At 52.7% G+C, this 172,790-nt stretch carries 174 protein-coding genes, 3 pseudogenes and 3 riboswitches (1 of these 180 running past the window's edge); of the genes and pseudogenes, 123 read left to right on the top strand and 54 right to left on the bottom strand.

Going from position 1 to position 172,790, the window contains the following annotated elements:
* Nucleotides 1-101: 101 nt before the first annotated feature.
* Both ABS784_RS02280 and ABS784_RS02275 read right to left on the bottom strand, forming a co-directional pair.
* Complete coding sequence (locus ABS784_RS02280) at nt 102-1,688, bottom strand: multicopper oxidase family protein (RefSeq protein WP_352511317.1); 1,587 nt, start codon at nt 1,686-1,688, stop codon at nt 102-104.
* A gap of 129 nt (nt 1,689-1,817) precedes the next feature.
* Nucleotides 1,818-2,708: a C39 family peptidase gene (locus ABS784_RS02275; protein WP_352511333.1), complete on the bottom strand. Its 891-nt coding sequence runs from the start codon at nt 2,706-2,708 to the stop codon at nt 1,818-1,820.
* 491 nt (nt 2,709-3,199) lie between these two features.
* Here ABS784_RS02275 and asnB point away from each other — a divergent pair, with 491 nt between their 5' ends.
* On the top strand, nt 3,200-5,107 hold the full coding sequence (gene asnB / locus ABS784_RS02270; protein ID WP_352511315.1) for an asparagine synthase (glutamine-hydrolyzing): 1,908 nt from the start codon (nt 3,200-3,202) through the stop codon (nt 5,105-5,107).
* Between the two features lie 78 nt (nt 5,108-5,185).
* On the opposite strand, the gene ABS784_RS02265 is transcribed toward asnB, so the two are convergent.
* The 4 genes from ABS784_RS02265 to ABS784_RS02250 form a co-directional block, all read right to left on the bottom strand.
* The gene (locus ABS784_RS02265; RefSeq protein WP_352511313.1) at nt 5,186-6,250 is read right to left on the bottom strand and encodes a sensor histidine kinase; all 1,065 of its coding nucleotides are present in this window, start codon (nt 6,248-6,250) and stop codon (nt 5,186-5,188) included.
* A complete protein-coding gene (locus ABS784_RS02260) occupies nt 6,247-6,921 on the bottom strand; it encodes a response regulator transcription factor (RefSeq protein WP_352511311.1) in 675 nt (224 codons plus the stop codon). Before ABS784_RS02260 ends, ABS784_RS02265 begins: the two co-directional genes overlap by 4 nt.
* Nucleotides 6,922-7,082: 161 nt before the next feature.
* Nucleotides 7,083-7,898: an ABC transporter permease gene (locus tag ABS784_RS02255; RefSeq protein ID WP_352511309.1), complete on the bottom strand. Its 816-nt coding sequence runs from the start codon at nt 7,896-7,898 to the stop codon at nt 7,083-7,085.
* Nucleotides 7,895-8,911: an ATP-binding cassette domain-containing protein gene (locus tag ABS784_RS02250; protein ID WP_352511308.1), complete on the bottom strand. Its 1,017-nt coding sequence runs from the start codon at nt 8,909-8,911 to the stop codon at nt 7,895-7,897. Before ABS784_RS02250 ends, ABS784_RS02255 begins: the two co-directional genes overlap by 4 nt.
* Nucleotides 8,912-9,113: 202 nt before the next feature.
* A riboswitch (cobalamin riboswitch) is annotated at nt 9,114-9,309 on the top strand.
* Nucleotides 9,310-9,437: 128 nt separating this feature from the next.
* Here ABS784_RS02250 and ABS784_RS02245 point away from each other — a divergent pair.
* From ABS784_RS02245 to ABS784_RS17340, 3 genes are all read left to right on the top strand, one after another.
* Nucleotides 9,438-11,720 (top strand): ribonucleoside-diphosphate reductase subunit alpha, encoded by a 2,283-nt coding sequence (locus ABS784_RS02245; RefSeq protein WP_352511331.1) that lies wholly within the window; start codon nt 9,438-9,440, stop codon nt 11,718-11,720.
* A gap of 113 nt (nt 11,721-11,833) precedes the next feature.
* On the top strand, nt 11,834-12,874 hold the full coding sequence (locus tag ABS784_RS02240; protein WP_352511306.1) for a ribonucleotide-diphosphate reductase subunit beta: 1,041 nt from the start codon (nt 11,834-11,836) through the stop codon (nt 12,872-12,874).
* A 16-nt stretch (nt 12,875-12,890) separates the two neighbouring features.
* Entirely contained in the window at nt 12,891-13,442 is a 552-nt protein-coding gene (locus ABS784_RS17340) for a hypothetical protein (RefSeq protein WP_407067053.1), read from the top strand.
* Nucleotides 13,443-13,497: 55 nt separating this feature from the next.
* Here the strand turns inward: ABS784_RS17340 and ABS784_RS02230 are convergent, their stop codons facing one another.
* A complete protein-coding gene (locus ABS784_RS02230; protein WP_021321427.1) occupies nt 13,498-13,851 on the bottom strand; it encodes a 2Fe-2S iron-sulfur cluster-binding protein in 354 nt (117 codons plus the stop codon).
* Between the two features lie 136 nt (nt 13,852-13,987).
* Here ABS784_RS02230 and ABS784_RS02225 point away from each other — a divergent pair, with 136 nt between their 5' ends.
* Entirely contained in the window at nt 13,988-14,452 is a 465-nt protein-coding gene (locus tag ABS784_RS02225) for a hypothetical protein (protein ID WP_011230416.1), read from the top strand.
* 169 nt (nt 14,453-14,621) lie between these two features.
* On the opposite strand, the gene ABS784_RS02220 is transcribed toward ABS784_RS02225, so the two are convergent.
* Together ABS784_RS02220 and ABS784_RS02215 are read right to left on the bottom strand one after the other, a co-directional pair.
* Nucleotides 14,622-15,476: a family 1 encapsulin nanocompartment shell protein gene (locus ABS784_RS02220; protein WP_011230417.1), complete on the bottom strand. Its 855-nt coding sequence runs from the start codon at nt 15,474-15,476 to the stop codon at nt 14,622-14,624.
* Nucleotides 15,477-15,491: 15 nt separating this feature from the next.
* Complete coding sequence (locus tag ABS784_RS02215) at nt 15,492-16,085, bottom strand: IMEF encapsulin system ferritin-like cargo protein (protein WP_352511303.1); 594 nt, start codon at nt 16,083-16,085, stop codon at nt 15,492-15,494.
* 223 nt (nt 16,086-16,308) lie between these two features.
* Here ABS784_RS02215 and murB point away from each other — a divergent pair, with 223 nt between their 5' ends.
* On the top strand, nt 16,309-17,223 hold the full coding sequence (gene murB, locus ABS784_RS02210) for a UDP-N-acetylmuramate dehydrogenase (protein WP_352511301.1): 915 nt from the start codon (nt 16,309-16,311) through the stop codon (nt 17,221-17,223).
* Nucleotides 17,224-17,332: 109 nt separating this feature from the next.
* Entirely contained in the window at nt 17,333-18,271 is a 939-nt protein-coding gene (locus tag ABS784_RS02205; protein ID WP_352511299.1) for a diacylglycerol/lipid kinase family protein, read from the top strand.
* 350 nt (nt 18,272-18,621) lie between these two features.
* On the opposite strand, the gene ABS784_RS02200 is transcribed toward ABS784_RS02205, so the two are convergent.
* Entirely contained in the window at nt 18,622-19,683 is a 1,062-nt protein-coding gene (locus ABS784_RS02200; RefSeq protein ID WP_352511297.1) for a DUF5667 domain-containing protein, read from the bottom strand.
* 326 nt (nt 19,684-20,009) lie between these two features.
* On the opposite strand from ABS784_RS02200, the gene ABS784_RS02195 reads away from it, so the two are divergent.
* The 6 genes and pseudogenes from ABS784_RS02195 to ABS784_RS02170 all read left to right on the top strand — a co-directional run.
* Nucleotides 20,010-20,753: a threonine/serine exporter family protein gene (locus ABS784_RS02195; protein WP_352511295.1), complete on the top strand. Its 744-nt coding sequence runs from the start codon at nt 20,010-20,012 to the stop codon at nt 20,751-20,753.
* 13 nt (nt 20,754-20,766) lie between these two features.
* Entirely contained in the window at nt 20,767-21,192 is a 426-nt protein-coding gene (locus ABS784_RS02190) for a threonine/serine exporter family protein (protein ID WP_020279520.1), read from the top strand.
* 115 nt (nt 21,193-21,307) lie between these two features.
* Nucleotides 21,308-22,477 (top strand): M20 peptidase aminoacylase family protein, encoded by a 1,170-nt coding sequence (locus ABS784_RS02185; protein WP_011230425.1) that lies wholly within the window; start codon nt 21,308-21,310, stop codon nt 22,475-22,477.
* Nucleotides 22,452-23,339, top strand: coding sequence for a GNAT family N-acetyltransferase (locus ABS784_RS02180; RefSeq protein ID WP_352511292.1), 888 nt, complete (start codon nt 22,452-22,454; stop codon nt 23,337-23,339). Before ABS784_RS02185 ends, ABS784_RS02180 begins: the two co-directional genes overlap by 26 nt.
* A complete protein-coding gene (gene menC, locus ABS784_RS02175; protein ID WP_033024929.1) occupies nt 23,288-24,415 on the top strand; it encodes an o-succinylbenzoate synthase in 1,128 nt (375 codons plus the stop codon). The genes ABS784_RS02180 and menC overlap by 52 nt, the downstream gene beginning before the upstream one ends.
* Nucleotides 24,416-24,458: 43 nt before the next feature.
* A pseudogene (locus ABS784_RS02170) lies at nt 24,459-24,707 on the top strand (N-acetyltransferase family protein); the annotation flags it as partial.
* 61 nt (nt 24,708-24,768) lie between these two features.
* Here ABS784_RS02170 and ABS784_RS02165 read toward each other — a convergent pair.
* Together ABS784_RS02165 and ABS784_RS02160 are read right to left on the bottom strand one after the other, a co-directional pair.
* Nucleotides 24,769-26,304: a solute symporter family protein gene (locus ABS784_RS02165; RefSeq protein ID WP_033009100.1), complete on the bottom strand. Its 1,536-nt coding sequence runs from the start codon at nt 26,302-26,304 to the stop codon at nt 24,769-24,771.
* On the bottom strand, nt 26,304-26,645 hold the full coding sequence (locus ABS784_RS02160; RefSeq protein WP_352511290.1) for a DUF485 domain-containing protein: 342 nt from the start codon (nt 26,643-26,645) through the stop codon (nt 26,304-26,306). Before ABS784_RS02160 ends, ABS784_RS02165 begins: the two co-directional genes overlap by 1 nt.
* Nucleotides 26,646-26,963: 318 nt before the next feature.
* Here ABS784_RS02160 and bcaP point away from each other — a divergent pair, with 318 nt between their 5' ends.
* From bcaP to ABS784_RS02145, 3 genes are all read left to right on the top strand, one after another.
* Nucleotides 26,964-28,379 (top strand): branched-chain amino acid transporter BcaP, encoded by a 1,416-nt coding sequence (gene bcaP, locus ABS784_RS02155; RefSeq protein ID WP_014195252.1) that lies wholly within the window; start codon nt 26,964-26,966, stop codon nt 28,377-28,379.
* Nucleotides 28,380-28,656: 277 nt separating this feature from the next.
* A complete protein-coding gene (gene sigI, locus ABS784_RS02150) occupies nt 28,657-29,415 on the top strand; it encodes an RNA polymerase sigma factor SigI (RefSeq protein ID WP_021321416.1) in 759 nt (252 codons plus the stop codon).
* Nucleotides 29,412-30,479, top strand: a complete 1,068-nt coding sequence (locus ABS784_RS02145; RefSeq protein WP_014195254.1) for an anti-sigma factor domain-containing protein — start codon at nt 29,412-29,414, stop codon at nt 30,477-30,479. The genes sigI and ABS784_RS02145 overlap by 4 nt, the downstream gene beginning before the upstream one ends.
* A gap of 12 nt (nt 30,480-30,491) precedes the next feature.
* On the opposite strand, the gene ABS784_RS02140 is transcribed toward ABS784_RS02145, so the two are convergent.
* Complete coding sequence (locus ABS784_RS02140; protein WP_011230435.1) at nt 30,492-30,692, bottom strand: alpha/beta-type small acid-soluble spore protein; 201 nt, start codon at nt 30,690-30,692, stop codon at nt 30,492-30,494.
* A gap of 180 nt (nt 30,693-30,872) precedes the next feature.
* On the opposite strand from ABS784_RS02140, the gene ABS784_RS02135 reads away from it, so the two are divergent.
* From ABS784_RS02135 to ABS784_RS02100, 8 genes are all read left to right on the top strand, one after another.
* Nucleotides 30,873-31,886 carry a LacI family DNA-binding transcriptional regulator gene (locus ABS784_RS02135; RefSeq protein ID WP_352511287.1) on the top strand — a complete coding sequence of 338 codons (1,014 nt, stop codon included), beginning with the start codon at nt 30,873-30,875 and terminating at the stop codon, nt 31,884-31,886.
* Nucleotides 31,887-32,083: 197 nt separating this feature from the next.
* Complete coding sequence (locus tag ABS784_RS02130) at nt 32,084-34,180, top strand: amylo-alpha-1,6-glucosidase (RefSeq protein ID WP_352511285.1); 2,097 nt, start codon at nt 32,084-32,086, stop codon at nt 34,178-34,180.
* 61 nt (nt 34,181-34,241) lie between these two features.
* On the top strand, nt 34,242-35,510 hold the full coding sequence (locus tag ABS784_RS02125) for an ABC transporter substrate-binding protein (protein WP_131874092.1): 1,269 nt from the start codon (nt 34,242-34,244) through the stop codon (nt 35,508-35,510).
* A 132-nt stretch (nt 35,511-35,642) separates the two neighbouring features.
* The gene (locus tag ABS784_RS02120) at nt 35,643-36,542 is read left to right on the top strand and encodes a carbohydrate ABC transporter permease (protein WP_023634101.1); all 900 of its coding nucleotides are present in this window, start codon (nt 35,643-35,645) and stop codon (nt 36,540-36,542) included.
* 14 nt (nt 36,543-36,556) lie between these two features.
* Nucleotides 36,557-37,384 (top strand): carbohydrate ABC transporter permease, encoded by an 828-nt coding sequence (locus ABS784_RS02115; RefSeq protein ID WP_023634100.1) that lies wholly within the window; start codon nt 36,557-36,559, stop codon nt 37,382-37,384.
* Nucleotides 37,385-37,682: 298 nt separating this feature from the next.
* Entirely contained in the window at nt 37,683-37,838 is a 156-nt protein-coding gene (locus tag ABS784_RS02110) for a hypothetical protein (protein WP_013523245.1), read from the top strand.
* The gene (locus tag ABS784_RS02105; protein WP_011230441.1) at nt 37,835-38,002 is read left to right on the top strand and encodes a hypothetical protein; all 168 of its coding nucleotides are present in this window, start codon (nt 37,835-37,837) and stop codon (nt 38,000-38,002) included. The genes ABS784_RS02110 and ABS784_RS02105 overlap by 4 nt, the downstream gene beginning before the upstream one ends.
* Nucleotides 37,995-38,147 (top strand): hypothetical protein, encoded by a 153-nt coding sequence (locus ABS784_RS02100; protein ID WP_021321412.1) that lies wholly within the window; start codon nt 37,995-37,997, stop codon nt 38,145-38,147. The genes ABS784_RS02105 and ABS784_RS02100 overlap by 8 nt, the downstream gene beginning before the upstream one ends.
* 79 nt (nt 38,148-38,226) lie before the next feature.
* On the opposite strand, the gene ABS784_RS02095 is transcribed toward ABS784_RS02100, so the two are convergent.
* Complete coding sequence (locus tag ABS784_RS02095) at nt 38,227-39,999, bottom strand: B12-binding domain-containing radical SAM protein (protein ID WP_352511282.1); 1,773 nt, start codon at nt 39,997-39,999, stop codon at nt 38,227-38,229.
* Nucleotides 40,000-40,263: 264 nt separating this feature from the next.
* Here ABS784_RS02095 and ABS784_RS02090 point away from each other — a divergent pair, with 264 nt between their 5' ends.
* Together ABS784_RS02090 and ABS784_RS02085 are read left to right on the top strand one after the other, a co-directional pair.
* Nucleotides 40,264-42,480 (top strand): PAS domain S-box protein, encoded by a 2,217-nt coding sequence (locus ABS784_RS02090; RefSeq protein ID WP_352511281.1) that lies wholly within the window; start codon nt 40,264-40,266, stop codon nt 42,478-42,480.
* Nucleotides 42,470-42,964 carry a methylated-DNA--[protein]-cysteine S-methyltransferase gene (locus ABS784_RS02085; RefSeq protein WP_352511279.1) on the top strand — a complete coding sequence of 165 codons (495 nt, stop codon included), beginning with the start codon at nt 42,470-42,472 and terminating at the stop codon, nt 42,962-42,964. Before ABS784_RS02090 ends, ABS784_RS02085 begins: the two co-directional genes overlap by 11 nt.
* A gap of 149 nt (nt 42,965-43,113) precedes the next feature.
* Here the strand turns inward: ABS784_RS02085 and ABS784_RS02080 are convergent, their stop codons facing one another.
* The 6 genes from ABS784_RS02080 to ABS784_RS02055 all read right to left on the bottom strand — a co-directional run bounded on the left by ABS784_RS02080 (nt 43,114) and on the right by ABS784_RS02055 (nt 50,319).
* Nucleotides 43,114-44,127 (bottom strand): ABC transporter permease, encoded by a 1,014-nt coding sequence (locus ABS784_RS02080; RefSeq protein WP_044731941.1) that lies wholly within the window; start codon nt 44,125-44,127, stop codon nt 43,114-43,116.
* On the bottom strand, nt 44,069-45,619 hold the full coding sequence (locus ABS784_RS02075) for a sugar ABC transporter ATP-binding protein (protein ID WP_352511278.1): 1,551 nt from the start codon (nt 45,617-45,619) through the stop codon (nt 44,069-44,071). Before ABS784_RS02075 ends, ABS784_RS02080 begins: the two co-directional genes overlap by 59 nt.
* A complete protein-coding gene (locus ABS784_RS02070; RefSeq protein WP_011230449.1) occupies nt 45,616-46,776 on the bottom strand; it encodes a sugar ABC transporter substrate-binding protein in 1,161 nt (386 codons plus the stop codon). Before ABS784_RS02070 ends, ABS784_RS02075 begins: the two co-directional genes overlap by 4 nt.
* Complete coding sequence (gene mtnA / locus ABS784_RS02065; RefSeq protein ID WP_011230450.1) at nt 46,763-47,830, bottom strand: S-methyl-5-thioribose-1-phosphate isomerase; 1,068 nt, start codon at nt 47,828-47,830, stop codon at nt 46,763-46,765. Before mtnA ends, ABS784_RS02070 begins: the two co-directional genes overlap by 14 nt.
* A gap of 82 nt (nt 47,831-47,912) precedes the next feature.
* Entirely contained in the window at nt 47,913-49,103 is a 1,191-nt protein-coding gene (gene mtnK, locus ABS784_RS02060; RefSeq protein WP_131874088.1) for an S-methyl-5-thioribose kinase, read from the bottom strand.
* A 140-nt stretch (nt 49,104-49,243) separates the two neighbouring features.
* Nucleotides 49,244-49,412: riboswitch (SAM riboswitch) on the bottom strand.
* Between the two features lie 94 nt (nt 49,413-49,506).
* Nucleotides 49,507-50,319, bottom strand: coding sequence for a carbon-nitrogen family hydrolase (locus tag ABS784_RS02055; RefSeq protein WP_023634096.1), 813 nt, complete (start codon nt 50,317-50,319; stop codon nt 49,507-49,509).
* A 97-nt stretch (nt 50,320-50,416) separates the two neighbouring features.
* Between ABS784_RS02055 and ABS784_RS02050 the strand changes: the two genes are divergently transcribed.
* From ABS784_RS02050 to ABS784_RS02030, 5 genes are all read left to right on the top strand, one after another.
* Entirely contained in the window at nt 50,417-51,604 is a 1,188-nt protein-coding gene (locus ABS784_RS02050; RefSeq protein WP_352511329.1) for a pyridoxal phosphate-dependent aminotransferase, read from the top strand.
* Nucleotides 51,605-51,688: 84 nt separating this feature from the next.
* Nucleotides 51,689-51,797: riboswitch (SAM riboswitch) on the top strand.
* Nucleotides 51,798-51,868: 71 nt separating this feature from the next.
* Nucleotides 51,869-53,110 carry a 2,3-diketo-5-methylthiopentyl-1-phosphate enolase gene (gene mtnW, locus ABS784_RS02045; protein WP_352511275.1) on the top strand — a complete coding sequence of 414 codons (1,242 nt, stop codon included), beginning with the start codon at nt 51,869-51,871 and terminating at the stop codon, nt 53,108-53,110.
* Complete coding sequence (gene mtnX, locus ABS784_RS02040; protein WP_352511274.1) at nt 53,107-53,769, top strand: 2-hydroxy-3-keto-5-methylthiopentenyl-1-phosphate phosphatase; 663 nt, start codon at nt 53,107-53,109, stop codon at nt 53,767-53,769. The genes mtnW and mtnX overlap by 4 nt, the downstream gene beginning before the upstream one ends.
* A complete protein-coding gene (locus tag ABS784_RS02035) occupies nt 53,766-54,398 on the top strand; it encodes a methylthioribulose 1-phosphate dehydratase (RefSeq protein ID WP_013145967.1) in 633 nt (210 codons plus the stop codon). The genes mtnX and ABS784_RS02035 overlap by 4 nt, the downstream gene beginning before the upstream one ends.
* Nucleotides 54,399-54,432: 34 nt before the next feature.
* Complete coding sequence (locus ABS784_RS02030; protein WP_042381313.1) at nt 54,433-54,975, top strand: 1,2-dihydroxy-3-keto-5-methylthiopentene dioxygenase; 543 nt, start codon at nt 54,433-54,435, stop codon at nt 54,973-54,975.
* Nucleotides 54,976-55,021: 46 nt separating this feature from the next.
* Here the strand turns inward: ABS784_RS02030 and ABS784_RS02025 are convergent, their stop codons facing one another.
* Nucleotides 55,022-55,756 (bottom strand): ZIP family metal transporter, encoded by a 735-nt coding sequence (locus ABS784_RS02025; RefSeq protein ID WP_023634093.1) that lies wholly within the window; start codon nt 55,754-55,756, stop codon nt 55,022-55,024.
* Between the two features lie 221 nt (nt 55,757-55,977).
* Here ABS784_RS02025 and ABS784_RS02020 point away from each other — a divergent pair, with 221 nt between their 5' ends.
* Both ABS784_RS02020 and ABS784_RS02015 read left to right on the top strand, forming a co-directional pair.
* Nucleotides 55,978-56,427, top strand: coding sequence for a MarR family winged helix-turn-helix transcriptional regulator (locus ABS784_RS02020; RefSeq protein WP_042381314.1), 450 nt, complete (start codon nt 55,978-55,980; stop codon nt 56,425-56,427).
* A gap of 87 nt (nt 56,428-56,514) precedes the next feature.
* Nucleotides 56,515-57,081, top strand: coding sequence for a phosphate propanoyltransferase (locus ABS784_RS02015; protein ID WP_031212856.1), 567 nt, complete (start codon nt 56,515-56,517; stop codon nt 57,079-57,081).
* Between the two features lie 177 nt (nt 57,082-57,258).
* Here ABS784_RS02015 and ABS784_RS02010 read toward each other — a convergent pair whose 3' ends face one another.
* Entirely contained in the window at nt 57,259-59,280 is a 2,022-nt protein-coding gene (locus tag ABS784_RS02010; protein ID WP_352511272.1) for a S9 family peptidase, read from the bottom strand.
* Nucleotides 59,281-59,404: 124 nt separating this feature from the next.
* A pseudogene (locus ABS784_RS02005) lies at nt 59,405-60,055 on the bottom strand (APC family permease); the annotation flags it as partial.
* 304 nt (nt 60,056-60,359) lie between these two features.
* On the opposite strand from ABS784_RS02005, the gene ABS784_RS02000 reads away from it, so the two are divergent.
* The 5 genes from ABS784_RS02000 to ABS784_RS01980 all read left to right on the top strand — a co-directional run bounded on the left by ABS784_RS02000 (nt 60,360) and on the right by ABS784_RS01980 (nt 65,338).
* Nucleotides 60,360-62,054 carry a M3 family oligoendopeptidase gene (locus tag ABS784_RS02000; protein ID WP_011230464.1) on the top strand — a complete coding sequence of 565 codons (1,695 nt, stop codon included), beginning with the start codon at nt 60,360-60,362 and terminating at the stop codon, nt 62,052-62,054.
* A gap of 220 nt (nt 62,055-62,274) precedes the next feature.
* Nucleotides 62,275-62,793: a GNAT family N-acetyltransferase gene (locus tag ABS784_RS01995; RefSeq protein WP_011230465.1), complete on the top strand. Its 519-nt coding sequence runs from the start codon at nt 62,275-62,277 to the stop codon at nt 62,791-62,793.
* A 129-nt stretch (nt 62,794-62,922) separates the two neighbouring features.
* Nucleotides 62,923-63,651: an ABC transporter ATP-binding protein gene (locus ABS784_RS01990; RefSeq protein WP_023634217.1), complete on the top strand. Its 729-nt coding sequence runs from the start codon at nt 62,923-62,925 to the stop codon at nt 63,649-63,651.
* A complete protein-coding gene (locus ABS784_RS01985; RefSeq protein ID WP_023634218.1) occupies nt 63,648-64,673 on the top strand; it encodes an ABC transporter permease in 1,026 nt (341 codons plus the stop codon). Before ABS784_RS01990 ends, ABS784_RS01985 begins: the two co-directional genes overlap by 4 nt.
* 11 nt (nt 64,674-64,684) lie before the next feature.
* Nucleotides 64,685-65,338: a TetR/AcrR family transcriptional regulator gene (locus tag ABS784_RS01980; protein ID WP_023634219.1), complete on the top strand. Its 654-nt coding sequence runs from the start codon at nt 64,685-64,687 to the stop codon at nt 65,336-65,338.
* A 27-nt stretch (nt 65,339-65,365) separates the two neighbouring features.
* Here the strand turns inward: ABS784_RS01980 and hepT are convergent, their stop codons facing one another.
* From hepT to ABS784_RS01965, 3 genes are all read right to left on the bottom strand, one after another.
* Nucleotides 65,366-65,785, bottom strand: coding sequence for a type VII toxin-antitoxin system HepT family RNase toxin (gene hepT / locus ABS784_RS01975; RefSeq protein WP_014195290.1), 420 nt, complete (start codon nt 65,783-65,785; stop codon nt 65,366-65,368).
* Entirely contained in the window at nt 65,775-66,170 is a 396-nt protein-coding gene (gene mntA / locus ABS784_RS01970) for a type VII toxin-antitoxin system MntA family adenylyltransferase antitoxin (protein ID WP_031212949.1), read from the bottom strand. Before mntA ends, hepT begins: the two co-directional genes overlap by 11 nt.
* A 292-nt stretch (nt 66,171-66,462) precedes the next feature.
* A complete protein-coding gene (locus ABS784_RS01965) occupies nt 66,463-68,598 on the bottom strand; it encodes an ATP-dependent Clp protease ATP-binding subunit (protein ID WP_042381321.1) in 2,136 nt (711 codons plus the stop codon).
* Between the two features lie 267 nt (nt 68,599-68,865).
* Between ABS784_RS01965 and ABS784_RS01960 the strand changes: the two genes are divergently transcribed.
* The gene (locus tag ABS784_RS01960) at nt 68,866-69,612 is read left to right on the top strand and encodes a FixH family protein (RefSeq protein WP_025039183.1); all 747 of its coding nucleotides are present in this window, start codon (nt 68,866-68,868) and stop codon (nt 69,610-69,612) included.
* 107 nt (nt 69,613-69,719) lie between these two features.
* On the top strand, nt 69,720-70,760 hold the full coding sequence (locus ABS784_RS01955) for a YkvI family membrane protein (RefSeq protein WP_011230471.1): 1,041 nt from the start codon (nt 69,720-69,722) through the stop codon (nt 70,758-70,760).
* 59 nt (nt 70,761-70,819) lie between these two features.
* Here the strand turns inward: ABS784_RS01955 and ABS784_RS01950 are convergent, their stop codons facing one another.
* Nucleotides 70,820-72,430, bottom strand: coding sequence for a methyl-accepting chemotaxis protein (locus tag ABS784_RS01950; protein ID WP_011230472.1), 1,611 nt, complete (start codon nt 72,428-72,430; stop codon nt 70,820-70,822).
* A gap of 140 nt (nt 72,431-72,570) precedes the next feature.
* Between ABS784_RS01950 and ABS784_RS01945 the strand changes: the two genes are divergently transcribed.
* The 8 genes from ABS784_RS01945 to ABS784_RS01910 all read left to right on the top strand — a co-directional run bounded on the left by ABS784_RS01945 (nt 72,571) and on the right by ABS784_RS01910 (nt 79,620).
* On the top strand, nt 72,571-74,085 hold the full coding sequence (locus ABS784_RS01945) for a spore germination protein (RefSeq protein WP_062898502.1): 1,515 nt from the start codon (nt 72,571-72,573) through the stop codon (nt 74,083-74,085).
* Between the two features lie 11 nt (nt 74,086-74,096).
* Nucleotides 74,097-75,182, top strand: coding sequence for a Ger(x)C family spore germination protein (locus ABS784_RS01940; RefSeq protein WP_011230474.1), 1,086 nt, complete (start codon nt 74,097-74,099; stop codon nt 75,180-75,182).
* 26 nt (nt 75,183-75,208) lie between these two features.
* Nucleotides 75,209-76,321, top strand: a complete 1,113-nt coding sequence (locus ABS784_RS01935) for a GerAB/ArcD/ProY family transporter (protein WP_023634223.1) — start codon at nt 75,209-75,211, stop codon at nt 76,319-76,321.
* Between the two features lie 178 nt (nt 76,322-76,499).
* Nucleotides 76,500-77,165: a 7-cyano-7-deazaguanine synthase QueC gene (gene queC / locus ABS784_RS01930; RefSeq protein ID WP_025039182.1), complete on the top strand. Its 666-nt coding sequence runs from the start codon at nt 76,500-76,502 to the stop codon at nt 77,163-77,165.
* Entirely contained in the window at nt 77,162-77,599 is a 438-nt protein-coding gene (gene queD, locus ABS784_RS01925; protein WP_011230477.1) for a 6-carboxytetrahydropterin synthase QueD, read from the top strand. Before queC ends, queD begins: the two co-directional genes overlap by 4 nt.
* Nucleotides 77,599-78,333, top strand: coding sequence for a 7-carboxy-7-deazaguanine synthase QueE (queE, locus tag ABS784_RS01920; protein ID WP_011230478.1), 735 nt, complete (start codon nt 77,599-77,601; stop codon nt 78,331-78,333). The genes queD and queE overlap by 1 nt, the downstream gene beginning before the upstream one ends.
* Nucleotides 78,334-78,385: 52 nt before the next feature.
* Nucleotides 78,386-78,883, top strand: a complete 498-nt coding sequence (gene queF, locus ABS784_RS01915) for a preQ(1) synthase (RefSeq protein ID WP_011230479.1) — start codon at nt 78,386-78,388, stop codon at nt 78,881-78,883.
* Nucleotides 78,884-78,936: 53 nt separating this feature from the next.
* A complete protein-coding gene (locus ABS784_RS01910; protein ID WP_014195299.1) occupies nt 78,937-79,620 on the top strand; it encodes an NAD-dependent epimerase/dehydratase family protein in 684 nt (227 codons plus the stop codon).
* Between the two features lie 30 nt (nt 79,621-79,650).
* On the opposite strand, the gene ABS784_RS01905 is transcribed toward ABS784_RS01910, so the two are convergent.
* The 3 genes from ABS784_RS01905 to ABS784_RS01895 form a co-directional block, all read right to left on the bottom strand.
* Nucleotides 79,651-79,830, bottom strand: a complete 180-nt coding sequence (locus ABS784_RS01905; RefSeq protein ID WP_013145942.1) for a YkvS family protein — start codon at nt 79,828-79,830, stop codon at nt 79,651-79,653.
* Nucleotides 79,831-80,131: 301 nt separating this feature from the next.
* Nucleotides 80,132-80,716 (bottom strand): cell wall hydrolase, encoded by a 585-nt coding sequence (locus ABS784_RS01900; protein ID WP_014195301.1) that lies wholly within the window; start codon nt 80,714-80,716, stop codon nt 80,132-80,134.
* Nucleotides 80,717-80,916: 200 nt separating this feature from the next.
* Nucleotides 80,917-81,111 (bottom strand): hypothetical protein, encoded by a 195-nt coding sequence (locus tag ABS784_RS01895; protein WP_011230483.1) that lies wholly within the window; start codon nt 81,109-81,111, stop codon nt 80,917-80,919.
* Between the two features lie 171 nt (nt 81,112-81,282).
* Between ABS784_RS01895 and ABS784_RS01890 the strand changes: the two genes are divergently transcribed.
* The 5 genes from ABS784_RS01890 to ABS784_RS01870 all read left to right on the top strand — a co-directional run bounded on the left by ABS784_RS01890 (nt 81,283) and on the right by ABS784_RS01870 (nt 86,103).
* Nucleotides 81,283-81,957 carry a hypothetical protein gene (locus ABS784_RS01890; RefSeq protein WP_014195302.1) on the top strand — a complete coding sequence of 225 codons (675 nt, stop codon included), beginning with the start codon at nt 81,283-81,285 and terminating at the stop codon, nt 81,955-81,957.
* Between the two features lie 269 nt (nt 81,958-82,226).
* Complete coding sequence (locus tag ABS784_RS01885) at nt 82,227-82,976, top strand: SDR family NAD(P)-dependent oxidoreductase (RefSeq protein ID WP_023634225.1); 750 nt, start codon at nt 82,227-82,229, stop codon at nt 82,974-82,976.
* Nucleotides 82,977-83,041: 65 nt separating this feature from the next.
* Nucleotides 83,042-83,287, top strand: a complete 246-nt coding sequence (locus ABS784_RS01880; RefSeq protein WP_011230486.1) for a YueH family protein — start codon at nt 83,042-83,044, stop codon at nt 83,285-83,287.
* Between the two features lie 55 nt (nt 83,288-83,342).
* Complete coding sequence (locus ABS784_RS01875; RefSeq protein ID WP_011230487.1) at nt 83,343-84,635, top strand: ATP-binding protein; 1,293 nt, start codon at nt 83,343-83,345, stop codon at nt 84,633-84,635.
* A 319-nt stretch (nt 84,636-84,954) separates the two neighbouring features.
* Nucleotides 84,955-86,103: a cation:proton antiporter gene (locus ABS784_RS01870; protein ID WP_014195304.1), complete on the top strand. Its 1,149-nt coding sequence runs from the start codon at nt 84,955-84,957 to the stop codon at nt 86,101-86,103.
* Nucleotides 86,104-86,193: 90 nt separating this feature from the next.
* Here ABS784_RS01870 and ABS784_RS01865 read toward each other — a convergent pair whose 3' ends face one another.
* Nucleotides 86,194-86,322, bottom strand: a complete 129-nt coding sequence (locus tag ABS784_RS01865; protein ID WP_011230489.1) for a hypothetical protein — start codon at nt 86,320-86,322, stop codon at nt 86,194-86,196.
* Nucleotides 86,292-87,113: an alpha/beta fold hydrolase gene (locus ABS784_RS01860; RefSeq protein ID WP_011230490.1), complete on the bottom strand. Its 822-nt coding sequence runs from the start codon at nt 87,111-87,113 to the stop codon at nt 86,292-86,294. Before ABS784_RS01860 ends, ABS784_RS01865 begins: the two co-directional genes overlap by 31 nt.
* Nucleotides 87,114-87,255: 142 nt before the next feature.
* Between ABS784_RS01860 and glcT the strand changes: the two genes are divergently transcribed.
* The 4 genes from glcT to ptsP all read left to right on the top strand — a co-directional run bounded on the left by glcT (nt 87,256) and on the right by ptsP (nt 92,458).
* The gene (gene glcT, locus ABS784_RS01855) at nt 87,256-88,113 is read left to right on the top strand and encodes a glucose PTS transporter transcription antiterminator GlcT (RefSeq protein WP_011230491.1); all 858 of its coding nucleotides are present in this window, start codon (nt 87,256-87,258) and stop codon (nt 88,111-88,113) included.
* A 232-nt stretch (nt 88,114-88,345) separates the two neighbouring features.
* The gene (gene ptsG / locus ABS784_RS01850; protein WP_352511261.1) at nt 88,346-90,364 is read left to right on the top strand and encodes a glucose-specific PTS transporter subunit IIBC; all 2,019 of its coding nucleotides are present in this window, start codon (nt 88,346-88,348) and stop codon (nt 90,362-90,364) included.
* 106 nt (nt 90,365-90,470) lie between these two features.
* On the top strand, nt 90,471-90,737 hold the full coding sequence (locus ABS784_RS01845) for a phosphocarrier protein HPr (RefSeq protein ID WP_011230496.1): 267 nt from the start codon (nt 90,471-90,473) through the stop codon (nt 90,735-90,737).
* Nucleotides 90,737-92,458, top strand: coding sequence for a phosphoenolpyruvate--protein phosphotransferase (gene ptsP / locus ABS784_RS01840; protein ID WP_352511259.1), 1,722 nt, complete (start codon nt 90,737-90,739; stop codon nt 92,456-92,458). The genes ABS784_RS01845 and ptsP overlap by 1 nt, the downstream gene beginning before the upstream one ends.
* An 84-nt stretch (nt 92,459-92,542) precedes the next feature.
* On the opposite strand, the gene yyaC is transcribed toward ptsP, so the two are convergent.
* The 3 genes from yyaC to ABS784_RS01825 all read right to left on the bottom strand — a co-directional run bounded on the left by yyaC (nt 92,543) and on the right by ABS784_RS01825 (nt 94,130).
* Entirely contained in the window at nt 92,543-93,094 is a 552-nt protein-coding gene (yyaC, locus tag ABS784_RS01835; protein ID WP_011230498.1) for a spore protease YyaC, read from the bottom strand.
* A gap of 80 nt (nt 93,095-93,174) precedes the next feature.
* Nucleotides 93,175-93,855 carry a GNAT family N-acetyltransferase gene (locus tag ABS784_RS01830; RefSeq protein WP_131873130.1) on the bottom strand — a complete coding sequence of 227 codons (681 nt, stop codon included), beginning with the start codon at nt 93,853-93,855 and terminating at the stop codon, nt 93,175-93,177.
* Nucleotides 93,856-93,932: 77 nt separating this feature from the next.
* Entirely contained in the window at nt 93,933-94,130 is a 198-nt protein-coding gene (locus ABS784_RS01825) for a YbxH family protein (protein WP_096225601.1), read from the bottom strand.
* Between the two features lie 151 nt (nt 94,131-94,281).
* Between ABS784_RS01825 and ABS784_RS01820 the strand changes: the two genes are divergently transcribed.
* The 13 genes and pseudogenes from ABS784_RS01820 to ABS784_RS01760 all read left to right on the top strand — a co-directional run bounded on the left by ABS784_RS01820 (nt 94,282) and on the right by ABS784_RS01760 (nt 110,559).
* A complete protein-coding gene (locus ABS784_RS01820) occupies nt 94,282-96,258 on the top strand; it encodes a methyl-accepting chemotaxis protein (RefSeq protein WP_352511256.1) in 1,977 nt (658 codons plus the stop codon).
* Between the two features lie 603 nt (nt 96,259-96,861).
* A complete protein-coding gene (locus ABS784_RS01815; RefSeq protein ID WP_352511254.1) occupies nt 96,862-99,714 on the top strand; it encodes a 2-oxoglutarate dehydrogenase E1 component in 2,853 nt (950 codons plus the stop codon).
* Between the two features lie 31 nt (nt 99,715-99,745).
* Nucleotides 99,746-101,014: a 2-oxoglutarate dehydrogenase complex dihydrolipoyllysine-residue succinyltransferase gene (gene odhB / locus ABS784_RS01810; protein ID WP_352511252.1), complete on the top strand. Its 1,269-nt coding sequence runs from the start codon at nt 99,746-99,748 to the stop codon at nt 101,012-101,014.
* Nucleotides 101,015-101,133: 119 nt separating this feature from the next.
* Nucleotides 101,134-101,352, top strand: coding sequence for a hypothetical protein (locus ABS784_RS01805; RefSeq protein WP_014195324.1), 219 nt, complete (start codon nt 101,134-101,136; stop codon nt 101,350-101,352).
* 102 nt (nt 101,353-101,454) lie between these two features.
* Nucleotides 101,455-102,240 carry an SDR family oxidoreductase gene (locus ABS784_RS01800; RefSeq protein WP_011230526.1) on the top strand — a complete coding sequence of 262 codons (786 nt, stop codon included), beginning with the start codon at nt 101,455-101,457 and terminating at the stop codon, nt 102,238-102,240.
* Nucleotides 102,241-102,257: 17 nt separating this feature from the next.
* A pseudogene (locus ABS784_RS01795) lies at nt 102,258-103,133 on the top strand (NAD(P)-dependent oxidoreductase); the annotation flags it as partial.
* Between the two features lie 174 nt (nt 103,134-103,307).
* Nucleotides 103,308-104,519, top strand: a complete 1,212-nt coding sequence (locus tag ABS784_RS01790; protein ID WP_011230528.1) for an acyl-CoA dehydrogenase — start codon at nt 103,308-103,310, stop codon at nt 104,517-104,519.
* 18 nt (nt 104,520-104,537) lie between these two features.
* Complete coding sequence (locus ABS784_RS01785; protein WP_011230529.1) at nt 104,538-105,320, top strand: SDR family oxidoreductase; 783 nt, start codon at nt 104,538-104,540, stop codon at nt 105,318-105,320.
* Nucleotides 105,321-105,341: 21 nt separating this feature from the next.
* The gene (locus tag ABS784_RS01780) at nt 105,342-106,961 is read left to right on the top strand and encodes a long-chain-fatty-acid--CoA ligase (RefSeq protein WP_011230530.1); all 1,620 of its coding nucleotides are present in this window, start codon (nt 105,342-105,344) and stop codon (nt 106,959-106,961) included.
* 93 nt (nt 106,962-107,054) lie between these two features.
* Nucleotides 107,055-107,639: a TetR/AcrR family transcriptional regulator gene (locus ABS784_RS01775; protein WP_352511249.1), complete on the top strand. Its 585-nt coding sequence runs from the start codon at nt 107,055-107,057 to the stop codon at nt 107,637-107,639.
* 98 nt (nt 107,640-107,737) lie between these two features.
* A complete protein-coding gene (locus ABS784_RS01770; protein WP_011230532.1) occupies nt 107,738-108,796 on the top strand; it encodes a phosphotransferase family protein in 1,059 nt (352 codons plus the stop codon).
* Between the two features lie 9 nt (nt 108,797-108,805).
* Nucleotides 108,806-109,588 (top strand): 2-phosphosulfolactate phosphatase, encoded by a 783-nt coding sequence (locus tag ABS784_RS01765; RefSeq protein WP_014195328.1) that lies wholly within the window; start codon nt 108,806-108,808, stop codon nt 109,586-109,588.
* Nucleotides 109,585-110,559, top strand: a complete 975-nt coding sequence (locus ABS784_RS01760; RefSeq protein ID WP_014195329.1) for a quinone oxidoreductase family protein — start codon at nt 109,585-109,587, stop codon at nt 110,557-110,559. The genes ABS784_RS01765 and ABS784_RS01760 overlap by 4 nt, the downstream gene beginning before the upstream one ends.
* Nucleotides 110,560-110,859: 300 nt before the next feature.
* Here ABS784_RS01760 and ABS784_RS01755 read toward each other — a convergent pair whose 3' ends face one another.
* A complete protein-coding gene (locus ABS784_RS01755) occupies nt 110,860-112,017 on the bottom strand; it encodes an aminotransferase A (protein WP_352511246.1) in 1,158 nt (385 codons plus the stop codon).
* A 154-nt stretch (nt 112,018-112,171) separates the two neighbouring features.
* The gene (locus ABS784_RS01750; RefSeq protein WP_044743265.1) at nt 112,172-112,399 is read right to left on the bottom strand and encodes an IDEAL domain-containing protein; all 228 of its coding nucleotides are present in this window, start codon (nt 112,397-112,399) and stop codon (nt 112,172-112,174) included.
* Nucleotides 112,400-112,588: 189 nt separating this feature from the next.
* Here ABS784_RS01750 and corA point away from each other — a divergent pair, with 189 nt between their 5' ends.
* The 6 genes from corA to ABS784_RS01720 all read left to right on the top strand — a co-directional run bounded on the left by corA (nt 112,589) and on the right by ABS784_RS01720 (nt 118,771).
* A complete protein-coding gene (gene corA / locus ABS784_RS01745; protein ID WP_020278637.1) occupies nt 112,589-113,587 on the top strand; it encodes a magnesium/cobalt transporter CorA in 999 nt (332 codons plus the stop codon).
* A gap of 76 nt (nt 113,588-113,663) precedes the next feature.
* A complete protein-coding gene (locus ABS784_RS01740; protein WP_011230538.1) occupies nt 113,664-114,314 on the top strand; it encodes a glycoside hydrolase domain-containing protein in 651 nt (216 codons plus the stop codon).
* Nucleotides 114,315-114,487: 173 nt separating this feature from the next.
* Nucleotides 114,488-116,116 (top strand): diguanylate cyclase, encoded by a 1,629-nt coding sequence (locus tag ABS784_RS01735; RefSeq protein WP_352511244.1) that lies wholly within the window; start codon nt 114,488-114,490, stop codon nt 116,114-116,116.
* Entirely contained in the window at nt 116,116-117,138 is a 1,023-nt protein-coding gene (locus ABS784_RS01730; RefSeq protein WP_352511242.1) for a HEAT repeat domain-containing protein, read from the top strand. The genes ABS784_RS01735 and ABS784_RS01730 overlap by 1 nt, the downstream gene beginning before the upstream one ends.
* Nucleotides 117,138-118,544: a glycosyltransferase family 2 protein gene (locus tag ABS784_RS01725; RefSeq protein ID WP_352511240.1), complete on the top strand. Its 1,407-nt coding sequence runs from the start codon at nt 117,138-117,140 to the stop codon at nt 118,542-118,544. Before ABS784_RS01730 ends, ABS784_RS01725 begins: the two co-directional genes overlap by 1 nt.
* Before the next feature lie 44 nt (nt 118,545-118,588).
* Nucleotides 118,589-118,771, top strand: coding sequence for a hypothetical protein (locus ABS784_RS01720; protein WP_352511238.1), 183 nt, complete (start codon nt 118,589-118,591; stop codon nt 118,769-118,771).
* Between the two features lie 83 nt (nt 118,772-118,854).
* On the opposite strand, the gene ABS784_RS01715 is transcribed toward ABS784_RS01720, so the two are convergent.
* Nucleotides 118,855-119,289, bottom strand: a complete 435-nt coding sequence (locus ABS784_RS01715) for a YkyB family protein (RefSeq protein WP_352511236.1) — start codon at nt 119,287-119,289, stop codon at nt 118,855-118,857.
* A gap of 68 nt (nt 119,290-119,357) precedes the next feature.
* A complete protein-coding gene (locus tag ABS784_RS01710; protein ID WP_020278634.1) occupies nt 119,358-120,227 on the bottom strand; it encodes a metallophosphoesterase in 870 nt (289 codons plus the stop codon).
* A gap of 143 nt (nt 120,228-120,370) precedes the next feature.
* Between ABS784_RS01710 and fadH the strand changes: the two genes are divergently transcribed.
* From fadH to ABS784_RS01665, 9 genes are all read left to right on the top strand, one after another.
* Nucleotides 120,371-121,138 (top strand): 2,4-dienoyl-CoA reductase, encoded by a 768-nt coding sequence (gene fadH, locus ABS784_RS01705; RefSeq protein WP_011230544.1) that lies wholly within the window; start codon nt 120,371-120,373, stop codon nt 121,136-121,138.
* 216 nt (nt 121,139-121,354) lie between these two features.
* A complete protein-coding gene (locus tag ABS784_RS01700) occupies nt 121,355-122,572 on the top strand; it encodes an EAL domain-containing protein (protein ID WP_011230545.1) in 1,218 nt (405 codons plus the stop codon).
* A gap of 48 nt (nt 122,573-122,620) precedes the next feature.
* The gene (locus ABS784_RS01695) at nt 122,621-122,854 is read left to right on the top strand and encodes a hypothetical protein (protein ID WP_011230546.1); all 234 of its coding nucleotides are present in this window, start codon (nt 122,621-122,623) and stop codon (nt 122,852-122,854) included.
* Between the two features lie 125 nt (nt 122,855-122,979).
* Nucleotides 122,980-123,183, top strand: a complete 204-nt coding sequence (gene abbA, locus ABS784_RS01690) for an antirepressor AbbA (RefSeq protein ID WP_352511233.1) — start codon at nt 122,980-122,982, stop codon at nt 123,181-123,183.
* Nucleotides 123,184-123,285: 102 nt separating this feature from the next.
* On the top strand, nt 123,286-123,759 hold the full coding sequence (gene cbpB / locus ABS784_RS01685) for a cyclic-di-AMP-binding protein CbpB (RefSeq protein ID WP_011230548.1): 474 nt from the start codon (nt 123,286-123,288) through the stop codon (nt 123,757-123,759).
* Nucleotides 123,760-123,955: 196 nt separating this feature from the next.
* Nucleotides 123,956-124,666 (top strand): 2,3,4,5-tetrahydropyridine-2,6-dicarboxylate N-acetyltransferase, encoded by a 711-nt coding sequence (gene dapD / locus ABS784_RS01680; RefSeq protein WP_011230549.1) that lies wholly within the window; start codon nt 123,956-123,958, stop codon nt 124,664-124,666.
* A gap of 59 nt (nt 124,667-124,725) precedes the next feature.
* Nucleotides 124,726-125,859 carry an N-acetyldiaminopimelate deacetylase gene (locus tag ABS784_RS01675; protein ID WP_352511230.1) on the top strand — a complete coding sequence of 378 codons (1,134 nt, stop codon included), beginning with the start codon at nt 124,726-124,728 and terminating at the stop codon, nt 125,857-125,859.
* 55 nt (nt 125,860-125,914) lie between these two features.
* Nucleotides 125,915-126,157: a YkuS family protein gene (locus tag ABS784_RS01670; protein WP_352511228.1), complete on the top strand. Its 243-nt coding sequence runs from the start codon at nt 125,915-125,917 to the stop codon at nt 126,155-126,157.
* Nucleotides 126,158-126,326: 169 nt separating this feature from the next.
* A complete protein-coding gene (locus tag ABS784_RS01665) occupies nt 126,327-126,989 on the top strand; it encodes a potassium channel family protein (RefSeq protein WP_013145901.1) in 663 nt (220 codons plus the stop codon).
* A 71-nt stretch (nt 126,990-127,060) separates the two neighbouring features.
* Here ABS784_RS01665 and rnjA read toward each other — a convergent pair whose 3' ends face one another.
* The 3 genes from rnjA to ABS784_RS01650 form a co-directional block, all read right to left on the bottom strand.
* Nucleotides 127,061-128,728, bottom strand: coding sequence for a ribonuclease J1 (rnjA, locus tag ABS784_RS01660; protein WP_352511226.1), 1,668 nt, complete (start codon nt 128,726-128,728; stop codon nt 127,061-127,063).
* Nucleotides 128,725-128,940 (bottom strand): DNA-dependent RNA polymerase subunit epsilon, encoded by a 216-nt coding sequence (locus tag ABS784_RS01655; RefSeq protein ID WP_011230554.1) that lies wholly within the window; start codon nt 128,938-128,940, stop codon nt 128,725-128,727. Before ABS784_RS01655 ends, rnjA begins: the two co-directional genes overlap by 4 nt.
* Before the next feature lie 146 nt (nt 128,941-129,086).
* The gene (locus tag ABS784_RS01650) at nt 129,087-129,221 is read right to left on the bottom strand and encodes a hypothetical protein (RefSeq protein ID WP_014195339.1); all 135 of its coding nucleotides are present in this window, start codon (nt 129,219-129,221) and stop codon (nt 129,087-129,089) included.
* Between the two features lie 176 nt (nt 129,222-129,397).
* Here ABS784_RS01650 and ABS784_RS01645 point away from each other — a divergent pair, with 176 nt between their 5' ends.
* Nucleotides 129,398-130,180, top strand: a complete 783-nt coding sequence (locus tag ABS784_RS01645) for a Cof-type HAD-IIB family hydrolase (RefSeq protein ID WP_020278630.1) — start codon at nt 129,398-129,400, stop codon at nt 130,178-130,180.
* Nucleotides 130,181-130,232: 52 nt separating this feature from the next.
* On the opposite strand, the gene def is transcribed toward ABS784_RS01645, so the two are convergent.
* The gene (gene def / locus ABS784_RS01640) at nt 130,233-130,787 is read right to left on the bottom strand and encodes a peptide deformylase (protein ID WP_011230557.1); all 555 of its coding nucleotides are present in this window, start codon (nt 130,785-130,787) and stop codon (nt 130,233-130,235) included.
* Nucleotides 130,788-131,314: 527 nt separating this feature from the next.
* On the opposite strand from def, the gene pdhA reads away from it, so the two are divergent.
* From pdhA to ABS784_RS01615, 5 genes are all read left to right on the top strand, one after another.
* Nucleotides 131,315-132,424: a pyruvate dehydrogenase (acetyl-transferring) E1 component subunit alpha gene (pdhA, locus tag ABS784_RS01635; protein WP_014195342.1), complete on the top strand. Its 1,110-nt coding sequence runs from the start codon at nt 131,315-131,317 to the stop codon at nt 132,422-132,424.
* 3 nt (nt 132,425-132,427) lie between these two features.
* Complete coding sequence (gene pdhB, locus ABS784_RS01630) at nt 132,428-133,405, top strand: pyruvate dehydrogenase complex E1 component subunit beta (protein ID WP_352511222.1); 978 nt, start codon at nt 132,428-132,430, stop codon at nt 133,403-133,405.
* 72 nt (nt 133,406-133,477) lie between these two features.
* Nucleotides 133,478-134,782: a dihydrolipoamide acetyltransferase family protein gene (locus tag ABS784_RS01625; protein ID WP_013145897.1), complete on the top strand. Its 1,305-nt coding sequence runs from the start codon at nt 133,478-133,480 to the stop codon at nt 134,780-134,782.
* Between the two features lie 4 nt (nt 134,783-134,786).
* Nucleotides 134,787-136,199: a dihydrolipoyl dehydrogenase gene (lpdA, locus tag ABS784_RS01620; RefSeq protein WP_011230561.1), complete on the top strand. Its 1,413-nt coding sequence runs from the start codon at nt 134,787-134,789 to the stop codon at nt 136,197-136,199.
* 262 nt (nt 136,200-136,461) lie between these two features.
* Nucleotides 136,462-136,704 carry a hypothetical protein gene (locus tag ABS784_RS01615; RefSeq protein WP_011230562.1) on the top strand — a complete coding sequence of 81 codons (243 nt, stop codon included), beginning with the start codon at nt 136,462-136,464 and terminating at the stop codon, nt 136,702-136,704.
* Nucleotides 136,705-136,729: 25 nt separating this feature from the next.
* Here the strand turns inward: ABS784_RS01615 and ABS784_RS01610 are convergent, their stop codons facing one another.
* Nucleotides 136,730-137,110, bottom strand: coding sequence for a DUF1885 family protein (locus ABS784_RS01610; protein ID WP_013145895.1), 381 nt, complete (start codon nt 137,108-137,110; stop codon nt 136,730-136,732).
* A gap of 197 nt (nt 137,111-137,307) precedes the next feature.
* Here ABS784_RS01610 and ABS784_RS01605 point away from each other — a divergent pair, with 197 nt between their 5' ends.
* Nucleotides 137,308-137,433, top strand: a complete 126-nt coding sequence (locus ABS784_RS01605) for a GapA-binding peptide SR1P (protein ID WP_011230564.1) — start codon at nt 137,308-137,310, stop codon at nt 137,431-137,433.
* Nucleotides 137,434-137,547: 114 nt separating this feature from the next.
* Here ABS784_RS01605 and ABS784_RS01600 read toward each other — a convergent pair whose 3' ends face one another.
* Nucleotides 137,548-139,020, bottom strand: a complete 1,473-nt coding sequence (locus ABS784_RS01600) for an aminotransferase class I/II-fold pyridoxal phosphate-dependent enzyme (RefSeq protein ID WP_011230565.1) — start codon at nt 139,018-139,020, stop codon at nt 137,548-137,550.
* Between the two features lie 157 nt (nt 139,021-139,177).
* On the opposite strand from ABS784_RS01600, the gene ABS784_RS01595 reads away from it, so the two are divergent.
* The 3 genes from ABS784_RS01595 (at nt 139,178) to ABS784_RS01585 (ending at nt 141,485) form a co-directional block, all read left to right on the top strand.
* Nucleotides 139,178-140,137: an NAD(P)H-dependent flavin oxidoreductase gene (locus tag ABS784_RS01595; protein ID WP_011230566.1), complete on the top strand. Its 960-nt coding sequence runs from the start codon at nt 139,178-139,180 to the stop codon at nt 140,135-140,137.
* Nucleotides 140,138-140,396: 259 nt separating this feature from the next.
* On the top strand, nt 140,397-140,585 hold the full coding sequence (locus ABS784_RS01590) for a hypothetical protein (protein WP_011230567.1): 189 nt from the start codon (nt 140,397-140,399) through the stop codon (nt 140,583-140,585).
* A 105-nt stretch (nt 140,586-140,690) separates the two neighbouring features.
* Nucleotides 140,691-141,485 carry an inositol monophosphatase family protein gene (locus ABS784_RS01585; protein ID WP_011230568.1) on the top strand — a complete coding sequence of 265 codons (795 nt, stop codon included), beginning with the start codon at nt 140,691-140,693 and terminating at the stop codon, nt 141,483-141,485.
* A 50-nt stretch (nt 141,486-141,535) separates the two neighbouring features.
* On the opposite strand, the gene ABS784_RS01580 is transcribed toward ABS784_RS01585, so the two are convergent.
* Nucleotides 141,536-141,706, bottom strand: coding sequence for a DUF5325 family protein (locus ABS784_RS01580; protein ID WP_011230569.1), 171 nt, complete (start codon nt 141,704-141,706; stop codon nt 141,536-141,538).
* 118 nt (nt 141,707-141,824) lie between these two features.
* On the opposite strand from ABS784_RS01580, the gene typA reads away from it, so the two are divergent.
* The 3 genes from typA (at nt 141,825) to ABS784_RS01565 (ending at nt 144,346) form a co-directional block, all read left to right on the top strand.
* Nucleotides 141,825-143,669 (top strand): translational GTPase TypA, encoded by a 1,845-nt coding sequence (gene typA / locus ABS784_RS01575; RefSeq protein WP_033025018.1) that lies wholly within the window; start codon nt 141,825-141,827, stop codon nt 143,667-143,669.
* A 90-nt stretch (nt 143,670-143,759) separates the two neighbouring features.
* Complete coding sequence (locus tag ABS784_RS01570; RefSeq protein ID WP_011230571.1) at nt 143,760-144,068, top strand: YlaH-like family protein; 309 nt, start codon at nt 143,760-143,762, stop codon at nt 144,066-144,068.
* Nucleotides 144,065-144,346, top strand: a complete 282-nt coding sequence (locus tag ABS784_RS01565; protein WP_011230572.1) for a hypothetical protein — start codon at nt 144,065-144,067, stop codon at nt 144,344-144,346. The genes ABS784_RS01570 and ABS784_RS01565 overlap by 4 nt, the downstream gene beginning before the upstream one ends.
* Before the next feature lie 62 nt (nt 144,347-144,408).
* On the opposite strand, the gene ABS784_RS01560 is transcribed toward ABS784_RS01565, so the two are convergent.
* Entirely contained in the window at nt 144,409-144,609 is a 201-nt protein-coding gene (locus ABS784_RS01560; RefSeq protein WP_011230573.1) for a YlaI family protein, read from the bottom strand.
* 161 nt (nt 144,610-144,770) lie between these two features.
* On the bottom strand, nt 144,771-145,370 hold the full coding sequence (locus ABS784_RS01555; protein ID WP_011230574.1) for a YhcN/YlaJ family sporulation lipoprotein: 600 nt from the start codon (nt 145,368-145,370) through the stop codon (nt 144,771-144,773).
* 103 nt (nt 145,371-145,473) lie between these two features.
* On the opposite strand from ABS784_RS01555, the gene ABS784_RS01550 reads away from it, so the two are divergent.
* Nucleotides 145,474-146,835: a PhoH family protein gene (locus ABS784_RS01550; protein WP_015731675.1), complete on the top strand. Its 1,362-nt coding sequence runs from the start codon at nt 145,474-145,476 to the stop codon at nt 146,833-146,835.
* A gap of 185 nt (nt 146,836-147,020) precedes the next feature.
* On the opposite strand, the gene ABS784_RS01545 is transcribed toward ABS784_RS01550, so the two are convergent.
* Nucleotides 147,021-147,527 carry a molybdopterin-binding protein gene (locus ABS784_RS01545; protein WP_011230576.1) on the bottom strand — a complete coding sequence of 169 codons (507 nt, stop codon included), beginning with the start codon at nt 147,525-147,527 and terminating at the stop codon, nt 147,021-147,023.
* Between the two features lie 162 nt (nt 147,528-147,689).
* Between ABS784_RS01545 and ABS784_RS01540 the strand changes: the two genes are divergently transcribed.
* The 3 genes from ABS784_RS01540 (at nt 147,690) to pyc (ending at nt 152,820) form a co-directional block, all read left to right on the top strand.
* Nucleotides 147,690-147,977: an Fpa/YlaN family protein gene (locus ABS784_RS01540; RefSeq protein WP_011230577.1), complete on the top strand. Its 288-nt coding sequence runs from the start codon at nt 147,690-147,692 to the stop codon at nt 147,975-147,977.
* Between the two features lie 125 nt (nt 147,978-148,102).
* Nucleotides 148,103-149,314 carry a putative lipid II flippase FtsW gene (gene ftsW / locus ABS784_RS01535; RefSeq protein WP_011230578.1) on the top strand — a complete coding sequence of 404 codons (1,212 nt, stop codon included), beginning with the start codon at nt 148,103-148,105 and terminating at the stop codon, nt 149,312-149,314.
* A gap of 62 nt (nt 149,315-149,376) precedes the next feature.
* Entirely contained in the window at nt 149,377-152,820 is a 3,444-nt protein-coding gene (gene pyc / locus ABS784_RS01530; RefSeq protein ID WP_352511214.1) for a pyruvate carboxylase, read from the top strand.
* A gap of 165 nt (nt 152,821-152,985) precedes the next feature.
* On the opposite strand, the gene ABS784_RS01525 is transcribed toward pyc, so the two are convergent.
* Nucleotides 152,986-153,939 (bottom strand): COX15/CtaA family protein, encoded by a 954-nt coding sequence (locus ABS784_RS01525; RefSeq protein WP_011230580.1) that lies wholly within the window; start codon nt 153,937-153,939, stop codon nt 152,986-152,988.
* Nucleotides 153,940-154,319: 380 nt separating this feature from the next.
* On the opposite strand from ABS784_RS01525, the gene cyoE reads away from it, so the two are divergent.
* The 8 genes from cyoE (at nt 154,320) to ABS784_RS01485 (ending at nt 161,158) form a co-directional block, all read left to right on the top strand.
* Complete coding sequence (gene cyoE, locus ABS784_RS01520) at nt 154,320-155,249, top strand: heme o synthase (protein ID WP_131874101.1); 930 nt, start codon at nt 154,320-154,322, stop codon at nt 155,247-155,249.
* A 77-nt stretch (nt 155,250-155,326) separates the two neighbouring features.
* Entirely contained in the window at nt 155,327-156,397 is a 1,071-nt protein-coding gene (gene coxB / locus ABS784_RS01515; protein WP_318538712.1) for a cytochrome c oxidase subunit II, read from the top strand.
* Between the two features lie 22 nt (nt 156,398-156,419).
* Nucleotides 156,420-158,291, top strand: a complete 1,872-nt coding sequence (gene ctaD / locus ABS784_RS01510) for a cytochrome c oxidase subunit I (protein ID WP_352511209.1) — start codon at nt 156,420-156,422, stop codon at nt 158,289-158,291.
* A complete protein-coding gene (ctaE, locus tag ABS784_RS01505) occupies nt 158,291-158,911 on the top strand; it encodes a cytochrome c oxidase subunit III (protein ID WP_011230584.1) in 621 nt (206 codons plus the stop codon). Before ctaD ends, ctaE begins: the two co-directional genes overlap by 1 nt.
* A 4-nt stretch (nt 158,912-158,915) precedes the next feature.
* Nucleotides 158,916-159,248, top strand: coding sequence for a cytochrome c oxidase subunit IVB (gene ctaF / locus ABS784_RS01500; protein WP_011230585.1), 333 nt, complete (start codon nt 158,916-158,918; stop codon nt 159,246-159,248).
* 102 nt (nt 159,249-159,350) lie between these two features.
* Nucleotides 159,351-160,253 (top strand): cytochrome c oxidase assembly factor CtaG, encoded by a 903-nt coding sequence (gene ctaG, locus ABS784_RS01495; protein ID WP_011230586.1) that lies wholly within the window; start codon nt 159,351-159,353, stop codon nt 160,251-160,253.
* A gap of 48 nt (nt 160,254-160,301) precedes the next feature.
* Complete coding sequence (locus ABS784_RS01490; RefSeq protein ID WP_011230587.1) at nt 160,302-160,757, top strand: DUF420 domain-containing protein; 456 nt, start codon at nt 160,302-160,304, stop codon at nt 160,755-160,757.
* 95 nt (nt 160,758-160,852) lie between these two features.
* Nucleotides 160,853-161,158 (top strand): Asp23/Gls24 family envelope stress response protein, encoded by a 306-nt coding sequence (locus ABS784_RS01485; protein ID WP_011230588.1) that lies wholly within the window; start codon nt 160,853-160,855, stop codon nt 161,156-161,158.
* A gap of 26 nt (nt 161,159-161,184) precedes the next feature.
* Here the strand turns inward: ABS784_RS01485 and ABS784_RS01480 are convergent, their stop codons facing one another.
* Nucleotides 161,185-161,544, bottom strand: coding sequence for a YugN family protein (locus ABS784_RS01480; protein ID WP_011230589.1), 360 nt, complete (start codon nt 161,542-161,544; stop codon nt 161,185-161,187).
* Nucleotides 161,545-161,719: 175 nt separating this feature from the next.
* Here ABS784_RS01480 and ABS784_RS01475 point away from each other — a divergent pair, with 175 nt between their 5' ends.
* The 7 genes from ABS784_RS01475 to ABS784_RS01445 all read left to right on the top strand — a co-directional run bounded on the left by ABS784_RS01475 (nt 161,720) and on the right by ABS784_RS01445 (nt 165,268).
* Entirely contained in the window at nt 161,720-162,145 is a 426-nt protein-coding gene (locus ABS784_RS01475; RefSeq protein ID WP_023634054.1) for a CBS domain-containing protein, read from the top strand.
* Between the two features lie 123 nt (nt 162,146-162,268).
* Nucleotides 162,269-163,276, top strand: coding sequence for a CAP domain-containing protein (locus ABS784_RS01470; protein ID WP_011230591.1), 1,008 nt, complete (start codon nt 162,269-162,271; stop codon nt 163,274-163,276).
* 80 nt (nt 163,277-163,356) lie between these two features.
* Nucleotides 163,357-163,740, top strand: a complete 384-nt coding sequence (locus ABS784_RS01465) for a YlbD family protein (RefSeq protein ID WP_014195361.1) — start codon at nt 163,357-163,359, stop codon at nt 163,738-163,740.
* A gap of 12 nt (nt 163,741-163,752) precedes the next feature.
* Nucleotides 163,753-163,986, top strand: a complete 234-nt coding sequence (locus ABS784_RS01460) for a YlbE-like family protein (protein WP_011230593.1) — start codon at nt 163,753-163,755, stop codon at nt 163,984-163,986.
* A gap of 40 nt (nt 163,987-164,026) precedes the next feature.
* The gene (locus ABS784_RS01455; protein ID WP_013145869.1) at nt 164,027-164,395 is read left to right on the top strand and encodes a hypothetical protein; all 369 of its coding nucleotides are present in this window, start codon (nt 164,027-164,029) and stop codon (nt 164,393-164,395) included.
* A 140-nt stretch (nt 164,396-164,535) separates the two neighbouring features.
* Nucleotides 164,536-164,982 (top strand): YlbF/YmcA family competence regulator, encoded by a 447-nt coding sequence (locus tag ABS784_RS01450; protein ID WP_011230595.1) that lies wholly within the window; start codon nt 164,536-164,538, stop codon nt 164,980-164,982.
* 16 nt (nt 164,983-164,998) lie between these two features.
* Nucleotides 164,999-165,268 (top strand): YlbG family protein, encoded by a 270-nt coding sequence (locus tag ABS784_RS01445; protein WP_011230596.1) that lies wholly within the window; start codon nt 164,999-165,001, stop codon nt 165,266-165,268.
* A gap of 59 nt (nt 165,269-165,327) precedes the next feature.
* Here ABS784_RS01445 and ABS784_RS01440 read toward each other — a convergent pair whose 3' ends face one another.
* Entirely contained in the window at nt 165,328-165,717 is a 390-nt protein-coding gene (locus tag ABS784_RS01440; RefSeq protein WP_011230597.1) for a DUF7147 family protein, read from the bottom strand.
* A gap of 395 nt (nt 165,718-166,112) precedes the next feature.
* Between ABS784_RS01440 and rsmD the strand changes: the two genes are divergently transcribed.
* Complete coding sequence (gene rsmD / locus ABS784_RS01435; RefSeq protein ID WP_011230598.1) at nt 166,113-166,709, top strand: 16S rRNA (guanine(966)-N(2))-methyltransferase RsmD; 597 nt, start codon at nt 166,113-166,115, stop codon at nt 166,707-166,709.
* Nucleotides 166,675-167,169, top strand: coding sequence for a pantetheine-phosphate adenylyltransferase (gene coaD / locus ABS784_RS01430; protein WP_011230599.1), 495 nt, complete (start codon nt 166,675-166,677; stop codon nt 167,167-167,169). The genes rsmD and coaD overlap by 35 nt, the downstream gene beginning before the upstream one ends.
* A 140-nt stretch (nt 167,170-167,309) precedes the next feature.
* On the opposite strand, the gene ylbJ is transcribed toward coaD, so the two are convergent.
* Nucleotides 167,310-168,545 (bottom strand): sporulation integral membrane protein YlbJ, encoded by a 1,236-nt coding sequence (gene ylbJ, locus ABS784_RS01425; protein ID WP_011230600.1) that lies wholly within the window; start codon nt 168,543-168,545, stop codon nt 167,310-167,312.
* Between the two features lie 131 nt (nt 168,546-168,676).
* Here ylbJ and ABS784_RS01420 point away from each other — a divergent pair, with 131 nt between their 5' ends.
* Nucleotides 168,677-169,465 carry a patatin-like phospholipase family protein gene (locus ABS784_RS01420; protein ID WP_013145863.1) on the top strand — a complete coding sequence of 263 codons (789 nt, stop codon included), beginning with the start codon at nt 168,677-168,679 and terminating at the stop codon, nt 169,463-169,465.
* On the top strand, nt 169,462-170,481 hold the full coding sequence (locus ABS784_RS01415; RefSeq protein WP_023634051.1) for a SepM family pheromone-processing serine protease: 1,020 nt from the start codon (nt 169,462-169,464) through the stop codon (nt 170,479-170,481). Before ABS784_RS01420 ends, ABS784_RS01415 begins: the two co-directional genes overlap by 4 nt.
* Here the strand turns inward: ABS784_RS01415 and ABS784_RS01410 are convergent.
* Nucleotides 170,454-171,674 carry a nucleotidyltransferase gene (locus ABS784_RS01410; protein WP_352511201.1) on the bottom strand — a complete coding sequence of 407 codons (1,221 nt, stop codon included), beginning with the start codon at nt 171,672-171,674 and terminating at the stop codon, nt 170,454-170,456. The two genes, ABS784_RS01415 and ABS784_RS01410, sit on opposite strands and share 28 nt — an antisense overlap.
* Nucleotides 171,675-171,983: 309 nt before the next feature.
* Between ABS784_RS01410 and ABS784_RS01405 the strand changes: the two genes are divergently transcribed.
* A complete protein-coding gene (locus tag ABS784_RS01405; RefSeq protein ID WP_352511199.1) occupies nt 171,984-172,523 on the top strand; it encodes a YceD family protein in 540 nt (179 codons plus the stop codon).
* A 145-nt stretch (nt 172,524-172,668) separates the two neighbouring features.
* On the top strand, nt 172,669-172,790 hold the 5' portion of the coding sequence (gene rpmF / locus ABS784_RS01400) for a 50S ribosomal protein L32 (RefSeq protein ID WP_011230605.1). Its footprint extends 52 nt past the window's final position; the window shows 122 of its 174 coding nt (coding positions 1-122); it begins with the start codon at nt 172,669-172,671; its stop codon lies beyond the right edge, outside the window.

Here is a 172,790-nt window from a genome sequence, read left to right as displayed (position 1 = left end):
CATAAACAAATCCCTCCAGTGTTTTTACTGACAGTATGGGCATTTTCCCAACTGTCTACACTAGAGGGATAATATCATTTTATTGGAGGGGGTTCTCTTTCTTATTCACCTTTATTGGTTGTGTCATTCGGATCTGGAGTATAGTCCGATTTGTAATCGGCATATTTGACTTCAGTAACCATTCCCGCTGAGGCATGGTGCAAGTCATGGCAATGGAACATCCAATTTCCCGGATTATCCGCTTTAAACGCGACGACATATTCTTCACCAGGGTTTACATTTAAGGAATCCTTAATCAATGGAGAGCCTGTGACTGGCTTGCCGTTTTTGCTTAACACTTGGAAGAAATGTCCGTGTAAATGCATCGGATGGACATCCATCGGTGAATTGTTCACTATTTTTACTTTTACTAAATCTCCTGTCTTCACATTGATCGGCGCTGTGTCAGGATACGTTTTCCCATTAATCGTGAAAATCATGCCATTTTTGCCCATGGCCGTTCCTAAATCCATTGTGTACTCTACATCATATTTTTGGTCTAACGTAAATGGACCTGTTTCATATTTTCCATATGTTGTCATATCCGCGACAGGGAGGTTTTCTTTTGCATTTGCTTTGTCCGTATTGTTTGCTTGTCCTTCGTATTGAATTTTCACTTTCATGCCATCGGTGCCTTTCATATTGCCGTGACATTTTAGTAACCATTCACCCGGGTTATTGGCGATAAACTCAATGTCGTAGCGCTCACCCGGAGCGATATTCAACAGTTCATCTTTGATTGGTTGCGGGTTCTTTAACGGTTGGCCGTCCGTTGCGACAATTTTAAACTCATGTCCATGCAAATGAAGCTTGTGGGACATGTACCCTGCATTGACAAGACGAAGTCGCACTTTTTCACCTTTTTTCACTTTTAACGGTTCAATAGCCGCTCCGCTTTTTCCGTTAATCGTGAAAAGATCGTACATATTCATGTTATGCCCCATGTTGCTCATATCCATTTGTTGGCCATCGGAACGATTTCCATGTCCCATATCGCTATGGTTCATGCCGCTCATATTCATGTCCATATGGCTTTCTTCGTTCGGGTCGCTCATCCATTCATCTAATACAAGCGTGTAATCTCGATCGACTTTTTCTTCATTTTTCGGTTCTACGATTAATGTTCCGTACAGTCCTTTGTCCACTTGCTCTGCGCTTTTTTGATGGGAATGATACCAATACGTCCCCGGCACGGTTGCGGTAAATTCATACGTAAACGTTTCACCCGGTTGAATGGCGTCCATTGTGACACCCGGTACTCCATCTTGATTATTTGGAACAGGATAGCCGTGCCAGTGAATCGTTGTCGGTTCCGGCAATTCATTTTTTACTACGATTTTTACTTTGTCTCCTTGCTTCACGCGGATTTGTGCACCGGGCACGGATCCATTATACGTGTATACCGGGAGCTTGACTTGATCATTGATGGGTAATAATGCTTCCTTCGCAGTAAGGTGAATTTCTTTCCCAGATAATACTTCTGTATGGGTTGCTAAAGGCAATTGCTGCTTGCTCGTTTCTGCGGAAGTATTTTCTTTTTCCATATTCATGTTGGACATGTCATGTCCCTGCATGGAAGATGGATTTGAGCAAGCTGCGCCAATCGCCACTACTCCTGCGAAAATGGCGCCAAGCAGCCATTTCTTCATGTCGTTTTCCCTCCTTAAGCTTGTAGTGGGAGATGCAATTATATGATAGAAAATAGATGTGCAAAATGTATGGAGAAAATCGTTCAACTAAAATGTAAAAAAAAGCAAGCGATTCGGATTCACCGATGTCTAACGGTGGTAGGTAATCGCTTGCCGTCCCATTTGAACCCAAGCGTCGATAAAGTCTTGTTTCGGCGCTTTTTGGTTTTTGACAGCGGTCAATGGATCATTGAAATAAATGTACTGCTCATCATATCCCGTAATGAGCACCGCATGTTCCCGGTACGTGATTTTGATCGGGCCTTGCGGGGTTTGCCATTCCCGAAAGGCAGAGGGAGGAAGAGGACGAAAGGTGGTGTTCGTAATCACCCAAACCGGTGTGCCTTTGGCCAAGTATGTATAGATGATCTCAAACGATTGCCCTGTTAAGTCGACAATTTGGTTTGGCAAGTACCATTCAGCCAACTGCTTGATCGGCTTATGGTACACGCCGTATCCAGGCTTCGATAACGTATACATATCGCCGACAAACCCTTCATTTGGGTGTCCGTAAAACACTTGGCCATTCCTCACTTGATATGGAGTAGGGTTTTTCTTGATTTGTTTCGCCAACGTCATCTTATCGACGCGAATGCCCGCATGATTCAAGAGCATGGCCAAGCTGGTCACCTCGCATCCTCTTGGCAGTTCCGGAAGCTGAGACAAAAGGGGAGCGTCAATAAGGACGGATGTCCTTAGAATTTGTTTCTTTGAAGGAGCAGCTGATCGACTCACCTCCTTCGCTTGATTGCTGGGGGGCGGATCGGTTTCTCTGCTGTTTCTTTTCTGTACGAAGGCTTTGATGGCATCGCCTGTCTGGGCCGAGCTTGCATAATAGGATAATGAGGAGGCCAATAGAAAGAAACAGGAAATATACAATCCGAGCGACAGTTGATCCATCCTCCCGTTTAGAGGTCTTCTCAAGAGAACAAAACAAAGGGAAACGATGAGAAAAGTCAAAAAAAGGATAAACGCGAACAAGCCATTCTCAACCCCTTTGTGAAAAGTGGCTGTTTTTATATTAACAAGTAAGTATGCAGAAACTATGAAATTCATACTTTCTCCATATTTTATCGTTAATATATGGGGAAACTGAAAATCTTGCAAGCAGTTTTCCTGAAAAAATGGAAACAGATTGTTTTTGAAACTTGATTTTGTGTACGTTAGAATGAAAGTGTCTTTGTATAAATCTTTCTCTTTCTTATGTTAAAGGGTTCATCACCAAAAGATGTACTTGACTTTTCAAGACAAACATGATAGCAATGTTGCTCAAAGAGATGTGTGGTATAAAAAACGCTGTTTTGGTTTTCTTTATCATGATCGTCTTTCTTTGTCAAGTACACTTTGTGGTGAAGATCCTGTTAAAGAAAAAAATGTCATTTTCTTAAAATTGAACAAAATAGCTTTTGGTGTTGTTTTTGTTCTGTATATACATCGATTCTTCTTAGCAAAGTGGGGGGACAATCATTACTATGTGCGGTTTTATTGGTTGTATTCATGATCGCCCGAAAGCGATTGAGCAAACATGGAAAACAATGTTGATGGAGATGAACCGCCTGATTACCCATCGCGGCCCCGACGATGAGGGGTATTTTTTTGATGAATACGTGAGTTTTGGCTTTCGGCGGCTGAGCATCATCGATCTGGAGGCAGGACATCAGCCGCTGTCTTATGAAAACGATCGATATTGGATCATTTTTAACGGGGAAATTTACAACTATATTGAATTGCGGGAAGAGCTGGCGGCGAAAGGATATTCGTTTGCGACGCATTCGGATACCGAGGCGATTGTTGCCCTTTACAGCGCGGAAAAAGAAAAAGCGGTCGAAAAACTGCGCGGGATGTTTGCGTTTGTCATTTGGGACAAGCAAGAGAAAACGGTGTTTGCGGCGCGGGATCCGTTTGGCATTAAGCCGTTTTTTTATGCGGAGCAAGGAGATCGCACGTTTTTCGCTTCGGAAAAGAAAAGCATCTTGCTGGCTCTAGGACAGGAATCGCTGAACGGTGATTCCCTGCAGCATTATTTAACGTTCCAATATGTTCCTGAGCCGATGACGATGTCAGATGGCATTTACAAGTTAGAGCCGGGTCATTATCTCAAGAAAAAAGTCGGAAAACCGCTCACGATTCATCGTTATTGGAAGGCATCCTTCGAGCCCATTCGTCAATCGGAAGAGGAGCTTGTCAAGCAAATCCGCGATGCGCTGTTTGATTCGGTCAGCGTCCATATGCGCAGCGATGTGCCGGTTGGTGCGTTTTTGTCGGGAGGCATTGATTCATCGTTCATCGTCGCCATCGCGAAACAATTCCATCCACACCTAAAGACGTTTTCTGTCGGGTTTGAGCGGGAAGGGTTCAGCGAAATTGATGTCGCCCAAGAAACGGCGGAGAAGCTTGGGGTGGACAATATTAGCTATGTCATTTCGCCGCAGGAGTATATCGATGAATTGCCGAAAATCATGTGGTATATGGATGATCCGCTGGCTGATCCTGCGGCTGTGCCGTTGTATTTTGTCGCCCGTGAGGCGAGAAAGCATGTCACGGTTGTGCTTTCCGGCGAGGGGGCGGACGAGCTGTTTGGCGGCTACAACATCTACCGCGAACCAGAGTCATTGCGGCTGTTTGCGCGAATGCCCAGCATCGTAAAAGCCGTGTTGCGGATGATCGCGAAGCTGCTTCCGGACGGGATGAAAGGAAAAAGCTTTTTGGAGCGCGGCACAACACCGCTCGAAGAACGGTATGTCGGCAATGCCAAAATCTATAGCGAAAAGGAAAAAGCGGCGTTGCTCAAAACGTACCAAGAGGAGCGCGAATATACGGCGGTGACGGCTCCTTTTTACCGCGAAACGCTTCATTACCCGCCCGTCAACCGGATGCAGTATATTGACCTTCATACATGGCTAAGGGGTGATATTTTAGTCAAAGCGGACAAAATGACGATGGCCCATTCGCTTGAGCTGCGCGTTCCCTTTTTAGACAAAAAGGTGTTTGATGTCGCGGCCAAAATCGCCCCTGACATGAAAACAGCCAACGGCACGACGAAATATATTTTGCGTAAAGCGGCTGAGGGCATTGTGCCGGATCATGTGTTAAACCGAAAAAAATTAGGGTTCCCGGTGCCGATTCGCCACTGGCTGAAAAACGAAATGTATGACTGGGCGAGACAGCTCATCAACGAAAGCGAGACGGATCATCTGTTCCATAAGGACGTGCTCTATCGGCTGCTGGATGAACATGCCCGCCACAAGGCGGACCACAGCCGCAAGCTGTGGACGGCATTGGCGTTTATGGTTTGGCATCAAGTGTATGTAGAAAAGAAGTACGATTTTGCTCAATCCGTACAAAACGAAAAGCGTCCAGCGTCCGTTTTGGAGGCGTAATAAGGAAACGAGAGGGCATCCCGAGGTTCGGCCGGGATGCCTTTTTTGATCATGTTCATCAGCTTTCTGAGAAACATGTCAAAAAGATGGGCCTTGAACGGGAAGCTCCACCGTAAATGTCGCTCCTTTTCCCGGCTGGCTCTGAACGGAGATGGTGCCGTGATGCATATCGACAATTTTTTTGGCGATCGCCAAGCCGAGCCCGCTGCCGTCCGCGGCGCGATGACGGGATTTGTCTGCTTTATAAAACCGTTCAAAAATGCGGGGCTGATCGTGCTCGTGAATTCCCGGACCTGTGTCGGAAACGGTGACGATCGCTTGTTCGCCGCATTGGTGCAGCCGGATGGTGATCGTTCCTCCTTTTGGTGTAAATTTGATGGCGTTATGGATCAAGTTCAGCCACACTTGACTGAGTAAATCTTCATCCGCTGTAATGATCACTTTTTCGAGCATGACACACATGTCCAAGTCTTTTTCTGTCCACTGCGGCTCGCAGTGGAGAATGAGGGTTTGCAGCTGCGTATCTAGGCGATAGGATGTTGGATGAAATGGAGAGCGATCAGAATCCAACATCGCCAGCCGCAGCAAATTTTCGCTCAGCTTAGACAGTCTTACGCATTCCGTTTCAATAATGTCAAGATAATGCATCCGTTGCTCCTGGCTTAAGTTCTCGTTTTTGAGCGCGCGGGCAAACCCGCGGATTGATGTGAGCGGAGAACCGATTTCATGAGAGACGTTGGAAATAAATTCTTGCCGCATCTTTTCCAAGGCTTGCAAATTCGCGGCCATGTCATTAATGCGTGTCACCAGTTCGGCAAAAGGATGATTTCGTTCGTTCCAGTCGAAGCGGAGATGGACTCGAAAATCGCCTTTGGCGATTCGGTTGATGGCGTCCATTAAGTCTTGCCAAAACGCTTTTTCCCGTTTTCGCAAAAAAGGGCTGATCGCACTCGTGGTCAATCCAAAGAGAAAAAAACCGAGAATCGAGGAAATGATTTGTCGAACGAGCGGCTGCGGCCGCCAAGCGAATCGGGTGTAGATTGCTTCCATGATGAAATATGCCGCTGTCCAAAAGAGACAGATGATTCCCATCACTGCGATCACGGTCAGGATGGATTTGAGCACGAACCATAACCGTTTCATGCTCGTACCTCCAACCGATAGCCAAGTCCGCGAATCGTGCGGATGGAAAAGGGAACATCCTGTTGAGCAAACCGTTCGCGCAGTCGTTTGACATGCACATCGACGGTTCGTTCATCCCCTTCATAATCGTAGCCCCAAATCTGTTCAATCAATTCGTCGCGCGTGAATGTTTTGCCTGGATAGCTGGCCAATTGAAACAGCAATTCGAATTCTTTCGGCGGCAAGGGGATCTGTTCGTCTCCCAAACGGCATTCGTACGTCTTGCGGTTTAGTGATAAATGGCCGATTTGCACCATTTGCGACGTGGCGATTCGATAGCGTTTGAGCAATGCCTTGACTCGGGCGACGAGCTCAAGCGGGTCGAACGGTTTGACGAGATAATCATCCGCGCCGAGTGCAAATCCTTTCACTTTTTCCTTCGTTTCCCCTTTGGCCGTCAGCATGAGAATCGGCACATCGTCATAGTCGCGCAATTCGCGGCATAACTCCCATCCGTCCATTTCCGGCATCATAATGTCCATAATGACTAAATCCACTTTCACCGTTTCCAGCACGTCAAGCGCTTCTTTTCCATTCGCCGCTTCGTGGATGGTCAATCCTTCCAGACTTAAAAAGTGGCTAACGAGTTCGCGGATGTGCGCATCATCATCGACGACTAAAATTCGGGCCATCGTCATCCCCTTTCATTTCCGTTCGTTTTCTCCTTCATTGTGCCGCTTTGGTCCAGCTTTCGTCAATGTTTGAGCCAATTTGCTCCTTATTTCGTCTGGACAGCAAACAACGTCTTGCTGTTCATGGGAGAAGGGGGATGCGCATCGGACATCCCCCGCGATTAAGCGCGGCGCATATAGACACGAACGGTGATCGGCGCAAAAATCGCGATAATCGCCGCCGCACCGAGTAAGGAGAGGGCGAAATCAGCGCCGATTGTTCCATGGTTCACCAGCTCACGGGCCGCCGTGATCATATGGGAAAGGGGATTGACCTTGGCAATCCATTGCAGCCAGTCCGGCATTGTCTTGACCGGTACGAACGCATTCGAAAGAAACATAAGCGGAAACAGCGCCAACATGGAAATTCCCTGTACGCTCGCCGCATTGCGGGCTATGACGCCGAAGAAGGCAAAGATCCAGCTGATGGCCCACGCGCATCCGATGGAGAAAACGACTGCAAGCGCCACACTGGTGATGCCTCCTTCCGGACGGTAGCCGACGAGAAACCCCATGGCAAAGGTCAGCACGGCGGCGATGACATAGCGGACGACATCGGCTAATAACGCTCCTGCCAGCGGGGAAATGCGGGCGATCGGCAATGACTTAAAGCGATCGAATACACCCTTGTCCATATCCTCGCGCAGTTGAACCCCTGAAACGACGGAAGCCCCGATCAACGTCTGGATCAGAATCGCTGGAATGATCATCGGCAAGTAGTTATGCGCATTTCCCGCGATGGCTCCGCCAAAGACGTAGGTAAACATCAAGGTGAAAATGATCGGCTGAAAGGTGATGTCAAATAGTTGTTCCGGCGTGCGCCGCACCTTTAATAAACCGCGATAGGCCATCGTCAGCGAATTTCGCACAGCTTGGGAAAAGCTTGCCCGGTTTTTCAGCTGTCGATGAGCCGTCGATTGTGGGGACATGTGTTTCATCTCACCGCTCCCTCCTCTAGAACGTTGGATTCATCTCTGTTTTTTTTCACACCATGGCCAGTAATGGTCAGAAAGACTTCATCAAGAGTCGGTTTTTGCACACTTAGTTCAGCTAAGTGGATGCCCTCTTGACGCAAAGCAACGAGCAAGTCTGTCACATGATCGGGATCGGCCATCGGCGCCGTAATGTTTCCGGTTTCTGGGGATACCGTCGACTTGACGCGGAGAACGTGCTCGATGATGCGCCGCGCCGTTTCGATCTCCTGTTGCTGCCGCAGCTTGACTTGCAATGACGACTGTCCGACAGATGCCTTGAGTTCATCGGGTGTTCCCTCGGCCACGACCCGGCCGTGATCGATGACGGCGATGCGGTCTGCCAATTCATCCGCTTCTTGCAAATATTGGGTTGTCAATAGAACGGTTGTCCCCATGCGGACCAGTCGCCGGATCGTTTCCCACATTTGGTTGCGCGTGCGCGGGTCGAGCCCGGTTGTTGGTTCGTCAAGGAAAATAAGCGGCGGTTGGGCGATGAGGCTGGCGGCGAGATCAAGACGCCGGCGCATGCCGCCGGAAAAATGCTTCAATGGCCGTTTCGCCGCTTCCGTCAAGCTGAATTCCTCCAACAATTCGCTCGTTTTCCGCCGCGCTTCCGCTCGGCTTAGGCCGAGAAGGCGAGAAAAGATCATCAGATTTTCTGTCGCACTGAGCGTTTCGTCGACGGAAGCGTATTGGCCGGTGACACCGATTAATTGCCGGACGATTTGCGGTTGTTTCACAATGTCGTAGCCAAAGATTTTGGCCGAACCGGCGTCCGGGCGCAGTAACGTTGCCAACATTCGGATCGTTGTGGTCTTGCCAGCTCCATTAGGGCCAAGCACCCCGTAAACCGTGCCCGCGCGCACGCGTAAGTTGAGACCGTCGACGGCCCGATGGCCGCCAAATGTTTTCACCAATCCGTGCGCTTCCACCGCCCACTCTTGATGGTCGGGTGCGATTTGATGTTTTGCTCCCATTTTGTGCTCCCTCCTTGTGATGATTCGTACATGTGAATCGTAGCACGCTTTTATGAACGGAGTGTGAACAAAAAACGATTTTGGGCGGAAAAGAAAAATTTACTTTCCCCGCTCTTGCAATTTTCCCGGTTTTGGTATATGCTTGTTCCATCAGGATGCTAAATACTATATATTGGTTTGCGGTCCTTTTTATACAACTACATATGGTTTGACCAAGCAACGGTGTCCATTTGGACTTAATAGGGAATCCGGTGCGAATCCGGAACTGCCCCCGCAACTGTATGTGCGGACGAAATGGGATGGCCACTGGCAGCAAAAGCCATTCGGCGCGCCGCTGGGAAGGCCCCAAAGTAGGACGATGCACGAGTCAGGAGACCTGCCTTGCTTGGAACGTTTCATGTTCTTCGGGGTGTGGGAAGATGAAACGATAGGGAAAAAGAGAAGGAGTTCGTCTGCCTTTTTCCGTCTGTCGTTTCATCCGCTCGCTTGCCCGAGCGGATTTTTTATTGGAGGAGAGGGGAAGCAAATGACCGTGCTGACGAAAATGATCATCATCGATGACCAAGGGAAACCGATTTCTTTTTCACGTGAAGAGTTTGCATCGCTGATCCATCGGACCGCGGCTGGATTCGGCCGCCTGTCGCTTGATGAATATGTCGAGCGTGTTTGGCAGCTCGTCTCGCGAAAAGAAACGGTTACGGTTGAACAGTTGTATCAGACGGCTGTCTTGGAGGGGTTATCGTATATAAGCGAAGAGGAGCCGGACTGGACGTTTGTGTGCGCGCGGCTGTATTTGCGGCAATTGTACCGTGAAGCGGCGCGGCATCGCGGGTACGACGAGCGCGAGCGGTACGGCGATTTCTATTCGCTGCTTGCCGCCCTGACGGAACAAGGGGTGTACAGTCCGCTGCTGCTTGAACGTTATACGAAAGAAGAAATTGATGCCATCGGTGCGTTTCTTGATCCGGAGAAGGACAAGCTGTTTACGTACATCGGGCTGCGCACACTCGCGGACCGGTATTTGGCGCGCGATTATGAGCGGCGGCTGTATGAACTGCCGCAGGAGCGGTTTTTGGTCATTGCCATGACGTTAATGGCGAATGAACCGGCCACACGGCGGCTTGCGCTCGTGAAGGAAGCGTATTGGGCGTTAAGCAACTTATACATGACGGTGGCGACGCCGACGCTCGCCAACGCCGGGAAATCGTACGGCCAGCTCTCAAGCTGCTTTGTCGATACGGTCGATGACAGCTTGCAAGGAATTTATGACAGCAACACCGACATCGCCAATTTGTCCAAATCAGGCGGCGGCATTGGCGTCTATTTAGGCAAAATCCGTTCGCGCGGCAGCGACATCAAAGGGTTTAAAGGGGTCTCTTCCGGCGTCATCCCGTGGATGAAGCAGCTGAACAACACAGCGGTGAGCGTTGACCAGTTGGGGCAGCGCAAAGGGGCCATTTCCGTTTATTTGGATGTATGGCATAAAGACATTTTCGCGTTTTTGGACGCGCGGCTCAACAACGGCGATGAACGGCTGCGGACGCATGATTTGTTCACCGGCGTGTGCATTCCGGACTTGTTCATGGAGCAGGTCGAACAGCGAGGCGACTGGTATTTGTTTGATCCGCATGAAGTGCGGAAGGTGATGGGCTTTAGCTTGGAAGACTTTTATGATGAGGAAAAAGGGCGCGGGAGTTTTCGCGAGAAATATTGGCAATGCGTCAACGAACCGAGCCTGTCGAAAGAGAAAGTGCCGGCGATTGAAGTGATGAAAAGCATCATGCGCAGCCAGCTTGAGTCGGGGACGCCGTTTATGTTTTACCGCGATGAAGTGAACCGGCAAAACCCGAACCGCCATCTCGGGATGATCTACTGCAGCAATCTTTGCACCGAGATCGCGCAAAACCAAAGCCCAACGGTGATGAAACGGCAATATGTGAAAGACGGGACGATTATCATTGAAAAAATACCAGGCGATTTTGTCGTCTGCAATTTATCGTCGATCAATTTGGCGCGTGCGGTGACCGATGGAGTTTTGGCGCGGCTCATCTCGATTCAAATGCGGATGCTTGATAATGTCATCGATCTCAATAATATCCCAGTTCTGCAAGCCGGCCTGACGAACGAAAAATACCGCGCTGTCGGGCTTGGCACCTTTGGCTGGCATCATCTTTTGGCGTTAAAAGGCATTCGCTGGGAGTCAGACGAAGCGGTCCGCTATGCCGACGAGCTGTATGAAACGATCGCTTATTTGGCGATTCAGGCGAGCATGGAGCTTGCAAAAGAAAAAGGAAGTTACCCGGCGTTTCCAGGGTCGGACTGGCAGACGGGCGCTTATTTTGAACGGCGCGGCTACCAAAGCCACGGCGAACTCGATTGGGATCAGCTGAAGCAAGATGTGGCCCGCTACGGGATGCGCAACGGCTATATCATGGCCATCGCTCCGAACGCATCGACGTCGATCATCGCTGGCAGCACGGCGAGCATTGATCCCATTTTCTTAAAAGTATACGCCGAGGAAAAGAAAGATTATAAGATTCCCGTTACGGTGCCAGATTTAAACGAACAGACGACATGGTATTACAAATCGGCGTACCATATCGACCAGCATTGGAGCATCAAACAAAACGCCGCCCGCCAGCGCCATGTCGACCAAGCCATCTCATTTAACTTCTACGTCATGAACACGATTAAGGCAAAAGAGCTGCTCGATTTACATTTGACGGCATGGAAGTCGGGGTTGAAAACGACGTATTACGTGCGTTCGACATCGGGGACGATCGAAGAGTGCGATTCTTGTGCGAGCTGACCGTGGGGCGCAACAAACGCCTTTGGTCGGGCTTTCCCTTCCTTGTGCGGGAGGGGCGTCCGCGGTTGGCCGCGCATCACGATACTTGAAAGAGAAAGGAAGGAATCGACACAATGACGATCAGCTTAGTCAAACGGCCGATTATGGATCCAGAGGCGCCGAACCGTTCGACGGGCATCATCAATGGCCGTTGCTCGAATGTGTTGAATTGGGACGATATCGCCTACCCATGGGCGTATGCGAAATATAAGCGAATGCTCGCCAACTTTTGGACGCCGTTTGAAATCAATATGGCGCAAGATGTGAAGCAGTTTCCGCAGCTGACCGACCGCGAGCAGGATGCGTTTTTGAAAATCATTGGACTCTTGGCGCTGCTTGACAGCATCCAAACCGACTACGCCAGACGTGTCGCTGATTACATTACGGACCCGAGCATCAATGCGCTCATGATCATGCTCGCCCAGCAGGAAGTCATTCACAACCATTCCTATTCGTACGTGCTCTCGAGCCTTGTGCCGAAAGCGAAGCAAGATGAAGTATTCGACTTTTGGCGGAACGAACCGACGCTGCGCAAGCGGAACGATTTTGTGACGAACGGCTACAAGGCGTTTGCGGAAGAGCCGAATGTGGAAAACTTGTTGCGCTCCATCGTTTTTGACGTCATTTTAGAAGGACTGTTTTTCTACTCAGGGTTTGCGTTCTTCTACAACCTTGCGCGCCAGCAAAAAATGGTGGCGACGAGCACGATGATCAATTACATCAACCGCGACGAGCACATTCATGTTGATTTGTTTGCGAAAATTTTCAAAGAAGTGTTGAACGAATACCCGGAGTATCGGACGCCGGAGCTTTCCGATTTTGTCCGTGAAACGTTTACGAAAGCGGCTGAGCTGGAAATCGAATGGGCCGGGGAAATCATCGGGAATGACATCGATGGCATCGACTTGGCTGATTTGGAAGCGTACATTAAGTTTTACGCCAACGTCCGCGCCCATCAGCTTGGATTTGACCGCCCGTTTGACGGCTATCGGACGAACCCGCTCCGCTGGATTAAAGCGTATGAAGAAGTCGACCTCGGCAAATCAGACTTCTTTGAACAGAAGCCGCGCCAATATACGAAAGTGCAAGTGGACAACGGATTTGATGAGTTATAAATGAGAGAAGTCCCGTTTGACAACGGTCAGCGTGGCTTTTTGCCAGATAAGGCCGTTTGTCCGTCTTTTGCTTCGAACGATGGCGGCGGTACATGCAAGAAAAACCGCGGCGCTCAGCCGTGGGCAGGCACCGCGGTTTTTCATGGATGCTTTCAAGCTGCTGGGCAAGATGGTGGAGTTTTTTCTCATGCTGGACGGTTTTCGCGGCGAGGAAATGAACGGTTTCTTGCGTTTCGGTGAGCTCGACGCGCAAGCCGGAAAACTTTCGATCCAATCGGTCAAACCGCTCATTCACTTCGGCGCGGAATTGTTGCAGTTCAGATCGGAATTCGGCGCGAAGCTGGTTGGCCATATCTTGCATTTCCACCCGAAGTTGATTGGCGGTGTCTTGGATTTCCGCCCGAAGCAGGTTGCCCATCTCGTCAATTTGGGCACGGATGTCGTTGGAAAAACGTTTCAGCGCCTCTTCAACCTCTTTCACAACCGTATCGCTCTCCATTCTTGTCCGTTTTTGGTATTTCTCATCATCATACCATGGCGTAAAGAGTCAGGCAATGAGAGAAAGTAGGTGGGAGCGGTTGCATGGGAAAAAATAAGCCGATCGTGCTAAAATAGCGCTCGGCTTATTGGATTTGTGTTTGGCAGGCAAGCCGTTTGGCTGGTTGATCCGTTTTTTCGCGCTCGCGCCGCGTTTTCGGAGCGAGAAGGTGAGCGCCGGCCAGAACGGTGACCATGCAACGGCCACACGTTCCTTTTTTGCATTTGTGATCGAGCAGAACACCTTGTCCTAGGGCGGCGTCAAGAAGCGAAACGCCGGGGGCTGGCTGCACGGTGAACGTTTTCCCTTTTTGTTCGATTTGAATGACAGACGGCCGCACGGCGGACGGCCCATCGGGCTTAGGCGGCGCGGCAGAAATGGAGCGCTCCGATGGCCGGACGGCAGGCTTCAGTGAGCCGACCGTGAATGTTTTACCCATTTTTTTACACATCTCCTTTAAATTACATGGTTAGTTTGAAAATGAATCTCATTTACATCCGAATGAATGATTGGTATCATAATAGTAAAAGGAATTGCGAAAACGCCATCTTGGCTAGGGACAAGGGGGAGACACCATGGGCATTCCGATGAACGGACTGCGCGATATGAAAGCGATTTTGGCCAACGAGCGAAAAGTCGGCGGCGCGGTGGAAGCGGCGCTTCTCCGCCTCCGTTCCGGCGAAGAATATCGAAACGTCTGCATCGTTCATATCGATCAACTAGGCGCCCAATACTATTCGGTCGGTTTTGTGACCGAACAAGGGGAACGGCTCATCGTCAACGTTCATGACATCAGCGTCATCTCTGCGCCTGAACATAAAAAAATTCGTGAGCTGAACAACGCCGCTTATAAACGGGAAGCCATCAACAACAAGCGGCGCTATTTAAAACGCCTCTTTGAGATTTATGAAGGCAGTTATACCGTTCATTTTTGGCGGGAAGCGAAAATGATTATCGATGACATCGGTGTTGAGGCGCTCAGCCCCGAATTGTCGCTGCTCGTCTCCAACGTTCAAGGACAAACGGCCCGCACCGCTTAATGGGAAAATCAAGAAACCGCCCGGCGATCTCCCCTATCGTCCGGGCGCGTCTTCGTTAAAGGGAATTTGCTGTGCCTCGTTTTCATGGCGCGGATCGCTGGCCATATGCCGTTCTTGCTGTTTGATGGCAAGGGAAGCCCGCGTGCCGCTTCTCCGGATTAGGCGCTGCTCATGCTGACTCGTTCGGATCCTCGAGCGTGCAGATGGCGCTTGGACGTTTGATGCGCGGCACAACCGATTCGTAGACACGGAACAAGTAGTTCATGTTTTCCGTATCTAAAAACGCGGTTTGCACATCGACGGCAACAGCGAGGTCGATGTTTTGCCGCCCTGTGTCAATGACGACCCCGCGTTTGCCTTTAATGACCGGAGTTTGGTAAATGCCGGCGGTCATCAGCTCGCGGATGTGCTCAATTTCAAGCACGTGCGTTCCTTCATGGACGCGGTGGATCAACGCATACAATTCCGGCGACAAGACGAGCGCGTATGGGCCGGTATGGCCGAGCTGAAGCAGCTTGTTGCGTGCTTCGACGACGTCAGTAAAGGCGTTGCCCGATTTCATCCAATCGCTGCGAATGTGGGCGATTTTTCCTTTGACGTTCATAATGCCCGGCACATCAAATTCAGTTGAACCATTGAAAATCAAATCGTCCTCGAGCAGCGCGCACTGCTGGGCGGCGTTGGCGGCGGCGGAAAAGTCGATCGGGCTGCCGAGCTGTTTCGCCTGTTCAATGTCACGCCAGTACAAAATAAAGTCTTTATACAAAAGCGGGATCGTTAAATGCACGCGGCGCGCCGGCTCGGAAAGGCTCAGCTCTTTGCCGTGGAAGCTCATGTCCCCCTGTTCCGGGTTCATATAAATATCGTTGGCGACCGACTGGACACCTTCGCCGAGCGGACCGTACAAATCGATAAATCGGCGGCCGACGAGCTGGCGCCGCGCCGTTTCAATGACCAGTTCGTCAAGCTCGCCCCATTGGCTGCTTGTGAGCGGGGCTTCTGGATACAGCTTCGTTTTATCCATGTTTACTCTCCTTTCTTATCCGTGTTTTAAGCTGCCGACTGTCAGCTGCCGTCTTGTTCCGATCGATGGGCGGACAGGCGCCGGGTCGGAAGGCGGGACGGCGTACTGCGCCAGTTTCAAATGGTCTTTTTGATGCTCTTTTTCGTCAGTCGGCACCGAAGCGGCGAGGGAAACCGGCGCGTCCAGCGCGCGATTGAGCGTTTCGAGAGCGGCTTTCATCCGCTGGTAGTCCGCAGCGGTCATGTCGCGCAGTGCCGTAATGGGTGGTTCATGTTCCGTCCCTTTATAGTGGAAGAGGGACAAATCGAGATGCTCCAAAAAGTTGTGCAAGCCGAATTTTTCAAGGCTGATGTCTTGCAACAGGCGCAAAAAGTCGCCGTTTTCCCGCGATAAGAATGCTTCGTCCGCCAATGCCTCCTCCAACTTTGGAAGCAAGGCGGTCAAACGGTCAAACCGGTGTTCCTCTTCTTCGTAAATATGATGCCAATACAGCCGTGCATGGTCGTCAGCGGCCTGTTCAATCGTCGGTTCTAAAATCGATTGAAACTGGCCGAGCGCTTCTTTCGACCGGCCAAGAATGGCGCTGACTTCTGCTAACGTGTCGTGCAATGGACTCCCTCCTACACTATGATTGATTGTTATCATCTTTTCCATATTGAAAGAGGCATAAACATCTCCGCCTTCCTTCGAACGTCACCTTTGCTCCTAGTCCGGAATAAAACAGAATCAGGAACATTGCCCACTTGATATGCGGCGCGATTCCAGCGATAATGGAAACGGTATGGATGAATGCCGCCAAGCGGCATGGAAGAATAAAGAAGGTGACAGAACGATGGAACGTGCGGAACAGATTTATCAAAGGCTTATGGAAATTTGTGGAGAAAGGAACGTCCTTCGTGATGAGCCGATGAAAAACCATACATTGGTGCGGATCGGCGGCAAGGCCGATTTTCTCGTCTGGCCGGAAACGTACGAGCAGGTCATTGAGGTGTTGCGGCTGAAAGAAGAGTACGGCCTGCCGTTTACGCTTCTTGGCAACGGTTCGAACGTCATCATCCGCGATGGCGGGCTGCGCGGCATTGTCATGCAGCTGAAGCATTTGAACCGCATTTGGCGTGAAGGAAACAACGTGATCGCACAAAGCGGGGCGGATATTAAAGCGGTGTCGCGGTTCGCGCTCGAACAACACCTCACCGGGTTGGAGTTTGCCTGCGGCATTCCGGGATCGGTCGGCGGGGCGATTATGATGAACGCCGGAGCGTACGGCGGTGAAGTGAAAGATGTGCTTGACCATGTCAAAGTGGCGACGCTCGCCGGTGAGTTGAAAACGCTGAAAAATGAGGAGCTGGAGCTTGGCTATCGAACAAGCTTGATCAGCCGGACGCATGATATTGTGCTTGAAGTGGTCTTTGCGCTCCGGCCGGGAGACTATGCGCAAATCAAGGCGAAAATGGATGATTTAACCTTTCAGCGCGAATCGAAACAACCGCTTGAGTATCCGTCGGTCGGAAGCGTGTTTAAGCGTCCGCCGGGCTATTTTGCCGGCAAGCTCATCCAAGACAGCGGCCTTCAGGGAAAAGGATTCGGCGGTGCGGAAGTGTCGACGAAGCATGCAGGATTCATTATTAACAAAAACAATGCGACCGCTGCCGATTACATTGCGACGATCGAAATGGTGCGCAAAACAGTGAAAGAAAAATTCGGGGTCGATCTGGAGTTGGAAGTCAAAATTATTGGCGAGGAATGACGGAGGATCCGAATCCGGTTTGCGGGTTCGGATTTTTTCATTTCGACGAGAGGAAAAATGAAACCAACCGCCAATAGGTAAGAAAAGGGGTTATGAATGGAGGAAGAGGATGAACCTTTATTTCATTATCAATCCAGCCGCCAAAAACGGCCGGTCCGTGTCCATTTGGAAGCAGCTGCAACCGCTGCTGGATCGGGAAGGAATCATCTATCAGGCGTATTGGACGACCCGAAAGGGAGAAGGAAAGGAAATCGCCCGACGAATCGGCGAGGAAAGCGTTGAGCCGACGGTGATCGCAGCGGTCGGGGGCGATGGGACAGTGCATGAAGTGGTGAACGGAGCGGGTTCGTTTCCGCACGTTGCGATTGGCTGCATTCCCGCCGGAACAGGAAACGACTTTGTCCGCGGCTTCCGTCTCGCCCGAAAACCGAAACAGGCGCTCCGACAGCTGATAGATGATGTTCGTTTCGGCAAGGTTTTGGCTTTCGATCTCGGCCGTTTTGCAAGCAGAGCCGTGCCGGACGGAGTGTTTGCCAACAGCATCGGCTGCGGTTTTGACGCCCATATCGCCCGCACGGCCAACCGTTCAAAATGGAAAGGGCGGCTGAATCGTTTTGGACTCGGTTCACTCATTTATGTGTTTTATTTAGTAAGAGATTTGTTTCGCTATCAACCGGTTGACCTTGATATTTGTGTGGATGGACAGAATTATTCGTTTTTGAAGGCTTGGATGGCAACGGTTTCGAATCACCCATACTACGGTGGAGGAATGCGCATCGCGCCGTCCGCTCAGGCCGATGACGGCTTGCTTCATGTGACGGTCGTCGGGCCGATGCCGCGTTGGAAAATTCTTGCGCTGTTTTTAACCGTATTTTGGGGCGGGCATGTACGAATGAAAGAAGTTTGCGTGTTCACTGGTCGGAACGTGCGCATCCGCCCTGCCGCTCCTGTCCCGATCCACGCGGATGGCGAGGATGCAGGAGAAGGGGAAGTATTTGCTTGGATTGAGCCGGGGCGTTTGCGGGTCATTGGCGTGAAAACCAGGTGAGTGATTCATTCGTATACTGCAAGTAGACGTAAGGAGGGCGAGGCATGGGGAAGCACTGTTGGCTTTGCCCTGCGCGATGGATTGCCGGCGGCAATCAAGGCGCATTTGATTATTCGCTATAGCATCGAGGCGTTTGACCGAGCGATTGTGATTCGCGAAGTGATTAGCTAGGGATTTACCAGCATGGCAAATATTCTGAATAAGCAAAGCAAGAGCAAGGAAGCGAGCGGTTAAGGCGGAGGTGAAAGAACAATGGAACGACGATGTCCATTATTGTCAAGGAGAAAGGGCTGTTTCCCGTTCGCTTCGGAAAACAGCCCTTGCTTTAGCAACAGCTTCAAAAACGGAACTTATTTTTTGTTCTTTTCTTCCTTGTCTTGTTTTCTATGGGCCGGCGAATGGTCGTTTTTCACCTGCGGTTTGGCTGTTTGTTTCGGAGGTTGTGAAACAGAGACAGAGGCGCGGAACGCTGCTTGCTGCTTTCCGGCTGCCGCTGCTTGATGTTCCCGGCCGTTTGCTTTGGCGCTCGCGGCGACACCTTGGCGGACACTGCCCTTTGCTTCCGCTTTTATGGCTCGCGTCAGCGACGATTTCGTGTCTGCTTTGGCGGCGGTGTTCGTTTGTTCATCTAGACGAACCGCTGTATCGTCTTCCACCGGTGCAGCGGCTGGCTTTTCTGTTTCGATGGATTCAGGAGCCGTTGGTGCGCTCTCGTTTTTCGCTTCCTCCGTTTCGCCGGCCGGTGCTGTCGGTGCTGTTTGTTCATCGCCTATTTCCTCTACTTGGCTGCTTTGTTCTGCCTGTTTCGCCAACCGTTTTTCTATTTTGGCTTCCAGTTTTTGTTTCGCTTTTTCAATGTTGCGGGCGAGCACCTCTTTGGCGCGCGGGTTTTTCACCCGTTCAAGTGCGGCTTGCAAGGCCGTGATGTTTTGCGAAAATTTTTCTTCCAGCTGTTGGCGCAATGCTTCGGCATCAGGTTTTGCGGTTTCCCCGCTTGGTTCATCCGCTTGTTTTGTTTTTTCATACACATTCCATGCTTGATCTTGTTGTTTCAGGGCATTGGCGAGCACTTCTTTTGCCTGCTCGACGTCTCCGCGTTCAAGCAGCGCCTTTGCTTCGGCTAGCCGCTCTTCAGCGAATTCAGCGAGCCGTTTCGCCTTTTCCGCATCGTCAAACGTGAGGGCAAGTTCGATTTTTTCCATCATGGTTTTGACAAAGTAGAAAAAGTCGCCTGGCAACAAAACCGGGACGTCGTGGTTGACACCGGCATCTGCTTCGGTTGCCGTGTTGCCGTCTGTTTTCCCCTCGATTCCTGTGCTGGCGAACACCGCCGGGCTGTAAGGAGTGAGCGCAACAGCAGCGGCAAGTGCGCTTGTTGATAGTATGCGAGGGAGCGAAAATCGCTTGTTCATCACCATCGTTCCTCCTTTTGCTTTGGGTTTCGTTATAACGTTTTCGCAGTTGACCCGTCTGTTTTCGACTGTAGGCGCGAAAAATCAGGCGAAAGAAGCAGAAAAATAGGAAAGAAAGGGAAACGGTGAGATTCCCTTCACGGTTTGGCAGTTAGCCGCCTGTTTGGTATAATGGAAATAAGTTTGGTAACGACGATATCCAAGGCGACTCCTGCCAATCCGTTTGGTGGGAGTTTGTTTTTGCGATGAGCGCCTAGTGGGGCTGACGGGATAAGGGGGCACCGGCCAATGCCATGCCGGGCGAAAACGAAAGGAGCAAACCGGTCATGACGGAGCGGGTGGATGACATTGTTGATGTTTGTTTATTAGCGGGAAAATTGATGCTTGAAAGCGGTGGGGAGACGTACCGGGTGGAAGATACGATGGGGCGTATCGCCGCTTCGTTCGGTGTTTCCCGCTCACACAGCTATGTGACCCCAACGGGCATCATGTTTTCCGTTGAGGGAACGAATGTAACACGGTTTATTCGCATTTCCGAGCGTTCGACCGATTTATCCAAGGTGGCGCTTGTCAACCACATTTCCCGCCGCATCAGCAGCGGCGAACTGTCGCTCGACGGAGCGCGCAAAGAACTGGAACGCGTTCAGCAGCAGCCACTCGGTTATCCGCTTTGGCAGCAAACTGCTGCCGCAGCGGCGGCGAGCGCTTGTTTTGCCTCGCTGTTAGGCGGCATGAATCATTTTCTCCCTTCCCTTCTTTCTGGTGGAATGGCGTTTTGGTGTTTTGAAATGATGCATCGGTTCGTGAAAATCCGATTCTTCGCTGAATTTTTTGCCGCTTTTGTCGCCGGTGGGATCGTGCTGTTGATGGAAAGGGCCGGATTTGTCAGGGACGTAGGAAACATGATGATTGGCTCGGTGATGCCGCTCGTGCCGGGGCTGGCGATTACCAATGCGGTGCGCGATTTAATGGCCGGCCATTTGATCGCCGGTTTGTCGCGCGGTGCTGAGGCGTTTTTAACCGCGTTTGCGATCGGCACCGGCATTGCCTTTATTTTATCGATTCGTTAGCAGGGAGTTACCGATGATGATTGTGCAGCTGTTGCTTAGCTTTGTGGCGTCATCGCTGTTTGGCGTCATTTTCAATATTCCGAAACGATTGCTGCCGCACAGCGGATTTGTCGGCATGAGCGGCTGGGCGATGTATATGGCCGCCGCCCGGTCGGGGGTGGACGGTGTCGCCGCCACGTTTGCAGCGGCGTTTTTCGTCGCTTTTGTAAGCAACGGGTTCGCCCGCCGCTATCGAACGCCGGCGACGATTTTTATCGTCTCTGGCATTATTCCCCTTGTGCCGGGCGGAACAGCGTTTGAGGCGATGCGCCATGTTGTCATGAACGATTACAATGCGGCCATTTCACTAGCGGCAAAAGCGTTCATGATTTCTGGGGCGATTGCGATGGGGCTCATTTTTTCTGAGGTCGTCAACCAACTGGTCAAGCGCCGCCCTTAACTGCGTGTAGTTGTTTTTTCCAATCATTTGCCTATCGTTGTATTTGTTTGCTTGAATATTATAATGAATATAACCATGTTTTTTCTATTGATTTTAAACAGCGGGGGAGAGCGGGATGAAAGAAATTGTTCAGCAGATGAAGGCGGAGCTATGGGAGATTTTCGATCACCTTCATCGTCATCCAGAAATCAGTTGGGAAGAGTGGCAAACAACCGAATTTCTTCGCCGAGAGTTGGAGCGCGAAGGGTATCGGGCGCGGACGTTTGCCGATTGTCCGGGCGTGGTGGCGGAAATTGGCACAGGGCCGTTGATGGTCGGAGTGCGCAGCGATATGGACGCTCTTTGGCAAGAAGTTGACGGCGTTTGGCAGCCGAACCACGCGTGCGGGCACGACGCTCACATGACGATTGTGCTTGGCGTGGCGAAATTGCTTCGCCGCATCGGCTATGAGCCGCCGGGGACGCTGCGGTTTTTGTTCCAGCCGGCTGAGGAAAAAGGCACGGGGGCGCTGAAGATGATCGAAAAAGGAGCGGCTGATGGCCTAACGTTTTTGTACGGCGTTCATTTGCGCCCAATTCAAGAGGTAAAAGGCGGTTATGCGTCTCCGGCGATCATTCACGGAGCGGCGCAATGCATCGAGGGGCGGATTCGCGGCGTGGCGGCGCATGCCGCGCGGCCGCATTTAGGCGTCAACGTCATTGAAGTTGGCAGCGCCATCGTGCAGGAGCTCGGCAAAATTCATATCGACCCACAAGTGCCAGCGTCGATCAAAATGACGAAGTTTCACGCCGGTGAAAAAGATGCGAACACGATCCCGGACTACGCGGAATTTGCCCTTGATTTGCGGGCGCAAACGAACGAGGCGATGGAGCGGCTCGTCGAGGGGCTGCGCCATGTGATCAATGGGGTCGCTGCGATTTACGGAGCTGATATTGAGCTTGTTGAGCGGACGCGCATCGTCGCCGCTGATCCTGATCCAGATGCTGTGCGGCTGATGGAGGAGGCGATTATCACGACTTTAGGGACGGAAAAATGCGTTCCGCCGGTCGTGACGTCGGGAGGAGAGGATTTCCATTTTTATTCCTTTAAAAAACCGGAGCTGAAAACAACGATGCTCGGATTGGGCTGCGACTTGCGTCCAGGGCTCCATCACCCGAACATGACGTTCCGGCGCGATGATTTGCTTTCCGGCGTGGAAATTTTGGCGCGGGTTGTGATGAACACGTTTGCGACGTTTGCGCCGCAGGGGGAGAACGAGCGTGCCTCTGTCGCTGCAAATCATTGAGACGATCGAACAGTTGAAAGAGATGGCCAGGCTTGAGGAGGAGATTTGGAAAACGGCGCCGGTTCCGCTCCATCAAACGCTGACGGTGGCGAAAAACGGGGGCATTATCATCGGGGCGTATGTGGACGGGAAGCTTGTCGGCTTTGTCTACAGCTTCCCTGGGTTTCGAAATGGGGAATTGTATCTTTGCTCCCATATGATGGGGATTGCTGAATCGTTTCGTGATCGTGGCCTCGGCTATCGCTTGAAAATGAAACAGGCGGAAGAAGCGCGGCGGCGCGGTTATCGAGTCATCCGCTGGACGTATGACCCGTTGCAAAGTCGAAACGGCTATTTGAACTTGGCGAAGCTTGGGGCCCTTGGCGTCGAGTATGTGGAAAACTGCTACGGCGAAATGAATGACGCGTTGAACGGTCAACTGCCGTCCGACCGCTTCATTGTCGAATGGCGGCTTGATGAGCGTCCGACCGGGGAGCGGAGCTTGGCTAAAGCTGATCTTCTCAAGGCCAGAAGTCTGACGGTGCTCGAGGCAGGTCAAAGGGCTGACGGTCTGTTGCGGCCCGTGCTGAGAGACATCGATGAAACAGCGGCGCCGTTGTTGTTGGCTGCGGTTCCGCTTGACTTTCCGCAGCTGAAAGAGCGGGATCTCGCGCTGGCGCTTGAGTGGCGGCTGGCGACGCGCGCTCTGTTTCAGCGGTTGCTCACGGAAGGCTGGATTGCCGCCGGCGCTTGGCGCCGTTCCGGGGAGCCGGCGATGCACTACATATGGGTGAGGAGAAACGAATGGCTGCCGCAGAAAGGGGAAGAGGAATGGCGATCAACATCGAGTACGTCATATTGCGCCATTTGCAAATGGAGTTGAAGGCGCCGTTTACAACGAGCTTCGGCACGTTTCAAACGAAAGAGTTGATTTTAGTGGAGGCGGTCGACTGCGATGGGGTTTCCGGCTGGGGCGAATCGGTTGCGTTTTCTGCCCCGTGGTACAGCGAGGAAACGGTGAAAACGAACTGGCATATGCTTGAAGAGTTTCTCGTGCCGCTCTTGTTTTCGAAGCCGCTTAGGCATCCAGCGGAATTGCCAGAGCGCTTTGCCGCCATCCGCCAAAACAACATGGCGAAAGCGGCGCTTGAGGGAGCGGTATGGGATTTGTATGCCAAGCGGCTCGGCGTCCCGCTTTGTCAAGCTCTCGGGGGAACGAAAAAGGAAATTGAAGTCGGCGTCAGCATCGGCATCCAGCCGACGGTTGCCGATCTGCTCCAGGTGATTGAGCGGTATGTGGCGCAAGGGTACCGGCGGATCAAAGTGAAGATCAAACCGGGATGGGATGTTGATGTCATTCGCGACGTGCGGCGCGCGTTTCCCGACGTGCCGCTCATGGCGGATGCCAATTCGGCGTATACGCTCGCTGACGCCAAGCGGCTTCAGGCGCTCGATGAGTTTGGGCTGATGATGATCGAACAGCCGCTCGCCGCTGACGATCTTGTCGATCACGCCCGGCTGCAGCCGCTTCTTCAGACGCCGATTTGCCTTGATGAAAGCATTCGTTCCTATGACGATGCGCGCAAGGCGCTTGACCTTGGCAGCTGCCGCATCATCAACATCAAAATCGGGCGCGTCGGTGGGCTTTGGGAGGCGAAGCGCATCCACGATCTTTGTGCTGAGCGCAGCGTGCCGGTGTGGTGCGGGGGGATGCTGGAAGCAGGGGTCGGGCGCGCCCACAATATCGCGATCACGACGTTGGAAAACTTCGCGCTTCCCGGCGACACCGCTGCGTCGTCCCATTATTGGGAGCGGGATATTATCACACCGGAAGTCGAGGTGCAAGGCGGCTTGATCCGCGTGCCGAACGCCCCGGGCATCGGCTATGACGTCGACCGCCGCCAAGTGGAGCGGTATACACAGTTTGCGAAGGTGTTTCATCGTACGGCGACGGCATAAAGGATGATAAAAGGGAGGCGATGTAAAACGAAATCGACATTCTGCCAATGTTGTTTTGGGAGTTCTTGAAGACTATCAAGGACAGGGCATTGCCACTAAACTATTCAACAAAGCGTTTGAGTGGGCAAAGGAAGTTGGAATTTCGAGATTAGGACTTACGGTCATGAAAGGGAACGATAAGGCGTTCAACTTATATAGGAAGATGGGATTCGTATTAGAAGGCGAGAGGGTTCAATCATTAAGAGTGGGCGGAGAATTTGTCAATGAATATTACCTATACAAACTGTTGTAACGCCAATTTGGGGCTGACCCAAAACGCATTCGCGTTTTGGATCAGCCCCTTCTTCGTTGTGTTACACGCGTCCGATCCCAGTATTCGCCTTGACGACAATTTCCGTATATTTCTTTTCATCCGATTTTTTCGACGAGACGAGCGTGCCAACGATCGCACCGATAAAGCCGAGCGGAATCGAGATGATGCCCGGGTTGGCGAGCTTAAAGAGCGGTTCGCCGACGAAAATGGCGGCGCCCGGCTGCGGCGACCAGACGTTCGGGCTGAAGAAGACGAGCACCAAGGCGCTGATCAGGCCGACAAGCATCCCCGTAATCGCTCCAGTCGTGTTAAAGCGGCGCCAGAAAATGGTGAATACGATCGTCGGCAAGTTGGCGCTGGCGGCGACCGCAAATGCGAGCGATACGAGGAACGCGACGTTCATTTTTTGTGCAAACAGCGCTAACAAAATCGACAACACCGAGACGCCGACGGATGCCCAGCGGGCGGCGAGCATTTGTTCTTTTTCCGTCGCCTGGCCGCGCCGCAAAATATGGCTGTAAAAGTCATGGGCAAACGCCGAGGCGGCTGACAACACAAGTCCGGCGACAACGGCCAAAATCGTCGCAAAGGCGACGGCAGAGACGAAAGCGAACAAGAAATCTCCGCCAAGCGCTTCCGCCAACAGCGGGGCGGCCATATTGCCGGCCGGGTTGGCGGCGACGATTTTGTCATAGCCGACAAACGCGGCGGCGCCAAAGCCTAAAAAGATCGTCATGACGTAGAAAAGCCCAATGATCCATGTCGCATACACGACCGATTTGCGCGCAGTCGGGGCGTCTTTGACCGTAAAGAAGCGGATCAAAATGTGCGGCAGCCCGGCCGTCCCCAACACGAGCGCCAAGTTGAGTGAAATCGTATCGAGTGGATCCTTAAACTTGTTGCCCGGGTTTAAAAACGCCTCGCCAAGCGGCGTCGCTGTTTTCATTTCGTGGAACATTTTGGCGATGCTGAAATCGAATTTGGCAAAGACGATGATGGAAATGATAAACGTACCGACCATCAGCAAGACGGCTTTGACGATTTGCACCCAACTCGTTGCTGTCATGCCCCCGAAGACGACGTACACCGTCATCAAAATGCCGACGATCAAGACGGAATAAATGTAGTCTAGACCCAACAGAAGCTTGATGAGGCCGCCGGCGCCGACAAGCTGGGCGATCATATAGAAAATCGAGATGGCGATCGTATTTAACGCCGCGACGCCGCGCACTTTCTTATCGTCAAAACGGGCGGCGATCATATCGGCCATCGTGTATTTGCCGAGGTTGCGAAGCGGTTCGGCGACGATATACAAGACGACAAGATAAGCGACAAGGAAGCCGATGCTGTAAAAGAAGCCGTCAAATCCCGTCAGCGCGATCATGCCAGCGATTCCTAAGAAGGATGCGGCGGACATATAATCGCCTGCGATGGCGAGCCCGTTTTGCCAGCCGGTGAGGCTGCTGTCCGCGGTGTAAAATTCGCTTGTCGTTTTCGTCCGTTTCGAGGCGTAGTACGTAATGACAAGCGTCAAGGCGACGATAATGAGGAAGAGGAAAAAGGCGAGCCCGTGCATTACGTGTTTCCTCCTTCCGCTGCTTCTTGCTTCACTTGCTCGACGATGGCATCAAATTGTGCTGCGCGTTTCGAATAAAGGATGCATAAGGCCCATGTCATAATAAACTGCGCAAAGGCAAACAGCCACGCCCAGCTGACCGGCCCAATCGCTGGTGCGTTGAGCGCTTTCGAATACGACGTCAACACCGGAAGGGCGAAGTAAAAGACGAAGAAAAAGACGGTCGCCGGAACGATAAAGCGTTTCTTCGCTTGGATGAGGGCGCGAAATGAAGCTGACTGGGCGATCGCTTCGTAATTAGCGCCGACCGGATCGGAAAACGACTGCTTTTTGACGGCCATGAAAATCCCTCCTTGATTTGAATTCAAGCGTTTTCAAAATGAGATATCGATGCATGACGATGATCGGAAGAACCATCCTCCTTTCTGTCACAAATTTGTCACATATTCATTATATATTTATCTGAAAAATTTGTAAATTAATATTTTTTTGTTATTTTAAAAAACTATTTTTTGCTTTGCCGCACAAAACGGAAAAAATTTTTTGCTGTTTTTCTTATTTTCGCACTTTACAAAAAAACAAGGATCATGTAGAATGACAACTGTATTCGACAATAAAATTCAACAATTTTCTACAAAAAACGACAAGGGGAGACATCTATGAATTTGTTTCGTAAAAAACCGATTCAGTTGCTCATGAAAGAATCGGGGGCAAAAGGAGCTTCGCTGCGAAAAGAGTTAGGCGCATTTGATTTGACGATGCTCGGCATCGGCGCCATTATCGGGACAGGCATTTTCGTCCTGACCGGGGTGGCGGCGGCGGAACACGCTGGTCCGGCTCTCGTTCTTTCGTTCATTTTGTCTGGGTTGGCGTGTGTGTTTGCGGCGCTTTGTTACGCAGAATTTGCCTCAACCGTGCCAGTGTCGGGGAGCGCTTACACTTACAGCTATGCCACGTTTGGTGAGCTCATCGCTTGGATTTTGGGATGGGATTTGATTTTGGAATACGGGGTTGCTTCGTCGGCGGTCGCTGTTGGTTGGTCCGGCTATTTCCAAGGACTGCTTGCCGGTTTTGGCATCGAGCTGCCGAAGGCGCTAACGAGTGCGTATGATCCGGCGAAAGGAACGTTCATCGATTTGCCAGCGATTATCATCGTTCTGTTCATTACGTTTTTGTTGAATTTAGGTGCGAAAAAATCGGCTCGTTTTAATGCGGTGATCGTTGCCATTAAAGTGGCGGTTGTGCTGCTATTTTTGGCGGTCGGTGTTTGGTACGTCAAACCGGAGAACTGGACGCCGTTTATGCCGTATGGCTTCTCTGGCGTGGCGACCGGCGCGGCGACGGTGTTTTTCGCTTACATCGGCTTTGATGCGGTGTCGACGGCGGCGGAAGAAGTGCGCAATCCGCAGCGTGATATGCCGATTGGCATCATCGTCTCGTTGCTTGTGTGCACATTGTTGTATATTGCGGTTTCACTCGTATTGACAGGCATCGTTCCGTACGAGCAGCTCAACGTGAAAAACCCAGTGGCGTTTGCGTTAAACTATATCCACCAAGACTGGGTGGCGGGCTTTATTTCGCTCGGGGCGATCGCCGGCATTACGACCGTGCTCCTTGTGATGATGTATGGGCAGACGCGTCTCTTCTACGCCATCAGCCGCGACGGTTTGCTGCCGAAAGTGTTTGCTCGCATCAGCCCGACGCGCCAAGTGCCGTATGTCAATACGTGGCTGACGGGAGCGGCTGTAGCGGTATTCGCCGGCATCATCCCGCTCAACAAATTGGCGGAACTGACGAACATTGGCACACTCTTTGCCTTTATCACCGTCTCGATCGGCGTGTTGGTGTTGCGTAAAACGCAGCCGGACTTAAAGCGGGCATTCCGCGTTCCGTTTGTCCCGGTCGTCCCGATTTTGGCTGTCTTATTCTGCGGCTACCTCGTTCTTCAGCTTCCGGCGATGACATGGATCGGTTTTGTCTCGTGGCTGCTGATCGGTCTAGTGATTTACTTTATCTACGGCCGCAAGCATAGTGAGCTGAATGAAATGGCACGGACGGAAGAAAAGGCTGGATGAGCGGCCACATAATGAAAAGGGGGCTGTCCCAATGGGGAAACAGCCCCTTTTTCCATTTCGTCAAACTTTTCGGCAACACCGCGTTTCCCCTTTTTCATTAGATGGGAAAAACACCTGATTTTTTGCCGATGGAAGGCGTGTGCTCGGCGCGGCGGCGTTGGGCTCTTTTGGGGACCTGTGTTCACTTGCACAGCTAAAAAAATCCCCTTTGAACGACGGTCATATTTGGATTGCGATGTGCGAATAGTATAAAGAACGAGCGTCAGTCCGGTTTTGTATGAGCGGGGTGAAAAGGGTGTTTGGGACATTATTGAAAAGAAGAGAGAGAACGCTTGAACGGACGGTTGTGGAAATTCAGCGGGGAAATGAAGCGTTGCGCAATGAGCTTATCCGGCAATATAAGCCGTTTATCGTCAAAACAGTCTCAAGTGTATGCAAGAGGTTCATCCGCGAGGAAGATGATGAGGCGAGCATCGGGCTGATCGCTTTTAACGAAGCGATTGAAAAATATGCGTTGCACAAAGGAGGTTCCTTTCTGTCGTTTGCGGAGCTGCTCATTAAGCGGCGCCTCATCGATTACATTCGAAAAGAGGTGAGAACGCGAGAGGCCATATGGCATGTCGAAGATGAAGAAAACGGCGAGCAGGCGGCGCAAACGTACGTAGATGCGAAATTATCGGTTGAGGAGTTTTATAGGCAAATCGAACAGGAACAGCGTCGGGAAGAAATTCTCCATTACCAGCAAGTGCTGAAACAATTCGGCATTCATTTTCACGATTTAGTCGAACAATCGCCAAAACATAAAGACGCCCGCCTCAACGCTATTCGTGTGGCTGAACTGCTTGTTGCGAATGACGAATGGCTTGGTATTTTGTTTCGAAAAAAGCAACTGCCGATCAAACAGCTGGAAACGATGGCGTCGGTCAGCCGCAAGACGATTGAGAGAAACAGAAAATACATTATTGCGGTCGCGGTCATTTTGGCAGGCGATTACATTTACTTGAAGGACTATATAAAAGGGGTGCTTTCATCGTGAAAAAGGGAATTGTGCTGGAGTTGGATGAAGAGTTCGTCACTGTATTGACGCCGGAAGGGGAATTTCTTCGATTGAAAAAAGAAAAAGAATGCGAGATTGGAGAAGAGGTCAAAGCGAATGCGGTTGGCCGTCCTTTTCCGTTTCGCCGCCGTTCGTTTCGATATGCGCTCATAAGCGTTCTAACGGCGGCCACGGTGCTTCTAGCGACTTGGATTCAATGGCCTTCCAATGCGGTGTATGCCTACATGTCGATCGACATCAACCCAAGCATGGAAGCGGGCGTCGACGCGGAGCTGCGCGTGTTGACGCTGAAGGCTTACAATGAGGAAGGAAAGAAGGTGCTGGCGGCGCTTCCTTCCTGGAAACGTCAACCGTTTTCTTCGGTAACGAAACAAATCATTGCGTTAAGCGAACAAAAGGGGTATTTAAAGAAAGGCGGGGAAGTGCTGATTACGACGGTGGAGAGGGAGCGCGACGCCTCTTCAGCGCGGAAGCTGTCCGCAGCGCTCGCGGAAATCCAGCGGTCAGTGGCGGATGACCGGATTGTCATTACCACGGCCAATAGTACGATGGCAGTGCGCAACCAAGCTGTCAAACGGGGGATGACAACCGGAAAACTATTGCAAATCGAGAAAAAGGTGAAACCGGCTGCGCCAGCATCTGTCCGCTCGGCAGATGGAAACGGCCGGAAAGGAGAAGGTTGGAAAGATAAGGCCAAAGGTGGAGAAAAAGAAAACAAAATGCCAGCGGTCAAAGAACAACCGACACAACAGCCGTCAAAGAAACAGAACCATAACGAGTCAAACCCGAAGCCATCAAAAAACGAAAAACAGTCGCCGCGCAAGCAGAAACATTCTCATCCGACCAAAGGAAGCCTTTCTCCTGAAAAAGAGAGTTATGTGAAATGGAAAAGCCATGGGAACGCCCGTCCGTTGCGGCCAGGCGCTCATTATGAAAAGAAAAAGGGGAATGGGGGCGACAGCGGCAAGGAGGGACATCGCCGCCAAGCCGACGCCCACCGCCATTTGAAAGCGATGGATGCCAAAACGAAAAAAGCCGAGTGATTCCGCTCGGCTTTATTCCGTTTTTCGGCCTGCCAATTCGCTTTGTGCTTGAGCAATGAGCCGTTTCGTAATTTCTCCGCCGACGGAGCCGTTGGCGCGCGAAACCGTGCCAGCCCCGAGCTGTACGCCAAACTCTTGGGCGATTTCGTACTTAATTTGTTCCAACGCTTGTTCGATGCCTGGAACAAGCAGTTTGTTGCTTGAACGAGCCATATGAAATTCCTCCTTGATGGTTTTTTTGATGAGGTATGATTAGTATGGACGATCTAACAAAGAGATATGGTTGGGAATTAAAGGAGGAATTTTTCATTAAAAAAAAAGATTGCAAACGTTTTCGGTTATTGTTTATAATGAAAACGAGCAGATGACCGAAAACGTTTTGGAGGAATGGCAGTGACAACCATTAAAGATATTGCCAAGGCAGCGGGAGTTTCGATTACGACGGTTTCACGCGCGCTGAACGGCTATTCCGATGTGAATGAAAAAACGAGACAAAAAATCATGGATATCGCGAAGCAGTTGAACTACAGCCCCAATACACTGGCGCGCGGGCTTGTCATGAATAAATCGAAGACGATCGGGCTGCTCGTTTCTGGATTAACAAGGGAAAGTGCCAAGGATAATTTTACCTTTGAGGTGCTGGCCGGCGTCAATGAGTATGTCAGTGAAGTCGATTATGATATGGTGCTGTTCAGCACGACATCGACCAAGCAAAGAGAAAAAACGTATACACAGCTTTGTCGGGAGCGGCGCGTCGATGGGGCGATTTTGCAAGGGATTCGTACGGATGACCCGTATTTGCATGAGGTCGTGGAAAGCGAAATTCCATGTGTCCTGATTGATATTCCCATCGAGTCCAAAACCGTTGGCTATGTGACAACGGACAATGTGCTGGGTGCGAAAAAAGCGGTGCGTCATTTAATTGAGCTCGGGCATAAACGGATCGCTATGATCAATGGATATGAATACGCATTTGTGAGTGAACAGCGTGAGAAAGGATTCAAGGAAGCATTGATTGAAGCAGGTTTGCCCGTACGCGAATATTGGATTGCCAATGGAGCGTTCCGCGAAGAAATCGCGGAGCAGGAGGCATTGAGGCTGCTTCAGCAATATCCAGAAATTACGGCTTTCTTTTGTGCAAGCGATTTAATGGCGCTAGGTGTCATCAAGGCAGTAAAACAGCTTGGAAAGCGGGTTCCGGACGATGTGGCCGTGATTGGCTACGATGACATTATTTTAGCGTCCTATTCATCGCCTGCACTTTCCACCATCGCCCAAGACAAATTTGCCATGGGATATGAGGCCGCCAAACTGTTGATTGATATGCTGGAAGGCAACGCTCAGTCCCATGTCAAGATTCTGGAAACAGAACTGAAAATACGGGGGTCGACGGTGAAAAAAGATTGATGGAGGCCTTTTTTCACCGCCCGATCCAGTTTTAGCTATATTCCAAAACGTTTCGGGTTGTTATGGTGTCATGAAGACCGTTTTTTTTGAATCATGAGTGAAAACGTTTTGGAATTCGCTTGTGAAGCGTGATTGACGAAGGAAAGACATCGCGCTGTTGAGCCGATGATGACAACCTAGAATCAGGGGGAAGCAACATGGATTATCGAGTGATTAAAGAAAACGATGTGTTTTTATTGACGGATAAAGATGGGAATATCCCCGAACATCATCCGTACGGATTAGGGCTGTATACAAAAGACACCCGTTTTTTGAGCAAATGGAGTTTGCGCATCAATGGGGAAGAACCCGTGCTGCTGGCGTCTGATGCGGCACAAAATTATGTCGCTACCATTTTATTGACAAACCCTCATATTGAACGGGACGGAGAGCTGATTTTGTGGCGCGAATCCGTCGAAATTGAGCGCAAACGATTTATTTATGCGGGTGTGCTCTATGAAACCATTAAGCTGAAAAATTATCATCCGAAGCCGGTGCAATTGGAAATCAGCGTGCACATGGATGCCGATTTTGCCGATATGTTTATCGTTCGCGGCTTTCAGACAGGAGAGGTGGGAAAGCGGACAGGCCAGACCATTGGAAAACGTTCGCTCACGTTCCATTACGAGGGAGCTGATGGAGTGGAACGGGCAACGAAGGTCAGCTGGGATCGAGAGGAGAAAACCGTTAAGGAACATGGAGAAATTGTTTTTGACTTTGCACTCGACCGGGCGCAAGAGCAGACGGTTACGTTGATGGTCGAACCGATCACCGGCAAAACAAGCAGAGCGAAGGTCATTCCGCCTGAACAGGCGCTTCAACTATTGCAAGAATCCTATCAGCGCTGGGAAAGGGAAACAGCGAACGTCATCACGGACGAGCGACAGTTTGAGCGTTTAGTCCGCCGGGGCATCGGGGATTTGCGGGTGCTGCTTACGGATCTTGGCTGTGGGCCATTTCCGGTGGCCGGACTTCCGTGGTTTGGCGTTCCCTTCGGCCGGGACAGTTTGATTGCGGCCTTGCAGCTGCTCCCGTTCAACCATGAAATAGCCAAAGGCACGTTGTTGACAATGGCCCGCTATCAGGGAACGAAAGTAGACCCGTGGCGCGATGAACAACCTGGAAAAATCATGCATGAAATCCGATTCGGTGAGTTGGCCAATACGAATCAAATTCCGTTTACCCCTTATTACGGGACGATCGATGCGACGCCGCTCTTTTTAGTTCTGTTGGTGGAGTATGTCAAATGGACCGGCAACTTCGATCTCGTTCAGCAGCTTCGACTAAACATTGATGCGGCGCTCCATTGGATTGACCGGTATGGCGACCGCGACGGCGATTTATTTGTCGAGTATTTCCAGGAGTCGAGCAAGGGGATTGCCAATCAAGGATGGAAAGATTCAGGCGATTCGATTGTGCACGAAAACGGCGAGTATGCCCGCGCGCCGATCGCCCTTGTTGAAGTCCAAGGCTACGTTTATCACGCCAAAATGGGGCTTGCCGACATTTTCGAACAGCTTCAGGAAGTGGAAAAAGCAGAAGCGCTTCGAGCGCAGGCGGAAGCTTTGAAAAAGCGCTTTGAAGAACAGTTTTGGATGGAAGATCGGAAATTTTATGCTCTTGCGTTAGATGAAAACAAAGCCCCTGTCAGAACAATTACATCGAACCCAGGTCATGTGCTGTTTTCAGGAATGCTCGAGGGAAGGCGGGCGGATGCCGTCATTGACACCCTTCTTTCGGAAAAAATGTTTTCCGGTTACGGCATCCGGACGATGGCCGAAGGAGAAGCGGGATATAACCCGATGAGCTATCATAATGGAAGCATTTGGCCGCATGACAACAGCCTCATTTTGCTTGGCTTAAGCAAAATGGGGCGGCGGCGCGAGGCAAAGACGGTCATTGAAGGGCTCATGGAAGCATCGATGCATTTTGAATATGATCGCTTGCCGGAGTTGTTTTGCGGCTACAGCCGGTCAGAGGGAAAACCGGTCCGCTATCCTGTCGCCTGCTCGCCTCAGGCGTGGGCGGCTGGGACGCCGCTTGTGTTTGTTCAGGCGTTATTAGGATTGTTTCCTAATGCGTTGGAAAAGAATATTTATCTGTCGCCGACGTTGCTTGATTCGATGAATATGTTGCGTGTGGAAAACATCCTAATCGGCGGCGGACGATTGTCATTGACGGTTACCCGTGAGCAGGATAACTTCCATGTCCAAATCGATGAGAATACGACGGGTTGGGATATTGTCCTTCGTTAACAGCAGGGGAAGCATTCCTTTCCCTGTGTATATAAACCAATTTTTAGGGGAGGTTGTTTACATGGGCAAAACAAAGTGGATGGCAGCGCTAGGCATCACAACGATGCTGTTTGGCAGCCTTTTGGCCGGTTGCGGCGGTGGTGAGAAAAGTGAGAAGGCAAACGGGGGGAGTAAGCAAGGCGAGAAAGTAGAAGTCACGTTAGCTGGCTGGGGCGGCAATCCAACGGAGCAAAAGTTGTTGAAACAAACGTTGGATGATTTTGAAAAAAAATATCCCAACATTAAGGTCAAGTATGAAGTCATTGCCGACCAGTATATGGATGTGATTAAGACCCGTTTAGCGGGCGGTCAAGGGCCGGATGTGTTTTACTTGGATGCATTTGAAGCGCCAGCCCTGATTGAAACGGGAGCCATTGAGCCGCTTGACAAATACGTGACGGATGAGTTTGATATTAATGATTTTGAAAAACCGATGCTTGATGCGTTTAAAGGGAAAGATGGAAAAATTTATGGGTTCCCGAAAGACTATTCGACGCTAGCACTGTTTTACAATAAAAAGATGTTCGAAGAAGCGGGTGTTGAAGTCCCGAAAACTTGGGACGAACTGCGGGAAGTGGCGAAGAAGCTGACAAAAGGGAAACAAGTATACGGATTTGGCGTTGCTCCGGAACTGGCTCGCTTATACTACATTGCTGAATCCAAAGGCGGCAAAGTTGTGACAGATAATAAAGCGAGCTTCGCTGATCCGAAAGTAGTCGAGGCGCTCCAGCCGATCGTTGATATGCACTTAAAAGATAAGTCGGCAGCCCAACCTAATGAAGTTGGGGCTACATGGGGCGGCGAGATGTTCGGTCAAGGCAAGGCGGCCATGGTCATTGAAGGAAACTGGGCGATTCCGTTCCTGCAAGAGACGTTCCCGAACTTAGAATTTGGAACGGCTGAAATTCCAACGATCAACGGCAAAAAAACGACTATGGCTTATACGGTTGCCTATGTCATGAACAAAGATTCGAAAAAGAAAGAAGCCGCTTGGAAGCTGATCGAGTATTTGACAGGAAAAGAAGGAATGAAAACATGGACGAGCAAGGGATACGCTTTGCCGACGCGGAAATCGGTCGCTGCTGAATTGGGATTTGACAAAGATCCGTTGCGGGCGCCATTAGTCGCTGGCGCATCGTATGCGACCGTATGGCAGAATGGAACGAACTTGCCGATTATTACGAATAACTTCAATAACCAATTTGTCAGCGCTTTCCTCGGTGAACGTCCGCTTGCTGAAGCGTTGAAAGAAGCACAAAAAACGGCGAACAGCGAAATCGAAAGCAAATAAGGCGAATCAGCCCTTGGCAGACGGGTCATGCTCTGCCAGGGAGCTGTTCCTTTCTTTCTAACCGCAGCTATTTTTGGCTGCGTTAGAAAGAGAGGAACAGCGATTTGATTCTCGGCAAGGAGAGGGAATAAGATGAAAAGAATGTCAACGAAGCGAATGTGGCGCGAAGCGGGGGCAAGCTACTTGTTTTTGTCTCCTACTTTATTTGTGCTGCTTCTTTTTATTATCGGCCCGATTTTGTTTGCGATTTTTCTGGCCTTTCACAAAGTGCAATTGTTGGGTACGACTTCGTTTGAGTTCGTCGGGTTGGACAATTTCAAGCGCATGGCCGATGATACTCGGGCCAAAATCGCGTTATGGAACACGCTGAAATATGTCGTCATTGTCGTTCCATGCCAGACCATTTTAGCGCTTGTATTAGCGGCGACATTAAATGCAGGGCTCAAGGGACAAAAGTTTTTCCGCATTGTGTACTTTTTGCCGACGTTGACGTCCTCGGCCGTGCTGACGCTCATTTTCATGTGGATGTACAACCAAAATGGACTTATCAATCACGTATTGAAAGCGGTTGGTTTGCCGACATATAACTGGATCGGCGATCCCGATGTAGCATTGAATGCCATTATGATCATGAACATTTGGGCGACAGCCCCATACTTTATGGTCATTTATTTGGCGGCGTTGCAAGATATTCCTGATTCCTTGTATGAAGCAGCTGAGCTGGACGGCGCGAACGCTTGGCAAAAGTTTTGGCATATTACTGTTCCCTATTTGCGGCCGGTGACTTCATTTGTCGTGGTCATGGGGCTGATTGGGACATTCCAGCTGTTTGACCAATCGTATATTTTCTCGGGCGGTTCCGGCGGTCCGAACAACTCGACGTTGACGGTTGTGCTTTTGATTTACCAATATGCATTTAAAACATTAGGGACAATGGGATATGCCGCTGCGCTCGCGTTTGCGTTAGCGATTTTGATTTTCATCGTGACATTGTTGCAACGGAAGTTGTCAAAAGAAGAGTCTCTTTATTAAGGGGATGAGCATGGATGAAAAAGAAAATGGGCATTGGAAAGCTGTTGCTGTATGCGGTCTTGATCACATATGCCGTGATTACGATGATTCCGTTTTTATGGGCGCTGTCTTCGTCGTTTAAGACGCTTGAAGAAATTGTGAGCGGAACCATGTCCTTTATTCCGAAAAAGTTTACGCTTGATAATTATAAGCAGATTTTTGTCGAACAGGAGCTATTTCCACGCTGGCTGCTAAACAGCGTTGTGGTTGCGGGAACTGTGACGGTGCTGAATTTATTGTTCAACTCTATGGCTGGCTACGCGTTGGCCCGACTGCAATTTCCCGGCAGAAAACCGCTGTTTCTGATCATTTTGGCTGTCTTGATGATTCCAGCGCAAGTGACGATGATTCCGAACTATTTGATTTTGAAACAGCTCGGTTGGTTGAACTCGTATCAAGGAATGATCGTGCCGACGATGGTGAACGCTACGTTTATTTTCATGATGAGGCAATTTTTCATTAACTTTCCAAAAGAGTTGGAAGAGGCGGCAGAACTTGATGGACTCGGGCGGCTCGGGATCTTTTTCCGGATTGTTCTTCCGCTCGCTCGTCCGGCGTTGGCGGCTCAAGCCATTTTCGTCTTCATGGGTTCGTGGAACGATTTCATGCGCCCGCTCATTATTTTGTCCGATCCGCAGCTGTTTACGCTGCCGCTTGGGCTTAACAGCTTCAAAGGGCAATATATTAGCTACTGGAACTACATTATGGCTGCATCAATGGTATTTACCATGCCTGTATTGGTTATTTACGCCTTTTTCAATCGCTATTTTATTAAAGGGATTTCATTCACAGGTGGAAAATAACAGATATTTTGCATACTGGTTTACCGATCATTGCGAAAAGGGGCTGTTTGCCGAAAGGAAGGTTGTCCTCCTTTGGCGGCAGCCCTTTTTCATTCGGCATATCCATAAAAAAAACGTACATCATATAGGTGGAAATATAGACTCCATTAGGATGATGACAGACGGGAGATGTACCGGCTATGGAGACGCGTGAACTACTCCCGCTTCGCTTTGCTTGAAGTGGGAGTCTTCTTTCGGAACTATGATAAAACGCACCTGAACGAGGCATGATAAGAAAAAATGTGAAAGGAGGATGGGTGTGGCCAACGTCGCATTTCCAGTCGCCCGTCTTCATGACGGGACGCTTCGCCAGCTTCAGCAACTCGAACAGCGGCTGCGTGAAGAAACAGGAGAAGAAATTGTGCTTGTCGCTTATGAGCGGAAAACGGTTGATGAGGAGGAGACGAAACGATGATGAAGCGAAAAGTGAAATTTGACGCAGCGAAAAACAACAATAAAACGCCAACGGAAAGTTTGCCGGATACCGAATTTGCGGCACAATATGCCGGCGAGGAGGACATGATCCGCGGCGCGAACCGCAATTCGAAAAAAGGGAGACAAGGAGGCGGCGATGGGTAAAGAGCATAAGAAGCGGCCCGCTCGAACGAATGAAGAAATGGCGTTTGAATGGGGCGATTTCGCTCGTGATCAGCCGTTTTGGCTGATCGAGGAGCAAAAGCAAGCAAAGGAGAAGGAGACAAAACAAAAAGAGCCGCCGCGGTGAGGCCGCCGTTTTGATGGGATTGGATCGGTGGGCGGACAAAGAAGAGCGCTGGAAACAGCGCTCTTTTTCGCTTGGGCGTTCAATCCGATGCGGATGACGCAAACAGGGTGGAAAGCGGTGCAGAAAAGACCGTAGTTCCTGTGCCAGACGGGTCGAAATAGGCGACGATGGCCGTTGGCGCAAACGCGAGCTGCTTCGCGGCGATATAGCAGCCGACATCGACCGGCACGATTTCAACGACCGTATGTTTAAACAATTCCTTTTCCCCGAGCCCGAGGGCGGCAAAGTCCTCCCCAAGCGCCTCGGGGCGCTCAAGCAACGCGCGGTAGACGGTCGTGCGCGTCGTTTTCTCCGTTTTTTCTTCCCACCACGGCTTGCGCGGCTTATGCTTTTGTCCACGCAAGTAGTCGTATTTCATGAGCGATTCGGCGACAGGCAGGGCATCTGGCGCACACGTACGTAAAAACTCATGCAGGCGGCGGAATAAATCCTCAAGCTGATGGCCAATGCGCGCCCAGCCGCGCTCATCCCAATACGTGCCAAACTGCTGGAAAAAGTCAAACGGCGATGGGAACACATCGGTCACCAAGTACTCGATCGTTTCGTCCATTCGATGGGCGTTCCAATACTTTTCGAGCACGTCTTCCACTTGCTTGATGCGGATGACGTCATCAAACGACAAGACGTTGTTGGCGAGCACTTCGTATGGCGCATGGTCCATATACACATAGCCGTACTCCTCGGCGCGCAGGCGCAACCCAGTGCCGCGCAGCAGTTTCAAAAAGCCAAGCTGCAGTTCTTCCGGGCGAAGGGCGAACACGTCGTTAAACGTCTTTCGGAACGAGTTGTAGTCTTCTTCGGGCAGACCGGCGATCAAATCCAAATGCTGGGCGATTTTCCCGCCTTCTTTAATCATCGTCACCGTTCGCGAAAGTTTTGCGAAGTTTTGCTTGCGCATAATGAGACGGTTCACTTCGTCGTTTGTCGACTGGACGCCGATTTCAAAGCGGAACAGCCCGGGCGGCGCCTCCTTGTTTAAAAACTCGATGACCTCCGGGCGCATAATGTCGGCGGTAATTTCAAACTGAAATACCGTTCCCGGTACATGTTCGTCAATTAAAAAGCGAAACATGTCCATTGCATAGCTGCGGCTGATGTTGAACGTCCGGTCGACGAACTTGATCGTCCGCGCTCCGTGCTTCATTAAATAGCGCAAATCATCCTTGATTTTTTCACGGTCAAAATAGCGGACACCTACTTCAATCGAGGACAGGCAAAATTGGCAACTGAACGGGCAGCCGCGGCTTGTCTCCACATAGATGATCCGGTTCGGAAGATGCGGGATGTCTTCCGGAAAGCGAAACGGCGACGGCATATCAGCAAGGCGGAGCTTGTTCCGTTGTGGATTCATGACGATGCGGTCTCCATCGCGAAACGCCAGCCCTGCGACATCTGCCACTTCTTTGCGGCCTTCTAAGGCAAAGAGCAGCTGTTTAAACGTTTCTTCCCCTTCACCGATGACGATAAAATCCAATTCCGGCACCCGCTCCATCCATTCACGCACATCGTACGACACTTCCGGTCCGCCGGCGACGATGACAATATTCGGCGCTGCTTTTTTCAACAGCTTGACGACTTTGATCGTTTCTTCAATGTTCCAAATGTAGCAGCTGAAGCCGATGACATCCGGACGGCGTTGGTACAAATCCGTCACAATGTTCAGCACCGGGTCTTTGATCGTATACTCAACAAGCTTGACGTCAAATTCGGGCTGAGCGTATGCTTTTAAATAGCGGATGGCTAAATTCATATGAATGTATTTGGCGTTCAATGTCGCACAGACGATGTTCATCGCAACAAAACCCCTTTGTCTATAATATAGCAGCAAAACTCCTTTGTCTATAATTTATAGATGCAATTGGAAGCTTTCATTTGGCTTTAAGCGAGGGGGGAGAGTTGACTATCATGCAGTTTAGCCAAATGAAAAAGCAGAAAAACTTGTCGAACATTGTGGAAAAGAATTTTAAAAAATCTTCGTAAATCAAGGGAGGAGTAAATTTTTCCACATCGAATATATATTTCGTTGAATGGTTTGAATAGACAAGGAGAGATGGATATGGCCCAAAGCCTTTCTCCTCGGGAAGAACAAAATGCATCGCCGGATGTGCGGTCGCTTGAAGAGGAAAATCGGCGGTTAAAAGAGCGGTTGAACAGTTATTCGATCATTTTTGAGCGGTCGCTCGATGCGATCGTGATTTTAAATAAAAACGGTGAATTTGTCGATGTGAACGAAGCGGCGTGCAAGCTGTTTGAGATGGATAAGTTTTCGTTGATCGGCCATTCGTTTTCTTCGTTCCTCGAACTTGTGCCGCCCGATATTTTGCTGTTTCAGCGCTCGATGTTGCAAAAGTTCGGTTCGTTCAGCGATGAACTGCTCATCAAACTGCCGGACGGCAAAGTGAAGCATGTGGAATTTTCGATGAAAAAGGATGTGTTCGACGAATTTGACCTTGTCATGATGCGCGACATCTCAGCCCATAAGGCGCTTGAGCGCGAACGCATCATTCATGAGTTTTTGTTTCGCGACGTATTCAACCGCGCCGTTGACGGCATCGTCATTTTCGATGAATTTGGGCGGTTTATCGATGTCAATCCGGCGTTTTCGATGAGCTTGAACTTGGAAAAAGGAAAACTGCTCAATTTGTCGTTTCAGCAGTTCGTCGCCCGCGAATGCGCCAATGAGTTCGCTCGGCTGCTCGCGGAAGTGAAAGAAAAGGGAACGGCCAAAGGCGAGTTGTCGCTTGTCCGCCCGGACGGAACGGTGAAAATGTTTGAGCTGACGGCGACTTCCAACGTCTATAGCGGGTTTTACATGGCCATTATGCGCGATGTGACAGAAAGAAAAAATATGGAAATCAAGTTGCAAAAAAGCGAAGAACGGTTCCGGGCTATTTTCGAACAAGCGCATGAGGCGATCCTCATTTGGGACGATTTTGGCTACATATTGAACGCCAATCCGGCGGCGAGCCGGACGTTTGAGCTGCCCTTGAATTTGCTTGTGCGCCGCAATTTGTTTGATTTTGTCGACTATGGGGACGAAAAGGTGAAACGCATTTTCAGCGAGTTCCGGCGCAAAGGGGAAATCCGTGACGAGCTGACGTTTCATATGCCGAACGGTGAGGATAAGCAGCTCGAGTTCACAATGAAAAAAGGAGCGATCGACGGGTACCACTTGACGATTTTCCGCAATGTGAGCGAGCGGCGGAAAATTGAGCGCGAGCTGCGCGAAAGCGAGCAAAAGTTCCGGAGCATTTTCGATCATGCGATGGATGGCATTTTGCTTTGGGATGCGCAGCATCGGATCATCGACGCCAATCCGGTTGTCTGCGGCATTTTTTCCGCCGAAAAGGAGGCGCTGCTTGGCCGGAAGGTGGTCGAGCTCGTTCCGGAGCGGGCGCGCCGCCAGCTCAATAAGCTGCTTCAACAATGCCAACGCACCGGCGAAGCGAGCGGCGAGGTCGAATTTTTCGACGAGGGAAAAGGGAGAATTATTGAGTTTTCGCTGAAAAAGGAAGTGATTCCCGGCGTCGGGATGATGATGCTGCGCGATGTGACCGAGCGCAAGGAGATGGAGCTGCAGTTGCGCAAGTCGGATACACTCAACGTCGTTGGGGAATTGGCCGCGGGCATTGCCCATGAAATCCGCAATCCGATGACGGCGCTAAAGGGCTTCATTCAGCTGTTGCAAGGAAGCATTGACGGCGACTATTCGATGTATTTTAATGTCATTATGTCGGAATTGAAACGAATTGAGTCGATCATCACCGAGTTTCTCGTCTTGGCGAAGCCCCAGGCGGTGCAGTACAAACAAAATGATATCTGCAAAATTATGCAAGACACGATCGATTTGATCAGCGCCCAAGCGATGATGCACAACGTGCAAATCATCGCCGACTTCGAGCGCGGGCTGCCGCCGGTGTATTGCGAGCCGAATCAGTTGAAGCAAGTGTTCATCAATATTTTGAAAAACGCCATCGAAGTGATGCCAAAAGGCGGGGACATTACGGTGCGCATCACCCGCGCCGGGTGCTATGTGCGCATCTCCATCACTGACCAAGGATGCGGCATTCCAAAAGATAAAATCAAAAAGCTTGGCGAGCCGTTTTATACGACGAAAGAACGCGGCACCGGCCTCGGCTTGATGGTCAGCTATAAAATCATAGAAGAGCACCAAGGGAAAATTGAAGTGGAAAGCGAAGTCGGCGTCGGCACGACGTTCCATATCACGCTGCCGATCGAACGAATGGAAAGAGAGGACGACGATGACGATTGAATATGCAGTATACCGCTCAGAGCTGTTCGGCGACATTTACATCGCCTCCGACGGCGAAGCGATTGTGAAAGTCGAGCTGTTTCCAGAAGAATGGCGCGCGTTCGCCGGCGAACATCCGGCTGTCAAAAGCCGGTCGCCGCTTCTTGAATGCGCGCTTAGGCAGCTGGATGAGTATTTCCACGGTCGACGCCAAGCATTTGATTTGCCGCTGAAGTGGAAGGGAACTGCCTTCCAAGAAGAGGTGTGGGCGGCGCTTTGCCGCATCCCATACGGCGAGACGGCGACATACGCTGACATCGCCGCGCAAATCGGCCGCCCGAAAGCGATGCGCGCCGTCGGCCAGGCAAACCGGGCGAATGAACTGTCGATTCTCGTTCCGTGCCACCGTGTTGTCGGCAAAAACGGCGCTCTCATTGGCTATGCCGGAAGCCGCACCGATGTGAAGGCGAAGCTGTTGGAGCTTGAGCGCCGCTTACGTAGATGACGCTCTTGCGTTCGTGGAACAGGCAAAGGGTTTGGGAGGCGTTGTATGCGGATGCTGCCATGAAGCAGGCGGAAAAAGAGGTCGATGGCTTGCCTAGAAAAACGCGTCTGCCCCCGAGGATTGCCATCCACGGGGGCAGAGATCGGGCGTTATTTTTTTTGCCAATGCGACAAGGCGAGGGCGCCGACTAAAATGGCGCCTTTTATAATGTCTTGGGCGTAATACGGAACGTTCATCATCGTCAAACCGTTCAACAACACGCCCATTAAAATCGAGCCGAACAATGTGCCGATGACGTTCGGCTTGCCGGCGCCAAAGACGGAAAAGCCGATGTAGGCGGCGGCGACGCTGTCCATTAAAAGCGAGGCGCCGGCCGACACTTGCCCGGTGCCGATGCGCGAGGCAAGGACGATGCCGCCTAAGGCGGCGAAAAAGCCGCTGATGACGTATGCATACGTTCGATAGCGATTGACTGGGATGCCTGAGAGCCTTGCCGCCTCGCGGTTTTCCCCCGTTAAATAAAAGAGGCGACCGGGTTTCGTGTACGTTAAAAACAGATGAGCGGCAATGACGACAAACAGCATAAGCAAGACAGAAAACGGCACGCCGAACAGCTCTCCCTGACCGATAAATAAAAAGGAAGGAATGAATTTGCCCGGCGCCGTGCCGCCATCAGGCAACGGCATGTCGTTGTAGATCGAAAATCCTTTCGTATAGGTGAGCTGCACGCCGTTAATGGCGTACATCGTCGCCAACGTCGCGAGCAAATCCGGCAGTTTGAATTTGACGATCAACAACGAGTTCAAAAGCCCAACAGCAATGCCGAGCAACAGCGGCACGAGCAAGGTGACGAAAATTTCTTGGCGGTACAGGACGAGCGCCGCGGCGCTCGCGATCGTCGCTAGGCTCACCGTCGAACCGACGGACAAATCGAAGCCGTCGACGATGAGCGAAAACGTAATGCCAATGGCCACCAAGGTGACGATCGAAATGGAACGCAAAATGTCACTGAAGTTTTCATACGTAAAAAATCGGTCTTGCGTGACGCCGAAGTAGGCGATAACGGCAAGAATGGCCAGCAAGGTGCCGTGTTTATACAACAATTCAAGAATGGACGGCGCCGTTTTTTTCGACGGCGTTGTGGAAACGGCTGGCTGGCTCATGGATCTCACCTCCGCTGCAATAGTAAACAAGCTGTTCATACGTCAGTTCAGCGGCCGGCAGGCGGGCGAGCAGCCGGCCGTCGACCATCACGTAGATGGTGTCGCAAATGTCAAGCAGCTCTTGAAATTCGCTGGAAAAGTACAGCACCGTTTTTCCTTCATCGGCAAGGGAGCGAATGATGGAAAACACCTCTTGCTTCGCGTGGACATCGATCCCTTTCGTCGGTTCGTCAAACAAAAAGACGCGTGCGTTTGTGTTCAGCCATTTGCCGATGACGACTTTTTGCTGGTTGCCGCCGCTTAAGTGGCGGACGGCCGTGGCGCTTGACGGCGGATGAATGCCGAGTGAGCGAATAAGCCCATCGGATTCAGCCGTTTCTTTCGTTCCGCTGATCCATTGCCAGCGCGACAGACGGGAAAGAAGACGGACGGTTACGTTCGTTTTCACCGACTCGGGCAAAAACAGCCCTTGTTTGCGCCGTTCTTCCGGGATGAGGCAAACGCCGGCGGCGATGGCTTCATAAGGCGATGAGAACACGTAACGTCTGCCATCAATTTCCCACTCGCCGGATGTGTTTCGATGGGCGATCAAGCTCTCAGCGAGCTCTGTCTTGCCGGCGCCGACCAAACCCGCGATGCCGACGATTTCGCCGCGGTGGGCGTATAGGTCGACCGTTGTCCCGGTTTTGTCGATCAAAATTCCGCGGGCGGCAAACGCGATGTCGCTTCCGTATGTGCGCCTTTGTTTCATCGTGACAGCCCGTCTTGTTCCGGTCATATGCAAGACGATGTCTTCAAGAGGCAAGCGGCGGGCATCTCCGTGATAGACGACGCGGCCGTCGCGCAAAATCGTCAGCCGGTCAGCGATCTCTTGAACTTCTTTCAGTTTATGAGAGATGTAAATAAAGCCGACGCCTTGCTGCTTCAGTTCATCGATGATGGCAAACAGACGCCTTGTTTCCGCCTCGCTTAAGGCGGCCGTCGGTTCGTCTAGGATGATATAGCGCGCGTTGGATGACAGCACTTTGGCGAGCACAATCAGCTGCTTTTCATGGAGCGAGCAGTCGCGAACCAATTTCGTCGGCGGCAACGACAGGCCGACGCGGCGAAGCAGGGCGGCGGCCCGCTCTTTTTCTTGACGCAGCGAGCGAATCGGCCGTTGCTTCACATGGACGAACTCGTCCGCTGCTACATTTTCGTAAATCGGCAAACCGGGAAACAGCGCTGTGTCGACTTCTTGAACGACGAGGCCGATGCCGGCTTGTTTTGCTTCGCGTGGCGATGAAAACGTGTATATTGTACCGTCGATTGTGATCGTACCAGCGTCAGGCGGAATGGCGCCGGCTAAAATGTTCATGAGCGTGCTTTTGCCGGCGCCGTTCATGCCTAAAAGGGCGTGGACTTCGCCAGGACGAACGTCGAAGTCCACGCCGTCAAGCACGCGCACGGCGCCAAACGATTTTTCAATGCCCTGCATTGACAACCTGTTCATTTTTTGTTCACCTGGGCTTCCAACGTTTTCATCCACGGCGAGATGGCGACATTGGATTGCCCCCAGCCCGGAATGTATTGTGAAAGCTCATTCATCGACACTTGTTTGTCCGGAAGATCGGACCGTTTCACTAAATGCGGCTCAAGCGAGTAAATGTTCGGCGTTTTTTCTCCAGCGATTTTTTGATACGCGAACCGCACTTGGACGCGGCCGACTTCGGCTGGGTCGGTCGCCGTTGTCGCCACCCATGGGCTGTTTGGTTTTTGGATCATTTGCAAGTCTTCATCGCTCAAATCGATGCCGTACACTTTAATTTCCGTGCGCCCAGCTTGCTCGATGGCGCGCGTCGCCCCTTTGGCGAACTCGTCCCAAGTTGCGAAGACAGCGTCAATGTCGCCTTTGTTCGGGTATTTTTTCAAAATCGCTTCCATTTGCGTTTGCGTGTCCAAAGCTGTGTTGGCGCTCGCCGTGCCGAACTTGGCGATTTCTTTAATGTTCGGATAGCGTTTTTTGAACGCGTCATAAATGACATGGCGGCGTTCCATCGGGGTAAAGCCGCCGACCCAAATCGTGACGATGTTGCCTTCTCCGTTTAAGTCTTCTGCGAGCGTTTTTAATGTTTTCCAGGCGAGGCTGTAGTCGTCTTGGTCGATGACGGTGACGCCGGGAATGTTCAAATCGTTGTCAAACGCCACAACTGGAATGCCTTTGGCGACGGCTTTTTTCACCGGGCCTTCGAGCGCATCAGCGCGGCCGTGATCAAGCAAAATGGCGTCCACATTTTGGGTAATGGCCGTCTCAACATACGATGCCATTTTGGTTAAATCGTTGTCCGCGTTGTAAATTTGCACTTCACCGCCGAATTTTTGCACTTGTTCTTTGACGCCGGCGATGTATTGCGATGAGAACGTGCCGATGGACAGTTGCATAATGGCGGCGATTTTCACCGGCTTTTTCAACTTTTCGGGAATGGCCGCTTGCTCGTCGCTTGTTGCCGTCGAGTGGCTGGATGTCGTTTCCGTTTTGTTGTTCGTGGTCTTGGCTCCGTTGGCTGGCTTGGAGCTAACGGCATCTTGCTCGTGTGTGCAGCCAGCCAAGATGGAGAACACGGCAAAGAAAAGAAGAAAAAGGGAAGATAAGGCCTTAAATCGTTTCATGTTGCTCCTCCTTTGTGAATAATGATGGCAGCGTTGCGTTGTAATTGCCGCGAATGATGCCTTTTTCGGTAATGATCGCGGTAATGAGTTCGTTTGGCGTTACGTCAAACGCCGGATTGTATACGTTGACGCCTTCCGGGGCGATGCGCACGCCGGCGATGTGGGTCACTTCATCCGGATGGCGCTCTTCGATCGGGATGTCCGCACCTGTTTTCGTCGTCAAATCGATCGTGGACAACGGCGCAGCGACGTAAAACGGAATGTCAAACGACTTCGCGAGCAAGGCCAGGCCGAACGTGCCGATTTTGTTCGCCGTATCGCCGTTTTGCGCGATCCGGTCGGCGCCGACGATGATGGCGCCAATGCCTTTCGCCTTGATCGCTTGCGCTGCCATGTTGTCGGTGATGAGCGTCACATCAACGCCCGCTTGCATCAGTTCCCAAGCGGTCAGGCGCGCCCCTTGCAACACCGGCCGCGTCTCGAGAGCGTAAACGGATAGTTCAATTCCTTTTTCTTTCGCCAAATAAAACGGGGCGAGCGCCGTTCCGTAGCGGGCGGTGGCGATCGAGCCGGCGTTGCAAATCGTCATCACCCGCTCGCCGGGCCTGAAGAGCGACAAGGCATGCTCGCCAATGCGGCGGCACACATCCTCGTCTTCTACTTGAATGCGAATTGCTTCGTGGACGAGCGTCGTTTTGGCCTCGTTGACGGAAAGGGCGTCGGCCGCAGCGGTGACGAGCCGATCGAGCGCCCAAAACAAGTTGACGGCAGTCGGCCGGGCACTGGCTAGGTAGTCACGATCTCGTTTCAAGCGACGGCGGAATTCATCGAGCGATTCGGTGTCGTAGCGTAAAGCGGCAAGCGCCAGGCCATAGGCGGCGGTGATGCCGATCGCCGGCGCGCCGCGCACTTTCAGCGTGGCAATCGCCTCATAGACGTCTTCCAGAGTGTGCAAGTCGATATATTCGATGATGGATGGAAGCTTTTGCTGGTTTAAAATCGTCACATGCGTCTCGCGCCATTCAACGGAGCGTGGGATGGCAAAGGTGCTCATCGCCATCTTCCTTTCTCTTTTTTTTGGTTTGTCCGGGTCAGCGCCGCGCAGCTTGCGTCGAGACCCGGACGATTGTATGGCATTATTGTTCCGTTTCGGCAAACAGGCGGCGGAAGTCTTCCGTTCCGGTGAACACGCGGCGCTCAATGATCAAGCGGCGGCCGAGACGGAGGGCATGCCGTTTGGCAACAAGCCGTTCATCTTTGTGCTCGATGCCGTCAAGGTCCGCCACATGGGCGAGGCCGATCGTCCGGCGGATGACTTCGCAGCCGGCAAAGCCGACGGCGTCGATGAACGCGTGCCGGAGCACGTCCTCGAGCAAGCCCGGCGTCGCGGCGTACGTTTCCACGCTCTCGGTGCGCCAAAGGTTTGAGAACACGGACGCAAAGACGTCCCATGTCCGGTCGATGTGGTCAAAGAGCGGTTGGCGCTCTAATTCAGAGCGGGACAACGCATTTAACAGCAAATTGGCGAAAAATTGGCCAAGGTCAAACCCGATCGGACCGTAAAAGGCGAATTCTGGGTCGATCACTTTCGTTTCGTCGGCGCTTACGAAAATGCTGCCGGTATGCAAATCGCCATGCAAGAGCACATCGGCTTCGGTTAAAAACTTGCGCTTCAGCTTTGCTGCTTCCAGGTGGAGGCGGTCATCGCGCCAAAGCGCTTCAACGTCTGGGCGCAATTCGTCTTCAAAGTTGTTCGTTTCATGGTCAAAAAACGGGTCGGTGAAGACGAGGTCTTCGGTAATTTTGCACAGTTCCGGATTGACGAAGCTTTGCGCCAATTTCTTTTTCTCTTGCTGGTTCATGCCGAAGTCAGACGTATAAAACGCCGTTTTGGCAACAAACTCGCCGATATGCTGGGACAAAAGCGGATACGTTTTCCCTTCGATCAGCCCTTTGCGGGCGATTTGCAAACGGGATAAGTCTTCCATCACCGTAATGGCGAGCGATTCGTCAGAATAGTAGACTTTCGGCACGTATTGCGGCACGTAGCTCGCAAACGTGCGCAGCGCGTTGCTTTCAATGACAGCGCGCTTTAACGTGAGCGGCCAGCTTTCGCCGACCACTTTGGCGTACGGCAACGCTTGTTTGATGATGACGCCTTGTTTCGTTTCTTGATCGACGATATGAAAAACAAGGTTCAAGTTCCCGTCGCCGATCTCGCGGCAGGCAAGCGGCGCTCCGTCGCGGAATAGGCCGAGGCGGACAGCGAGCGCCACCGCCTTCGGTTCGGTCAGCGGTTCGTAAACCGATGTTTGAACAGTGGTCATTTCCTTGTTCCCCCTTTTTTCATTTCGCTCGTTTTCAAATGCCGGTTCTGGCGCGACGCTGAAATCTCGGCGTTTCCGGCAAATGAAAAAGCCTCTTTCGCATACGGAAAGAGGCTTGAAGATTCATTCGTTCTTCGCGCCTCTTATCTTTCAGAAAGACATCGGTCTTTCTGTTGGACTTAGCACCGTGCCCTGCGGAAGCATGACGCTTCCGGCGCCGCCCTTGGCGTGCGCCCTATCTCACGATAGTATTACGGTCGGTTGCTGGGCTTCATTGGGCCAATTCCCTCAGCCAACTCTTGATAAGAGTACCGATTTCTCGTATTCAGTTTTTGCAATTTTCACGATGTTGTCAATCGTTTGGTTGTTTGATTCGAATGATACATGGTCGATCAATCGATTGTCAATACGTTTTGAAAAAATTTTTTGCCGCTTCGTAGTCGTGCGGCCGGCGGTCGGCAAACACCGGGATGCGCGCGCGGACGTCCGCAACGAGTGCGGGATCGATGTCGGCCGAGAGAATGCCCGGCTTCTCGTCCGCCTCGGCGATCACTTCGCCCCATGGGTCGATGACGAGCGAATGGCCGGCAAAGACGTTGTTCGGGTCGCGGCCAGCCCGGTTGCAGGCGACGACGTAGCATTGGTTTTCAATCGCCCGCGCCATCAAGAGCGTCCGCCAATGGTGCAGGCGGGGAAGCGGCCATTCGGCGACGACAAACAGCACTTCCGCCCCAGCCAAAGCATGGGCGCGAATCCACTCCGGAAAGCGGATGTCATAGCAAATGACCCCGGCGCATGCAAGCCCGTCGAGCGAAAACAAGCCTAAGCTGCTTCCCGGCTGCAAATACAAATGTTCATCCATTAATTGGAACAGATGGAGTTTGCTGTATTCGCCGACGATTTGACCGCTCCGGTCGGCCACGATCATCGTGTTCGTCACGCCGGTTGTTGTTTTTTTAGCGACCGAGCCGGCGACGAGATGGATGTTGTGTGCTTGCGCTAGGCGGGAGGCGAACGCTTTCGCCCGTTCGGCGCCTTCGTCGGCAATCTCATCTAGGCGCGTCAAATCGTAGCCGGTCGTCCATAATTCCGGCAGCACGATGATATTCGCGCCGTCCTTGACGGCCGATTCAATGGCGCTTTCCGCGCACCGTTCGTTTTCGTTCGGGTCGCCAAACGCAATATCAAGCTGGAGGCAGGCGATGCGGATCGTCATGAGTTTTCACCTCGAAAAAATTTTGCTTTACATTTTGCTTTTTACGATATATGATGTTGCACTAGAATTTCAAGAATTTTTTAAGAAGGTGTGGGCGATGACGATGGAAATTCCTTTTTCCGAGCTGCTTGAGCAGCTGCCAAAGCAATTTTTCGCCTCGCTTGTCGCAAAAGTCGGGGAGAAAATCAAGGCCGGATGCGACGTGATCAATTTAGGGCAAGGCAACCCGGATCAGCCGACGCCAAAGCATATCGTTGAGGCGATGCAGCGGGCGGCGGCCAATCCGAAATACCATAAATATTCGCCATTTCAAGGCTACTTCTTTTTGAAAGAAGCCATTGCCGCGTTTTACGCGCGTGAATACGGGGTGAACGTCGATCCAGACCGCGAAGTCGCCATTTTGTTCGGCGGCAAGGCCGGGCTTGTCGAGCTGCCGCTTTGCCTCGTCAACCCGGGCGATGTGGTGCTTGTCCCGGACCCGGGCTATCCGGACTATTGGTCGGGGATCGCGCTTGCCCGCGCGCGGATGGAAATGATGCCGCTTGTTGCGGAAAACGGTTTTTTGCCGGACTATGAAGCCATTCCGGCGGCAGTGGCCGACCGAGCGAAGCTCATGTTTTTAAACTATCCGAACAATCCGACCGGTGCGACGGCGACAAAGGAATTTTTCGCGGAGACGGTGGCGTTTGCCGCCAAGCACGGCATTGCCGTCGTGCACGATTTCGCTTATGGAGCGATCGGCTTTGACGGCCGGAAACCGGTCAGCTTCCTGGAAGCCGATGGGGCGAAAGACGTCGGCGTCGAAATTTATACGTTTTCGAAAACATACAATATGGCCGGCTGGCGCGCGGCGTTTGCCGTCGGCAACGAGCGGATCATTCGGGCGCTTGAGCTTTTGCAGGATCATTTGTATGTCAGCTTGTTCGGCGCCATCCAGGAAGCGGCCGCCGCGGCGCTCCTTGGTCCGCAAGATTGTGTCACGGAGTTGGTCGCATTGTATGAGGCGCGCCGCAATGCGTTCATCGCTGCGCTCTGCGAGATCGGTTGGGAAGCGCCGGCGCCATATGGGTCGTTTTTCGCCTGGCTTCCGCTGCCAAAAGGCATATCATCCGCTGAGTTTGCCGACATGCTGCTTGAGCGGGCGCATGTCGCCGTCGCCCCAGGCATCGGGTTCGGCGAGCACGGCGAAGGGTATGTGCGCGTCGGCCTCTTGACCGATGAAGCGCGGCTTCGCGAAGCAGCGGAGCGGATCGGCCGCCTTGGATTGTTCGAAAAAAATTTTTGAAAAATGATTGACAACGCCAATCGGCGATGTCATAATTCAAAGTAAATTTGCCAATTGTTTGACAAGTGCATAAACGAGCAGGCTTTCTTATCAAGAGCAGGCGGAGGGACGAGCCCAATGAAGCCCGGCAACCGGCTTGGCGCGCGCCAAGCACGGTGCTAATTCTTGCAGCGGAAACGCTGAGAGATAAGAAGAGCGCCATGGATGAGTGACGCCTCTTCTTATGAAGAGGCGTTTTTATTTCGAGATTGAGAGGGATGAACGATGAGTGCAGTGATGGCAACGTATTTGCTTCATGATGAAACAGACATTCGGAAAAAGGCGGAAGGGATCGCGCTCGGCTTGACGATCGGCACGTGGACCGACTTGCCGGCGTTGGAGCAGGAGCAGCTTCGCAAACATAAAGGGGAAGTCGTCGCTATTGAAGAGCTTGGCGAGAGCGAGCGGGTAAACGCCTATTTCGGCAAGCGGTTGAAGCGGGCAATCGTCAAAATCGCTTACCCGACCGTCAACTTCAGCGCCAATTTGCCAGCATTGTTGGTGACGACGTTCGGCAAGCTGTCGCTTGACGGGGAAGTGCGGTTGCTTGATTTGGCATTTCCGGAAGAATGGAAGCGGCAGTTTCCGGGGCCGCGCTTTGGCATCGCCGGCATTCGCGACCGAGTCGGGGTGCATAACCGCCCACTGTTGATGAGCATTTTTAAAGGCATGATCGGCCGCGATTTGGCGTACTTGACGTCGGAATTGAAAAAACAGGCGCTCGGCGGCGTTGACCTGGTCAAAGACGATGAAATTTTGTTTGACAGCGAACTTCTTCCGTTTGAAAAGCGGATCACCGAGGGCAAGGCGGCGCTTCAGGAAGTGTACGAACAAACAGGCAAGCGGACGTTGTATGCCGTCAACTTGACCGGCAAAACGTTTGCGTTAAAGGACAAAGCGAAACGAGCCGCCGAGCTTGGCGCTGATGTGCTGTTGTTTAACGTCTTCGCTTATGGGCTTGACGTGTTGCAGGCGTTGCGCGAGGATGGGGAGATTGCGGTGCCGATTATGGCTCACCCGGCGTTCAGCGGCGCTGTTACGCCGTCCGAATTTTATGGGGTGGCGCCTTCGCTTTGGCTTGGAAAGCTTTTGCGGCTCGCCGGCGCCGACTTTGTCCTGTTCCCGTCGCCGTATGGCAGCGTGGCCTTGGAGCGTGAGCAGGCGCTTGGCATCGCAAGGGCGCTCACCGACGACCAAGAGCCGTTTGCCCGGGCGTTTCCGGTGCCGTCGGCCGGCATTCACCCGGGATTGGTGCCGCTCATCATCCGCGATTTCGGCCTTGACACCATCGTCAACGCCGGCGGCGGCATTCACGGCCATCCGGACGGGGCGATCGGGGGCGGCCGGGCGTTTCGCGCGGCGATCGACGCGGTGTTGGCCGGCCGTCCGCTTCGTGAGGCGGCTGCAGAAAACGAAGCGCTGCAAAAAGCGATCGACCGCTGGGGCGTCGTTGAGGTGGAAGCATGACGAAACAGCTTGTTCTCTTTTGTGATTTTGACGGCACCATTACGGAAAACGACAACATCATCGCTATTATGAAACAGTTCGCCACGCCGGAGTGGGAGGCGTTAAAAGACGACATTCTCGCTGAGCGCATTTCCGTTCAGGAAGGAGTGGGGAAGATGTTTTCCCTCCTTCCGTCCACGTTGAAGGATGAAATTGTGGATTTCCTGCGGCGCACCACCCGGTTGCGCGCGGGATTCCGAGAGTTTGTCGCGTTTACGAAAGAGCGAGGCATTCCGCTTTATATCGTCAGCGGCGGCATCGACTTTTTTGTCTATCCGCTGCTTGAAGGGCTCATTGAACCGGAGCGCATTTTTTGCAACGGCTCCGATTTCAGCGGTGAGACGATCCGCATCACATGGCCGCATGCGTGCGACGGTGAGTGCCAAAACGGCTGCGGCTGCTGCAAGCCATCGCTCCTTCGCAAGCTTGCCCGCCCGGACGGATACCATGTCGTCATTGGCGATTCGATTACGGATTTAGCGGTGGCGAAGCAAGCGGATTACGTGATGGCGCGCGATTTTCTGCTCCAAAAATGCCAAGAGCTCGGCTTGCCGCATGCGCCGTTTGCAACGTTTTTTGACGTGATTGATGCGTTGCAGCGAATGGAGGTGATCGTATGAGCATTGTCGTGAAAAAGTGGAACGAGCTCGCGGAAGTGAAAGCTGAGCTCGCCGCCCGCGACTGGTTTTTCGCGACAAGCGGCAATTTGTCGATCAAGGTGACGGACGACCCATTGACGTTTTTGGTGACAGCGAGCGGCAAGGATAAGCGGAAGCAAACGGATGAGGATTTTCTGCTCGTTGACGCCGCCGGAAAACCGGCGGAGGAAACAAACTTGAAGCCCTCGGCCGAGACGCTCTTGCACGCGGAAATTTACGGACGGACGAATGCCGGCTGCGTCTTGCACGTTCATACGGTCGACAACAACTTGATTTCTGAACTGTATGCGCAAAACGGGGAAGCGGTCTTTTCCGGCCAGGAAATCATCAAGGCGTTCGGCATTTGGGAAGAAAATGCCGCCGTGCGCATCCCGATCATTGACAATTACGCCGACATTCCAACGCTCGCTCGGGAGTTTGCGAACTATATCCATGGCGACGCCGGCGCCGTGTTGATCCAAAACCATGGCATCACGGTCTGGGGGCGTACAGCGTTTGAAGCGAAAAAACATTTGGAGGCATGGGAGTTTTTGTTCCGCTGGCAGGTGAAGCGGCTGCTTTTGCAGCGGGCCGGCCTGCCGGTTGGCTAATCCATATACATTTTTCCAAAGGAGGATGTGAACAATGGCAGTCATCAAAGTGAGAAAAACGGGCCAAGTGATTGAAGGAGAAGACAATGTGCGCGCGTTTTTGAACAGTCAAGGGGTGTTGTATGAACATTGGGACATCACGAAACTGCCGGAGCATTTGCGCGATAAATATGTTCTGACAGATGAAGAAAAAAATGAAATTTTAGCGACGTTCAAAGACGAAATTGAAGATTTAGCGGCGCGCCGCGGCTACAAAACGTGGGATATCGTCGCTCTGTCCGACGCGACGCCGAACTTGGATGAGTTGCTGAAAAAATTTGAACAAGTGCACGTCCATACGGAAGATGAAGTGCGCGCCATTACGGCCGGCCATGGCATTTTCATCATCAAAGGCGACAAAGAAACCGGCTATTTTGATGTAGAGCTTGAAGCCGGCGACGTCATTTCCGTGCCGGAAGGGAATCCGCATTACTTTACGCTCATGGATGACCGTCGGGTCGTTGCGGTGCGCTTGTTTATCGACCCGTCCGGCTGGGTCGCTCATCCATATGAAGAAAAAGAGGAAGCCGTCCAATAACAATGAACGCCCCGCTGCTTATATACAGGCGGCGGGGTTGTTTTCGTTAAAACGATTGTGTTAGAAAAATCATAAACAAAATGCCGACAATAAACGCATACGTCGAGGTCCGTTCATTTCCATCGCCATGGCTTTCGGGAATGAGCTCTTTGTAAATGATAAACAGCATCGCCCCCGCGGCGAACGCCAGCCCGTACGGAACGAGCCCACGAAAAAGGGAGGTTAAGTAAAAACCGAGCAGCGATGTGACGATTTCCACGGCTCCGGTCAACGTGGCGATCAGAAACGCCTTCAAGCGCCCGATTTGCTGGTTGATTAAAAACAAAGCGACCAAAAACCCTTCCGGTGCATTTTGCAAGCCAATCGCCAGGGCGATTAAATTGCCGATTTGGGAAGAGCTGTCGGAGGCGTAGCTGACCCCGACCGACAGACCTTCAGGCAAATTGTGCAACGTAATGGCGGCAATAATGAGCATCGCTTTTTCATCAAATTGCAAGCCGCTTTTTGTATGTTCCAAGTCAATATGGGGGACGGTCATTTCAAGCAACGTCAAAATAAGTACGCCAGCGGAAAGCCCTACTGTTAACGTGCTGAAGCCCCCTGATTTTAACGATTCCGGAATGAGACTCATCATCGAAGCCGCCATCATAATGCCGGCGGAAAAGGCCAGCAGTACGTCACGCCACCGGTGGGTGAGCGATTTGGCCATAAACAAAATCGGCACGGCGCCAAGCCCGGTGGATAAGGCGGAAAGCACGCTTCCAGCCAACACTTGGTTCATCTACTTCCCTCCCTGACATCTTTTCTCCTTCTTCACATATGCATCATTCATCGGAATGTGACAGTCGCCCAAGCGCCGACATTATAATAAATTTATCATAGCCGAAGGAAAAGCCGTGAACCAGGAAAATGCATCATCGCAAACAAAAAACGGTTGCCCGGGAATTCGCTGTTCCAGTATAATGAAAGTAAGAAAATGTCAACTTTAAAGGGTTGGATGCTATGGACCAAAAGGAACAGGCGTTGCAGCAGTCATTAAAATTATTCATCGTGTTATCGAGGGCATATCGGTCGGTCAGCGACCAAGTAAACAAGTCGATTCAAGCGTTCGGCGTGAATCCGACCGAATTTGCGGTGCTCGAACTGCTTTACCATAAAGGCGATCAGCCGCTCCAGCAAATCGGGGAAAAAATTTTGCTCGCCAGCGGCAGCATCACGTATGTCATCGACAAGCTTGAAAATAAAGGCTTGATCATCCGCCGCGCCTGTGAGCGGGATCGCCGCGTGACGTATGCGTCGATCACCGACAGCGGCCGGCGGTTCATCCAGCGCGTGTTTCCCGAACATGCCGAGACCATCCATGAAACGGTGGCGGCCCTGACGCCGGAAGAAAAGGAACAGGCGATTGCATTGCTGAAAAAATTAGGCTACGGCGCAAAAAGCAGAGACTGACCTCGCGTCAGTCTCTTTAATTTTTCCGAAAATGGATACGTTATATAAAGAACATAACACTGCAAGAAAAAGGAGAGATCACCATTGATGATTCCTGTTGGGGTGTCCAACCGCCACATTCATTTATCGAAAGAGCATATGGCGGCGCTGTTTGGCGAAGGCGCCGAGCTGACGGTGCTCAAGCCGTTGTCGCAGCCCGGACAGTTCGCCGCCAAGGAAACGGTGACGGTCGAAGGGCCGAAAGGGAAAATTGAAAACGTCCGCGTCCTCGGACCGGTCCGTTCGCTGACGCAGCTTGAAATTTCGAAAACCGACAGCTTCAAGCTCGGCGTCGCGCCCCCGGTCCGCTTATCCGGCGATATTGACGGAACGCCGGGCATTACGATTCACGGGCCGAAGGGGACGGTGACCGTCGACAAAGGGGTGATCATTGCCAAGCGGCACATTCATATGACGCCGAAAGATGCGGAAACGTTTGGCGTCTGCGACAAACAAGTCGTGAAAGTGAAAACACAAGGGGAACGGGCGCTCATTTTCGATGAAGTCATCGTCCGCGTCAGTGAAGATTTTGCTTTAGATATGCACATTGACACGGATGAAGCGAACGCGGCTGGCTTGAAAACCGGCGATTATGTCGAACTGCTTCCGTCGTGAAGTCATCCGCAGCAATGGGAGACAATGCGCCCTCTCGTTCGTCCCGAGAGGGCGCTTTCCGTTAACGCGGGCGTTTCTTGGATGGCTCTAGTGTGCCGACAAGATGAAACGGCGCATCACGCCGAATGGCGTCAATGACGCCGCACGAGTGCGTGCATGGCGGCTCCTCCTTTCGGATTAAGGCAGCGATCTTTTCAAATAACGGTCAAACCAGTTGACGATATGGCGAAGCCGCTCAAGGCGGAGCACCGGGTTGCCGGTGCGCGACAAATCGTGGTTGGCGTCCGGGAAGCGGACAAGTTTCGTTTCCCGCCCGAGTTGTTTCAATGCGATAAACAGCTGTTCCGCCTGCTCGATCGGGCAGCGGTAATCGCGCTCGCTATGCAAGATTAAGAGCGGTGTGCGCATGTTTTGGACGTATTTGAGCGGTGAATGATGCCAAAGCCGCTCCGCGTCTTCCCAGATGTCGCAGCCGACCTCCCATTTTGTGAAAAAGTAGCCGATGTCACTCACTCCGGAGAAACTGAGCCAGTTGGAAATGGAACGCTGGGTGACAGCCGCTTTGAACCGGTCGGTATGCCCGACGATCCAATTGGTCATAAACCCGCCGTAGCTGCCGCCAGTGACGCCAAGCCATGTCTCGTCAATGAAGTCGAACTTGCTGATCGCGGCGTCGACGCCGGCCATAATGTCTTCATAATCCATGCCGCCATAGTCGCCGCGCACGGCATTGACGAATGCCTGTCCATATCCGTGGCTGCCGCGCGGGTTCGTGAACAAGACCGCATAACCACGCGAAACGAGCAGTTGAAATTCATGGAAAAAGGTAAACCCGTACATCGCATGCGGCCCGCCGTGAATTTCGACGACAAGCGGCGCCTTTTCCCCTTCGCCAAGCCCGGGCGGTTTCATGATCCAGCCTTGAATCTCCCAACCATCCGCCGATCGATACGTAAACGGTTCGGCATCGGCGAACACCACTTCGTTTTCGAGCGCTTCATTGGCACGCGTAAGCCGTGTTTTCGTTCCGTCTTCAAGCGAGATTATATACAAATCGCCAATGACCGTCGGCTCGCTCATGGCGGCGATGGCTTGCTGTTCGCTTGGGTGGATGGCTAAACCGTATAAATGGAAGTTGCCTTCGATCACCGGAACGATCGGGCCGTCGAGCGGGACGAAATACAAGTTGACGCGTCCGCGCTCCGAGGCGGTGACATACAGGCCGCTTCCGTCGCTCGCCCAAATCGGTCCCGGCCCTTTCGCATCAGCGTGTGTGTCGCCGACCATGGCATCGCCGAGATGGACGTCCCAATCGGCGGTCAACACCAGCTTCGTTCCACGCTCCGGCTCAAAGACGTAAAGCCGGTGAAGCGTAGCCCCGAGATAAGCAAGATCATGGCCGATGGCGGCGAGCTTCGTTCCGTCCGGCGACCAGGCGAGCGAAGCGAATGTGCCGCATCCGTTCGTCAAGTTCGTTTCCGCTTTCGATTCGAGATCAAGCAAAACAATGTCGCGCGTAAAGGTTGTGTCTGGATCATCGTTTCGGTTGGCGACAAAGGCGAGCGTCCGTCCGGTTGGGGAAACGGCAAACGAACCGATTTCTTCCTCGCGGCCCGTCAACGCTTCGCTTTTTCCTGACGCCGCATCGATGCGCACCAGCACGTCCTGCTTGCCGTCAAGAAAACCCGACGCGTCTGATTTGTAATAGAGCCGTTCCACAACGCGCGGCTTCGAATCGGCCGGTTTTTGTTCCGCCGTTTTCTGCTCTTCTCGGTCTTCGATCGTTTCTTCGTCGCCAAGCGTCGTTAGGGCGATGAGAAACGTCCCGTCCGGCGACCAAACGTAATCGCGCACACCGTTTTTGAAAAACGTCAGTTGGCGCGCCTCACCGCCATTGGCGGGCAAAAGCCAAAGCTGTGTGCGTCCGGAGCGGTCAGATAAAAAGGCGATCATTTCACCTCTTGGGGAAAAACGCGGCTTCATGTCGCGCCAGCGGCCGAACGTCCATTGACGGACGGAGCCGTCTGCCGCCCATATCCATAAATGGGAGCGGTATTGTTTTTCCTCATCAATCGATTTTTCCACAAACACGGCGCGCGTCCCGTCCGGCGCGTAGTGCGGGTCGCGCACCGAGCGGAGGCGAAGCAAATCTTCCACCGTTATGCCGCGGCGTTTTGTCGGTTGTTCGTTGTTGTTCATCAGTTGGCCCCCCTCTTTCTTTTAAGTAAAATGGAACTACATTGTATATTTCGTCTTCCGAAAGACAAGATCCTGCCCAAAACAGAAAAAACGAACGCCCCCATAATGGACGTTCGCTTTTTGGCTATGCCGATAATTTTTGTTTTTCTTTCGCCTGCTGTGCCGCTTTTTTTACTTGCGGATAGAAGATTAGGCCGCTAGCGAGCAGGACAACACCGAGTAGGAAGGTTTTGATGTCTGCCGTGCCAGCGATAACGACCCAGATCGAATACACCGTCGCTAAGGCCGCAATGATTCCGTCAACCATCCGCTCGCGCGCCTCCATGTACGTTTCGCCGGTGAGCGTGAGTTTCAACTGAAAGACGGAAGCGATCAAATACGGGATGAGGTAGGCGAGCGTGGCGATGTAAATGACGAAGTCAAACGCCGCGGCCATCGAGTGGGAAATGGTCGAAAAGATGAACAATTGCGCCAAGGCGTTCGACAACGTAAGTGAGAAGCTCGGCACATTTTTCTTGTTTTCCTTTAAAAACATCGGCAGAAACAGCCCTTGTTTGGCCGCTTGGTACGGCACCTCAGCGCTCAGCAAGATCCAGCCGAGCGTCGAGCCGAGCAGGCTAATGAGCCCAAGACCAGCCAACACGTAGCCGCCCGCCGGTCCGACGATGGCAATGATGGCATCAACGAGCGGTTTTTCCGATTGAATGAGTTTGTTTTGCGGCAAGACACCTATGACTAAAAAGCTGATGCCGATATAAATGGCTAAAGTGGAGAGGGGGTATATGGTTGCCGACATTATATTACCCAATTCGACAAAAACCGTCAATATCTTTTGGTTGGAAGAGTGAGTCAAGACGTTGGATTTTCATGGACACTCTCCTCTACATACCAGACATGATCATTGCTTCGTATTGTTTGTGTGGGGTAAAATGGAAGTGTATTTAAGGGGTTGGAAAAGGAGGATATTTTTGAAGTTCGACGAATATACAATTGGTCAGTGAAACATGGAAAAGGTTCATTTCACTGGGGATGGATCTTTTCCCATCATCATATTCCGTGAAAAAAAGAAGGGGATGAGCATGAAGTTTTCTGAGTTTCGTTATGAGCGGCCGGACATCACTCAATTGCAGGCATCGTTTCAAGAAGCGCTTGATTCGTTCCGCCGTGCGGGGAGCGCCGCCTTGCAACACGAGGCGATGAAGCGGATCAATGAGCTGCGCCGCCGCTACAGCACGATGGCGAACCTTTGCCATATTCGCCATACGATCGATACAAACGATGAGTTCTATAAGAAAGAACAAGACTTTTTCGATGAAACGGAGCCGATCGTCAAGGGGCTTGTCAACGATTATTACCGCGCGCTTGTTTCCTCGCCGTTCCGCGCTGAATTGGAACAAGTGTGGGGGAAACAGCTGTTTGCGTTGGCCGAAACACAGCTGAAAACATACGCACCGGCGATTGTAGAGGACTTGCAAAAAGAAAACAAGCTGGCAAGCGAATATACGAAGCTCATCGCATCGGCGAAAATCATGTTTGAAGGGGAAGAGCGGACGCTTGCCCAGCTGCAGCCGTTTGTTGAGTCGCCGGACCGCGCGATGCGCCAACGGGCGAGTGAGGCACGATTTTCGTTTTTCATGGACTATGAAAAAGAACTCGATGAATTGTATGATGAGCTTGTCCACGTCCGCACGGCGATCGCCCGCAAGCTCGGTTTCCAAAACTTTGTGGAACTCGGCTATGCCCGTTTAGGCCGGACCGATTACAATGCCGATATGGTCGCAGGCTACCGCCGGCAAGTGAAAACGCACATCGTCCCACTCGCAGCAAAGCTGCGCGAGCGCCAGCGGCAGCGGATTCAGGTCGACCGGCTTACGTATTATGATGAGCCGTTCATGTTTCCGAGCGGCAACCCGGCGCCAAAAGGGGACGCCGCTTGGATTGTTGACAACGGCCGGCGCATGTATGAAGAGCTGTCGCCGGAAACAGGAGAGTTTTTCCGCTATATGGTCGAACATGAATTGATGGACCTCGTCGCCAAAAAAGGAAAGGCGGGCGGCGGCTATTGCACCTATATCGATGACTATAAGGCGCCGTTTATTTTCTCGAACTTTACCGGAACGTCCGGCGACATTGATGTGCTCACCCATGAAGCTGGGCATGCGTTCCAAGTGTATGAGAGCCGCCATTACGACATTCCGGAATACAACTGGCCGACGCTTGAGGCGTGTGAAATCCATTCGATGAGCATGGAATTTTTCACATGGCCGTGGATGGAGCTCTTTTTCGGCGAAGACGCCGACAAATACCGGTTCGCCCATTTGAGCGACGCACTTTTGTTTTTGCCGTACGGCGTTGCAGTCGATGAATTTCAGCACGCTGTCTACGAGAACCCGGATATGACGCCGGCTGAGCGGAAGAGTGTCTGGCGCAACATCGAAAAAGCGTATTTGCCGACAAGAGACTACGCCGGCCATGACTACCTTGAGCGCGGCGGATTTTGGCAGCGGCAAGGGCACATTTACACCGACCCGTTTTATTACATTGATTATACATTGGCGCAAGTGTGCGCGTTCCAGTTTTGGAAGCGGGCGCAGGAAGACCGGGAATCAGCCTGGCGCGACTATGTGGCGCTTTGCCGATTGGGCGGCAGCCGGCCGTTTACTGAGCTCGTCAAAAGCGCCAACCTAAAGTCGCCGTTTGCTGACGGGGCGGTCGCTTCGGTCGTCGGCCATATCGAGCGGTGGTTGGACAGCGTCGATGACAAAGCCTTGTAAAAAGAAGCAAAGAAGGCGGGCGGGAACAGCACCGCCCTGCTTTTCTTTATCATCTCGCGCCGAGAAGACCCCCACTTCCACGTGTTGGGCGGGGATGGCTTGGTTGACAGCCTGCTGTGGGGCGGGTGTTTCCAACAATCTCTCACCTCAAAGCTCAAGCGTAGGTGGGAGAGCGTTCAATTTGAAAACTTCTATCAAACTGGGGAAAAGGGGGAAAACGATGATCCGTAAAGCCACATGGGTCGACGCACTGGCCATCGCTTCGGTCCACGTCGAAAGTTGGAAGACGACGTACAGCGGCATCGTGCCGGACGCGTACTTGGAGACGTTGGCAGTGGGAGAAAAACAAACGTTATGGGAGAAGGTGCTCAGCCAATCGGACCATTCCGTGTTTGTCGCCGAGGAAAACGGACGCGTCGTTGGATTCGTCTCCGGCGGACCAAATCGGGCAGCCGACGGTCTGATAGCGAAGTATGACGGGGAGCTGTATGCGATTTATTTGCTTAAAGAGGTGCAAGGAAAAGGGCTCGGCCGGCAACTCGTTCAAGCGTTGATCCGCCATTTGGCGCAAAAAGGCATTCATTCGCTGGTCGTCTGGGTGCTTGCCGACAATCCGTCACGCGGTTTTTACGAACGGCTTGGCGGTGAAAAACTGGCCGAGGAAAGGGTGGAAATCGGTGGAAAAGCATTATGGGAGTGGTGCTACGGCTGGCGAGACGTCCAATTGATGGAACAGTAGGTGGACTGCCGAACCGTCGGCAGCTTAAAAAATGTATTTTGTGAGTGATTACTCACTTTACAAAAAGGTTTATCTTTTTTATACTATATATGAGTGATTACTCACTACTATGCAAAGGGGAGAAAAGCAATGACCGCCAATCCATGTATTCAAGTCGAGCGTGTCTCCAAGCGGTTTGGAAAAAAAGTAGTCATCCACGATGTGTCGTTGGATGTCCGCGCGGGAGAAATTTTCGGTCTGCTCGGCCCGTCGGGTGCAGGAAAAACGACGTTGGTGCGCATGATCGCCGGCATTGATGCGGCGAGCGAAGGGACGATTCGCGTGCTCGGCGTGAATATGCCCAATCTTGGCGCCATGAAGCGGATCGGCTTTATGGCCCAGTCGGATGCCCTGTACGGAGAATTGACTGCGCTGGAGAACATGCAATTTTTTGCTTCCATCTACGGGTTGCGAGGGAAAAAACAAAAAGAGCGGATCGATGACATGTTGGCGCTTGTCAACTTAACGAATGATCGAAAAAAGCCGGTGCACCAATATTCAGGAGGGATGAAGCGTCGGTTGTCGCTGGCGATCGCCTTGCTTCATGAACCGGACGTGCTTATTTTGGATGAGCCGACGGTCGGCATCGATCCGGTGCTGCGCCAATCGATTTGGGCGGAGCTTGAGCGGATTCGCCAGCGCGGCACAACCATTGTCGTCACGACCCATGTGATGGATGAAGCGGAAAAGTGCGGGCGGCTTGGCATGATTCGCGAAGGCCGTCTGATCGCCGTCGGCCGCCCGGATGAATTGAAACAGGAAGCAGGCGCGGAAACGATTGAGCAAGCGTTTTTGACGTTTGGAGGTGTCCGTCGATGAGAGTGTTGGCCATTGTCGTCCGCATCATCCGCCAGTTTTTCCGCGACAAGCGCACGCTGGCGCTCATGATTGTCGCGCCGATGTTCGTCTTGTTGTTAATGGATTTGGTGTTTAATGGCGAAGAATACAAACCAGCCATTGCCGTCAGCGAACACGTGCCTGAGGTGGTTGTTGACAAGTTGAAAGAAGCAGGAGCGAACGTGAAAGAGCTGTCAGCAAAACAAGCGCGAAAGCAGCTGGACGATCAAGACATTGACGCGTGGCTTGACATGAGCGGAAGCGCTCCGCACCTTACGCTGGAAGGAAGCGACCCGACGGCCAATCAGGCGGTGATGGCCGCGGTGCAAAAGGCGTTTCAGTCCATGGCGCCCAAGCCCCCGTTTCAGCTGAAAACAACGTATTGGCACGGATCAAGCGACATGGCGTCATTTGATTATTTCGGCCCCGTGCTGATCGGCTTTTTCGTCTTCTTTTTTGTCTTTTTGATTGCTGGAGTGTCATTTTTGCGCGAGCGGACGAACGGGACGCTCGAGCGGCTGATGGCGACGCCGCTCAGGCGCTGGGAAATGGTCGCCGGCTACATGATCGGGTTCGGATTGTTTACGACGATTCAGGCAAGCTTAATTTCATGGTTTGCCATTGATGTGCTCGACATGATGATGGAAGGTTCGTTCGGGTATGTGCTGCTCATTACGTTTTTGTTGGCGATGACGGCGCTTGCGCTTGGGATGCTGCTGTCGGCGTTCGCCAACAACGAGCTGCAAATGGTGCAGTTTATCCCGCTTGTCGTCGTGCCGCAAGTGTTTTTCTCCGGCTTGTTCAATCTTGACACGATGGAAGAATGGCTTCGCTCGCTGAGCGTCATCATGCCGCTCACCTACGGGGCGGATGCGCTGCGCGATATTATGGTGCGGGGAGAGGGCTTTGGCGCCATCGCCGTGGATGTGTACGTGCTGCTTGGCTTTACGTTGCTGTTTATGCTATTAAATGTAGTAGCGCTGAAAAAATACCGCAAGCTGTAAGGAGTATAGCCATGAGTGAGCATCCATGGATTCAAGAGCTGCTGCAAATCGGCGGCAAGGAAGGGCAGTTCAGTGAAAAGCAGCTGAAAATTTTGGAAGCCGCAGTGGAAATGTTTGCCGAAAAAGGCTATGCGGCGACTTCCACGAGTGAAATCGCCAAAAAGGCCGGGGTGGCGGAAGGCACGATCTTCCGCCACTATAAGACGAAAAAAGACTTATTGTTGGCGATCGTCACGCCGACATTGTTTCAGTCCGTCGCCCCGTTTTTGGCGAAAGAGTTTGTCCGTGAAGTGTTTGACAACGAATATGAGACGTACGAACAGTTTTTGCGCGCGGTGTTTTCCAATCGCTACGCCTTTGTGAAAAAGTATTTGCCAGCGATTCGTGTGCTTTGGCAGGAGCTCGCCTTTCATTCCGAGATTAAACAGTGCTTTCAACGCGTGTTTACAGAGCACGTGTATCCAAAATTCGCCCGCATTGTCCGCCATTTTCAAGAGAAAGGGGAGTTGGCCGAGCTGCCGGTTGATTCGGTCATCCGCTTGACGATCACATCGCTCGCCGGCTTTTTGGCCGCCCGCTTTCTCCTTTTGCCTGACCACAATTGGGACGATGAGGCGGAAATGGAGCGGACGATTCACGTGTTGATGAACGGTCTGCGGCGCTAACCGGCCGGCTTCCGCACTGAAGCCGGCCTAGCTGTTTTTCTTAGCATAATCGAGGATGGCTTTCGTAAATTGTTTGAAATCATCAAGATGGTGTTCGACGATGGCTTGCAAGATGCCAAGGTTCAGTTGTTGATAGTCGTGAACGGCGATGTTGCGGAATCCGACCATCGCCTTCATCTTTTTGCTTATGGAAGGGGAGATGACCCCATGTTCTTCGAGGAGAGCGAATGCATCGCGGCTATGCTGCGGCAATCCGAATTTCTGCTCGGCCACAATATGCATGGCCAAATCGATGCATGCCTCGCACGCCCGCTGTAAATTCAGAACGATCGAATCTTGTTTTGTGTAATTTTGTAAATTTTTTGGATCGCCGTTATATTCTTCACGAATTCGTTTCAGGCAGCGTTCGATCACGCTGATCTTGTTTAAAATGACATCACTTTTCATATATGCTCCCGCTTTCCGTAATTTGTTTTAACACCGGTGCTCTCTCTTCGTTTAGTTTCACATACATTTTCAATGTTTTCATTTCGAACTCAGCCCGTTTCCGCTCGTCGCGGCAATCAATGGCTTTTCCCGTCGAGACGACTTGCGCTTGAAACACGGTGCTGGCTTGGCGCAAATCGACAAGATCGACATCTCGCCCTAACTTGTCAGCCAAATGCCCCGCGAGCCGAAACAGCTCATACGGATCATGCGGTTCGCCGTCGCTGACAAAGGCGATATCGACATCACTGTCCGGGCGCATCGCCCCACGGGCGGCTGAACCGAACAGGTAGATGACGAACGGGTGAAGAGCCGGGCGGAGCGTCTGAATGATGATCGTCTCCATTTCGTTTGGCAATCGCGATACCCCCTTGCGTTTTTCTTCATTATAGCAAAATCTTATTGTTCTTGGCGAAAAGACGGAAAAAGAAAAAGGGATGGCGATGATGCACCAATCCCTCTGAGCGAAAGAAGCAGGGGCTGATTGATTCATTTCCTCCTTACATACAAACTTCGGGGCGGCTCTTTTTGCTGCTCTTCCCTAAAACACTTCCTCACCCCGAAAACGGGATGGGGCGATGTTCGAGTCATTCGGGTGATGGATGATATAGGTGTGCGCGTTGGTCGTTAAGCCACAATTAGGCGATTTCCGCCACAATGGCATTGTCCTTGACATCGATACGGATCGCACGCACCGATTGATCCGCGTCAAGCAGGCAGTCGGCGATGTTGTCTTCGACATGCTCTTGGATGACGCGGCGGAGCGGGCGGGCGCCGAAGGCCGGATGGTAGCCGAGTTCGGCCAGTTTTTCTTTCGCCGCTTCCGTCACTTCGAGTTCAATGCCTTGTTCGCGCATCGCCGCTTTGACGTCGGCGAGCATCAAATCGACAATTTCGAGCAAGTGCGCTTTTTCGAGCGGCTTGAACTCGATGATGGCGTCGAAGCGGTTCAAGAACTCCGGCTTGAAGTAGGCGCCGAGCGAGTCAAGGACGCTTGTTTGTCCGTTGCCCTCTTTTTCAAAGCCGACGGTGATTTTTTTGTCGGTCACGCCGGCGTTGCTTGTCGCGATGATGACGGTGTCTTTGAAGCTGACGGTGCGGCCTTGGCTGTCGGTTAAGCGGCCGTCTTCCAAAATTTGCAGGAAGATGTGCTGTACATCCGGGTGCGCTTTTTCAATCTCGTCGAGCAAGATGATGCTGTACGGATTGCGGCGCACTTTTTCCGTCAGCTGTCCGGCTTCTTCAAAGCCGACATAGCCCGGCGGCGAACCGATCAGCTTCGAGACCGAATGTTTCTCCATGTATTCGCTCATATCGAGGCGAATCATGGCGTCTTTTGTGCCAAACAGCTCTTCAGCGAGCGTTTTGGCGAGCTCCGTTTTCCCGACGCCGGTCGGGCCGACGAACAAGAACGAACCGATCGGGCGGTGTTTCGCTTTCAAGCCGGCGCGGCTGCGGCGGATCGCTTTGGCGACTTTTTTCACCGCTTCCGCTTGGCCGATCACTTTTTTCGCCAAGTTTTCTTCGAGATGTTTCATTTTTTCTTTTTCATCGGCTTGCAGTTTGCCGACCGGGATGCCGGTTTTCTCGGCAATGATTTGCTCGATGTCCGCCACATCGACTGTTGGGCGTTCTTGGGTGACGCCTTGCTCGAGTTGTTTCTCAAGCTTCAGCTCTTCAGCGCGCAGTTTCGCCGCCAGTTCATAGTTTTCCTCTTTCGCCGCTTGTTCTTTTTCTTTCGCGATTTGGATCAATCGCTCTTGCAGTTGCTTTTCATCGGTCGGGCCGAGGCGCAAGTTCGCTTTCGAGCCGGCCTCGTCAAGCAAGTCGATCGCCTTGTCCGGGAGGAAGCGGTCTTGAATGTAGCGGTGCGACAATTTCACGCACGCTTCGATCGCCTCGTCCGTATAGCGGACATGATGGAATTGTTCATATTTTGGCTGAATGCCTTTTAAGATGGCGATCGCTTCCTCAACGGTCGGCTCGTGGACGATGACCGGTTGGAAGCGGCGCTCAAGAGCCGCGTCTTTTTCAATTTGCCGGTATTCTTTGAGTGTCGTCGCCCCAACGACTTGCAGCTCGCCGCGGGCAAGCGCCGGTTTTAAAATGTTGCCCGCGTCCATCGAGCCTTCAGCGGCTCCAGCACCGACGAGCAGATGGATTTCGTCAATGAACAAGATGATGTTTTTCCGCTCTTGCAGTTCGGCGATGAGCCGTTTCATCCGCTCTTCAAACTGGCCGCGGATGCCGGTGTTGGCAACAAGCGAAGCGACGTCAAGCAAGTACACTTCTTTGTTCAACAGTTTTTCTGGCACTTGCCCTTCGGCAATTTTCAGCGCCAGCCCTTCAACGATGGCCGTTTTCCCGACGCCCGGCTCCCCGATCAACACCGGGTTGTTTTTGTTGCGGCGGTTTAAAATTTCCATGACGCGCGCAATTTCTTTGTCGCGGCCGATGACCGGATCGATCAAGCCCGCTTTGGCCATTTGCGTCAAGTTGCGGCCAAACTGATCCAAAAATCCGCCGCTATGGCTTTGCGGGCGTTTCGCCATCGTTTCTGGCGAGCTCATCCCCGCGTTGGCGGCTGTGAACGGGCTAGTAAAGAAGTCATCAAAGGAAAACGGCGAAAAGCCGAAGTTCATCATCGGAATCGACAATTGTTGTTTTTGTTTTTCATAGCATTCATGGCACAGGTGAAGTTGTTGTTTTTCACCGTTCCATTGCAAGTTGACAAACACCGTTGCTTCACGTTGTTGGCATGCTTGGCAGCGCATGAAGCATACCCCCTTTTCCATTATTCAGGTTTTGACTTTGACTTTCTTTGACTTTCTGACTTTATTATACTTTGACCTTTTTTGACTTTCAAGTGTTTTGTACAAAAAAATTGTGATAACGATGAAATGTTTTTGAAAAAATGGTGAATACTAATGTAGGTGCGGCAAAGCTATGATAAAGTGAAAAACAGAAAAAGAGGCGGAAAAGACTCCGTCTTTGGTGCTGACGATGATCATGAATTTGAAGGAAAAAGGAGAAAGGTGAAGATGAGAAGACATGTTGGTTTCGCGTTTGCTGTTGTACTTTTGGGGATGATGATCATGGCTGCTTGTACAAATCACAACAAGCAAGCCGAGACGCCGGCCGTGCTTGAAGTGAAAATGGATGTTCCGGATCACATCGATTTGAACAAACCGACCAAGCTCGCCTGCGTCGTGACGTACGGCGGTGAAAAAGTGGACGATGCGAGCGAAGTCAAGTTTGAAGTATGGAAACACGGAAGCAGCGAGCGGGAAATGCTTGAAGCGAAGCATGACGGCGATGGCCGCTACTCGGTGGAAAAAACATTTACCCAAGCGGGAACATATTCGGTCGTCGCCCATGTGACGGCGCGCGATATGCATAACATGCCGAAAAAAGATATTGTCGCCGGCAACCCGGAACAGGCGGCGACGGCCGACGGTGCGCGCGAAAATTCCCAAGGCAGTGCTGAAGAAAATCATCATGGCGCCGTCGCCATTTCGCTGTCGTCCCGTTCGTTCGAAGCCGGAAAACCGGCGGCATTGACCGTTCACCTCACCAAAGATGGGAAGCCGTTTACGAACGCCACCGTTCGCTTTGAGATTTGGCAGGCGGACAATAAGCATGAATTTGTGGATGCAGATGAAAAAGGAAACGGCGAATACGAAGCAATGGCCACGTTTGCCAACAAAGGAACGTATTCGGTGAAAGTGCACGTCGAAGGAAGCGGCGGGCTGCACGAACATCAAGTCGAACAAGTGACGGTTCAGTAACGAAGGATGCCGAGGGAGGCATCCTTTTTTTCTACTCGTCTTTCTTGTCCGCTGCGGACATATATATGGAAGTAAAGCAACGGACAAGGAGAAGGAGAGGGCAGTCAGTGAAGAAGAAAGCGGAATGGTCGGAAGCATGGCAAATCGCCGCTGTTTACGTCGGCACGGTGATTGGAGCGGGATTTGCGACTGGCAGGGAAATTATTGAATTTTTTACCCGCTACGGAATGGCTGGGACGATCGGGGTGGCGGTCAGCGGCGTTTTGTTCACATGGGGCGGCGCGCGCCTGATGGTGATGGCGCGCCGCATTGGAGCCGCGTCCTATGATGAATTGAATCGCTATTTGTTCGGAAGAATGTTGAGTCCGTTTGTGACGCTTGTGATGACGGTGATGATCGCGGGGGTGACGGCGGTGATGATCGCCGGGGCGGGTGCGGTGTTTGAAGAGCAGATCGGCTGGCCGAGGCAGGCGGGCGTCACGCTGACGCTCGGTTTGGCGCTTCTTGTCATGTTGTTTGACCGCAAAGGGCTGTTTGGCGTCAACGTGTTCGTCGCGCCGATGATGGTGCTGTTCAGCGCCATCGCCTTTGTGAAAACAATCGTGGCTGGCGATTTGTGCCGTCCGGACATGGCTGCGGTGGACTATTCCCTCAAGGCGATGTTGTCCCCGTTTTCCTATGCGGCCTTTAACTTGGCGATGGCCCAAGCGGTGCTTGTCCCCATCGCCCGCGAAGCGACCGATGAGCGAGCGGTGAGGCGCGGAGCGATGTTAGGCGGAATGGTGTTGACGGTTTTGCTGCTGTTGAACCATATGGTGCTGCTGTCGTTTCCACACAAGGACGATTATGATATTCCAATGGCCGAAGTCGTTCATACGTTTTTTACTGTGTTGTATTGGCTTTATGTCGTCGTCATTTACGGAGAAATTTTTACATCGGTCATCGGCGGCATGTTTGGGCTCGCACGTCAAGTGTGCGTTTGGGCGCCGCTTGGCGGGAAATGGATGGGCGTGCTGCTCGTTTTGCTGTTTGCGGCGGTCAGCCCGTTTCATTACGGGGAGCTGCTGTCATTCATCTATCCGCTGTTTGGTTATATGAGTCTTGTGCTGTTGTGGCTTCTTTGGCGCCGGCAGCTGCCGCGCCGGTAAATGAGCCCTTTCGTTCCCCAAAGTTTTTTGGTGAAGGGGGACGAAAGGGCTTCGTTTCGTTATGAGTGGAAGCGGGCGATCATTTTTTCTAAATCGCGCGCTGCTGCAGCCAACGTGTCGGCTTCCCGAGCCAGCTGGTGAAGGGCGAGCGTTTGTTGCTCAAGTCCAGCCGCCGTTTCTTGCACCATATTTGAAAAATCGGCGGCGACGGTGCGTACGTCTTCCATCAGTCCGCCGAGCTGCTCGCCATCGGCGGTGATGGCGTTAACATACGCTTCGTTTTGCTGAAGCAAGTCGTTCAGTTGGGCGAACATGCCTTGAAACGATGTGAACGTTTCCCCTGTTTTCCAAAGAGAGTCTTTCGTTGTTTCAACGCGGAGGCCGCTTCCTTGTACAGCTTGCACCGTTTCTTTGAGCGCGTTCGTCATGGCGTCGAGCGAAGCAAAAATTTCAGCGGCGAACGCGTTTGTATCTTCAGCGAGCTTTCGGACTTCTTCGGCGACGATCGAAAAACCGCGGCCCGCTTCACCGGCCCGCGCCGCTTCGATCGAGGCGTTTAGGGCGAGCAAGTTCGTTTGTTTGGCGATCGTGCGAATGGCGGCGATCATCTCATGAACGCGCGCTGCTTCATTGGCTGCTTTGTCGATGAGGGCAGTCATTTCGCCGATGCCGCGCTGCATCGCGTCCATGTTTGTTTTCGTTTCCTCAATGAGGCGGATGCCTTCTGCTGCTGACGACCAAGCGTCGCCCGCTTGCCGTACGACGCGTTCAACGGCGGCCCGCATGAGTTGCACGCGTTCCACCATCTGCCCGATGACGTCACCCGCTTGTTCGACAGCGGTTGTTTGTTGTTTCGCCCCTTCGCGGAACGTTTCAACAGCAGCGGCGATTTCGTCAAACGATTCAGAGAGGCGGCGCATTTCCATTTGTTGCTCATGGCTGACATCATGCACCGTTTTGGCCGCTTTGCCAAGCTCATTGATGATCGTGCGGATGCCGAGAATCATTTTGTTGATTTCGTAGGCGATTTGATGAAATTCATCCCGTTTTCCCGTCGTTTTCACTTCTGTCCGCAATTGACCCGAGGAGACAGTGCGGGTGACGCTGTACCAATGGCGAAGCTGGGCGGCAATGGCCCGATGCCAGGCGGCGCCAAGCCCAAGCCCAACCGCAGCGGCGCACAGCGCGGCAAAAACGGGCGGCGCCCCTGCGATGGAAGCGGCCAGCCCAACGGCTGCGGGCGCGATGGCGATGCTTGCTAACGCCCATTGCAAATACGGACGGTGCATGAGCCGCCCCATCCGCAAATTGATCCGCCTTCCGCCCGGCTCCGTCCAAAGCGGGCAACTGGCGTCAATCAACACTTCGCCTGTATCGCGTTCGTACACTTGCAAGAGCGGCTCGTTCGTGCGGGCGGCAGCCAGCCCGACCGGGTCGGCAAACACCCTTCCCTCGCGGAGGCGGTTCGTATGAACGAGTCCGTATCCGTTTTCATCGACAAGAACAAAATATTCATCATGGCCAAGCTGTTCATCCAACAAGGCGCGGATGCGGTCGAGCTGCTCTTCAAGCGGGCGCGTTCGGTCGATGGACCGCCGCAGTGCTTCCGCCGTTGCTGTTACTTTTTTTAACGCCTGTTTTGCCCGGCGCCGTTTCGTCAATTTGTTCATAGACGATTCTCCTTTTTTTATTTGTCTATTTTCAATAATATATAGAAGATTTTGTCGAATCAATAGGATGAAAGGGGGATGCATAAAAATATCGATCGATTGGAAGACTATGCCGTAAACGGAAAGGCGAGGGGATCATCGTGGGTTGGTTCTCGTTTTGGAAGAAAAAGAAAAAGCGCCCCGCACAGAGGAATCTTTCGCAACTTTGGGAAAAGCTTCGGCAATCGAGCGATTTTGTCGAAGTGTCGTTTGTTGTCGGAGGCAAGGAGCTGTCGATTTACTATTTCGATTCGCTCGTTGATCCGCAAGTGCTGCAAGAGCGGATTTTTTGCCATTTGCAAAACGACATTCCCCAGCATCCGAACGTCCGATTGGAAGACTTGCAGCAAATCGTGCCGATTCAGCGCATTGAAGTGAGCGAAGACACGGCGCTGATTGAAGAGAAGGTGCTGAAAGGGTTTGTCGCTGTTACATTCCGCGAGCAACCGAACAAAGCGGCGCTCATGGGCGCCGCGGCTGAAAATTTGGGGCTTCGGGAAAACAATGATTCGGAAAACGAATTCAGCGTCGTTGGGCCCAAAGTCGGATTTGTGGAAAATGTCGGCGTCAACTTGCATCTCATCCGCCGGCAAGTGGTGACGCCAAATCTTGTGTTTCGGGAAATGTCGATCGGTTCGATGTCGAAAACGAAAGTGGTCATCGCCTACATCGACGGTGTCGCTAATCCGGAAGTCATTCAAACGGTGACGCAGCGGCTTGAGTCCATTCATTTTGACGTCGTGTTTGACAACGCTATTTTGGATCAGCTGCTCGCGGACAATTCGCGGACACCGTTTCCTCTTTTTATCTCGACCGAGCGGATCGACCGGGCCATTTATGCGCTTGTGTCGGGGCAGGTGGCCATTTTTTGCGACGGCTCCCCGTATGCCGTGATTGGCCCCGCCGCTCTCTTCGATTTTTTTACGTCGCCGGAAGACTATTATTTGCCATGGGTGCTCGGTACGTTTTTCCGGCTCATCCGGTTTTTCGGCGTTGCGTTTTCGGTGTTGGCGTCGCCGATTTATGTGGCGGTGCTGACGTATCATTATGAAATGATTCCCGAAGACTTGCTTGGACCGATCATTTATTCACGCTCGAACGTGCCATTTCCGCCGATGCTCGAGGTGCTGTTTTTGGAAATTACGATTGAGCTGTTGCGCGAGGCCGGGGCGCGGCTGCCGACGAAAGTCGCGCAAACGCTCGGAATTGTCGGTGGGATTGTCATCGGGCAAGCAACCGTTGATGCCGGGCTGACGAGTACGATTTTGTTGATTGTCGTCGCGTTGGCGGCGCTCGCTTCGTTTACAACGCCGATTTTCAAAATGTCCAACACGATCCGGTTTATCCGGTTCCCGTTTATTTTGTTTGCCGCTTTCTGGGGCGGGATCGGCATCATCTTTGCTGTCTGTGGACTGCTCATTCATTTAGGGCGGCTGCAGTCGTTTGGTTATCCGTATTTGCTGCCGTTTTATCCATTTCGTGTTCGCAGCTTCCGCGATACATTCATTCGTTCGCCATACAGTGAAACGGCGGAGCGGCCGATGTTTCTTCGTCCGCGGTCGCGGTTTCGTTACGATCCGAATGCGGCGAAGCAAAAACGCGATATTGATGAGTAAGGGGGATCATGATGAGGCGTGGGCTCGCATGGGTCGGTGCGCTGCTGTTGCTTGGCGGCTGCGTCAGTTCGCGGCCGATTGACGAAATTCAAATTATTCAACAGATGGGGTATGATTTCGAGAACGGCCGCTACACGGGCACTGCGGTGTACCCGACGTTCAAGCAAGGGCCGATGACAAAGCCGAATATGCTGACGACGACGTCGCCGACGATCTACGACTTGATTCCGCGCCTGTCATCGAAATCAGCGCTGCCGATTGAGGAAGGGCAGCTGCGCCTTATTTTGTTCGGCAAGGAGTTTGCTCGGCGGGGGGTGACGCAAATTACGCACAGCCTCGCGCGCAACAACAAAGTCGGCAGCCATTTGCTGCTTGGCGTAGCGGAAGAAAGCGCTAAGGAGCTGCTGAAAATCACGGCGAAAACGACGCTGAGCGATACGTTGTATTTGCCGAATCTTGTGGAGCAGAACGAGCAGTCGATGAACTTGCCGAAAACGAATTTGCACTTGTTTTTGTATCGCTATTTTTCCCCGGGGAGCGACCCTTTTTTGCCGTATTTTGAGAAAAAAGGAGATTTCGTCAAGCTTGAAGGGGTCGCGTTGTTTCGCGATGACCAATATGTCGGGCATGTAAGTTTGCGTGATTCGTTTTTAATGAAAATTTTGCTCGGGGAAACGAAAAACGGCGTCTACCAGCTGAAGGTTGGGAATCGCGGAAAACAGGGGGAGGATCGGGTGATGCTGCAAAACTTATGGGCGAAGCCGAAATATGAATGGAAGCGTGATGGAAGACGCCATGTGCTTGACGTGTTCGTCCATATCCATGCGTCGGTGAGGGATTACCCGTCATGGCTCGATCAGCCGGGAGGTGATTTGTTTGCTGATGTGAAGAAAAAGATGCAAAACGAATTGGAGCATAATATGCGCCGGTTATTCCACTATTTTCAGAAAAAACGGATTGACCCGCTCGGCATTGGCGATTTTGTTCGCAGCGTGACAAGACATTGGGATTCCGACGCGTTTTACCGCGAATACCCGGATCTAGACATCCGCCCGCACGTCACGGTGGATATCGTCCATACAGGCATTGGCGAATAAGACGGGGAACATGAGGAGGGATTAGGATGAAGCAGGCCATTCAGGAACGGTTTCTCATCTCCCCGTTTCTTGTGTTTTTTGTCATTCACGCTACGCAAGTTGGGGTCGGGGCACTCAATTTTCAGCGTCCTCTGATGAAAGAGGCGGGGCAGGATGCCTGGATGGTTGTCTTGCTGGCCGGGCTGGCGGCGCACGTGTTGATTTGGCTGATGTATCGGCTGCTGTCGCATTCTCCATCAGGCGGAGACCTCGTGTCGCTTCATGAACAGTACTTCGGGCGGTGGATCGGCGGGGTGCTGAGCCTTGGACTTCTTTTTTACTACGCGTTGGCGGCGTTTATGGTGCTTCAATCATACATTGAAATCATTAAAGTATGGGTGTTCCCGTTGATTGGGGTGTGGCAGTTCAGCCTCGTGTTTTTGCTGCTGACGTATTATGCCGTCTCCGGCGGGTTTCGCGTCGTTGTCGGCTTATGCGTTTGGGGGGTGGTGATTCCGCTGTTGACGATTTTTCCGATGGTTTTCTTTCCGCTTGAGTATGCTCAATACCGGAACTTATTGCCGGTGTTCGACCATTCGTTTGGGCAATTGGCAAAAGCATCGAAAGAGATGGTGCTGCAATATTTAGGGTTTGAAATGCTGCTTATGTATTACCCGTTTTTAAAAAATGCTCCGTCCTCGCAAAAGTGGGCGCATGCGGCCAACGCGTTTACGATGTTCATTTATTTTGTTTTGATCCTCATTTCCGTCGTGTTTTATAACAAAGAGCAAATCCAGCATATTACATGGCCGACGCTGACGCTGGCCAAAATTCCAGAAGTGCCGTTTATCGAGCGGATGGAATACATCGTCATCTCGATTTATGTGCTTGTCGTGGTTCCGATCATCACGCTCTCGGTTTGGGCGGCGACGCGGGTTGTGAAACAGCTGTTTGCCGTTCAGCAACGCCGTTCGCTTCCAGTGTTGCTCGCTTGCTTGTTTGTCGGGACGCTGTTTTTCCAAGAGAAGACAGACATTGAGCAGTTGACGCAATGGACAGCGAAGGCAGGGTTTTATCTTGTCGCGGTGTATGTTCCGCTCCTGTATGTGTACGTATGGATGGCGGAAAAAGTGAAAAAGGCGCTACAACAAAAGCCATAAGTATGGTATAGTAAATAAAGAAAACAGAAGAATCACAATTCCGTACGCTTGTACGGGAGAGGTTTCTAGCAAAACCCTCTATAAAAAACTAGGGACGGCTGTATCCTAGGGGTATGGCCTTTTTTGTTTTGGAAACCTCTTCTTCTGCTGATTCAGAAGGAGGTTGATCATGATGAAGATGAATGAAGAAAAGGCGGTCGTCGTCTTTAGCGGCGGCCAAGACAGCACGACGTGTTTGTTTTGGGCGAAAAAACAGTTTGGTGAAGTGGAAGCGGTGACGTTTGACTACGGCCAGCGCCATCGCCGGGAAATTGACGTCGCTCAAGCGATCGCTGACGAGCTTGGCGTCCGCCATACAGTGCTTGATTTGTCGCTTCTCGGGCAGTTGGCGCCGAACGCCTTGACGCGGCGCGACATTGCCATTGAACAAAAGAAAGGCGAGCTGCCGACGACGTTTGTGGACGGACGCAATTTATTGTTTTTATCATTCGCTGCCGTGTTCGCCAAACAGCGGGGCGCGCGCCATATTGTGACTGGAGTGTGCGAAACAGATTTCAGCGGCTATCCGGACTGCCGCGATGTGTTTATCAAATCATTGAACGTCACGCTGAATTTAGCGATGGATTACGAATTTGTCATTCATACGCCGCTCATGTGGCTGACGAAAGCGGAGACGTGGAAGCTCGCTGATGAGCTCGGGGCGCTCGAGTTCATTCGCACGAAGACGCTGACGTGCTATAACGGCATCATCGCCGACGGCTGCGGCGAATGCCCAGCATGTGCGCTGCGCAAGCGCGGGTTGGATGAATATTTGCGGGAAAAAGCGGAGGTGGAGTCGCGATGATGCATCAGCTCTATCCGCAGGTGGCGCATCATTACCGCTATGAGTTGAACAAAGATATGCACATCGCCGCCGCCCATTTCATCCCGCACGAAGCGGCCGGGAGTTGCGCAAACGTGCACGGCCACACGTACATCGTCAATGTGACGGTCGCCGGCGATGAGCTCGATGAGAGCGGTTTTTTAGTCAATTTTCAAACGTTAAAACAGCTCGTTCATCGCAAGCTGGACCATACGCTGCTCAACGACCATAGCGATTGGTTTGACGGTCATGACCCGAATCGGTTTCCGACGTCGGAAGTGGTGGCGCGCACGATTTATGAAACGATTCAGCGCTATTTGGATACGCTGCCGCACAAGCCGAAATGTTTGCAAGTGTTTGTCCGCGAAACGCCGACAAGTTATGTCGTCTACCGTCCGAAAGCGGGGGAGCGGTAATGGCGCGCACGATTCCGGTGTTGGAGATTTTTGGTCCGACCATCCAAGGAGAGGGAATGGTGATCGGCCAAAAGACGATGTTCGTCCGCACAGCCGGCTGCGACTACCGCTGCCGCTGGTGCGATTCGGCGTTTACGTGGGACGGATCAGCAAAAGACGAGATCGAGCAGCTGACGGCAGACGAAATTTGGCGGCGGCTTGAAGCCATTGGCGGCCGCCGCTTCCGCCACGTGACGATTTCAGGCGGCAACCCGCTTCTGATTGCGGCTCTTGGGGAGCTCATCGCGCTTCTTCATGAAAAAGGGATGCGGGTCGCGGTTGAAACGCAAGGGAGCCGTTGGCAGGATTGGCTGCTTGACATTGACGACGTCACTCTTTCCCCGAAGCCGCCAAGCTCGGGGATGGACACCGACTGGGCGGCGCTCGATCAAATCATTGAACGGTTGCAGGCTGACCAAAGCCGAGTGCGGCGCATCAGCTTGAAAGTCGTCGTCTTTGATGACGCCGATTTGGCGTATGCGAAAGAGGTGCACTGCCGCTACCCAAGTGTTCCGTTTTATTTGCAGGCAGGAAACGCCGATGTGGCCGATTCGGATGTGGATGCACTCCGTGCGAAGCTTTTCAGTCGGTTGGAATGGCTGGTGGAACAAGCCGCCGATTCGGAGGAGCTGGCAGACGTCCACATCCTGCCGCAGCTGCACACGCTTCTTTGGGGAAACAAGCGCGGCGTGTAAAGCGGGGTGCGGCGATTCGCCCGGCAATGAATAATGAGGGAGGAATGAACGAATGGCAGGAAGAAAAGAGGAAGAATTGAAAGACTTGACGCTGCTTGGCAATCAAGGGACAACGTATTCGTTTACGTACAATCCCAATCTGCTTGAAGTGTTTGACAACAAACATCCTGACCGGGATTATTTCGTGAAGTTCAATTGTCCGGAGTTTACGACGTTGTGTCCAAAAACCGGACAACCGGACTTCGCAACGATTTACATCAGCTACATCCCGGACAAAAAATGCGTCGAAAGCAAATCGTTGAAGCTGTATTTGTTCAGCTTCCGCAATCATGGCGACTTTCACGAAGACTGCGTCAACATCATTATGAACGATTTGATTAAAGTTATGGAACCGCGCTATATCGAAGTGTGGGGCAAATTCACCCCGCGCGGCGGCATTTCCATCGATCCGTACTGCAACTGGGGACGCCCGGGGACGAAATACGAAAAAATGGCGGAATACCGGCTGCTCAATCATGACTTGTATCCAGAAAAAGTCGACAACCGCTAGAGATAAAAAAAGAGGTAGTTTTTTCGCTCCAACTCCTATATAATGAACAATGAATGTTTGCCTTGGAGGTTTTGGCGTTGGAGCGAAGAACAGCTCTTTTGCTTGGAGCGAGCGGTTTGGTCGGCGGAGAGTTGCTGAAGCTGTTGCTGCAGTCGGATTTGTACCGCTGTGTGACGATTTTCGTCCGCACTCCGCTGCCGGTGGAACATGAAAAGCTGCAGCAAGTCGTCGTCGATTTTGCGCGGCTTGAATCGTACGAACGATATTTTTATGTGGACGATGTGTTTTGCTGCCTAGGGACGACGCGCAAAAAGGCGAAAACAAAGCAGCAGTTCATTCAAGTCGACTATGAATATACGCTGCGCGCCGCGGCGCTGGCGGAAAAGTGCCGTGCGAAAAGCTTTTTGACCGTCTCTTCGGTCGGCGCCAACCCGTGCTCGCCGTTTTTTTACCAGCGAGTCAAAGGAGAGACGGAAGAGGCGTTGCAGCGGCTTTCCATTCCGTCGCTCCATATTTTTCGTCCGTCGCTGCTTGTCGGCAAGCGCCGGGAGTTCCGCCTTGGCGAAGCGTTAGGCGGGTGGTTGTTATGCCGTCTTCCGTTTTTGTTCGTCGGCAAATGGAAAAAGTATAAGCCGGTTGACGCCCATCAGCTTGCTTTGGCGATGTTTTACCGGGCGGCGTCAGCAACGAGCGGCGTCCATATCTATGAATGTGATGAACTCGCCCGCATTTCGTAAACAAAAAAGAGGCTCTTGGCAGCCTCTTTTTTATTCGATGATCTTATAGTTTTTATGATTGACGACTGTCCGTTCTTGCAAATCGAGTTCACGGTAGTTTTCCATATACGTTAAATCCACGATGACGGAGTTTTCATTCACCTTCTCCACAATGCCGCGCAGCCCATTTTTAAATTCGATAATATCTCCGACTTTCGCTTTTTTGATCATCATCATTCTCCTTTAATCAAAATGATGGACGGACCGCTCAAGCGAACGGCCGCGGGAATCGAGGCTTGCCTGATTCCGTCGCCGCTCCCCGGTCGGCGGGGATTAGGCGCTTTTTTACTAGTGTGCCTTATTTTTATGCGCAAGTAAAGAGATTTATTTCCTAAATATTTAAAAAAGGTGCCCTGAAAAAGAGTTTGGGCACCTTCCTTATGGGTGCATATATGCATCCAATATGCTCAAAAGACCATATATGGCGCCTCGCTTAGGAGAAAACGGTCTTTTAAGGCAGCCTATCCTTCTTTTACTTGGCGAAGACGTGGTTGCCGATGACGACGGTCACTGGACGCGAGCGCAGCCATTTGCTTTTCGCCGTTTTCGGATTATAGAAATAGAGCGAGCCGTTTCCTAAACCGCGAAAAGCAAGTGCTTCTTCAACGGCGCGGTATGATTCACGGTCGGCCGGTTCGTTGATCGATCCGTTTGCGACCGGCGTGAATGCATAATGGCCACCAGAGCGCTCATAAATGACAGCGCGGATCGTATCCGGAAAATCCGGATGGTCGACGCGGTTGAGCACGACCGTTGCCACGGCCACTTTCCCGGCGTACGGTTCCCCTTTCGCCTCGGCATGGACGAGGCGAGCGAGCAAATCTTTCTCCGCCGCCGTGATGCCGGCATCAGGGATGACGAGTTTTTCACCAGGATATAGCCAATCGCCTTTGCGGTTTGTCTGCTGCAGTTGTTTCAGCGGCACACCGTATTGTTTCGCGATTTTCCAAAGCGTATCGCCGCGCTTGACGGTGTGGATCATCGCCGCATCGGCATGGCCGGCAAAGAAAAATATGCCGCACAACATAGCCGTCACCCATGCTTTTGCTTGTTTCATCCACATCCCTCCTTTTGTCTTGCAAACTCGCTACTAGAGTAACAAGGATCACGCGATGAGTCATTATCGAAATGATGGAAAAAACGCGCGAGGCATTGAAATGACTAGTTTCATAGAGAGGGATGGAAAATTCTCCGCGAGCAAAAACACCCGGCTTCCAGGACGGAAAGCCGGGTGTGAAGCCATGGGAACAGGAGCTTTTAGCTGCGTGGAGCATCCATATAGTGGTAAATAACGTGGCCGCCGCGCTGGGCGATGCCGCGAAATCGTTTGAAGTCGGGCTGTTTGACGAGCACGGCACGAAAAACAGGGAAGTCCTCTTTTTTCACCAACAGTTCGGAGATGATTCCGTTGCGCAATTCATCGATTTGCTTGGCCGCCAGTGCTTCATCCATCGCATGTCCCCCCAAGCGTTGATTCGGCATCGTCACCGTTATTTATCGTATCACAGACGACTGTTGGGTTAAATACCTATATTTTGGCCGGGCAAACACCCTTTGCTTGTTCTGACATACAATATGGGTGGGTACGCGCCCCGAGAATATAAGCAAGAAAGGGAGAGAACAATGAATCATTGGGATCCGTATATGAATGGTCCGTTTTCAACCTCTTCCGGCCATGACAATGAAGCCGGATGGATGGAGAATAACGTGCCGCCGATGGCTCCGCTATCGGCAACGACACCAAATGAAGCGACGCCGACTCAAGTGATGCCGATGGCGTATTATCCGCCGGCAGCGCCTTATGGCTATTGGTGTCCACCGGTTGCGCCGCCAGCGCCGCTTGTCAGTCCGGTCCATCTTGACAGTCCAGACAGTCCGGACAGCTCCGATATGATGCTGCCGGCGCCGCCGCTCGGTTTAGGAGCCGGGCCGAATATGGCCCATGCTTCCGTTTGGCCGATGGGTGGGAAAGAAAACACGCCGCCGATGACGCCTGATGACGCCGCTATTCCGTATGGCATGACGGCCCCGTATGCAGAAAACGTTCCCCCGGCTGGCAGCACGGCTCCCGTGGCCGTTCCTGGCACGCTGTCTGGAATGGCTGCTGGTGCGACACCAGGTTTCGTTCCTGGCGCACATCCGTATGCGCCGCTGTACTATCCACCGATGGCGCCGCAGCTGTATGCCCCGGTGATGCCGTATGGCTATGGCTATCCCGCTGCGCCGCTGCCTCCATATTATGGCGGAGGAACCCCGTATGCGCCTGGCTTTCCAATCTCGTATGGCCCCTATCGGTAAGATGCCAAAAAAGACCGCCGAATGGCGGTCTTTTTTACATCTGGAGCCGAGAAAATCCTCACTTCCATGCGTGAGCGCAAGTGGGGGATGAATCGGTATCTTTCCTCATCCACCTTTCTCTTGCATCAAGAGAACGAAAGGTATAAAATGGTCATGAATAGAACAAACGTTCCTTATCGTAGGAGGGAAGGCCATGCATAAAGCCTACCTCTTTCGGTTGGATCCCATCCGAAAGCAAACGGAGCAAAGGAAGGGAGAAGAGATTGCACATGAGCATGGAACAGAAAACAGCCATTGTCACCGGTGGAGCGAATGGGATCGGCAAGGCGATCGCTAGAGCATTCGCAAAACAGGGAGCGAACGTCGTGATCATCGACCGCGATATTCAAAACGGTGAAGCGTTCGCCGCGCAATTGCAATCGGACGGGTTCGAGGCGATCTTTGTGGCGGCGGATGTGCGGAAGGTGGACGATATTGAACGGTTTGTACAAGAAGCTGCCGGCCGCTTCGGCCGCATTGACTATTTGATCAACAATGCTGGCGTCTCACGCTGGAAGTCGCCGTATGAGCTGACGGTTGAGGAGTGGGATGACGTGCTGTCAACGAATTTGCGCAGCGCTTTTTTTGCTTCTCGAGAAGCAGCTAAATATATGCGCCGCAATGCAAAAGGCGGAGCAATCGTCAACATTGCCTCGACAAGGGCGCTCATGTCCGAGCCGAATTCCGAGGCATACGCTGCATCGAAAGGCGGCCTTGTCGCTTTGACCCATGCGCTGGCGGTGTCATTTGCGGATGATCGCATTCGCGTCAATTGCATCAGCCCCGGTTGGATTGAAACGGGCGATTATGGGCAACTGCGAGACATTGACCACCGGCAGCACCCGGCCGGCCGCGTCGGCAAACCGGATGATATCGCCCGCGCTTGTCTGTATTTATGCGATGAGGAAAACGATTTTATCACTGGGGTAAATTTGGTGATCGACGGGGGAATGACCAGGAAAATGATTTATATTGAGTAGGGAGCGGGCGTTTGTTAAAATAAACAAAATGGAGACGGTTTCAAAGGAAAAGGTGGGACGGAAAAATGAAAATCCGCAAAACGCCGGTGATGGACGGACAAGCTCCGGCTAATGTCTACATTTACGAAAATCGAAAAGAAGAATATATCGTGATTGCCATTCCGGCGCTTGAGTGGTCATTTTCGTTCGCCTATGAGGAAGAGGCGGAGGCGGTGGCCGAGCGGCTTGAGGCATCGCTAAAAAAGCGGCTTGACCATGAGCGCGCCGCCCTCTTGGCCGTGCGGTTGCTCGGCTGGGCGCGGGAAATGTAGCCTAGAGGGCGACCGTGGCTGCCGCGACTTTGCATGTTAGGGGTTCGATGACAACGTGGTCAACAAAACAAAAGTAATCGCAGTATATATCATAGGCAGCATTTTATGGATTGTCGCCACCGACACCCTGCTCAATATGCTGTCGATCAGCCGCGATGTATATATGGCGCTTGGCGCCGCCAAAGGGGCCGTGTTTATTTTGCTCTCGGCCATTTTTTTGTACCAGCTGTTAAAAAAGCGCGAGCAGCTGGAAAAGACCGAGGAAAATGAACAGCAGCTGCTTACGCTCATCAATTCGATGCCAGATTTCGTTTGCTTTAAAGACAGCGAGGGGCGATGGCTGCGCGTCAACGATTTTGGCCGGCGGCTGTACCGCCTCGAACAGATCGATTATATCGGGAAGACGGACCGCGAGCTTGGCGAGCTTGTGCCGTTTTTTAAAGAAGCGTTTGCGCAGTGCATTGCATCAGACCGCGAGGCGTGGGAGAGCGGAAAGGTGACGCGCCGCGAGGAGTCGTTTGCGACGCCGGATGGGGAAGTGAAGACGTTTGACGTCATTAAAGTGCCGCTCTTTGACGAAAACGGAGCGCGCAAAGGGTTGTTGACGATCGGCCGCGACATTACCCAGCAAAAGCTTGCCGAGGAGCTACTCTTGAAAAAAGAAAAGCTGTCCGTCCTTGGCGAGCTGGCCGCCGGCATTGCCCATGAAATCCGCAATCCGCTCACCTCCATGAAAGGATTTATTCAGATGATGCAAGAAACGCGCGAAGTGAATGATCATTATATGCGCATTATGTTAAGTGAACTCGGCCGCATCAACCAAATTGTCAGCGAGCTGCTGGTGCTCGCCAAGCCGCAAAGCCACGATTATCGGCCGTTTTTGCTAGACGAGGCCATTTCGTATGTCATCAGCTTGATTGGCCATGAGGCGACGTTGAACAACGTTTCCATTTCCGTCCATAACACCGCTCCGAAAGCTTGTGTGTACGGCGATCAAAACCAAATTGTTCAAGTGTTGTTGAACGTTATGAAAAATGCCGTCGAAGCGATGCCTGATGGAGGAATTTTATACGTCCACGTTGCGGAAGGGGACGGGAAGATCTATGTCGATGTTGCCGACACCGGCGTCGGCATTTCGAAAGAGCGGCTGCAGAAAATCGGTGAACCGTTTTTCACTTTGAAAGAAAAAGGAATGGGGCTCGGGCTGACGACAAGCATGAAAATCGTTCAAGAACATAAAGGAACGATGCGGATCGAAAGCGAGGTTGGGAAGGGAACGACTGTTCATTTGACGTTTCCGTCCGGCGGCGTCAAAGCCGCAAACGGCCGGCAAAATGCGCTGTCATAACAACAGGCGTCCACGCAGAGCGAGGATGTCTGTTTTTTTTTGGCTAACGTCTCAATCGATGGCTGATAGACAGTCGAGTTGCACGGCGGGCAGAGGCCGATGCTTTGCCGATCACCATAGGCAATGTCGGCACATAGCGGTTTGGAACATGAAACGCTTCTTTGTTTGCCGGCTTGGCCCGGCGCGGCGTCGATAGCGGTAAGACAACTAAGGGAGATGTTTCGTTTTGGCCTGAATTCGGGAAATGATAAAAGTGAAACCTTCCACGCATGATAAACGTAATTCGAAAAAGAGACTTAAAGCGAAGGAGTGTGAAGGGATGTTGATTGCCCAACTGGCGGTCATTTTGTTCGCCGCCAAACTTGCCGGTGATGCGGCCGTGCGCCTTGGCCAGCCCGCCGTGCTCGGCAAGCTGCTCATCGGCATTGTGCTTGGCCCGAGCGTGTTCGGTGTGATCGAGGATACGGATCTTTTGCAGGAGTTAAGTCAAATCGGCGTCATTTTGCTTATGTTTATCGCCGGCCTTGAGACGGATATGGACCAGTTTCGGCGCACTGGAAAAGCTGCTGTGGCGGTCGGAGTGCTTGGCATTCTCGTTCCGCTGCTCGCCGGGTATGCGGCCGGCGCAGCGTTCGGCATGGAAACCGGCACGGCTCTTTTCCTCGGACTTTTGCTGTCCGCAACGAGCGTCAGCATTTCCGTGCAGGCGCTCAAAGAGATGGGACAGCTGCAATCGAAGGAAGGATCAGCGATTCTTGGCGCGGCGGTCATCGACGACGTGCTGGTCGTCATTGCCTTGGCGTTTTTATTAAGCCTAACTGGCGGCGACGTCGAGCTTGGTGCGGTCGTGCTGAAAAAAGCTGTTTTTTTTGCCGTCGCCATTTTGCTCGCTTGGAAAGCCATCCCGCTCGTATTAAAGTGGTTTGCCCCGTTGCGTGTGACAGAGGCGGTTGTCTCGGCCGGGCTGGTCATCTGTTTTGCATTTGCCTATTTTGCTGAGGCGATGGGGGTGGCGGCGATCATCGGCGCCTATATGGCCGGGCTTGGCGCGAGTTTTACGGACTATCGGGAAGAAGTATTTGAGAAAGTGGAAACGATCGCCTATTCTTTGTTTGTCCCTGTCTTTTTTACCTCCATCGGGGTTGCGGCCGACTTTTCCGGCATCGTCGAGCATTGGCCGCTGATTGTCGGTTGGAGTGCGCTCGCGATTTTGACAAAGCTTGTCGGCGCCGCGCTGGGGGCAAAATGGGCCGGATTTTCGTGGGGAAGCTCGCTGGCGGTCGGCGCTGGCATGGTGTCGCGCGGTGAGGTGGCGCTCATCATCGCCGGCATCGGCTTGGAAGCCGGCCTGCTTGATGGGAACATGTTTGCGGTCATGATCATCGTCGTATTGGTAACGACTGTTGTGACGCCGCCGTTATTGAAGATGATTTTCAGCCGTCTTCATCCGGTGCGCCGGACGGCCTAGTCGCCGTCGAAGTGGGCAGCCGGGCCGATGGCCGGCGCTATAGCGGCAAAACAGCGGGGCTGTCCCCAAAAAAGGGCAGCCTCGCTGTCGCTACGAGCGGTTCTTTTTCGCTTGCTTGGCCGTATCCACGCTGTCTTTGGCCATTTCTGCCTCCGTCTTGGAGACGGTCGGGTTGGCTACTTCTTGGCTCACCTTGTTTTGTCTTCCTTTGTTCGACATGCGATCCCCTCCTTTCGGCCAGTTTCGCTCCGCTTGCCGTATGCCCGCAAAATGCTGTTTAGTTCGCTGCTATGTTTCGTCGGAATTTGATGGCGGGCCTGGTCAATAAACACAATATCTGCATGCGGCACATAACGTTGGAACATAGCGATATACGGATGGATGTAACGATCGCGTGCTCCATAAATAAGGAGCACGGGCAAGCGGAGGGAAGACAGTTGTTTTGTGCATCCATAAACAAGCCCAGCCTGGTACATGGCGTTTAAATCCCGTTTATGGGTCAGCCGGGCGTACCGCCGCAACAGCTGCCATTCGCGCCAGTTCGTTTTGTGCCCCCAAGCAAGAGCCGCCGCAAGCAGCGGGATGGCCCCAAGTTTTGCGGCGGAGATGCCGAGCAAAAACTCGCTGAACAAAAGCGGGGTGCACACTTCCGGAAACCCGCCGATCAAAACGAGCTGTTCGACATGCTCGGGATAGCGGAGCGCGAAATCAAGCGCAATGGATCCGCCGTTTGAGTAGCCGCAAATGATGGCGCGCCGAACGCCGAGGGCGCGGAGCAATACGGAAATGTCGTCGGCAAGCAGCGGTACGGTGATCGGTGCATCTGACGAACTGCTTCGCCCGTTTCCACGCATATCATACAAAATAAGGCGAAAATGGCGGGCGAGCGGTTCTTGGCGGCAAAAAACGGCATGCCCCATTCCTGGGGGATGGATGAACAAAAGCGGTGTTCCTTCTCCTTTTTCCTCATAGTAAAGGCGGACTCGTTGGTTGATCGATACGTATGGCATATTCTTTCCTCCCTCCCATTAGTATGTCGAGAAGAGCGGCGTCCCATCCAAAAAACGTCATTGAGAGCGATGGCCCATCCGGTTTATAATGTAGTCTGCATAGACTAGCGGCAGACGATGGGTGCGGAAAGGAGGGAGGCTGATGGAACAGCCGTTTCGCGTCGAAAAAACGCTCAACAACAACGTGTTAATCGCTTCCCATCCGGCATATGGCGAAGTCGTTTTGCTCGGCAAAGGAATCGGCTTCGGCAAAAAACGGGGGGACGAGATTGCCAAGAGCGCTGTGGAAAAATGTTTCGTTCTGAAAAACGAACGCGAACAAGAGCAATACAAAAAGCTGCTTCCGGAATTGAGCGAAGAATTCATCGCCCTCATGAGCGAGGTGGTTCAACATATTCAGCAACGCGTGGGCGCGCCGCTCGACGAGCACATCCATGTGGCGCTGACGGACCATATCGCTTTTACATTAAAGCGGCTTGAACAAGGATTGGATGTCAAAAACCCGTTTTTGGCTGAGACGAAAAGCTTGTATCCGTTGGAATATGAAATTGCCAATGAAGTGGCCCGCATGATTGAACAAAAGCTCGGGATTGTGCTGCCTGAAGGAGAGGCAGGCTTTATTGCCCTTCATATTCATAGCGCGATTTCCAAGCAAAGCGTGTCGGAAGCGAATCGATATTCCCAGCTCATTGCTGATCTTGTCAAGATCGTCGAGCAACAGCTTGGCGTTGACATCGACCGCGAGAGCGTTCATTATTTGCGGTTTGTCCGTCACTTGCGCTATGCGATTGAGCGGATGAAAAAAGGCGAAAAAGTCGAAGAACCAAAAAATTTGTCGAAAATCTTGAAGGAAGCGTATCCATTATGCTATAATCTAGCATGGAAGTTGGTCAAAGTCATGCAGCAAACGCTTCATCTGCCGGCGGACGATGCCGAGGCGGTCTATTTGACGCTGCATTTGCAGCGGCTGGCGGAGAAAAAGAACAATACAACTGCATAATCGTCTCGCTTTACGTGTTACTGACTCGATCAGGCATGAGTAAAGAGAGCAAAGAAAGCGACAGCAGCAGGGAGTTTGTTTTCGCGCTGTTGTAAGCGTTCTTTTTGTCTCTCTTTAGTCATGCCTTTTTTTATTGCGCCGGCTCCCTCGGAAACGCCCGCTTCATTTTCGGTACATGAATCGGTCGTTTGCTGTAAAACTTAAGAAAAGGAAACTAAAGGAGGTTATGAAGATGAAACGAGCGTTTGGCACGCTGCAAAAGGTCGGGAAAGCGCTCATGCTGCCGGTGGCGATCTTGCCGGCGGCCGGGATTTTGTTGGCGCTTGGCAACGCCTTGAAAAACCCGGCGCTCACTGACAAAATTCCGGCGCTCAAAGCCGACTGGGTCGTGCTCGTCTCCAATGTGATGGAGCAAGCAGGCGGCATCGTCTTCTCCAACTTGTCGCTCTTGTTTGCGGTTGGTGTGGCGATCGGCCTTGCCGGCGGGGACGGGGTCGCGGGCTTGGCGGCGATCATCGGCTACTTGATTATGAATGTGACGATGAGCGTCATCTTAGGTGTAACGGCCGATATGATCGGCACCGACCCGTCGTACGCCAACATTCTCGGCATCCCGACGCTGCAAACCGGCGTCTTTGGGGGGATTATCGTCGGGATTTTGGCAGCGTACATGTACAACAAATACTTCAATATCGAACTGCCGCAATATCTCGGCTTTTTCGCCGGCAAGCGGTTCGTGCCGATCGTGACGGCGGCGTCCGCAGTCGTGCTTGGCATTCTCATGACATTCGTTTGGCCGCCGATTCAGCACGGGCTCAATGCGTTTTCGCACAATATGATCGATGCGAACAAAACGTTGGCCGCGTTCATTTTCGGCGTCATCGAACGGGCGCTCATTCCGTTTGGTTTGCATCATATTTTCTATGCACCGTTTTGGTTTGAATTTGGCGAGTACGTCAATAAAGCCGGGCAAGTGGTCCATGGCGATCAAAAAATCTTTTTCGAGCAACTGAAAGACGGGGTCAAATTGACGGCCGGCACGTTCATGACCGGGAAGTTCCCGTTTATGATGTTCGGTCTCCCGGCAGCGGCGCTTGCGATCTACCATGAAGCGCGACCGGAAAACAAAAAAGTCGTTGCCGGCATCATGGGGTCGGCCGCGTTGACATCGTTTTTGACCGGGATTACCGAACCGATCGAATTTTCGTTCTTGTTCGTCGCCCCGGCGCTGTTTGCCATTCACTGCGTCTTTGCCGGCTTGTCGTTTATGATCATGCACCTGTTGAACGTCAAAATCGGGATGACCTTCTCCGGCGGGGTCATTGACTTCTTGCTGTTTGGCGTTCTGCCAAACCGGACGGCATGGTGGCTTGTCATTCCGGTCGGCTTGGTGTTTGCCGTGATTTATTATTTCGGATTCCGCTTTGCGATCCGCAAATGGGATTTGGCGACGCCGGGCCGGGAAAAAACGGTCGAGGAAGCACCGAAAGCCGAGGCAGCCGCCGCTGGCGATCTGCCGTACGAAGTGCTCGCCGCCCTTGGCGGAAAGGAAAACATTGAACATTTGGACGCATGCATTACGCGTTTGCGCGTTTCGGTCCATGATATCGGCCGGGTCGATAAAGACCGGTTGAAAGCGCTCGGCGCCGCCGGGGTGCTTGAAGTCGGCAACAACGTGCAAGCGATTTTCGGTCCGAAATCGGATATGTTAAAAGGGCAAATTCAAGACATCATGCAAGGAAAAGCGCCGGCCCGGGCGGAAGAGAAACCGAAAGCAGCGGCCTCGGAAGCCGCGAAGTCCGAAACGATTGCTTCGCCGATGTCAGGAGAGGTCGTTCCGCTCGCTGAAGTGCCTGATCAAGTGTTTTCGCAAAAAATGATGGGCGACGGCTTCGCGGTCATGCCGACGGACGGCACGGTCGTCTCTCCGGTTGATGGCAAAATCATCAACGTATTTCCGACGAAGCACGCCATTGGCATTCAGTCGGCCGGCGGGCATGAAATTTTAATCCACGTCGGCATCGACACAGTGAAGCTGAACGGCCAAGGGTTTGAAGCGCTTGTCAAAGAAGGCGACGAAGTGAAAAAAGGGCAGCCGATTTTGCGCGTCGACCTTGATTATGTAAAACAGAACGCGCCATCGATTGTCACGCCGGTGATTTTCACGAATCTCGAAGCCGGCGAAACGGTTCACATCAACAAGCAAGGCCCGGTTGCTCGAGGAGAAGACGCTGTTGTTACGCTCAGCTAAACTGCTTATTCGCGGCGGGGCGGGGCCAAGCATTTTCCGTTGCCTCCCCGCCCCTGCATTTGATATGATGGCAAAGAAAAAATTGAAGAAAAGGGGAATGATGGACATGGCAGAAAAAACGTTTAAAGTCGTTTCTGATTCCGGCATCCACGCTCGTCCGGCGACGATTTTGGTGCAAACAGCGAGCAAATTCAACAGCGAAATCCAGCTTGAGTACAACGGCAAAACGGTGAACTTGAAATCGATCATGGGCGTCATGTCGTTAGGAATTCCGAAAGGGGCGACGATCAAAATCACGGCAGAAGGGGCCGATGCGGCAGAAGCAATGGCGGCGTTAACCGATACGTTGGCAAAGGAAGGCCTTGCGGAATAATGGAAAAGACGATTCATGGCATCGCCGCTTCAAGCGGCATCGCCATCGCCAAGGCATACCGCTTGGAGACGCCTCATTTGGCGGCCGAAAAACGGACGGTCGCCGACGTCGAGGCGGAAATTGCGCGGCTTGAGGCGGCGGTCGCGAAAGCGAAAGAAGAGCTGGAAGCCATCAAACAGCATGCCTTGGAAAAGCTTGGCGAAGACAAAGCCGCCATTTTTGCCGCCCACTTGCTTGTGCTTGACGACCCAGAATTGCTGAACCCGATTAAGGAAAAAATCAAAACAGAACAAGTGAATGCGGAATATGCGCTCCATGAAACGGCATCGTTTTTCATTTCCATGTTTGAAGGCATGGACAATGAGTATATGAAAGAGCGGGCCGCCGATATCCGCGATGTGACGAAGCGCGTCCTCGCCCATTTGCTTGGTGTGACGATCTCCAATCCGAGCCTCATTTCCGAAGAGGTCGTCATTATCGCTGAGGATTTGACGCCATCCGATACGGCGCAGCTGAACCGCCAATATGTGAAAGGATTTGCCACCGACATCGGCGGGCGAACGTCGCATTCGGCCATTATGGCCCGCTCGCTCGAAATCCCGGCTGTCGTCGGCACGAAGGCGATTACGGCGGAAGTGCAAAACGGAGACATTGTCATCGTCGATGGACTTGACGGTCAAGTCGTCGTCAATCCGTCCCCGGAGCTGCTTGCGCGTTATGAAGAGAAGCGGGCTCGCTATGAGGAGCAAAAAGCGGAATGGGCGAAGCTTGTCGATCAACCGACGGTTACCGCTGATGGCGTGCACGTTGAGCTGGCGGCCAATATCGGCACGCCGGACGATGTGAAAGGAGCGTTAGCCAACGGGGCGGAAGGGATTGGGTTGTATCGCACGGAATTTTTATACATGGGACGATCAGAGCTGCCTACGGAAGACGAACAGTTTGCGGCCTACAAAACGGTGCTTGAAAAGATGGATGGCAAGCCGGTCGTCGTCCGGACGCTTGACATTGGCGGCGACAAAGAGCTCCCGTATTTACACTTGCCAAAAGAGATGAACCCGTTTTTAGGGTTTCGAGCCATTCGCCTTTGTCTGGAAATGCAAGACATGTTCCGCACGCAGCTGCGCGCCTTGCTGCGGGCGAGCGTGCACGGCAATTTGAAAATCATGTTCCCGATGATTGCGACGCTCGATGAATTCCGCCAAGCGAAAGCGATTTTACTCGAAGAAAAAGAAGCGCTCCTCCGCCAAGGCGTCCCGGTCGCCGACGGGATCGAAGTCGGCATGATGGTGGAAATCCCGGCTGCCGCCGTCATGGCCGATCAGTTTGCCAGGGAAGTCGATTTCTTCAGCATCGGCACAAACGATTTAATTCAATATACGATGGCGGCCGACCGGATGAATGAGAGGGTGTCGTATCTATATCAACCGTACAACCCGGCCATTTTGCGGCTCATCAGCTATGTCATTGACGCCGCTCACCGCGAAGGGAAATGGGTTGGGATGTGCGGGGAAATGGCCGGCGACCCGATCGCCATTCCGATTTTGCTTGCCCTTGGCCTTGATGAGTTCAGCATGAGCGCCACCTCGATTTTGCCGGCGCGCGCCCAGTTGAAGCGGCTGTCAAAAGAGGATGCGGTCTGCGTGAAAGAGACAGTGCTGTCGCTTGGTACGGCTGAGGAAGTAGTGTCGTTTGTCAAACGAACGTTCCATATGGCTTGATCATAGCGAAAGGTGCAACGGCATGAATCGGCCGCTGCGCCTTTTTTTGCCTTTAAAGGCAAGACATATGTTTCCGCGCTCTGTTCAAGCCAACAACGGTGTCGATGATTCATAGCCATACCGCTGCCGGATCGTAAGTGAAAGGCCTAAAGCGATGACTTTCGCCATTTGGTAAACAATGTGCAAATTCGTGTACGGAAGTGCGCTCATATCGGCGGTATCTTCCATCACGACGCCCATCATGCTGATGTCGCCAATCGATGGCAGCGATTTGCCAAGCGCAGTGCCAGGGGAAAGGGCGCCAGGGCGGATGGCGATCGTATGGACAAACGGCTGCGGCCCGACAATGCTGTCGATCGCCACTACATATGCTCCGTGTTCGTTTTGCAATTGCTCGGAAACGCGTCGGATGTTTGTCGCATCGACAGGTTGCCTGAGTGTGCCGATTACGGTTAGATGATCCGGATAGGCGTTTTCAAGCAGCGTGCCGACGAACGGCCCTAGGCTGTCGCCGTTGATACGGTTGCTGCCGATGCAAACGACGGTCAAACGGGAAATGTGCGCTGGCAGCAGGGAAAACAATTCATTGCGAATAAGCAAAGGAGCAAGCGGATCACTATACAAAATCGATTTCATCGGCCGCGATTCCTTTCTGTCGGTCGTTCTCCTTTTCTTAGTTCGCGGCCGATGCTGGTGATTCCTTTTTTTCGTTTCTGTCAATTGTGTCCTTGTTTTTGCTTGAACGGATTGCGCCATTCCATCAGGACGGCATAGTTGCGCGATTCCTCATCTTCCAAATAATTGTGAACGACCGCCAGCGGGGTGCGCCCGCAGCGGAGCAAAAACGTAATGACCGGATCGTTCAGCTCGCCAGCAACCACTTTGTCGATGTATGCTTCCGGCGATAGTTCAGCCGCCTGTCGATGGTAGCCAGGCATCCGCCCGCCGCCGAGCAGCCGGTCGAGGCCGAGATGGACGACAACTTCATACATCGACTGCATGAGCCACTTGCCGAGGCCGAGCTTCCGGTATGGCGGCGAGACGCAAATGTCGACGACATAAAGCGTGTTGCCATCCGGGCGGTGGTTGCGGATGTAGCCGCCGTCGGTGATCTCTTCCCATGTATGATCGGTATGGGCTGGATCAAAGTCAACGATCAAGCCAGTCATCGATCCGACGATGCGCCCGCCGACTTCGACGCAAAGCGCTCCTTCGGGAAACAAGGTGACATGGTTGTGAAGCTGTTGTTCGTTCCACCATAACTCCGATGGAAACGGGGGCGGAAAACTTTCTTGCTGCACGCGGATGAGATCAGCAAAGTCGTCTGTCGTATAGTTGCGGATGACCGCTTCGCGCGGGGTGTTGCCGTCAAAGACGTATAAACGTTTATAGTACATGCCGATCCCCCTTGCTTTTTTTACCCTCATCATAACGGAAAACTCGAAAAAATGGCAAGAAAAGAAAACGGCCGCTGTTAGCGGCCGCGGGCTTTTTGCTCGACATACTCGCTCACAAGCGCTTCGATTTGCTGTTCATCGGGCTTTTCGCCGCAAAATGCAAACTCAATTTCCTCAATCAATTCACCGTCGCGATAAACGTGCAGCGCCCCTTTTTGCAGCAAGACGCTGTATTCGATCTCAAATCGATATCCTTCGTGTTCGATGGCGCCCAATTGTCATTCACCTTCCTCTCGTTTATTGTCTCATGTGCGTCGATTCGTTATGTATGAATTAAGAAGGTCCTCCTATAGACGGGGGCCAATCGTCCTTTGTATAATGAAAATTAGTGCGACAAAAAGAGGAAACAGAGGGGAGAAATAGAGAGTGTTCCGGACATTGCGCAGCAAATTGATCGTCTTGATGGCTTTATTGTTAGTGATTTCATTGGCAGCAACACAACTCGTTGGGGTTGTGCAAATGCGGAAGATGGTGGATGCTGATGTGAAACAACGGGCGCAGACGGCGCTTGACGGACTGCTTGGCGATATTCGCGACAGTTTTCAAAGTGAGGAGAATAGCTTAGTGCAGTTTAGTGAATCGCCGTCCGCCTTGCAGATGGTGAGCGATGAAAAAGCGTGGCCGCAGATGGAAAAGCAGTTTCGTACGTTTTTGCGCCTGCATGAGAATGTGCAATTCATCTATATTGGCACTGAGCAGAAGAAAATGTACATCTCGCCGATGACAGAGCTCCCGGACGGATACGATCCGACGAGCCGCCCGTGGTATAAAGAAGCGATGAAGCGGCCGGATGAAGTCGTGTGGACCGAACCTTATGTCGATGCCATTACCGGCAAGCACGTTGTGACGTTGGCCAAAGCAGTGAGCGAAAACGGCCGCATTGTTGCGGTCATTGGCATCGATATGACGCTCGATGCGGTGACGAGAATCGTCAATGCGAGCGACGTCGGCTATCACGGCTATCCGGTGCTGTTTGACGCGAAGGGGACGGCGGTCGTCCATCCGCAATACAAAGGAAAAAATATGGCGAAAAACGCGACGGTCCGCTATATGCTCGAACATAAAAAAGGGATGCGGGAATATGAACTAGACGGGGAACAACGGGTCATGTATTTCACTACGATTCCGGAGCTCGGCTGGAAAGTCGGCGCCGTCTATAAAGAAGCAGACTTAGCCGCCATGAGCCGTTCCATTGGGAAGAACATGCTTGTCATTACCGTCATTGCGCTCGTTGTAGCGCTTGTTGCCGTCTATTTCTTGGCGCGTTCGATCACAAGGCCGATTGCTGCGCTGCAAGAGCAAGTCGAAAAGGCGGCGGGCGGCGACTTGACGGTGCACGCGCGCATCACTGCCAAAGATGAGATTGGCCGCCTCGCCCGCCACTTCAATGACATGATCGACCATATGCGGATGCTGATTAGCGAGGTGAACCGCTCGGTCAATGAATTGGCCGTTTCGGCCGACCATTTGAGCGCTGTCTCCGAAGAAACGATGGCCACAAGCGAACAAGTGGCGAAAGCGATCGGCGAAATCGCCAAAGGAACGACCGATCAAGCAGGAAGCCTTGATACGATCAATGAGCGGACGACGGCGCTGTCGCAGCAAATCGAAGCGGTCACGAATGCGACGGCTGGCATGGAGTCGCTGTCCGATGAAACGAAAACCGCGAGCTACGACGGCTTGGAGCATTTAAACATTTTGCAGAAAAAATCGGAGGAAGCGAAAAATGAACTCGAGTCTGTAGAAAATGTCATTAGCGACCTTGTGAAAAAGATGGATGAAATTGACGGTGTCATTCAAACGATCACGGCCATTTCCGGACAGACGAATTTGCTGGCGTTAAACGCCAGCATCGAGGCGGCGCGGGCTGGCGAGCATGGGAAAGGGTTTGCCGTTGTCGCCGATGAGGTGCGCAAGCTGGCCGAACAATCCGCGAAAGCGACGGAGATGATCCGCGCGACGATCGCCGCCATCCAGCAGCAAGCCGGGCTGGTGATGGAGGCGGTCCGCCGCTCCAAGCAGGCGTACGACGAACAGCGGGAAGCGGTGCACACGACCGGCGATTCATTTGTCAAAATCACTGGCATGATGGAGCAAGTGGCAACAGCGCTCGCTGGGATTATGGAGGAAGCAAAGCGGATGAACGCGAGCAAAGACGATGTCGTCGGGGCGATGCAAAACATCGCCGCCATCGCCCAACAAGCAGCGGCAGCGGCGGAAGAAGTGGCTGCTTCGGCTGATGATCAGTTGCAGGCGCTTTCGACGGTGACCGAATCGGCGGAGGCGTTAAGCGAAATGAGCCGGCAGTTGAAACAACTGGTTGAGAAGTTTAAGATTTCATAAAAAATGGAAGGCGTCCTAGCGGCAACGGGGCGCCTTTTTTATCATCTCCAGCCGAGAAGGCTCCCATTTCCGCGTGCGTAAGTGGGGGATGAAGCATCAAGGATGTTCCCTAACGCCGCCCAAAATAAAGAAGGATTTCGCTTGCTGTCTTCGTAAGACAACGGAACCGTGGGACACACGAGGATGGCTTGGCTGGCAAGCCTGTCGTGGAGCGGTTGTTCCAAAGAATCTCCCACCGCTAAACGTTTGCGCAGGCAAGAGAGCGTTCAATCATTTTCGAATAGGAGACTTTCACTTTCGCTTTGTACAGGGTGCAGTCCAAAAATAAGCGGGAGATGAATGTCGGTCGGCGTTTGCTTAAAATCGCGAATGTTCCGCCGCCGTGCAGTCACGATCTTTTTTCTATTCATACAATGATAATAAGTGAAATTTTTTCAGCTTCTTCGTCGATTTTAGTGGGCGATAGTGCTAAAATAAACAGTGAAAACGTTTATACTGTTATTTTGCTGTACGTTTGGGGATACTGGCAGCTAAATGAGGACTTTCATGCATAGCTGTTGCCCAGCCCGAACGATGCGAAAACAAGGTGGAGGTTTTTTCACGATGGCAAAACAGACGAACTACGCTCAACCGTGGAGCCAGTTTTACGGGCCGAACCTCGGTTATGTCATCGAAATGTACGAACAGTATCTCGATGACCCTAACAGCATCGACCCGGAACTGAAACAATTGTTCGAACAGTGGGGGGCGCCGGTCTTGGAAGAACCGGTTTCTCCTGCGGATGACGAAACAGCCAAAACGCATCAAACGTTCCGGCTGCCGGAGACGCCGACGATTTTCAGCAAGCTTGTCGCTGCCGTCAAGCTGGCGGACAGCATTCGCCATTATGGCCATCTGGTTGCCGATACGAATCCGCTTGTCAAAAAGGAGAAAAAGCTGCGCCGCTTGGAGCTTGACGAATACGACTTAACCGAAGAGGACTTAAAGCGCATTCCGGTCGCGTTTCTTTGCCCGCACGCTCCGGCGCATGTCAAAAACGGCTGGGATGCCATCTTGCATTTGCGCAAAATTTACACGGACAAAATCGCGTTCGAATTCTCGCAAGTACATAATCTCGAAGAGAGGAACTGGCTCATTCAGCAAATCGAGTCCGGAGCGTATTACCCGAGCTTGGCGAACAAAGAGCGGGTCGCTTTGTTGCGCCGCCTGACGGAAGTGGAAGGGTTTGAAAAGTTCATCCACCGGACGTATGTCGGGCAAAAACGGTTTTCGATCGAAGGGCTTGATTCCATGGTGCCGCTTTTGGATGAGCTCGTCCGCCAAGCGATCGAACATGAAATCGACGCTGTCAACATCGGCATGGCGCACCGCGGCCGGCTGAATGTGCTTGCCCATGTGCTCGGCAAGCCGTACGAAATGATTTTCGCCGAGTTTCAGCATGCGGAAAGCAAAAATTTCATTCCGTCTGAAGGGTCAGTGGCGATCACGTACGGGTGGACGGGCGATGTCAAATACCACTTAGGGGCGGCGCGCCGCCTTCGCAATAAAAGCGCGCATACGATGCGGATTACGCTCGCTAACAACCCAAGCCATCTCGAAGTGGTCAATCCGGTTGTGCTTGGCTACACGCGCGCCGCGCAAGAAGATCGGACAAAACCAGGCGTGCCGGTGCAAAATACTGATGCGTCGTTTGCCATCTTGATTCACGGCGATGCCGCGTTCCCGGGACAAGGGATCGTCGCGGAAACGCTCAACTTAAGCCAGCTGCGCGGCTATACGACCGGCGGGACGATCCATATCATCGCCAATAACATGATCGGCTTTACGACGGAGAGTTACGATTCACGCTCGACGACGTATGCTTCCGATATGGCGAAAGGGTTTGAGGTGCCGATTGTGCACGTCAATGCCGACGACCCGGAGGCTTGTTTGGCGGCCGCATGCTTGGCGTTTGCCTACCGCCAGCGGTTTAAAAAAGACTTTGTCATTGACCTAATCGGTTACCGCCGTTTCGGTCATAATGAAATGGATGAGCCGATGGCGACGAACCCGACGATGTACGCGATCATCAACCAACATCCGACCGTGCGCCAGCTGTATGCGCAAAAATTGATGGAAAAAGGGATCATCACCGAGCGGGAAGTCGACGAAATGGAGCAAGAGGTGGCCGAACGGCTGAAAATCGCCTACGAACGGGTGCCGAAAAACGAAGACGAGCTTGATTTCATCATGGATCCGCCCAAACCGGTCGTCGATCGGCTGCCGGAAGTGAAAACGGGCGTGGCGAAAGACGTGCTCCATCGGGTGAACGAAGAATTGCTGCAGTTTCCGGATGGATTCAACGTCTTTAACAAGCTTGAGCGCATTTTAAAACGGCGAAGCGGCGTGTTTGCGCAAAACGGCAAAGTCGATTGGGCGCACGCGGAAATTTTAGCGTTTGCCACGATTTTGCAAGACGGCGTGCCGATCCGCTTGACCGGGCAAGATTCGCAGCGCGGCACGTTTGCGCAGCGCCATTTGGTGCTCCATGACGTGAAAACCGGAGAAGAGTATGTGCCGCTTCACCACATCAGCGGCGCCAAAGCGTCGTTTGTCGTGTACAACAGCCCGCTGACGGAAGCCGCCGTGCTCGGCTATGAATACGGCTACAACGTTTACGCGCCGGAGACGCTCGTGCTTTGGGAAGCACAATTTGGCGACTTCGCCAACATGGCGCAAGTGATGTTTGATCAATTCATTTCATCCGGCCGGGCGAAATGGGGGCAAAAATCCGGGCTTGTCATGCTCTTGCCGCACGGCTACGAAGGGCAAGGCCCTGAACATTCAAGCGGCCGCGTCGAGCGCTTTTTGCAGCTGGCGGCGGAAAACAACTGGACGGTTGCCAACTTATCGACGGCCGCGCAATATTTCCATATTTTGCGGCGGCAGGCGGCGCTGTTGACAAGAGAAGAAGTGCGTCCGCTCATCATTATGACGCCAAAAAGCTTGCTCCGCCATCCGCTGGCAGCGTCCGATGCGGAAGTGTTCGTTGACGGTGCGTTCTCGCCGGTGCTCGAACAGCCGGGATTGGGCGCTGACGCTGGCAAAGTGGAACGCATCGTGTTTGGCACCGGAAAATTGATGATCGATTTGGCGGAACAAATCGGCAAAATGGAAGGTCTTGACTGGCTGCATATCGTGCGCATTGAAGAGCTGTATCCGTTCCCGGAAGAAGCGGTGAAAGACATCATCGCCCGCTATCCGAATGTCAAAGAGCTCGTCTGGGTGCAAGAAGAACCGAAAAACATGGGGGCATGGCTGTATATGGAACCGCGCCTGCGGGCGTTGGCTCCAGAGGGTGTCGATGTCAGCTACATTGGGCGGCGCCGGCGGGCCAGCCCGGCGGAAGGCGATCCGGTCGTCCACCGAAAAGAGCAAGAGCGCATCATCCGATGTGCATTGACGAAGCATGAATGATGACTACGGAACATTTGAGGAGGGCATCAACGTGGCTGAGATCAAAGTCCCAGAGTTAGCAGAATCCATCACGGAGGGAACGATCGCCCAATGGCTGAAAAAACCGGGCGACTACGTGGAAAAAGGAGAATCGATTTGCGAGCTTGAAACGGATAAAGTGAACGTGGAAATTATGGCGGAAGAGTCGGGTGTTTTGCAACAGCTGCTTGCCAATGAAGGCGATACGGTTGCGGTCGGTCAAGCGATCGCCATTATCGGAGAAGGAGCGGCGTCGGCACCGCCTGCACCAGAGAAGGCGCCGCAGCTGGCCGAGGAACCAAAACCGGCTGTGCCGGTCGACCGTGCTGAGCAGCCAGCGCCGCAGCCGGTTGCGGTTGCCCAAGCGCCAGGCCAACGACCGATTGCTTCGCCGGCTGCTCGGAAAATGGCGCGTGAAAAAGGGATCGACTTGACGCAAGTGCCGACCGTTGATCCGCTTGGACGCGTGCGCAAACAAGACGTCGCCTCGTTTGCCGCCCAGCCGGCCGCCGCTCCGCAGCCGGCGCCGCAAGCCGCGCCGACGTCGACGCCGGCCGCCGTTCCAACCGCTGAGGCCGGCAAGCCGGTCATCCGCGAAAAAATGTCGCGCCGTCGGCAAACGATCGCCAAACGGCTGCTGGAAGTGACGCAAACGACCGCGATGTTGACGACATTTAACGAAATTGACATGTCGGCGGTCATCGATTTGCGCAAGCGGAAAAAAGATAAATTTTTCGAAGAGCATGACGTCCGCCTCGGCTTTATGTCATTTTTCGTCAAAGCGGCTGTCGCCGCGCTGAAAAAATATCCGTACGTCAACGCGGAAATTCAAGGCGACGAAATTTTGTTGAAAAAATATTATGATATCGGCGTCGCCGTGTCGACGGACGAAGGGCTTGTCGTTCCGGTTGTGCGCGACTGCGACCGGAAAAACTTCGCTGAAATTGAGCGCGACATTGCCGAATTGGCAGCGAAAGCGCGCAGCAACAAGTTGTCGCTCGCCGATTTGCAAGGCGGCACGTTTACGATCACGAACGGCGGTGTGTTCGGTTCGCTTCTGTCGACCCCGCTTCTCAACGGGCCGCAAGTCGGCATTTTAGGGATGCATTCGATCAAACTGCGTCCGGTCGCCGTCGATGAAGAGCGGATCGAAAACCGTCCCATGATGTACGTCGCCTTGTCATACGACCACCGCATCATCGATGGCAAAGAGGCCGTAGGGTTCTTAAAAACGGTGAAAGACTTGATCGAAAATCCGGAAGATTTGCTGCTTGAAAGTTGATTAGGAAGGAAAAGGGGAGCCTGCGATGCGCGGGCTCTTTCTTTTTCCCCGCCTTTCCCTGATCGGTGAATGATTTTCCATGTCTTACGGAACACTACCGGAAAAAAGGGGGGAATTTGATGCCAGAGCGTGGACGAAACGATCACCCGCACATGTTTTACCGCGACGGCGCCCGCGAAAGCGTCATCAACGATCCGACCGCCGACGGCGCCGAGGCGATTGGGGTGCGGACTGATGCTGATCCGATGAAGGATGCCAATCCGAATCCGTTTCACGTTGACCGCCTTAATGTCGAGGAAGGGATGAAACGGTTTCAGTCGTTTTTCGAAGAGAGGTGATCCGCCCAGCGGATCACTTTTTTCGCTGATCGAAAGAAGGAAAATGACGAATGATCGCGAATATAATTACTTAACACCCATTCTTTTGTTGGAGGGATGACGATGGAACTTGGATTGGCGGGAAAAACGGCGCTTGTCGCTGCCTCGAGCCAAGGGCTTGGCAAGGCGATTGCGCGAGCGCTTGTGCTTGAAGGAACAAACGTGATGATCACGAGCCGAAACGAAGAAAAGTTGCACGAAGTGGCGGAAGAATTGAACAGTTTACATAAGGGACGCGTCGCTTATACGCGCACAGATGTCACCAACGCCGACGACATTCGCCAGCTTGTCGCCAAAACGGTCGAGACGTTTGGGACGATCGATTTGCTCGTCAACAACGCCGGCGGCCCTCCGGCGGGAACGTTTGAAACGGTGAGCGACGAAGACTGGCAATATGCGTTTGAGCTCAATTTGTTAAGCTATATTCGCCTCATTCGCGAAGCGCTCCCTTACTTAAAGAAAAAGGGAGGAAAAATTGTCAACATCGCCTCATCATCGATTAAAGAGCCGATTCCGGGGCTTATTTTATCCAACACGTTCCGCACTGGCATCGTTGGGCTGACGAAAACGCTTGCTGTTGAGCTGGCTCCGGATGGCATTTTAATCAATACGGTGGCTCCTGGTCGGATCGCGACGGAGCGCGTCGCCTTTTTGGACAAAGTGAATGCCGAGAAACTCGGCATTACGAAAGAAGAAATGGAAGCGCGCATGAAAAGCGCCATTCCGCTCGGCCGCTACGGAACCCCTGAAGAGTTTGCCAATGTCGTCGTCTTCTTGCTGTCCGAAGCGAATTCGTACGTTACTGGTCAAGCGCTCATTGTCGATGGCGGCATGGTGAAGGCGATTTAAGGCAAACCGACAGGAGGGAAGACCGGATGAAAACGATCGGATTCATCGGCCTTGGCGTCATGGGGAAAAGCATGGCGCGCCACTTGCTGAAGGCGGGCTATCCACTTCTAGCTTATACACGCACAAAAGAAAAGGCGGAAGACTTGCTTCAAGAAGGAGCGGTTTGGAAGGAAACGGTTGCTGATTTGGCGCGGGAGGCGGATGTCGTCATGACGATGGTTGGCGATCCGCGCGATGTCGAGCAAGTGTATTTCGGCGAGGGTGGCATTTTGGAGAATGCGCGGCCGGGAACATATGTCATCGATATGACGACGTCAACGCCGACGCTCGCGCAATCGATTTACGAGGCGGCCAAGCAAAAGGGCATCCATGCTTTGGACGCCCCGGTGTCCGGCGGCGACATCGGCGCGCGCGAAGGAACGTTGACGATTATGGTCGGCGGTGATGAGGACGTCTTTTTGGCGTGCAAGCCGATTCTCGAGCGGCTTGGCACGAACATCGTGCGGCAAGGAGGAGCTGGAGCCGGCCAGCATACGAAAATGTGCAACCAAATTGCCATCGCGACGAACATGATTGGGGTGTGCGAGGCAATGGCGTATGCGAAGCGGGCTGGTCTTGATCCATTCAAAGTGTTGGAAAGCATCGCCAAAGGGGCAGCCGGCAGCTGGTCGCTGAGCAACTTGGCGCCGCGCATGTTGTCAGGAGATTTTGCTCCTGGGTTTTACGTCAAGCATTTCATTAAAGATATGAAAATTGCGCTTGAGGAAGCCGAGCGGATGAACTTGCCGCTGCCAGGCCTGGCGCTCGCCAAGCAACTGTACGAAGAGTTGGCGCAAGCCGGTGAGGAAAACAGCGGCACGCAAGCGCTATACAAGCGGTATGTTAAGGCGTAATCGGGGCGGTTGTTCGCCCTTTTTTATCTTCTCTGTCTTCTCAGCGAAGCAGGGGAGATGGGAAGCGCAAATTCGGATGTATTTATCGAAAAATATTGAATATTTCCTCTTGTAGAGGTATAGTAAAAGTAGAAACAACATACCAACCGGTTAGTATAAAAGGGAGGGGAGCATATGGACTTTTCTTATTCACCAAAAGTGAAAGAGTTGATCAAAAAATTAAGCGCTTTCATGGAGGATTACATTTATCCGAACGAGAGGGTGTATGAGGAGCAGCTGAACACACAAGAGTCGAGATGGTCGGGCGTGCCGCCGATCATCGAAGAATTGAAGGAAAAGGCGAAAAAAGAAGGGCTTTGGAATTTGTTTTTGCCAGACAGCGAATACGGCGCGGGATTAACGAATGTGGAGTACGCGCCGCTTTGCGAAATAATGGGCCGCTCGCTCATCGCCCCGGAAGTGTTCAACTGCAATGCGCCCGATACGGGCAATATGGAAGTGCTCGTCCGCTATGGCACAGAGGAGCAAAAGAAAAAGTGGCTCATCCCGCTCTTGAACGGAGAAATCCGCTCGTGCTTTTCGATGACGGAGCCGGATGTCGCGTCGAGCGATGCGACGAACATTCGCGCTTCGATCGTTCGCGACGGCGATGAGTATGTCATCACCGGACGGAAATGGTGGTCGTCTGGCGCCGGCGACCCGCGCTGCAAAGTCGCCATCGTGATGGGAAAAACGAACCCCGATGCGCCAAAACATGAGCAACAGTCGATGATCATCGTTCCGCTTGATACGCCGGGCGTGAAAATCGAACGGATGCTGCCGGTGTTCGGCTTTGACCATGCGCCGCACGGGCATGCCGAAATTACGTATGACCATGTGCGCGTGCCGAAAGAAAACATCATTTGGGGCGAAGGAAAAGGGTTCGCCATCGCTCAAGGCCGGCTTGGCCCGGGACGGATCCACCATTGCATGCGCCTCATCGGAGCGGCGGAGCGAGCGCTTGAACTCATGTGCCGGCGCGTACAGTCGCGGGTGGCGTTCGGCAAGCCGCTCGCTGAACACGGTGTCATCCGCGAGTGGATCGCCCAGTCGCGCATTGAGATCGAGCAGGCGCGCTTGCTGACGCTAAAGGCGGCGTACATGATGGATACGGTCGGCAACAAAGCGGCGCGCAAAGAAATTGCGATGATTAAAGTGGTGGCGCCCAATGTCGCTTTGAAGGTCATCGACCGTGCCATTCAGGCGTTTGGCGCCGCTGGGGTGAGCAACGATTTTCCGCTTGCCGCCATGTGGGCGAACTCGCGCACGCTCCGTCTGGCCGATGGGCCGGACGAAGTGCATAAAGAGCAAGTTGCCAAGCTTGAATTGCGGCAATATCAACAATAAGGGAGAGGAAGTGGTCGTATGCATGTGTTGGACTTATTTAAAATCGAGGGGAAAACCGCCATTGTCACTGGCGGTGGGCGCGGGCTCGGCGAGCAAATTGCCGTCGGTCTTGCCGAAGCCGGGGCGAACGTCGTCGTTTGTTCGCGGAAAGTGGAAGCGTGCGAGCAAGTGAAAGAAAAGCTTGAACAGCTCGGCGTCCGTTCGCTGGCGCTGCGGTGCGATGTGACGAATCCGGAGGAGGTCAAACATGTCGTCGAAACGACCGTCAAAGAGTTTGGCGGCATCGACATTTTAGTCAACAACAGCGGAGCGACGTGGGGAGCGCCGGTCGAGGAAATGCCGCTTGAGGCATGGCAAAAGGTGATCAACGTCAACGTTACCGGCACGTTTCTCATGAGCCAGGCGGTCGGCAAGGTGATGATCGCCAAACAAACCGGCGGTTCCATCATCAATATCGCTTCCGTCGCTGGCCTTGGCGGCACGCACCCGGACATTTTAAATACGATCGGCTACAACACGAGCAAAGGGGCGGTTATTACGTTTACGAGGGACCTAGCAGCCAAATGGGGGAAGCACGGCATTCGCGTCAACGCGGTGGCGCCGGGCTTTTTCCCGACGAAAATGTCAAAAGTCGTTCTTGAACGCGTTGGGAAAAAAGTGCTCGAGCATACGCCGCTCGGCCGCTTTGGCGGCGAAGATGACTTGAAAGGGGCCGTCTTGTTTCTCGCTTCCCCGGCGTCCGCCTTTGTCACGGGCGCGCTCCTCGTCGTTGACGGCGGCAGCCATGCGACCGGCATTTAATTAAAAAAGGGGGAAACGCAAATGAGCGAAAAACGGGCGTTGTCTCTTTATCCGGAACACATTTCGTTCTATATGGATATTCCCGACAAAACGGTATGCGATGTACTGCATGAACGAGCGGCGGAATTCGGCTCCCAGCCGGCGCTGACATTTTACGACAAGACGATCACCTATGCCGAGCTTGAGGCGGCGGTCAACCGTTTCACCTCAAGCCTGCAGGCGCTTGGGGTGCAAAAAGGCGACCGCGTCGCGATTATGCTGCCGAACTGCCCGCAGTATGTCATCGCTTACTACGGCATTTTGCAGGCGGGCGCGATCGTCACACAAGTGAACCCGATGCTTGTTGAGCGCGAACTTGCCTATTTGCTCAAAGACTCCGGCGCCGAGACGATCGTCATTTATGAACCGCTTTATCCGCGCCTTGCCGCTGTCAGAGGGGAGACAGCCGTCAAACAAGCGATCACTGTCAGCTTCGGAGCGCCGCCATCCGTTTCGCTGGCTGAAGGAGATGTCACGTTTGACGAATTTCTTGCTGCAGGAAGCGGAGCTGTGCGCCCGGTGTCGATCGAATCAACGCATGACGTCGCTGTGTTGCAATATACTGGCGGGACGACAGGGCGCTCAAAAGGGGCGATGCTCACCCATCGCAACATTTTCGCCAACGTCTTGCAATGCGCCGAATTTTTCAAAGGGACATTTGAGTTCGGGAAAGAGCGATATTTAACTGTCATCCCGTTGTTCCACGTGTTCGCGATGACGTCGGGAATGAACTTGGCCATTTACCAAGGAGCGGAAAACATTTTGCTGCCGCGCTTTGAGCTGAAAGAAGTGTTGGAGACGATTCGCGACAAGCAGCCGACCGTGTTTCCAGGCGTGCCGACGATGTATGTCGCTATTACAAATACTCCTGGAGTCGAGCAATACGGCATCAGTAGCATTAAAACGTGCAACAGCGGCAGCGCGCCGATGCCGCTTGAATTGATGCGCGATTTCGAAGCGAAAACGGGAGCGGTTATCCTTGAAGGATACGGCTTGTCCGAAGCCTCGCCAGTGACGCATTGCAATCCGCCGTTTGCGGCGCGCAAGCCGGGCACGGTCGGCATCGGCATGCCGCTGACCGAGTACAAAGTCGTCGATGTGGCGACTGGCACGCAAGAGCTGCCGCCAGGCGAAGTCGGCGAGCTGATTATCCGTGGACCGCAAGTGATGAAAGGCTATTGGAACATGCCGGAAGAAACGGCGGCGGCGCTGCGTGACGGATGGCTGTACACTGGCGATTTGGCTTCGATTGACGAGGAAGGGTATGTGACGATTGTCGACCGGAAAAAAGATCTGATCATCGCCGGCGGCTATAACATTTATCCGCGTGAAATCGAAGAAGTGCTGTACGAACATCCAGCGGTGAAAGAGGCGGCGGCAGTTGGTGTGCCTGATCCGTACCGCGGCGAAACGGTGAAGGCGATTATCGTTTTAAAAGATGGAATGCAGGCAAGCGAAGAAGAAATTCTTGCCCATTGCCGAAAAAACTTAGCGGCGTACAAAGTGCCGCGCATTGTCGAGTTCCGTGCCGAACTGCCGAAGACGAACGTCGGGAAAATTTTGCGCCGCGCCTTGCGTGAAGAAGCATCCCACTCGCAATAACGGCGCGGCTTTCGGCCAAGTCCCAAGCAGGCTTGGCCGTTTTATGGTACAATAGCTGGCAGCGACTACATTTTAGGCAAGAGGTGTAAAAACATGAAGGAGAAAATTATGGCTGCCAGCATTGAGCTGTTTGAACAAAATGGGTTCAGCGAAACATCGATCCAAGACATCGTTGACGCCCTCGGGGTGACAAAAGGGACGTTTTATTACTATTTTACAAGCAAAGAAGAACTGTTGATGGATATTCACCTTCGCTACATTGAAGGGCTGCTTGACGAAGAGGAGCGCATTATAAGCGATAAACGGCGCCCGTTGCGGGAGAAGCTGTATGACATTATCTTCATGCTCATTCATAATGTCGAGCGGCAAGGAAGGGAAGCTCGCATTTTTTTTCGTGAAATGAAGCATTTGAGTGAGGAGCATTTACAAAAAGTAAAAGAAAAGCGCGATTTGTTTCGCCAACGGTTGCAGGCGTTAATTGAGGAAGGAATGAAAAACGGCGAACTGCGCCGCGATTTGTCGCCATCAATCGCCACGCTTACTGTTCTTGGGGCGGCCAATTGGAGCTACCAGTGGTTTCGCCCGGACGGAGAGCTGACCGATGCCGAGGTGGCGAAGCAGATGGTGGAGATTCTGCTTAATGGCATGAGCGCGCCGTCTGTCTCGAAAGCCGAGTGAAAAGAGAGACAAACAAGTCTGAGCCGATGTGTGTCGATGGATGCTGCCCGTGCGGCGGCATGGCGCGCTTGAATTGTTGACCAAGGGGGGAAAGGGAGATGACAGCGATTATTCCAGTGCGCAAGGGGGAAGAACTGCCGGCAGGGAAGCTGGCCAAGTTTTTGCGCACGGTGCTGCCGGACATGCCGGATGGGGAGCTCGAGATCCAGCAATTTTCCGCCGGCCGGTCGAATTTGACGTATTTGCTCCGCTGTGGGGAGTGGGAGGCGGTGCTGCGCCGGCCGCCGTTTGGCCCGGTGCCGCCGAAAGCGCACGATATGAAGCGGGAGAGCACGTGGCTTTCTGAAATCCATCCGCTGTTCCCGCTCGCCCCGAAACCATTCTATTTTTGTGAAGACGAATCGGTGATCGGCAGTCCGTTTTTCGTCATGGAGCGGCGGCATGGCGTCGTGATTGACAGTGATTTTCCCGATGGCATCACTCCGACGGAGGAGGTTTGCCGTGGCATTTCCGAGACGATGGTCGAGACGCTTGTCCGTATCCATCAAATTGATTATACGAACACACGCCTCGTTCAGATGGTAAAGCCGGATGGGTTTATGGAACGGCAAGTGCACGGATGGATCCAGCGCTATGAGCGGGCCAAGACGGATGATATTCCGGAAGCCGAGGCGCTGATGAAGTGGCTCGCTTCTCATATTCCACCGCAGCGCGAAGCAACCGTAATCCATTACGATTTTAAGCTGAATAACGCTTTGTTTGCCAAAGACGACATCACCAAAATGGTTGGGCTGTTTGATTGGGAGATGTCGACGGTCGGGGATCCGCTTGCCGATTTGGCGGTGGCCATGAGTTATTGGATTGAGGAAGACGATCCTCCACTCATTAAAAGTGGGTTTGGCCGCGCGCCGGTCACCGTCCGTCCCGGTTTTTATACGCGCGAACAGTTTATTGAGGCATATGCCAAAAAAAGCGGCCGTGATGTGTCCGATATACACGTTTATTTAACGTTTGCCTACTTTAAATTAGCGGTCATTTGCCAGCAAATTTATTACCGCTACCGCCGCGGACAGACGAACGATGAGCGGTTTCGCCATTTTGGCCAGTTTGTCGAAGCGCTCATTGAGCATGCATGGCAGCTGGCGACAGGACGGTGAGGCGGCGTGATGACAAAAGTGCATGTCGTGCTGCGCAAAGAAGACATTGATGAGATGGCGCTTGCTGATCGAAAGGTGGCTGTCGTGTTCGATGTTTTGCTTGCCACCTCGTCGATTACAGCAGTTCTCTCTGCCGGCGCTCGTTCGGTGATCCCGGTGCGCGATGCCGAGGAGGCCAAGGAGATCGCGCTTCGCTTGCCAGAGGGCAGCTATGAGCTCGTCGGCGAATACGAAGGGCGGACGATCGCCGGTTTTCATCCGCCGGCGCCGCTGTTTTTGCAAACGGTTTGTCCAGGGAAAACAGTCGTGCTATCGACGACCAATGGCACGGTGGCGATTCGCAGAGCTCAGCCAGCCCGTGCGGTGTACGCGGCGAGCTTGCTGAACAGCCCGGCGGTCAGCGAGCATATTTGCCGTTTACATCAGGAAGAGACGATCATTGTGATTTGTTCCGGCTCGTCGGGCCGTTTTTGCCTAGAAGACTTTTATGGCGCCGGCTACTTTGTGCACTGCTTGATCGAGCAAGGGATCAACGCGGCGGAGCTGTCCGACAGCGCGACGGCCGCATGGTTCTTTTACCGGCAATATTCAGATGAAGGAAAGGCGAAAGAAGTGTTGTCTGCCTCGCGCGTCGGCCGTTGGATGACGGCGTACGGCTTGGAAAAAGAAATCGACTACATCAACCGGCACGGGTCGCTTTCTGCCGTTCCAAAACTTGAGCTGGGGCCGTTCGGCCTGGAACTGCGCAATATGGCGTCGACAAAAGTAACGAAAGAGGGGATATCGCCATGAAATTTGTCCAATTCGTTGAATACGGTGGACCGGATGTCTTGCGTGTTTGCGAAGGCGAACGTCCGAAACCCACGGGGCGGCAAGTCGTGATTGAAGCTGAAGCGATCGGCGTCAACTATGCGGATACAGCCCGACGGGAAGGCCGCTATGTTGTGCCGACGCCGCTTCCGTTCATCCCTGGGACGGAAGTGGCCGGCGTTGTCCGTGAAGTTGGTCCGGAGGTGCAAACGGTCCTCCCGGGGCAACGCGTCGTCGCGTTGATCGAATCCGGCGGCTACGCTGAGTTTGTCGCCGTCGATGAACGGGCGGTCGTGCCGCTTCCGGATGGAATGGATGCCCGGCAGGCGGCGGCCTTGCCGGTGCAAGGGCTAAGCGCCTACCATATTCTCAAAACGATGGGCCGCTTGGAAGAAGGGGAGACGGTGCTCGTTCATGCCGCAGCCGGCGGCGTTGGGACGATTGCCGTCCAATTGGCGAAACGGTTCGGCGCCAAAATGGTCATCGCCACGGCAAGCACGGAGGAAAAACGAGCGCTCGCCAAACAGCTTGGCGCTGATGTCACCATTGATTATACAAAAGACAGCTGGGCTGCGGACGTGATGGAGGCGACCGGTGGGCGCGGCGTCGATGTCGCTTTGGAAATGGCGGGCGGCGATGTCTTTCATCAGACGCTCGATTGCCTTGCTCCGTTCGGCCGCCTGGTCGTATATGGGGCGGCGAGCGGGGAAATGACGCGTCTCAATCCAGTCCGGCTGATGGCGAAAAACTGGTCAGTGATCGGCTTTTTCTTGCCGCAAATCATGAAAAAGCGGGCGTTGTACGAACAAAGTTTGCGGGAATTGCTCGCGTGGGTGCAGGAAGGAAGCCTGAAGCTGATGATCGGCGGCGTCTACCCGCTTGAGCAGGCTTCTGAAGTGCATCGGCTGCTGCAGGGGCGGAAAACGCATGGCAAGCTATTGCTTGTGCCATAAGTAAAGAAGAGGGGGCTGACCCAAAAGGCTGTCTGCCTTCAGGGTAGACACAAAATATAGTGCGGAAGAATCGATTGCGGAAATGAGAGTGAAAACAAGGAAAATTCGTAGACACAAAATATAGTGCGGAAGAATCGGTCAGTGCGTATATATAGAGACGAAAGAGGGTGTCCCGATCCTTTTGGGACACCCTTTTCTTGTATATTCCCCTAAAGCCAATGGTGAACAAAAGTCGAAAGAAAAGCAGCCTTTTTCTTATGGGGGCATGGCGGCCTAAACCGATACGATTTTTGAAAACCGTTACGGTCTGCGGCGCTTCGTTTGGATATACCGCTCGAGCCGGTCGAGCCCTTCTTTGAGCACATCGAGCGAATAAGCGTACGACAGGCGGACATGGCCTTCACCGTATTCGGAAAAGGCGCTGCCGGGAACGAGGGCGACCCCGGCGTTTTCGACGACATCGAGGGCAAAATCAAACGAAGACATGCCAAAGGCGGCGATTGACGGAAACAAGTAAAAGGCTCCATCCGGCTTCTCAACCGGCAGCCCCATGGCGGTGAGACGATGATAGGCATACTCAAGCCGTTCGGCGTAAGCGGCGCGCATCGCCTCGGCGTCGTGTTTGCCGGCGGTCAGCGCCTCCACCGCCGCTTTTTGGCTGATCGATGACGTGCACGAGACGCTGTATTGGTGCACTTTCACCATTTGTTCAACGGCGAACGCTGGAGCGAAGACAAACCCGATGCGCCAACCGGTCATGGAGTGCGATTTGCTTAAACCGTTGATGACGATCGTCTGCTCCGGCAGCCATTCGGCGATCGAGTGATGGCGTCCGTGGTAAACGAGCTCGCTGTAAATTTCATCGGAAACGATCCAAATCGGCCGTCCTTTCAAAAGGGAAGCGATGTTCTCAAGCTCTTCGGCTGACAGCGCCGTCCCGGTTGGATTTGATGGGTATGGAAGAACGAGGCAGCGCGTCTTTTCCGTCAAATAAGGCGCAATGAGCTCAGCCGACAGACGGAAACCGTTTGGCCTTGTGTCGATGTACACCGGTTTCGCCCCGCACAGGCGAATGAGCGGTTCATAGCCGGGATAGACTGGTGCGGGAAGAAGCACTTCCGTCCCTTCCTCCAAAATCGTGCGAAACGCAACATCAAGCGCCTGGCTCGCGCCGACGGTGGCGATGACTTCGTCCGGCGTGTAGCGCAGGCTGTACTTGTCAGCGACGAATTGGCAAGCCGCTTGGCGCAGTTCAAGCAGGCCGGCGTTGGCCGTATAGGTTGTGAAATCGGCGGCAATGGCCTCTTGGGCGGCCGTTTTTACATGTTCAGGGGTCGGAAAATCAGGCTGGCCGATCGTAAGTGAAATGAGCCCTGGACGGTCGGCGACAAGGTTGAAAAATTGGCGGATGCCTGATAACTGAATGGCTTGAACGCGTGGTTGAATGAGGTGTTTCACGGTTGTCCACCTTTCTTTTTTTGTTTCTATTGTACCATTGGCGAGGAAAACGAAAAAACAAAAATGAGCCCCTTTCCGTCTAGATTGTTCCCACAAACGGAAATGGGGCTCACTTGGTCATCGACGATTCACTTTCCAACTTCGTTCGCTCCTTTTACGCGCCGTATTGTTTCAACAGGTCGTTATATTGGGCGGAAAGCTTGAAAAACAACGGCTTGTTGCCGGCCGCGAGCGCTTCATCAATTTGTTCCATCAGTTTTTTTCTTTGAAACTGGAAGATCGCTTCTTTCAGCACTTGTTCGGCCATCGGCCCGTAGCTGCTTTTTTCTTCCGGCTGGTTGAACAAAACGGCGCCTTCATTCGGGTATTGTTTTTCGTACATGATTCAGTCCCTCCCATATGGGAACGAAACAGTTCCCTTTCTTATATTATCGTCGTTTTTGATGCTAATGTAAAGAAAATTTAGATAAATATTTTTTGTCAATTTTTTCTCTACATGATTTTTATACCCGTTTTTTGTTGGGACTTAACAGTTTTTCGGTTATGATAAGAGGAGAACAAGGCAAAGGTGATGGCGATGATTCGCACGTGTGTCGTGACAAAAGAATTTGAGATTTTGTATGATGTTGACTTAACGCTTGTCAACAGCCCGGACGTCTCATGGTATTGGGTTGACTTTCATGAGCCGACGGATGAGGAATCGGCGCTGCTCGCCTCCTTTTTCCGTTTTCACCCACTGGCGATTGAAGACTGTCTCGAATATGTGCAGCGGCCGAAGCTCGATTTTTATGACCGCTACTTGTTTGTTGTGCTTCATGCCATTGCCGGAATGACGCTGGAGGCTGAGGAAGTCGATTTGTTTGTCGGGCAAAATTTCATCGTTTCGTTTCATAAGTCGGCCATTCACGCGGTCGATGAGGTGTGGGAGCGATTGAAGCATGAAGAAGATGTTCAGCAGGGGCCGTTTCACGTCATGTACCGGCTGATCGACAAGCTTGTGGATGATTATTTTCCACCGCTTTACCATATTGAAGACGTGCTGAACGATTTAGAGGAGAATACGAACAATGAACCGATTCACGACATTATTGAAAAAGTGTTTGACATCCGCGGCGATTTATCGAAGCTGCGCCGAACGATCGTGCCGATGCGCGACTTGTTGTACCGCATCATCCATTCCGACCGGCTGCAGCGCATGAAAGAACGGCAGCTGTACTTTCATGACATTTATGATCATTTGCTGAAGCTGTCGGAAATGATTGAGACAAACCGAGAAATTACCGCGGATATCCGCGACAGCTATTTATCGCTCAACTCGAATCGAATGAACAATATTATGATGACATTTACAGCCATTACGACCATTTTCATGCCGCTCTCCTTTATTGCCGGCATTTATGGGATGAACTTTGATTATATGCCTGAATTGCACTGGAAGTACGGATACTTTGTTGTATTGGCTGCCATGGCGGTGATCGGCATGACGATGTTCGTCTGGTTTAAGCGCAACGGCTGGTTTCAGTTGTTGAAAGGCGACTGGGCGAAGGAGGAGCGGGAGCGCCGCCAGTAGCCGTATAAAACGGGCTGTTCCCCTCATATATATAATTACATAATGACGGCAGCGTAAGCGCGAAGGAGGGGAACCGATGGCAAGAGGAATTTGGGGAGTCGACTCGGCGCAAGCCGTAACGGATCAGCTGTTTCAATGCGTGCGGACGGAGCTTGGCTATCCGAAATTTTGGGGCCGTTATTTGTCGGAAGTGCCGAACGTGTCCGAAGGGTTGACACGCGACGAGATCGCCCGCATCCGCAGCTATGGCGTGAAGGTGCTGCCGATTTATAACGCCTTCCGCGAAGCGGTCGGCTATGCGAACGGTCAGGTGGCGGCGCGCAACGCGGTGTTCCATGCGCGGCGGCTCGGCATTCCGAAAAATAAACTGCTGTTTGCCAACATCGAAGACTTTTTCGCTGTGGATGCCGCTTGGATCGCTGCTTGGGTGGAAACGCTCTATCCGACCGGATACCGGCCGGGGCTGTACGCGGACCCGACGAAAGGGGATTTCGCCGCTGCCTATTGCGAGGCGGTCAGCCGGAACAACCAAGTGGCGGTGCAGGCGGTCATTTGGAGCGCCGCACCAAGGCCGGGAACGACGAAAGAGCAGAAAGCGCCGCGCTATCAGCCGGCTGCCCCGCCTTGCAGCGCGAATGTCTGGGTGTGGCAGTACGGGCGTGATGCAGAAGTCTGCCCGGTTGACACGAATTTAGCTGACCGACGCCTATTGGACTTTTTGTATTGAACAAAGCCGTTGCAAAAAAAGGCAGCGGCTTTTTTATGCGGCTGGGAAATTGTTGGCTGTTGCGCGTCTTTTCTTTTAATTTTTTTGCTTGGATCGATTATATTAGTAATAGGAAAAAAGGAGGATGTCAGTCGGTTGGGGAAAACGGAACGATGATCGAAAGGAGAGGGAATATGGATCGATCTGTCGCCTCACTGTTGGATCGCATCCATGAACAATACGAACGATGGAGGACGGGACCGCCGCTTGACGGTGTGGAATTGGCCCGATTTTTCAATGCTGTCGGCCGGACGGCGGCGGTGATTGGCCTTAGCGACATCGCTGCTGAAGCAGAGCGGCTCATTCACCGGTTGAACGGCCAAACGGAACGGCAATGGACAGCGGAGGAGGCGCTGATGGAGATGGTTCCTCTCCTTCGCTGCTTCTATGAAGCCGGGGAAGCGGCTTCTGCCACCATTCCCTCTTCGCACCGCCAAGGGCCGAAAGCAGCGATTCTCCTCTGTGGAAATGATCCCCTGTTTTTTGCTTACGTCCGCGGCGCCCTGCAAACCGTGCCATGGCGTTTCACGACGATTCCCTCCCTTGAGCAGGCGGCCGCGTCGATGTTTCGTCTCAGCCCGGATTGCATCATCGTCAGCGTGAAGGAGGGAGAGTGGGAGAATCCGGACTTGACGGTTTTGCTTGAGCGCGCCGGACAGCGCCCCTATCTTCCTGTTGTCATTGTGAGGAGAGACGAGGGCAAAGAGGGGCGGTTGAAAGGTTATGAGCTTGGCGCGGATGATGTCATCACCACCCCAGCGGCAGATGAGCTGTTCGTTCGCGTTCGCCGGCTCATTGAAAAAAAACGAAAAATCGATGACCTTGTGCTCATTGACGAATTGACAGGTGTGTACAACCGGAAGTATTTGCCGCGGGTATACGCCCGCCTTCGGAGCGACCTCGAGCGTTACGGAGCGCCAAGCTGTTTGGCGTTGCTTGATTTGGACCATTTCAAACAAGTCAATGACCGTTTCGGCCACCTTGCAGGCGATGCGGTATTGCAAAAGCTGGCTGCCTTTTTGCGCCAACATACACGTGGAGTGGATACCGTCGTTCGCTTTGGGGGCGAAGAGTTTGTCGTTTGGCTGGCCAAAACGTCCAAAAGCGAGGCTCGTGCAGTGCTTGAGCGGCTGCAACGCCAGTTCGCCGCCGAAAAAATCGAGGCGGATGGCGCACTTCTATCATGTACGTTTTCCGCCGGCCTGGTTGAGTGCGATGAACCGGATCGGCCGCTTGACTATTGGCTGCGTCTGGCCGACAAGGCGCTGTATGCGGCGAAACGAGGCGGCGGCAATCGGATCGAAGAGGCGGCGCGTGAGAAAAGCGGTTCTTCGGATGAGGCCCCAAGCCAAGCATCAACGGATCGGCGGCGATGGGCGATTGCCATCGTAGACGACGATGAACTCGTGCGGATGATGATTGCTGATCTTGTCCGCAAGCTCGTCAATAAGCAGGGGAGGAAAGCAGACATTTACGAGTTTGGCGACGGCCTTTCGTTTCTCGAATCTCCGTTTTATCAAAGCGGGCGGCAATCTGTCGTCATTTTGGATCGGGTGATGCCAAAAATGGACGGCCTTGAGGTGCTGAACCGCCTCCGTCAAGAGCGAAAGCCATACAAGGTGATGCTGCTAACGTCGCGCCAAGATGAGCGGGATATTGCCCATGCGCTTGACCGTGGGGTGGACGAATATGTGACAAAGCCGTTCAAATGGCTTGAGCTTGAGGCGCGGCTGCGCCGGCTGCTGAAGGAGCTGGATGCGTAATGGCGCTGTTGGTCGTTACGGCGGCAGCGGTTGCTTTATTCACCTTGTTGTCGAATTTGTTCCTGTATTTGGTTGTGCGCAAATGGAGGGAAAACCGGCGCCAAGTTCGGATATGCGCTTATAAGGAACGACACCGGCTTGGGCTGCTTCGGTATTTGCTCGGCGAGGAGGAACAGCTGTTGTTGCCGGCTTCGCCGCTTGAGCGGGAAGCGATGATCGAACTGCTTGACCATTTTGCCGCCCTTTTGAAAGGAGAACAGGTGCAGGCGCGCATCCGGGCGTTGGCGGAGGAGCATTTTCAAGGATGGCTGCGCCGCCGGCTGTCAAGCCGTCATTGGAGCGAGCGGATGAACGCGCTGTTTTTGATCGAGGACTTGCGGATGAAAGTGATGGTGCCGGAGATGGAGCGGCTGTACCGCTCCGACCGGGTGACGAGGGGGGAAGAGGCAAAGCTGTTGGCTATTTTCGCCCAATTTGACTATAGCCCGGTGGTGGCCTACGTGCTTGAGCCGAAATACGAATTGACCGAGTTTGCGTACCGGGTCATTTTTGGCCATATGAGTGAGCGGCTGCTTCGGCAGGTGGAACAGCGATTTGATGAGCTGCCGCCGGCGGGGAAATGCGCGTTCGTGGATATGATCGGCATCCGCCGGCGCGAGGAGCGGTCGTTTTTGCTGGAGCTCTTGGCATCAGATGAGTTGGAGCTCCGCGTTCGAGCGCTCAAGGCGATGGCGGAAATCGGCATGAAGCTTGAAGCAGCAAGGCTCGAGCAACATTTGTGCTCCCCCTATTGGCAAGAGCGGCTGATGGCCGCCCGTCTTGCGGGAAAATGCCGCGAAGAGCGGCTTCTTCCGTTGCTGTATGAGCGGCTTAGCGACCGTTCATTTGTCGTTCGTTCCGAAGCGGCGGCGGCCATCGCGCGTCTGCCGGGGGGCCGGGCTGTGCTGCGCACCGCGGCGCGCACAGCATCGGACCGTTACGCCCGTGATATGGCGAGGCAGTGGCTTTGGGGGGAGGAATAATGGTGGAAGCATGGCGTGCGTTTCTCTGGATCTCAGGACACATTGTACTCATTTACATGATAATCGTTCTCCTTTTTTATGCTTTTTTGCTTATTGTCTCTTTTATCCATTTGCGCCGCGTCCATCGCCTCGATGATTGGGAGCCGTATGAAGAATTGCTCGATGCCAGCTACGCAAAACCGATATCGATCCTTGTTCCAGCTTATAATGAGGAAGCCGGCATCGTTGGTTCGGTTCGCTCACTGCTAGCCATCGAATACCCGGAGTATGAAGTCATTGTCATTAATGATGGGTCGACTGACAAGACACTTAAGCGGTTGATCGATCATTTTCATCTGAAGCCGGTCTATCGCGTCATTCGCCGCCAGCTGGACGCTAAGGACATCAAAGCGGTTTACCAGTCGCCTGATTATCCGCATTTGTTTGTGCTGGACAAAGAAAACGGCGGGAAAGCGGATGCGTTGAACGCTGGAATCAACGCTGCTCGTTATCCATACATTTGTTCTATTGATGGCGATTCTGTCCTTGAGCGGCGCGCGTTTTTGAAAGTGATGAAACCGATGCTTGAATCCGACGGAGAAGTCATCGCCTCTGGGGGGAGTGTCCGGATCGCCAATGGCTGCCGGATTGAACGAGGCGAAATCGTCAAGGTCGGTTTGTCGCGGCGTCCGCTCGTCATTATGCAAACGATTGAATATTTGCGCGCGTTTTTGCTCGGCCGCCTCGGCTTAAGCCGACATAACTTGCTGCTGATTGTTTCCGGAGCGTTCGGCGTCTTTTCCAAACATTGGGTGGTTGAAGCCGGGGGATATGCCGATACGGTTGGCGAGGATATGGAACTCGTTGTCCGCCTGCATCGATTGGCGCGTGAAAAAAACGAGACGAAAAAAATCATCTACATCCCTGACCCGGTTTGCTGGACGGAAGCGCCGGAAACGTATGGGGATTTGCGCCGGCAGCGGCGGCGCTGGCATCGCGGGCTGCTTGAGAGTTTATGGCGCCACCGGTCGCTGCTGTTCAATCCGAGGTACGGTTCGATCGGTCTTCTTTCGCTACCGTATTTTTGGTTCATTGAACTTCTCGGACCGGTCGTGGAGCTGATCGGCTATATGACTGTTGCTTGCTCTTTCTTTCTCGGAAACTTGTACATCGAATTCGCTCTGCTGCTGCTGACGGTTTCGATTTTGTACGGTTCGCTGTTGTCAGCGGCTGCCGTCTTGCTTGAAGAATGGACCGAGCGGAAGTTCCCGAACGTCTCTGATTTAGTGCGGCTTTTTTTCTTCTCGCTGACGGAGACGTTTTGGTACCGGCCGCTTACGGCCTGGTGGCGGTGCGAGGGGGTGATCGACGCTGTTCGCCGGAAAAAGCAATGGGGGAGCATAAAGCGGAAAGGGGTCTCAGCGTAGCCAACAGAACAGAGGCTGGATTGTTTGTTTTAGAAGGCCGGTGATTGAACAGGGAAGACGGCTCAACCATTTTTTCTCAAATAGAAAAAACTTACGGATATTGTTCTTCTCTTCATTCGAGAATCATTGATTTAGAGAAAATGGCTGCTTTTCACCGGCCTCTTCCTGCAGAGCGAAAAGGAGAGGGACTTTCATTGCAGGACAGGGCGGGCGAAAAAGCTGGTTAACCATGAAGCAAAAGAGACATCGATGCCCCTGTTGCCGACCCGGCGTTAAGATGTGCCCGTGTTGAAAAAAAACCGGCGTCCGCTTAATAGCGGTCGCCGAGTCGTTTAAATGCGGGTCTTGTCAGCCGTTTCGGCTTTTGTTCCGGCTTTTCCTTCAGTCCGGTGTAGGCGATGAGAATGGCTTTTGCCTCTGACAGCGGCATCCGAGCTGGAGGGTTGCGGTATGAATCGTTGAGAGAGCCAAGGTGCGGAAGGGCGGCGAAATCTTGTTTTGTCGGTGGGATGTGGAAGTAGTAGTCGCCGACGGCGACAAGCACGTCGGATTGCTGTTGGCTGTATCTCGGATTGCGGGAAAAATGGAGGCCCACTTTTTTCGCCTTGCCCTCCTCAAGCAGCTTCTCGATCGCTTTTTTCTTCAGAAGATAAAGAAACGAAGGGTTCAATGCTGTTTTGGCATGGCGGTTGACGGTAAAAATCGCTTTGGCAATATTGTCGACCGTCAATTGCACCGGTTTCATCGGCATGTCTCCTTTTTTCTTTCTATTATAACATAGGAAGCGGTGTTGTTGCCCGGTTTGTCCTACTTCTATCCGGGGGTAAGCGAAAAAACGGTCAACTCCGGCGGAGCGAAGAAGCGAAGCGGCACCCTTGTTGTGCCAAGGCCGCGGTTGACGTACAACAAGAGTCCGCCGACGTGGTAAAACCCTTCATAATACCGCTCAGACAACGGCGGCGTGATGAGCGGTCCGATAAACGGCAACTGAATTTGCCCGCCGTGGCTATGGCCGGAGAGTTGAACGTGAATAGGGAAGCGGCGAGCCTCAATGGCACCGTCCGGCTCATGAACGAGGGCGATCGTATATGTCGCCCGAGGAATGCCGTTCGTCATTTTCGACCAGTCCGGGCGTCCGAGCATCATATCGTCGCTGCCGGCGATAGCGATCGCGTCATGGCCGCGCCGGACGAGTGCATGCTCATTGACGAGAACGCGGAACCCGGCTCGTTCCATCAATCGACGGTAAATATCTGTCCCGTAGCCGCCGTGATCATGGTTTCCGTAAATGCAAAATTTTCCAAGAGGAGCACGGACGCCAGCCAACGCCTCAGCGACCGCGTTGACGTGCGGATACCGGTTCGCCTCATGGAGCAGATCACCTGTGAATACGACGAGATCGGGCCCGAGTTCGTTGATGCGGCCGATAATGCGGTAAAAGCGTTTCAAGCCGTAATAATGGCCGAGATGGAGATCACTGAACTGCAGCAGCTTGACGCCGGCAAACGACTTTGGGATCAGCGGATGCGACAGCGCATGGTGCGTCACGGTCAGCTCGGCTGGCTCAATCCAGCGGGCGTATCCAGAGGCGGCTGCCATCGCCAGCGCTGCGCTGAAACTTGTGCGCGCCAGCTTTTTCAAAAAGGCGCGCCGGCTTAGTTTGGTTGTTTCGATATGGTGCATCGTTTCGCCGTCCTTTCACAAGCAGCTTTATTATAACGAAAAGAGAGGGAAAAGGACAATAGGAGGACTAAGATGTTCGAATATTCCACTATTTTATGATATGATAAAAATGAATGAGTAATCAGTCATAGGAGGAGAAATGGATGAACGGAAAAGTGATCATTGTGACCGGCGGGTCGAGCGGAATGGGGAAATATATGGCGAAGCGGTTTGTTTCTGATGGGGCCAACGTCGTCATTACGGGAAGGCGGGCCGAGGCGCTCGAAGAGGCCAAGCGGGAAATCGCCGCGCCGGATGGAGGGAAAGTGCTTACGATCCCGATGGATGTGCGCAACCCGGAACAAGTGGCGCACATGGTGGAGCGGACTGATGCGGAATTCGGCCGCATCGATGCCCTCATCAACAACGCGGCTGGCAATTTCATTTGCCCGGCGGAAAAGTTGTCGATCAACGGCTGGAACAGCGTCATTAACATTGTGTTAAACGGCACGTTTTACTGCAGCCGGGAAGTCGGCAACTACTGGATTCAGCGCGGCTTGAAAGGGAACATTATCAACATCGTTGCGACATATGCCTGGCATGCCGGCGCCGGGGTCATTCATTCAGCGAGCGCCAAGGCTGGAGTGCTGGCAATGACGCGCACGCTTGCTGTGGAATGGGGGAAAAAGTACGGCTTCCGCGTCAATGCGATCGCTCCCGGACCGATTGAGCGGACCGGCGGGGCGGAGCGGCTTTGGGAATCAGAGGAAGCGGAGCGGATGACGTTGGAAAGCGTGCCGCTCGGGCGGCTCGGGACGCCGGAAGAAATCGCGGCGGTCGCTTCGTTTTTGCTTTCGGATGAAGCCGCTTACATTAACGGCGCTTGCATCACAGTCGACGGCGGCCAATGGCTGAACCGGCGGCCGTTTTAATCAAATTTGCCATAAAGCAAGATGGTCCTCACCCAAAAGGGATTGCAGGCGGTATTTCTTCATTTATCGCGGGCAACCGGCTCATTGCACGCAACGGCCTTTGTCACAAGCGGATTCCCTGCTGTCAGGGGAGCCGCTTTTTTTACGAGTCAGGAACGATTGGGCAATTATGCTATAATAAAGGCAAAGATGGTCGATGGGGATGAGGTGAACACGATGGATGCATTAGACGTGATGGCCAACTTGCCGCAAGTGATTCCGCACTATCAACCGATTTTCAGCGCCGATGAGCATGGGGTCGTCGGCTATGAAGTGCTCGGTCGGTTTCAAACGGAAACAGGGCCGGTCAGCCTTGGGCCGTTTTTTCACGATGAAACCATTCCAGAAGAATTTCGCATCGAAGTGGATGATGTGATCACGAAAAAAGCGCTCGACTATTTTCTGTCGCTTGATGATCAAACGCTGCTCATTTTTTTAAACCGCGACGCCAACTTGCTGATGCTTGACCGCGGCGAGTCGTTTTTGCAGCTGCTTCTCTCCTATGAAGCGAAAGGGTTGGCCCCAAGCCGCATCGTTTTGGAAATCAACGAGCAGCATTTCAAGGGAGACGTCGATCAGCTCAGCCATTTATTGACGTATCTTCGTACATACGGCGTTAAAGTGGCGGTCGACAACATCGCCGAACATAGCATTCATCTTGAGCGAATCGGCGTCTTGTCGCCTGACATTTTAAAAATCGATTTGCGTGAATTGCGGAAAACGTCCGTTCATCAAGCATACCAGGAAATCGTTCACTCGATTTCGCTGTTGGCGCGCAAAATCGGAGCGACGCTCCTGTATGAGGACATCGAAACGTCATTTCAGCTTCAGTATGCTTGGCGGCATGGCGGCCGCTATTATCAAGGGTATTATTTGGCCAAGCCGGCGCCAGAGGTTGTGCCGCGCGATTTGTTGAAAGACTTGCTCCGCCAAGAGTGCCATCGCTTCATCCAGCAGGAAAAGAAAAAGCTTGAAACGCTGTATCAAATTGCTGAGCAGTTTCAGCAGCGGATCAGCGCGCTGCTTGGCAAATACAAAAAAGCCGCCGATTTTAACGAGCTCATTTCCCTGTTGGCCGGCGAGCTCGACGATGTTTGCTTCCGCATTTATGTTTGTGATGAGGACGGCTTCCAGCAGTCGGGCAATATGTTCAAGCGCGGCGGCCGGTGGGAGCTTCAGCCGCAATATTATATGAAAAACTGGAGCTGGCGCCCGTATTTTTTGGAAAACATTATTCGCATGCGCTCGCGCCGAAGAGGGATTTTGTCCGATTTATACACGGATATTGAAACAGGGGAAACGATCCGGACGTATTCGTATCCGATCGATGAGCGCCATTACTTGTTTATTGACTTGTCGTACAGCTATTTGTTTGAGCATGACGCCCATTATTGACTGCATAAAATCGCCTCATTGCGGCAAAGTAAACATGAGGTGAAACTTATGGCACAGTTAACTTTTGTGTTATCCGCCCTCTCTGTATTGATCGCGGTCATTGGGTTCGTCTATACGGTTCGCCTCGGACGCCAACAGCGTTGGCAAGGGGAGCTTGACGGGCCGATTCCGAAAACGGTCGAGGAGCATGCCTACTTGCGCAACCCGGTGTTCCTCGCTTACGTACTCGCTGTCTTGCTCGCCATTTTTGCCATTGGTTATTTGGCGTTGCGCTATTATTGAAAAAAAGGCCATTCCATTCATATGGGTGGCCTTTTTGCCTGTCCGCAAATGACGCTTTTTTCCACGACTTTTTTCCTTTGCCGGCGAATATATATGGAAGCGGAAGAGGCAAAGGGGGAATGGAGATGGCGAAGCGGCTGCCGACAAGGCTGTCGGGCGAGGAGGCGGCGTTATTGCTTGACGTTTTGTTCAGCCAGCAATATGCACTTGAGCTCATCCGCTCCGAGCTGGCGGATATCGAAAACGGAGACAAGGAGGTCGATGAACACCGGTACCGGCAGCTGTTGCGTTTATACGACCGACTGTTGACAGAGGAAGAGGAAGGATAAAAATTGTTGTGCACTATCGCTATCGCAGGAAGCGATAGTCTTTTTTATGGTATGATAACAATGTGGAGAGGAGAAGATGCAGAAGAAAGGCGGAACATCGGCATGACATGGGAACACAATGAATTCATGCAAATGACTGTCAAGCCATTTCTGATTCCGGCGGATAAAGTGGCGCATGTGCAGCCGGGAAATTATTTGGATCATGCGCTGCTCGTCCTGACGAAAACCGGCTATTCAGCGATTCCAGTTCTCGATACATCGTATAAACTGCATGGGCTCATCAGCATGACGATGATGATGGATGCAATTTTAGGATTGGAGCGCATCGAATTTGAACGTCTCGAGACGATGAAGGTCGAAGAAGTGATGAACCGAAACATTCCGCGCCTGCGGCTTGACGACAGCCTGATGAAGGCAGTGGGGCTTATTGTCAATCATCCGTTCGTGTGTGTGGAAAATGACGACGGATATTTTGCAGGCATTTTCACTCGACGGGAAGTACTGAAGCAACTGAATAAACAGCTGCACAGGCCTAATGGCGGCCGGAAGCTAGGCCGAAAAGAGGCTGAACAATGAGCAGAAAGATAATCGTGTGCAATAACAAGAGCAGCTGGCTTTGGCTGATCAGTTTGGAAGCTGCGTGGCAACTTCCGCAAGTGCAAGCCTTCGAGAAGATATTTACAGCATTTTGCTCGATGAATTTGTGCTTGTCACAATGATCTCTGTTTTGCTAAAGTAAAAAAGAATACAGGTGTAAAGGAGGATATCGCCCATGAAGATGATGGACGCCAATGAAATCATTTCCTTTATTCAAAACAGCAAAAAATCGACACCAGTCAAAGTATACATAAAAGGGGATCTCGAAGGCATCGATTTCGGCTCAAGCGCCAAAACATTTATCACGGGCAACGTCGGCGTCGTGTTTGGCGAATGGCAAGACATTCAAGCGGCAATCGAAGCGAATCAAGACAAAATCGAGGACTATGTCGTCGAGAACGACCGCCGCAACTCGGCCATTCCGCTCCTGGATTTGAAAGGCATCAAGGCGCGCATTGAGCCGGGCGCCATCATCCGCGACCATGTCGAAATCGGCGACAACGCCGTCATTATGATGGGAGCGGTCATCAATATCGGCGCCGTCGTCGGCGAAGGAACGATGATCGACATGAATGCGGTGCTCGGCGGCCGGGCGACGGTCGGGAAAAACTGCCATATCGGCGCCGGCGCGGTGTTGGCAGGCGTGATCGAGCCGCCATCAGCCAAGCCGGTCGTCATTGAAGACGATGTGCTCGTCGGGGCGAATGCCGTTATTTTGGAAGGCGTCACGGTCGGCAAAGGAGCGGTTGTGGCTGCCGGCGCCGTTGTTGTCGAAGACGTGCCGCCGTATACGGTCGTGGCCGGCGTGCCGGCGCGCGTCATTAAGCAGATCGACGAGCAAACGCGGGCGAAAACGGAGATTAAGCAGGAGCTTCGCCAATTATAATCATCATAAAAGCTGTCCCTTCACACGAGGACAGCTTTTTTGCCCATGGAGGAGAGACGATGTCTGCGATCAGCCCATTTGTCGCCATTCGCCGCGACTTGCATCAAATTCCGGAGCTTGGGTTTCAGGAGTTTAAAACGCAGCAATATTTGCTTCGCTATATCCAGTCCCTGCCGCAAGAGCGGCTTCAAGTCCGGACGTGGAAGACCGGGATTTTCGTCAAAGTCAACGGAACATCGCCGCGCAAAACGATCGGCTACCGCGCCGATATGGACGGGCTGCCGATTCGCGAGGAGACCGGCTTGCCGTATCGGTCGAAACATGAAGGGCGCATGCACGCGTGCGGCCACGATGTGCATATGAGCATCGCTCTTGGTGTGCTCACTCATTTTGCTCATCATCCACTGAAAGACGATTTGCTGTTTGTATTCCAGCCGGCCGAGGAAGGACCAGGCGGAGCAAAGCCGATGTTAGAAAGCGACATCATGCGGAAATGGAAGCCGGATATAATTGTCGCCTTGCATATTGCGCCGGAATATCCAGTCGGCACGATTGCAACGAAAGAAGGGTTGCTGTTTGCCAATACGTCGGAGCTGTTTATCGACTTGAAGGGAAAAGGCGGCCACGCGGCGTTTCCGCATTTAGCGAATGACATGGTCGTCGCCGCCTGCGCATTGGTGACGCAGCTACAGTCGATCGTCGCCCGCAACGTCGATCCGCTGGATAGCGCGGTCATTACGATCGGAAAAATTGCCGGCGGGACGGTGCAGAACGTCATTGCGGAGCACGCCCGGCTCGAAGGAACGATTCGGACGATGTCGACTGCAGCGATGCAGAAGGTGAAGCGGCGGATTGAAGCGATCGTGCATGGCATTGAAGTCGCGTACGAGTGTGAAGCAGCCATCGATTACGGTGCCATGTACTATGAAGTATACAATGATCCGGAGCTGACAGCGGAATTTATGAAGTTTGCCGAGACACACGGCGGCGTGAATGTGATCCGTTGCAAAGAAGCGATGACTGGCGAAGATTTCGGCTATATGCTGGCGGACATCCCGGGTTTTATGTTTTGGCTTGGCGTCGCCTCACCATATGGGCTGCACCATGCAAAACTGGCTCCGAACGAGGAAGCGATCGACCGCGCCATCGCGTTTTTAATCGACTATTTTTCATGGAAAGGAAACGCAGAATGAAGTATAGTTCCGCCTCTAGCAACACACATTAATGAGTGTGAGGAGGTGGATTGTGATGGCGAAAATTGGTGTTGAGCCATCGTTGACGGACGTACAGGAAGCGTTGAAAGAGCGAGGATATGACGTTGTGCCGCTCCGAGGGGAGCAAGACGCAAGAGGCTGCGACTGCTGCGTCATTACCGGTCTGGACGCAAACATCACCGGCATTCACAACACCGTCACGTCTGGTCCGATCATTGAAGCGAGCGGGCTCACCGCAGAAGAGATTTGCCAAAAAGTCGAAGAAAAACTTCGCTGATGATCGAACGTTCGGGCTGTGTGCGCTGGCAGCCCGCTTTTGGGCGAAATGGCAAAATCGCATAGCGTAAAGGAATGGTGGAAAAGGAACGAAGAACGTTTTCGTTCCTTTTTCTTTTTTGCTAAAATAAGGGGAGAAACAATGCTTGATCAACGATGGAGGAGTGTCAATGAAAAAGAAACAGTTTGCCGTCATCGGCCTCGGGCGCTTTGGCGGCAGCATCTGCCGGACGCTGAGCGAACAAGGGATGGAAGTATTGGCCATCGATATTGACGAAGACCGGGTGAACGAATTTGCGTCGATCGCTTCGCACGCTGTCGTCGGCGACACGACCGATGAAAACGTGCTGAAAAGTTTAGGCATCCGCAACTTTGATCATGTCATTGTCGCGATCGGCGACAACATCCAGGCGAGCATTTTGACGACTCTGATTTTAAAAGAGCTCGGCGTCAACCATATTACCGTCAAGGCAACAAACGATTATCATGAGAAAGTGCTGAAAAAAATCGGCGCTGATCAAATCGTGCATCCCGAACGCGACATGGGCGAGCGGATCGCCCACAATTTGATTTCCAACAACGTCTTAGATTATCTGGAGCTGTCGGACAAATACAGCATTGTCGAAATCGTGGCAAGTGAGCGGCTTGACGGCCATTCGCTGTTAGAGCTTGACATCCGCGCCCGCTACGGCATCAACATCGTTGCCATCAAACGCGGAGCGAGCGTCATCGTTTCGCCGCTCGCTTCGGAAATCATCCGCAAAGGCGACGTGTTAGTCGTCATCGGCGCTGACAGCGACATTGACCGGTTTGAGGAAAAAGTGGTCGGTTGACGGCTGACAGGCGGCCTATGCATGATGATGACGGAAAAAGGGCATCCTTTCGCAAGGACGCCCTTTTTTCTTTAGATTTCCATGATGATCGGCAAAATCATGGGCCGCCGTTTCGTCCGTTCGTATAAGAACGGAGCAAGCGTTTCCGTGATTTCGTTTTTGATCTCCGACCATTGGTTCGTTTTTCGTTCCAGCACTTTTTCGAGATGTTTCGTGATCAATACTTGCGCTTCGCTGATCAAATCGCCCGACTCGCGCATATAGACGAAGCCGCGGGAGATAATATCGGGGCCGGCAGCGATTCTAAACTCTTTCATGTTGATGCTGACGACGACAATCACGAGCCCTTCCTCAGACAAAATGCGGCGGTCGCGCAAGACGATATTGCCGATGTCGCCGACACCGCTGCCGTCGATGTAGACGGAGCCGGACGGGATCTTGCCGACGATGCGCGCTTCTTTGTCGCTGATGCCAAGCACTTCGCCGTTGTCCATAATAAAGCAGTTTTCCTCCGGCACGCCGCAGTCGATGGCGAGCTTGGCATGCATTTTTTGCATCCGGTATTCGCCGTGGATCGGCATGAAATATTTCGGCTTCATCAGCCGGATCATCAATTTTTGTTCTTCCTGTCCGCCGTGGCCGGACGTATGGATGTCGTTGAGCGGGCCATGGATGACTTCTGCGCCGGCCCGATACAGCATGTTGATCGTCCGGTTGACGCTCACCGTGTTACCCGGAATCGGCGATGAGGAAAAGACGACCGTGTCGCCCGGGATGATTTGAATTTGCCGGTGCGTGCCGTTAGCGATGCGCGACAAGGCGGCCATCGGCTCCCCTTGGCTGCCGGTGCATAAAATCGTCACCCGGTTGGCCGGCAGGCGGTTGATTTCGTTCGCGTCGACGAACGTGCCTTTCGGACATTTGATATAGCCGAGGTCTTGTCCGATCTCAATCGCCGCTTCCATGCTTCGACCGAAGACAGCGATTTTTCGGTTGTTGGCGACGGCTGCTTCCGTCACCTGTTGGAGACGGTGGATGTTTGATGCAAATGTGGCGAAAATGATGCGTCCTTCCACCTTGCGGAAAATGTCGTGAATGCTTTCACCGACGCGCCGCTCCGACATCGTAAAATGCGGGATCTCGCTGTTCGTGCTGTCCGACAGCAGGCAAAGAACTCCTTCTTTCCCAATTTCGGCCATTTTTGTCAAATTGGCCGGCTCGCCGACCGGCGTAAAGTCGAATTTAAAATCCCCAGTGTGAACGATTTGCCCGACTGGCGTTTTCACAACAATACCGTAGCTGTCCGGAATGCTGTGTGTCGTCCGGAAAAAGGTGACGGCCGTTTTTTGAAAGCGGATGACATCGTCTTCGCGAATCTCAATGAGTTTCGCTTGGCGCAACAATCCATGTTCCTCAAGCTTATTGCGAATCAGCCCAAGCGCTAATTTGCCGCCGTAAATCGGAATGTTCACCTGCCGGAGCAAATACGGAATGCCGCCGATATGGTCTTCGTGCCCGTGGGTGATGAACAGTCCTTTCACTTTGTCCGCGTGCTTCACTAAATAGGAGTAGTCTGGAATGACATAGTCGATCCCGAGCAGCTCATCTTCCGGAAACTTAATGCCTGCGTCAATGACAATGATTTCGTCTTGGAATTGTACGCCGTATGTATTTTTTCCAATTTCACCCAGTCCGCCGAGGGCAAAAACGCCAACTTGCTGATCTGTCAACAGCTTCATGATGAAATCTCCAATACTTGAAAGTTCGGGCTTTTCTTTTCGTATTCTAGATGCGCTCCCTCTAACGGCTGAATATACTCAATATTGATCGGACGGCCTTCGAGTTTTCGGCGTACATCCCGCTCTGATTCTGCTTCGATGTAGAGTGTTTTCGTTTTTTCTCTCACGGGCGCCTCGTCTGCGTTTTCTTGGTAAAACACTTTGAAAATCATCGTGAAATCTCTCCTTATCGTACAATGGTTGCTCTATCTATTATATAAGAATGTAACTTTCTTTTCATGTATTTTGTTGCCAAAAGCAAAAAACAGGCGTGAGATGTGCCGACGATATGCATCATCTTTGACGAATGTTGCCCGCTTTATTCGCCAAAGTGGGAAAGAAGCCCTTCGAATGGAAGGGCTGTTGTTGTAACGGTCAGGCGATCAATTTTTTCCGGAGCAGGTCTTTCCACTGTTGAAGCAGCTTTTTTTTCAGCTTTTTCAACATGTTTCATCACTCCTTACCTTTTATTGTACTCATTTTGCGGCGAAAGTAAATGTTCTATTATATATGATATGTAGGCGGAGGTTTGTTTTTCATGGGTAAAAATGGAACAGATCGTGCCTCTTGGTTGACATTCCGGGCGTTTTTCAGTACGGTAGACAATGAACAATTTTTTAACAAGGGGAAGTGAACGTGGGCAGAAAAATCGTCTTTTTCGACATCGACGGCACGCTTCTTGATGAGCAAAAGCAGCTGCCGCTGTCAACGATCGAAGCGGTTCGCCGCCTGAAGCAGTCGGGCGTTTATGTCGCCATCGCCACCGGACGCGCTCCGTTTATGTTTGAGCATGTGCGCAAACAGCTTGGCATCGATTCGTTCGTCAGCTTCAACGGTCAGTACGTCGTTTTTGAAGGGAACGTGTTATACAAGCAGCCGCTCCGGCGCGAGAAAGTCAGGGCGCTGACAGAGGAAGCCCACAAAAACGGCCATCCGCTCGTCTTTATGGATGCGGAGAAAATGAGAGCGAGCATCGGCGACCATCCGCACATCCACGTCAGCATGGCGAGTCTAAAATTCGCCCACCCGCCTGTCGACCCTCTTTATTATGAGAACAAAGACATTTATCAAGCGCTTCTGTTTTGCCGCGCCGAGGAAGAAGAACCGTATGTGCGCAACTATCCCGAATTTCGCTTCGTCCGTTGGCATGACGTCTCGACGGATGTGCTGCCGGCAGGGGGCTCGAAGGCGGAAGGCATCCGCATGATGATCGAAAAGCTCGGGATCGATAAGAAGGATGTGTACGCGTTCGGCGACGGATTGAATGACATTGAAATGCTCTCGTTCGTCGGAACCGGGGTGGCGATGGGCAACGCCCATGAGGAAGTGAAAAGGGTCGCCGACTTCGTTACGAAACCGGTCGATAAGGAAGGCATTTGGTACGGATTGAAACAGCTGCAGCTCATCCGATAAAAAGCGGCCTTGGCCTTTTCGGCGAGGCCGCTCGCCATTGACAGCGGGCTTTTTAGCGCCCGATTGGAATCGCCCCGTCCGGCACTTGAAACGGGTCATCGGGGTTGATGCGGTCATAGAACATAATGCCGTTTAAATGATCGATTTCATGTTGGAAGACGATGGCCGGCAGCCCTTTCAAGCGCAGTGTGACTTCTTCGCCGTCGATCGTCGTCCCAGTGACCGTGATGCGGGCATAGCGCGGCACATACCCTGGCACGTCGCGGTCGACCGACAGGCAGCCTTCCCCGGTCGTCAAGTAACATTGCTGGACGGAATGGCTGACGATTTTCGGATTGAACAAGGCGTAGCTGTACAGCGTCCCGTTTTCATCGGTGACATGGACGGCGATCATCCGCTTTGAGACGTTGATTTGCGGGGCGGCAAGGCCAATGCCGGGCCGCAGGCCGTATTTAGCTGCCAGCTCCGGGTCTTGGCTCATTTTCACGTAGTCAAGCAAGCTTTGCAAAATGCGCTTATCTTCCTCTGAAGGCGGCAACGGAACGGGTTCGGCGATTTTCCGCAATGTCGGGTGCCCCTCTTTGATGATGTCCTTCATCGTGATCATTCGCTTCGTTCACTCCCTACGTTTGGCATCGCTGTCTATCGTTTAGTCTAACAAAATGAGCATCGATCGTAAATAAAAACGCAACCGCACGAATATATTATTCGAGTATAAGGAAAACAATAAGACAAATTCGAGAAAACGTTTTCATTATCTTGTCAAGCCACTGTGTGTTTTATATTTTGTGAAAATATAATACAGAACTCATACAGATGGTGAGGAATGTAATATAACAGTTTGTGGGCGGAATATTGCCAATTCCAATTTCACCCAAAAAATAAAGCGAAAAAACATGAGAAATCAAAGTCGTTGACGGTTGATCCAAGAACGTGTAAACTAAAACTTGCAAATGCATATTGTACTAATTCAGTCTTGAAAAATAGTGAAACAGATTTCGGCGCCTTTGTTGCTTGTGTTGGCGCCGGATGGCGGCCGTTTTTTATTTCTCTTTCATTTTGGGTACATTAATAGTATATGGGCGAATGTATTCTCATTTCTAAAATTTCTAATGAAAGGCAGAGGTGAATAACATGGGTGTGAAAACCTCCCAGTTTCGATTTGCGGAGCAGCTCGAGAAAGTAGCCGAGCAGTTCCCGACGTTTCAAATTTTGAATGAAGAAGGCGAAATCGTCAACGAAGAGGCGATGCCGGAGTTAAGCGATGAGCAGCTGAAAGAGCTGATGCGCCGCATGGTGTATACGCGCATACTCGACCAGCGCTCCATTTCGTTGAACCGCCAAGGCCGACTCGGGTTTTACGCGCCGACCGCCGGGCAAGAAGCGAGCCAAATCGCCAGCCATTTTGCGCTTGAGAAAGAAGATTTCATTTTGCCGGGATATCGCGACGTTCCGCAAATCATTTGGCACGGGCTTCCGCTTTATCAAGCGTTTTTGTTCTCGCGCGGCCACTTTCATGGCAACCAAATTCCTGAAGGCGTCAACGTCTTGCCGCCGCAAATCATCATCGGCGCCCAATACATTCAAGCGGCCGGCGTGGCGCTCGGCTTGAAAATGCGGGGCAAAAAGGCGGTGGCCATTACATATACCGGCGATGGGGGCACATCGCAAGGCGACTTTTATGAAGGGATCAACTTCGCGGGGGCGTTTAAGGCACCGGCCATCTTTGTTGTGCAAAACAACCGCTTTGCCATCTCGACGCCAGTGGAGAAGCAAACGATCGCCAAAACATTGGCGCAAAAAGCGGTCGCTGCCGGCATTCCGGGCATTCAAGTCGACGGCATGGATCCGCTTGCGGTCTACGCCGCGGTGAAAGCAGCCCGCGAACGCGCCATTAACGGCGAAGGGCCGACGCTCATCGAAACGCTTTGCTTCCGCTACGGTCCGCACACGATGTCCGGCGACGATCCGACGCGCTATCGTTCGAAAGAACTCGAAAACGAATGGGCGAAAAAAGACCCGCTTGTCCGCTTCCGCAAGTTTTTAGAAGCGAAAGGTTTATGGAGCGAAGAGGAAGAAAACCGCGTCATCGAGCAGGCGAAAGAGGACATCAAGGAAGCGATCAAAAAAGCGGACGAAACGCCGAAACAAAAAGTGACCGACTTAATCAGCATCATGTTCGAAGAGCTGCCGGCGAACTTAAAAGAGCAGTATGAAATTTATAAAGAGAAGGAGTCGAAGTAAGCCATGGCGCAAATGACAATGGTTCAAGCGATCACCGATGCGCTGCGCATCGAGATGAGAAACGATCCGAACGTGCTGGTGTTTGGCGAAGACGTTGGGGTCAACGGCGGCGTATTCCGGGTGACCGAAGGGTTGCAAGCTGAGTTTGGCGAAGAACGTGTGTTTGATACGCCGCTGGCCGAATCGGGGATCGGCGGTTTGGCGATCGGCTTGGCCTTGCAAGGGTTTCGCCCAGTGCCGGAAATTCAGTTTTTCGGGTTCGTCTATGAGGCGATGGATGCGATTTGCGGACAAATGGCGCGCATCCGCTACCGCACTGGCGGCCGCTACCATGTTCCGATTACGATTCGTTCGCCGTTTGGCGGCGGCGTCCATACGCCGGAATTGCACTCAGACAGCTTAGAAGGGCTCGTCGCCCAACAGCCGGGCTTGAAAGTCGTCATCCCGTCGACGCCGTATGATGCGAAAGGACTGCTCATCTCGGCGATCCGCGACAACGATCCGGTGATTTTCCTTGAGCATTTGAAGCTGTACCGCTCGTTCCGCCAAGAGGTGCCGGAAGGAGAGTACACGATTCCGATCGGCAAAGCGGACATTAAGCGCGAAGGGAAAGACATTACGATTATCGCGTACGGGGCCATGGTGCATGAATCGTTAAAAGCGGCGGCAGAATTAGAGAAGGAAGGCATTTCTGCCGAAGTCGTCGACTTGCGCACCGTGCAGCCGCTCGATATTGAGACGATCATTGGTTCGGTCGAAAAAACGGGCCGCGCCATCGTCGTGCAAGAAGCGCAACGGCAGGCCGGCATCGCCGCCAACGTCGTTGCTGAAATTAACGAGCGCGCGATTTTAAGCCTTGAGGCGCCTGTATTGCGCGTCGCCGCGCCGGATACCGTCTATCCGTTCGCGCAAGCGGAATCGGTATGGCTGCCGAACTTTAAAGACGTGATCGAGACGGCGAAAAAAGTGATCCATTTCTAATGTGGATAAGTCCGGGGGAGCGAGGCGCCTTCCCCCGCTCATTTTCGGCAAACGATAGGAGGTCGACCTACAGTGGCATTTGAATTTAAGTTGCCGGATATTGGCGAAGGCATTCACGAAGGCGAGATTGTCAAATGGTTCGTCAAGCCGGGCGATGAAGTGAACGAAGATGACGTGTTGTGCGAAGTGCAAAACGACAAGGCGGTCGTCGAGATCCCGTCTCCGGTCAAAGGAAAAGTGCTTGAGATCCTCGTCCCGGAAGGAACGGTGGCGACGGTCGGGCAAACGCTCATTACGCTCGATGCGCCGGGCTATGAAAACATGACGTTTAAAGGACAAGAACACGAAGAAGTGAAAAAAGAGGAAAAAGCGGAAACGGTGTCGAAAAAGGAAATGGTTGAGACCGCTGCTCCGAGCGCACCGGCGGCCGAAGCGGAAGCCGACCCGAACCGCCGCGTCATCGCGATGCCGTCTGTGCGCAAATATGCGCGTGAAAAAGGCGTCGATATCCGCCTCGTCCAAGGCACGGGGAAAAACGGCCGCATTTTGAAAGAAGATATTGATGCCTTCCTCGCCGGCGGCGCGAAAGCCGCGGCTGAGCCGACGCCGCAAGCGGCGGAAGAGAAGGCAGCGCCGCAAGCGCCAGCGGCGAAACCGGTTGTGCCGGAAGGCGAATTCCCGGAAACGCGCGAGAAAATGAGCGGCATCCGTCGGGCGATCGCCAAGGCCATGGTGCATTCGAAACATACGGCCCCGCACGTGACGCTGATGGACGAAGCCGATGTGACGAAGCTTGTTGCTCACCGAAAAAAATTCAAGGCCATTGCCGCGGAAAAAGGCATCAAGCTGACGTTCTTGCCGTATGTCGTCAAAGCGCTTGTTTCCGCGCTGCGTGAATATCCGGTGCTGAATACGTCGATCGACGATGCGACGGAGGAAATTATTCATAAGCATTACTACAACATCGGCATCGCCGCTGATACGGATCGAGGGTTGCTCGTGCCGGTCATTAAACATGCCGACCGGAAGCCGATTTTCGCGCTGGCGAAGGAAATCAACGAACTCGCTGAAAAAGCGCGCGAAGGCAAACTGATGCCAAACGAAATGAAAGGCGCATCGTGCACGATCACGAACATCGGCTCAGCCGGCGGGCAATGGTTTACGCCGGTCATCAACCATCCGGAAGTGGCGATTCTTGGCATCGGCCGCATTGCCGAAAAACCGATCGTCCGCGACGGTGAAATTGTCGCTGCTCCGGTCTTGGCGCTCTCGTTGAGCTTTGACCATCGGATGATCGACGGAGCGACGGCGCAAAAAGCGCTCAACCATATCAAGCAGCTGTTAAGCGATCCAGAATTATTATTAATGGAGGCGTAAAACGATGGTAGTTGGCGATTTTGCAATTGAAACAGAAACGCTCGTCGTTGGCGCCGGCCCTGGCGGCTATGTCGCCGCCATCCGCGCCGCACAGCTCGGCCAAAAAGTGACGATTGTGGAAAAAGGAAATTTGGGCGGCGTCTGCTTAAACGTCGGTTGCATCCCGTCCAAGGCGCTTATCTCGGCAAGCCATCGCTACGAGCAGGCGAAGCATTCCGAAGAGATGGGCATCAAGGCGGAAAACGTCACGGTTGATTTCTCGAAAGTGCAAGAATGGAAAGCGAGCATCGTCAAAAAATTGACGGGCGGCGTCGAAGGACTTCTCAAAGGCAACAAAGTCGACATCGTCAAGGGGGAAGCGTACTTCGTCGACGCCAATACGGTGCGCGTGGTCAACGGCGATAGCGCGCAGACGTATACGTTTAAAAACGCGATTCTGGCCACCGGTTCGCGTCCGATCGAGCTGCCGAACTTCAAGTTTTCCGGCCGCATTCTCGACTCGACCGGTGCGCTCAACCTCGGGGAAATCCCGAAATCGCTCGTTGTCATCGGCGGCGGCTACATCGGCATCGAACTCGGTACGGCTTACGCCAATTTTGGTGCGAAAGTGACGATTCTTGAAGGGGCCGGTGAGATTTTATCCGGCTTTGAAAAGCAAATGGTGTCCATCATTAAGCGCCGTCTGAAGAACAAAGGGGTCGAAGTTGTGACGAATGCGCTCGCAAAAGGAGCCGAAGAGCGTGCAGACGGCGTGACGGTCACGTATGAGGCGAACGGCGAAACGAAAACGATCGACGCCGACTATGTGTTGGTGACGGTCGGCCGCCGACCGAATACAGATGAACTTGGTCTTGAACAAATCGGCATCAAAATGACGAACCGCGGCTTGATTGAAGTGGACCAACAATGCCGGACAAGCGTGCCGAACATTTTCGCCATCGGCGACATCGTTCCAGGCCCGGCGCTTGCTCATAAAGCGTCGTATGAAGGGAAAGTGGCGGCGGAAGCCATCGCCGGCCATCCGTCGGTAGTGGATTACATCGCCATTCCGGCTGTGGTCTTCTCCGATCCGGAATGCGCCTCGGTCGGCTACTTTGAACAACAGGCGAAAGAGGAAGGCATCGACGTCATTACGGCGAAATTCCCGTTTGCCGCCAACGGCCGCGCTCTGTCACTCAACGATACGGACGGTTTCCTGAAGCTTGTCGTCCGCAAAGAAGACGGCGTTGTGATTGGAGCGCAAATCATCGGCCCGAACGCCTCGGATATGATCGCCGAGCTTGGGCTGGCCATTGAAGCCGGCATGACGGCGGAAGATATCGCGTTGACGATTCATGCCCACCCGACGCTTGGCGAAATCGCCATGGAAGCGGCGGAAGTGGCGCTTGGCACGCCGATTCATATCATTGCGAAGTAACGGAAAACGAAGGTGCCCCAAACACAGCGGGGCACCTTTTTCCTGCGGTGCAATAAGCAGGGAACATCATCCAGAAGCAAGATGATTGGCAGAAAAGAAATGAATCTGCGGCGACAGCTGTATGTTCGCCTGTTGCTGCGCCCGGTCGACAGTCTTTTGTCCAAAGGAGCGGCCTGGTCCATTTCTTGTCCAATTTCCCATACTATTTTCCGCTCTCGCTTCATATCGTTATGGTAAAGAACAAGCGGGAGATGGAGTTGAAATGAAAGCTTACGTTGCATTTTTGATGCAGATGATGATTTGGAGCAGTTTCTCATTGATCGAGTGGCTGTCAGGAAGAGACCGCCTGTTTTTCCGCGGGCTGATGCTGTGCATCTTTATGTACATCGCGTTTTTGCTGGCCCGCCAGCTCGGCTTGGCGACGCGCAAGGCGGCGCTGACGACGATTGGGACGGCGGCGGTGTACTTTGCCGGTCAGCATGTCATTTGGCAGGCCGTTCAATAAAAAACAGCGGTCGAATGCCCGCTGTTTACGCGCTGCCAAACACCATTGTCCGGCCGCTGAACAAGTGCAGTTCACCGCCGAGCGTTTTCGCCAGCCATTTGCTGAATTCATTGGCCTTCCCTTTATCCCCATGCGTCGCCCCCGGCGGCAGTGCGATGTCAATGAATGTCTCTTCTCCAGCTGTTCGCACGGAAATCGCCATCCCTTTGTACAAGCGGCCGTCGCCTTGCAAGTAGAGAACGGATTCGTGTATGCGGACCGTATACGGGAAAGCGGCCTGTTCGTACGCCCAACCAAGCTGTTCCCCTGTCTTTTTGAGCGCCATCTGGTAGCGCTCGAGCAGCTGTTTGACGTCCTCGATGGTCATCGTTTTCCCCGCAGGCAGCTTTAGATCGGTGTTCATCATTCCTTCCCCTCCCACCATTTCCATTGCGTCTTTATCCTTATTGTACCATATGTTGGCGGACAATAAATGGAAAAAGGGCGTTTTCAAAAAAGTTCTTTTTTATTAAATGTGATATACAAATTAGGATTGACAATTGAAATGTGATATATTATTATGAAATCAACAAGCGAATTTATCATCACAAAGGGGTTTTGGGGATGGGCACGATCGTATGTCAAACGTGTGATGCGACGATTGCGTATTTCGAAGATGAAAAAGTGACGACGCTTTATGGGAAATGTGATTGCTGCGAGCATGACAATGAGGGCGGAGAAAAAGAATAAAACGGTCAAACCGATGGGGGAAAGGAACGGATAGAGGCGCGCATGTCGACAAGTCACATGCGCGCCGTTTATTTTTGGCAAACAAGCACAAGCCAGGCAAACCGGCTTGTGCGGTCAGCGGATCGGTTTATATTCCTTAATGACACGCAACGTCTGCAGCGTGTCGTCTTCCGGCCCTTGGACAGGGAGGCCGGCAGCCAAGTTCGTCTCAATATACTTCAAGTTTTCTTCCGTGATGATTTCGCCTGGAATAAAAATTGGAATGCCAGGCGGATACACCATCACAAATTCGGCGATGATTCGGCCGGCCGATTCGTGAAACGGCACGACTTCCGTTTCGGCGTAAAACGCATCGCGCGGCGTCAAGGCGAGCGCCGGGATGTCCGGAAGGAGCACTTTCGGCTTGATCCCTTTCTCTGCCTGATGGCTGAACTGCTTCGACAAGCGGCGGAGCGCTTCAACGAGCAGGCTCGCCTCCCGTTCGGTATCGCCCGGGGTGATGATGCACAAAATGTTGTATAAATCGGAAAGCTCGACTTCAATGTTGTACGTTTCGCGCAGCCACCGTTCGACGTCATGGCCGGTCAGCCCGAGCTCTTTAACCGAAATGATGAGCTTTGTCGGATCGTAGTCGTACGTTGCTTCCGTGCCTAAAATCTCTTCGCCGACGCAGTACAAATATGGAATCTCGTTGATTTGCCGGCGCGTCCAGTCGGCGAGTCGAATGGCTTTGTCGATGAGTTCACGCCCTTTCGTCGCCAACTGTTTGCGGGCGACATCAAGCGAAGCGAGCAACAAGTACGACGTTGAAGTCGTCGTCAGCATGCTTAAAATCGCCTGCACGTGTTTCGCGGAGACGAGTCCTTCGCGCACATTCAAAATCGAGCTTTGCGTCAGCGATCCGCCGAGCTTATGGACGCTTGTCGCCGCCATATCGGCGCCCGCTTGCATCGCTGAGAGCGGCAAGTCCTCATGAAAATGAATGTGCACGCCGTGCGCTTCGTCGACAAGCACCGGAACGTTGTACGAGTGGGCGATATCGACGATTTTTTTCAAATCGCCGGCAATGCCAAAGTACGTCGGGTTGATGACGAGCACCCCTTTGGCGTCCGGGTGCTGGCGGAGCGCTTTTTCCACTGCTTGCGGCGTAATGCCATGGGAAATGCCAAGCTCCTTGTCGATTTCGGGATGAATGAAAATCGGCGTCGCTCCAGAAAAGACAATGGCCGACATGACCGATTTATGGACGTTGCGCGGCACGATGATTTTATCGCCCGGCCCGGCGACCGACATGACCATCGTCATGATGGCGCCGCTCGTTCCTTGCACGGAAAAAAACGTATAATCGGCGCCGAACGCTTCGGCAGCGAGCTCCTGCGCCCGTTTGATCATCCCTTTTGGATGGTGCAAGTCATCGAGCGGGCTGATGTTGATTAAATCAATCGCCAAGGCGTTGTCTCCGATGAAAGCGCGAAACTCCGGATCCATGCCGGCCCCTTTTTTATGGCCGGGAATGTGAAATTGAACCGGATTTTTTTTCATATGCTCCAACAAACCGGTAAACAATGGTGTCTCGAGTTGCGACAATGGTTTTTCACACCTCTTTATCTCGAGGATAAAACAAGTGCATTATAGCATGGATTTTTCCGTTTGCAAAGAAGAAATGAATGGACGCTGAAAAAGGAAAACAGCGGTTCAAGAGAGAAATAAAAGAAAGACAAAACAAAAAGGGGGCGTTATCGAAATGAAATGGAGAACGAGGGTGACAGAGCTGCTCGGCATTACATATCCGATCATTCAAGGGGGACTCGCTTACTTGGCGTACGCTGATTTGGCCGCAGCGGTCTCGAACGCCGGTGGGCTCGGACAAATTACGGCGATGTCGCTCGATGGACCGGAGCAACTGCGCGAGGAAATCCGCAAGGTGAAGGAAAAAACCGATCGGCCGTTCGGCGTCAATTTCGCCATTGGCCAGCACGGCCGCCCGTTTGCTCATATGCTTGAAGCAGCGCTTGATGAGGGGGTGCCGGTCGTTTCGGTCACCGGCGGCAATCCAGCGCCGTTTTTTGAACAATTGAAAGGAACGAACGTGAAAAAGCTCGTGCTCGTTGCCGCCGTCCGCCAAGCAGTGAAAGCAGAGGAGCTCGGTGCTGATGCGGTGATGGTCGTCGGTCAGGAAGGGGGCGGGCATCTCGGCAAATACGATACTGGCACGTTCGTCCTTATTCCGAAAGTCGTTGACTCCGTATCGATTCCGGTCATCGCCTCGGGCGGCATCGCCGATGGACGCGGGTTGATGGCGGCATTGGCGCTTGGAGCGGAAGGGATTGAGATGGGAACGCGGTTTATCGCCACGAAAGAATGCGTTCATGCTCATCCCGCATATAAAGAAATGATTCTCAACGCCACCGAAAACGATACGGTCATCATTAAACGGTCGCTCGGGGCGCCAGGGCGGGTGCTGGCCAACGCCTGGGCGGAAAAAATATTGGAAATCGAGCGCCAAGGCGGTACGTATGATGATTTAAAAGAATATATTAGCGGAGAAGCGAACCGGCGCTTCATTTACGAAGGAAAGGTGGACGAAGGATTCGCTTGGGCCGGGCAGGCGATCGGGCTCATTCACGACGTTCCGTCCGTCGCTGAGTTGTTTGCCCGCATGATTGAAGAGGCGGAACAAATTCGGCGCCGTTGGGCAAACTAACGGTGGAGGTGGAACAATGGGTTATTCCTATCCATTTTCCTACGACTGGTCAACACAAGAAATCATTGATGGTCATAGTTCCCCTGGGATTATCGCTGTGGTATAATTCGAGCCACAACGGAAGCGCGGTAGGTAAACGCACAAATTAGTTGCATACACCCCTTTTTCCACATAATATAATATAAAACAAAATGAAGCAGCACATTCGTGACGGGCGCCGGAAGTTTAGCGGATGATAGGGAAAGGGGTGCGGACGAATATGAAAAAAACCGCCAATTCGCTGAAGCGACCAGATGGAGACAAACGCATGGCGGTGTTGCGGCTCGAACTCGATTACGAATTAGCGACGCTGTACGAGGCCATGATGGAAAACGATGAAGAAAAGAAAAAAGAGTGCAAACGGCGGCTTGAAAAGCTGCGCCAAGAACTGATGCGCCTTCAAGTATGATTCTGATTCAAGGCGAACCATCTTTCCGGTTCGTTTTTTTCTTGAGCGGTGTCCGCCCCCGTTCCGGTTGCGATCTATACATAACCGAAGGCAGGAGGAATCAATATGGCAGAAAAATGGGAAGAAATCGACCGATACGCCCGGCAATGGATCGACGAAGCAGGAAAGCGCATCCGCGCCTCGTTTGCAAAACAGCTGACGGTGGAAGCGAAAGAGAACCCGAACGACTTAGTGACGAACGTTGACCGCGCCATTGAGCAATTTTTCGCCGAGCACATCCGCCGCCAGTTCCCCAGCCACCGCCTGTTGGGGGAAGAAGGATTTGGCGACCGGATCGATGCCTTGGACGGCGTTGTTTGGGTGATTGACCCGATCGACGGCACGATGAATTTCGTTCATCAGCGGCGCCATTTTGCTGTATCGATCGGCATTTTTGAAGATGGCATCGGACAGCTCGGCTACGTGTATGACGTCGTGTTTGACGAACTGTATGCGGCGCAAAAAGGGCGAGGGGTGTTTTTGAACGGGGAGCCGCTTGGCCTCCTGCAGCCCGCGCCAGTGACGGAGTCGATCATTGCCATCAACGGGACATGGCTCATGGAAAACAAGCGCCTCGACCATCGCCCGCTCATGAGGCTGGCGAAAGAGGCGCGCGGCACGCGCTCGTATGGTTCAGCGGCGCTTGAGCTCGCGTATGTTGCCGCCGGCCGTTTGGACGCCTACATTTCGCCGCGCCTGTCGCCGTGGGATTTCGCCGGCGGGATGATTTTGATTGAAGAAGCGGGCGGAATGGTGACGACCCTTGACGGGAAGCCGCTGGATCTGCTTGGCCGCAATTCGGTGCTTGCTGCGAAACCTGGGGTGCACGAAGAAATTTTGCGGCGCTATCTTCACGATTGATGGGGCGCGAAATCGCGAAAACGGGACAAGCATCCAGCTTGTCCCGTTTTTCAACGCGTCCGTTTTTTATGGGCGAACCCGGCGCCCATGGCGGCGATAAAGATGAGCGTGGAAGCGGCGATGCCGATCAAACTTTGCTCGGCGATGAAGACGCCGATCGCCATGATGGCGGCGACGGCAAGAATGGCGAGCAACAGAGGTACAGGCTCGATCCGTTTCATTGGGTTGACTCCTTTCTGGCAAAGTGGGCGTCTTTTTCTAGTGTACCGGAAAACATGCCGATTTTCTATCGGTTGTGATATAATAGACAAGCAGTTTGCCGAACAGGAGTGACCGACATTGACGAACAAACGAATCGATCTTCGCAATATCGCGATCATCGCTCACGTCGACCATGGGAAAACGACGCTCGTTGACCAGCTGCTTCGGCAGTCAGGGACGTTCCGCGAAAACGAACAAGTCGCGGAGCGGGCGCTTGACCGCAACGATTTGGAGCGGGAGCGCGGCATTACGATTTTGGCAAAAAACACTGCTGTCTTGTATAAAGGAACGCGCATCAACATTTTGGATACGCCGGGACACGCTGATTTCGGAGGGGAAGTGGAGCGGATCATGCGCCTTGTCGACGGCGTCTTGCTTGTCGTCGATGCGTATGAAGGCTGCATGCCGCAGACGCGGTTTGTGCTGAAAAAGGCGCTTGAGCAGCAGCTTGTGCCGATCGTCGTCGTCAACAAAATCGACCGCGAATTTGCTCGGCCGGCGGAAGTCGTTGATGAGGTGCTCGACCTGTTTATCGAACTTGGTGCTTCTGAGGAGCAGCTCGAGTTTCCAGTCGTGTACACATCAGCGCTGCGCGGGACGGCAAGCCTCGATCCGGATCGCCAGGACGGTGACATGACCGCCTTGTTTGAGACGATCATCGAGCATATTCCGGCGCCGGCGGACAACCGCAGCGAACCGTTGCAGTTTCAAGTGGCGCTGCTCGACTATAATGAATATGTCGGACGCATCGGCATCGGCCGCATTTTCCGCGGCACGATGAAAACAGGCCAGCAAGTCGCTCTCTTAAAGCGCGACGGTGCCGTCAAGATGTTTCGTGTCACGAAGCTGTTTGGTTTTATTGGGTTGAAGCGGATTGAGATTGAAGAAGCGCACGCTGGCGACATCGTCGCGGTCGCCGGGATGGAGGACATCAATGTCGGTGAAACGGTTTGCCCGCCCGATCATCAAGAGCCGCTGCCGCCGCTTCGCATCGATGAGCCGACGTTGAAAATGACGTTTCTCGTCAACAACAGCCCGTTTGCGGGGCGCGAAGGCAAATACGTGACGGCGAGAAAGCTGGAGGAGCGGCTTCGCACCCAGCTGGAGACGGATGTCAGTCTGCGCGTTGAGCCGACCGAGTCGCCGGATGCGTGGATTGTCTCCGGCCGCGGGGAGCTTCATTTGGCGATTTTGATTGAAAGCATGCGCCGCGAAGGATACGAACTGCAAGTATCGAAGCCGGAAGTCATTCTAAAAGAGATTGACGGTGTCACGTGCGAGCCGATCGAGCGGGTCGTCATTGACATCCCGGAGGAATATACGGGAGCGATCATGGAGTCGCTCGGCAGCCGCAAGGGCGAGCTCGTCGATATGGTGCACGGCGACAACGGGCAGGTGCGTCTCGTCTTCCTTGTGCCGTCGCGTGGCTTGATCGGCTATCGGAGTGAATTTATGTCGTTGACGCGCGGATATGGAATTTTAAACCATTCGTTTGACCATTATGCCCCCGTGCAGCCTGGCGCCATCGGCGGCCGCCGCCAAGGGGTGCTCGTCTCGATGGAAACCGGAAAGGCGACGGCTTACAGCATCATGCAACTTGAGGATCGCGGCGCCATTTTTGTTGAGCCGGGCACTGAAGTGTACGAAGGGATGATCGTCGGCGAGCATAACCGCGAAAACGACCTGGTCGTCAACATTTGCCGCGAAAAACATGTCACCAACATGCGTTCATCGACGAAAGAACAGACGGTGACGATGAAAAAGCCGCGTCTGTTGACGCTTGAAGAAGCGCTCGAGTATTTGAATGATGATGAATATTGTGAAGTGACGCCAGCCTCGATCCGGTTGCGCAAAAAAATCTTGAATAAAAGCGAGCGTGAAAAGGCGGAGAAGAAAAAGAAAGCGGTTGAGCAGGCGAAATAGCCGGAAGCGCCATGCGCGCGTCTTTAGTTTGCGAACAATCGAAAACGCCTTGGAGAAGGGCGCTATTAGGATGAACGGGAGGGGAATGATGTGAATGTGCTCGAACGGCTCACGTTTTTCGCCTCGCTTTATAAGGTGCACGATCATCCCGAGCGAGGTATGTGGCTATTGTATGTGACAGTGTTGTTGCTTGCCGCGCTTGTGTATCGACTCGGTTTTGCCCGCCGCCTGCCGCTGTTGAAAAACGTCATCATTTACGTCTTGCTGGCGCTTGGCTGCACGGTTTTGACCTTTTTTGCCGTCTTTTTGCCGGTGGCAGAAGGATTGGCCGTCGCCGCCCTCGTATTAATCATTTATAAAGTGCGCCTGAAGCAGGCGAAAGAGGGAGAAAAGTCATGAAATCCGTGCAGGATGCCCTTTATAACTGGCTGACGATCCACATCGTCGCCAAAGCCCGTCCGCACGATGCGGCGGCGCGCGATACGGCCTCGTTTTTCCGCGCCATCTTGGAAAACGACTTTGGTGTGACGGCCGTAGACGCCGTCAAAGATGAAACGAATGGGCAATACATCGTCGAATATGTGCGCGGCGGGGAAACAAAGGCGGCGTGTTTCCCGCTTGAGCTGGCTGAGGCGATGTGGCGGCAGATCGAAGCCGAACCGGAAAAGTATGGATGATGACAACCAAAAAGGCGCGGAAAAGCGATCGCTCTTCCGCACCGTTTTTTTTTTTTGCAGGATCACCAATCATCGTCTGCGCGGCGGCCGCGATAGAAGCGGAACTTTCCTGTTGCCAGCCGCTGTTTCGTTTTTTCGGCGATGCGGTCGTGGCATTCGCGGCACATGTACGTGTGGATCGGGCGGTTGCGCAGCCGCTTGGCGAGCGGCGATTCATCGTCGATCGTATCGATTTGGTCGCAAAGCACGCATTTGACTCTCATTGTTCACCTCAATACATCCAAACGCGAAATGGTAGAGTGTTCTTTCGTTCCCATTATACCACATTTCCCGCCATCGTTTGTTGATTCAAATGCATTTCACTCCCGCTTTCCTCGGAAATGAGCCGCGCTTTCTGTTCCATTATAACCCACACAGAAACCGTTTATCGATTTAAATGTTCATTCGATTGCTTGTTTTGCTGTTCGTTCAGTTGCCGCTCCTCCCGTTCGTTCAGCTGTCCGTCATTTTCTTCGGTCGGCTTCGGCGTCGTTTCAAACAAGTCGCTCGGCACTTCCGGCATCACTCGTCCGACGATGTCGGCGATTTCGTTCATGAACGCTTGCACCGGCCTCCCCTCATCGATTTGCCGGCCGATGTTGCGCACGCGGGTGTAAAGATCTGGGTCAGCGACAATAATAGCGTTCGCGCCGTACGGATCTTTTTGCAATGCTTCGGCGACGGAATATTTGATGGTGCCGACGCGCGAGGCATCCATATTGGCGCCGACGTCAATGCCGACGATGGCATATTTGCCGACGACGAGCGCGGCGGCATTGTGAACGTTTGGAACACGGTCGGCGATTTCTGCAAGCCGGCGGGCGATCTCTTGCCCGGATTTATTCTCGATGCGTTCATCGACTGTATTTTTGACGCGCACGAGTGAACGATTGGACTCGTTCGCTTCATGATCGTTTCCAAACGTGCAGCCGCTGAAAATCAAAAGGGGGAGGAAGAAAACGGCGAGCCAGCAGTTTCTCTTCATAATGGGCCACCTCGACTTTTTTTCTTTAGTTTGCAAATGTCCTTCTATCTTTATACATGTTTTCATATGTTGTATTACAGCCATTCCCATCCAACGGAAAAACATGAAAAACTCACATGGGGGGAAGCGGAATTTGGGAAAAAAAATTTACGTGCTCGATACGAACGTGCTGTTGCAAGATCCGTATTCGATTTTCGCGTTTGAGGATAATGAGGTCGTCATTCCAGCGGTCGTGCTTGAGGAAGTGGATTCGAAAAAGCGATATATGGATGAAATTGGTAGGAATGCCCGCCAAGTGTCAAAGCTCATCGACCGTCTGCGCGAAAACGGCAAGCTGCATGAAAAAATTCCGCTTGAAAACGGAGGGGCGCTTCGCATTGAGTTGAACCATCGTTCGTTTCATCAACTGCAAGAAATTTTTGTCGAAAAAACAAATGACAACCGCATTCTGGCGGTGGCGAAAAATTTATCGCTTGAAGAGCAGGCGAAGGAAGATGGACGCTCTGTCATTTTGGTGAGCAAGGATGCGCTCGTGCGCGTCAAAGCGGATGCCATCGGGCTGCAGGCAGAAGACTTTTTAAGCGACCGCGTCGTTGATGTCGACCATATTTACAGCGGATTTTTGGAGCTGTACATAGGAAAGGACCACCTGCAGCGGTTTTACGACAAAGGGGAGCTCGTGCTCGCTGATATCGCCGACCACCCGTTTTATCCGAACCAGTTCATCATTATGAAAGACGCGTTTGGCAGCTCGGCGTCAGCGATTGGCATTGTCGACCAAAACGGCAAAAAAGTGAAAAAGCTCATCTTCCATCACGAACATATATGGGGCATTCGCCCGCGCAACGTGCAGCAGACGATGGCGTTTGAGCTTCTCATGCGCGACGACATTCCGCTTGTGACGCTAATCGGCAAAGCCGGAACGGGCAAGACGTTGCTTGCCCTTGCCGCGGGGTTGATGCAAACGGAAGATTTGCGCACATACAAAAAATTGCTCGTCGCTCGGCCGATTGTGCCGATGGGGAAAGATCTCGGCTTTCTGCCGGGGGAAAAGGAAGAAAAGCTGCGCCCGTGGATGCAGCCGATTTTTGACAACTTGGAATACTTGTTCAACACGAAAAAACCGGGGGAGCTCGATGCGATTTTAGCCGGCATGAGCTCGATTGAAGTGGAGGCGCTCACGTACATCCGCGGCCGGAGCCTGCCGGAGCAGTTTATCATCATTGATGAGGCGCAAAATTTAACGAAGCATGAAGTGAAGACGATTTTGACACGCGTTGGGGAGAAAAGTAAAATCATTTTAATGGGCGATCCGGAACAGATCGACCATCCGTATTTGGATGAATATAACAACGGGTTGACGTACGTCGTCGAAAAGTTTAAAGACCAAAAAATCGCCGGCCATATCCGGCTCGTCAAAGGGGAGCGTTCGGCGCTCGCACAGCTTGCCGCTGATTTGCTGTAGCTAGGCGTTCCTCAGAGCATCCGCCGTTAAAGAACGGGTGCCAGGCGCGCGGCCCGACGCCGCGAACGTTTCGAAAGGCGCCCGCCGCCTGGGGCGCTGTGGAAAACATCTGGGGTCAAAGCGCTTAAGGCGGTTGAAGGCGTCAAAAGCTCAAACACCGGGCCGCCCCTTCATGGGGCGCCCGGTCATCGGACGACGAGCCGACGCACATGAGTAATCGGCGCCTCGCGGTTGGAGCCGTCGCCAAAATAAATGTGCACCGGACCGTCGTCGCGCAACGGTTTTCCGTTTTGGGAAAAAGCGAAAATCAGGTCGTACGCCTTTTCCAGAGGGATCACGGTTTCTCCATGTTCCGTCTCAATGACAAGTTCAGACGCGTCTTCATGCGGCTCAGCGTTTCGCAAAAATGGGGCGAACGGCATGCCGAACGAGCCGGTGATGATTTTCTCCTTCAAAAAGCGCCGCTCCGTTTTCAACGTCGGCGGAAAAACCGCGCCCTCTTGAATTTCCCGGTCCCAAAATGCCGACAGCTTTTTGATTTCCTCGTCCTCTTGCTCCGCTTCCGTCGGCTGTGGAGCCGGCTCCGAAAAATACGCATCCATGTCCACTTTCCGGTCGTCGAAAATCCAGACGCCGGGGTCAAGCGTGATCGTAAACTTCACCTTTCCTGTCAGCACAATAATATCGTTCATGAAACACCTCTCCTCTGCATGTTCCCACCGTTTTTAGTATAATAATAATGAAAGAGCTTGTCATGTTCCAGGCCCGGTTGCTGTCAACGGTTTCAACTTGCAAAATGGCTTGTTTCACGTTAAGATGTAAAGAAGGATAGGGGAGAGAACGGAGGGATCGATGTGACGGACGAATCGATGAGCTATCGGGAGAAGGCGTACGCGCTTTTACAAGCGGATGCAGAGAAAATCATCCAACTCATCCGCGTGCAAATGGACCATTTGACGATGCCGCAATGTCCGGTGTATGAAGAAGTGCTTGACACGCAAATGTTCGGGTTGTCACGGGAAATTGATTTTGCGGTGCGCCTCGGGCTTGTGGAGGCGAAAGACGGAAAGGCGCTCCTTGACCGGCTTGAGCGCGAACTTTCCACGTTGCACGAGGCCGTGGCCAAAAAGCGCGTGCGATAAAGGATATATAAAACAACTCAAACGATTGGTTTCCCGTCGTTTGAGTTTTTCTGTTTTTCGGCAGGAAAACAGCGCGCCGCTGCGAATGATTTTAAGTACATACATGTTCACAGGGAAGAGGAACGATGGAACGACAATTATGGAAAAAAGTATTGAAGTGCTATGATTATCCGCTGATCACCGCGGTCATCATGCTGTCGTTGTTCGGATTGATTATGGTGTACAGCTCAAGCATGGTCACCGCTGTCATCCGCTTTGAAGTGCCAAGCGACTATTTTTACGAGCGGCAAAAACTGTGGCTGATTGCCGGATTCATCGCGTTCGCCATCATGATGGCGATTCCGTATAAAGTGTGGCGGGCGGAGCGATGGGTGAAACTCGTCTTTTTTGCTTCTCCATTGATGCTGATCGCCGTCGCTTTTCTCGGCCATACGGCCAACAACGCAACAAGCTGGTTTCGCGTCGGGGCGCTTTCGATCCAACCGGCGGAGCTCGCGAAGCTCGGTCTGATTTTATACTTGGCCGCAGCGTTCGCCAACAAGCGGAAGCGGCTGGCCGAGCCGGCGAAAAGCAATTTGTTCCCCATTTATTATACATTGGTGATTTGTTTCCTGATTGCCATACAGCCTGACTTCGGAACGGCGGCGATCGTGTTTGCCATCGCGATGTGCATCATTGTTTCGTCCGGTTTGCGCCTCGTGTTGCTTCTAAAGCAGCTGCTTTTTTTTACATTGATCGGGACGGTGCTGTCACCGTTTTGGCTCCCGGTTGCCGGCAAAAAAATTTTTTCTCCTGAACGGGTATCGCGTCTTTACAGCTTTTTGGATCCATTTCAATACGCAAACGGCGATGGCTACCAGCTCGTGAATTCGTATTTGGCGATCGGGCTTGGCGGGCTGAAAGGAGTGGGGCTTGGCAAAGGCATTCAAAAATACGGCTACCTGCCAGAGTCGCACACCGATTTTATTATGGCGGTCATCGCCGAAGAGCTCGGCTTATTTGGTGTAGCGTTCACGCTTGGGTTATTGGCGTTTATCGTGCTGCGCGGGCTTTGGATTGCCCGCCGCTCCCACGATGCGTTTGGGAGCCTGCTTGCGATCGGCATCTCCGTCATGATCGGCTTTCAAACGTTCATTAACGTTGGTGGGGTCGTTGGCCTTATTCCGATTACAGGGGTGCCGCTGCCGCTCGTCAGCTATGGGGGAACGTCGCTTGTCCTGACCATGGCTTCGCTCGGTCTGCTTGTGAACATTTCTATGTTTGCAAAGTACGAACAACGGTATAAAAAAGCGGAAAAAACGATGGTCAGCAAACAGAAAAGAGGTCTGACTTTTTAGAAAGTGTATTTACAAATCGGCAAAACTTTTATACTTTTATTAAATAAAGGAGGAGGGACAGAATGAGGACAAGACGAATTCGCAAAGTGCTGGCAGCCAACCGCGGAGAGATCGCCATTCGCGTTTTCCGCGCCTGCACGGAGCTTGATATCCGCACCGTGGCGATTTATTCGAAGGAAGACGCCGGATCGTACCACCGCTACAAAGCGGATGAGGCGTATTTAGTCGGGGAAGGGAAAAAACCGATCGAAGCGTACTTGGACATCGAAGGCATCATTGAGATCGCCAAAGCCCACGATGTTGATGCCATCCACCCGGGATATGGGTTTTTGTCGGAAAACATTCAATTTGCCAAACGGTGCCGCGAAGAGGGGATTATTTTCATCGGCCCGAATGAAGAACATTTGGATATGTTCGGCGATAAAGTGAAAGCGCGGCATGCGGCCATGAAGGCGGGCATTCCGGTCATCCCGGGCAGCGACGGACCGGTCGGCGGCCTTGAGGATGTCGTCCGCTTTGCCGAGACGCACGGATACCCGATCATCATTAAAGCGGCGCTTGGCGGCGGCGGCCGGGGCATGCGCATCGTCCGCTCAAAGTCGGAAGTGAAGGAAGCGTTTGAGCGGGCTAAGTCGGAAGCGAAAGCGGCGTTTGGCAGCGATGACGTTTATGTCGAAAAGCTGATTGAAAAGCCGAAGCATATTGAAGTGCAAATTTTGGGCGACCACGAAGGAAACATCGTTCACCTTTATGAACGCGACTGCTCGGTGCAGCGCCGCCATCAAAAAGTCGTGGAAGTCGCGCCGAGCGTCTCGTTGTCGGACGAGCTGCGCGAGCGCATTTGCGAGGCGGCGGTCCGGCTCATGAGAAGCGTCGGCTACGTCAACGCTGGCACGGTTGAGTTTCTCGTCTCCGGGGATGAGTTTTATTTCATCGAAGTCAATCCGCGCATTCAAGTTGAGCATACGATCACCGAAATGATCACCGGGATTGACATCGTCCAGTCGCAAATTTTAATCGCCGACGGATTTTCGCTCCACAGCCCGGAAGTCGGCATTCCCAAGCAGGAGGACATCCGCATCAACGGCTACGCCATTCAGTCGCGGGTGACGACGGAAGACCCGCTCAACAACTTTATGCCGGATACGGGAAAAATTATGGCGTACCGTTCCGGCGGCGGTTTTGGCGTGCGCTTGGACGCCGGCAATGGCTTCCAAGGGGCGGTCATTACGCCGTATTACGATTCGCTGCTCGTGAAAGTGTCGACATGGGCGTTGACGTTTGAGCAGGCGGCAAGAAAAATGTTGCGCAACTTGCGCGAATTCCGCATCCGCGGCATTAAAACGAACATCCCGTTTTTGGAAAACGTCGTGCAGCATCCGAAATTTTTGTCAGGGGAATACGATACGTCATTTATCGATACGACGCCGGAATTGTTTGTATTCCCGCGCCGAAAAGACCGCGGGACGAAAATGCTTACGTACATCGGCACCGTGACGGTCAACGGCTTCCCTGGCATCGGCAAAAAGAAAAAGCCGGTGTTTGACAAACCGCGCGTGCCGAAGGTGAGCCAAACGGAACCGATCCCAGCGGGAACGAAGCAAATTTTGGATGAACGCGGACCTGAAGGGCTTGTTCGCTGGATCCAGGAGCAGCCGCGCGTGCTCTTGACCGATACGACGTTCCGTGACGCTCATCAGTCGTTGTTGGCGACCCGCGTCCGCACGATCGACTTGTTGCGGATCGCTGAGCCGACGGCGCGTTTGCTGCCCAACTTATTCTCGCTTGAGATGTGGGGCGGGGCGACGTTTGATGTGGCATACCGCTTTTTGAAAGAAGATCCGTGGGACCGGCTGCTCAAGCTGCGCGAGCGCATCCCGAACGTGCTGTTCCAGATGCTTCTTCGCTCGGCCAACGCCGTGGGGTATAAAAACTATCCCGACAACGTCATCCGCGAGTTCGTTGAAAAATCGGCGCAAGCCGGCATTGATGTGTTCCGCATTTTCGATAGCCTAAACTGGGTGAAAGGGATGACGGTGGCGATCGATGCCGTCCGGCAAAGCGGCAAAATCGCCGAGGCGGCTATTTGCTATACAGGCGATATTTTGGACCCGAACCGGCCGAAGTATAATTTGGATTATTACAAAGCCTTGGCGAAAGAGCTCGAGCAAGCCGGTGCGCACATTTTAGGCATTAAGGATATGGCCGGCCTGTTGAAGCCGCAGGCGGCGTACGTGCTCATTTCCGCGCTCAAGGAAACGGTCGACATTCCGATCCATTTGCATACGCATGACACGAGCGGCAACGGCATTTACACGTACGCCAAAGCGATCGAAGCCGGCGTCGATATCGTCGATGTCGCCGTCAGCTCGATGGCCGGCTTGACGTCGCAGCCGAGCGCCAATACGCTCTACTATGCCTTTGAAGGAACGGAGCGGGCGCCGGAGGTCGATATTTACAGCTTGGAGCAGTTGGCCCGCTATTGGGAAGACGTGCGCAAATTTTATCAGGAGTTTGAAAGCGGTATGAACGCCCCGCATACGGAAGTATATATGCATGAGATGCCAGGCGGCCAGTACAGCAACTTGCAGCAGCAGGCGAAAGCGGTCGGCCTCGGCGATCGGTGGGATGAAGTGAAAGAAATGTACCGCCGCGTCAACGACTTGTTCGGCGACATCGTCAAAGTGACGCCATCATCGAAAGTTGTCGGCGACATGGCGCTTTACATGGTGCAAAACAACTTGACGGAGCAAGACATTTTTGAACGCGGCGAAACGCTCAATTTCCCAGACTCGGTCGTGGAGTTTTTCGAAGGCTATTTAGGCCAGCCGCACGGCGGGTTCCCGAAAGAGCTGCAGCGCATTATTTTGAAAGGGCGCGAACCGATCACCGTTCGTCCGGGCGAGCTGCTTGAGCCGGTTGATTTCGAGCAAATCAAGCGGGAGCTGTATGACAAGCTCGGCCGCGAAGTGACCGACTTTGACGCCATTGCCTATGCGCTTTATCCGAAAGTGTTTTTGGAATATGCCGAAACGGTGGAAAAATACGGCGATATTTCAGTGCTCGATACGCCGACGTTCCTGTATGGCATGCGCCTTGGCGAAGAGATCGAAGTGGAGATCGAGCGCGGCAAAACGCTGATCGTCAAGCTCGTGTCGATCGGCCAGCCGCAGGCGGACGGCACGCGCGTCGTTTACTTCGAGCTGAACGGCCAGCCGCGCGAAGTCATCATCCGCGATGAAAGCATCAAAGCGGCCGTCGCTGAGCGCATCAAAGCCGATCGGACGAATCCGAACCACATTGCCGCCACGATGCCGGGCACGGTCGTGAAAGTGCTCGTGGAGAAAGGGGAAAAAGTTGACAAAGGCGACCATTTGATGGTTACGGAAGCGATGAAGATGGAAACGACGGTGCAGGCGCCGTTTGCCGGCATTGTCAAAGATATTTACGTCAAAAGCGGCGATGCCATTCAAGCGGGGGATTTGCTAATTGAGCTGTCCAAATGAAACTGTCCATCGCGCGCAAAAAGAGGGTGTCCCAAAAGGATCGGGATACCCTCTTTCGTTGCTCTATATACGTGCTGACTGCTTCTGCTGCACGATAGGTTGTGCCTATCTTGAAGGCAGACAACCTTTTGGGTCAGCCCCTTTTGGTTTGCTGACCGACGAACGTCATTTCAACGTCGCCGGCGCCGCTTCCCCAGCTGAATGGTCGGCGGCTTTTACCGGCGCGCGGCGGGTGCGGAGCGCCAAAAGCAATAAATAGCTGAGCACACCGAACAGGCAGGAAATGAAAAAGGCATGCGCCAAGGCAATGTATAAATTCAGCTGCGTAAAAACGACAAGCGCTCCAGTCGTCATTTGCGCGAGCACGAGCAAAAGGGCGATGAGCCATCCGTAGTAGATGACCGGCTGCCTGCGGTAATGGCGGACGGCATGTATTGCGGCGGCGGCGATCCAAATGATGATGACAGCAGCGGCCAATCGATGGCCCATCTGCACCCATTCATGAAACTGAACCGGGAGGAGGCGCGTTTTCGCGCAAAGCGGCCAGCTCGGACAAGCGAGGCTGGCGTTCGTATGGCGCACGAGCGCTCCGGTGTAGACGACGATGTATGAGTATATGGTGATGCCGTAAATATGAAACCGCATTTTGCCGTCAAGCGAAAGCGAAGCGGCGGAAAACGTTTTGTCGATTTCAAAAATCAATAGCGTCAATAGCAGCACAGCGGCAAACGAAATGAGCGAAATGCCGAAATGCAAGGCGAGGACGAAATCGGACTGCCCCCACACGACCGCGGCGGCGCCGATCAGCCCTTGCAAGACGAGAAAGACAAACGATATGACCGCTAAAAACTTCGTCTCCTGCACATGGCCAATGGCTCTCCATGCCCAGATGGAAAGGATGAGCACCATGATGCCGGCAAGGCCGGAAACGAGTCGATGGCTCAGCTCGATGATGAGCTCAGGCGTAATGTGATCCGGCACCCATTGGCCGTTGCACAGCGGCCATGATCGGCCGCACCCCATGCCGGAGCCGGTTTTGGTCACAAGCGCTCCGCCAATTAAAACAAACAACATTGCCAACGTGGTTGCCGAGGCAAACCATTTCAGTGAACGTTGCAAAATCTTCACCTTCTTGTATTGAGAAATTGTGATTTTGTCCATATTAGTAAAGTGATGGATTTTATTGCAGCCAACCGTGTCGCTAAGCCAAGTCTATTTTACACGATGGCGCCGGGAAACACAAAATGACGTTTGCATATTGAATAAGTCGATTAAGTTTGCTAGAAATATTAATGGGACAAGCGAATGAACCGTTTGGGGCATACGGATTCAAAAATTTGACACAAATTATTCAAAAAAAGTTCACATGATGAGGAAAAAATGTGATTTAATATAAAGAGGAAACAGCCCGTTTTTGCTATTTGGCGTTGGAAAGAATTTCAGGCAACATCACGGCGCCGGCCGGGCAAGGAGCGGCGCAGCGAGGAGGAACAGGAGACATGGCCGAATTGAAAGCGGTGCACCAGGATGCGGCCGATGCCGGTCATCGCTCGCATGTGAGCGTCAAGGCAGTTTGGAGAGAGTTATCGTCTGTTGTGAAAATCGGAATCGTCAATTCCAATTTGATTACGACGTTCGCCGGGATGTGGCTGGCGTTTTATTTTACTGGGGAACACTTTTTGGAGAACCTGCATCTTGTCTTTTTCACACTGTTTGGAGCAGCGCTTGTCATCGCGGGTTCATGCGCCATCAACAACTACATTGACCGCGACATTGATCAATATATGGAGCGGACGAAAGCACGCCCGACCGTCACCGGGACGATGGATCCGCGGCGGGTGCTTTGGCTTGGGATTGGTCTTGTCGCAATCGGCGAGATGAGCTTGCTTATGACAACGGTTACGGCTGCCGTCGTTGGATTGATCGGTATGGCGACGTACGTCTTTTTATACACCCTTTGGACGAAGCGCCATTACACGATCAACACCGTTGTCGGCAGCATTTCCGGCGCGGTGCCGCCGGTTATCGGCTGGACGGCGGTCGATCCGGAGTTTCATATTGTTCCGCTCATCTTGTTTTTGATCATGTTTTTATGGCAGCCGCCGCACTTTTTGGCGTTGGCGATGAAGCGATGCGAAGAATACCGTGCAGCCGGCATCCCGATGCTGCCGGTCGTCCATGGATTCGCCATGACGAAGCGGCAAATCATCGTTTGGGTGGCATGTTTGCTGCCGTTGCCGTTTTACTTGTTCTCGCTTGGCGTTCCATTTTTAATCGTGGCCACGCTGCTCAATGTCGGCTGGCTGCTGCTGGGATTGGCAGGTTTGAAAATGAAAGATGACATCAAATGGGCGAAGTGGATGTTCGTCTATTCGCTCAATTACTTGACGATTTTGTTCGTGGCGATGATCATCGCGACGCTTTGGTGAATTAAGATAAAATTCTTTCTTTAGTGAAAGAATTTATATACATTTATCCATCAAAGAAAGAGGGGTTTGATTAGGCTATGAACAAGGGGCTCTGTAACTGGCGCTTATTTTCCCTGTTCGGGATGATGGCGCTGTTGCTCGCCGGTTGCGGCAAACCGTTTTTATCGACGCTCCAGCCCGCCGGTGAAGTAGCGGACATGCAGTATTCGCTCATGTTGTTGAGCACATCGATCATGGTGCTCGTCATTGTCGTCGTGGCGATCATCTTCGTTTACGTTGTCATCCGCTTCCGGCGGCGCAAGGGGGAAGAAAATAAAATCCCGAAGCAAGTGGAAGGGAACCATAAACTGGAAATTATCTGGACTGTCATTCCGATCATCCTCTTGCTCATTTTGGCCGTGCCGACGGTATCAACCACGTTTAAACTGGCCGATGTCAAGGCGATGAACGACAAAAAACGAGATAAGGATACAGTTGTCGTCAATGTTCGCGCCAACCAATACTGGTGGGAGTTTGAATATCCGGATTACGGCATTATCACGAGCCAAGATTTGGTCGTGCCGACGAATGAAAAAGTGTATTTCAACTTGATTGCGTCGGATGTCAAACATTCGTTCTGGATTCCGGCGGTCGGCGGCAAAATGGATACGAACACCGACAACAAAAACCAATTTTGGCTTGTTTTTGATCAAAAAGCGACCGATAAGGCCGGCGGCGTCTTTTACGGCAAATGTGCGGAGCTTTGCGGTCCGTCCCATGCGCTGATGGACTTTAAAGTTCGGCCGTTGCCGCGCGACCAATTTGACGCCTGGGTGAAAAAGATGCAAAATGCGAAAAAACCGGTTGTCACCGATCCGGTTGCCAAAGAAGGCGAAGCGATTTTCAATAAAAGCTGTATTGGCTGCCATGCGGTGACGCCTGTGGACAAGCGTCCGGAACAGGCACGCACAGCGCCGAACTTGGCGAACTTTGGCGATCGCGAACGAATCGCCGGTATTTTGGAGCATAACGAAGAAAATCTGAAAAAATGGCTGAGAGACCCGAACAGCGTGAAGCCTGGAAATAAAATGGCGGGTACATATGGCCACTTGACGGAAGAGCAAATTGACGCATTGGCGAAATATTTGATGAGCTTAAAAGTGGAATAAAGCATGAGAAGGAGGTTTCACCGTGAGTACAATCGCGCGCAAAAAGGGTGTTGGCGCCGTTTTGTGGGATTATTTGACAACGGTCGACCATAAAAAAATCGCCCATCTGTACTTGATTTCCGGCGGGTTTTTCTTCCTGCTCGGTGGTCTCGAGGCGTTGTTCATCCGCATTCAGCTCGCCAAGCCGAACAACGATTTCCTTGTCGGCGGCTTGTATAACGAAGTGCTGACGATGCATGGAACGACGATGATTTTCTTGGCTGCGATGCCGCTTGTTTTCGCCTTTATGAACGCAGTCGTGCCGCTGCAGATCGGCGCGCGCGACGTCGCGTTCCCGTTTTTGAACGCTCTTGGATTCTGGATGTTTTTCTTCGGTGGTTTGTTTTTGAACTGTTCATGGTTTTTAGGCGGCGCACCGGACGCTGGTTGGACGTCGTATGCGTCGCTGTCGCTTGACTCAAAAGCGCATCATGGCATCGACTTTTATACGCTCGGGCTGCAAATTTCCGGCTTCGGAACGATCATGGGTGCCATTAACTTTCTTGTGACGATCATCAACATGCGCGCTCCGGGCATGACGTTTATGCGCATGCCGATGTTCACATGGGCGACGTTTGTGACGTCGGCGCTCATCTTGTTTGCGTTTCCGCCGCTTACGGTCGGCTTGATTTTCATGATGATGGATCGATTGTTTGGCGGCAACTTCTACAATCCAGCTGCCGGCGGCAATACGATCATCTGGGAGCACTTGTTCTGGGTGTTCGGCCATCCGGAAGTATACATCCTTGTCTTGCCGGCGTTCGGCATTTTCTCGGAAATTTTCGCGACGTTCTCGCGCAAACGCCTATTCGGTTATTCGTCAATGGTGTTTGCGACGGTGCTTATTGCTTTCTTAGGGTTCATGGTATGGGCGCACCATATGTTCACGGTCGGGATGGGGCCGATTGCGAACGCCATCTTTGCCGTCGCGACGATGACGATCGCCGTTCCGACAGGAGTCAAAATTTTCAACTGGCTGTTTACGATGTGGGGCGGAAGCATCAAATTCACAACGCCGATGCATTATGCCGTCGCCTTCATCCCGTCGTTCGTCATGGGCGGGGTGACCGGGGTTATGTTGGCGTCGGCGGCGGCGGACTATCAATACCATGACAGCTATTTCGTCGTTGCGCACTTCCATTACGTCATCGTCGGCGGGGTTGTGTTCGCTTTGCTTGCCGGCACGCATTATTGGTGGCCGAAAATGTTTGGCCGCATGCTGAATGAAACGCTCGGCAAAATTACGTTCTGGCTGTTCTTTATCGGGTTCCATTTAACGTTCTTTATTCAGCACTTCCTTGGTTTGACAGGGATGCCGCGGCGCGTGTTTACGTATTTGCCGCATCAAGGATGGGAGACTGGCAACTTGATCAGTACGATCGGCGCGTTCTTTATGGCGGCCGCCACGGTCATTTTGCTCATTAACATCGTGATTACAACCGCAAAAGGAGAAAAAGTGGCGGGCGATGCGTGGGGCGACGGCCGCACGCTCGAATGGGCGATCGCTTCGCCGCCGCCGGTGTACAATTTTGCCCAACTGCCGCTCGTCCGCGGGCTGGACGCTTTCTGGCTCGAAAAAATGGAAGGCAAAAACGAATTGACGCCAGCCGAACCGCTTGGCGACATCCATATGCCGAATTCGTCGTTCCTGCCGTTTGTCATTGCGTTCGGTCTGTTTGTCGCCGCCTTCGGCTTTACGTATCATAACGATGCTGGATGGGGCTTGCCGGTCGGCATTCTTGGCCTGCTCATTACGCTCGGTTCGATGTTCTTGCGCTCGGTGATCGATGATCACGGCTTCCACATCCATAAAGAAGAAGTGCTTGAACTTGAGAAGAAGGGGGCGAACGCCTGATGCATGCAGAGGAAAAATTGACGGCCGAGACGTTTCCGGCCGCGCCGGAACGCGCCACCCTTGAGGGGAAAAATAAGTTTCTTGGCTTCTGGCTCTTTTTAGGCGGAGAGACGGTGCTGTTCGCCTCTCTCTTCGCCACCTATTTGGCGCTCAAAGATAAAACGAACGGCGGCCCTTCGGCGGAAGAACTGTTCCAAATGCCGGTCGTGTTCATGGCGACGATGCTGCTGCTAACCAGCAGCTTGACGAGCGTGTATGCCATTTATCATATGAAAAACTTTGACTTTAAAAAGATGCAGCTCTGGTTTGGCATTACCGTTTTGCTTGGCGCCGGCTTTTTGGGCTTGGAAATTTACGAGTTCAATGAATATGTGCATGAAGGCCATAAGTTTACGACCAGCGCTTTCGCTTCAGCGTTCTACACGCTCGTTGGCACGCACGGAAGCCACGTCGCGTTCGGGTTGCTTTGGATTTTGACGCTCATGATTCGCAACGCTAAGCGTGGGTTGAATTTATACAACGCCCCGAAGTTTTACGTCGCGAGCCTTTATTGGCACTTCATCGATGTTGTCTGGGTGTTCATTTTTACCGTTGTATACTTGATGGGAATGGTGGGGTGAACGTATGGCGAACCAAACGAATTCAGGAAATGAGCGCATCGACTTAGCGTATCGCCGCCGGAAAAATGCGGAAGAAATGCGCCATCAAATGATTGCATTCGTTTTGATGATTTTGTTGACGCTCATTGCCTTCGCCGCCGTTGGTTACGAAGAGTTTTCCCATTGGTTTGTCGTTCCGTTTATTTTGCTTTTAGCCGCCGTGCAGGTCGCATTTCAGCTGTATTATTTCATGCACATGAGCCATAAAGGCCACGAATTCCCGGCGATGTTTATTTACGGCGGTGTGGCGGTTATGCTTCTACTTGTTTGGGCGTTTACAACAGTCGTTTGGTGGTAAGAAAAGGGGGAATCGGTTTTTGCACCGGTTTCCCCTTTTTCAATAGCCTTGGCGCGGCGTCGTATAGTATAATGGGAAAGGACAAATCAGGAGGGGATTCGTATGTTTCAATCGCTGCAAATGTTTGGCCCCGTTGCCCTTTGGAGTCCGTTTTTTTTGCTTATGTTAGCGGCGGTTGCGTTGCTGTACATTGGGATCACCGGGCCATGGCGGCAGCGTTTCGGCCTCGGTGATGCCGTTTCGGAGAAGCAGAAAGCGTATTTTTTGACCGGGATTGCGCTTCTTTATATATGCAAAGGGTCTCCGTTGGATTTGATGGGCCATTTGACGTTCACCGCCCATATGGTGCAAATGGCAGTGCTGTATTTGATCGTGCCGCAATGTTTTATTTTAGGCATTCCGGCGCCGCTTTATGAGCGCGCATTCCGCATCACAGCAGTGCGCCGCGTGTTTCGGCTGTTGACAAAGCCAATTGTGGCGTTGCTGCTGTTTAACGGCTTGTTTTCGCTTTATCACGTTCCATTCATTTTTGACGCTGTGAAAATGAATATGTGGCTGCATGCGTTTGTTACCTCGGTCATTTTCGTTGCCGCGTTTTGCATGTGGTGGCCGCTTGTCAACAAGCTGCCCGATTGGCAAACGTTGTCCGGCCTAAAAAAAATGGGTTACATTTTCGCTGACGGCATGCTGTTGACCCCGGCTTGCGCGCTCATCATTTTTACCGATACGCCGCTTTATGCGACGTATACTGACCCGAAAGCATGGATGGCCGCGCTGGCTCTATGCGTTCCTCAAGGGACGCTGGCTTCGCTTGATTTGACCGGGCCGCAAATGTTTTTATCGATGTCGCCGCTCCATGATCAGCAGCTCGGCGGAGTGTTGATGAAAATCATCCAGGAAATCGTGTACGGGACGATGCTGTTCTTCATCTTCACCGAATGGTATCGGAAGGAGCGGGAGAAAGAGCCAAGCATGGATATGGAGCCGCGGCCGACCAAACTGTAAAGCGCGGTTGGCCGCCAACGATGAACAAAGAAGAAAGGGAGAGAAGCGATGGCCGTTTTACCGACAATCAGCACGAGCTGCATCGTGATCAGCGCTTTGCTTGTTGCTTATGGGTGGTATTTGATCAGCCGCAGGCGGATCGAAGCGCATAAAAAGGTGATGCTGACGGCAGCGGTGTTTGCTTTGCTGTTTTTCACCATTTACATGTCGCGGACGTTGTTTATCGGCAATACGAGCTTTGGCGGGCCGGAGAACGTCAAAGTGTACTATACGCTGTTTCTTATTTTCCATATTGTGCTGGCGACAGTTGGCGCCGTATTTGGCCTTGTCACGATTTGGACGGGATTGAAAGACAAGAGGGCCCGCCATCGTCGGCTTGGGCCGATCACCAGCATCATTTGGTTTGGCAGCGCCTCAACCGGGGTCGTCGTCTATTGGCTGCTTTATGTCCTCTATCCAGGGGGCCAAACGACGTCGCTCATCAAGGCGGTGCTCGGTTTTTAACCGGCGGGCAAGGAGCAAGGGCAGCGGCGGTTGCATAGCATAGAATACAACACGCCTGTATAGACGTGATTTTGTGCAGCGGGGGGGGGAAGGCGGTGAACACGTTTCGCTATCGGAAACGGAGCGCCGTAGAGGCGACGCTATTGACAATTGTCATGATGTGTGTGCGCGGCCAGACGGAGGTCGCCCTTGACGATTGTGAGGTGTTCATCACCGTTGCTCAAGGCGGGCGGTGCCGCGTCACGGTAAAGATGTCCATTCGATATGGGGCGCCGGTGATGGAAGTTTGCCGCCAGCTGCAACAGCATATTGCCGAGGAGATCGCCGCGATGACGCCATATGTCGCCGAGGCGGTCGACATTGTTGTCAAACGGCTTGTCATGCCGGAAAAAAACGCATGAGAACCGCGCTCTCATGCGTTTTTTGATTATTCTTTGATTTTTTCAAGCTCGCTTTTGACCTGCGCCAACACGTTTTGGCATTGGCTGACAAGAGAGGACGGAAAATGCTCATCATCGCCGTATTCGACGCCGTGTGGATAGTAATGTTTCCCTAAAATCGGCGTGAGCAGCTTAATGAGTGCATAGCGCGAATCGACGTTTCCCTCAATGGCGTATCCTTGAACGCGCAAATAGTAGGTGCCTTCTTTCACGACGTATTTCCGGTCGTATGTGACCCGTTCATAATCCCATTGCGCCGCGCGTACAAAGCCGAGGCGCTCCATAATGTCATCAAGGCGGGATAGTTCGACCGTCTGATTTTCCAGTCCGGTATTTTCAAACTTCATCCTTCTTCCTCCTAACAACACAGTATGTAAAAGCGCCAAACAGGAAATCATCCCCTCATTTATAATAGTACGAAAACGGTTTGCTTTTCAACGAATTGTTTGCCGTTGTTTCCGTTTCGCTCGCATTTTTTTGTGTGATCCGGCGCACAATACGGGTAGAAAGGAGAGACGAAGAATGCAAACGGTACGGGACGTCATGTCAACGGATGTGCAATATTGCACCCCCCTTGACAATCTCTACGAAGCGGCGGTAAAAATGCGCGATTTCAACGTCGGGGCGATTCCGATTGTCGATGACGGCCGCCTTGTCGGAATGATTACCGACCGCGATATTGTCGTGCGCGGCATGGCTGAAAAACGTCCTGGTTCGACTGCGGTGACGGAAGTGATGAGCCGCGATCTCGTCACGCTTTCTCCGGACGATTCGGTGCAAAAGGCAGCAGATATGATGGCACGTCACCAAATTCGCCGCCTCCCGGTCGTAGAAAACGGGCGTTTGGTCGGCATCATCTCGCTCGGCGATTTGGCGACGAACCGCTATTCTGATGAACGCGCGGGTCGTGCGTTAAGCGAGATTTCCGAACAAGACGCCATCCATTGACAAATGCAACGGACACGGCTTCTTTCGAGGAGGAGCGCTCTTTTTGGGTGTCCTCTTTTTTTTGCCTCTAAAAAACGGCTATAATGGCAATAAGGAGATTGCGCAGAAAGCGGGAGTTGCCGTGTGAAATGGTTTTTCCTTTTTTTGTTTTTCTTGATTGGATTGTATTATTTTGTGCCGAGTCCGCCGCCCCCGAGCCCCCCGGAGCAGCCAGAGACGAATCGATACATGTTGAAAGAGCCGAAGGCGACGGCCGGCATCGTTGCGTTGATCGGGCAATCGGCGCAAGAGGCGAAAAAACTGTTTGGCGCCCCAGACCGAATCGACCCGTCAGCTTACGGATATGACTGGTGGGTGTACAGCCGTCGACCCGAGTCGTACGTGCAGATTGGCATCTTGCGCGGTCGCGTCGTCACCGCCCTTGTCGGCGGAGAGAAGGTGAACGTTGAACCGTTTGCGGTCGGCCAGCGGTTGCAGACGATTTTTCAAACGATGCCGGTGCTATCGAACATTGAGATTAAGCTAGGCAACGGGACATACCGGTTTGAGCTGTCTGAACAAGATTACTCATCAAGGCCGGTTGTCAAAGTTGGCAGCGTCTACGCTCAGCTGTATGTTGACCGCTTTACCGGCGAGGTGGCGGCGATCCGCCTGATGGATGCAGAAACGTTCGTCAAGTTGCGGCCGTACGAGCTCGTTTACCGCGGCAGCCTGCCGGCGGCCGCGCCGCTGTCGGAAGAAAAGCGACAGGCTGTTGATGCGGCCAACGCGAAGCAAATTTTTGACTGGACGAATTTGATCCGCCGTCGCCATGGGCTTTCCTCTCTCATGTGGGATGACAAGGCCGCTGCCGCTGCGGAAAAACATAGCCGAGATATGCATGATCACCAGTTTTTCTCCCACGAGTCGCCGCAGTATGGCGATTTATCGAGGCGGCTTGGCGCGCTTCACATTCCGTTCCAGCTTGCCGGGGAAAATATCGCCGCCCATCAAGTCGATGGCGTTGAGGCGACCATCGGATGGCTGAACAGCCAAAACCATCGGAAAATTATGTTGAACGAAGAGTTCACCCGCTTGGGCGTTGGCGTCTACGCCGATTACTATACGCAAAACTTCTTTACGCCGCTCTAAAAATTGGGCGCACCTCTCTTTGTTGGATGCGATATGATATGGCAGATAGGCATGAGTGGACGAAAGGGATGAGAACCGCCATGGTCAAGCCTCTGCATCCTTCCGTTGAACAGTTTAAACAGTTTGTGAAAAAACATCCAAAAATCATCCAAGAGGTGCGCAGTGGCAAAAAGACGTGGAAACAAGTGTATGAGGATTGGTATTTGTTCGGGGAAGACGATGACATATGGGAGCCGTATCGGGAAACAAACGGTGCGGCAAAAGAGGAGGAAAAAGGAACGAACAAATGGCTCGATAAGCTCGCGTCTATGCTTGGACAGATCGATGCAGCCGATGTGCAAAAACATTTGGCGAACGTCCAGCAGGCGATCGCGGCGATCCAAAGCATTCTTTCCGAATTTCAAGGGGCCGGTCAAGAACAAAGAAACAAAGAAGCGCATCCGTTTTCGTTCCGCAAAGATTAAAGGGTGGTGGCGATGAGGAAAGATGTATGGCAATATGTGCAAGGAACACCGATGTTGCGCGCGTTTTTGCGCGAACAGCCGCGCTGGTACCGGCTCCTTGCCCGCCGTCCGCATGAACTGTCGACGTTCCAATTGGCCGCCTTGCGCCACTATGAGCTGACGATCCCTGACAAAGTGGAAAGAATCTCCCAATCGTTGCAAATGGCGTCGCTTATGTGGCAAATGTTTAAAGCCATGCGCGACTAATCGGGCGGCCAATGGCAAAGACTAGTTTCGAAAGGGAGTGATGTCTTTGCCAAAGTGGTTTGCATGGTTTGCGGTTGTCATATTGCTTGCGGCGTATGCCTTCTTTGAGCCGGCGCCGTCGTCCTCCGCTCACGCCGAAGCAGTGGGCGGTCCGCTTCAGGTGAAGCATGAAGTGAAAGGAAGCGACGTATTCATTGAATGTGTTGCCGTCCACTTTCCGTTCCGCAAAGGGAGCGGCGGCGGACACATTAATGTCTATGTCAACGGGCAAAAAATGACGGAAGTATACACGGCCGCCTTTATCGTGCGCGGTTTGCCGAGCGGGAAACATACCATCCGTCTTGAGCTCGTCTACAATGATGGGAAAGCAACCGGCATGACGCACGAATTTGACGTCGCCATCCGATAGAGATGACGACGATCGTTTAAAAGGCGAACAGAGGCGATTCGGCACAGTCTGGATCGCCTTTTTTGTTTGCTTCTTTGCTATCTCTTTCCTTTTCATTTTCTTTTCGTTCATGGTATGATGGATAATGGAGGTGCCATTTGGTGAAGATTGCGACTCTCGAGCGCATCGAGATTTTAGATAAAGCAGAAGCGTTGGCCAAAATGATTGTCGAGTCGGACGTGGCGGACGAATACCGCCGCGCCTTTTGGCGGCTGAAGCAAGACCGCCGCGCCCAGCAGCTGATCGCTCGCTTTGTCAAGCTGAAGGAGCGCTACGAAGAAGTGCAGCGCTTCGGAAAATACCATCCTGATTACCGCGACGTGATGAAAGAAGTGCGCGAAGCGAAGCGGGAGCTCGATTTGCATGAGACGGTCGCCGCCTTTAAGGAGGCGGAGAAGGCGATGCAAGAGTTGCTTGATGAGATCAGCGTGCTGATCGGCAAAGCGGTGTCCGAACATGTGAAAGTGCCGACCGGAAATCCGTACTTTTTGTCGGCGGGCTGTTCCGGTGGCTGCGGGGCGGGCGGAAGCTGCGGCTGCCGCACATAAAAAAGGGGAAGGGACTATGTTTCCAAAACGGCAAGGGATTATCGTTTGGCTTCATTCGCTGAAATATGGGAAACAGTTGCGCAAGTTCGGCAACATTCATTACATTTCCAAACGGCTGAAGTATGCTGTTCTGTATTGTGATATGGAGCAAGTCGACCATGTAATGAAAAAGCTCGCCTCGCTTCCGTTCGTCAAGCGGGTCGAGCCGTCGTACCGCCCATTTTTAAAACTGGAATTTGAATCGAAAGGGGAGAAGGAAAAAGACTCCCCGTATCCGCTTGGATGAAGGAAAACAGCGGGTCGAAAAAAAGCCGGCACCGGCTTTTCGACCCGCTGTTTCTTTGTTTACTGCAGCGGCGGGATGAAGCGATTCATCCGCATAATGCCGATCAAATGTTGGTAATATAAATCGGGTTCAGCGAACATCGTCGATGGCTTAACATCAAGGTGAATGACGTCCATGCCCAGTTCCTTTGCGGTTTCCATAAATAGTTCGTACCGTTTGTTTGGCTTGACGGACGGATCGGGAATGCCTTCACGGCAAATGTAAAGTGGTTGGAAATCGCCGGGATCCGTCGGATGAAGGACAACGGCCAAGGAGACGACCGCCTGGCCTTTTTTCACCGTATGAAAGACAAAGAATCCGGACAAACGATGGCGGTTGGCCTTCGCCAATGCAATCAGCTCATATATATCGGAATATCCTTCGCCAAGTTCGATAAATCGTTGGATCATGAATCGTTCCCCCTTGCAAGCATCGTCCACCCTTAACTTTACCGGCCATCCTCGCGAATTGCAATCAAAAAAAACCTTGCGGAAATGAACCCGCAAGGCCCTTTCCAGTTCCTTGCCTCCGCGCAGGGCGGAACAAGGATCGGAAAGAATAAAGAAAAGGGAGAGGAGAAACCGGAGGAAGAACTTATGGGGAAACGTAAGTCTTCTCCGTCACTGGCAACAACGCGTCAAGCGTGTTGCCATTACTCATTATGGACCGTTTGCCGATTTCTATACATGAATGGCGAAAAAATTCCGTAGTTTGACGATCATCAACTTTATGGTAAGATTACCATGAAAACAACGAATCAAATGGATGACAAGGCCACCTTGAAACGGTGAATTGGGTGAAGGCGATGAGAGTCATTTCCGGGACATGCAAAGGACGGCGTCTGCAAGCGGTTCCAGGGATGTCGACGCGGCCGACGACCGATAAAGTCAAAGAAGCGATATTTAATATGATCGGGCCATATTTCTCAGGCGGCAACGGTCTTGATTTGTTTGCTGGCAGCGGCGGCTTGGGCATCGAGGCGCTCAGCCGAGGAATCGAGCGCGTCATTTTCGTCGATCAAGACAGGAAAGCGGTGCAGACGGTCCGAAAAAACGTGGCGGCCTGCGGGCTTGAGAAGCGGGCGGAAATTTACTGCAACGACGCCGAGCGGGCGCTGAAGGCGGTAGCGAAGCGCGGCCTCCGCTTTGCGGTTATTTTCCTTGATCCGCCGTACAAAGAGAAACAGTGGCCGACGTTGCTGTCGTCGATCGCCGGGCGTCAGTTGCTGGAACCGCACGGCGTCGTCGTCGCTGAACACTCGGCGGAGGCGGAGCTGCCGGAGGAGGTCGGCGGCCTGACACGATGGAAGCGGGAAACATACGGTATCACCGGTGTGACGATTTATAGATGGGAAGGGGATGGAAGCGATGGCGAGCATTGCGGTTTGCCCCGGGAGCTTTGACCCTGTGACGTACGGGCATTTGGATATTATTAAACGAGGGGCGAAAGTGTTTGATCAAGTGTATGTGGCGGTGTTGAACAACTCGTCGAAAAAGCCGCTGTTTACTGTCGAGGAGCGGATCGAGTTGCTTCGTGAGGTGACGCGGACGCTTCCGAACGTCCATGTCGAAGCGTTTCACGGCCTGCTTGTTGATTACGCCCGCAGCAAAAAAGCGAATGCCATTTTGCGCGGCTTGCGCGCTGTGTCCGATTTCGAATACGAAATGCAAATTACGTCGATGAACCGCGTTCTTGATGAAAACATTGAAACGTTTTTTATGATGACGAACAGCCAGTATGCGTTTTTAAGCTCGAGCATCGTCAAAGAAGTGGCGAAATACAACGGCGATATTTCCGAGCTCGTGCCCCCGGTTGTTGAGCAGGCGCTGAAGCGGAAATTTGCGTCCACGGCCGCTGATTGACGCTTCCTTATGGAAGCCTGCTTAAGCGAACGTTGCAGCCGGCGCTGGCCCAGTTTTGCCGTCAAGGGCGGTTCATGGCCGAGGCGACGCGAACCGCCCCGATGGCTGGGTGCTGCCAAAAATCTAGGCGCTCAAGCGTCTTATGAGCGCCCGCGCGATTTACTGACCGCCTTGATGACGAGCCATATATAAAGGCAAAGGAACAACAGTGTCAGGAGCGGCCCGTATTGCTGCAGCAACCGCCAGCCTTCATTCCAAGCGCTGTCTTTTGCGGCGTGAAGAAACGCTGGGATGTGGGTCGGCATCCCGCCGGCTGTTTTGATGTACAACGGTTTCCAAAGCAAGTATGTAAAGGAAGCGGCAAACACTCCGTGCAGCAAGCGCGCGATGAAAAACGGCTGAAAGCGGATGTTCGCTTCGGCGAGAATGCTGGCGACTTGCGCTTGGACGGAAAAACCGCCAAAAGCGAGGACGAAGCTTGTTGCCACTGCTTTTTCCATCAGCATCGCCTCATCGGTCTGACTGATCATTTGGCTGCCGAGTGTAATTTCAAACAAGCCGGAAAACACTGGGATGTCAAGCTGCTCCGGCAGCTGGGCAAGGCGGAGCAGATGGCGCAGCAATGGGGCAAGCTGTTCGGTCAAATGCATCATATACAGAAGTTTATTCATAACCGAAAAGAGAATAATAAAACCGCCGATCATTAACAGTGTTTGGACAGAAGAGCGCACGGCGTCGCCAAGAAGTTTGCCAAGCGGCTGTTCGTTTTTCAGTCGCGTGCGGTGCAGTGTGCGCAGCGCATACGGGAGCGAAAATGAGCGTGGCTGCCGCTTCGATTGCCTCCGTTCTTTTCGGATGCCGTGAAAGCGCATGATCAGCCCAACGCTAATGTTTCCTAAATAGTGGGAAACGGCCAGCACAAGGCCGAGTTGCGGGTTGTTGAAAAATCCCGCTGATACAGCTCCAAAAATAAAAAGTGGGTTGGATGAATTGGTGAACGACGAGAGCCGTTCGGCTTCAATCGTCGTCAGCTGTTTTTCCTGGTACAGGCGGGCGGTCAGCTTGGCTCCAGACGGGTAGCCGGACGCCATTCCCATGGCCCAGGCGAATCCGCCGACGCCCGGGACGCGAAACAACGGGCGCATGAGCGGCTCGAGCAAGACGCCAAGGAAGCTGACGACGCCGAAGCTGATGAGCAGCTCCGAGACGATAAAAAACGGCAAAAGCGATGGAAAGACGACCTCCCACCACATATTTAAACCGCGAATGGACGCTTCAAGCGACTGTTTTGGATAGCAAATGAGCGAAAACGCAAACAAGGTGGCGGCGGAAGCGAGCAATACGGTTTTCCATTTCGCCCCCCAATTTTGTTTCACTTTTCCCCCCCCTTTTTTTGCCGTGCGGTTTCTTGTAGTACAACCTCATATAACCTAATATACGAGCATAGGGGGGCGTTTTAGACCATAAGATGAAAGCGGATAGCGCTGCGACAAAGGGGGGAGGAGGCGTGCCGCCAAAAGTCGGATTGGCGCTCGGGTCGGGAGGAGCGCGCGGGTTCGCCCATCTTGGGGTATTGAAAGTGCTCGAGGAGGAGCATATTCCGATTTCCTATTTGGCCGGCAGCAGCATCGGCGCGCTCGTCGCCGTCCTTTACGCAAGCGGCCATGGCCTCCATCGTCTCTATCGGTTGGCTCAATCGTTTCGACGCAACGATTTTCTTGACTGGACGGTGCCGAAAATGGGACTGATCGCTGGCGAGCGCATCACGCAGTTTATTCGCTTGTTGACGAAAGGGAAACGAATCGAGGAGATGTCCCCGCCTGTGGCTGTTGTCGCCGCTGATTTGCAGACAGGGGAGAAAGTCGTGTTTCGGCAAGGGGAAGCAGCCCAGGCGGTGCGGGCGAGCATCTCGATTCCTGGCATTTTTGTGCCGGCGGAGGTGAATGGCAGACTGCTTGTCGACGGCGGCGTCGTTGACCGGGTGCCAGTGTCGGTCGTCCGAGCGATGGGAGCGGATATTGTCATCGCCGTCGATGTCTCTCCGCTCAACACAAAGGCGGAAATTGCGTCGATCGCCGATGTCATTTGGCAGAGTCTCGATATTTTGCAAGCGGAACTGGTAGCTCACCGTCAGCTCGCCTCAGACGTTATGATCCGGCCGCGAGTCGAACAGTATAGCTCGCGGGCGTTCACGGATATTGAGGAAATCATCGCTCGCGGGGAAGAGGAGGCGCGGAAGCAAGTGGGAGCGATCCGTCAAGCGATCGAACAGTGGAAGGAGCCATCACACGAATGAAAAAACGGACGTATATTGCCCTGTTTTTCTTTGGCGCCGCCCTCACCTTTCTGCTCATTTTTATGAAGCTGCCGTATTATGTGACGATGCCGGGAAGCGCGCAAAGTTTAAAGCCGCTCGTTCACGTGGAAAACGGCGACCGCGATAAGGGAACGTTTATGCTTACGACGGTGCGGATGGGGCGGGCGAATGTGATAGCGTATTTGTTTGCCCATATCCGCCCTTTTTATGAGCTTCATCCGGTCGAGGAAATCAAGCAGGAAGGGGAGAGCGACAAGGAATATACGATGCGCCAGCTTGAGCTCATGGAACAGTCGAAGGAAGCGGCGATCATCGTCGCTTATCGCCACGCCGGAAAGCCGGTGTCGTATGAACCTCATGGCGTTTATGTCATGAGCGTCCTCCCTGATATGCCGGCCGCCGGCCGTCTAGAGACCGGCGATCGCATCGTCGCGATCGACGGAAAGCCGCTCGGCACATCGGAGCAGATGGTCAACTACATTCGCGGAAAACAAGCGGGTGATCGCGTCCGCGTCGCATTCATTCGCGGCCGGAAGCGGCAGGAAACAGAGCTCGAGCTGAAGCCGTTTCGACAGCACCCGAACCAAGTCGGCCTTGGGGTGACACTCATGACCGATTATGACGTCCGCACCGACCCGCCGGTTGACGTGGAGTCGGAACAAATCGGCGGACCGTCGGCTGGGCTCATGTTTTCACTTGAAATTTACAACCAACTTGTCGATGAAGATATTACAAAAGGTCATAAAATCGCTGGCACCGGAACGATTGATCTTGACGGAAACGTCGGGCCGATCGGCGGTGTTTCGCAAAAAGTCGTGGCCGCTGACCGCGAAGGAGCCGAGGTGTTTTTCGCCCCGAACGAACATGGTGCGCCGACGTCGAACTATCGCGAGGCGGTGCGGACGGCGAAAAAAATCGGGACGCATATGAAAATCGTCCCGGTCGATACGTTCGACGAGGCAGTTCGTTATTTGCGTTCGATGCCGGAAACGTAAATCGGCGCCGTGGCGTATTCTTCTTTCAGCGCGGCGCTGTAGAGCGGCTCCGGAAAAGCGGCGGCGTACACAGCTGCCGCTCTTTTTTCTTGCTCATAAAGAGAGTCGCCGTTGAGTTTGGATGCTCTGGCGACGAGCGGGAGCGCAGCGCTTTTTTTCACCTGCTTTAAGTAGCGGCGGCCGGCTTCACTCATGCCGAGCAGCCGGATATAGGTCGGGTTGGCCGCTTTGGCTTGCTCCTCCTTTGTGAAATTCGTCAACACATGCGCACATAGGCGTTGCAGCCTTGTCCAGGTGTATCGCTTCGTTTTGACGGCGGCAATGAAGGCGGCAAACGTTTCGGCGTGGGCGATGTGTTGCTTCAACCGGTGTTCGATCCCTTCCTCCATGCCGGCGATGCGGCGCAAGTCGGCCTCTGTGGCGGTCAACAGCCGATATTTTAGGAGCGGAAAATACACTTCCCAATCGTGAAAGCGCCCGTATGTCTCCCGGTATTGGCGGAGTTGTTCGAGCGCAGCGGGCGGAACGTACGCCGCGATCGACTCGAGCTGTCCGGTTTGCCGCAATGTTTTCCGCAGGCTGGTGGCGCTCGCAATCGACGGGTGGGAAAATGATTCGTCATGATAGCCGGCGGCCAGCCGTGGAATCGTGCGCGGCATAATCGCCAGCTTGTTTTGCCAAATGGCTTTCACATACGCAAAACCAAGCACGTTGTTTGGCTGCGACAAATCAAGCGGAGCGGCGCCGAACTTTTGCCACGCTTCAGCGGCGGCCTTCGGAAAGCTTTGTCCGCGCGCCAGCCCGGTGCGGATGAGGGAATCGAACGTTTCCTTCTGTTCGAGCCATGTTTGGGCCGCGGATAAAAAAGCGGAAATTTCCCCCGATTCGCTGCCAAAGCAAAGCTCTTGGCAGCCGATCGCCGCCAGCAGCTGCACCGCCCCGTGGGCAAACTGCTCAGCCGCCTGCACGGCGAAAGCGTACGGAAGCTCGATGACAATATCAATGCCGGCAGCGAGCGCCATTTTCGCCCGCGCCCATTTGGAGACAATAGCAGGTTCGCCGCGCTGCAGGAAATTTCCGCTCATGACGGCGATCAAACAGTCCGCTTCGGTCTTTTGCTTTGTTTCTTGCAAGTGATGGAAATGGCCGTTGTGAAACGGATTGTATTCGACGATCACGCCGACGGCTTTCACTTTTTTTCGCTCCTTTCATGGCGATTCGCGCGGTTTGGCCGCAACGAAATGGCTGTCTATTCTATCTGAACTTAGTATGGAATAGAAAGCGGCGAAGATCAACGGCAGCATGCGGTGAGAACAGCAAAAGAAACGAAGCGGTCGGCCGTTTTCCGATGTCCGCGCGCCGACCGTGCATGTTCGGAATGGCATTTGGAAATGATGGGAGTATGCCGTTCTTTTCCCAAGGAATGAGTGGTTGTAAAGAAAAAACATTGACAAAACTAGAAACGAAACGTATAATTTTATTCGTTGCCTTGAGGTGATGATATGAAATGGACGGTCCAACAGCTTCGCCGTTTTCAACATAAGGAAATGGCGATTGATGAGACGGTCGATGTGTCCGATTTAAAACAAATTGACACGTTGATCCGCGATATTTCGCCGGTGCACGTCCGAGGAAAAGCGGATGTCGGATCGGCAAAATTCACGTTTCATTTGACGTTGTCCGGAACGATGGTGTTGCCTTGTTCGCGGACGCTTGTCGATGTGACGTATCCGTTTTCCATTCAGACGACGGAGACGTTTTTTGCGGATGGCAGCGGCATCGTGGAGACCGATGAGGACACCCATATGGTGGCGGGGGACACGATTGATTTGAATCCCATCATCCGCGAGTTGATTTTGCTTGAAATCCCGTTGCAGCTTATCGCCGAAGGACCGGTTGCCGGCGGAGCTCCGCAACATGGGGAAGGATGGGACGTTCTGTCGGAAGAAGAATGGGAGAAAGCGATGCAAGAGCGGGAAAAGAAAGTAGATCCTCGCCTTGCAGGGCTGGCCAAGTTTTTCAAGGAAAAACGAGAGGAATGATCGTGAGTCGGCGTTGCCGGCCGATGGCGCCGAATATTGCGCACCGTCCGGCAGCCGCCTTGTGTGCCGGCGGACGGCGGCCTCGAGGTTGACTGATCCGCCGGCATGGATATGCCAAAATGCGCCCGACAAGGAGGTGGGAATGATGGCAGTACCTTTTAGAAGAACATCGAAAACGAGAAAACGGCTGCGCCGCACGCACTTTAAACTGCAAGTGCCAGGCATGGTGCAATGCCCGAACTGCGGCGAATGGAAATTGGCGCACCG

Origin of the sequence: Geobacillus sp. G4, assembly GCF_040327975.1 — a bacterium.
Lineage (GTDB): Bacteria > Bacillota > Bacilli > Bacillales > Anoxybacillaceae > Geobacillus > Geobacillus thermoleovorans.
Note: the sequence above shows the minus strand (reverse complement) of the source record. Positions and strands in the feature narration are given on the sequence as shown.

What these genes read in the sequence shown, in the direction of transcription:
- ctaG (WP_011230586.1), top strand. Translation starts at nt 159,351, where the DNA reads ATGTTTCAATCGCTGCAAATGTTTGGCCCCGTTGCCCTTTGGAGTCCG.
- ABS784_RS02030 (WP_042381313.1), top strand. Translation starts at nt 54,433, where the DNA reads ATGGCAGTCATCAAAGTGAGAAAAACGGGCCAAGTGATTGAAGGAGAA.
- ABS784_RS02205 (WP_352511299.1), top strand. Translation starts at nt 17,333, where the DNA reads ATGAACCTTTATTTCATTATCAATCCAGCCGCCAAAAACGGCCGGTCC.
- ABS784_RS01800 (WP_011230526.1), top strand. Translation starts at nt 101,455, where the DNA reads ATGGAACTTGGATTGGCGGGAAAAACGGCGCTTGTCGCTGCCTCGAGC.
- corA (WP_020278637.1), top strand. Translation starts at nt 112,589, where the DNA reads ATGGCGATGATTCGCACGTGTGTCGTGACAAAAGAATTTGAGATTTTG.
- ABS784_RS01595 (WP_011230566.1), top strand. Translation starts at nt 139,178, where the DNA reads ATGAAATGGAGAACGAGGGTGACAGAGCTGCTCGGCATTACATATCCG.
- ABS784_RS01615 (WP_011230562.1), top strand. Translation starts at nt 136,462, where the DNA reads ATGAAAGCTTACGTTGCATTTTTGATGCAGATGATGATTTGGAGCAGT.
- ABS784_RS02080 (WP_044731941.1), bottom strand. Translation starts at nt 44,127, where the DNA reads ATGAGCCAGCCAGCCGTTTCCACAACGCCGTCGAAAAAAACGGCGCCG.
- queF (WP_011230479.1), top strand. Translation starts at nt 78,386, where the DNA reads ATGGCAGGAAGAAAAGAGGAAGAATTGAAAGACTTGACGCTGCTTGGC.
- ABS784_RS02095 (WP_352511282.1), bottom strand. Translation starts at nt 39,999, where the DNA reads ATGAACATCGTCTGTGCGACATTGAACGCCAAATACATTCATATGAAT.
- ABS784_RS01790 (WP_011230528.1), top strand. Translation starts at nt 103,308, where the DNA reads ATGGACTTTTCTTATTCACCAAAAGTGAAAGAGTTGATCAAAAAATTA.
- ABS784_RS02190 (WP_020279520.1), top strand. Translation starts at nt 20,767, where the DNA reads ATGATGATTGTGCAGCTGTTGCTTAGCTTTGTGGCGTCATCGCTGTTT.
- ABS784_RS02035 (WP_013145967.1), top strand. Translation starts at nt 53,766, where the DNA reads ATGAGCATTGTCGTGAAAAAGTGGAACGAGCTCGCGGAAGTGAAAGCT.
- ABS784_RS02140 (WP_011230435.1), bottom strand. Translation starts at nt 30,692, where the DNA reads ATGGCTCGTTCAAGCAACAAACTGCTTGTTCCAGGCATCGAACAAGCG.
- ABS784_RS02130 (WP_352511285.1), top strand. Translation starts at nt 32,084, where the DNA reads ATGGATTATCGAGTGATTAAAGAAAACGATGTGTTTTTATTGACGGAT.
- ABS784_RS01865 (WP_011230489.1), bottom strand. Translation starts at nt 86,322, where the DNA reads ATGTCGAACAAAGGAAGACAAAACAAGGTGAGCCAAGAAGTAGCCAAC.
- ABS784_RS02015 (WP_031212856.1), top strand. Translation starts at nt 56,515, where the DNA reads ATGATTCCTGTTGGGGTGTCCAACCGCCACATTCATTTATCGAAAGAG.
- rnjA (WP_352511226.1), bottom strand. Translation starts at nt 128,728, where the DNA reads ATGAAGCTGTTGACAGATCAGCAAGTTGGCGTTTTTGCCCTCGGCGGA.
- ABS784_RS02185 (WP_011230425.1), top strand. Translation starts at nt 21,308, where the DNA reads ATGAAAGAAATTGTTCAGCAGATGAAGGCGGAGCTATGGGAGATTTTC.
- queE (WP_011230478.1), top strand. Translation starts at nt 77,599, where the DNA reads ATGGCGCGCACGATTCCGGTGTTGGAGATTTTTGGTCCGACCATCCAA.
- dapD (WP_011230549.1), top strand. Translation starts at nt 123,956, where the DNA reads ATGAAGATGATGGACGCCAATGAAATCATTTCCTTTATTCAAAACAGC.
- ABS784_RS01565 (WP_011230572.1), top strand. Translation starts at nt 144,065, where the DNA reads ATGAAATCCGTGCAGGATGCCCTTTATAACTGGCTGACGATCCACATC.
- ABS784_RS01980 (WP_023634219.1), top strand. Translation starts at nt 64,685, where the DNA reads ATGAGTGAGCATCCATGGATTCAAGAGCTGCTGCAAATCGGCGGCAAG.
- pdhA (WP_014195342.1), top strand. Translation starts at nt 131,315, where the DNA reads ATGGGTGTGAAAACCTCCCAGTTTCGATTTGCGGAGCAGCTCGAGAAA.
- ABS784_RS02240 (WP_352511306.1), top strand. Translation starts at nt 11,834, where the DNA reads ATGACGATCAGCTTAGTCAAACGGCCGATTATGGATCCAGAGGCGCCG.
- queC (WP_025039182.1), top strand. Translation starts at nt 76,500, where the DNA reads ATGAATGAAGAAAAGGCGGTCGTCGTCTTTAGCGGCGGCCAAGACAGC.
- pyc (WP_352511214.1), top strand. Translation starts at nt 149,377, where the DNA reads ATGAGGACAAGACGAATTCGCAAAGTGCTGGCAGCCAACCGCGGAGAG.
- ABS784_RS01880 (WP_011230486.1), top strand. Translation starts at nt 83,042, where the DNA reads ATGAAAATCCGCAAAACGCCGGTGATGGACGGACAAGCTCCGGCTAAT.
- asnB (WP_352511315.1), top strand. Translation starts at nt 3,200, where the DNA reads ATGTGCGGTTTTATTGGTTGTATTCATGATCGCCCGAAAGCGATTGAG.
- ABS784_RS02105 (WP_011230441.1), top strand. Translation starts at nt 37,835, where the DNA reads ATGATGAAGCGAAAAGTGAAATTTGACGCAGCGAAAAACAACAATAAA.
- ptsG (WP_352511261.1), top strand. Translation starts at nt 88,346, where the DNA reads ATGAAACGAGCGTTTGGCACGCTGCAAAAGGTCGGGAAAGCGCTCATG.
- ABS784_RS01440 (WP_011230597.1), bottom strand. Translation starts at nt 165,717, where the DNA reads ATGATCCAACGATTTATCGAACTTGGCGAAGGATATTCCGATATATAT.
- ABS784_RS01770 (WP_011230532.1), top strand. Translation starts at nt 107,738, where the DNA reads ATGACAGCGATTATTCCAGTGCGCAAGGGGGAAGAACTGCCGGCAGGG.
- ABS784_RS02160 (WP_352511290.1), bottom strand. Translation starts at nt 26,645, where the DNA reads ATGGCCGTCAAAAAGCAGTCGTTTTCCGATCCGGTCGGCGCTAATTAC.
- ptsP (WP_352511259.1), top strand. Translation starts at nt 90,737, where the DNA reads ATGGAAAAGACGATTCATGGCATCGCCGCTTCAAGCGGCATCGCCATC.
- ABS784_RS01405 (WP_352511199.1), top strand. Translation starts at nt 171,984, where the DNA reads ATGAAATGGACGGTCCAACAGCTTCGCCGTTTTCAACATAAGGAAATG.
- yyaC (WP_011230498.1), bottom strand. Translation starts at nt 93,094, where the DNA reads ATGAAATCGATTTTGTATAGTGATCCGCTTGCTCCTTTGCTTATTCGC.
- coxB (WP_318538712.1), top strand. Translation starts at nt 155,327, where the DNA reads ATGAACAAGGGGCTCTGTAACTGGCGCTTATTTTCCCTGTTCGGGATG.
- ABS784_RS01860 (WP_011230490.1), bottom strand. Translation starts at nt 87,113, where the DNA reads ATGCCATACGTATCGATCAACCAACGAGTCCGCCTTTACTATGAGGAA.
- queD (WP_011230477.1), top strand. Translation starts at nt 77,162, where the DNA reads ATGATGCATCAGCTCTATCCGCAGGTGGCGCATCATTACCGCTATGAG.
- ABS784_RS02050 (WP_352511329.1), top strand. Translation starts at nt 50,417, where the DNA reads ATGACGATGGAAATTCCTTTTTCCGAGCTGCTTGAGCAGCTGCCAAAG.
- ABS784_RS01960 (WP_025039183.1), top strand. Translation starts at nt 68,866, where the DNA reads ATGAGAAGACATGTTGGTTTCGCGTTTGCTGTTGTACTTTTGGGGATG.
- ABS784_RS01550 (WP_015731675.1), top strand. Translation starts at nt 145,474, where the DNA reads ATGAAAAACTCACATGGGGGGAAGCGGAATTTGGGAAAAAAAATTTAC.
- hepT (WP_014195290.1), bottom strand. Translation starts at nt 65,785, where the DNA reads ATGAAAAGTGATGTCATTTTAAACAAGATCAGCGTGATCGAACGCTGC.
- ABS784_RS02085 (WP_352511279.1), top strand. Translation starts at nt 42,470, where the DNA reads ATGACGATTGAATATGCAGTATACCGCTCAGAGCTGTTCGGCGACATT.
- ABS784_RS01845 (WP_011230496.1), top strand. Translation starts at nt 90,471, where the DNA reads ATGGCAGAAAAAACGTTTAAAGTCGTTTCTGATTCCGGCATCCACGCT.
- ABS784_RS01740 (WP_011230538.1), top strand. Translation starts at nt 113,664, where the DNA reads ATGGCAAGAGGAATTTGGGGAGTCGACTCGGCGCAAGCCGTAACGGAT.
- ABS784_RS01935 (WP_023634223.1), top strand. Translation starts at nt 75,209, where the DNA reads ATGAAGCAGGCCATTCAGGAACGGTTTCTCATCTCCCCGTTTCTTGTG.
- ABS784_RS01665 (WP_013145901.1), top strand. Translation starts at nt 126,327, where the DNA reads ATGAAAAAGAAACAGTTTGCCGTCATCGGCCTCGGGCGCTTTGGCGGC.
- ABS784_RS02220 (WP_011230417.1), bottom strand. Translation starts at nt 15,476, where the DNA reads ATGGATAAAACGAAGCTGTATCCAGAAGCCCCGCTCACAAGCAGCCAA.
- ABS784_RS02165 (WP_033009100.1), bottom strand. Translation starts at nt 26,304, where the DNA reads ATGCACGGGCTCGCCTTTTTCCTCTTCCTCATTATCGTCGCCTTGACG.
- ABS784_RS02225 (WP_011230416.1), top strand. Translation starts at nt 13,988, where the DNA reads ATGGGCATTCCGATGAACGGACTGCGCGATATGAAAGCGATTTTGGCC.
- ABS784_RS01805 (WP_014195324.1), top strand. Translation starts at nt 101,134, where the DNA reads ATGCCAGAGCGTGGACGAAACGATCACCCGCACATGTTTTACCGCGAC.
- ABS784_RS02115 (WP_023634100.1), top strand. Translation starts at nt 36,557, where the DNA reads ATGAAAAAGAAAATGGGCATTGGAAAGCTGTTGCTGTATGCGGTCTTG.
- ABS784_RS01870 (WP_014195304.1), top strand. Translation starts at nt 84,955, where the DNA reads ATGTTGATTGCCCAACTGGCGGTCATTTTGTTCGCCGCCAAACTTGCC.
- ABS784_RS01990 (WP_023634217.1), top strand. Translation starts at nt 62,923, where the DNA reads ATGACCGCCAATCCATGTATTCAAGTCGAGCGTGTCTCCAAGCGGTTT.
- ABS784_RS02230 (WP_021321427.1), bottom strand. Translation starts at nt 13,851, where the DNA reads ATGGGTAAAACATTCACGGTCGGCTCACTGAAGCCTGCCGTCCGGCCA.
- cyoE (WP_131874101.1), top strand. Translation starts at nt 154,320, where the DNA reads ATGGCCGAATTGAAAGCGGTGCACCAGGATGCGGCCGATGCCGGTCAT.
- ABS784_RS01415 (WP_023634051.1), top strand. Translation starts at nt 169,462, where the DNA reads ATGAAAAAACGGACGTATATTGCCCTGTTTTTCTTTGGCGCCGCCCTC.
- ABS784_RS01730 (WP_352511242.1), top strand. Translation starts at nt 116,116, where the DNA reads ATGGCGCTGTTGGTCGTTACGGCGGCAGCGGTTGCTTTATTCACCTTG.
- coaD (WP_011230599.1), top strand. Translation starts at nt 166,675, where the DNA reads ATGGCGAGCATTGCGGTTTGCCCCGGGAGCTTTGACCCTGTGACGTAC.
- ABS784_RS01650 (WP_014195339.1), bottom strand. Translation starts at nt 129,221, where the DNA reads ATGAAACATGTTGAAAAAGCTGAAAAAAAAGCTGCTTCAACAGTGGAA.
- ABS784_RS01445 (WP_011230596.1), top strand. Translation starts at nt 164,999, where the DNA reads ATGTTTCCAAAACGGCAAGGGATTATCGTTTGGCTTCATTCGCTGAAA.
- abbA (WP_352511233.1), top strand. Translation starts at nt 122,980, where the DNA reads ATGGCGAAGCGGCTGCCGACAAGGCTGTCGGGCGAGGAGGCGGCGTTA.
- murB (WP_352511301.1), top strand. Translation starts at nt 16,309, where the DNA reads ATGGAACGTGCGGAACAGATTTATCAAAGGCTTATGGAAATTTGTGGA.
- ABS784_RS01585 (WP_011230568.1), top strand. Translation starts at nt 140,691, where the DNA reads ATGGCAGAAAAATGGGAAGAAATCGACCGATACGCCCGGCAATGGATC.
- ABS784_RS02070 (WP_011230449.1), bottom strand. Translation starts at nt 46,776, where the DNA reads ATGAAACGATTTAAGGCCTTATCTTCCCTTTTTCTTCTTTTCTTTGCC.
- ABS784_RS01900 (WP_014195301.1), bottom strand. Translation starts at nt 80,716, where the DNA reads ATGAAACAAGCAAAAGCATGGGTGACGGCTATGTTGTGCGGCATATTT.
- ABS784_RS01710 (WP_020278634.1), bottom strand. Translation starts at nt 120,227, where the DNA reads ATGCACCATATCGAAACAACCAAACTAAGCCGGCGCGCCTTTTTGAAA.
- ABS784_RS01465 (WP_014195361.1), top strand. Translation starts at nt 163,357, where the DNA reads ATGGTCAAGCCTCTGCATCCTTCCGTTGAACAGTTTAAACAGTTTGTG.
- ABS784_RS02120 (WP_023634101.1), top strand. Translation starts at nt 35,643, where the DNA reads ATGAAAAGAATGTCAACGAAGCGAATGTGGCGCGAAGCGGGGGCAAGC.
- ABS784_RS01460 (WP_011230593.1), top strand. Translation starts at nt 163,753, where the DNA reads ATGAGGAAAGATGTATGGCAATATGTGCAAGGAACACCGATGTTGCGC.
- ABS784_RS02055 (WP_023634096.1), bottom strand. Translation starts at nt 50,319, where the DNA reads ATGACGATCCGCATCGCCTGCCTCCAGCTTGATATTGCGTTTGGCGAC.
- ABS784_RS01985 (WP_023634218.1), top strand. Translation starts at nt 63,648, where the DNA reads ATGAGAGTGTTGGCCATTGTCGTCCGCATCATCCGCCAGTTTTTCCGC.
- ABS784_RS01750 (WP_044743265.1), bottom strand. Translation starts at nt 112,399, where the DNA reads ATGTACGAAAAACAATACCCGAATGAAGGCGCCGTTTTGTTCAACCAG.
- ABS784_RS01455 (WP_013145869.1), top strand. Translation starts at nt 164,027, where the DNA reads ATGTCTTTGCCAAAGTGGTTTGCATGGTTTGCGGTTGTCATATTGCTT.
- glcT (WP_011230491.1), top strand. Translation starts at nt 87,256, where the DNA reads ATGGAACAGCCGTTTCGCGTCGAAAAAACGCTCAACAACAACGTGTTA.
- mtnX (WP_352511274.1), top strand. Translation starts at nt 53,107, where the DNA reads ATGACGAAACAGCTTGTTCTCTTTTGTGATTTTGACGGCACCATTACG.
- ABS784_RS02280 (WP_352511317.1), bottom strand. Translation starts at nt 1,688, where the DNA reads ATGAAGAAATGGCTGCTTGGCGCCATTTTCGCAGGAGTAGTGGCGATT.
- ABS784_RS01735 (WP_352511244.1), top strand. Translation starts at nt 114,488, where the DNA reads ATGGATCGATCTGTCGCCTCACTGTTGGATCGCATCCATGAACAATAC.
- pdhB (WP_352511222.1), top strand. Translation starts at nt 132,428, where the DNA reads ATGGCGCAAATGACAATGGTTCAAGCGATCACCGATGCGCTGCGCATC.
- fadH (WP_011230544.1), top strand. Translation starts at nt 120,371, where the DNA reads ATGAACGGAAAAGTGATCATTGTGACCGGCGGGTCGAGCGGAATGGGG.
- ABS784_RS02025 (WP_023634093.1), bottom strand. Translation starts at nt 55,756, where the DNA reads ATGAACCAAGTGTTGGCTGGAAGCGTGCTTTCCGCCTTATCCACCGGG.
- ABS784_RS01655 (WP_011230554.1), bottom strand. Translation starts at nt 128,940, where the DNA reads ATGATTTTCAAAGTGTTTTACCAAGAAAACGCAGACGAGGCGCCCGTG.
- def (WP_011230557.1), bottom strand. Translation starts at nt 130,787, where the DNA reads ATGATCACGATGAAGGACATCATCAAAGAGGGGCACCCGACATTGCGG.
- ABS784_RS01490 (WP_011230587.1), top strand. Translation starts at nt 160,302, where the DNA reads ATGGCCGTTTTACCGACAATCAGCACGAGCTGCATCGTGATCAGCGCT.
- ctaE (WP_011230584.1), top strand. Translation starts at nt 158,291, where the DNA reads ATGCATGCAGAGGAAAAATTGACGGCCGAGACGTTTCCGGCCGCGCCG.
- ABS784_RS02100 (WP_021321412.1), top strand. Translation starts at nt 37,995, where the DNA reads ATGGGTAAAGAGCATAAGAAGCGGCCCGCTCGAACGAATGAAGAAATG.
- sigI (WP_021321416.1), top strand. Translation starts at nt 28,657, where the DNA reads ATGAGCGGGGTGAAAAGGGTGTTTGGGACATTATTGAAAAGAAGAGAG.
- ABS784_RS01700 (WP_011230545.1), top strand. Translation starts at nt 121,355, where the DNA reads ATGGATGCATTAGACGTGATGGCCAACTTGCCGCAAGTGATTCCGCAC.
- ABS784_RS02255 (WP_352511309.1), bottom strand. Translation starts at nt 7,898, where the DNA reads ATGAAACACATGTCCCCACAATCGACGGCTCATCGACAGCTGAAAAAC.
- ABS784_RS01670 (WP_352511228.1), top strand. Translation starts at nt 125,915, where the DNA reads ATGGCGAAAATTGGTGTTGAGCCATCGTTGACGGACGTACAGGAAGCG.
- ABS784_RS01905 (WP_013145942.1), bottom strand. Translation starts at nt 79,830, where the DNA reads ATGATCAAAAAAGCGAAAGTCGGAGATATTATCGAATTTAAAAATGGG.
- lpdA (WP_011230561.1), top strand. Translation starts at nt 134,787, where the DNA reads ATGGTAGTTGGCGATTTTGCAATTGAAACAGAAACGCTCGTCGTTGGC.
- ABS784_RS02010 (WP_352511272.1), bottom strand. Translation starts at nt 59,280, where the DNA reads ATGAACAACAACGAACAACCGACAAAACGCCGCGGCATAACGGTGGAA.
- ABS784_RS01830 (WP_131873130.1), bottom strand. Translation starts at nt 93,855, where the DNA reads ATGTACTATAAACGTTTATACGTCTTTGACGGCAACACCCCGCGCGAA.
- ABS784_RS01965 (WP_042381321.1), bottom strand. Translation starts at nt 68,598, where the DNA reads ATGCGCTGCCAAGCATGCCAACAACGTGAAGCAACGGTGTTTGTCAAC.
- ABS784_RS01785 (WP_011230529.1), top strand. Translation starts at nt 104,538, where the DNA reads ATGCATGTGTTGGACTTATTTAAAATCGAGGGGAAAACCGCCATTGTC.
- rsmD (WP_011230598.1), top strand. Translation starts at nt 166,113, where the DNA reads ATGAGAGTCATTTCCGGGACATGCAAAGGACGGCGTCTGCAAGCGGTT.
- ABS784_RS01480 (WP_011230589.1), bottom strand. Translation starts at nt 161,544, where the DNA reads ATGAAGTTTGAAAATACCGGACTGGAAAATCAGACGGTCGAACTATCC.
- ABS784_RS01815 (WP_352511254.1), top strand. Translation starts at nt 96,862, where the DNA reads ATGGCAAAACAGACGAACTACGCTCAACCGTGGAGCCAGTTTTACGGG.
- ABS784_RS01555 (WP_011230574.1), bottom strand. Translation starts at nt 145,370, where the DNA reads ATGAAGAGAAACTGCTGGCTCGCCGTTTTCTTCCTCCCCCTTTTGATT.
- ABS784_RS02245 (WP_352511331.1), top strand. Translation starts at nt 9,438, where the DNA reads ATGACCGTGCTGACGAAAATGATCATCATCGATGACCAAGGGAAACCG.
- mtnK (WP_131874088.1), bottom strand. Translation starts at nt 49,103, where the DNA reads ATGACCACTGTTCAAACATCGGTTTACGAACCGCTGACCGAACCGAAG.
- ABS784_RS02090 (WP_352511281.1), top strand. Translation starts at nt 40,264, where the DNA reads ATGGCCCAAAGCCTTTCTCCTCGGGAAGAACAAAATGCATCGCCGGAT.
- ABS784_RS02195 (WP_352511295.1), top strand. Translation starts at nt 20,010, where the DNA reads ATGACGGAGCGGGTGGATGACATTGTTGATGTTTGTTTATTAGCGGGA.
- ABS784_RS01890 (WP_014195302.1), top strand. Translation starts at nt 81,283, where the DNA reads ATGAATCATTGGGATCCGTATATGAATGGTCCGTTTTCAACCTCTTCC.
- ABS784_RS01715 (WP_352511236.1), bottom strand. Translation starts at nt 119,289, where the DNA reads ATGAAACCGGTGCAATTGACGGTCGACAATATTGCCAAAGCGATTTTT.
- ABS784_RS02020 (WP_042381314.1), top strand. Translation starts at nt 55,978, where the DNA reads ATGGACCAAAAGGAACAGGCGTTGCAGCAGTCATTAAAATTATTCATC.
- ABS784_RS02125 (WP_131874092.1), top strand. Translation starts at nt 34,242, where the DNA reads ATGGGCAAAACAAAGTGGATGGCAGCGCTAGGCATCACAACGATGCTG.
- ABS784_RS01775 (WP_352511249.1), top strand. Translation starts at nt 107,055, where the DNA reads ATGAAGGAGAAAATTATGGCTGCCAGCATTGAGCTGTTTGAACAAAAT.
- ABS784_RS01545 (WP_011230576.1), bottom strand. Translation starts at nt 147,527, where the DNA reads ATGAACGATATTATTGTGCTGACAGGAAAGGTGAAGTTTACGATCACG.
- ABS784_RS01940 (WP_011230474.1), top strand. Translation starts at nt 74,097, where the DNA reads ATGAGGCGTGGGCTCGCATGGGTCGGTGCGCTGCTGTTGCTTGGCGGC.
- ABS784_RS02200 (WP_352511297.1), bottom strand. Translation starts at nt 19,683, where the DNA reads ATGAACAAGCGATTTTCGCTCCCTCGCATACTATCAACAAGCGCACTT.
- ftsW (WP_011230578.1), top strand. Translation starts at nt 148,103, where the DNA reads ATGGAACGACAATTATGGAAAAAAGTATTGAAGTGCTATGATTATCCG.
- ABS784_RS01695 (WP_011230546.1), top strand. Translation starts at nt 122,621, where the DNA reads ATGGCACAGTTAACTTTTGTGTTATCCGCCCTCTCTGTATTGATCGCG.
- menC (WP_033024929.1), top strand. Translation starts at nt 23,288, where the DNA reads ATGGCGATCAACATCGAGTACGTCATATTGCGCCATTTGCAAATGGAG.
- ABS784_RS01780 (WP_011230530.1), top strand. Translation starts at nt 105,342, where the DNA reads ATGAGCGAAAAACGGGCGTTGTCTCTTTATCCGGAACACATTTCGTTC.
- ABS784_RS01725 (WP_352511240.1), top strand. Translation starts at nt 117,138, where the DNA reads ATGGTGGAAGCATGGCGTGCGTTTCTCTGGATCTCAGGACACATTGTA.
- ABS784_RS02260 (WP_352511311.1), bottom strand. Translation starts at nt 6,921, where the DNA reads ATGGCCCGAATTTTAGTCGTCGATGATGATGCGCACATCCGCGAACTC.
- cbpB (WP_011230548.1), top strand. Translation starts at nt 123,286, where the DNA reads ATGACATGGGAACACAATGAATTCATGCAAATGACTGTCAAGCCATTT.
- ABS784_RS02265 (WP_352511313.1), bottom strand. Translation starts at nt 6,250, where the DNA reads ATGAAACGGTTATGGTTCGTGCTCAAATCCATCCTGACCGTGATCGCA.
- ctaF (WP_011230585.1), top strand. Translation starts at nt 158,916, where the DNA reads ATGGCGAACCAAACGAATTCAGGAAATGAGCGCATCGACTTAGCGTAT.
- mtnW (WP_352511275.1), top strand. Translation starts at nt 51,869, where the DNA reads ATGAGTGCAGTGATGGCAACGTATTTGCTTCATGATGAAACAGACATT.
- bcaP (WP_014195252.1), top strand. Translation starts at nt 26,964, where the DNA reads ATGAATTTGTTTCGTAAAAAACCGATTCAGTTGCTCATGAAAGAATCG.
- ABS784_RS01895 (WP_011230483.1), bottom strand. Translation starts at nt 81,111, where the DNA reads ATGGATGAAGCACTGGCGGCCAAGCAAATCGATGAATTGCGCAACGGA.
- ABS784_RS01610 (WP_013145895.1), bottom strand. Translation starts at nt 137,110, where the DNA reads ATGATGAACACCGATCTAAAGCTGCCTGCGGGGAAAACGATGACCATC.
- ABS784_RS01950 (WP_011230472.1), bottom strand. Translation starts at nt 72,430, where the DNA reads ATGAACAAATTGACGAAACGGCGCCGGGCAAAACAGGCGTTAAAAAAA.
- ABS784_RS01885 (WP_023634225.1), top strand. Translation starts at nt 82,227, where the DNA reads ATGAGCATGGAACAGAAAACAGCCATTGTCACCGGTGGAGCGAATGGG.
- ABS784_RS02000 (WP_011230464.1), top strand. Translation starts at nt 60,360, where the DNA reads ATGAAGTTTTCTGAGTTTCGTTATGAGCGGCCGGACATCACTCAATTG.
- ABS784_RS01995 (WP_011230465.1), top strand. Translation starts at nt 62,275, where the DNA reads ATGATCCGTAAAGCCACATGGGTCGACGCACTGGCCATCGCTTCGGTC.
- ABS784_RS02250 (WP_352511308.1), bottom strand. Translation starts at nt 8,911, where the DNA reads ATGGGAGCAAAACATCAAATCGCACCCGACCATCAAGAGTGGGCGGTG.
- ABS784_RS01910 (WP_014195299.1), top strand. Translation starts at nt 78,937, where the DNA reads ATGTTTGCCTTGGAGGTTTTGGCGTTGGAGCGAAGAACAGCTCTTTTG.
- ABS784_RS01605 (WP_011230564.1), top strand. Translation starts at nt 137,308, where the DNA reads ATGGGCACGATCGTATGTCAAACGTGTGATGCGACGATTGCGTATTTC.
- ABS784_RS02075 (WP_352511278.1), bottom strand. Translation starts at nt 45,619, where the DNA reads ATGAACAGGTTGTCAATGCAGGGCATTGAAAAATCGTTTGGCGCCGTG.
- ABS784_RS01765 (WP_014195328.1), top strand. Translation starts at nt 108,806, where the DNA reads ATGACAAAAGTGCATGTCGTGCTGCGCAAAGAAGACATTGATGAGATG.
- mtnA (WP_011230450.1), bottom strand. Translation starts at nt 47,830, where the DNA reads ATGAGCACCTTTGCCATCCCACGCTCCGTTGAATGGCGCGAGACGCAT.
- ABS784_RS01580 (WP_011230569.1), bottom strand. Translation starts at nt 141,706, where the DNA reads ATGAAACGGATCGAGCCTGTACCTCTGTTGCTCGCCATTCTTGCCGTC.
- ABS784_RS01590 (WP_011230567.1), top strand. Translation starts at nt 140,397, where the DNA reads ATGAAAAAAACCGCCAATTCGCTGAAGCGACCAGATGGAGACAAACGC.
- ABS784_RS01675 (WP_352511230.1), top strand. Translation starts at nt 124,726, where the DNA reads ATGTCTGCGATCAGCCCATTTGTCGCCATTCGCCGCGACTTGCATCAA.
- mntA (WP_031212949.1), bottom strand. Translation starts at nt 66,170, where the DNA reads ATGGAGACGATCATCATTCAGACGCTCCGCCCGGCTCTTCACCCGTTC.
- ABS784_RS01475 (WP_023634054.1), top strand. Translation starts at nt 161,720, where the DNA reads ATGCAAACGGTACGGGACGTCATGTCAACGGATGTGCAATATTGCACC.
- ABS784_RS01760 (WP_014195329.1), top strand. Translation starts at nt 109,585, where the DNA reads ATGAAATTTGTCCAATTCGTTGAATACGGTGGACCGGATGTCTTGCGT.
- ABS784_RS01560 (WP_011230573.1), bottom strand. Translation starts at nt 144,609, where the DNA reads ATGAGAGTCAAATGCGTGCTTTGCGACCAAATCGATACGATCGACGAT.